A 226,817-nucleotide genomic window follows, 5' to 3' on the forward strand; every position below is an offset into this window, starting at 1 on the left:
TACCTCAGCCTCGACCGCACCACCTCCACCCTCTCCGGGGGCGAAGCCCAACGGATCAAGATGGTCCGCCACCTCGGCAGTGCCCTGGCCGACATGCTCTACGTGTTCGACGAACCCACGGTGGGCCTGCACCCCCGCGACGTCACCGCGCTCGGACAGATGCTCCTTGCCCTGCGCGACCGCGGCAACACCGTGCTCGTCATCGAGCACGACCCCGACATCATGGCGATCGCCGACCACATCATCGACCTCGGACCCGGCGCTGGAACCGCCGGCGGCCAGATCACCTACCAAGGCGACTACGACGGCCTCACCCAGGCCGGCACCCCCACCGGGCACGGGCTCCGCGAGCACCGGCGCGCGACCCGGACACGGCGTGAGCCCGACGGCTGGATCAGCATCGACGACGCCACCACCAACAACCTCCAGCACGTCACCACCCGCATCCCGCGCGGCGTGATGACCGCTGTGACCGGAGTCGCCGGATCGGGCAAGTCCAGCCTCATCCTCGGCAACCTCCCCGCCGTCGAACCCGACGCGATCGTCATCGACCAACGCCCCATCCGAGGATCGCGCCGCTCCAACCCAGCCACTTACACCGGCCTGCTCAACCTCATCCGTGACGTGTTCGCCAAGACCACCGGAGCACCAGCCGGGCTGTTCACCCCCAACTCCACCGGAGGATGCCCGGCCTGTGAGGGCAACGGCATCATCTACACCGACCTCGCCTTCATGGAAGGCGTGATCACCCGATGCGAAGTTTGCGAAGGACGACGGTTCACCCCCGAGGCCCAAGAGCATCAGGTCGATGGCAAGAGCATCGCCGACGTGTTCGAGATGAGCGTTACCGACGCACTCGGCTACTTCACCCAGCCCGCGATCGGGCGCATCCTGTCCCGGCTCCACGACGTCGGACTCGACTACCTCACCCTCGGACAGACCCTCACCAGCCTCTCCGGCGGCGAACGTCAGCGACTCAAACTCGCTACCGAACTCGGAACCTCGGGCCGCACGATCATCCTGGACGAGCCGACCACAGGACTGCACATCGCCGATATCTCTCGGCTCCTCGGGCTGCTTGACCGGCTCATCGACGCCGGATCGACGCTCATCGTGATTGAGCACAACCTCGACATCATCGCCGCCGCCGACTGGATCATCGACATCGGCCCCGAAGCCGGACACGACGGCGGACAAGTCGTCTACGAAGGCACACCAGACCAGATGATCACGGACGGCGGGACACACACGGCCGAACACCTACGAGCTCGCGCGAAAAACTGACACGGTAAGGCCAGCCGCACTGCCTGGCTCCGGCCTGTCCTCACCACCGATTCACCGACGTCCAAGACAGACGATCTGGAGCCGGTCCACAGCTCGAGATCAAGCGGTGTCAACTCTGGCCGACACCCTCCCAAGCCATAGCCGGGTGGTGCTGGCTCTGGGCGACAAGCGGTGTCGGATGAGACCCCCGTAGCCAATCGCCCGATGGGAGCACATCACCGGACGAGAAGCACCCTCCCCGGCCCTCCTGAACGATGAGACCGGGCCACGGCCGGCACCCGCGTTCATCGAATGGTTGATGGGGCTCGAGCCCGGTTGGGTCACGAACCCAACGCACGGTCTTACCTCGAACCAGATGAACAGTGCTCTCGGCAACGGCGTCCTCCCACTCCAAGCAATTCTCGCCATCGAGGCGTCCGAAAACTGCAGGCAGATACCGTGAACTTGGTGTACCTTGCTCGGCGTAATAGGGCTCTTCAGAGTTGAGTGTGGGCGCGCCGGTGATGCGGGGTAGCTGGGGATAGACGTCGAGGTCCTCGATGATGAGCGGACTTCTACCCCCGCTGATCTCAAGGACCTCGACGATGCCCAACCATAGTTGCGCATGCCCTGACGCGCTCGATCGCTGCGACCGATGCGACTTTCTCCTGGACTTCCCGGGCCTTCATCTGGTGACAGTCTCGAAGGCCCGGGCCGGGCTGGTGCTCGAGGTGGAGTCCTGCGATCCAGTGGCCGGATGCCCTGGCTGCGGTGTCATCGCCACTGGTCACGGCCGGGTGGTGGTCGAGATGATCGATGCTCCGTGGGCGGGTCGGCCGGTGCGGATTCGGTGGTGCAAGCGTCGCTGGATCTGTCTCGAGGGCGTCTGTGCGGTGACGACCTTCGTCGAGCAGAATCCGCAGGTCTGCGCTCCACGGGGCCTGCTGAGCACGCGCGCGATCCGCTGGGCGATCGGCCAGCTCCGGCGCGAGGGGGCGACGATCCAGGGCCTGGCCCGCCAGCTCGGCACGACGTGGAACACGCTCTGGTCCCAGGTTCGGCCAGTCCTGATCGAGGCCGCGAACGACCCTTCCCGCTTCGAGGACGTGCAGGTCCTGGGCGTGGACGAACATGTCTGGCACCACCGGGACCCGCGCCGGCGCGGACCGAAGGAGCTCACCGGGATGGTCGATCTGACTCGCGGGCCCCACCCCACTGCCAGGCTCCTTGACCTCGTCCCCGGCCGATCCGGCAAGGCCTACCGAGACTGGCTCGACGAGCGCGGCGATGAGTTCCGCAAGCGGGTCGAGATCGCAACGCTGGACCCGTTCCAGGGATACAAGAACGCGATCGATGACCAGCTCGAGGACGCCACCTGCGTGCTGGATGCGTTCCACATCGTCAAGCTCGCCGGGGCTGCAGTCGATGACGTCCGCCGCCGGATCCAGCAGGAGACCCTCGGCCACCGAGGCCGCAAGGGCGACCCTCTCTACGGGATCCGTCATGTTCTCCGCGCTGGACGGGAACGCCTCACGCCGCGCCAGAAGACTCGTCTGGCCAGCGCATTCGCGGCCCATCCCGATCATGTTGCGGTCGAGGTCGCCTATCAGTGCGCCCAGGACGTCCGAGACGTGTTCCACCAGCCCACTCCTGCCCAGGGTCGCCGCCTCGCCGAGCAGCTCATCGAGAAGCTGCCGTCCTGCCCGATCCCGGAGAGCGCCAGGCTCGGTAAGACACTGCGACGCTGGAAGAACGCGTTCTTGGCCTACTTCGATACCGACGGGGCGAGCAACGGCGGTACCGAGGCCATCAACGGGATCATCGAGCTGGGCCGCCGCATCGCCCGCGGGTTCCGCAACGTCGAGCACTACCGCCTCCGAATGCTCCTCATCACCGGAGGCCTCGACGCCTCACCCCACACTCAACTCTGAAGGGCCCGTAATAGCGGGTCAGCGGCGTGGACAGTGACCGGTCACCGTCACTGGCGGCGACCGAGCGCAGCAGGTACTTATACCCGTTGCCCGCGCTCATTACCCGCATGGAGACTTTCATGCAGATCAGGTATGCATCGGCACCAACGGCTCCGATTACGCAGGGATTCGGCGGCTGTGCCGGCTGTGTTGGCGGTAGTGGGCGGGAGTGATGCCGACGGCCTGGCGGAAGAGCCGGGCGGCGTGGCCGCGGCTGTACCAGCCGACCTCGCCCATGGCCTGCTCGATCGGCAGGTCGGTCTCGCGCAACAGACGCGCCAGGCTCTCGGCTCGCACGGTCGTCAGGTACGTCATCGGAGTCTTGCCGTAGGCCTCCACGAAGACCCGTCCGAGCTGAGACGGAGAGAGGTAGACCGCCGCGGCCAGTTCGGGCAAGGTCCACCGTCGAGCCGGCCGGTCCCGCAGCAGGCCGGCCGCGGCACGGGCCTCAGCCCGCAGCGGCGCCAACCTTTGGAAGGCGGGCGCGGCGGGCCAGGTGGCCTTGTGCTGGGTCGGGGACTGACGCACCGTCGTGGTCTGCACGAACGGGGAGACCACGTCCAGCACGCCGAACAGCAGGGACTGCATCCGGTAGAACCGCTCCGGCGCCGGGCCGTCCAGGCTGAGTTGGCCGAGTTCATCCAGCCACGGCATCAGGCGGCCGGCGCGGTGCTCACCCAGCCGCAGTATCTGGGCGGGTTCGGCGTAGCGGGCGGCGAGGAAATCTTTGGCCTCCAGCCGGTCGCTCAGGATGGCGGCGTGCTGCCAGAACACCTGGTCGACCACATAGTCCCGATCCAGGTACAGGGTCGTGGTCGTGACCCACTCTTCCGGTTGGGCCCCGCACAGGGTGTTCGCGGCCAGCAGCACCGCATCACCAACCCCGACCGGGCGTTCCCCGAACTCGCTGAACAACCAGGCCGCCCCCGCCCGCACGAAGATCAGCTTCACGCAGTCATAGGCGATCGGATCACGCCGCCGATGCACACTCTCCGTCCGCGTCACCACCGGCGAGAAGCCTTGTTCGGGCACGTCGCCAGCCGACGCCCCAGACGCGACCGGAACCCGTCGAACGTCCACTGCCGTGTCCCGCTAACGCCTTGCCGTCGGGTCACCTGCCGCAGCCTGCTGGCGGGGAGCATCGTCAACTTCCGTCACGGCGCTGTGTCCCATGCTCTCGCTAGGTGCGTGTGTCGGTGTGGTTGAGGATGATCGAGGTGCCGGCGATGACGACCACGGCCAGCACTGCCGACAACCCGATGGTGAGGCCGACGACGTCGGGGGTCAGGGCTGAGACGTCGAAGCTCGTACCTTGCCCCGTGAGCATCGTTGCGCTTCCGGTCTGTGTGGTCCGAGTGAGCAGTGCGTAGGGAGTCACGGCGACACCAGGAATCTTCAAGAGCAGCGCCATCGTGCTGGCCCCGGTGAGCACGAGCGCGATGGCGACCGGCGCCGCGAAGCTTCGCGCGAAGGTAGACAATGCCGATTGGAAGGCAACGACTGGGACTTGAGCGGCGATTATCAGCAGGCTGGTGATGAGGTAGTCCGTCGGAAGCATCCCGGGAAGGCCGAAGACGAACTTGCCGAGCCCGATCACGGCGGCCACGAGCACGATCTGCATCACGGCGGCGAGGATCGAGATCGCTGCGATCTTGCCGACCACGATCTGCCAAGTGGGCACGGGGCGGCTCATCAGCGCGTTCCAGTTGCTGTTCTTGTGCTCCACGCGCCACACGAGCGAGGCGAGGATCGCAATGCCGACGGGCAGGATCGCCATGCCGTAGAACCCGATCGACCGGACCCACAGCGTGTGCCAGCCGTCGGCGAACTCACCTTCGACGGCGATAGTGCTGCCGGAGCCGGCGACGACCATGATGATCGGCAGGAGCACGACGACACTCCAACTCATGGACCGCTTGAGTTTGAGAAACTCCGACATAATCGAACCCATAGTCATGCCTCCTGGCGGTCGAAGCGTCCGGTAACGAACAGGAAGAGAGCCCCGCCCACGACCGCTAGCCCGATGACGCTGAGGTAGGGCAGGTCGAAATACACGGGTGTTTCGCCGACGTAATCGGACTGCACCGTCAGCGGGTAGTAGCCCCAAGGGACAAGATGGGCCAGCCAGGAGGGGAACAACTCGCCGAAGATCGCTAGGAACATTCCGACCAGGCCGACGCCGATGCACACGAGCTGGTTCTCGACCGTCGCCGACAGCAGGATGTGGAACGCGAGCACGGCAAGGTTGATGATGATGAGCGCGCCGATGTAAGTGGCCCAGCGTCCGAGCGGGGCGGGTGTCGATATCCCGATCAGGGTGCCGAAGCCCACGATCACCACGCCCCACACGGCAGTGGCTGCGGCCACGAGCACGCCGAGCGAGACGAATTTCGCCCGGCACATCTGCCCAGGGGTGAGGCCGGACGTGGCTGAGGAGAGCCATCCGTTGCCGGTGTGCTCGATCTCGACCTGTCGGCTGGCGATGACGGCCACCAGGATCGGCGCGATCAGCGCCGCTCCCATGCCCAGGCCACCGAACAGTGTCTTCCATGCGTAGTCGTTGGGATCATCGAGGCGTTCGAAGGCACCGGACCCGAACGCGTTGTACATCGACATCAGCGCGACGCTGATCGCCAGCAACGCGACGAAGAGTCCCACACGGAGGTGACGCATCTTCGCGAACTCATTCGCGATGGCGCGGGCGTTCACAGTCCGCCTCCTTCGGTGAGTCCCATGAACACCTGCTCCAGGGTCTGCTCATCGCGGCGAACCTCGTAGATGGCGATGCGTTCGCTGACGAGTGCGGCGATGATCCCGGCGGTGGCGCGTTCGCTGAGTTCGGTGACACGCACTTCTCCTTGGTCGACGCGGCAGTCCGCGCTGTTCGCCAGTAATTCACTGGCGCGGCTGGGGTCGTCGCAGCGAATGAGGACGTCGGGGGTGGCGGCGGAGAAGAGTTCGTCGCGGGTGCCCTGGAAGATCATCCGTCCCTGGCTGAGGATGCCGAGCATGGTGGCGGATTTGTCGATCTCGCCGAGCAGGTGGGAGGACACCATGACAGTGACACCGCCGTCGGCAAGCGTGCGCAGCAGCTCGCGCATCTCCTCGATACCAGCCGGGTCCAGGCCGTTGGTCGGTTCATCCAGAATCAACAGCTTCGGCTCTCGGGCCAGAGCCATCGCGATACCGAGGCGCTGCTTCATCCCGAGGGAGTAGTTGCGGACCTTCTTGTCCATCTGGCCCTGCATCCGCACCGTCGCGATCGCGAACTCGATCTGCTGATCGTTCAGACCGAGCAGGCGCTGGATGATGCGCATGTTCTCCCGGCCGGTGAGATGTCCGTACCCGGGAGGCGACTCGATGAGGGACCCGATCCGACCCAGATGCTCCCGTCTCGTGCTGCGATCCATGGGCTTGCCCATGATCTCGACGCCGCCACTGGAAGGCTGGACGAGGGAGAGCAACATCTTCATGGTCGTGGACTTGCCCGACCCGTTCGGGCCGAGGAACCCGTAGATCTCCCCCTCGGGAATGTAGAGGTTCAGGTCCTCGACAACGGTGCGCTTGCCATAGCGTTTGGACAGGTTCTCGGTTGCGACGATGGTGGCCATACATCCATCGTTCCGAGCATCACCGCCCGGGTCGTCACTGGCGTGAGTGATCTTTCGGGTAGTCCTCACGGACTACCCGCGGAACCCCTGCCTCCAGGTTCGTAGGTTCAGACGAGATCGTGCTGGTAGGCGAAGACGACGGCCTGCACCCGGTCCCGCAGGTCAAGCTTCATCAGAATGCGGGAGACATGGGTCTTCACCGTGTTCTCCGCGATCACCAGGGATTCGGCGATCTCACCGTTCGACAAGCCCTGGGCCAACAGTCGCAGGATCTCGTGCTCCCGCGATGTCAACTCGTCCAGACGGGCGTTCATCGCGAAGGACCGCGCGGAGCGCGCCGGCTTCGAGACGGTGAAGTGGTCCAACAGTCGCCGCGTGGTGCTCGGAGCCACGACGGCATCGCCGTGATGGACATGTCCGATCGCCTCTGCAATACCGTCCGTCGGGGTCTCCTTGAGCAAGAACCCCGACGCGCCAGCCTGGAGCGCGTCGTAAGCGTACTCATCAAGATCGAACGTAGTCAGGATCAGCACCCGCGGCCCGCCCGCCGCGCAGATCCTGCGGGTCGCCTCAACGCCGTTCATCCGCGGCATCCGCACATCCATCAGCACGACATCGGCATCGATCTGTTGCACCAGATCGACCGCAGTGTCTCCGTCATCGGCCTCACCGACGACCTCGATCCCCGGACGGGATTCCAGCACGAGCCGGAGCCCCGCCCGTACCATCTCCTGGTCATCGGCCAGCACGAGCCGGATCGTCACTCCGCTCCTCCGCTCAGTGGCAGCGTCACCGTCAGGTCGAATCCGCCGCCTTTCCTCACGCCCGTGCGAACGTCTCCTCCGTACAGGGCGACGCGCTCGCGCATCCCGACAAGTCCGTGCCCCGCTCCATCCGGGAGCCACATGCTCGGTCCGGCCCCGTCATCGGCGATGGTGACCGCTAATTCAGCGTTTGTGTATTCGAGGTGGACGTCGACCCGAGACAGCGTCGGTCCGCCGTGCTTGCGGGCGTTCGTGAGGCCTTCCTGCACGACCCGATACACGCACAGGTCGAGGCCCTCGGACAACGGCACGGGTTCATCCGACACGCTCAGCTCTGCGGGAAGCCCCGCTGCGCGGGACTCGTCGACAAGGACCTGAAGCCGGCCAACGCCGGGCTGCGGTCCCAGGAGCGCCGCCTCCGAGGTGCGCAGCACTCCGACCATGCGCCGCATCTCGGTCATCGCCTGTCGCCCCGTATCACGGGCCGTGACCAAGGCCTCCTCGGCGCGAGCCGGTTCAGTGCGGACCCTCGACAAAGCACCGTCAGTCATGAACACCACCACGCTGAGACTATGGGAGACGACATCGTGGATCTCCCGCGCGATCCGGGTCCGCTCCTCCGCCGCCGCGATCTGAGCCTGCGTGTCCCGTTGCTGTTCCAGCTCACGTGCGCGCTCCCGCAGGCTCTCGGTGTAGTCGCGACGCACCCGAACGATGGTGCCGGCCAGCCACAGGACTACCACACCCACCAAGAACTGTGTCATGGCGCCGTACCCCACCCGGAGGCCATCGTCGAACATCTGGCTCAAAGCTATTGCGAGCCAGACCATCACCACGACGGCGGCAGGTGCGCTCTTGGTCCACCGGAACCTGCTGGCCAGAAAAAACACCATGAAGACGAACAACAGGTCCACGACCATGACGCCCACGTTCAGCAGCAGCTGCGCGAAGGCCACGACAATCATCACCGCGAACGCACGAAACGGATACTGTCGCCGCACCACGTACGCCCCACACAGCACGACTGAAATCACCACGAGGGCGGCATTCGCGACCCAGCCCCTGCCTGCACCCGTAAAAGCACCGATGACCATGAGGTTGTAGGCGAACACCACGCCTACGGTGACGGCGTCTATCAGGAGTGCATGGCGCTGCCACCACGGTACCGGGGGTTCGCTGAGGAGCACACGCGAAGCGTGGACGCCTTCTTCGTCCGCGACCGCGCCATGCTTCGAACCCGTCATGCCCCCCAATGCTATCGCTGCCGTCTGGCAGGCTGACGAACGTCAGCCCCCGCTACGTAACACCACGCTCTGGCGGATGAGTTGCAACGCGGCTCCCGCTGTTCGCCGACCTCGTGGATCACCACCACCGCCAGTGCCTTCGACCGGACGCTCTTACATGCCGCTAACCGGCATCGCTGAATCGGCCCAGGTTTGATGCCGCTGCTGTTTGAGTCCGAGAGGATGGACAGCATGCCGAAGAAGATCGATCCCCAGCTGCGCGCGAGGTGCGTGCGGCTCGTGCGCGAGCACGCCCAGGAGTACCCCACCCTGACCGCGGCGACGGCCGCGGTCGCCCGCCAAGAGGGCGTCTCGCGGGAGTCCGTGCGGCGCTGGCTGGCCCAGGCCGAGGTCGACGACGGGTCCCGTCCCGGCACCACGACCGAAGAATCCGCCGAGGTCAAACGACTGAAGGCCGAGGTCAAGCGATTGCGGGAGGACAACGAGATCCTCCGCCGGGCCTCAATTTTCTTCGCGGGGGAGCTCGACCCCCGCAACCGCTGATCCTCGCCTTCATCGACGAGATGCGCGCCGAGGGCTATGCAGTCGAGTCGATCCTCCGCGTCCTGCGCCAGCAGGGCCTGGAGATCGCTGCACGCACCTACCGGGCCTGGAAACGGCCGGCCCGCATCGCTGCTCGCACCGTCACAGACGCTCTGGTCGAGGACAAGGTCCGCGAGCTTGCATGGAAGTTCAACCCGGTCACCGGGCAGGTGCAGATGACGCCGGAGGGCTTGTACGGGCGACGGAAGTGGGTTGCCTTGCTCCGCCGCCAAGAAGGCCTCGCCGGCACCTCCCGCGGCGCGGTCGACCGGGCCATGCGGACCCTTGGCCTCGAGGGCGTGCGGCGGGTGAAGAAGCTGCGCACCACCATCCCTAATCCGGATGGGAAACGTGCCGGTGACCTGCTGAGTCGTGACTTCACGGCTCCGGCTCCGGACCGGGTCTGGGTCACCGATTTCACGTATGTCCGGACGTGGGCGGGGTTCGTCTATGTCGCGTTCGTCGTGGACGTGTTCGCCCAGCGGATCGTGGGCTGGCACGCCAGCTCCAGCATGCGCACCGACCTGGTGATGACTCCGCTGCGGATCGCACTGTGGCAGCGCGACCGCGACGGAAACCCGGTCCCACCAGGATCTTTGGTAGCGCACAGCGATGCCGGGTCCCAGTACACCTCGGTCCGGTACACCGAGCACCTCGACCTCGAGGGCATTGCCCCGTCGATCGGGACCGTCGGCGACGCGTATGACAACGCCCTCATGGAGGGCGTGAACGGCCTGTACAAGACCGAGTGCATCCGCACCACGGTCTTCCACGCCGGCCCCTTCCGGACGCTCTCGGACGTCGAGTTCGCGACCGCCGGCTGGGTCGACTGGTACAACAACCGGCGTCTCCACGGCTCCCTCGGGATGCTCACCCCGGTAGAGTTCGAGACGCTCCACTACGAGGCCCTCGACCGAGAGCCCGAACCCGCAAAGTAGCGGCAGAGAACCTGGGCCGATTCATCGCTGCCGTATCAGAGCCAGCGCGAGTAGGCTACGAGCCATCGAGACGGAGCTACCTTTACTCCCCCAGGGTGTTGCCTCCTCGGTGTAATTCCGCGTCAACGGTGTCGAGAGCGAGCGGTCGTCATCGATTGCCTCGGTGAGCGCGCCAAGCTTCGCTGGCGGAGCAGCCGACGTGGTTGAGACTGGCGGTCAGGTGTACGTGATCGATGGTGGTCTGCCGCCCTTGATGAAGTTTCCGAGGTAGGCGACGACGCGGTCTGCTTCGGAGCCGAATGGGTTGTCGGTGACCATGTACGTCCAGGTCGATGACGGGCGGCGCAGGCCGAGATCCCCCAGGGTGGTGGCGTCGTCGGGTGCGTTGTCGAGAACCCGCCGGACTGCTGCGAGAGTGTCGCTGCCGAGGCTACGGAACGAGCCGCCGGCGATTCGATTGAACTCGTCCAGCGGGTTCTGCCTACCCAGAACTCGCAGGTGGATGCCCTCGCGGACGGCGGCGAGGTGGTTCAGGTGATCGGTCCAGGCGCGGTCGAGCTGGTAGAGCACGACTTCCATGGCGAGGCGGCGACGTTGCGCCGCCCATGCGCCCGCCCTGTCGGGAGTATCCGTGAAAACCTGCCGGAGGTAATCATCGAGCGCGTCGGGTTCGGTGAGGAGGCGTTCGCGGGTATCCAGGATCGCCTGTCGATGCTGGTCGGTCATGGTGTGGTAGCTGCGGGTGGTGCGGTGCAGTTGCAGCAGTTTGCCCTCGGCGACGCGCTGCGAGTGCTCGTAGACACGCGCAAACTTCCGGTCGCCGATGAGCCCGTCTGGGGCGATGGAGCGGGGCTGGTCGCTGATGCGCAGCTGTTCGGTCACCACGTCGTCTTCAAGGCTGGTGTAGAACACGGACCTGCCGGGGTCGCCTTGCCTGCCCGACCTGCCCCGCAGCTGCCGGTCGAGGCGCGCGGAGTCGTATCGTCCGAGCCCGATGACGAGCAGGCCGCCGGTCTCGGCAGCTCCTGGACCGAGTTGGATGTCGACGCCTCGGCCGGCCATCTGTGTGGACACGGTGACCGCACCGTGCTCGCCGGCGCGGGCGATGATTTCCGCCTCGGCAGCGTCGTTCTTCGCGTTGAGTACCCGCGCTTCGACACCCAGATCGGCGAGCAATCGGGCGAAGCGCTCAGAATCGGCCACGCTGCCGGTACCGATGAGCACCGGCTGCCTCGCATCATGGGCTGCACGCACGGCTTCGGCCGCCGCGGTATCGCGTTGCTCGACAGTGACGAACAGCCGGTCGGCGGCATCTTCTCGGATGCAGGGGCGGTGGGTGGGGATGACCCCGGTCTTGATGTCGAGGTCTTCGGCGAGGCGCTCGGCCGCTTCAAAGGCGGTGCCGCTCATCCCGGTGAGGGTCCGATAGCCGCGGGCGACTGTCTCCACGAGCACCTGGTCGAGGATCTCAGCTTGCCCGGTCACCTCCAGTCCCTCTTTGCGCTCGATGGCGGCGTGGAGACCGTCCGGCCAACGCTGACGATCCGCGACCCGGCCACGGGCATCGTTGACCAGCTGCACCCGTCCATCGGTGACGAGGTAATGCACGTCGCGTTCGACCAGAGCGTGCGCGTGCAGTGCGACATGCGCCGCTGTCAACAGTTCGACATGCTCCTGCGTATACAGGTCATCGATCCCGAGCGCCGATTCGACACGAGCGATACCTGCCTCGGTGAACGCGACACTGCGCCGGTCGCCCTCGACCTGATAGTGCTCATCATCGGTCAGTTCCGCGATGACCTGCGCCAAAGATGCTTCTTCTGATTGCGAGTCGGCGTCGCCGGCGATCACCAGCGGCACCATCGCATCATCGAGCAGCACGGCGTCGATCTCATCGACCACCGCGGCATCCAGACCCGGCACCAGCCGCCGAACCTCGGGGAGGCGCTGGCGGTCGCGCAGCAGGTCAAACCCGATCTGATGCACCGTCGCATACACCACGTCAGCCCGGTACGCTTCGGCGCGATCCGGCTCACCCATTCCGTCGACGACCGCAGCGCAGGTCAGGCCGAACGCGGAGAACAACGGTGACCCGGCAGCGGCGTCTCGGCCCGCCAGGTAGTCGTTTGCCGAAAGCACGTGCACCCGCCGGCCTGAAGCGGCGAGACCGGCGGACACGAGGAACCCAACCAGCGTCTTGCCCTCGCCCGTGGCCATATCGACTACCCGGCCGCGTAGCATGCTCACGGCGGCGAGCAGCTGCACCTCGAACGGCTCCAACCCCAGCCGACGCCGCGCCACCTCACTCGCTACGCCGAGAAAGCTCACCAGCTCGTCATTATCGTCCAAACTGATCGACACGGACCCAGCCGAACGTCTCAGAAGCTCGTCGTCAGTGAAGCAACGCAGCGACGCACGCTGGGAGACGATGCCCTCGACCAGCGACGCATACGTGCGCAGGTTCGCCGTGCCAGGATCCTGGCGGAAACGACTCACCCACCTCGGAGGGCGCTGCCACCACGCCCCCTGTTCACGCAATGGCTCGGGTCCGACCATCACCTCACGCTACCTGACCACCCTGACCGGGATCAGGGAACAGCTACTGGCACGGACTCGGCTCGACCTCGCTCAAGCCGCCTCCTCGAAGCGGTAAGTCCGCATCCGAGTAGGCTGAGCAGCGCAGAATCAGGCCAATCAGGACGCTCGTACTTTTGCAGGACTACGGGGTTCTCAGTTCGGGGTAGCAGCCTGGCCGGGTCGCAGCCCACACCTACCTGCAGCCGAAGCATGCGTTCGTTCATCCGTTCGTAAGAGTCAAGACAGGTCTGTCAGCGCTTGCGGCTGTAGGAGACGATTGCTAGCGGGCAGAAGACGATCAAGGTTCCGACGGACCAGATGATCGTCTGGACGATCGAGTCTCCTGCCGGTGCTCCGGCCAGCAATGCACGAGCAGCGTCCATCGCGTGCGTGACGGGGTTGATGTTTGCCCAGGCTTGGAGCCATGCGGGGAGCGTGTCGATCGGGGCGGCGAGGCTAGAGCCGAGCATCAGCGGGATGAACACGATGAACGCGAAGGCCATGACTGCGCCCTCGTCCTTGACGAGCACGCCGAGGAAGACGGTCACCCAGCTCAAGCAGAACCCGAAGGCCAACACGAGAACGACTGCTGCCAGGGATGATCCGGCGTCGGTTTGGATGCGGAAACCCATGAGGTAGCCGATCCCGAACAGCAACGCGATGGCGATGATGTAGCGCACCATGTCGGCCATGATCGACCCGAGCAGGGGTGCTGATCGTCCGATCGGCAAGCTGCGGAAGCGGTCGAAGACACCCTTCTTCATGTCAATGTTGATGCTCAGGCCGCTCGAAAGCATGCCGGAGAGTCCTGCGCCCATGACCACGATTCCCGGAAACAGATAGAGAAGATACTCGTCGGTGGAACCCGCAACCGAGCCGCCGAAGAGATAGACGAACAGCAGCAGGAAGATCGCCGGGGTGACCACTCCGTTGACCAGCGCACCGGGGTTCCTCGCGGACTTGGCAAGGCTCCGACGGGCCAGGATCAGGCTGTGCCGTAGCAGCCCTGCCGGACGTCTCTCGGAGCTGGTTGCGGTGATGGTGTCGGCGCTCATGCGTGGCTCCTTTCGGCCTCGTCGTTCGTGTCGCCGATGGTGGGTGCTCCGGTGAGGGTGAAGAACACCTCGTCAAGGCTGGGGAGCCGTAACGCGAACTCGGCAACCTCAATTCCTTCCGCTTCAAAGCGATGGGCGATGTCGAACATCGCCCGATCGCCGTCCACCGGCGTGATCAACTCGTGCTGAGCGGTGCGCTCGACCGGGTGGCCGGAGACGGCGGCCAGGATGGCAGCGGCCCTCTCCACGTCGCCGGGGTTCTTGGGACGGGTCGCGATGGCTTGGCCCCCGACGATCTGTTTCAGCTCGGGTGGAGTGCCGTGGGCGATCACGCGGCCGTGGTCGATGACGGTGATCTCGTCAGCCAGTGCGTCGGCTTCTTCCAGGTACTGCGTCGTCAGAAGGACGCTGGCGCCATCGACGGTGAGTTCACGGATGATCCGCCATAGCTCTTCGCGCTTGCCAGGATCAAGACCGACCGAGGGCTCATCGAGGAACACGACACGAGGGCGACCGACGAGGCTCGCGGCGAGGTCCAGACGTCGGCGCATCCCGCCGGAGTAGGTAGCCACCGGCTTCTTCGCGGCATCGGTCAAGCCGAAACGCTCCAACAGCTCGGCCGCCCTGCGGGAAGCCTCGCGTTTGCGCAGATCGAGCAGACGCCCGATCAGGATCAGGTTACCCAGGCCCGTGAGCTCTTCATCCAGCGTCGCGTACTGGCCTGTCAAGCCAATGATCCGTCGCACCTTGGCCGCTTCGCGGGTGACGTCCATGCCGGCGACTCTGGCGGTTCCGGCATCGAGGCCTGTCAAAGTCGCCAGGATACGGATCGACGTTGTCTTCCCAGCCCCGTTCGGGCCGAGGACGCCGAGCACGGTGCCCGGCCGGGCACGCAGATCCACCCCGTCCAGAGCAGTGTGCTTGCCGTACCGCTTCACCAGCCCCTCGGCTTCGATCACATAGTCACTCAATTGAATCTCCTTGCCTTCATCGCCGTGTTCAGGGGCGCAGTGTCTTGGGGAATCCCGTCCAATGCAGATCGGGGCGCAGGTGGCTCATGTCGTTGAACATGACGATGCTCGGTGGCACGCTCGGCCGGTGCTCGATCACGGTCAGCGCAGCGTTGGCGCTGCTGAGCCCAAGCCACCTGATAGCCGGGGCGTCCATGGCGTGACGGAGGAGCCACGCGATCGGGTAGGCGTGCGTGATGAGCACTTCGTGCACGTCGTCATCGCCCTCGGGTGCGGTGGCGAACCTCGCGGTGAGGCTCTGGGCGATCTGGTGCCCTGCTTCGGCTTCGTCGGTGTCGTAGCCGTCGAAGAACGGCACCCATGACGGCGGGGTCTCCTCCGGCTTCGGCACGTAAGGCACATGGTCGATCAGCTCGGCCGCTTCGCTCACCTCGGCGGTGCCGGTGAGGAAGATGTTGAGCTGCCTCGCGCTGTCGGCGGCTCGCGGCAACGGCGAGTGCCAGACGGCGTCGATGGGCAGATGCGCTAAACGCTGACCGAGAAGACGAGCTTGCTCGCCCCCGGTGTCGGTGAGGTTGCCGAACGCGTCGGCGTCACCGTGGCGTGCGATGTAGAGATACCTAGTAGCCATAAGTATGTCGGGGAGCACCACGACGATGCCCCGGCTCTCCTTTCTCTCGGGGTAAGGCTTCGGGTCAAAGGACGGTGACGGTTCCGGCGGTACCGTCGAGCGTGATTCGGGCACCGTCGTCAATGCGGGTAGTGACACCGGCGACGCCGAGCACGGCGGGGATGCCGTATTCGCGGGCGACGATCGCGGCGTGCGAGAGCGCGCCGCCGGTCTCGGTGACCACCCCGGCGGCGACGGCGAACAGGGGTGTCCAGGCTGGGTCGGTGTAGGGGCAGATCACGATGGCTCCGCGGCGGACGGCGGCGAAGTCGGAGGGGCCGCGGACGATTCGTGCCGATGCGGTGACCGTTCCGTGGGATCCGGGAGTCCCCCTCAACGCCTCAGCTGGGTGGGGCGGGCCGGGGGCTCTGGTGTCGGGAAGCGCTGCCGTGATCGGGCGTGCTTGCAAGATCCACACGGTGCCGTCTGCGACGGCCCATTCAATGTCTTGCGGCCCGCCGAGCACCGTCGCGATCCGGCCTCCCAGCTCGACCAAGGTCGCGACAGTGGCGTCGTCCAGGGCGCGTGCGGATTGCTGGTCGGGAGCGATCGCGCTGGTAACCACACCGCCGCGCTCACGGCCCAGGTCGATACGGGTCTGTTTACTTCCCACCGCGCAGCCGATGGCCCCGTCCGCGGCGACCTCGTAGGCGTCCGGCGTGATCGTTCCGCCAACGACGGCCAGACCGAGGCCCCAGGATGCTTCGATCCTGGTTGGCTGCCCGTGCTGCTGGGGGGTGAACATGACCCCCGACACATCCGCCTCGATCACTGGCTGCACGAGCACCGCCATGCCCGACGCGTGAGGCAACTCTCCACCCGTCCGAGCCCAGTAGCCATCCACTCGTGCAGCGCGGGCCGACTCCCAACAAGCCATGATCGCCTGACACACGTCGTCTGCGCCGCGAACCCCGATGACGCTCTCGTACTGGCCAGCTGCCGAAGCATCCCCGGTATCCTCGTTCATCGCAGACGAACGCACGGCCACCACCGGATCGCCCAGCCTCCCCAGCTCACCGGCGACGGCATCACGCAAGAAACGCACGGCCTCCGCGCCAGCCGGCTGATCACCGTGTGGCACGACGAACCCATCGGGCACCGGCAGCCCCTCCCGCAGCAGCACACCGAGCGCCGCCGCCTTGCCGCCCGAGCTCGCCCGGGTCGCTTCTGAGAGCGTCGTCAGCATCACACCATCCTTCAACGAAAGATTGACAACATTCTGTTGATCGTAGCAGGATGGACGGCATGGAACGCAAGCACGACGTCGAGCAACTCAGCAGTGCCGACCACGAGTCGACCCGACGTGAGCGCGAGGCCCAGGGCCGACTTCTCGACAAGGGCGCAGACCAGTTGGAACCGCGCCCGTGGCAGCAGGCCGCAGCCCCGCCCTCGGCGGTGGATCTGACGCAGTACGCGCTCTGGCGCTCATCCGAGCTGACCCCAGACGAGCTTTTGAGCGCACTCTCGCTGCTCCCGGCAGCACGCGCCGAGGTCGAGAGCGTGGAGATCGGCCTACTCTTCGCCGCTCGCAACGAGGGGCTCACTTGGGCGCAGATCGCCCAGGCGATGGGGTTCCGATCCCCGCAGGCCTGCCAGCAGTACGTGAACCGGCTCAGCGCCAGGCAGGACAGGCGAGCATGACGCATCCGTCCACGCCGGAACTGCTCGTGCTGCACGCCGTGCGCCTCATGGGATTCGCCGACAGTGACGCCGTCGCCGAGCGTGCGGGAACGAGCCACGTCGAGGCGCTGCGCGTGTTGAGTGAGGCGGAGCGTGAGGGGTGGGTGCAGCACGCCGCGTTCGCCGACCTCGAAGGCTGGTCACTCACCGACTCGGGCAAGACGGAGAACGAGCGCCAACTCGCAACAGAACGCGCGGACGCCGACCCCGCTGGCGTGGTGGCGGCTGTCTACCGCGAGTTCCTTCCGCTCAACGCCCGCCTACTCCGAGCCGTCACCGACTGGCAGATCAAGCCCATCGGAGCAGACCAGCTGGCCCCGAACGACCATGCCGACCGCGCATGGGATGGACGCGTTCTCGATGAACTCACGGCACTCGGCAGGAAACTTGCACCCTTGGGCGAGCGCCTCGCTGCCGTTCTCGCGAGATTCTGCGGCTACGCGGAACGGTACGAGACTGCCCTGCACAAGGCCAGGCGCGGGGAGCTCGATTGGATCGACCGGACCGAAGTGGACTCCTGCCACCGAGTCTGGTTCCAACTCCACGAAGACCTCGTCGCAACACTCGGCATCGACCGTAGGAACGAAGCATAGATATCTATGCAAGCAGTCACCAAGCGGGCGAGGTCGCTGCCGGCGTCCGAGACATAGCGTGGATCCGCAAGTTCAAGCCGATCGAGACGCAGCTACTTTCACGACAGTACGCGGTGCCCAGCTCCACGTATCCGCTCGCCTCTGGCCCCTACGTGAGTTCGGCGATGCCGACGCGCAGCGCGAAGAGGGCAAGCTGTACGCGGTCGCGGGATTGGGTCTTGGCGCGGAGGTTGCCGATGTGGGTCTTGATGGTGGGCATGGTGAGCCATAGTTCGTCGCAGATCTCTTGATTGGTCCGGCCCCGCGCGACGAGGGCGAGGATGTCGCATTCTCGGGGTGTGAGTTCGTCCGCGAGGCGGATGTCGGTAGGTGAGGCGTCCGCGGCGGAGCCTCCCGGGCGCTTCCGGAACGTCGTGAAGAGTCGGCGGGTGGGGCCGGGTGAGATGACGGCGTCGCCGTCGTGGACGGTCCGGATCGCGGCGACGACGTCATCGGGGGCGGTGTTCTTGACCAGGAAGCCTGATGCCCCGGACTCGATCGCGGTGAGCACGTATTCGTCGGTGTCGAAGGTAGTCAAGATGATGATCTTGCTGGCCGTCCCGGCCGTGATGAGTCGCTGGGTGGCGGCGAGCCCGTCGAGCGTGGGCATTTGGATGTCGAGGAGCAGGATGCTCGGCGCGACGTGATCGTGCCGGCGGATGGCGTCGGCCCCGTCGATGGCCTGCCAGACCACGCGCATGTCGGACTGCGCGTCGAGGATCATGGCGAGCCCCGCGGTGAACAAGGGTTCGTCGTCGGCGAGCCCGATGGTGATCATGACTGCCTCCACGGCAGGCTCGCGGCCACGACCCATCCGCCGGTGTTCGGATCGGGGCCGGCGGTGAGCGTGCCCCCGAGGGCGCGTGCACGCTCCTGCATTCCGATGATCCCGTGGTGCGAGACGCCGCGCGGTCTGGTGCGCCGTTCACCGGATGCGGCGTTCAGCACGGTCAGCTCGACCGAATCATCGTGTACGAGGATACGGACACTCACTGCTGCACCGTCGGCATACTTCAAAGCGTTCGTCAGGCTCTCCTGGACGATCCGGTACCCGGCCAGTCCGACCTGATCGGGGATAGAGGTGAGGTCGCCTTCGACATGCAGCCGGATCGCCGCTCTCGTGTACTGCAAGTCGCTGATGAGCTCGCGAACATCGCGAAGAGTGGGCGTCGGTCGCACGGGAGCCTTACCCTCGTCGTCGGTGGCGAGCACGCTGATGAGATCGCGCACGTCATCTACAGCGGTGCGGCTCAAGCGCCCGATGTCGGCAAGGACTTGATCGGTGCGCTGTGGGTCGGTACGGACGACGTAGCGGACGCCTTCGGCCTGGATCGCGATGGTGTTCAGCGAGTGGCCGAGCACGTCGTGCATCTCGCGAGCGATGCGGGTGCGCTCCTCGACAGCAGCGAGCCGCCGCTCCACCGCTTGCCGGGCTTCGAGGGCAGCGGCACGTTCGAGCGCGTCCTCGTAGCGTGCTTTCCGGTTCCGCCGGACGATGCCAGCCAGGACGGCGACCGTGATCAGAGCCGCTGCGGCAGCGGAGATCACCAGCCTGACCTTCCAGTCGGTACCCGGAGCGGGAGTCGGCACGGTGAGTACCGCCACGCCGGCACCCACGTAGATGACAGCGGCGTATCCCCACCGCCACGGCGGGAGCAGTCGCGTCTGCGTGGTGTACGCGCCGATCAGACACACCGCACCGGCGAACACCGTCAGCTCCTGCACCACTACGAGATGCACGAAGAGCAGAACCCCGACGACAGCGAGGGCGAGCCGCGGGCGCAGGCGGCGGAAGATCAGAGCGATCGAGCAGCCGAACACGACGAAGCTGTAGGCGACCTGCTCAGGCGTGGCGAACGACAGCGTCGGCCGGCTGATCGCGCCGAGCACCCCGACGAGCGCCGCTAGGACGATGTCCGCGATCCAGGGGCGCTCCTGCCAGACAGTACGGAGCCGTTCACGGGTCGCGGGGGCGGTGAACGGTTCCATACCCAACCATCGTATGGCGCGGGCCGTTGTCGGTCTTCATACCGCGGTATGAAGACCGACTTCGTGCCGCAGCACGATCTGCCGCACGGCCGGTCCGGGAATCGTAGGTGGCGTGACCGACCCGACTGAAACGAGGCATGCATGACCAGCGTCATCACTACCCGCGGATTGACCAAGCAGTTCAAGACCCACACGGCTGTCAATTCCCTCGATCTGGACGTCCCGCAGGGCCACGTGTATGGGTTCCTCGGGCCGAACGGATCGGGCAAGTCGACCACGATGAAGATGCTGTTGGGTCTCACCCAGCCCACCAGCGGTGACATCGACGTGCTCGGCGAGCCCCTCACGCGCGCATCGCGCACCAAGCTCCTGCCGTCGATCGGGTCGATGATAGAAGCTCCTCCCGGGTACGGGCACCTCACCGGCCGGGAGAACATGCGCATCGTCCAGGACATGCTCGACTTGTCCACCGCGCAGATCGACCACGCGCTGGCGACTGTCCGGTTGACTGAGCAGCAGCACAAGCTGGTCCGCAACTATTCCCTCGGCATGAAGCAGCGCCTCGGCATCGCGATGGCACTGGCCCGCGATCCCGCACTGCTCATCCTCGACGAACCGACCAACGGCCTCGACCCCGCCGGGATCGAGGAGATTCGCATGCTGCTCGTGGACCTCGCGGGTCGTGGGATCACGGTCATGGTGTCGAGCCACCTGCTCGATGAGATCGACAAGATGGCCAGCGTCCTGGGCATCCTCTCCAGCGGGACGATGATCTTCCAGGGCAGCCGCGACCAGCTCTTCGAGCAATCCGTGCCGGATCTGATCATCGAGACTTCCGACCCGCAGGCCGCCCTCGCACAGGGCATCACGGCAACCCGGGTTCCTGAGGGCATCAGGATGAGCGGGATCGACAAGGACGAGACCGCGAAAGTCGTCTACCAGCTCGCCGTCGCGGGCGTCCCGATCTACGAGGTGCATCGCGTCGCGCAGAGCCTCGAAGATGTGTTCATGGACCTCACCGGCAGGGGTGGTCTGCTGTGAGGCGCGCGATCCGGCTCGAGTTCCGCAAGATGCGCCGCCTGCGCACGTTCCTCATCACCGCGATCCTCGTCCTCGCCGTCGCGGGCCTGTCCAGCTTCTCCCTCTTCGCGGGCAGCACCCAGGAATCGTTCAACGACCCGGACGCGATGCCGTGGGCGGGCCTGATGGTGACCTACACGCTCATGGCCGCGATGACCTCCCCGATCCTCGCCGCCGTGCTCGCCAGCCGACAGACCGACATCGAACACTCCGGCGTCGGCTGGACCCTCGCCTCAACCGCCGGATACTCACCGGGCGTGCTGTGCCGGGCGAAACTCGTCGCACTCAGCACGGTCCTGCTGCCGGCCGTCGTCGTGCAGAGCCTGCTCGTGATCGGCATGGGCCTGTTCGCCGGCATTCGCGTGCCCCTCGATCCGGGGCCGTGGGTGCTGTACACGGGGCTGCTGTTCCTCATCGATGTCGTGTTCCTCGCGCTGCACATCTGGCTCGCCGCCATCGTGGAGAACCAACTCGTGTCCGTCGGCGTCGGCATGCTCGGCGCGTTCCTCGGCGTCTTCACGCTCCTCACCTCGACCGCCGTGGCCCGCGTCATCCCCTGGGGGTACTACGCCATGATCTCCCCGATCGGACAACAAGGCGACAGCCTGGTGTATCTCACGCCGCCGTTCGGGTGGATCGCCGGCTTCCTCATCCTCGTCGGAATCGTCTTCGCCGTCGCCACGCGACGTCTCGACCGGATCGAAAGGTAACCCCGTGCTCCGCGCAGAAATCCTCAAACTCAAGCGATCCGCCACCTGGATCATCGCGCTCATCCTCCCGCTACTGGCCGTCACCACCGGGACGATCAACCTCGCCAACAACCCCGCCACACTCGACGCCGGATGGGCATCCTTCACGTCTCAAGTGACCCTGTTCTATGGACTGCTGTTCTTCTCAATCGGGATCGGCCTGATCGCGTCCACCGCCTGGCGGATGGAACACCGCGGCACGAACTGGAACCTCCTCCTCACCACCACCCGCCGGCCAGTCAAGCTGGTCATCGCCAAGGTCTTGGTCATCATGATCCCCGTCGCGTTCATGCAACTCGTCCTCGTAGCAGGCACCCTGATCTCGGGCACGCTCGTGCTCGGGCTGGACGGTGCCATTCCGTGGCAGTTCACCCTCGTCGGCGCGATCTCCGTGCTCGCAGCCCTGCCGCTGATTGCAATCCAGTCCCTGCTGTCGATGCTGCTGAAGTCGTTCGCCGCACCCGTCGCCATCTGCCTGCTCGGCTGCGTCGTCGGCGTCGCCACCGTCACCAGCGAAGCACTCCGACCGCTGAGCTTCATCTGGCCGCAAGCCATCAACACACGCGCCCTGAATCTCGGGTCGACTGCACTTGCGGGCTCGGGCGGGCTCACAGCCCAGGACGCGCTACCGCTCATCGGCACGGCGCTCGGATTCGCGCTGGTCATCGTCGCACTCACCGTCGCAACGATCCGCACCGTCAAGCTCCGCTGAATCTCGCAGGGAGGGCAGGTGAGACTGGTGACTGATCGGAACGATCTCGATGATCGAATCGCGCAGCTCGACGCCGAGATCGCCGCTCACCCGATGGCGAGCAGGAAGATGCGGGCCGCGCTGGCCGTCATCGAAGAGTTCAGCTTCGGTGGCGTCGCGCTCGTCGAGCAGCGCCTCGCGGAACAGTGCCTGCCCTCTCTCGCAACACTCGCCAGAATCCAGGAAGCCCACGCGCTATCGTGGTACCGGCTCCACGAGGCCCGCGAAGAACTGCGCCGCGAGAACTCCTGAGTAGCGATGAACCCGCGGGCGCTACATGACTATCAAGTCCTACTTGCTCGCACCCAAACCGTGCATCGCCCAGTCGGTCCGGTGGCTTATGACTGCGTCAAAGTTATCGTCGTCAGGGATGGCAGCGCGATCCTGTTCAGCGAGTTCGGACAGCAGGCGGTCCGGCCGGGCGATGTGGTGGTGCTGGCGCCGAGTACCTTGTGCGGCTCCGAGCCCGAAGGGCACATCACCGTCACCACGATCTACGCCGATACCGACTACGTGATCGACCAGGCGTTCTGGCAGCACGTCGGCATCCTGCACGACCGGCTCGATGCAAGGGGCTTCGCGGAGAAGGTCTACTCCGATCCAGCGCAGATCCTGCGCCTCGGTGAGGACCGCACGGGCATGATGATGGCGTGGCTGGATGAGATGGTCGCGCTCAGCCTCGACGGGCAGTTCCAGCGCCGATTCCATCGGCTGCAAGCGCTCTGGTTCGCGATCATGGACGTGGTCGCCCCCTATGTCCGCATCTCCCCCGTACGGTTGACGCCGTTGCAGCGAGCACGCTCGCGCCCGGCGCCGCCGCGCACTCGACGGTTCACGCCGCTGCGCCGAGAAGCGCTGCTCGCGCGCGAAGCACTCCACGAGCACATCGCGCATTCGTGGACGCTGCGTGAGCTGGCCGAATCGGTGCGGCTTTCCCCGCAGCAGCTCACGCGGGTGTTCGCCGACGCGTACGGCAAGACGCCGATCGCGTATCTTACGATGCTGCGCGTGCAGGAGATGGCCCGGCTACTGCGCGAGACTGACCAGCCCGTCGCCGTCACGGGGCGGCAGGTCGGGTGGTCCAGCCGCTCGCGGGCGACCGAAGCGTTCATCGAGCATGTCGGGATCAGTCCGAGCCGCTACCGCGCCATGCGCCCCATCAGCACCGATCACCGGATGTGACAGACGCTCGTGCGGCGAAGTCGCGACGAGTCGAGGCCGTCGGACGATGCACGCGGCGTCTCGGTACTCGTCGGGTCGCTCATCGCGTACGGATCGACCTGCCGCGCCAGCATCGAGCAGCGATCGGTTGCCTTGCGCAGTCCATCGAGGAGATGCTGCAGATCCTCCAGTTGCACCGCGAGGGCATAGACCCGCTCGCTCAGATGCGCAACCCGCTCCCGCAACTGTCCACCCGCAATGCCTGGACCTCGGTGATAGGTGCGTCCCTCCGCAATCCCCTCGGGTTGCGTCTCCTCGCTGACTCGGAAGAACCAATCTTCCTCGCAGCGCTCCGCCAGCGTTGAGTTGCTCCGCGAGCGTTCGGCACGGCTCGGCGATGCCGTAGTGCCCGTCGATCATCTCCTCGCCCTGCGGCGTGATCCCAGGCAGGTCGGTCTCGTCAGGTTCCGGCAGCGCACAGGAGCGCAGGTCGCCATCGATAGGCACTCGACGGTCCTGCTAGCGGCGAAACTCGTGCGCGATCGCGGAGCGCTCAGCGCGATCCAGTGACAGCACCTTCACGGGCCAGCCCCTGCCCCGTCCTCTGCGGATGGGCTCACGCCAATCAGGTGCGCTGATGACGGCGCTTGAAACCGGCCGTCAATGTAGGTTGACGCGGCGAGCCTCGCTTGAAAGACGTGTGGCGGCTCAGGAGCCGGGAGGAGCCGAGCAGGGTCGTCGGATCTTGTCGGACGCCAGCTGTCTTGTGCCGGTTGGGCGACGGTGATTCGGCAGTGACTGGGGGGTCGTCGGGGTGCGGGGTGGCGTGCACCTGGCAGGTGATCAGCCGACGCAGGGCTCCGGTTCGGGGTTCCTCGGCCGGGTTCTCCGACCTGCCGGAGCACTCATGAAGGACGCTTGGCCTGGTCGCACCTCGCCGCTAAGGACCAGGACTCGGGATCGGCGAGACTATGGACCTCGGCTCTGTGTGTGTACAGGTCGGAGCCGGAGCGCTAGGAGGAGGCTGGTGAACCTCCGGTGAGGACTGCGAAGGCATTTGACGGCGATCACCGTGCCGACCAGGGTCGCGACGGGGCCGACGTCGATGGCGGACAGCCCGACCTATCTCATGACATAGAACCCGACGCGGTCGCCGCCTGCACCTCTGGAAGAGGAACGCGGGTGATCTGCTGCGATCACGCCCACGATTCTCTCCCTGCCCGACCCCTCACCTGCTGGCGTTGTCTTTCAGGATCGGCGAGAGTAGCGTAGGTCGCACCTGCGCGAGCGCTCCTATGCATCTCCGTAGCGTGGGTCCTGGCCGAGCGCACGTTTCTAGTCATGCGTGCGTAGGAGGCCGGAAGTGGCGGATTGGACTATTTCGTCAGTCGCATCAGCGTGGGGGCTGGTGATGGCGCTCGCTCCCGTCTTGCAGATCGTGCGCATGCTTCGACTGCGTTCATCAGAGGACGTGTCACTGGGCTACTTCTGGCTCCTTTTGCCCGGGTTCTTGCTGTGGGTGGCTCACGGCTACACCACTGGAGACGCCTTCCTCATGATTCCGAACGCTGCGGCCGCAGTCACTGCAGTCTGCCTGATCGTTGTCGCAACCCGTCTGCGAAGCGATCGCACGTCATCTCAGCACGATATGCCTGACCACAGGAGGTCATCATGATGGAAAGCACCGCCCTTCGTCGCGCTCTGGCCGAGGCCACTCTGACCCGTGCAGCGCTCTTGGAAGGCTTCGAGCACACGGTCGATCCGCTGCCGGACAGCGGTTCGAGCTTCTTCGTTCACCCCAGCGAACTGTGCCCGGTGGCGTGCCAGCACTGCATGTACGCCTCGACGATGGATGCGAAGTCGGATCAGTCGTCGCTGTCCGACCTCGACGCGCGGCGGGTCGTCGAGTTCATCAACAGTTCTCGTTCGCAGAAACTGAACATTTCCGGTGGAGGCGAGCCCTTCTTGCGCTTCAGCGTCATCGAGAAGCTCGTGTCATCGGTCGATGTCCCTCGCATCGAGATCGTTACAGCCGGGTACTGGGCGAAGAGCCAGCGTCGCGCGGCGGAGCTCATTTCTCTGGTCGACGCGGCGCGGTTGCGCAACCCCCATCGGCCCGACGTGCTGCTGAGACTGAGCATCGATAGTTACCACATCAACGCGCCGCGGCCGGTCAAACTCGAGCATTACGCCAACGCGGTCAACGCGTGGCGAGGCCTCGGTACGGGGATCCGATTCGGGCTGCGCAGCATCCAACCGGACCTCGACATTGTCGACCAACAGTTGGCCACCACGCTCGGCGGGACGGTCGAAGAGCTCGACCGCTGGAACCGGGCCATCGTCGTTGGCGCTGATCGGATCCCGATCACCTTCAATGTCTTCCGCGAGAGCGGCGCGGCAGAGGACCTCCCAGCCGAGGAGCGAGCTCGCATGCGCAAGGCCTCGATGACGATGGAGGACTACTATTCCCCCTTCGAGACCAGCGAGCATCGGCTTTCACTGGCCACAGCGATCAACGACGCGATCCGAGGCAGCTACACCCCCGATGACGGGCTCGCGGTGACCCTGAACTCCGACATGCGGTTCTGGATCTTCACTGGCACCGCGCCTGACCGGTACCTTCGGCTGCAGGACCAATCGTTTGCTGACGCCGTCGCCTACTTCTTCGCGGACCCGATCACGCACATGTTGGTCAACGAGGGCATCTGGACACTGGCCGACATCGTCGCCGAGCTTGATCCCCAACGTCAAGCCGCGGCCATGGCGAAGAACGACACTGCGAGTCTGGTCGACGATCTGCTCGGCGACCCGAGCACCCTCGCCGCCGTCACACTGATCGCCATACACCGCATGCGAACACCGGGCCTCGGAGACCTCGGTGCAGGGCACCCTCTGCGGGAACTCCTCGAGACCGATGACATGCTCGCTGACTGCCGCGAGGCCCTGGAGGTCTCGCGATGAAGATCCCTACCTTCCATGCCCGCTCGTCGCGGATCGTGCGCATCTACGACGGCAAGGACACGCTGAAGACGGTACGCCTAACCGGCATCGGACGTTCGACGATGAGAACCCACGTTGGCCAGCTCGGTACGATCCTGGCAGAGCACACCTACGAGATTGTTCGCAGCGGCACTGCGCATCCTCAACCGATCCTCTGCGTGTTCATCCTGCGGGGCGGAGCCCTGCTGTACCCGGCGTTCTCCGCAAGATTCACCCAGGCCGACGTGTGCTTTCTCGGGATGCGACGCACCGACGACGGCGTCGCCTGCGAATATGCGACTCCCATTCCTCGCCACGATTACCATGCCGTCGTCCTCGTCGACTGCGTCATCGGCACCGGGGCCACCATCACCGCAGTCCGTAAGTGCCTGAAGCCAATCCAGCGAGAAAGCAACTATGTGGCTACCCTCTGCTCCTCACGACAAGCGACAACCCAGCTCGCCGACGATGGGCTGACCGTCATCGGGATGGCACTGGACGAGAAGCTCGAGGATGGTCTTGTCCTCCCCGACCTGGGGCATCTTGATGCCGGCGACTTGTTCTCGGAAGCGTGACCGCATCGCCATCATGAATGCCACCCCTGAGCTCGACCATCAGCTCCTCGACACGGTCGAGCGAATCATCCGCATGGTCGTTGACGAGGAGATCGAGCTCATCAAGCATGGTCTCGATGTCAGCGCCGTGCGATGGAAGAGCGCCCTTCAGGTCGTGACCGACACCGATCTGCGAATTGAACGACGTTTGGCTACAGCGCTACGACAGGTCCTACCCGGAGGCGTCGTCGGCGAGGAAAGCGGAACTGAAGACGCCTGGGCACTCGACGGACACACGTGGATCATTGATCCCATTGACGGCACAGCGGAATTTGTCAATCACTCAACCGCGTATTCGACGGTTGTAGCGCTCTGGAGCCACGGCGCGTTGGAAGCCGGATGGATCTATGCTCCCTCAAGAGCCCAGATGTGGCGCACACGCCGCTCCGACGGATGCCAACTCAATGGGTATCACGTGTTGCGTGATAGCACAGCAATCGGAATCAGCATCACTGCGGAAGAGTACATCAGAGACGGATTGCGACAGATAGTCCAGCATATAATGGCGGCGGGTGTCCATGTCTTTCCGTGCACGACGGTATCGCTGGACTACACCCGTATCGCTGCTGGCGAGCTGGCTGGAGCCATCTATGACTGGGACAAGCCCTGGGACCATGCGGCCGGAGTACTGCTGTGTCAGGAAGCTGGACTGCAAGTAATGCACCTCGACGGCAATGCCTATGACCCCGCACGTCGTTGGACTGCGCCGCTCCTTATCGCCACACCGCAGTGCTGGAACATCCTGGCGAGCCTGGCCAACCATGCACGGGCGAAGGCGTCTCTTCCGTAGCCACGCGGCAAGATCGACCGGGCACAGCTGCTTTGCTGGCCAGGGACCTGTAGACGTCGAAAATGGATGGGCGTGATCCGCGGCTGCCGGGCTGTCGTGAGCTCGGCAGCTTCCACGAGGAGACGGGTGCCGGAATCGGCACCACCGCCGAAGGCTGGACGTCCTCTGGCAACCGGACGCGTGCGCCTGGCCGCGATCGTAGGTCTTCTCTGCCTCTCGTAGGCTCACGCGCGAGGCGCAGCCCTACGATAGGCGGCGTCTATGTATCGCGTCTTGCGAAGCGCAGCGTTGCGGGAACGGCGGCCGCGAGCGTCCAAGCGACGACGATGAGCCAGCACACGATGGCCGGGGGCGCTGCGTCGGGGATCGTGACGTACCAGAGGGCGTAGGAGGCCATGTCGGGCAGGAAGTACCAGTTCTGCCCCTGCAGCAGCGGGCTCACGATCAGCAGGTAGACCAGCAGGATCGCCGCCGCCGGGATGGTCTTGCGGATCAGGAGTCCGACGGCCGCGGAGAGAAGCGCCATGCAGGTGAGGTAGCCGGCCGCGCTGAAGACGATCCGTGCCACCAGCGCGACGTCGAGATCGCCGATGACCGTGCCGCTGGCGACGAGCACGGTGCCGATGCTGATCACGACCGTCAGCAGTGCTGCGGCGAAGACCATGATCGACAGGGCCGTGTTCGCCGCTAGTCGCTGGATGATCCGATTGGGCACGGCGATGAGGGTGGTGCGGATCTGGCCGCCAATGTACTCCGAGGTGGCAGCGATGACGCCGAGGAGGAAGAAGCCCACTTGTGACCAGCCGAGGGCGACGACGCCGAAGTCGAGGACGTTCACGGCATCGGCGGTGCCTGCTGGTCCCGTCGTGAACTCCGCTTCCCTGACGAACAGGAGCGAGAGCAGGACGGTCAGCGCGATCGTCCCTGCGAGCGTGTACCAGATCGCGGTCAGCGACCGCAGCTTCGACAGCTCGGCGCGGGTGGCTGCGGCATAGGTGCTGAACGCGCTGCGGCGCTGTGTGCCGACACCGTCTCCGGTCAGCGGGGTTGTTGTGCTGTTCACGTCAGACGTCCCTTCTGGAGAAGACGGCGGTGGCGGTGACGAGCAGTGCGACCACCCAGGCGGCCATGACGAACCCGCCGGTCAGCGGTGCCATGTGCACGCCGGTCTCGACGGTGGTGAACATCCGCATCCCGGCAAGATCCGGAAGGTAGTTCGCGGCGGGGATGGACTGGGCCAGCAGGTAGGTCACAGTCACGGCCGAGGAGTTCGCGACGAGGACCGCCATCGGGATGATGCCGTTGCGGGTGAGCACGGTCAGGCCGAAGCCCAGCAGCGCCATCAGCACCCAGTACACGAGGGCCCCGCCCATCCGACCGAGCGTGTCGGCGTCGAGCGGCGGCGCGGCACCGTCCTCGACGAGCAGACTGACCGTCGCGAAGACGGCGGCGATGGCGAGCACGGCCATGAATGCGGTGGCGATCACGACGGCGACGATCTTGGCGATCAGGAGCCGGGTGCGTGAGGTGGTCGCCGTCAGGGTCGTGGTGATCTGGCGTCCGCTGGCCGACTCCTCCCCCTCGGTGGTGTACTCGCTGCCGATGGCGGCCACACCCAGGACGATGGCACCGACGACTCCGATGGCCAGCTCCGAGAAGCCGGTGTTCTCCCCCGGCGTCGAGGTCAGGCTGGTCAGGACGGAGATGCCCACAGGCACGATGAAGCCGGCCGCGAAGGCGATCCAGACGAACGGGAGGCTCGCGAGCTTCGACAGTTCCGAACGCAGGGTCCTCATCAGCGGCTCACCTCGTCAGTGAGAGCGAAGAACGCCGACTCGAGGTTCGGGTGCCCCCCGGTAATCTCCTCCAGTGTCCCGTTCGCGACGATCCGACCCTTGCGGATGATGACGACGTCGTCGACGGTCTCGGACAGCTCGCCCATCAGGTGCGAGGACAGCAGCACCGTCCGGCCCTGCTTCGCCTGGTCGCGCAGGAACAGGCGGATCCAGCGGATGCCCTCGGGATCGAGGCCGTTGACCGGCTCGTCGAGGACGAGCGCCTCGGGGTCCGCCAGCAACGCAGCGGCCAGGCCCAGCCTGCGCCCCATGCCCAGGGAGTAGGTGCTCACCCGCTTGCCGGCGGCCTCGCTGATTCCCACTGTCTCGAGGAGCTCCTCGACCCGCTGATTGCCGATCCCCGCAGCACGGGCGACCCACCGCAGATGGGCACGACCGGTGCGTGATCGGTGCGCGCCGGAGCCGTCGAGCACCGCCCCCACCTTGCGCAGCGGGTCGCGCAGGGTCCGGAAGTCCCGGCCGTCAACCAGGGCGGTGCCCGACGTCGCACTGTCGAGGCCGAGCAGGATCCGCAGGGTCGAGGACTTGCCTGCGCCGTTGGGACCCAGGAACCCCGTCACACGTCCCGGCTTCGCCTGGAAAGAGATGTCCGTGAGAATGTCCTGAGCGCCGCGGCGCTTCGATAGTTCGTTGAATGTGAGCATGGCTCCATGTCAGCACTCTGCTTGCCCCGGCGCATTAGCCCGCGGTGCAGTCTCTCCTCGGCGTCTTAGACCTGGGTCTGAGGACTTTGTTGCAGCTGTTGCCTAGGCTGGGAGCATGGAGAATGAGCAACGACCGAGTTGGACGTCGTGGGCGTGGCCTGCGGCGTTCATTCTGCTCGCGCTGCTCATGCTGCTCCTGCTCCTCTATCCCCTGACCCTGGGCACCTGGTGGGCGATCACCGTCTTCGGCGTGCTGGTGGCCGGCGTCCTCGCCTGGGCATGGTGGCGGACCCGGCAGCAGCGGATCCACTACGAGGAACGGTTGGAGGCCTGGGCACGCGAACGCGCGGTGATGGATGAACGGTTCAAGATCGCCCGCGAGCTCCACGACCTCGCCTCACACGGACTCGGCGTGATGACCGTCCGGGCGTCGACGGCGAAGTTCGCCGATGAGCAGGAGCGGCTGGTGGCCTTCGACGACATCGAGCGCATCGGCCGGCAAGCAACCGATCAGCTGCGGAGCATGCTCAACGTCCTGCGGACCTCCGACTCGGATGCGCCGATGCGCCCGCTCGAGGGCATCCCAGACCTCGCGGGCATCGTCGAGACGGCCCGGCAGGCGGGAGTCGACGTCGATGCAGCGATCGAGAGCACGGAGCTCGAGGACCTCTCCCCCGAGCTGCAGGTGACCATCTGCGCGGTGGTGCGCGAGGCCCTGTCGAACACGGTCCGCCACGCCGGTCGCACGAGGGCCCGTGTAGCAGTCAGCGCGCAGGACGACCGTGTCAGGGTCGATGTCGCCGACGACGGACCCTCACCGGGCTGGCGGCCGCACCCGGGCACAGGACACGGACTGGCCGGCTTGCGGGAGCGAGTAGCCGTCCACGACGGCATGCTGACCGCCGCCCCGGCCGAGGACGGGTTCAGGCTCGTCGCCGAGCTGCCGAGAGGACGAGCCTCGTGAGCGCGGCGGAGGAGGAAGAAGAGATCCGCGTGCTGCTCGTCGACGACGAGCCGCTGCTGCGGCGCAGCCTCGGCATCGCGATCGACCACGAGCCGGGCCTGCGCGTCGTCGGCGATGCCGGCAATGGAGCAGAGGGCGTGGCAAGGACGCGCGAGCTGCGCCCGGACATCGTGCTCATGGACATCCGGATGCCCGAGCTCAACGGGATCGACGCGACCAGGCACATCACCGCCAGCCCCGAGCTGAGCAGCACCCGTGTGATCGTGCTGACCATGTTCGAGATGGACGAGTACGTCTACGGCGCTCTCGCCGCGGGTGCCAGCGCGTTCCTGCTCAAGGACGCCTTCCCCGGCCAGCTGACCGACGCGATCCGGCGAGTCCACACCGGAGAGTCCCTCTTCGCCCCGCAGATCATGCGTCGCCTCATCGACAACTTCGTCGAGCGGCCCAGGGCCAGGACGGCGAAGAGCCGGCCGGCGGGGCTGACGGATCGGGAAGAGGAGGTGTTGGTCCTGATCGCCCGGGGGCTGTCGAACACGGAAATTGCCAGCGAGCTGACCGTCACCATGCACACCGTCAAGGCCCATATCGGGGCCCTGCGGTCCAAACTCCACGCCCGCGACCGAGCGCAGCTCGTCATCGCCGCGTACTCGCACGGACTCGTCGACGCGCACGCCGGTGGCTAGTCAGAGGCGGACATCGGCGCGGTGCACGACCGTGTAGTCGTCGACCACGGCGAGCTCCCCCACCGGCGCGTCATCTACCTCGACCCAGGCGTGGGCGAGAAAGGGATTCATTGAGAACCCGGTGCGCCAGTTCGGGGCAGATCCACGTGAGCGACAGAACAGCACGACGGCGACGGACCTCTGCAGACAGCCCTGGCCGGCACAGCGACGACTGAGTGCGCAAACGAGGTCCCGGGCATAGAGTGCTTCTTCGATTGTCGCTGCACGTGGTGCAGACCTGCAGATGGACTCCAGAACCGACTGGAGGCGATCAGGTGAAAGCTGGATCATCACCCTGGCCAGGCAGATCGCAGTCCAGGCGCGGACGCGGTGCCGATGTACCGTGTGACCCGAGGTCATCCCCGGGGCACCTTGACGAGGTCTGCAGATCGTAGATTGTCGATCAGGGCATCGATGTCGGCGCGGACCTGATCCGCCCCGACGCCGTATCGTTCAGCGACAGTGTGCGAAGCCGCCTCACGGGTCGAGCCCTCGAGAAGCAGCTTGAGGCAGATCGTCCCCACCTCGTTGAGCCTGTAGTACGCCGCTCGGCGGCCTGCCCCGGTGAGTACCGATTGCCCGTCAGCCTCGCGGAGCACCACACCGCGCTTAAGTTGTATATTCATATTGCCCTCCTCAATGAGCAAGCGATCCGAGCGATTCGGCACTGCGCAACCAGCGCTCGGCGACAACGATGCTCTCGACGTCGAATAGGCCGACGTCAGAGCTACTTGGTTCGTACAGGGCGCTCTTCACCATGTCCGGTTCTACCAGCCCGGAATCGACGAGACGACTGTCCTGGAACTCGCGGACCAGCTCGGCACGCTGACGTCGGTGCTCATCGTAGACGTCGGTCGTGAAGTCACCTCGCCCGCGCTTCGTGAAGAAGCCTGCCGGAGCGATGTCGGAGACCGCTGCAGCCAGCAGCGACTTATCCAGGCGATCGTCCATTCGCATGCTCGCCGGTGATCGCAGAGTGGCTTCGACGACGCGCTGATCGGTGAAGGGGGCCTGCCAGTGGATGTCGGGGAAGATCTCGTCAAACTGTCGCAGGATCCCACCCTGGAAGGAAATGGACTCGATGACCTGCTGGCCGAGAGGATCCGTGCCGAGCGGCTCGAGTCCGCGGTCGATCACTTCGGCGAAGGCCTCCAGGATGAGCTCCCGCCCCTGCTCGCTCATCCAAGCCGGGAAGCTCACTGGCGGAAACCAGTTGTAGGCGTCTCTGGCTTTCCAGACGCCGGTGCCATGAAGGCAGTCGAGTGCACGAGTCAGATAGTCCTGGTAGGCCTCCTGGTCGAAGACAGCTGCGAACATGCTCCTGGGATCGGATTTGCTCTGTGCATGAAGCCGCCATGCGGCGCTCAGAGCGACGCGCCGACCCTCGCGCCGCAGGCGTCGGAAGATCCCGGGGATCATGTCGAAGAGCTCGTCACCGCCGAGCCCGGTGAAGTGCGTCGCCGAGCCCTGGGCTGCCACTTCTGGGACCAGCGCGCGCAGGTAACCATGGGAACCAGCCCACACGAGCGGACCTTGGAGGACCGAGGCGGGGTCCTCGTCATGCTCTAGCGTGAACGCTGAACTCGTCTCGGCCAGCGGCGGGAACTCGTGAAGGCTCAGGCCGAAGACTTCTGCCACGTGCCGGGCGCGCCGGCTCTCATCGTTTGCATCGTTGAGGGAGGACGTCCGGAATGTCCGAAGCTCCTTGTCGAGGGTGTCGAGTAGGAAGCACAGGCTCGTGGAGTCGAGCCCGCCTGACAGGTCCGCGCTGATCATGCTCTGGCCGTCGGTCGAATCACTGATTGTCTGCTGCAGAGCGAGCCGTACCGCGGCGGGGCCGCTGGAGGCATCTAGGTCCTGTGCGGGCTCACGCCACCACCGCACCGACCGCGGAGGAGCGGAGCCGTCGAAGTGCAACCAGCTGCCGATTTCTGCGGCCGCGATCGACTTCCACGGAGTGCGGGGAGCGAAGGATTGAATCGGTCGAGAGTTCATCAGGGAGAGCGCAAGAGAGACTTGGTCGATCTCGGGCCCGATCAGGCTGTGCAGGATCGTGAGCGTATTGGAGGCCAGGGGGACCCCGCCGACCATGGCCCAGAAGAACTGGTGTTGAGTGCTCAAGGTGCCCTGGGCACGAACTCCCGCAGGAGTACTGGCCAGGAAGAAGGAGGTCGCGCCGATCTCTCGAGCGAGAGCGTCCAGGCTCGAGAAACCGTTCCCGGATACGCGAGCGGACTGGAGGATCTCCTCCGTGGGTCGAGGTGACGCGATGATGGCATTCGAGGAGATCTGCCTCTGCGACCACGCATGAGTGTCGGAATCGAAGATCCAGGGCCGACCCGAGGTATGGAAGACCGCCGGCTTGAGTCCGAGACTGCTCAATTGCTGCGTCAGGGCGTCGCTGATCCGGATGTCGGGAACCATGGCGAAACTCATGTCGATGGCGTGCCTTTCATCCGTTATCGACAGGGGCAGGATTGGGAAGGTGCGGGTAGAAGTGACCTCCTACCCGCACCAGTGGTTCATGGCGGTCAGCCGATGAACGTACGGCCGCCGAAGAGATCACGGTGGTCCCACCAGGGGTAGCCGTTCGTCTCCTCGCGGAAGCCGCCGATCTTCTCGAGCGCCGGAGCGACATAAATCGGAGTAGCCATATCAGTTCACCTCCTCTCAGGAGTCATGCCGGCGAGCCAGGAGGCATCGATGCACCCAAGGCGTCGGCGAGGTCGCAGACCTCGCACGACGTCGTACCGGCAACCTGTGCCGAATCTAACATACTTACGAGACGTCGTGTAGTCTAAGTTCGACGGTCGTCGCCGGAGCATCCGGCGGTGCCCATTGCGCCGATGGGCCGCCAAGATTGTCGCGTGACCTGCGATTTACCGCTCCAGCTGCGTGAATCGCCGTCCCGGTCCGCGCGCTGTCAGTGGCCTGCCGGTACGCTGACTACCGAATGGGCGCGTGTTGAAGCTCGCTCGATGGATCGAAGAGGAGCCATGGCAGACGAGCGACGACAGGGGACAGTCCTCAAGGATGCGGTGCAGCTGCTTCGCGGGACGCGGGGGAACCTCACCGCGGCCGTGATCGTGAGCCTGCTGGGGGCCGCGGCATCGCTGGGCCTGCCGCTTATCGTCAACCGGATCGTCGCCGATGCCGGATCTGATGGCCTCGGCGAGACGGCATCGACGTACGCCTTCTTGGCGTGCGGGCTGCTGCTGGCCGCCGGTCTATTGGGGGCATTGCAGCAGTATCTGCTCCACCGCCTCGGAGAGAACGTGGTGTTCAATGCCCGGCGCAGGCTCATCCGTGCGTTGCTGCGTTTGCCGATGCACGAGTTCGATCAGCGCCGAACCGGAGATCTTGTTTCGCGAGTCTCCAGTGATACCACCGCCGTGCGTTTCGCCCTGTCTCAAGGAATTCTCGCTGGCGTCGGCGGCGTCGCGACGATGGTCGGGGCCATTGTGGCGCTGGCCCTGCTCGACTTGGTTCTATTCGCTGTCACCGTCGGAATCTCCTTGGCTTTCGTGCTGATCACGATAGTGATGGCTATCGCTGTACGTCGGGCGAGCACCTCGCTCCAAGCGACTGTCGGTCGGATGACCGCGGCTGTCGATCGGGCCGTTACGGGAATTCGGACCATCCGTGCAGGCAATATGACCCGGCGCGAGGAGGAAGTCGTCATCGGCACGGCCCGTGAGGCGCGCGATGCCGGCATCCGGGTGGCTCGGATCACCTCTGCCCTGGAGCCGATGTCGATGCTGGCTCTCCAGGTAGCTGTGCTGGCCGTGATCGGGGTCGGTGGGTACAGGGTCGCCAGTGGGGATCTGTCCGTCGCCGACATGGTGTCGTTCCTGATGTATGTGTTCCTGCTCGTGGCTCCTCTCGGTCAGATATTCTCGGCGATCGGCACGCTGGGAACGGCTTTGGGGGCTCTGGACCGGATCAGGGAGATCCAGGCGATACCAGGTGAGTCACCGGGCGATTCGGATCGCGCAGGCCAAGGTGCCGCTCGGGGGCCGATCAGCGTCCGTTTCGACAATGTCGATTTCAACTACAACGCGCCGGGCAAGTCACACACTGCAGGCGCACTGCATGCAGTCTCGTTCGAAGCCCTGCCCGGACAGAGTCTTGCCCTCGTTGGACCATCCGGCGCTGGCAAGTCGACAATTCTCAGCCTTCTCGTGCGGTTCTACGAGCCATCCTCGGGCAGCGTGGTCCTCGATGGCCGCGACATCTCTCAGTTGTCGCCGGAACGTGCCCGAGAGCGCGTGGCCTACGTCGAGCAGGATGCGCCCGTTCTCCCTGGGACGATTCGGGACAACCTGAAGCTCATCTCCCCCGATGCCTCAGACGACGCATGCTGGGATGTTCTCGACGCCCTCGAGCTTCGCGAGCTCGTCGAAGCTCATCGGGACGGCCTGGACACCCTGGTCGGTGAGCACGGGGTGACGCTGTCGGGTGGAGAGAGGCAGCGCCTGGCCATCGGCAGAGCCCTTCTTGCCCAGCCGCGACTCCTGCTCCTGGACGAGACGACTGCCAATCTCGATGCCAGGACCGAGACCGTCGTGCGCGGAGCAATCCGCCAGCTCTCGTCCGAGTGCACGTCGGTCACGGTTGCCCACAGGCTGGCCACGGTGATGGACGCCGACAGGATCCTGGTCATCGACGGAGGTTCCGTTGTCGCCTCGGGCGTCCATGCCGAGCTCGTGGAGACCAGCCCGCTCTACCGGGAGCTGGCTCGGAGCCAGCTGCTGGTGACGTGAGAGGTCAGGAAAGCCCACGCAGGGACAGCTTGGTCGATGCGCCCCGATATCCGAGGCGGCTGCCGCCGCTGACGTCGAGGATCGAGCCCGTGGTCCGGGTGGATCGGCGCGACAGCAGAAATATCACCGCGTCCGCCACCACGGCAGGATCGGCGACGTCTCCGAGTGCCGCGTAGCTCGACATGTGGTCTCGCGCGTCCGGGTTGGAGAACAATGGATGACCGTTGTCGGTGAAGCCGGGGACCACGGTGTTGATCCTGATCTTCCGTGCACCGAGCGCTTCGGCGGCATGGAACGTCAGTGCTTCGAGGGCGGACTTGCTCATTGCATAGACGATGTCGCCGGGGCTCGAGAACGCGGTGCCGGCAGAGGAGATGTTGACGATGCTGCCTCCCTGGCGCATCCGGCGCGAGAGTTGTTGCGACAGGATGAACGGTGCGCGAACGTTGACCGCCATGTACCGGTCGAAGTCCTCTTCGCCGGCAGACTCGAAGCCCGGTCCCAGCAGCAGGGCTGCGTTGTTGACGAGGCCGTGCAGCACCGCGTCGCCGTGGGTCGCAAGGTACTGGTCGACGGCGTCGCAGACGGACCGCAGTCCGGCAGGCTCTTCGAGGTCAGCGGCGATCACCGAGCACCGGCGGCCCTCGGCCTCGACGGCCTTGCGTGTGACCTCGGCGTCCGAGGGGTGGGAACGATACTGACCGACCACGTCGTAGCCTTCGCGGGCAAGCGCGATGCAGATGGACTGGCCGATGCCACCGCTGGCCCCCGTGACGGCGACGAGCGCTTTTGGCTCTACCGTCATGGGTGGCCGCCTTCCCATCGGATCGACGATGTCAATTGCACTGCAGCTCGCTCGAGGAGATCCGGTGCCCGGTGCCATTCGCCAGTAAACGCGAGCAGGTCCTTCGTCCCGAGACCTGCAGCGGTGAGGATCCAGGCTGTGTCCTCGATTGAAACTCCCTGGCGGACCTCGCCAGCGGTGTCTGCTTCATGCAGCGCGTTGGAGGCGAACCGCTGCCATGTTCTGAAGGGGTTGATGTTCCGCTCAGGGAAGCAGTGGTGGGACTCGCCGGCGATGCGGACTCCGGCTCTTACACAGACGTCTCGCTCGAGGTTCTCTCCGACGTACCGGAATGCCAGGCGCAGCCGTTCCAGCGGGGTCTGGGAATCACGGGCGGCTCTGACCTGGGCGTCTCGCATGCTGTTGCCCTCGTGGGTCAGAATCTCCGAACCCAGCATGTGCATCGAGCATTCGGAGAGGTCGACAGCAGGTTGGCTGTCGTCGTCGGCCGCTCTGCGGATGTCATCGAGGGTGACGGTCTCGAAGGGCCTGGCTTCCAGGACGGTTGCGGCAATGTCGAGGAGTTGTCGGCAGGCCTCGTTACCGGTGGGCCCGGTCATACCGGTTCCTCCTTCGCGAGGTGGGCTGTGACGCCGACGTTCGTCGAGGTGCGCGCCTGGACCGTGATGTTCCTGAAGCGCATGCCGCGCAGTTCGATGCCGTGGTCGCGGCTGATGGTCATCACGCTCTTCATGTCGGTTGGGAGTGGCTCTGGGGTGCTTGCGACCCGGATCGTCACTTTCCTCATCCACAGGAGCCCGGTGCGACCGTTGCCGTGGCGCAGCTGGATGAGGGCCTGAGCGAGTTGCCCCATGGTCACGAGGTAGTCGACGACCGTCAGCGCCGGCCAGAACGCGCCTTCGACACCGACGGCCCCGGCTGGCTCTATGGATCTCGATGTGAAGGTGTGCTCCGCAGCTATCCGGCCTTCCTCAGGGCTGTAGTCCACCAGGGTCGAGCGTGCGGCTGTCTTCTGGTAGAGGCCGCTGTACACGTCACCAGCGGTGACGATGTGCGACCGGCCGGCATCCGGCACAGAGCCTCGAAGAATCGAGATCTTCGAGCGGATGTTGCCGGTGGTCGCATGCACGAGGCTGTGCCCGACCCCGTCGCAGTTGAGGAGCCCAGCGTCGCGCTCGAAGCGAACGGGGACATCGGAGAGGTCGGTCCACGGTTCGGCTCCGGCCCTCAGCTCGATCTGTGCGATCCGAGCTCCTGTCGTCGTCGGATCTGCGCTCGAGAGTGCCATCAGAGGGAGGACGACTGCGTCGATCGTGCTGAGGTGGGGCTGCCGGCTGGCTCCACCGGGGTCGACTGACCAGTCCCTGGGATAACGGATCCGAGCAGCCTGCGAAATGCGACCTTCGTCGTCTTCCTGGGGCACGCCGAGCAACTCGTGAGCGACCCCGCGGTACCCGGCACCGAAGAATCGTTCGTCGGCCGGGCCGAGGAGCTCCTCTAGGTCTCTCGGCTGCGTATCGGCGTCGCTGTGCATATGGTTACACTACCGTTTGTAACTCTGGCCGACTACACCTTCGTGGCAACAGACGCGGCGTCCTACCAACCGGTATAGTGTCGTAAATGAGTCACAAGGTCGAGGGACGCCCCAGGGACGCATCCATCTCGCGCGCGCTCGTACGGGCAGCCGAACGCCGGATGGAGTCCGACGGCTTCTCCAAGCTCACTGTAGACGGGATCGTCAGCGAAGTGGGCACCACTCGCCAGACGTTCTATCGGCGCTACAAGAACGTGTCGGTCCTCGCTCTCGAAGTCCTGCTCTACCGCTTCGGCGGCCAGGAAGCGGTCGACACTGGCAGGCTTGAGTCAGATCTGCTCGAGCTGCAGCGCGGTGACGTCGCGATGATGACCAGCCCATTGGTTCAGAAGAACCTTCCAGGCCTCTTCGAGGACATCCGAGTCGTTCCGGAAGTGCGAGAGATCTACCTGGACCGGATGATCCGACCGCGTCGCAACAACGTCCGTGACGTACTAGTCCGTGCACTAGACCGTGGCGAGCTGACGAATGTCGAGGTGGATTCGGAGTACATCTGCGACTTGTTGTTCGGCCCACTGCTCGCACGGGTGCTGTTGCCAACGGGGTTGCCGCTTGATGACCGGCTCGCTCGGCAGACGGTCACCACCGTGTTGCGCGAGATGCTTTGAGTCGCAACTGTGACGATCAAGCCCCCGATGCAGCTCGACGTTCATCTTCGAGGTCAGCGCCCTCAACGGCGACTTCCAACGCATCAACGACGAGGTCGCCCAGCGCGCGCAAGATACCCAGATTCCTCGGAGAGGAGGCCTGGCATAACGAAAACACACCGGCCTGCACGCCGAGGTCTATTACTGGGCCGACATGGACGTCGCTCCAACAGCTCATCGGCACCCACCGGTCGCGAAGTCGCGGTTCGGAGAACTGCTCGGTGCGTACCGGGTCGTGATTTTGGAGGTGCATTCAGTCTACGGCGACCCGGCCCTCCGCCTGGAGCACACGCCCGGGCTGCAGGAGCGGTCATCAGTGTCATCGCCGGTCTCAGCGTCTTTCCGACGACCCCGATCACAGACGATGCCGTGGACGAGCAAGGGGAAGATTTGAGACATGAAACGCAGGTTTCGCGAGGTCGATGTGTTCGACGCGGTCCCCTGCACCGGCAATCCCATCGCGGTGGTCCTTGACGAAGAAGGGTTCGATAGGGAGGCGATGCGGAGGTTCTCGGTCGGGTCGAACCTGTCCGAGTGCACCTTCGTGCTGCCCCCGACAGAGCCGGGCGCACCGAGCGGCCGTTCGCCGGCCACCCGACCCTGGGGACCGGTGGGCCTGGCTGGACGCGGGAGGCGTTCCCGTGAAGCCCGGCGTCGTGATGCAAGTGCCGAGTTGCAGACGCACTACCAATCTTGGGAACGGCGCTCGAGATCGTAGCCGTGGCCGTGCTTCTTACCTTGGTTGCCCTCCGCGCGGTCAAGCTGCGGTGAGACATGGAAACCGGCAATCGGAGCACTGCGAGTGATCCCAGTTCATGTCCCAGCTATACGATGCCAAACCCCGTCTGAGGAGTACATGGAGTAGGTCAGAGCCGACCAAGACTACGCTCAATTGGCGAGCGAAGCAGGAGGGTCGACGCAGATGCCAATAGGGAATGGCGGGCGACCGTGGTCAGCATACGAGGTGCTCCTCGCTCGGACGCGGACTATCCATCGTCCTGTCGCACCTATCGCGTACGACTGCGTGAAGCTCATCGTCATCCGTGACGGCAGTGCGATCTTGCTCAGCGAATTCGGGGAACGACCGGTCTCTCCCGGCGACGTGGTGCTGCTCGGCGCGAACGTGCTGTGCGGCTCGGAGCCGGAGGGATACATCACCGTCACCACCCTGTACCTCGACACCGACTACGTGGTGGACCAGTTCTTCTGGCAGCACGCCGCCGTTCTCGCCGACCGCCTCGACGCCGAAGGACTGGCCGAGGCGGTGTACTCGGAGCCAGCGCAGATCCTGCACCTTGGCAAGGATCGCACGGGGATGTTGATGCCCTGGCTCGACGAGCTGGTGGCGTTGAGTGTCTCGGGGCTGTTCCGGGAGCGGTTCCACCGGATGCAGGCTCTCTGGTTCTCCGTCGCAGACGTGTTTGTGCCGTTCGTGCACGTCTCCCCGGTGCGTCTGACACCGTCGCAGCGGGTACGCACGCGCCCGGCGCTGCCTCGAGATCGGCGATTCGCTCCGTTGCGGGAAGAGGTGCGGCAGGTCGCTGACCTCCTCCAGTTGAACCCGGAACGGTCGTGGACGCTGCGGGAGATGGCCGACACGGTGCACCTGTCCACATCGCAGTTCGGGCGTGTGTTCGCTGACGCCTACGGTCTCTCACCGCTGGGGTACGTGGCGATGCTGCGCGCCAAACGACTGGCCGAGCTTCTGCGCGAGGGCGACCTGCCCGTGGAAGAGGCCATGCGCCGCGTCGGGTGGCGCAGCCGCGGGCACGCGGCCCGGCTATTTCGCCAACATGTTGGCACGACCCCGTTGCGGTACCGAAAGCGCAGCCGCGGCCGCGCGTAGGCGGTGGAAAGATTCGGAATGCACTGAGTTTGCGAGCGTTCGCGTGATCATTCCGGTTTCTCGACCTCGACGCCCTGTGTTCCGGCTTATAACTGTTGGTCTACGTCAGGTGCGCTCGACTGTTCCTGATGGCCAACCTACCGCTCCATCCGTTCGCTGACCGTCTCGACTCGCCGGATGCCCTGGCGCACCTCACGGGTGCAAGGCCAGCCATCGCCCCTGATGGCTGGCCTCCAGGGAGGAGGCCGGACGATGGTGACGAGGGAGGAAACCCGCCAGGCGCGGGAGGCGAAGCTCGACGAGCTGCATGAACGCCTGACCGGTGCGGTCGAACAGCTCGTCTCCGGCGACGACTGGGGCCGGGCGCTCGCGTTCGCCGCACGGTTCAGGGCGAGATCGTTCTCCAACACCCTGCTCATCTGGGCACAGCATGCTGCGGCTTACGAGGCGGGTCGGGTGCCGGAGCCGGTGCCGTCGTATGTGGCCGGGTATCGCCAGTGGCAGACCCTGGGCCGGCAGGTGGAGAAGGGTCAGTCGGGGTTCATGATCCTCGCCCCGGTCACCGGCCGATTCGCCACCGCGACACCGTCTGACCCGGAGTCGTGGCGGCGGCTCGGCAAGGGCGAGAAACCCCGCCCCGGTGAGGTGGTCCGGTCGAAGATGATCACCGCCAAGCCGGCCTACGTGTGGGACGCCTCCCAGACTGCCGGTGAGCCGATCCCGGAGCCGCCGGCACCGAAGCTACTGGAAGGCGAAGCACCGGTGGGGTTGTGGGATGGTCTGGCCAAGCTGGTTGAGGAGCGCGGGTTCGCCGTGCTGCGGGTACCGCATGAGGGGATGATCCACGGCGCCAACGGCGTGACGGACTACACCGCGAAGACGGTCGCGGTCCGGGAGAATATGGACCCTGCCGCTCAGGTGAAGACGCTCGCCCACGAACTTGGGCACGTCCTGCTGCACGGCCCTGACCAGGAGGATGCCCGCCAGCATCGCGGCATCGGGGAGGTGGAGGCCGAATCAGTCGCGCTGATGATCGGCGCCGCCCATCGGATGGACACGACCGGGTACACGATCCCTTACGTGTCGACCTGGGCTGCGCGGGTGGACGGCAAGGAACCGGTCGAGATCGTCAAGGCCACCGGCGAGCGGGTCCGCAAGACCGCCCTGACGATCCTCGATCAGCTCGACACCGCCCAGGTCGGTGACGGCACTCCACCGGGTCTCGACCGTGAGACACCGCACCGCAACCAGCCATCCCATGAGCGCTCCGCACCCGAACGTGCAGCGTCGGGCAGGCAGGTCCAGCCCCTGCCCGAAACGGGTCCCCGGGCCGCGGCCAGCGCGGCCGTGATGCAGGGACGGGATCTGTGATGGCCGCTACGGACGCGCTCGCGGATGTGCTGAGGCAGATGACCGGGCCATGGACGGTCTCCGACGCAGCACGCGAACTCGCCACCGCAGGCGTGCCGGTGTTCCCGTGCGTGCCGGGCCGGAAGCGCCCGCTCACCGAGCACGGGTTCCACGACGCCACCACCGATCCTGGCCAGGTGGAGGCCTGGTGGCGGACGCACCCGGATGCGAACCTCGCTGTCCCCACCGGCGCCACCTCCGGGATGGTGGGGGTGGATGTCGATGTTCACGCCCCCACCGACGGGTACGAGGCGTTTGAGCGCGCCCACCGTGCCGGCCTCGTGTCGGGGTGGGCGTTCCTGGTGTCCACGCCGTCGGGCGGGATGCACGCCTACTACCCGGCGACACCGGCCCAGACGCAGCGCTCGTGGCAGGCCGCGCGCGCCGGTGTGGACTTCCGTGGCGACGGCGGCTACATCCTCGTCCCACCTTCGATGGTGTCCATCAGCGGTGCAGCTGTCGGCTACCGGGTGCGGCAGATCAATAGCGGCTCCTCAGCGACGCTGGATTCGGACCGGTTGCGGGAGTTCCTCGACCCGCGCCCGACGCCGCCGCCCAGGACGGGCAACGACGTGCAGCGGTCCTTGGATGTGTCGCGGCTGGCGACGTGGGTCGCTGCCCGCGGCGAAGGGGAACGGAACCGGGGCCTGTTCTGGGCCGCCTGCCGACTGGCCGAGAACGGTGCCCCGGCCCCCGAGGCGCTCGATGTGCTCGCGGCCGCTGCCTCGCAATCGGGGTTGGGCGAGCGGGAAATCACCGCGACCGTCCGCTCGGCCTACCGCACCATCCTGCCCCCAGCAGGCCCTTCGTCATCAGTGCAGGGGTCGTCGCGGGCCGCGGACGGGTGGTTTGCTCTCGAGGCGACCGTGCGTCCGCCCACTCCGGTGCGTGGGCTGCCATGACCGTCCCGACCAGCCCGGCAAGTCGACGTTCCAGCCCGTCGAGTCGACGGTGGGCGGTGATCACGGCGGTGGCCGGGACGGTGTTCATTGCCGGCGGCGCGTTCTGGCTGTCGTTCACGGCGTTGGCGGGCTTGGCCGCCCGCTCCGGGGTCGGCGGCTCGCAGGCGTGGGCGTGGCCGCTGATCGTCGACGGCATCATCGTCGTGGCCACCGTCGCGGTCGTCGCCCTGGCCGGCCTGCGGTCGGCGTGGTATCCGTGGGCGCTGCTGATCGGCGGCGCGGCCGTGTCGGTGACCGCCAACGCGATCCACGCCGTGGTTGCTGCCGACGCGGACGTCCCCGGGGTGCTGGCGGCTGCGGTGGCGGCGGTGCCGCCAGTGGTGCTGCTGGCGATCACCCACCTGACCGTCATCCTCACCCGAACGCAACTCGCCGCCGAGGTCCCCGCATCCACCGACCCCTCCAGGGCCTTTGACGAGACGGTGTCCGCGACGGAGTGCGCGTCTGCGATCGAGGCCGCAGTGATCGAGGAGCCCGCCCCGGACGCATCGTGGGAGCCGGTATCGGCGGTGACACCACCAGATGGCGTGGAAGCCACCGCGCTGTCGGCGCCGACCCCGCAGGAGAACGACCCCGTCACAGCTCCCGACACGAGGCAGGCATCAGCGGACCGGCGCGCTGACCCGCACGTCGATGCCGCGGCGGATTCCGCCGACCGGCGTGCGCGGGCGGCGGCGCTGCGCGGGCAGGGGTGGTCGAACAAGAAGATCGCCCGGGAATTGGGCGTGCACCCGTCCACGGTGGGCCGGTGGTTCACCAGCGCGCACCTCCCCGATACCACCGAACACGTCGATGCCGAGGAGGCGAAGGACGCATGAATCCCGATCACGACCACCAGCAGGAACCTCACCGGCGACCGGCGGTGCCGGGGACCGGCCACCCGCCGTCGACGCCAGCCGAGCAGGTCGAGACACCGCCGGCCGAGAAGGCGGGGACACCAGAGGCAGTGCAAGCGGCGAGGATCGCTGGTCTCCGGGGTAACAGCCGTGAGCGGCTCGCCCACGATGCGGGCCTTCGTGCGCGGGGGGTGGAGTGGGTGCGCCCTACGGACCTGCTTGCCCGCCACGGTGCGGCGTTGGCGGGGCGGGGCATCGACTTCGAGGTCGAGTTGGCTCGCCGCACCCGCACCGCCACGAACACCGGTGTGCGGGGGTTCGGGGATCGGGCGCGCCGGTTGCCGCCGCTGTCGGCCTTCGGCCGCAGCAGGACCCCTCAGTCCGTTTCGTCGCGGTCGCCGGTCGGATGAGCTGAGCAGGTGAGAGGTCATGAGCACCACCCGGGTAGGCAGCATGGACGTCGTCGTTGGGGACGGCGTGCGCACCTGCCTGTCAGGAGGTGCCCCAACCATGACCGAGAACACCCACACCACCAATCGCCAGAGAACCGAGAACGGCGAGGATTTCACGCGCAGCGAAGGCCTGCGCAGGCTGCTGACTCGCCTGCACGATGCCGGGCCGGGTGCGTGGGAGCACGACCCCACCGCCGCGGAACTGATGACCCACGCGGCGGAGAAGTACGCGCCGCTCGCGCATAAGCACGGCCTGGACCCCTGGGAGGCCGCCAGCGCGGCGTTCGACGTGATGCGCACCCAAGCCACCAGGACCGCGGTTGATCCGTGGGCGGTGGTCACCCACGCGGTGCGGATCACCTGCATCTTCGAAGAACGCGCCCAAGGACTCCTGTGCTCGGTCCACCAGGCACGCCGCCCGCACATCTCAGCGTTCCACGACCCCGAACGCTTCTCCGACCGGGAGAACCCGCTGGCCGACTACCACTCCGCGTTCCAGATCATCGACGACACCACAACCGCCCCCGGGGATGAGGGCGACGGTTCTTCAGCGTCGTCCCGCGCCTGCACATCGGCGGGCTCCACGGTTGAGGATGCGATCGCGTTGTTCACGCTGCTGGACTGGCCGCCAGCCACTGCGCGCGCCGGTATCGAGCATGTGTGCGGGGTGCTGACCAAGACCGGCACCCGCCAGGCTACCTACGAGGCGCTGCGCCGCGACAAGCACGCCCGCGCCCTGCTCGACATCCCCGGCCATTCCTGGACGGCGCTGCTCCGGGCGCTGCTGGGAAACCCGCACCCCGCCTACGCCGCCACGACCGCGGGGCGGGGCGTGCTGCTGCGGCTGCTGATCGGCGAGAGCCTGCCGGTGCTGCTGCGCGACGACGACCTCGTGCTCACCATCTCCCTCGCCTCCCCCGGCAGCCGAAATCCTTGTGGGGGCGGGTCGCGATGAGCGCGCCGGCGGGGTTCATCGAGCTGGAACGCACCGTCGCCTCGATCCAGGTGGGGCGCCGGCACCGCACCGAGCTGGGCGACATCGACGAACTGGCTGCCTCCATCGACCGCGACGGCCTCCTCCAACCCATCACCATCACACCCGACGGCGTGCTCGTGTGCGGGGCCAGGAGGCTGACCGCGATCAGACAGCTCGGCTGGAAGACCGTCAACGTGTGGGTGCGCTCGGGCATCTCCGACCGGCTCGGGCACCTCTTGGCCGAGCAGGACGACAACGTCCTGCACAAACCCCTGACCCAGACCGAGGCCGCCGCCCTGTACCGGGAGCTGAAGGTGCTGATGGCCGAGGACGCCGCCCGCCGGCAGGCCGCGGCCCGGTTCAGTGCGGAGAATCAGCCTGGAAGTGACGGTGGTGCAAATTGTGCACCACCGTTACCCGGCGCCTCCGGGAAGACCCGGGAGCAGGCGGCGGCGATGGTCCCGGGCGGTGCATCCCACACCACGCTGGACAAGATCAGCTACCTCCAGCAGCTTGCCGACGACCCCGCCCAGCCGGCCGAGCTACGCCAATACGTGGCCGGCGAGCTGGAGCGGATCGACGCCGGCGCCGCCGTCGATCCGATCTACCGGCACATCCACGATCTCGCCGAGACGGCCAGGAACCAGCGCGAGGCGGACCTGCACCAGCTTGCCGCCGACGCGCTCGCCCGCGCGAAGACCGTGACCGCCAAGAAACGCGCCCCCCGACCCGCGCCGCCAGCCGACGATGATGCTGCGCCGGTGCCGTATCCGGTGCGGGCGTTCGTGCTGACCTGGACCGAACTGGCCGACTGGTGGACCCACTACGACGCCGAGCAGCTCGCCGCCGAACTCACCGATGAGCAGATCGAGTCCTTCCTGATCGCCGTCGAGGGCACCAGCAGGTTCGCCGAGGAACTGCGTACCGCCCGCGACCGTCGGGCAGGCCACGAGACCCCGCCCGCACGGGGGCACCTGCGCGCCCTCTGAGCATTCGGGCGATTACGGGTGCACGTGGTGCACCTACAGGGCATGAAGACTCCCGACCTGTCTGCCCCGCGTTCCCGTCACCGGCTGATCGCCGCACTCGCCGCCCTCGTGACGGTCCTGGTGCTGGCCGGGGTCGGCGTCTACGGACTGATCACCGGACCACCCACGAGCAATCAGCCCGGCACGGCGCAGGACCAAGACGGGTCCGAGCTGGGCGCCACAGCACCCAGCGTCCCGGCCTCGACAGCGACACCGCGTCTGCCGACGGTGCGGGTCGCGGCTGATCCGGAGACCTTCGCCCGTAACGTCGCGACGGCGCTGTTCGCCTGGGACACGGCCAGCGGGTTCATGCCCCTGGACTACACCTCGGTCGTCCTCGCAGTCGGTGACCCCTCGGGTGCCGAGCAGGCCGGGCTCGCCTCCGACATCGCCACCTACCTGCCGAACCGGGACGCGTGGATCGAGCTGCGCCACTACGCCACCGCCCAGCACCTGACCATCGACGAGGTGTTCGTCCCCGACGCGTGGGATGCGGCCCTCGAGCAGGCACAACCCGGGCAGCTCGCCGAGGGCACCATCGCCTACACGATCGAGGGCACCCGCCACCGCACCGGCCTCTGGAACGACGAGACCGTCACCTCCGAGCATCCGGTGGCGTTCACCGTGTTCCTCGTCTGCGCGCCCACCTACGACACCTGCCACCTGCTGCGGTTGTCCCAGCTCGACAACCCCCTCCGATAGACCCGGGGTGATTGCTCATGGTGAAGAAGCTCGCCCTCGTCGCCCTCGCGCTGGTGTTCCTGGCGCCGTCGCTGGTGTTGGTCGGGGTCGGGGTGGTGATGAACCCTGCCGCCTCGGCTTCCTGCACCGTGGCCGGTGTGAACGTCAGGGTCGGCGACGTCCCCGACGAGCTGGAGGTCACGACAGCGAACGGCGAGACCTTCACGCTGAACCGGCAGCAGCTCACGCATGCGGCGACGATCATCGAGGCCGGCACGGGCATCGACGGGGTGACCCGGGACGGGCTGGTGATTGCGCTGATGGCGGCGCTGACCGAGTCCACCCTGCGGATGCTGTCCAACACGAGCGTCTATCCGGAGTCGGCGGACTATCCCAACGACGGCGACGGTTCCGACAACGACTCCCTGGGGTTGTTTCAGATGCGGCCGCAGTCCGGGTGGGGCACCGTCGCCGAGTTGATGGACCCGACGTATCAGGCGCAGGCGTTCTTCGGCGGACCCACCGGCCCCAACCACCCCTCTCCACGTGGCCTGTTGGACATTCCCGGCTGGGAACAGATGGACAAGGGCGAAGCCGCCCAAGCCGTCGAGGTGTCCGCCTACCCCGACCGGTACCGCAACTACGAGCCCGTCGCCGAGACCATCCTGACCACCCTCACCGGCACCACCACGACAGCCGACGCAGTCACTGCGGGGATGTCGACCGGCGACACGGTGGTGCCAGCGGTTCAGACGGTGGCGGAGTCTTCGCGGGTGGTGTTCCCGGTGCCCGTGGGCACCTGGGTGCTGACCAGCGAGTATGGGCCGCGGGTCCATCCGATCTCCGGGGAGAGTTCGTTCCACACCGGCACCGACTTCGCCGCCCCGGATGGCACTCCGATCCTCGCGGCGGCCGATGGCACCGTCACCGTCGCCGAGTTCTCCGGCGGCTACGGCGGGCTCATCGTCATCGAACACACCCTCGACGGGCAGGCTGTGGCGACCGCGTACGGGCATATGTGGGAGACCGGCATTCACGTCCAACCCGGCGACACTGTCACCGCCGGCCAGCACATCGGCGACATCGGCTCCTCCGGCAACAGCACCGGGCCGCATCTGCATTTTGAGGTCCGGACCGGCGGCACCGACGGCGAGCACACCGACCCCGCCGCCTGGCTCAACGCCCATGATGCCGCCGACCTCCCCGAACCCGAGACCGGCGCCCCGGCCGGCTGCGACCCCGGCACCAGCACGCCGGGCGAGCTGCCCGACCCCCTCGACGGTGACCCGGACCGGCTCGTCGACGACCCCACCAGCGACGGACAGATCACCGCTCGGATGCTGCACCTGTACCAGCAGGGCACCGCCGCCTTCCCCGACACCTCCTGGGCCTGCTACTCACCGCGGCCCGGCACCCGCTCCGAACACCCGCTCGGCCGGGCCTGCGATCTGACCTTCGGCAACGCCATCGGCCAGCACCCCACACCGGCGCAGCTCGAAGCCGGCTGGGACGTCACCAACTGGATGAAAGACCACGCCGAGACCCTCGGTGTCGAGTATCTGATCTGGCAGGGCAAGATCTGGTCACTGGCCCGCGATGACAGCGGTTGGCGCGACTACAACGGCGGCGGCATGCACGACCCTGGCGACGTCACCGGCGGCCACTATGACCACCTCCACGTCACCGTTCGGTCCGGGAGCTGAGCGGCATGGACGTGTTCCCCGACTTCGACGGTCTCGGCGGGATCGGCGACCTGCGCGAAGTGATCGGCGCGCTGCTCACCTTCGTCCTGGTGATCGCCGTGTTGATGCTGATCGTCTGCGCCCTCATCTGGGCACTCGCCACCGCCAACGGCCAGCACGCCGCCGCCACCAAGGCGCGCATCGGCGCCTGGACCGCGCTCGGTGCCGTGGTCCTGGCTGGCGGCGGGGTGGCGTGGCTGAACTGGCTCATCGACCTCGGCCAGCAACTCTGACTCTCTTGCCCGCCTGCGAACCCTCGCGCCGCGCGGTGCCGCGTTCTTAGGACTGTGGGGCGGGCGGTGCACCTGACCGACGAACCCATCCGCGTTCCCCGCCCTCCGGGGCGGGTCCGTTCGTCAGGAGACCCACCGTGTTCGACCTCATCACCACCGTCCTGGCCGCACCCGTACTGGTGCCGATGAACATCGACATCGACCCCAACGATTCCGGTCTTCCCGGGATCGCCCAGCTGCGCACCATCGTCGGCGCGGTCATGACCATCGGCCTGATCCTGTCCGTGCTCGCACTGATCATCTCGGCGATCGTGTGGGGCTTCGGCGCCAACTCCTCCAACCCGCATCTCGCTGGCCGGGGCAAGGTGGGCGTCCTCGTCTCCTGCGGTGCCGCGGTGATCTGCGGCGCGTCGGTGACGCTGATCAACTTCTTCTGGAACGTCGGCCAGCAGGTCTGACCCCACCCCGTCCATCAACTCGATCTGAGGAGTGATTGCGGTGGGTGTGTGCGATGTTCCCATCATCTCGACCGTGTGCGACACCGCCGGCGAAGCAGCGGCCTCGCTGGTGGCGGCGCCGTTCGACTGGCTCGCCCAAGCAATGGGCGCTGCCGCCGGCTGGTTGTTCGAGGCCGTCTGGACGGTGTTCGACACCACCACCTTCGTGGACGTCACGAGGCCCGAGTACGTGGCGGTCTACAACATTTTGTTCGGCATCGCGGTGTTCGTGATGCTGATCTTCTTCTGCCTCCAACTCATCACCGGTCTGATCCGCCGCGACCCCACCGCCCTGGGCAGGGCCGCGCTCGGTCTGGCGAAGTCCGTGCTCGGCAGCTTCGTCGTCATCATCCTGACGGCGTTGTTGTTGGAGATCGTGGATCAGCTGTGCGTCGGGATCATCCAGGCCGCCGGCGAGACCACCGAGTCGATGGGCGACAAGATCACCCTGCTGGCCGCGGGACTGGTCGGCATCAATATCGCCGCGCCCGGGGTGGGGGCGATCATCACGATCTTCCTCGCCGGCCTCGCCATCAGCGCGGCGGCCATCGTGTGGCTCTCCCTCCTCGTGCGGAAGGCGTTGCTGCTGGTGGCGATCGTGCTTGCACCCCTGGCGTTCTCCGGCGCGTCGTGGGATGCGACGCGGGGGTGGATCGGCAAGTGGGCGATGTTCGTCATCGCCCTGATCTGCTCGAAGCTGGTCCTGGTCGTGATGTTCCTTGTCGCTATCACTCAGGTGGCCGCACCGATCGATGGCGACCTGTCCTCGGTCAGCGATCCGATTGCCGGGATCGTGCTGATGGCGATGGCCGCGTTCGCCCCCTACCTGACGTACAAGTTCCTGTCCTTTGTGGGCTTTGACATGTATCACGCGATCGGGTCCGAGCAGGACGCGAAGACCGCCCTCAACCGGCCCGTCCCGACACCGAGCAAACCGGCCGGCGACGGCCCGCAGAAGGTCCTCGACGGAGGCAACAGCGGCAGCGGCGGGGGCAGCAACAGCGGTGGCGGCGGTAGCAGCGACAGCGGTGGGAAGACCCCGCCGCAGCCGAAGACTCCGACATCCCAGGCTGCGGGGAGCACTGCCGGGGCAGGCGGAGGGAAAGCCGCCGCCGCAGGCTCCGGGTCCGCCGGCGCGAGCGGCACAGCTGGAGCTGGTGCAGGTGCTGGTGCTGCGGCGGCTGGTCCGGCCGCAGCCCCGGTGATCGGCGCGAAGGTCGCCAAGGACGCCGCCACCGCTGGCCCCAAGGCCAGCACAGCGCTCGGCAGTCAGGGAGAGACCGCCGCCGACGCCGCTGGGCAGTCCGGCAGCACCCCACCGCCATCGCAAGCGCCCCCGCCTTCGAGCCCCACGCCCAAGCCGGCATCCGCGGCACCGTCGACCGGCCCCTCACAGCCGGAGCCGCGTCCGCCGAAGCCGCCACCACCGCCGGCGCCGAAGCCCACTGGGAAGGAGTGAAGGCATGACCTCGAAGCAGAAAGAGCCCTCGACCGCGCTGGTGCCGGTCAAGTTCTCCCGCCTGACCCGGCGCGGCATCCTCCTCGGCCTCTCCTTATCCCAACTCGTCGCGCTGTCGACCGGTGTCCTCGCCGTCGTGGTCGCGCTGTATGCAGGCGGTGGCATCCTGCTGGCTTACACCGCGCCGGTCTGGGTGCTGTCCGCCGCCCTGACGTGGGTACCGGTCGCCGGGCGTCCGGCCGTGGAATGGCTGCCGGTCACGTTTTGGTGGCTGTGGCGTGCGACCGGTGGTCAGCTCCTGTACCGGCGCCGCATCGTTGTCCCACGGCCGGCCGGCACGCTCGCGCTGCCCGGTGACATGGCCCGGCTGCGCGAATACGCCGATCCCGACACCGGCGCCGGGATGGTCCATGACCCTCACCAGCAGACCCTGACCGTGGTGTGCGAGGTGGCCCATCCTGCGTTCGTGCTGCTTGATCCCGGCGAGCAGGAACGCCGGGTCACCTCGTGGGGTCGGGTGCTGGCCACCGTGTGCCGCTCCGGGCGGATCGCGACCCTCCAGGTGCTGGAGCGTACTCTGCCAGACTCCGGCACCGGGCTGGCCGAATGGTGGGCGACCCACGGCACCGCCGAGGACACGTGGGCCGCAACCACCTACGCAGAGTTGATCGATCGTGCCGGCCCGGCCGGGGAACGCCACGCCACCACCTTGTCACTGAGCCTGGACATGAAGACCAGCGCGCGGCAGATCAGGACCGCCGGGGGTGGCATCCGGGGTGCTGCCGCCGTGCTGCGTCAGGAGATGTCCACCCTCACCGCCGCCCTGCGCTCGGCCGACCTCACCCCCTCGGGCTGGCTGAGTCCTGGGCAGATCGCCGTCATCCTGCGCGCCGCGTACGACCCGGCCATCGCCGCCACATTGGCGCGCCACGGCGAACTCGGCCAGCACCTCGCCACGGCCGGACCCGTGGCCGTCAACGAATCCTGGACCAGACTGCGCACCGACTCCGCCCACCACGCCGTGCTGTGGATCAATGAGTGGCCGCGTTCCATGGTCTACCCGGGGTTCCTGTCCCCGGTGCTGCTCTCTACCGGCATCCAGCGCTCGTTCTCGCTGCTGTGCACGCCGATGCGCTCGGACCAGGCGGCCCGGGACATCCGCAAGAAGAAGGTCGAGCACATCTCCGACCAGGCCCAACGCGCCAAGATCGGGCAGATCGAAGACGCCGCCCACACGGCCGAATACCACGACGTCCTCCAGCAGGAAGCCGACCTGACCGCTGGCCACGGCGTGCTGCGCTACACCGGCCTCATCAGCGTCTCCGCACCGACCGTCGACGAACTCGACGCCGCCGTGGCCGCGATCGAACAGGCCGCCATCCAAGCCTCCTGCGAGACCCGGCTACTGGTCGGCCAGCAGGCCGCGGCGTTCACCGCTGCCGCGCTGCCGCTGTGCCGCCACATCTGACCCAACTCACGCGGGGCGGGGCTCACGGTGGGGGCGTGCGTGCACCTGACAGGCGAGCCCCGGATGCCGGGGTTTTCCGTTCTCGCCCACAGGAGGCGCTCATGCCCACGTTCCATGACCCGCTCCTCGATGCCGCTGAAGCATCCGAAGCGCTGCGCGGCCTCGCGCACGCCAGCCGGGTCTTCGACGATCCCGCCGACACGTACGCGGTGTTCGGTGACCTCGTGGCCAGCGTCCGGTCACTGCGGCAGGTGCTCGACCAGCTCGCCAACACGCATCTGACCCACCGCGACCGTGCCCACGATGACGACGGCGATCACCTCGCAGGATCGGACAGCGTGTTCGCTGCCGCCGACGAGCTGCACCACGCCGGCACCCTGCTCGACCAGGCCCAGGACCGCCTCGATGCCGCGTTCTCCCATTCGGGGCGGATCGCCTGGCACCCCGAGCCCGCCGTCTCCCACGAGGCGCCGACCGATACTGCCGAGCGGCGGTGGGTCTCCGTGGTGTTCCTCCAGGGCGAGGAGGCGGAGGAGGTGCTGGACCTGATCGACCGCGAGGGCACCGACACCGCGATCACCCACCTTGCTCAGTGGGACTTCGGGGAGGAGACCACCGACGCCGCCATGGAGAACGGCTACGTCTTCGACGCACCCCCGACCGGGGCACTCGACCGGGTCGCGACCGAGGGCGACTACGCCCTGACCTACAACCCGGCCATGGGGCACGTCAGCCTGCTGCGCCAGCACACCGTCCCACCCGATGCGGAACTGGACGACGCCGATGTGGTGCCCGCCCGTGAAGCCATCGCCGACGTCGGTCCCCTCGACACGAGCACATCGCATGCTACCCGCACAGCAATGCGGGAGCGATCGCTGCGGACATCGCCCGCGGCGCAGGAGGACTGGTTCGCCGGGCCCGCCCGCACGGCCGGGCCGGCAGGGCGGGGGCTGTCCCGATGAGCGCGCGCGAGACCGAGCGGCTGCACACCTCGGTGCTGGTCGCTCCGGCGAAGGAGCGACGCCGACTGCGCAAGCAGCGCCGGGAGGCGGCCGCCCGCCTCCAAGCCGAACAGCGCCGAACCGAGCAGGCAGCAGCGCGAGCAAAGGCCGACGCTGAGCGCGCCGAACGCCGTGCGACGACGTATCTGCCTGCCGCCGGTGAACCCGGACCGGCAGCGCTGCGCACACCGGGCAGATTCCACCTCCCCAGGCACCAGGACACGTCCGCGACGTTGGCCGGCGCGTATCCGTTCGTCGCCGAGGGCGGTCTGGGCGCCGACGGAGTGTTCGTCGGCCAAGACCTCTACTCCGGCGGCTCCTTTGTCTACGACCCCTGGGTGCTCTACGCCCGTGGGGTCATCACCGCTCCCAACCTCGTCCTGGCCGGGATCGTCGGCTCCGGCAAGTCCGCCCTGGCGAAGTCGCTTTACACGCGGTCGTTGCCGTTCGGGCGGCGCGTGTACGTGCCCGGCGATCCCAAGGGCGAACACACCCGCGTGGCCGAAGCGGTCGGCGGGCGAGCGATCGTCCTCGGCCACGGCCTGAACACCCGCCTCAACCCCCTCGACGAGGGTCACCGACCATCCGGGCTCTCGGATGCGCAGTGGTCCACCACGGTCGCCTCCCGCCGCCGCGACCTCATCGGCGCCCTGGCAGAAACCGTCCTCGCCCGCGGTCTGACACCCTTGGAGCACACCGCGATCGACCTGGCGCTGACCGAGACGGTGCGGGAGAACACCGTGCCGATCCTGCCGATGGTCGTCGACCGCATCCTCACCCCGAACGACGAAGCAGACGGCAGGTTGGCCGAAGACGGCCGGCTCGTTGGCCACGCCCTGCGCCGCCTGGTGGCCGGTGACCTCGCCGGCCTGTTCGACGGACCCTCGACCGTGGCGTTCGATCCCGCCTTGCCGATGATCTCGCTCGATCTGTCCCGCGTGACGGAAAACGCCACGCTCATGTCGGTGTTGATGACGTGCTCGTCGGCGTGGATGGAGTCGGCACTGCTGGACCCGGCCGGTGGGCAACGCTGGGTGATCTATGACGAAGCCTGGCGGCTGATGTCCCATCCTGCCCTGCTGCGCCGGATGGATGCGCACTGGAGGCTGGCGCGGCATTACGGGATCGCGAACATGCTGATCTTCCACAAGCTCTCCGACCTCGACAACGTCGGCGATGCCGGCTCCGCCATGCGCTCCCTGGCCAACAGCCTCCTGGCCAATGCCGAGACCCGGATTGTCTACCGGCAGGAGTCCGATCAGCTGGGCTCCACCGCGCACGCCCTCGGGCTCACCGGCACGGAGCAGAAACTCCTCCCATCCCTGGGGGTCGGGCAGGGGCTCTGGCGGATCAAAGACCGTGCCTTCGTGACGCAGCACCAGCTGCATCCGGCCGAGCTGGAACTGTTCGACACCAGCTCCCGGCTCACCTCGGGGGTGAAGTGATGAACCGCAAGCCCCCACACCGCACGAGCCCGCAAAAGCCCGAGGAGACCCCGGTGGTGTTGCCGCACGTCGTCATCACCGTCACCAAGACCGGCGCCTTGGACGTCACGGTCGACGGCACCGACTTCCCGCCGCCATCGGAGGCAGAGACGTGGACGCGGAGCACCTTCGGCACCGTCCTGGACGCCATCACCGCCGACCGGACGATCACCGTGCGCATCGAGGTCCGCGAAACCGACGGGGCCGTGTTCACCGACGTCATCCGCGCCCGACGCCGCACCCCGCCACCCGCCGATGCCGAACCCAGCGAGCCAGCCTCGGGGCGGGGGAAGCACACGACGAAACCCCGCGGCCCCGCGCTGGCGGAGGTGACCGCAGACGGGTTCGTGCCCGGCGAGGACGTCGCCGTCGCGGTCATCATTTCCCACACCGACGCAACGGGCACCGGGACGGCGCGGGCTCTTCACCTCGACCGCTTCCGGCCCGTCCTGCGCGACGGGACGGGTGAGGTCGTGTTGCTGGGCCGCGTCTCGGGGACCCTGCATGTGCGGCGGTTGCCGTGAGCGCACCGCAACGGCAGACCGGAAGCATGGGCGAGGAGCTGACCAACGCCGCCCTCGTCGGCCTGGTCGGCATGTTCGGGGTCGCGCTCATCCTCCGCGCCGCAGGGTCCGTCGCGGCGTTCCTCACCGGCACACACCAACCCGAAGCCGGCCCGGCCGCAGGACTCGGGGTGCTGTTCAACCCCGCAGACCCCGCAAGCGCGCTGGCCGCCGATGGCCTGCACCCGGTCGCCTACTGGATCACCACCGCGGCCCTGCTCGCAGGGCTCATGGCCACCGGTGCATGGGTGTGGGGTCGGTTACGACGGCACTCACGGAAGGTCGAGCGTGACCCGCGGCGCCTCGCCGGGACCGCCACCAGCCACGAAGTCGCCCAGACCGCTTCGGGCAAGGCGCTGCTACGCCGCGCCGGGACACTTCGGCCCTCGCTGAGCGATTCAGTGCCGTCGGATGTCGGCTATCGGATTGGCACCTCCAAGGGGCGTGAGGTCTGGGCGAGTGTGGAGGACTCGATCCTGCTCATCGGTCCACCCCGATCCGGCAAAGGCCTGCACATCGTGATCCCGGCGATCCTCGACGCGCCCGGCGCCGTCGTCACCACCAGCACGCGGCCGGACAACCTCACCGCCACCCTCCGCGCCCGCGAGCGGGTCGGCCCCGTCGCCGTCTTCGACCCGCAGCGCTTGGCTGAGGGGCTGCCTGCCGGGATGCGCTGGTCACCTATCCGCGGCTGCGAAGACCCGCTGACGGCGATGATCCGCGCCACCGGACTGGCCGCGGCCACCGGGCTGTCCGCCGGTGGGGTCGAGTCCGGGGGCTTCTGGGAAGGCAAAACACGTACAGCCCTCCAATCGCTCCTGCACGCCGCGGCCCTCGACCACCGGCCGCCGGCCGAGTTGTTCCGATGGACTCTTGACCCCTCCGCGGCCGCCGAAGCCGTCGCCATCCTGTCGAACTCGGCACAAGCGGCGACCGGGTGGGCGGACTCGCTCGGGGCGATGATCGACGCCGACCCGAAGACCCGAGACTCCATCTGGCAAGGCGTGGCGCTGGCACTCGGGGCGCTGGCCGACCCCCGCGTACTCGACGCCGTGACACCACGACCCGGTGAGGACTTCGACCCTGAACGCTTTATCCACGAGCGCGGAACTCTCTATCTGCTCGCCACCGGTGCCGGTGCTGGGGCGTCCGCCGCCCTGGTCGCCGCGTTCGTCGAAGACCTCATCGAAACCGCACGCCGGATCGCCGCCCGCTCACCGGGCGCACGACTCGACCCGCCCCTACTGCTCGCACTGGACGAGATCGGCAACATCGCACCCCTACCGTCGTTACCGACCTTGATGGCCGAAGGCGGCGGTACCGGCATCACCACCCTCCCAGTGTTGCAGTCGTTGGCGCAGGCGCGGAACAAGTGGAATGACAACGCCGCCGGCGCGATCTGGGACGCCAGCATCGCCAAAATCATCCTCGGCGGCGCCTCCAACAGCCGCGACCTCCAAGACCTCTCCACCCTCATCGGCGAACGCGACGAATACACCGACTCCGTCACCCTCGGCGACCACGGCACCCGCTCCAACCAACGCTCCATCCGCCGCGTCGCGATCCTGCCACCGGACCGGATCAGGACATTGCCGTTCGGCACCGGTGTCACCCTGCTGCGCTCGGCGCCACCAATCGTCACTGACTTGCACCCCTGGCCGTCCCGGCCCGACGCGGCTCGGTTGAAGGCCGACCGCGTCGAGATCGAGACACTGCTGCGCCGCCCCGCGCAGCCCTGACCCCATTGCGTGGATCGGCGTGTGCACCTGCCTGACAGGAGCGACCCCGACTCACGGGGACGCGGCACTTGTCAGGAAGGAATAGTCCGATGGCTATCCGCACGCAGCAATCCATCTCGGGGTTCATCGCCACCGATCCGCAGCTCACCACCACGGAGAACGGTGACGCTCGGTTCTATGCCCGGTTCGGGCAGGAGAACTACCACAAGGACCCGGACGGGTCCTTCACGAAGCTGGAGCCGAGCTTCAGCAATCTCGTGCTGTACCGGGCCACCGCCGAACGCGCCTACGAGCGGTTCACAAAGGGCGACAATTTCGTCGCCGAAGGCTACGCGCACGAGTACTCCTACACCCGCGACGGGCAGCAGATCGAGGGCGAGGAGTTCGTGGCCAAGAAGATCGGCCACGACACCGCCCGGACCCGCTACGACGTGGACCGCACACCCCGCCGCTCGGGCGTCACCGCAGAGCACGAGAGCACTACCCGCGAGCAGAACCGAGCGTTCGACCCGCCTCAAGCCCGGTCGGCTGCCGATGCTCCGGTGCTGGGTCGCTGAACCGGGAGGAGCAGCATCATGAACGCGCACACGCCGCCCCCGGAGCCCGACGAGAGCGACCTCGATGACGACCTGGACGACGACTTCGACACTGAGATGGCCAATGAGTCGGTGGGCGGACCGCCGCACCCGGTGAACTGGAACTTGCTCTCCGCCCACGACCTGGAACAAGAATGGCTGGAACTGAACCGGTGGATCGACTGGCTCCGCCACACCTACGGGCTCCCCGCCGCCGTGATCCCACCGTTCTGGCACCACCACCCCGAACTGGTCTGGGAGCTATCTGCCCTGCACCTGCACTGGCTAAGCGCCTACGATCCTGAGCAGAACGGCTCCGCACCCATCGGTTGGCACCGTGACTTCGCCGATGCCAGGGTACGGCTGCGCGACTGGGTCGCTGCTTCCGGCACCCGTCTCGACCGGGACCGTCCCACCCGGCAGACCACCTGGCCCGGCGAAGAGCCCGCACCGCCGATGGAGGACATCGTCATCGGTGACCGTGACGATGAGTTCGTCGACTTCGTCCGCGAACAGGTCAAGCAGCGGCAAGCCGCCGAGGACGCGTTCTTCGCCACCATCGACGACGCCACCGGTGAAGTGTTCGACCATCGCGTCGGTGACCACCGCCAGCAAGGCGCGCGCTGATGGTGCGCTCCTACGGGCGCAAGACCGAACGGGCCGACGCAGACCGACCGGTCCGGGTCCGGTTCGACCGGCGCGAGGAGATCGACGCTGAGAAGGTCGCCGAAGTCCTCATCCGCCTGGCTCTGCGCGCGTCCGACGACGATGTCACCGCCCAAGCAGGCAAGCACCTTCGCCAACTGCTCACACCCGGACGGTAGAATCAGAAGCCAACACGACGATCATGGCGTCGCTGGCACCGACCCAAAACCCCGCCCCGGGGTGTTCTTTTCGAATCCTGACATGACCGCCACCCGGCGCCCCAGACACCCAACCGAACAGTTGGGCACTGAAAGGCGGTCACCCGATGGCTCCCATCCATCTTCCTTCCGGCATCGACCTCGCAGCACTCCGCGCCCTCGCCGCCGACAAACCTCAACAGACGGCCGTGGTCAGGGAGGAACGGTCGGACGGACTTGTGCCCGCGGTCGCTTACCTGCGGGTCTCTACCAAGGATCAGGCCACCCGCAACGGCCTCGAAGAAGGTCTGTCCATTCCCGCTCAGCGTGAAGCCGCCCAGCGCAAGGCCGAACAGCTCGGCGCGGTCATCGTCAAGGAATTCATCGAGCCCGGCGAGTCCGCCAAGACCGCCCGCAGGCGCGCGTTGCAGGAGATGCTCGACTACATCGCCGCAAATCCGGTGCAGTTATGCATCATCAACAAGGTCGACCGGCTCGCTCGCAACCGGCTCGACGACGCCATCATCCATGCCACGTTGCGCGGGGCGAACATCACCCTGGTCTCGGTCACGGAGAACATCGACGAGTCACCCTCCGGCATGCTCATGCACGGCATCCTCGCCTCGATGGCAGAGTTCTACTCCCTCAACCTCGCCCAGGAAGTCCTCAAAGGCATGACGCAGAAGGCTTCAATCGGCGGCACTCCGACCAAGGCACCGTTGGGCTACCTGAACGTGCGCACCACCGACACCAAGGGACGAGAAGTCCGCGACGTCGAACCCGACATCAACCGTGCCGAGCTGATCCGGTTCGCGTTCACCGCCTACGCCACCGGCGACTGGTCCCTGTCCTCCCTCGCACGCGAGTTGAAGACCCGCGGCCTGACAACCCGCCCCACACCCTCACAGCCGGCAAGACCGGTCACCACTACCGGGCTGCACAAGATCCTGACCAACCCCTACTACCAGGGCACCGTCACCTTCCGCGGCGTCACCTACGACGGCGCCCACACCCCGCTTGTCGACCCAAACACGTGGCTGCGCGTCCAGACGCAGCTCAATGCGAAGAACGCCGTCGGTGAGCGGCCTCAGAAGTACGACCACTACCTCAAGGGGACCGTGTGCTGCTCGTGCGGCGCCAAGCTCATGATCGAACGGCCCCGTGACAAGCAAGGAGATCGCTACGAGTACTTCACCTGCTCAGGACGACGCAAGAAGAACGGCTGCACCCGCTCGGCGATCCTCGCCGAACGCATGGAAGACCGCATCGAACGCGACTACGGCACCAACGGCCTCGCCGACGAGGAAGCCGAGCACGTCAGCCAGGTCCTGCATCAGGTGTTTGCCCAGCTCGAAGCTTCCAGCGACGATGAACGCGCCGTGCTGACTGCACAGCGCGACAAGCTCGAAGCCGAACGCCTCAAGCTCGTCCAAGCCCACTACGCCGACGCCATCCCGCTCGACCTGCTCAAGACCGAACAGGGCCGCATTCGCACCAGCCTCGACGCGATCACCAACCGGCTCGACAGTCTCGCGACCACCTACCACAACGCTCACGAGGGACTCGATCAGATCGTCGGTGTCCTCACCGACCTCGGCGACCTCTACAGCAAGTGCGAACCCGCTGAACGCCGCATCCTCAACCGCGCGCTGTTCAAGCGGATCATCGTCGACGAGGACGAACACGTCACCTTCGTGCCAGCCGAACCGGCGGCCGCTGTCCTCGCTCAGGAGCACCGGGACGAGACGCCCCCATCGGGCCCGGACGCGAAACTGCCCCGCCATCAGGCGGGGCAGGTTTCGAATTTCTCAACTTACGTGGAGCTAAGGGGATTCGAACCCCTGACCTCTTCCATGCCATGGAAGCGCGCTACCAACTGCGCCATAGCCCCGTACCGGGTGTGCCGCCCTCATCAGGCGACTCGTCGATATTACATCGAGCCCGGGGTCAGAGGAAATCCGGGGCGAGGTTGTGTGACACCAACCTCATCAGATGTCCGGTGGTGTCCGAGGTCAGAGGCTCGAGCACCGAGCGATGGCAGTTCTCCAGCCCCGCGATGCCGCGGAAGCCGTCGGCGTCCAGGCCCAGCAGGGCGGTGATCCCGAGGGTGATCGCGGCGCCGTGGGAGACGATCATCACGGTGCCGCCGGTGTTCTCGGCGACCAGCTGACGGCAGGCGACGGCGACCCGCTCGCCGACGGCGGGGCGGGGCTCGACGCCCAGTCCCGTCACGGGGCGGTGGGCGCGCCACTCGGCGTGCTCCGCCGGCCAGTGCCGTCGGATCTCCTCGCCGCGCAGGCCCTCCCACTCCCCGAACCCGCGCTCGAGGAAGGCGCGATCGGTTCTCACGTCGAGCCCGCAGGCGTTCGCCAGGATCTGCGCGGTGTCCCGGGCGCGCTCCAGCGGCGAGGAGACGATGAGATCCGGCGGATTCTCGGCGACCGTGGCGGCGAGCACCGCGGCCTGCCGGGTCCCGGCTTCGTTCAGCGCGATGTCGACCTGGCCCTGGAGCCGACCCTGGCGGTTGTACTCGGTCTGCCCGTGGCGCACCAGGATGAGACGGGTGCGCACGGGGCCTCCCGGGGCATGCGAGGACCTCACGCCGGGGTGCCCTCGTCGATCTGCAGGTCGAGGACCGGCGCGTCCCGCCAGAGCCGCTCGAGCGCATAGAAGGCACGGTCCTCGGCATGCTGGACGTGCACGACGATGTCCCCGTAGTCCAGCAGCACCCAGCGGGCGTCCCGCTCGCCCTCCCGACGCAGCGGCTTGCGCCGACGCTCGGTCAGCAGCGCCTTCTCGACGCCGTCGACGATGGCCGAGACCTGGCGCTCGGAGTCCCCGCTGCAGACCAGGAACACATCGGTGATCACCACCTGTTCGGAGACGTCGAGGCCGATCACCTCCTCGGCGAGCATCTCGGCGGCCGCCTGGCCGGCCACACGGGCGAGGTCGAGGGATTCTTCGGGAGCACTCACGCGATCGGTTCCTCCAACAGGGGGTGGTCGACGAACAGGTCGGGGGCCACAGCCCCCAGGGCGGAGGCCGCGTCGGGGCCGAGCACGCCGGTCAGCAGCAGGATCACCAGCACGATCAGGGCCACGGCGATCAGCGCCCACACGACCCACAGCACCGGGCGGCCGCCGGTGCGCTCGGGCCGGTGCAGCACCTTGCCGTCGAAGCGCGGGGCGGGGCGGGGCTCGGGGGCCTCGCTGACCGTCAGCTCCCCCAGCTCGACGCCGTCATGATCGAGGTCGCCCGCCGAGGGCTCCCCGGCAGGGGCCGTGGTCGGCTCGACGCCCAGCTCGGCGCTCGCCTCGGCACCCGGTTCGACATTCGGCTCGACGCCCGGCTCAGCGCTCGATTCCGTGGTCGACCCGCCGCCCGGCGCGGTGGTCGTGGCATCGTCGCTGAGCTCGATGATGCGGGCGCGGCGGCCAAACTTGCGCAGGGCGGGCACAGGGGCATCGGCCGACGGCGGGGCGACGGCGCCCCGTACACCGGGGGCCGAGCTGCGCGTCTCCTCCAGGGCGGCACTCTCCTCGGGGCTCAGCGCTCGGGCACGCCGGCCGCGCCGCGGAGTGGTGTCGGGCTCAGTCATCGCCGTCACCTCCTGTATAGAGGGCGTACTTGTTGATGTATTGGACCACGCCGTCGGGCACCAGGTACCAGACCGGTTCTCCGGCGGCGACCCGCACCCGGCAGTCGGTGGAGCTGATCGCCATCGCGGGGACCTCGATGAGAGTGACCCCGTCGTCCGGCAGACCGGAGGTGTCCAGCTCGTGCCCGGGACGGGTGACGCCCACGAAGTGCGCGAGGGAGAAGATCTCCGCAGAGTCCTTCCAGGTCAGGATGGACTGCAGGGCGTCGGCGCCGGTGATGAAGAACAGGTCCGCCGAGGGCTGCTGATCGTGCAGGTCCCGGAGCGTGTCGATCGTGTAGGTGGAGCCGGGGCGGTCGATGTCGACGCGCGAGACGGTGAACACCGGGTTCGCCGCGGTGGCCACCACGGTCATCAGGTACCGGTGCTCCGGGTCCGAGATCTCGCGGGAGGCCTTCTGCCAGGGACGCCCGGTGGGCACGAACACCACCTCGTCCAGGCCGAAGACGCTCTGGACCTCGCTGGCGGCGACGAGGTGGCCGTGGTGGATGGGATCGAAGGTCCCTCCCATCACGCCGATCCGTCGTCGCTGCTGCTCCACGCCGATCAGTCGTCGCCGTGCTGGTCGGACTTCCCCCGCTTGCGCTGGTGGGTCCCGCCGGTGAGGTAGGTGAGGCCGAGCAGGATCATCAGGATGATGAAGACGCCGATGCCCACCATGGGCGGGGTGACGCCGCCGGTGGCGTTTTCGCCGGTCTCGGCGAGGATCATGAGCTGGTCGATCATGTTCGTGGGGGCCTTTCCTCGAGTGACCGCCCCATCATCCCACAGCAGGGGCCGAGGTCACGGACCCGCGCCCGCGATGCGAGCGCAGTCACGGACGGACGTGGCCCTGACCGACCACCAACCACTTGGCGGAGGTCAGCTCCCTCAGCCCCATGGGGCCTCGGGCGTGGAGCTTCTGGGTGGAGATGCCGATCTCCGCGCCGAAGCCGAACTCCCCGCCGTCGGAGAAGCGCGTGGAGGCGTTGGCCATGACCACGGCGGAGTCGACCTCGGCCAGGAAGCGCTGCTGCGCCACCACGTCGCGGGTGAGGATCGACTCGGTGTGCCCGGTGGAGTGGGCGCGGATGTGGACGAGCGCCGCGTCGAGGTCGTCGACGACCGCGACCGCCAGCTCGAGGGCGAGGTACTCGGTGTCCCAGTCCTCGTCGGTCGCGGGGACCACCTCGGGGCCCGACGGCAGCAGCGCCGCGGCGCGCTCGTCGGCGTGCAGGCGCACCCCGGCCTCCGCGAGCGGTGCCGCGACCCGCGGCAGCGCCTCGGCGGCGACGTCGCGATGGACCAGCAGCGTCTCCAGCGCATTGCACACCCCGACGCGCTGGGTCTTGGCGTTGACGACGATGTCGACGGCCTGGGCGAGGTCCGCCGAGGCATCGAGGAACACGTGGGTCTTCCCGGTGCCGGTCTCGATGACGGGGACCTGAGAGTTCTCCACCACCCGACGGATCAGCCCGGCGCCGCCGCGCGGGATGAGCACGTCCACCAGGCCGCGGGCGCGCATCAGCGCGTCCACGCCCTCCCGGCCGTGCTCGTCGATGCCGACGATCAGGTCGCTGGGCAGGTCATGGGCCGCCAGCACGGCGCGCAGCACGGCGATCAGGGCGGTGTTGGAGTGCAGCGCCGCGGAGCCGCCGCGCAGCACCACCGCGCTGCCGGCCTTGAGCGCGAGGCCCGCGGCGTCGACGGTGACGTTCGGCCGTGCCTCGTAGACCATGCCGACCACGCCCATCGGCACCCGCACCTCGCGCAGCTCCAGGCCGTTGTCGAGCACGCTGCCGCGGAGCACCTCGCCGACGGGGTCGGGCAGGGCCGCGGCGTCGCGCAGCTGCTGGGCGATCTTCGCCACGCGCTCCGGATCCAGGGCGAGCCGGTCCCGCAGTCCGGGCGCGATGCCGGAGGCGTCGGCCGCCGCGAGATCCCGCGCGTTGGCGTCGACGATCTGCGACGTCCGCTCCACCAGCGCGTCGGCCATGGCCAGCAGCAGCTGGTCCTTGGTGCCGCGGTGCAGACGGGCGAGCACCGGCTGCGCGTCCTTCGCGGCGCGGGCGGCGGCGAGCACGGCGGCGGTCACGGGAGAGTCCATGGGACCTAGTCTATGAGGGGCACGTTCAGGTGGCCCGGGGCGTCCGCCCAGCAGACGCCAGGATTGACCTCGTAGCATCGCCGCCCATGGAGTCCGTGCTGCACCTGGTCGAGGGGGTCATGTCATCACCGTGGCTGTACCTGCTGCTGTTCTCGGTGGTCGCCGCGGATTCCGTGCTGCCGGTCTTCCCGGGAGAGACGGTGGTGATCACCGCGGGAGCGTATGCCGTCGTGCAGGACGCTCCCAGTGCGTGGATCCTGCTGCCGGTGACGATCCTCGCGGCCGTCGCCGGGGATCTCACCGCGCACCACCTCGGGCGCGGGGCCGGGCCGCTGTCTCGGCGGATCCGCCGCAGCCGCACGGGCGACCGGCTCTTCACCTGGGCCGAGAACGGCCTGCACACCCGTGGCGGGGCGATCATCGTCACCGCCCGTTTCATCCCCGGTGGACGCACCGCCACCTCGCTCACCTCGGGGATGATCCGCTATCCCCGACCCCGGTTCCTCGGCTTCGCCCTGCTGGCCGCGACCGCGTGGGCGCTGTACAACATCGGCATCGGCATGGCCGGGGGGTATCTCTTCCGGGAGCAGCCGCTGCTGGGCGTCGTCATCGGCGTGGGGCTCGCGCTGGTGATCAGCACGGTGATCGAGAAGGTGCGCATCGCCCGGGAGCGCCGCGGCCGATCGCCCTCCGAGGCCTCCCCGGAGCCCGAGCTGCTCAGGTCCCGCTGAACTCTCAGAGCACGACCAGCTGATCACGGTGCACGGCGGGACGGCGGAACCGCTCCCCCAGCACCTCGCGCAGCTCGTGCGTGCCCCGTCCCGCCATGGCCCGCAGCTCATCGCTGCTGAACGAAGTCAGGCCGCGGGCGATCACCGCACCGTCGGGCCCGGCGATGTCCACCGGGACCCCATCGGGGAAGGTGCCCGCCACGGCGGTGATGCCGACGGCCAGCAGCGAGCGGCGACGGCTGGTCACGGCCGCGGCCGCCCCCTCGTCCAGGGTGAGGGTCCCGGCGCCGCGGGTGGCGAAGCGGAGCCACACCAGGCGGGAGCGGCGACGACCCTCCTGGCCGGGGAAGAAGGTGCCGACGTCCTCGCCCGCCGCCGCGGCGGCGAACCGCCCGGCCGAGGTCAGCAGGGCGGCGGTGCCCGTGGTCGAGGCCAGCTGGGCGGCCGAGAGCTTGGTGACCATGCCGCCGGTGCCCACCTTCGAGCCGACCGAGCCGATGCTCACCCCTGTCAGGCGCGCCGGGTCCTCGACCACACCGATCCGCTCGGCGCCCGGCTGACCCGGAGGTGCCGTGTACAGCGCGTCGACGTCGGTCAGCAGGAACAGCGCATCGGCTCCGAGCAGCTGGGCGACCAGGGCCGCCAGACGATCGTTGTCCCCGAAGCGGATCTCGTGGGTGGCGGTGGTGTCGTTCTCGTTGACCACCGGGATCGCCGCGAGGTCCAGCAGGGACTCCAGGGCGCTGCGCACGTTGCGGTAGGTCTGGGGGCGGATCACGTCGGATTCGGTCAGCAGCACCTGGCCGGTCCGGCGTCCGTGGTCGCCGAAAGCGCTCGACCAGGCGGTCGCCAGCAGCGCCTGGCCGACGCTCGCGGCCGCCTGCTGGAGCGGCACGGAGGCGGGCCGCTCGGGCAGGCCCAGCGGACCCAGTGCCGCCGCGATCGCCCCCGAGGAGACGATCACGACCTCGGAGCCGTCGGCGGCGAGCTGCGCCGCGGTCGCCGCGATCCCGGCGACCCGGGACTGGTCCAGCTTGCCCTGGTCGTCGGTCAGGCTCGAGGAGCCGATCTTGACCACGATCCGTGCGGCCCCCACCAGGCAGTCGCGGGTGGCGATACGGGACGGCTGACGGGGCCCCGCCCCTCCGGTCGCGCTCGATCCGCCCATGGTCAGCGGGTCTCGTCGTCCATCGACGGATCCGACCAGTGCCCGGAGCGGCGCTCCGCCTCCATCGCCGCGACCCGGTTCATGCGGGCCTCGGTGCGCTCGCGCTGCTTCTCGCGCTTCTCGTCGCGGGTGGGACGGTGGTTGTCCTCCATCCGGCGGTCGGTGCCGCGGATGCCCAGCAGCTCGGCGCCGCCGACCATCGTCGGCTCCCAGTCGAAGACGACCGCATCGTCGCTCGGCCCGATCAGCACGGTCGAGCCCGCGACGGCGCCGGCCTTCAGCAGCTGATCCTCCACCCCCAGCTTCGCCAGACGGTCCGCGAGGAAGCCGACGGCCTCGTCGTTGGCGAAGTCGGTCTGGCGCACCCAGCGCTCGGGCTTGTCGCCCTGGACGCGGAAGGCCGTCGCCCCGTCGAACTGCTCGGTGACGACTCGGAACTGCTCGGCATCGACCGCGGCCGGGGTCAGCACGATGGGAGCGACCTCGGGCTCGGGCATCTCGGTGCGCGCCTTGTCCACCAGCTCGCCGAGGACGAAGGAGAGCTCGCGCAGCCCCTTGTGGGAGAGCGCGGAGACCTCCAGCACCGGCACCTCGCGCTCGGCGAGGCGCTCACGGACCATCTCCGCCATGTCCGTGCCGTCGGGCAGATCGGTCTTGTTCAGCACGATCACGGTGGGCCGCTCCATCAGCGGCACCCGCGCCCCCGCCTCCTCGTCCAGGCTGCCGGCGTAGGCGGCCAGCTCCTGCTCGATGGTCGCCAGGTCGGTCAGCGGGTCGCGGGAGGATTCCAGGGAGGCGGCATCCAGGACGTGGACCAGCACGTGGCAGCGTTCGATGTGGCGCAGGAAGTCCAGGCCCAGGCCCTTGCCCTGGCTGGCCCCCGGGATCAGGCCGGGCACATCGGCGACCGTGTAGCGGTACTGGCCGGCTTCGACCACGCCGAGGTTCGGCACCAGGGTGGTGAAGGGGTAGTCGGCGATCTTGGGCCGGGCGGCGCTCATCGCGGCGATCAGCGAGGACTTCCCGGCGCTGGGATAGCCCACCAGCGCGACGTCCGCCACGGACTTCAGCTCGAGCACGAGGGTGCGCTCCTGGCCGGGTTCGCCGAGCAGGGCGAATCCGGGGGCCTTGCGCTGGGTGGTGGCCAGCGCCGCATTGCCCAGGCCGCCGGCCCCGCCCCGGGCCGCCACGTACCGGGTGCCGATGCCGACCAGGTCGGCCAGCACGGTCCCATCGCCGGCGGTGATCACGGTGCCGTCGGGCACGGACAGCACCAGGTCCTCGCCGCGCGCCCCGTGGCGCAGATCGCCCTTGCCGAAACCGCCGCTGGTGGCCCGCTGATGGGGCCGGTGGTGGTAGCTCAGCAGGGTGGTCGTCGAGGCGTCGACCTCGAGGATCACGTCACCGCCGCGGCCGCCGTTGGCGCCGTCGGGGCCGGCGAGCGGCTTGAACTTCTCGCGCCGGATGGAGGCGGCGCCGTGGCCGCCGGATCCACCGGCGACCTGCAGCTCGACGCGGTCGACGAACGTGGCCATGGGGTCCTCCACAAGGTAGGGATATGCGTCGAGGGGCGGAGCAGTCGGCTCCGCCCCTCGAAGGCAGCTGGTGCCCCGGGGTCCCGGGGCGGGTGCTCAGACCGTCTCGACGACGCTGACCACGCGGCGATCACGCTTGCGGCCGAACTCGACCGTGCCCGCGGTCAGCGCGAACAGGGTGTCGTCGTTGCCGCGGCCCACGCCGTCGCCCGGGTGGACCTTGGTGCCGCGCTGGCGGACGAGGATCTCGCCCGCGCCGACGGCCTGGCCGCCGAAGCGCTTGACGCCGAGGCGCTGGGCGTTGGAGTCACGCCCGTTCTTGGAGGAGCTGACGCCCTTCTTTGATGCCATCTGGAATCAATCCTTCTCTGTGTCCGAAGGGATCGCTCAGGCGATGCCCGTGATCTTCAGCCGGGTGAGCTCCTGGCGGTGGCCCTGGCGCTTCTTGTACCCGGTCTTGTTCTTGTAGCGGAGGATCCGGATCTTCTCGCCGCGGAGGTCCTCGACCTTCTCGGCGGAGACCTTCACCTTGGCCAGCTCGGCCTCGGCCGAGGTGATCTTGTCGCCATCAACCAGCAGCACGGGAGCGAGATCGACGCTGTCGCCCGCCTCGCCTGCCACGCGGTTGATCACGATGGTGTCACCGACCGACACCTTCTCCTGACGACCGCCTGCGCGGACGATTGCGTACACCACGTCACTGCTCCATCTTGTGAATCGGATCTGCCCTTGAGTCGTGCGCCCTGGACGGTGGGACCGCGGACCTGCGACCGTCAACCGGTCCTGCTCACCCCGTGGGGGTGCAGGCGGGAGATGCGGTCGCGCGATCCTCACCGGGAACACGACGGCGACGCCTTCTGCGCCGAGGGACAGCTTACGGTCCCCGGGACCCCGGGTCAACCAGCAGAAGCGGTCCGACCTGCGAGAACGCCACCATATGGTGTGGAACGCATCACGCCTGGGTCGAGGAGTCCGATTCCTCGCTGGACGTGTGGCTCCCGGAGGCCGCCGCGATGGACGCGATCGTCGCCCGCGCCTGGGCCCGGCTGGTCTCGTCGTCCTCGAGGCGGTGGACGTCCTGGGCGGAGTCCTCGCTCGAGCTCTCCTCGGAGTCCGAACCCTCCTTGGCCGAGCCGCTGCCGCCCCCGCCGTTGCCGCGCGAACGACGGCCTCGGCGCTTGGACGAGGACGACTTGGAGGAGTCGTCGTTCCCGCCGCCGCTGCCGCCTGCCGACCCGTGGTCCCCGTCGATGTCGACGTGGTGGCCGCGGCCGTTGCAGTGCTCGCACGTGGTGGAGAAGGTCTCCAGCAGGCCCTGGCCGACGCGCTTGCGCGTCATCTGCACCAGACCCAGCGAGGTGACCTCGGCGACCTGGTGCTTGGTGCGGTCCCGGCCCAGGCACTCCACCAGGCGGCGCAGCACCAGGTCCCGGTTGGCCTCGAGCACCATGTCGATGAAGTCGATGACGATGATGCCGCCGATGTCACGCAGCCGCAGCTGACGCACGATCTCCTCGGCCGCCTCGAGGTTGTTCTTGGTGACGGTCTCCTCGAGAGAGCCGCCGGAGCCGGTGAACTTGCCCGTGTTCACGTCGACCACGGTCATGGCCTCGGTGCGATCGATCACCAGCGAACCGCCCGAGGGGAGGTAGACCTTGCGGTCCATCGCCTTCAGCAGCTGCTCGTCGATGCGGTGCTTGGCGAACACGTCCTTCTCGCCCACGTGGGCGGTGACGCGCTCGAGCAGGTCGGGGGCGACATCCGCGACATAGGAGTGGACCTCGTCGTAGACCCTGCTGCCCTCGACGATCAACGAGGTGAAGTCCTCGTTGAAGACGTCGCGGACCACCTTGATGGCGATGTCCGGCTCCTGGGAGAGGGCCACCGGCGCGGACTTGGCCTTCTGCGCCTTCTGGATCTTCTCCCACTGGCCGCGCAGGCGCTCGACGTCATGGGTCAGCTCCGCCTCGCTCGCGCCCTCGGCGGCCGTGCGCACGATGACGCCCGCGTCCTCGGGGATGAGCTGGCGCATGAGCTTCTTCAGCCGGGAGCGCTCGGTGTCCGGCAGCTTGCGGGAGATGCCGGTCATGGAGCCGCCGGGCACGAACACGACGTACCGCCCCGGCAGAGAGATCTGGCTGGTCAGGCGGGCGCCCTTGTGGCCGATCGGGTCCTTCGTGACCTGGACCAGCACCGGGTCCCCGCTCTTGAGGGCGAGCTCGATGCGGCGGGGCTGCCCCTCGAGGCCGACGGCGTCCCAGTTGACCTCGCCGGCGTACAGCACGGCGTTGCGGCCCTTGCCGATGTCGATGAAGGCGGCCTCCATCGAGGGCAGCACGTTCTGGACCTTGCCCAGGTACACGTTGCCGACCATCGAGGTCTGCGACTTCTGGGCGACGTAGTGCTCGACCAGCACGTCGTCCTCGAGGACGCCGATCTGGGTGCGGCCCGGGCGCTCGCGCACCACCATCGAGCGCTTGACGGACTCGCGACGGGCGAGGAACTCGGATTCGGTGATCACGTTGCGCTTGCGGCCGTTGTCACGGCCCTCGCGGCGACGCTGACGCTTGGCCTCGAGCCGGGTCGAGCCCTTGACGGACTTGACCTCGTCGCGCGCCTCGCGGACCTTGACCACGGTGTTCGGCGGATCATCCGTCGAGGAGGAGCTGTCGCTGCCGCCCCCGGAACGGCGACGGCGCCGCCGACGGCGGGAGCTGGATGAGCTCGAGGAGCCGCCGGAGGAGTCGTCGCCGGGTTCCTCGCCGTCGGCACCTTCGGGGCGCGCATCGTGCGAGCCCTTGCGGTCCTCGTCGGAGTCGGCGTCGGACTCGGAGCCCGAGTCGTCCGACTCCTCGTCGTCCCCGCGACCGCGGCCACGCCGACCGCGGCCTCCGCGACGACGACGGCGACGGGAGCTGCCCGAGCCGCCGGAGGAGTGCTCGGAGCTGTCCTCGTCGTCCTGGTCGGAGTCGTCCTCGTCATCCCGCTCGGAGGTCTTCTCGTCCGAACCGTCCTGGCCGTCCTCCTCACGCTGCCCGCTGCGGCGCGAGCCGCGGCGGCGGGTGCGGGACCGGGAGGTGGAGGCCCCCTCGGAGCTCCCGGAGACGTCCGAGCGATCCGAGTCGTCCGAGCGATCCGAGTCGTCCGAGGAATCCTCGTCCTCGGAGTCCTCGCCGGCCTCGAAGGAGAGCTCGGCGGAGCCCACCGGGGCATCATGCGCGCCGACGGTGGTCCGCGGCGCGGGGGTGGGCGCCTGGAACAGGAGCGAGGCGAAGTCCATCTGGACCTGCTCGCGACGTCGACTGCGGTCCTCGTCGACCTCGTCCTCGCCCTCGCTCGCGCCGCGGGCGGAGGCCAGGGCGCGCAGGTCGTCGACGACGGGGTTGCCGACGGCGTCCGTCGCGGGTGCCGGCGTCTCGACGTGCGCCTGTTCCTCGGCGGGGGTCTGCGTCTCGGCCGGCGCCTGCGCCTCGGAGAAGCTCTGTGCAGCGGGAGCATCGGCGGTGACGTCCTCGGGCTCGACGTCCTCACCGGTCACCGTGTCCTGGGGCTCCGGCTCGGCGGGGACCGCGGGCGCTCCGGCGGGGGCGCCCGCGCGGCGGCGGGCCCGTGCGGGGGCGGGGGCCGGTGCGGACTCGGGAGCGGTCTCGCCCTGCGGGGCGACGACGGTGCGCGGCGCAGCGGGAGCGGCGTCCTCGCTCGGCGGGGGCGGCGGGGCCGCGACCGGGGCTCCGGCGGGCGCGCCGGCGCGGCGCCGACGGCGGGCGGGCGGCGGGGTGGAGCTCTGCTCCGAGGAGTCGTTCTCGGGAAGATGGGTGCTGTCAGCCATAGGGCCGTCTCCTTCCGGGAAACCAGCGCACCCTGGTCCCGCGTGTCATCGTCCCTGGGGACGGAAGTCTGAGGCCCTCGCCGTCGCGCAGCTCCCTGGACGGAAGCGCTGCGATGCCGATCGCTGGAGCACAGCGGTCGCGGACACGCGTTGCCGGTGCTCCCGACGTGACGACACCGGGAGGTTCCCCCACCCGGTACGGAGCAGGAGAGTGCCGCCGTCAGTATGGCACAGCACGTCCCTGACGCCGCGGAGGCCCCGGATCCCGGACTCCTCTCGACCCGTGCGGGCGCGGGGAGGACCATGGTCCCCGGGGCTCGCCGATGGGACCGCCTAGGTTGTATCGCGGCGTGTCACACCCCCAGGAGGATCCATGGAAGCCCTGGACATCGCACGGTGGCAGTTCGGCATCACCACCGTGTACCACTTCATCTTCGTGCCGTTGACCATCGGATTGTCCCTGCTGGTGGCGATCATGCAGACCACCGCGGTGTTCTCGAAGGACCCCGGGCGCAAGGACGCCTGGACGCGGATGACGAAGTTCTTCGGCTCGATGCTGATCGTCAACTTCGGCATCGGCATCGCCACCGGCATCGTCCAGGAGTTCCAGTTCGGCATGAACTGGTCCGAGTACGCCCGCTACATCGGCGACGTGTTCGGCGCACCGCTCGCGCTGGAGGGCCTGGCCGCCTTCTTCCTCGAGTCCGTGTTCCTGGGCCTGTGGATCTTCGGCTGGGGCAAGCTGCCCGAGAAGATCCATCTGCTGACGATCTGGGTCGTGGCCGCCGGGACCACCGCCTCGGCGTACTTCATCGTCGCCGCCAACTCCTTCATGCAGCATCCCGTCGGCGCGAGCCTGAACCCCGAGACCGGGCGGGCCGAGCTCGACCCCTCGGAGGGATCCCTGCTCGCGGTGCTCACCAACGTCACCACCCTCGCCGCCTTCCCCCACGTCGTCTCCGGGGCCTGGCTGGTCGCGGCCGCCTTCGTCACCGGCATCGCCTCCTGGCACATGGTCCGCCACCATCGCAGGGCCCGCGAGGCGGGCCTGGAGAGCACCGAGGGCGCCGACCATCATCACGCGGCGAAGAACCTGTTCCGACCCGTCGTGCGCTTCGGCGTGGTGGCGATGTTCGCCTCCGCGGTGGTGCTCGTGATCTCCGGCGACTTCCAGGCCCAGATCATGTTCAAGCAGCAGCCGATGAAGATGGCCTCGGCCGAGGCGCTGTGCGAGACCGAGACGGGCGCCTCCTTCTCCATCCTCACCGTCGGCGGTCCGGACGCCTTCGCGACCGAATGTGACGAGGTCACCCACCTCATCGAGGTCCCCTACGTCACCTCCTTCCTGGCCACCCACACCTTCGACGCGGAGCTGCAGGGCGTCGACGACCTCAACGCCCAGTACAAGGAGCAGTTCGGCGAGACCGTCACCGACATCCACGGCGACGAGGTCGCGGCCGACTACCGCCCGAACCTGTTCGTCACCTACTGGTCGTTCCGGCTGATGATGGGCCTGGCGGCCTTCAGCGGGATCCTCGCCCTGTCGGCGCTGTGGGTGACTCGTGGCAAGGGCGAGAACGCACGGACCACGGGCTCGAAGCTCTTCCAGTGGTTCGCGGTGCTGTCGATCCCGATGCCGTTCTTCGCGAACTCCGCCGGCTGGGTGTTCACCGAGATGGGCCGCCAGCCCTGGGTGGTCCATCCCAACCCCGACGACCCGACGGTCCGCCTGATGACGATGCAGGGGGTCTCCAGCCACCCGGCTTGGATGGTCGCGACCTCCCTGGGGGCGTTCACCCTCGTCTACGGCGTGCTCGCCGTGGTCTGGTTCCTCATGATGCGCAAGGCCGCCCTGCGCGGCGTGCCGTTGCCGCAGCGGGATCCGGAGACCGACGAGCTCGACACCCCGACGCTCTCGTTCGACTACTGAGAAGGGACGGATGCAGCTCATGGACTCCCTGCTCGACCCCACGGCCCTGCAGACCCTCTGGTTCGGCCTCATCGCCTTCTTCTTCCTCGGCTACTTCCTCCTGGAGGGCTTCGACTTCGGGGTGCAGATGAACGTGGCCGCCTCCTGGCGGCGCGGCCCCGGGACCCGCGGCACGATCCTGAAGACCGTCGGTCCCGTCTGGGACGGCAACGAGGTCTTCCTCATCACCGGCGGCGCCCTGCTGTTCGCCGCCTTCCCGGAGTGGTACGCGACCCTGTTCTCGGGGTTCTACCTCGCGCTCCTGCTGCTTCTGCTGGTGCTGATCGTGCGGGTGTGCGCCTTCAAATGGCGCGACAAGGTCGACGACCCCCGGTGGACGAGGACCTGGGACGTCGTCCACGTGATCGGCGGCTTCGCCCCCGCCCTGCTGTGGGGGTTGGCGATGGCGAACATCGTCGCCGGCGTCGAGATCGACGAGAACCACTGGGTGACCACCTCCCTGCTGGGCCTGCTCACCCCCTTCGCGCTGCTCGGCGGGGTGGTGTTCGTGCTGCTGTTCTGGCTGCACGGGACCCTGTATCTCGCCCTGAAGGTCACCGGGGAGCTGCGCGAGGTCGCGAACCGTCGCGCCGCGATCCTGGTGTGGCCGACGATCGCTGCCGCCGCCGCCTATCTCCTGTGGAACCAGCTGGCGCATGCGCATGCGAGCTGGACCTGGGTCCCGCTGGTGCTCGCGGCCGCGGCCCTGGTGGCGGTGGTCCCGCTGAACCGTCGGCGCCGGGAGGGCCTGGCCTTCGCCGCGACCGCCACCGCGATCACCGGCGCCGTCGTCGCCCTGTTCGGAGGGCTGTTCCCCTACGTGCTGCCGTCCACCGGTGACCCCGCGAACTCGCTCACCGTCGCGAACGCCTCCTCCAGCGAGCACACCCTGACCGTGATGCTGGTGGCCACCGCCATCCTGCTCCCGCTCGTGCTGGCCTACACCGTGTGGACCTACCGGGTGTTCCGCCACCGCATCACGGACGAGGAGGGCCCCGCCCCCGGCTCCCAGCTGCTGGCGAAGGCGAAGCAGGGCTACCGCGAAGCGTTCGACCAGGAGTGAGCACCCGCCGCGCTCCCCTGGACCCCCGCCTGGTGCGGGAGGTCCGCTCCGCCCGCCACCACGTGCTGCGCACCGTGGTGCTGGGTCTGGTCCAGACCGCATGCGTGATCGTCACGGCACTGGTGATCGCCCGGATCGGGGCGCAGCTGCTGATCCATCACGAGCTGCCGCAGGAGGCTCCGGGGCTGCTGGTCGTGCTGCTCGGGGCGCTGGCGCTGCGGGCCGGCGCCGTCCTGGTCGAGCAGCGCACCGCCCATCGGGCCGCGACCGAGGCCATCGGCGAGCTGCGGGGCCGGATCGTCGCCCATGCGGCGGCCCTGGGACCGCGCGGCGGTGCCGGCCGGGGCGCCGATCTCACGGCTCTGGCCACCACCGGCGTCGAACAGCTGCGGCCCTATCTGGTCGGCTACGTCCCCCAGCTGATGCTCTCGGTGACGGTCACCCCGCTGTGCCTGCTGACCATCGGGATCCTCGACCCCCTCAGCGCTCTCATCGCCGCGGTCACCCTGCCGCTGGTGCCGTTGTTCATGGTGCTGGTCGGCAAGCTCACCGTCGGCCGCTCCGAGAAGCTGCTGACGGACATGCGCTCGCTGTGGACCCAGCTGCTGGACCTCGTCGACGGGCTGCCGACGCTGCGGGCCCTGGGCCGGGAGAAGGGCCCGGAGACGATGGTCCGCACCCTCGGCGACCGCCACCGCGCCTCCGCGATGGGCTCGCTGAAGTTCGCCTTCCTCTCCTCCATGGTGCTCGAGCTGTTGGCCATGCTCTGCGTCGCCCTGATCGCCGTGAGCATCGGCATGCGCCTGGTGTACGGCGAGATGGACCTCGCCCCCGCCCTCGCGGTCCTCGTCCTCGCCCCGGAGGTCTACCAGCCGCTGCGCAACGTCGGCGCCCAGTACCACGCCTCCACCGACGGGCTGGCCGCCGTCAGCGCCTCCTTCGCGGTGCTGGACGAACAGCCGATGACCGACGGGACGGTGCCCGCCCCGGACCTGCGCACCTCGACCCTCGCCCTGCGCGGGGTCTCCGTTCGCTCCCGCGACGGCGACGCGCCCGCCGGCGCCGAGCTGACGGTCCGCCCCGGCCGGGTGCTGGCGCTGACCGGTCCCTCGGGAGCGGGCAAGACCACCGCGGTCCAGGTGCTGCTGGGCCTGCTGGAGGCCGACGAGGGGCGCGCCGAGGTGATCGACGCCGACGGCACGGCCACCGACGTGCGGGCGCTGCGGCGGCGCGAGCTGTGGGACCAGGTGGCGCTGCTCCCCCAGCGCCCGGTGCTGCCGGCGGGAACGCTGCGCGAGGTCCTGGTCGCCGCACGGCCCGGGGCCGGGCGCGATGAGCTCGCCGCCGTCGCGGCGGCGACCGGCCTGGACGCGGTGGTCGCCGAGCGCGGCTGGGAGGCACCGCTGGGACGGGCCGGCCGCGGCCTCTCCCTCGGCCAACGCCAGCGCCTCGCCCTCGCCCGAGCGCTGCTCTCCCCCGCCCCCCTGGTGGTGCTCGACGAGCCCACCGCGCATCTGGACGGCGCCACCGAGCAGGTGGTCCTCGACCTGATCGGGACCCTGCGCGCCCAGGGACGCACCGTGCTGGTCATCGCCCACCGGTCCCGCCTGGTCGAGGTCGCCGACGACGTCGCCGCCGTGGGGATGACGTCGATGCGGGCGACCGGCGCGGAGGTGTCGTGATGAACGCCCCTGCCACCCCGCTGCGGCGCGCCGAGCGCGCCCTGGAGATCCCGCGCGCCCGCCTCCTGGCCGCCGTGCTCGCCTCCTGTGCGACCCTCGCGGCCGCCTTCGCTCTCGCCGCTGTCTCCGCCTACCTGGTCACACGGGCCTGGACCATGCCACCTGTGCTGGACCTGACGGTCGCCGTGGTGATGGTGCGGGCGCTGGGCATCTCCCGCGGCGTGTTCCGCTGGCTGGACCGCATGCTGATCCACGACGTCGCCCTGCGCGGAGTGGTCTCCCTGCGCACGAACCTGTTCACGGCGCTGGCCGCCCGCACCGACGATGCGCTGACCCGGCTGAGCCGCGGCGACCTGCTCTCCCGCCTGGGGGACGACGCCCAGGAGCTCGGCGACCACGTGATCACGGCACTGGTGCCGGCGCTGGTCGCGGTCGTGATGGGCGTGGTCGTCGTGGCCACCATCGCCCCCATGTCCCTGCTGGCCGCCATGACGATGCTGGTCGCCCTGGTGGTCGCGAGCCTGCTGGCCCCGCTCGCCGCCTACCGCGCCGCACGGATCACCGAACAGGCCGTGGTCACCACCCGCGCGGCGGTGGGTGCCTCGGCGCTGGAGATCCTCGACGACGCCACCGCGCTGCGGGTCGACGGGCGGCTCGAGCAGTCGCTGGCGGAGCTGCGGACCGGCCAGCGGACCCACGATGCGGCGCTGGACCGGGCCGCGCTGCCCGCGGCCGTGGCCTCGGCGGCGGTGCCGCTGGCGATGGTCCTGGCCGTCGCCGGTTCGCTGTTGGCCGCCGGGGCCGCATGGACCGACGGCGGCGCCTCGGCGGGACAGATCGGCGTGCTCCTGCTGCTGCCGCTGTCCTCCTTCGAGGCGGCCACGACCCTGCCCGCCGCGGCCTCCCAGTACGCCCGCTCCCGCGCCGCCGCCCAGCGCCTGGCCGAGATCGTCGGGCCCGAGGGCGGCGACGCCGCGCCCGCCGCAGCCCCCGCGGACCCCACAGCCCCTGCCGTCCCCGCGGCCGACGGAGCCGCGGCGGGCGCGGGGACGCTGCGGGCCGTCGGGCTCAGCGCCGGATGGAGCGACGGGGCGGCACGGGTGGCGGACCTCGACCTGGATCTCCCGCCGGGCTCGCGCCTGGCCGTGGTGGGGGCCTCCGGCACCGGGAAATCGACCCTGCTGGCCACGCTCGCGGGACTGCTCGAGCCGCTGGCCGGCCGTATCGAGCTCGCCGGCGGCGCTCCCCTGCGCTCGGCCGTGACGATGTTCGCCGAGGACGCCCACGTCTTCGCCACCACGCTGCGGGAGAACCTCAAGGTGGTCCGCGGCGACCTCGCTGACGAGACCGCCCGCGCCGCTCTGGAGGCCGTCGGCCTCGCGGGCTGGGTCGCGACCCTCCCCCGTGGTCTGGACACCCTGCTCGGACCGGACGGCACCACCGTCTCCGGCGGAGAACGGCGCAGGCTGCTGCTGGCCCGGGCGGTGATCCGCCGCGGCCCGGTCCTGCTGCTGGACGAGCCGACCGAGCATCTCGACACCGCCCGCGGGGACGCCCTGCTGCGGGCGCTGCTCGACCCGGCCGATGAGACCCTCGTGCCGTCGGCCGGCACCGTCGTGGTGGTCACCCACCGTCCCGAGGCGATCCCGGCGGGCACCCCGGTGCTCCGCATCGGCGAGAATGCGAGCACCCGCCTCGAGGAGAGCTGATGAGCACGACCACCCCGCCGCCCCGGCCCGACCGCCCCCGGGTCCAGGACCTCGTCGGCGCCGTGCTCGCCGGCGGCGACACCGAGGACCTGCTGGATCTGCTGGTCCGCTCCGCCCGCACGGACCTCGACGCCCGCACTGCGGCCCTCGCCCTGCCTCTGGGGCCCGGTACCTGGACGCACGAGATCGTCGACGGCCCCGACGCGCCGGCTCTGCTCGGGGAACCTGTGGTGCCGGACTCCCCCGCCGGGCGCGCCCTCGAGGACGCCGACGCCGAGGCGTTCGAGGAGATCGGCAGCCTCTCGATCGACGCGCAGGAGCACCGCGCGCTGCTGGCTCTGATCGACGCCGCCGAGCACGGCGTGGGGACCCTGGTCGTGCTGCGCGGCACCGCAGATGCCCCCTCGGCCCCGTTCACTCCGGCGGACCGCGAACGGCTCGACGCCTTGGCCGGTCTCATCGCCCTCACCCTGCGAGCCCCGACCCTGGGCGTCTCCGGGGAGCTGGACGACGAGCGCGGGCGGATCGCGCGCGATCTGCACGACCTGGCGATCCAGGAGCTGTTCGCGGTGGGGATGGAGCTCGAAGGTCTCACCGACGCCCTGGCCTCCCCCGGGGAGCCGCCCTCGAACACACGGATCCGCTCCTCCGTCGCCGCCTCCGTGCAGGGGGTGGAGAACGCGGTCGCACAGATCCGGCAGATCGTGCAGTCTCTGCGCCGGCAGCGGCCGGAGGCGACCCTGACCGAGCAGCTGCGCCACGAGGTGGGACTGGCCACCGCCGGCCTGGGCTTCGTGCCGGCCCTGCGGCTGCCCCCGCACCCGGGGGAGATGGATGCCGAGCTGCCCGCCGAGGTCGCCGAGGACGTGGTCGCGGTGGTCCGGGAGGGCCTGGCCAACGCCGCACGCCACGCCCACGCCAGCGCCGTCGCGGTCTCGGTGAGCGTATTCAGCGAGGGCGTGGACCGCGTGGTGCAGGTCAACGTCTCCGACAACGGGCGCGGGATCGACCCCGCGGTGCAGCGGCGCAGCGGGCTGGCGAACATGTCCAGCCGCGCCCGGCGTCACTCGGGATGGGTCGACGCGATCACCCTCGAGCCGGGCACGATGATCTCCTGGCGCGTCACCCTGCCGCCGGTGTGATCGGGCCCGGGATGATCAGGAGGGGTCCTGCTTCCAGCCGACGCGGCGGCGGGCGGCCACCATCGCGGCGACCTGGGTGCGGCGCTGCATGCCGAGGGTCTGCAGGATCACCGTCACCCGGTTCTTGACGGTCTTCTCGGCGATGCCGAGCTCGTCGGCGATCTCGCGGTTGGAGTGCCCGTCGCCGATCAGGTCGACGATGCGCTGATCGGACTCGGACAGATCCGGGCCGTCGGCGACGTGGTCGGCGGGCCACACGTCCCGGCCCTCGTGCACCGCCCGGATGGCCGCGACGATCTCCTGGGAGCGGGCGGACTTCAGCATCAGTCCGGCGGCCCCGGCCGACCGCGACTCCCGCAGCGCGGCGTCGTCGTCGAAGCTCGTCAGCACGAGCATCCGCTGCTCGGGGCAGGTGCTACGAGCGGACCTCATGACGTCGACGCCGGTGCCGTCGGGCAGCTGCAGGTCGACCACCAGCACGTCGGGGCGGATCGCGGGCAGACGGCGCGTCGCCTCGGCGACGGAGGACGCCTCCCCCACGACGCTCAGACCGTCCTGGGCGTCGATGACCGTGACGATGCCGCGGCGGACCACCTCGTGGTCGTCGACCAGCATCACGCGGACCTGCTCTGGCGAAGCTGTCACGGCACATCCTTCCGGGTCGGGCCTGCCGTCAGCATATCCGGCGGCCGCCTCGGGCGAGCCGGAGCAGCGACGTGAGGAGGACGACCTCAGCGCCGCGGGAGCGGGCGCTGGCAGCGCGGGCAGAAGTGGCTGCTGCGCCCCTGATGGACGGCGCGCCGGAGCACGGTGCCGCACCGTCGGCAGGGGGTGCCGTCCTGTCCGTAGGCGGCCAGGGACCGGGCGAAGTAGCCCGACTTCCCACGATAGATACATTGAAAAACTGGGAGCCTCTGAAGGTGGCGTTTCCGCTGGTCAGAGGATACTTCACGGTGCGACGACGCGTGAAGGACGCGCACTGCCTACACACCAGAGTACGGCCTCAGGACTTCAACATGTCAACGGCCCGGTCGAAGGAAGAATCGGGCATCCGTGACCGTGCGCACAGGATGCCTCCGCCAACGAAGATGGGCACTGCGTCGGCTACGACGCAGTCCCGGCCTCCCCTTCTCTTCTTCTCTTGGCGTCCTGTTCGAGCAGGTGGTCCGTGAAGACCTTGGCGATGAACGTCGTCTGCTCCCGCGTCAGCGGCGGCGCGGCCTGGCGGATCTTCCGGACGTGCTCGGCGTGCGCGGTCAGGCCGAACGCCCGGGTCCAGGTCGGAGACCCGGATCAGCGTCTTGATGACCATGCGTCCGTCGCGTCCGTCCACCTTCTCGGTCCGGGCTGGGAGCCTGCCCTGCCAGACGCGCCGCCAGCTGCTCTTGCTGCAGCCGTGGCGCTCTGCCGAGGCGGCGACGTCGAGCCATTCGTCCACGGCCATCGGCCAGGGTTGTGGTCACTCGGTTTCTGCGCTCTGGCGGTCGTCGGCAGAGCGCGCTGGCTCCGGGGCGCAGCAGTCTGCCTCAGTCTTCCGGAGGCTGGCGCGGCGGCGACGGCTGAGGGTCCCGATCAGCAGCACGACGATCACGGCGGCGACGGACACTCCGGTGACGACACCGACGTGTCCTTGGACCCAGCCCGACACCGCAGTGGCGACTCCGGCGACGGCGTTGGTGCGACTGGAGGCGGCAGCGTCGCCGGTGGCGGCCGGGTACCAGTACCAGGCCAGATAAGCACCGGTGAGTACGAGGACGAAGGCAGTAATCCTGGGCCCATAGCGCGCCAGCGATGCGATGCGTCGCGACAGCGCCGAACCTGCTGCGGCGGCGGCAACGGCGACGATCAGCAAGACGGTGGCAGAGCCCGCGGCGTACACGCCGAACACGAGGAGCAGCCCTGCGAAGCTGGCTGTGGCCTGGGCCTGCGCGATGACGGCCAGGAGTACGCCGAAGGTGCACGACAGCGACGCCACGGCGTAGCCGACCCCGAAGAGGACCATGCGTGCGGTGCTCGGAGGGCGGTCCGTGACTCGGGAAGGGATGCTGGGCAGTCGGAGCGAGAAAGACCGGCCTGTCAGCATCGCCGCGCCGAACAGGACGAGCACGACGCCGACGGCGAGCCCCAGCACGGGAGCGGCCTGGATCAGGCTCCGCGCTCCGGCGCTCACAGCGATGCCTGCCAGCGCGAGCGTTCCCGCGAACCCGATGGTCACCGCGACGCCGGCACGCAGCGACCGCAGGAGTCGCACCGGTGCCGGGGAGGAGGAGGCGTCCCCGAGCGCGTGGGTGATCCACGCCGGGAGCAGGGCAAAGCCGCAGGGATTGACCGGGGCGATCATCCCGGCGGCGAAAGCGAGCGCGAGAAGTCCACCCATGGCTCAGGCCCCGGCCTTCTCGAGCTCGGCGACGATCGTGTCGGCGGCGGGGTCGGTGGCGCGGAATGTCACCTTGCCGTCGGCGTCGACGATGATCAGGGTGGACAGCGCGGCGACGTCGAAGCGCTGCGACAGGACCGCGCCCTCGTCGATGGCGGCGGGGACGTGTTCGGCCTCGACGTACTCCATGAAGCCCTCAATGGTCTCCTTGGGCTCGCGCGGATCCATGTCGACGGCGAGGAACTGTGCATCAGTGCCGTTGTCCTCGGCGCTGGCGGCGGCTTCACCGAGGGACCGGACGCCGCCGACGCATTCGCCGCAGCCGACGGAGAAGAAGAACACGGCGGTGGGCTTCCCAGCGGCTGGCAGGCTGACCTGCTGGCCGTCGATACTGGTCACGGGTGCGGGCGAGCCGGCGTCCGCGGAGGACCCGTCCTCGTCGGCGCTACCACAGGCACTCAAGGCCAGAGAACCCACGATCAGGAGGCCTGCGAGCGAAAGGGTTGTGCGGCGGGTGAGGGATATCGTCATCGGTTCTGGTCGTCCTTCGGGTCTGCGGGCTGGGCGGGGTCGGTGGTCGGGCAGCAGTCGGGTCCGGTGCGGCCGTGGTGGGCTCGGCGACGGGCGACGACCAGCAGGACGAGCGCGACGAGCGCGATGCCCGCGCCGATCACCCAGGGGTTGCCGAGGAGGCCTCCGACGCCGGCGAGCACTCCCCCGGCTATGAGCAGTGGCAGTGCGCAGCAGAGGGCCATGAGCAGCACGGCTCCTGCCCCGAAGAGCAGGCCTCCGCCACCTGGCCGGTCATAGTGTTCTGATGTCATCTGTATCTCGAATCTCTCGAAGTCTTGGGTCAGCAGCAGCGGCGGCAGTCGTCGGCCGCCGAGACATCACCCTGGGACCGGTCGAGCAGGCGCGCGGCGAGTTCGGCTCCGATCCGATGCGCCTCGGCCACCGGCACCGCCTCGGCCCCGGGATGCTCGGCGAGCCACTCGGCAGCGTCGCCAACAGAGGTGAAGTAGTGCACCTGGTTGCAGAACGACGATCGGATCGAGGTGATCTGGTCCGGATTCATCAGCGAGACCACGGCAGTGGCGGGCTCGATGCTTATGGCTCCGGCGACCGGATCGACGGCGACGCGGATCATCTCGCCGCTGGCCGGGGAGACCGACTCCACGCGCGCTGGGCGGCCGAGAAGCGCCGGGAAGACCAGGGTGTCCAGCGCGCACCAGGTGTAGAGCCCTTCTCCTGACGCGGTGAACCGGTGCGGGGTGGGCCGCAGGGTGAGGCCCTGGCCGACGATCCGACCCAGGTCGTCGTACTCGGTGTCGGGCACCGCTGCCAGCCTGGTCCTGACCTGCTCGGGTGTGCGGCCCGCGGCCGTGGCGAGCTGCTCGACCGTGACGGGATCGCCGTCGGCGAGAAGCCGAAGCAGCGGGACGAGCAGGCCGGGGTCGAGACCCGTCTCCTCGGTGCGGCCGAGCCGCTCGGGAAGTTGCTTACTGAGGTCGGACATTGCGGGTTCCTCCAGTTCTGAATGCGGGCGGTGTGCTGTCGCGGGGTTCTCACGCGCAGCAGGAGAGCTTCGAGACGTCGGTGGTGAAGGCCTTGGCGGCGATCCGGATGCCCTCGGCCATGGTCAGGTACGGAGCCCAGGCGTCGGCGACCTCGGCGATGGTCTTGCCGAGCACGTGGACCCCGGCGGCGGCCAGCTCCCCCGCGTCCTTGGCGACCGCGGTCAGCCCCAGGATCTCCCCGGTGTCCGCGTCGGCGACCATCTTGATGAAGCCGCGGGTGTCGCGATTGACCAGCGCGCGGGGCACGTAGTGCAGGGGCAGGACGCGGCAGTCGCAGCGGATCCCCGCCTCGAGGACCTGCTTCTCGGTCATCCCGACCGCGCCGATGGCAGGAGAGGTGAACGTCACCCGGGGCAGCCTCGCGTAGTCCACCGGCTTTTGGGCATCTGTGAACGCGTTCTCAGCCACGAGGGTGCCGTGGTGGGCGGCGACATAGACGAACTCGGGGTGCCCGGTGACGTCCCCCGCGGCCCAGACCCGGGGGTTGGACGACTGCAGCTGGTCAGAGACGACGATCTGCCCGGCGTCGCCAGTCTTCACCTCCACCGCCTCGAGGTTGAGTCCCTCGGTGACCGGCCGTCGGCCGAGCGCGACCAGAACCTGGTCGGCGCGGAAGTCCTGCGATCCGCCGGACACGTCGGCGGTGACGACGACCTGTCCGTCCGCGTCGCGGGCGACGCGGGTCGGGACCACTCGGCGGACCACTCGGATGCCCTCGTCGGAGAAGACCTCGGCCAGGGCATTGGACACCTCCAGCTCCTCCTTCGACGCCAGCCGGGAACGGACCAGCAGGGTCACCTTCGCCCCGAGACGCGCATACAGCTGGGCCTGCTCCAGCGCCACGTAGCCGCCGCCGAGCACCAGCAGCGACTTCGGCACCGCCGTCAGCTCCATCGCCGTGGTCGAGGTCAGGTACCCGGCCTCTTCCAGGCCCTCGATCGGCGGGGCCCATGGCCGGGATCCGGTCGCGACCAGGTACTGGTCAGCCTCGATGGTCCCGACGGCCCCGTCGGGTCCGACGACCTCCAGGACCGGCGCGTCGGGGGTGCCGGCGAACGAGGCGTCGCCCTTGCGGACGTGCCATCCGTACGCCTCGGCGACATCGACGTACTTCTCGCCTCGCAGGCTCTCGACCAGGTCCTGCTTGCTCCCGATCAGCGCCGGCATGTCCACCGGTTCCGCGGCCGCGACGATGCCCGGGAACCGACCAGACGCGTCCATGGCGACGTGGCGGGCCTCGGCGGCGGCGATGAGCGCCTTCGACGGCACGCAGCCGGTGTTCACGCACGTGCCGCCGAAGGTTCCGCGCTCGATCATCACCACCGACTTGCCGAGCGTGTTCGCACGGATCGCGGCGGCGAACGCTCCGCCGCCCGATCCGATGATGGCGAGGTCGTACTTCGTAGGCATCCCTGCTCCTGTCAGTCCTTGGTCTTCTGTTCCGTCATCAACTATGCTGGACCTTCCAGTACAGGGGAAGGTCAAGTACGGCCGCGACACGATCGGAGGACGGCGTGAAGATCGGGGAGCTCGCACAGGCGGCCGGCACCACGGCCAAGACCCTGAGGTTCTACGAGGAGCAGGGGCTGCTACCGCCGCCCGGCAGGACGTCGTCGGGGTACCGTGACTACCCGCCGGACGCGATCGCACGTGTCGACTTCGTCCACCGCGGCCAGGCCGCCGGCCTCACCCTCGCCCAGATCCGCCAGATCATGGACATCCGCGACGCCGGACGTGCCCCGTGCGACCACGTGCGCGACCTGCTCGACGCGCGCCTGCACGACATCGAGCAGCAGATCTCCCAGCTGTCCGCACTGCGCGACACCATCACGGACCTCCGGGACGATGCAGCGCACCCCGAGCCGGAGACCTGCAGCGCCGATCAGGTGTGTCGCTACCTGTAGGTCCTCGTCAGACGTCGAAAGTTGTGAAAGGAAGACCGTCAGTCAGCCTCGACGGCTTCGTCGATTGAACGGGTCTCATGGACCGCCGCTGCAAGTCAGTGCCCACCCCGAACTGGGCAAATCGCCCTGTCCTCACCACTGCCGGTTCGTGCCGTGGAACTGCAGTGTCCGCATCGACGCCCACGCGCGGTGCGAGAGAATACCGTGACCGGAGCGCTTCTGGAGCGACGGTGATCGTCCTACATTGACGTATCGGGAAACGAGGCGACGCCATGGCGATGTAGCCCGATCCCCTGTTTGTGATCGCGTCGCAGGCGACCGATCGAACTAGCGTTTCCGCTGGCAGACAGGGCAGAAGAAACTCGATCGGTTCATGAACTTCTCCCGCACGATCGACGTCCCGCAGCGCATGCAAGGCTGGCCAGCAAGACCGTAGGCATTCAGGCTGCGGGCAAAATAGCCGCTGCTGCCGGCCACGTCGACATAGAGGGAGTCGAACGATGTACCGCCCTGGGCAAGAGCAGCGGCCATGACCTCCCGCGCCGCATCGACCAGCGCTGAGATCCTTGGCTTGCTCAACGACGAGGCTGCCGTCTCCCCCTGCTCCTTGGCAGCCCACAGTGCCTCGTCGGCGTAGATGTTCCCGATGCCGGACACCACCGTCTGGTCCAGCAACACGCGCTTGATCCCGGTGCTCCTGGCCTTGATCCGCGCGACCGCCGCCGGCTGGTCGAACTGCGGGTCGAAGGGATCCCTCGCGATGTGGGCGATCAGCGAGGGCAGCACCGCTCCGCCCTCGTCGTACAGCAGATGGCCGAACGTGCGCTGGTCGTCGAACCGCAGATCGTGGCCTCCGTCGGTGAAGGTGAAGCGCGCCCGCTCGTGCGCGGCGACTGCGGCATCAGGGGACGAAATGAGCATCTGCCCGCTCATCCCCAGATGCATCAGCAACGCATCTGCACCGTCCAGGATCAGCCACAGGTACTTGCCGCGGCGCGCAGTCCCCGTGATCGTCGCACCGACCATCCGTGCTGCGAGATCCGCCGGACCGCCCACATGACGTCGCGCCGCACGCGGATGCAGAACAGTCGCCGAGGCGATCGTCCGGCCACGGACATGATCGTCGATCCCCCGACGCACGACCTCGACCTCAGGCAATTCAGGCACAGGCCACACCTCGCAGACTCCGCGACCCGACTTTGTGTCGGTGCGCTACTAAATGGGCTGGACCGTTGAGCTGCTTGTCCAGAGCCCTTCGTGCCAGGTCAGACCGCAATATCGCTTGTCGACGCATGGCCGATGCCCGGCACAGACAATCGCGACCTTCGTGTGCACGGCTTCCTTCGACTCGCTCTACGTCAATGTCGAGGTAGCCGCTGCGCCCCTCGACGTTGACGTACAGCGCATCGAAGCTGGTGCCGCCGACGGCCAGCGCCCGCTCCATCACCGCGCCGGCCGCACGCAGGATCGCCAGCGCCCTGCGCTGGGTCAGCGCCGCGCCGGGGGTGTCGTAGCGGGTACGGGCCTCCCACAGCGCCTCGTCGGCGTAGATGTTGCCGATGCCGCTGACCAGGTCCTGGGCCAGCAGCAGCGACTTCACGCCGGCGCGCCGGGAGCGGATCGTGCGGGCGATCGCGGGCAGGTCCGCCGCGGGGTCGAGCAGGTCACGGGCGATGCGCGCGGCGTCGGTCGGCAGCATCGCGTCCGGGCTGCCGAGCCCGGCGAGGGAGCCGTCGGCGGCGGGTTCGAGGGGGCTGGACCAGATCCCGCCGAAGATCCGCTGGTCGATCAGGTCGATCGCGGTGCCGTCGTCGAGGTGGAGGCTCAGGCGGCGGTGGCGCAGCGGATCCGAGGCGGGTCCCTCGGACGGGGCGAGCTCGGATGGGGCGGCAGCCTCGGAGCGCCCAGGGGTGAGCGGCCCGGCGTCGCGCACGCGCAGCTGCCCGCTCATGCCCAGGTGCGCCATCAGCGCCTCGCCGGTGTCCTCGCCGGTCTCGTCGGCCAGGCGCCACCACAGGAACTTCCCGCGGCGCACGACGGCGGTCATCCGGGTGCCGGCCAGGGCACCGCGCAGACGGTCCGCTCCGCCGCTCTGACGGCGCAGGATCCGGGGGTCGAGCACCTCGACCGATTCGATCAGGCGGCCGACGGTGCGGGGTTCCAGGCCTCGACGGACGACCTCGACCTCGGGCAGCTCGGGCACGGCCTCAGCCCCGCGGGATCAGAGATTCGCCGCGCTCGGCCAGGACGGTGCGCACGGCGGTCTGGGCGGCGGCGAGCTCGGCGTCCTTCTTGGAGGCCCCCTCGCCGTGCGCGCTCACGACGCCCTCGACGCTGACGGAGGCGGTGAAGACCTTGGCGTGCTCGAGGCCGTCCTCGGTGAGGCGGTAGGTGGGGCTCGTGCCCGCGGCGGCGGCGATCTCCTGCAGGCGGGACTTGAAGTCGTAGCTGGTCTCGAGGAACTCGTCGGAATCCAGCAGCGGGGCCATGAGGTCGAGCACGAAGCGGCGGGAGACGCTCTGGCCGAGGGCGAGGTGGACGGCGCCGATCACGGCCTCGGTGGTGTCGGCGAGGATGGAGGACTTCGCCCGGCCGCCGGTGAGGTCCTCCCCGCGGCCCAGCTTCACGTACGCGCCGAGGTCGAGCTTCGAGGCGATCACGGCGAGGGCCCGGGTGCTCACGGTCGCGGCACGCCGGCGGGCCAGATCACCCTCGGGCAGCGTGGGATGGGAGGCGTACAGCTGCTCGGTGACCGCCAGCTGCAGCACCGCGTCGCCGAGGAACTCCAGGCGCTCGTTGTGCGGGAGGCCGTCGTGCTCGTAGGAGTACGAACGGTGGGTCAGAGAGAGGTCGAGCAGACCTGATTCGCGCAGGTCCGCCGCCTGTGCGCCGTCCAGGGGCAGGCCCTCGAGCAGCTGCGCCGGATCGGCGGCCTCGGTGGCGCGGCGCCTGCGCGCCATCAGCGGTCCTGGCCCTGGGGCCCGGAGTCCTCGCCGTCGGAGTCCTCGGAGTCGGCGGGGTCCTCGGCGTCGGCGGAGTCCTCGAACATGCCCTGCAGCGCGGCGAAGCGATCGTCGATGACGTCGTGGTGGTGCGTGGGGTCGTCCTCCATGCGGAAGCCGCACTGGGCGCACAGCCCCGGGCAGTCCTCACGGCACAGCGGTCGGTCGTCGGCCTCCTCGGCGAGCGCGTCGCGGACCAGGGAGCCCAGCTCGACGGCATCGCCGCTGAGCATCGTGGTGTCCTCGCGCTCGTCGGCCTTGACCTTCTCGGGGTACATGAACAGCTCGTCGAGGCGTGCGGTGACGTCCTGCTCGACCGGGTCGAGGCAGCGGGAGCATTCGCCGTCCAGGTGGGCGCTGACGGTGCCGTGGACGAAGACGCCCTCGACGACGGACTCGAGCTCCACCTCGACCTCGAGCGGCTGCCCCTCGGGCGCCTGCATCGCGGCGCCGCCCACCTCGCGGGCGGGAGCAGGGACGGTGCTGGTCAGATGTCGGTGCGTGCCGGTGCGGCCGATGAGGTCGACGGCGTCGACGCGCAGGGCCGTATCGAGCGGGGAGACGGGCGGGGTGTCGGCAGACATGCCCTCAGGATACCGGCGGGACGGCGCGCAGTGCGTCCAGGGAGGGGACCGGCAGCATGTCGGAGACGTCACCGCCGAGGGCGTGCACCTCACGCACCAGCGACGAGGAGATGTGGGCGTAGGCGGAGTCGGTCAGGAGGAAGACCGTCTCGAGCCCGGCGAGGTGATGGTTCATCCGCGACATCGGCTCCTCGTAGGCGAGGTCGAGCTGCGAGCGCAGACCGCGCACGACGGCTCCGGCGCCCACCTCGCGGCAGAAGTCGACCAGCAGGCCCTTGGGCAGGGTGCGCACTTCGACGTCCTCGGCGAGTCCCTCGGTGACGACGGCGGCGCGGATCGCGGCCATGCGGGTCTCGAGATCCAGCATCGACCGCTTGGAGGGATTGTGGGACACAGCGATGATCACGTGGTGGCCCAGGGCGACGGCCCGACGGGTGAGGTCGAGGTGGCCCAGGGTGAAGGGGTCGAACGAGCCGGGCAGGACGACGGTGGTCATGGCGCCACTGTAGCCGGGCCGGATCGGGCCTGGTCAGGTCAGGTCAGGTCACGTCCGGTCAGGTCAGGTCAGGCGAGCGAGATCCCGACCCGGTGCACGCCGTCGTCGTCGATGCCCTCGATGGTGAGGGTGCCGCGGATCCCCGCGAGAGCTCCGGTGCCGGAGCCGGGCACCAGGACGTACTCCAGGGCCGGCTCCCCGCCCGCCATCGTGCCGAGCTGCTGGAGGGCGACGGTCCCGGTGCGGCCCTGGAAGGCGCCCTCGAAGATCTCGCTCGCGATGTACCCGGCATCGCCGGTGGCGGGATCGCCCGCCGTGAGCATGGTGCCGCGGCTGGTCCCCTCCAGCGCGCCGGTCCAGGTCTTGGTCAGCTCGAAGCGGCCGGCCGCCCCGGGCAGGTCCTCGCCGGGGCGGAGGTCGACGGTGAAGGCGGCGGTGATCGCGGTCATGGGGGCAGTATCCCAGCTGCGCGGTCGCCGCGGGAACCGCCGTACGAGGACGGGGTCCGTCCCGTCACGGTGCGGAAGTCGCGGATGAAGTGGGACTGGTCGAACCACCCGAGACCCTGGGCGAGATCCGCGAGAGAGCGCGGGTCGCCGCGGTCGATCGCGGCGACGGCGTCCATCACCCGCGCGCGCAGCAGCATGCGTTTGGGACCGACGCCGACGTAGCGGTGGAACTGCCGCTGCAGGGAGCGGATGGAGCGGCCCGAGCGCCGCTCGAGCACGGCGGTGCCGGTGACCTCCGGGTCCTCCAGCACGGCGAGGACCTCCCGGAAGGCGGCAGCACCGGGATCCTCGCGGGGTTCGCGCGCCAGCAGCCAGGCGTCGAGAGCGGGTGCCGCGCCGGTGGCCGTACTGGGGAGGTCCGGCGGCGGGAGGTCGGCGCCGAACCATTCGGCCGCCGGCACCGTGCGGTCGCGGAGCGCGGCGAGGTCGGCGCGGGTGAAGGCGGTGGTGCCCCCGAGACGGAAGCGCACCCCGACGACGCCGCCCGCCTCATGCTGGGTGACATCGAACCTGCCCTGGGTGACGGGCCCCGTGATCCAGGTTCCGGCACCGTCGGTGCCCTCTCGCCGAACCCCTCCCCATTCGCGGGTGAGGTGGGTCGAGGGCTCGTCGAGCGTGGTCACGCGGTGCATCCGGCCGGGACCGAGGTCCCAGGTCACCGACCAGTAGCGATCGATCCAGCAGCGCAGACGGCGGTCGGGGACGGCGTGGTCGTAGCGGGCATGCCGTAGGAACTCCTCGGGCCGCAGCACGTGCCCGTACAGGTGCCCGGGCTCGACGGCGGGAGCTGTCGCGTTCGTCCAATCTCCAGACGGGTCCATGCCAGGAGTATGGCGGGCATGACACAGACCGCCGCCTCCACGACAGAGACCGTCCCCGTCGCCCGCCTCGCCATGATCACCCTGGACGCGTCCGAGACCGAGCCGATCGCCCGGTTCTGGTCGGCCGTGCTGGGCTGGCCGATCCTCGCCCTCACGCCCGAGTACGCGATGCTGCAGGGGCCCTCGCATGCCCTCGGCATCGGGATGATCCCGGATCATCAGCGCCCCGCCTGGCCGGACGACGGTCGCAAGCAGTTCCACTTCGACCTGGCCGTGGACGACCTGGAGGACGCGGCCGCACGCTGCGTGGAGCTCGGGGCCGAGCGGGTCGACCCCCAGCCCGGGGAGACCTGGATCGTGCTGCGCGATCCGGCCGGGCACGCCTTCTGCCTCACCGACGCCGCCGCCTGGGGCTGAGGGTCAGCCCCGGCCGGCCCGGTGCTCGCGGGCCAGCAGCGCCCAGGTCATCCCGTCCAGCCAGCGCCCGCTGCGGTGCAGGGACTCCTCGAGGAAGACGCCCTCGAGCCGCATGCCGATCTTCTCCATGACCCGCCGGGAGGCGACGTTGTCGGCGAAGCATTCCGCCACCACGCGGCGCACGTCGAGGCCGTCGACCGCGGTGTCCAGCAGGGCGGCGGCGAACTCGGTGCCCAGGCCCCGGCCCTGGATCGACGGATCGAGCACCCAGCCCAGCTCCGCCTGCCGGCCGCGGGCCTGCTCGGCCATGTCGGCCTGGGACCAGGCATCCTGCCGCTGGACCTTCCCGGCGGCGACGATCCGGCCCTCGAACTCTCCGACGACGCAGTCCCCGAGCCCTCGATCCCACCACTGCTGGTGGTCCGCGAGGGTGTCGCTGAGGGTGGTGGTCCACTCCTGGACCTCCGGCAGGCGGTACCAGGGCCAGACCGCTGCGGCGTCCTCGGCCCGCCCGAGGCGCAGCTGCAGGCGCTCGGTGCGGACGGGCCAGGCGAGATCGGTGAGCGCGATGGTCATCGGCTCATCCTAGAGTTCTCAGAGGCTGGGGAGATCGCTCCCGTTCAGCGCCGCGACCACCTGGGGATAGTCACCGCGGGCCTCGGCATGGCGGAGGAACCCCACCTGCTGGACCTGGATCTCCGCGGCCTCCGGTCTGTTCTCCAGGATCTCCATCACCTCGTCGACGAACTCCGCCAGCGGCATCGCCGCCGCGCTGGTGGCCTGACCGGGCATGAGGTCCGTGCGCACCGCCGGGGGGACGAGCTCGAGGACCTCGACCCCCGTGCCGGCGAGCTGCAGGCGCAGGGACTCCGAGAGCAGGTGGATCGCGGCCTTGGTGGCGTTGTAGGTCGGGGTGGCGCGCAGCGGGACGAACGCGAGACCCGAGGAGACGGTCATGATCGTCGCCGACTCCTGGGCGAGCATGTGCTCGACGAAGGCCGCGATCAGCCGGATCGGGCCCAGCAGGTTGGTGGTCACGGTCGTCTCGGCGGTGGAGAGGAAGCCGGCGGGGTCCGTCCAGTCCTCGGCGCGCATGATGCCGGCCATCGTGATGAGCACGTCGAGGTCCGGGTGCTCGGCGAGCACGATGCGGGACGCGGTGTCGATGCTGTCCGGATCGGCGGTGTCCAGACGGACGGTGGCGATCCCGGGGTGCTCCGCGGCGACGCGTTCGAGCAGCTCGGTGCGGCGCCCGCCGACGATGATCCGGTTGCCCTCGTGGTGCAGGGCCAGGGCGAGGGCGAGACCGATACCGCTGGTGGCGCCGGGGATGAAGATGGTGTGTCCGGTGATGTTCATGCCCTCGAGCCTGTCCCCCGTCCCGCAGGCGCACCAGAGTCCGGACATCGGGGGATCGCCGGTCCCTGGCTCCGACGGCGTGCAGGCTCGATACTTCTGGGATGGACAGGGACGCGCTCGCAGACTTCCTCGTGCGGCATCGTGCCGCGCTGGCCCCGGCCGACGTCGGTCTCGGCCCCGGGGCGCGGCGCCGCACCCCGGGGCTGCGCCGCGAGGAGGTCGCGCAGCTCGCGACCATGTCCACCGACTACTACACGCGGCTCGAGCAGCGGCGCGGGCCCCAGCCGAGCACGCAGATGCTCGCCGCGATCGCGCGGGCGCTGCGGATGACTCCCGACGAGCGCGACTACCTGTTCCGGGTGGCCGGGCACAGCGCCCCCGAGCGCTTCGCCGTCGAGGGGTACGTGGCGCCCGCCCTGATGCGCGTGCTGGATCGTCTGCACGACACTCCGGCCATGATCCTGTCCCCCCTCGAGGAGCCGCTGGTCCAGAACGACCCGGCGCGCGCGCTGTTCGGGGACGCCGACCTCCTCAGCGGGTGGGAGCGCAGCGCGATCTACAGCTGGTTCCAGGATCCCGAGCAGGCGCGCACCGTGTATCCGCTCGAGGCGCACGCGCATCACAGCCGTGCCCGGGTGGCGTCGCTGCGCGCCGCCTACGGGTCGATGGGACCGCAGTCCCGGGCCGCCGAGCTCGCCGAGCTCCTGCATGCGCGCAACGCCGAGTTCGCGCAGCTGTGGGACTCCCAGGTCGTGGCGCGCCGCTTCGAGGACCACAAGGTGGTGCTGCATCCGCAGGTCGGCCGGATCGAGGTGGACTGCCAGGCGCTGCTGACCGAGGACGCCTCGCAGGTGCTGCTGGTGCTGACCGCTCCCCCGCACAGCGAGGACGCCGGCAAGCTCGACCTGCTGGCGACTCTCGGCACTCAGTCCGTCGCCGGCCCGCCGAACTGGAGGACGGTCTCGCCGTAGCTCTTGGTGCCGTCGTCGGCCCATCCCGTCGGCCAGGTGAGCGCCCGGGTGCGGCTCGAGCGCTCGATGACGACCAGGGCGTCGTCGCTCAGCGCCGGGCGCAGGGTGAGCAGCAGGGTCTCGAGTGTCTCGGTGCTCACGCCGTAGGGCGGGTCGAGGAAGACGAGCGAGAAGACCGGGTCGTCGTCGGTCGTGGCCAGCTGGGCGGCGACGGTCTCGGCCTTCCCGGCGCGGATCTCGCAGCGCTCGGCGAGGCCGAGGCCTGCGGCGGTGCGGCGCAGCTGCCGGACGGTGGGGCCGTGCAGCTCGACCAGGAGGGCGTGCTCGGCACCGCGGGAGAGGGACTCGAAGGCGAGACCGCCGGTCCCGGCGTACAGGTCCAGCACCCGGGCGCCGTCCAGGGCGTCCCAACCCTCCAGACGGGAGAACAGTGCCTCGCGCACCCGGTCGGAGGTGGGGCGGGTGCCCTTTCCGGGCGGTCCGGGGATGGTGCGCCCGCCGAGAGCGCCGGCGATGATCCGCGGCATGTCAGCTCCTCTCCACGTCCGGGTCGGCGTCCCGCAGGCGATCGTCGATGGCGCCGGCGAGATCGGGGTGGTCGGCGAGGTCGGGATCAGCCGCGATCACGGCGAAGGCGTCCTCGCGGGCCTGCTCGATGACGCGGGCGTCGCGGATCACGTCGAGATATCGCAGGGTGCGCTGCAGACCGGATTGCTCCTCCCCCACCAGATCCCCGGCGCCGCGCACCTGCAGGTCCAGCTCCGCCAGGGCGAAGCCGTCGGCCGCCGACGCGATCCCCTCCAGGCGGTCGAACGCCGGAGCGCCCGGCGGCAGGCGGGTGTCGAGGAAGGCGATGCCGGGGTGCTCGCCGCGGCCGACGCGGCCGCGGAGCTGGTGGAGCTGGGAGACGCCGAAGCGCTCGGCGTCCAGCACGATCATCACGGAGGCGTTGGGCACGTCGACGCCGACCTCGATGACGGTGGTGGAGACCAGCAGGTCGATCTCGCCGGCGAGCACACGGTCCATGGCCTGCTGCTTCTCCTCGGTCGCCATCCGGCCGTGCAGCTCGCCGATGCGGGCGCCGGCCAGCTCGGGGCGCCGCGCGAGGCGCTCGGCGGTCGCGGAGACGCCGCGGGCCTCCTCGAGGCGGGTCTCGGCCACCTGACCGTCCGCGTCGAGGATCGCGGGAGCCGCAGGCGCCTCGTCGGCCTCGTCGATGCGGGCACAGACCACGAACACCTGGCGGCCCGCGCCGATCTCCTCCCCGGCGCGCGCCCACATCCGACTCTCCCAGGCCGAGACGGTCTCGGGGACCACGAAACTGGTCACGCCCGCCCTCCGGCCGGGGCTCTCGCGCAGGGTGAGCACGTCGAGGTCGCCGACCGTCGCCAGAGCCGCAGTGCGCGGGATCGGGGTCGCGGTCATCACCACGACGTGCGGACTGGTGCCCTCGGGCCCCTTGGTGCGCAGGCGGCGGCGGTGGTCGACCCCGAAACGGTGCTGCTCGTCGATCACGACCAGGCCCAGCGAGGCGAACTCCACGGACTCGGTGAGCAGGGCGTGGGTGCCGATCACGATCCCGGCCTCGCCGGAGGTGACGTCCAGCAGGGTCTCGCGCCGGGCGGACGTCTTCTGGGAGCCGGTCAGCAGGCGCACCCGGGTGGCATCGGCGTGCCCGTCCAGCCGTCCGGCACCGGCCAGCTCCCCGAGCAGCGTGGTGATCGTCCGGTGGTGCTGCTCGGCGAGGACCTCAGTGGGGGCGAGCAGGGCGGCCTGGTGGCCGGAGTCGACCGCGCGCAGCATGGCGCGAAGCGCGACGACGGTCTTGCCGGAGCCGACGTCGCCTTGCAGCAGCGCGCTGGTGGGGTGCTCCCGGACGAGACGTTCGCTGATCTGCTCGCCGATCTCGCGCTGGCCGGCGGTGAGCTCGAAGGGCAGGCGCTGCTCGAACGCCCCTTGGAGGGGGCCGTCGGCCCGCAGCGCCGGGGCGGGCGTGCGGGCGTCCACGGCGCGGCGCTGGGCGAAGATCGATTGCAGCACGAACGCCTCCTCGTACACCAGGTGCGCCATGCCGTTCCGAGTGTCCTGCACCGTCGTGGGCAGGTGGACCTGGGTGACGGCCTGCGGCAGAGGCGCGAGGCCGCGGGCGGCGACGAGCTCGGCGGGCACGGGCCGGGCGAGGGAGTCGGCGAACTCGATGCCCTTCTCGGTGGCCGAGCGCATCGTGCGCTGGGCGATGTTCTTGCGCAGCGGATAGACCGGCAGCGGCCGCTGGGCGCGCAGCCGCCCCTCGGGGGTGTCCTCGTAGGCCTCGTAGGCCGGGTGGGTGATCTGCGGCCGGTCGGTGTGCTTGTTCCGGCCGACGATCCCGTGGACCACGATGTGCGCGCCGACCGTGAGGTGCTTGCGATGCCAATCCACCAGATGCTGTTTGGCCAGGAAGAACGTCAGAGTGATCTCCTCGGCCCCGTCGGAGACCCCGACCTCGAGGATGGTGCCCTGGCGGCTGCGCATGCGGCGCTCTCGCACCCCGAGCACGGAGACGATCGCGCTCATCTCCTCACCCTCGTGGACCTCGTGCAGCGAGCGCAGCGGAGCAGGCGTGGTGTAGCGCCGAGGTGCGAAGCGCATCATGGTGTCGAGGTCCCGCACCCCGAAGGACGCCATGGCGCGGATCTCGCGGCGCTCCAGCAGCTCCGTCAGCGGCATCGAGCCGCGGGCGGATTCCCGTCTCCTGGCCATGTCCGTCCTCCTCGTCCCTGGTCCGAGGACTATCGTGCCATCGTGGTACGACGCTGTGTCGGAATCCACAGGGCGCGCTCGGGCCCCGCTCTTCAGGCCGGGGGCGACCTGCGATATGCTTCCGAGGTTGCCCTGACCTCCGGGGGCCGCGCCCCCGCGCTCACCCATGGTCACCGACTCCGACGGGACGTCGCCGGGACGGGCGGGCATTCGAACAGAATTCGACTTTTCAGGAGACGACAGTGGCTTCCACGTGTGACATCTGCGCCAAGGGCCCGAGCTTCGGCAAGAGCGTGTCCCACTCGCATCGCCGCGCCTCGCGTCGCTGGAACCCGAACATCCAGTCCGTGCGCACTGTGATCAAGGGCACCAGCAAGCGCGTGAACGTGTGCACCTCCTGCCTCAAGGCAGGCAAGGTCAGCACGCTCGGCGCCTGAGCGGGACTGCACCGAGCTCACCCGCGAGAGCCCTCACCCGTCGGGGTGGGGGCTCTCGTGCATTCCGGGTGCTCTCAGGGAGCGACCACGCTCAGCCCGCGCGCCTGCGCCACGCGGGTCATGTTCGCGTCGTAGGTGATCAGCGTCTGGTTCCCTGCCCCGAGCGCCGTCGCGACATGGAGAGCATCCAACGATCTGATGTGTTCAGGGATGGCTCGGGCCCGCACCAGGACGTCGTCGTCGATGCCGGCGCCATGGATCACGGATCCGAACAGAGCGTCCACCATGTCCTGCAGCGGCTCGTCCTGCTCGCTGACAGCGACCCGGGTCGCCTCCAGATGAGTGAGCTCACTGCTCCACAGGCTCCGGTTGCGAAGCAGCCCGTGGTCACGGAGGTAGGTGGTCAGCGGCGCGCAGGAAGGATGAGTGATGTCGAGGAAGCGCATCAGCGCCGAAGTGTCGAGATAATGGGTCAGGATGATCGGCATCAGCGGGTCTCCTGCTCCCGCATCTCCTCCAGCGAGCGTGCGAGGCGCCCGTCGTACGCGCGTCGCCGTGCCAGGAGCTCCTCGAGGGGCGGCGCCTGGTCGGCGTCGCTGCGGGCGCGGTCGATGGAGGCGTGATCGAACATCATCTCGGCCGGCACCACATAGGCGATGATCTCTCCACCGCGACCTCGACGGATCGGAACGATGTCCACCTCTTCCCGCACCGAGTTCAGGACCTTGCTCGCGTTCTGATTGAACTCTCGAACATTCATGGCCGGAGTGATCTTGTGCATGGTGCCCCCTCGTCCTGGTGCCGTGGCGGCAATACTATCGGAACGTAGAACGGTAGAACAGTCTTGGGGGACGATCTTCCGAGCCCGGTGCCGGCGCTCGGCGCGTCGAATAAGGTTCCACCCCTGCGGCATCTTTCACGACACCCCGTGAGATGCCCGGTCCTGACAGGCCCGACACCGTCCGAGGAGCAGCGATGCCCGCCGCCGTCCCCACCATCCTGGCCACCAGCGCCGGATACCTGCCTCATCCGCGACTGCGCTTCGGGTTCGGGCCGATGATGGCCTTCGCCGTGCAGCTCGCCCAGGAGACCCCGCCCCGGGCGGGACGTGCCGGCCCGCCCCGCATCTGCCACATCGGGACCGCCGGCGGTGATGACAAGGGCTTCCAGCGGGACATGGCGGAGGCGGCGCGGGAAGCCGGCTACGAACTGCACCACCTCAGTCTGTTCTCCATGCCCAATGTCGAGGACGTGGAGGGATACCTGCGCGGCTTCGACGTGATCTGGGTGAACGGCGGCTCGGTGGTGAACCTGCTCGCCGTGTGGCGCGCCCACGGCCTTCCCGAGATCCTGTACCGGCTGTGGCAGGAGGGCGTCGTGCTCGCCGGCGTCTCGGCGGGCTCGATCTGCTGGTTCGAGGCCGGGGTCACCGACTCCTTCGGCCCCGAGCTGGCCCCGGTCACGAACGGCTTGGGTTTCCTGCCCGGGGCCAACGGGGTGCACATGGACTCGGAAGAACGACGGCGCCCCCTGATCCGAGAGCTGGTCGCCGACGGGACCCTGGGCCCGACGCTCTGCACCGATGACGGTGCCGGCCTGCTGTTCCGCGGGACGGAGCTGATCGAGGCGGTCATCGAGGTCGACGAGGCTCGGGCCTGCCGCATCGCCCTCGACGAGGCCGGCGCAGTGGTCGAGTCCGAGCTGCCGCTACGGCGACTGGGCTGAGCCTCAGCCGACCTCCGCGCCCTCGAAGGTGCTGGTGTCGATGACGGCGCGGAAGTAGACCTCGCCGGCGACGACGCGGTCGTAGGTGGCATCGGCCTCATCGATCCCGATGGTCTCGATCAGGGCCGTGAGCCCGTGCTCGGCGCAGAAGTCGAGCATCTCCTGGGTCTCGGCGATGCCGCCGATGTTCGAGCCAGCCAGCACCTTGCCGCCGCCGATGATCGACCCGAAGCTGAGCTCCTGCTTCGCAGGCGGCATCCCGACCACGGCCATCACGCCGCGGGGCGCCAGCAGCGAGAGGTACCGGTCCACGGGGATGTCGGCGCTGATGGTGTTCAGGATCAGGTCGAAGGTTCCGCGGTGGTCCTCGAAGAAGCCGTCGTCGGTGGTGGCGAGCATCTGCTGGGCCCCGAGATCCAGGGCCAGCTGCTCCTTCTTGCGGGTCCGCGACAGCACGGTCACCTCGGCGCCCATGGCCGCGGCGATCTGCACCCCCATGTGGCCGAGTCCGCCCAGGCCCAGCACGGCGACCTTCTTCGGGGCGCCGTCCTTCTCGTCCCCGGCGCCCCAGCGGTTGAGCGGCGCGTACGTGGTGATGCCTGCGCACAGCAGCGGGGCGGCGGCGTCGAAGTCCAGGGCGTCGGGGATGCGGCACACGAAGCGCTCGTCGACGACGACCTTCTGCGCGTAGCCGCCCTGGGTGATGGTCCCGTCGACGTCGGGGGCGTTGTAGGTGCCGACGTTGCCGCTGAGGCAGTTCTGCTCCTGGCCGGCGCGGCACTCCTGGCAGGTCCCGCAGGAGTTCACCAGGCAGCCGACGCCCACGCGGTCGCCGACCTCCCAGTCGGTGACGTCCGTGCCGACGGCCTCGACGACCCCGGCGATCTCGTGGCCGACGGTCAGCGGGAAGTGCGCCTCGCCCCACTCGTTGCGGATGGTGTGGATGTCGCTGTGGCAGATCCCGGCGGCCTTGATGTCGATGACGACATCGTCCGGCCGAGGGTCCCGCCGTTCGATGTTCGCGACGCGGAACGGCTGGTCCGGGCCGCCCTTCTGCAGTGCCTTGACCGTGATCGGCATGGGGTCTCCTTCGAAGATGAGGGTGCCCTCGCGGGGCGCGCCCAGCCTAGACGGAGGCTCCGAAGTGGTCGAAGCCGCTGCCCGGGATCTCCGCGCCGTCCAGCAGCACCCGGTGGTCCTTCTCTCCCCCGGCGGGCCGAACGCGCCCGATCCGTCGGAATCCGGCCGGGACCGCGCCGGGCGCGAAGGTGGCGAGCATCGCGTGCTCCTCTCCCCCGTGCAGCACCCACGTCCAGGGGTCGGCGTCGAGCTCGGCGGCCAGCGGTGCCAGCTGCGCGACATCGGGGCCCAGTGCGGTGCGGTCCAGGTCCAGCTGCACGCCGGAGGCGCGGGCGATGCGGGTGCCGTCCCGGACGAGACCGTCGGAGAGGTCCATCATCGAGCTCGCCCCGCGACCGAGAGTCCACCCCAGCGAGAGGTCCGGCTCCGGAGCGTCGTGCCAGATCACGAGGTCGCCGTGAGGGCCCGCTCCCTCGACCTCCTCACCGCTGACCCGGATCCGGCCGGCCAGGACGAGGGCCAGGCCCGCGGCGGAGCGACCCAGTCTCGGGGAGCCGATCACGAGCACGTCCCCGGGGCGGGCGCCGGAGCGCAGCACCGGTGCCTGGCCCTCCTCGAGGGCGCCGAGGGCGGTGACCGTCACCGTGAGCTGCTCGGCGCGGCCCAGGTCACCACCGACCACCTCGGCGCCGTCGGCCTCCGCCCGCCCGGCGAGACCGATCGTGAGCTCCTCGAACACGTCCGCCGGGGTGTCGGCGGGAGCGGAGAGGGCGACGACGAGGGCGAGAGGGCGAGCTCCCATCGCGGCGACGTCGGCGAGGTTCTGCACAGCGGCCTTTCGGCCGATCCAGGCCGGCGTGGTCGCACCGGGCAGGAAGTCGTGCCCCTCGACGAGGGAGTCGGTGGTGACCACCATCCGCGGTGAGGGCAGGCGCACCACCGCGGCGTCGTCGCCGGGGCCGACCTCGAGCCGGTCGGAGGCGGACAGGTGCGGGAGCATGCGGGCCAGCAGCCCGGCCTCCCCGAGGGGTGCGTCGGAGGTCATGGCCCCAGTGTGCCGGAGCAGGGCTGTGGAACGGGGCCGCGGAGCAGGATCGCGCCGTCGGGATGCAGGTTCGGACGGTAGCCTGCGGGCGTGCTCCGCTCCCGTCTTCCCGCCCTCGCGGCCGCCGGTCTGATGACCCTCTCGCTCGCCTCCTGCGGCACGGTGCAGGTCCCGGCGGGCCCGGCGGCCACCGATCCGCTGTGCGCCGACATCATCCTGCAGGCACCGCCCCAGGTGCTGGGCATGGATCGGGTGGAGACCTCCAGCCAGGGCACGGTCGCCTGGGGCGACGGCGAGGACACCGTGGTGATGCGCTGCGGTGTCACCCCGCCCGGGCCCACCACCGACATCTGCACCACCCTGGAGGACGGAGGCGGCATCCAGATCGACTGGATCGTCCGCGAGGTGGAGGACGGCATGTTCCTGTACACCACCTACGGGCGGGAGCCGGCCATCGACGTCACGGTCCCGTACTCGGCCGCTCCGGACCAGCCCTCGGGCGCGGCGCTCGATCTGGCGCAGGTCATCGATCGCAACATCGAGGCGACGGACCATTGCGTCGGCCCGGGCGACGCCCCGGAATCCTGAGCGGTCGCCCCGGCGGGCTCAGCGGGGTCCGAGCCGGCGGGATCGGGCCTGCTCGATCAGATCGGCGATGAGCTCCGCATAGGGCAGTCCCATGTGCTCCCACAGCACCGGGAACATCGAGTACGGGGTGAAGCCCGGCATCGTGTTGACCTCGTTGACCACCACGCGCCCCTGCTCAGTGACGAACACGTCCACCCGCGCCAGACCCTCGAGGCCGAGCACCGTGAAGGCTCTCGAGGCGACCTCGCGGACCTCCTCGAGCACGCCGTCCGGGAGTCCGGCGGGCACGTCGATGCTCACGGTGCCCTTGCCGAAGTACTTGGCCTCGTAATCGTAGAAGTCCAGATCGTCGCCGACGAGCACCTCGCCGGGCACCGTGGTGCGAGGGCCGCGCTCGTCGGTGCCCTGGAGCACGCCGCACTCCACCTCGCGGCCGACCACGGCCTCCTCGATGAGCACCTTGGGATCCTCCGCGAAGGCGGTCTTCATCGCGTGCTCGAGCTCCTCGGGGTCCTCCACCCGGGTGACGCCGAGACTGGATCCTGCGCGGGCGGGCTTGATGAACCAGGGCAGGTCGTGGTGGCGGCGCAGATGAGCCCGGACCTCGTCGGCGCCGGCGGCCCAGCGGTCCTCGTGGACGACGATGCCGGGGGCGCACTCGAGGCCGGCCGCCCGCAGGGACAGCTTGGTGGCGGCCTTGTCCATGCAGGTCGCCGAGGCGAGCACGCCGCTGCCGACGTAGGGGAGGTCGAGCATCTCCAGCATGCCCTGGATGGTGCCGTCCTCGCCGTAGGCCCCGTGCAGCAGCGGCAGCACCACGTCGATCTCCGCCAGGTCGGTGATCTGCCCACCGGTGACCTGGCGCAGCATGCTGCGCTCGCCCGGCCGGTGCCGGGCCGCGGGCAGCACCACCTCGGGGCCCTCCGCGACCACCTCGGGGGCGCGGCCGTCGACCAGGGTCCAGTCCGAGGGGTCATCGGAGACATGCACCCAGCGGCCCTCGCGCGTGATGCCGACGGCGGTCACCGCGAAGCGCTCGCGGTCGATCGCGGCGAGGATGCCGCCGGCGGTGACGCACGAGATGCCGTGCTCGCCGCTGCGGCCGCCGAACAGGAGGGCGACGGAGGTTCTCATGCTCGCAGGGTAGTCACTCGGGCCGGACGCCGCGTGCCAGAAGGGCCATGGTGACCTCGTCGATACGGGCATCGTGATCGACGACATCCACCACGGCGGCGGTGATGGGCATGTCCACGCCGAGCCGGGCCGCGAGGTCCGCGACGGCCCGGGCGGTCGCGACGCCCTCGGCGGTCTGGCCCACCTCCGCGGCGGCGGCGTCCACGTCGAGACCGCGGCCGAGAGCGAGGCCGAGGCGGTGATTGCGGCTCAGCGGGGAGGCGCAGGTGGCCACCAGGTCGCCCATCCCGGCCAGCCCGGCGAAGGTGTCCCGGCGGCCGCCGAGGGCGATACCGAGGCGGGTGATCTCCGCCAGGCCGCGGGTGATCAGGCTCGCGGTCGTGTTGTGCCCGTGACCGAGCCCGGCGGCCGCGCCGACGGCGATCGCGATGACGTTCTTCACGGCGCCGGCGATCTCGACGCCGACCACGTCGGTGGAGGTGTAGGTGCGCAGGTAGGGCGCCTGGCACCAGGTCGCCAGCACGCCGGCGAGCTCCTCGGATCCGGCGGCGACCACGCTCGCGCAGGGGCGGCGCTCGGCGATCTCGGCCGAGAGGTTGGGGCCCGACAGCACTCCGACGCGCTCGGGGTCCGCTCCCCCGGCATCGACGATGATCTCGCTGATCCGGGCATCGGTGCCCCGCTCGATCCCCTTGGTCAGCGAGAGGATCGGGACGGGCGGCAGGTCCGGCCAGGCGGCGAGGGTGGTGCGCATCGACTGCGCGGGGATCGCCAGCACGATCCCCTCGGCCCCGTCGACGGCCGCGGCCACCGAGGAGCTGGCGTCCACCGCCGCCGGGAGCACCCGGTCGCCGAGATACGCCGGGTTGCGGTGCTCCTCGCGGATCTCGCGGGCGACCTCCTCGCGGCGCGCCCAGAGCGTCACCTCGTGGCCGCTGTCCGCGAGGACCTGCGCGAAGGTGGTGCCCCAGCTGCCGGCACCGAGCACGGCCAGCGCGGTCATCGCTGCCGAACCGGTCGGAAGCCGGCCTGCGGGCGACCGACCTCGGGGCGGTGATCATCGTCCCGGGGATCGTGGAGGACCTCCGGGGGGCGCTCGCCGCGGGTCCGACCGAGGAGGGCGGAGATCCGGGTCATGAGGTCCGTGGAGACGCGCTCGGCGGCCTGCTGAGGGGTCTCGCCTTCCTGACGGGCCACGGTGTACGGCTCCCCCACCCGGATCACGACCCGGCGTCCCGGGCCGGGGCGCGGGACCGGGGAGCCGACGGGCCACAGCTTCCTCCCGCCCCAGCTCGCCATCGGCACCAGCGGCGCCCCGGTGTCCACCGCGAGCCGGGCCGCCCCGAGGCGGGCCTGCATCGGCCACAGCTGTTCATCGCGGGTGTACGTCCCCTCGGGGAACATCATCAGCAGCTCGCCGCGGCCGAGGGCCTCTCGCGCATCGTCCAGGGCGTCCCGGCCGCGGGGACCACCGCGGCGGACCTCGATCTGACGGGCCGACCGCAGCGCAGCACCCAGGACGGGCACACGGAACATGGCCTCCTTGGCCAGGAATCGGGGGGCGAAGCCGGAGGCCTGCAGCAGATGGCCGTAGGCGAAGGCGTCCACCGGTCCCAGATGGTTCCCGCAGGCCAGGACGGCCCCGGTCGCCGGCAGGTTCTCGGTGCCGATCCAGGTGGGCCGGGTCAGCACGCTCAGCAGCGGGCGCACCGGGAGCTGGACGAGGCCGATCACGGCCCCGGCCCGCCGCGGGGCCGGGCGTGCCCCGAGCACGTCCCAGCTGCGCAGCAGCGACGTGCTCACTCGGAGGCGGAGGACGAGCGGCCGAGGGCCTTGCGGGTCGCCTGGCCCGTCACCGACCGCACCGACGAGGGGCCGGAGACCATGGTGCGACGCCGCAGCGTGGTCGGGGCGCGCCGGGCCAGCGTGTTCACGGCGGCGGCGTGCATCAGCCGTCGCGGACCGAAGGCGATCCGTCCGCGCACGGAGCGGTACTTCACGGCGGTCGTCACCTGCAGCAGCTCACCGCCGGGCAGCAGCGCCACCCCGATGCGGATGCGCAGGTTCGCGTCGTCGTCGATGATCAGGGCCTCGGCGCCCACCACCTCGTCGGCCACGTACTCCTTCTCGGGCGGGGGCACCATGTCGAACAGGCGGATCGCCTCATCGCGCAGCGCCCGCATCCCGCGCTTGGACAAGGGCGTGTTCTCGTGCGAGAAGATCGCGTCGGCCCAGACCCGGGGATCCGGCTCGTCGACTCCGCCGGTGGGGACGATGACCACATCGCAGTAGTCCGGGATCGGGATGTCGCGCAGCGCCAGGGAGCTGCCGGCCGTCGGGGTCGTGACATCGTCGGCCATCCTCAGTCCTCCCAGTACTCGGCGCCGAGCGCGTCGAGCTTCTCGCGGAAGGACTCGTACCCGCGGTCGATGAGATCGATGCCGCGGATGGTCGAGACCCCCTCGGCGCCGAGCGCCGCGATCAGGTAGGAGAAGCCGCCCCGCAGATCCGGAACCGTGATGTCCGCGCCGCGGAGGGTCTTGGGCCCGGAGATCACGGCGGAGTGGTTGTAGTTGCTGCGTCCGAAGCGGCAGCTCGATCCGCCCAGGCATTCCCGGTAGACCTGGGTGTGGGCGCCCATGTCGTTCAGCGCGGAGGTGAAGCCCAGACGGTTCTCGTACACCGTCTCGTGGACGATGGAGATGCCGTCGGCCTGGGTCAGCGCCACCACCAGCGGCTGCTGCCAGTCGGTCATCAGTCCCGGGTGGACATCGGTCTCGACCGCGATCGCCCGCAGCGGCGTGCCCGGGTGGTGGAAGCGGATCCCGGCCTCGGTGATGTCCAGTCCGCCGCCGATCTTGCGGAAGGTGTTCAAGAAGGTCGCCATCGGCTTCTGCTGAGCGCCGCGCACCATCACCGATCCCTGCGTGACCAGAGCCGCACACGCCCAGGAAGCGGCTTCGATGCGGTCGGGCAGGGCCATGTGCTCGTAGCCGCCGAGCCGGTCGACGCCCTCGATGGTGATGGTGCGGTCGGTCTGCAGGGAGATGAGCGCACCCATCTTCTGCAGGACGGCGATGAGATCCTCGATCTCCGGTTCGACCGCGGCGTTCGTCAGCTCGGTGACGCCCTGGGCGCGGACGGCGGTCAGCAGCACCTGCTCGGTGGCGCCGACGCTCGGGTACTCCAGGTGGATCTTGGTGCCGTGCAGGCCGTTGGGCGCGGTGATGTAGATGCCCATCTCGCGCTTGTCGACCACGGCGCCGAAGTTCCGCAGGACGTCGAGATGGTAGTTGATGGGGCGGTCCCCGATCCGGCAGCCGCCGAGGTCGGGGATGATCGCCTCCCCCAGGCGGTGCAGCAGTGGGCCGCAGAACAGGATCGGGATGCGGGAGCTGCCGGCATGGGCGTCGATGTCCGCCACATGCGCGCGCTCGACGTTCGAGGGGTCCATCCGCAGCGTGCCGCCGACGACGTCGCGCTCGACCTTGACCCCGTGGATCGCCAGGAGCTCGGAGACGATCCGCACATCGCTGATGTCCGGGACCGATTCGAGCAGGCTCGGGCCCTCCCCGAGCAGAGACGCGACCATCGCCTTGGAGACGAGGTTCTTCGCCCCGCGGACGGTGATCTCACCGTCCAGGGGCCGTCCTCCGCGCACGTGGAATGTGGAACTCATAGTGTCCTTGCCTCGCTGGACAGGCGCCCGGGACGCCCGCTGCCACCGGCTCACCATACCGGAGCGGCCTGCGGCCATCGCGCAGGCTCTGGTCGTCGCGACGGCCTGCCGGGGCCGCCTCAGCGGGCGTCGGCGGTCCGGGCCGGCAGCGTCTTGGGCAGCCAGGCCGGGCGGGTCCGCTCGAAGTCGGTGATCATCTGCTCGTGGCGCAGCGTGAGCCCGATGTCGTCCAGGCCCTCCATCAGCCGCCACCGCGTGTAGTCGTCGAGCTCGAAGCGGAAGGTCGCATCGCCGGCGTGCACCTGGCGGGATTCGAGGTCGACGGTCACCTCGGTGCCCGGTGCCTCCTCGAGGATCTTCCACAGCTGCTCGATGTCGTCCTGGGTGAGCACGCCCGCGACCAGGCCCTGCTTGCCGGCGTTGCCGCGGAAGATCTCCGCGAAGCGGGTCGAGAGCACGGCCTGGAAGCCGTAGTCGCGCAGCGCCCAGACGGCGTGCTCGCGGGAGGAGCCGGTGCCGAAGTCGGCGCCGGCGACCAGCACGGACCCCTTCGTGTACTCGGGGCGGTTCAGCACGAACTCGGGGTCGTTCGTGCGCCAGGCGTGGAACAGTCCGTCGTCGAAGCCGGTCTTGGTGACGCGCTTGAGGTAGACGGCCGGGATGATCTGATCGGTGTCGACGTTGCTGCGGCGCAGCGGCACGCCGATGCCGGTATGAGTGGTGAAGGCTTCCATCGGGGTGCTCCTGATCAGGCGACGGGCTGGAGGTCGGAGGACGCTGTCGGCGAGCCGAGGTCCGACGGGGACGAGAGCGTGCCGCGCACCGCGGTGGCGGCGGCCACCACCGGCGAGACCAGGTGGGTGCGCCCGCCCTTGCCCTGGCGCCCCTCGAAGTTGCGGTTGGAGGTGGAGGCGGCGCGCTCACCGGGGGCCAGCTGGTCCGGATTCATGCCCAGGCACATGGAGCAGCCGGCCTGGCGCCATTCGGCGCCGAAGGCTTCGAACACCTCGTCCAGACCCTCCTGCTCGGCCTGCAGTCGCACGCGGGCCGAGCCCGGCACCACCATGACGCGCACGTCGGGGTGCTTGTGCCGGCCCTCCAGGACGGAGGCGAAGGCGCGCAGATCCTCGATGCGGCCGTTGGTGCACGAACCCATGAACACCGTGTCGATCTTGATGTCCTTCAGCCGGGTGCCGGGCACCAGGTCCATGTACTCCAGGGCGCGCTCGGCCGCGTTGCGGGAGCTGTCGTCGGTGAAGTCCTCGGGGGCGGGGACGGCGGCCGACAGCGGCAGGCCCTGACCGGGGTTGGTGCCCCAGGTGACGAAGGGCTCGAGCTCGTCGGCGTCGATGACGACCTCGGAATCGAAGGTCGCGTCGTCCTCGGTGCGCAGCGCCTTCCAGGAGGCGACCGCTTCGTCCCAGTCGGCACCCTGCGGGGCGTGGGGGCGACCCCGGACGTACTCGACCGTGGTCTCGTCGGGCGCGATCATGCCCGCGCGGGCGCCGGCCTCGATGGACATGTTGCAGATGGTCATCCGGCCCTCCATCGAGAGCTCCCGGATCGCCTCGCCGCGGTACTCGAGCACGTAGCCCGCGCCGCCGCCGGTGCCGATCCTCGCGATCACCGCCAGGATGATGTCCTTCGCGGTCACGCCCGGCTTCAAGGACCCGTTCACGGTGACCGCCATGGTCTTGAACGGGGTCATCGGCAGGGTCTGGGTGGCGAGCACGTGCTCGACCTCGCTGGTGCCGATGCCGAAGGCCAGCGCGCCGAAGGCGCCGTGGGTCGAGGTGTGGGAGTCGCCGCACACGACGGTGATGCCGGGCATGGTCAGCCCCAGCTGCGGGCCGACCACGTGGACGATGCCCTGGTCCTTGTCGCCGAGGCTGTGGATGCGCACGCCGAACTCCTCCGCGTTGCGCCGCAGCGTGTCGATCTGGGTGCGCGAGGTGATGTCCGCGATCGGCTTCTCGATGTCGATCGTGGGCGTGTTGTGGTCCTCGGTGGCCAGGGTCTGGTCCAGGCGGCGCGGGGTGCGGCCCTCCTGGCGGAGCCCGTCGAAGGCCTGCGGACTGGTCACCTCGTGCAGGAGCTGGAGGTCGATGTACAGCAGGTCCGGTTCGCCGTTCTCACCGCGGCGCACCACGTGGTCCGCCCACACCTTCTCCGCGAGGGTCCCCGCCATGTCGATCCTTCCCTGCGCCCCTCGTGGGGACGCGTGCCGTCGACGCCCCGGTACGGGACATCTGCATGCTGCGTCGCGCTCGGGGTACGAGCACGTCACCATCCTGGGCCGGTCCACGATGCGGCGCACTTGCGTCTCACTGAATAAGACGGCAGTATCGGAGCATGGACAAGACCTCGGAGGAGAACGGCAGCGGCGTCGGTGTGCTCGACAAGGCGGCCGTCGTGCTCGGCGCCCTGGAGGCCGGGCCCGCGACCCTGGCCCAACTCGTGCAGTCGACCGGCCTGGCCCGCCCCACCGCACATCGGCTGGCCGTGGCGCTGGAGTACCACCATCTGGTCACCCGGGACATGCAGGGCCGCTTCATCCTGGGCCCGCGCCTGGGTGAGCTGGCCGCCGCCGCGGGCGAGGACCGGCTCCTGGCCGCCGCCGGCCCGGTGCTGGCCGCCCTGCGGGACCACACCGGCGAGTCCGCCCAGCTCTACCGCCGTCAGGGCGACCACCGCATCTGCGTGGCCGCCGCCGAGCGTCCGATCGGTCTGCGCGACTCCGTGCCGCTGGGGTCGGCGCTGACCATGCGGGCCGGCTCCGCGGCACAGATCCTGCTGGCCTGGGAGGAGCCCGATCGGCTGCACCGCGGTCTGCTCGGCGCCCGCTTCACCGCCACGCAGCTCTCCGCGGTGCGCCGCCGCGGCTGGGCGCAGTCCATCGGGGAGCGGGAACCGGGCGTGGGCTCCGTCTCCTCCCCGGTGCGCGGTCCCAACGGCCGGGTCGTCGCAGCGCTGAGCATCTCGGGGCCGATCGAGCGCATCACCCGTCAGCCCGGCCGCCTGCACGCCGCGTCCGTCATGAGCTCGGCGAACCACCTCACGGAGCTGCTGCGCCGCGCCGGCGCCTGAGACATCGAGCCGCAGCGCCCGTCGGGACAGCGGCCTTCGGGTCAGCGCCCTCCCGGCGCAGCGCTCGGCCAGATCATTCGCGCTCGATCCAGACCGGGGTGTTGGCGAAGCGGAGCACCGTGACCAGCTGGCGCGGCGCGGCGACCGGCTTGTCCGGCCCATGGATCCGCTCCCCCGCGACCACCATGATCGAGGCGTCCTCACTGGCGTGGACCAATTCCTTGGCGGTGCCCGAGGCGGCGATGGTCACGTCGGAGACCACGATGCTGGGATGGGACAGCGCGATCTGCTCCGCGGTGCGGGCGCGGATCGCCTCGGCCTCCTCGGCGGTGGTCTCGGCGCGCACCACGAGATGGATGTCCCGCTCGTAGGCCTCGGCGAGGTCCGCCGCACGGGTGACGACCTCGGCGGCCGTCTCGTGATGGACCAGGCCGATCGGCCCCTCGTGCTCGATATCCCCGCGCGCCACGACGACCGGGCAGTGCGAGCGGGCGGCCAGGGCGAGGGACTTGGATCCCACGATGAGGGTCAGCAGTCGACCCAGTCCCCGCCCGCCGACCACGATCACATCGGATTCGGCGCTCGCCTCGACCAGGACGGGCACGGCGCTGCCGTCGACGATCTCGGAGGTGATCGGCAGCTCGGGATGGTCGGCGCGCGCGATCTCCAGGGCGTCGTGGATCAGGCTGTGGGCGGCGTTGCGGATCCCGGAACCGGTCATCCCGGGGATCGGGTCGGTGTTCACGTCGAGCTCGGTCCACACGAAGGCGTGGATCAGGTGGAGGGTGCCGCCGACACGCTGCGCGTGGCGCGCCGCCCAGCGGACGGCGAGGTCGGACTCATCGGCATCGAAGACGCCCACGGTGATCCGCGGCGTCGTGCTCCGGGGCGACTGCGGTGTGGGGTGCGTCATGTCACGACGATACTCCGCGCGAGGGCATCGGGGCGGAGAAACAGAAAAGGAGCCGATGCCCCTGGCATCGACTCCTGTCCGTACCCCGTACCGGATTTGAACCGGTGTTACCGCCGTGAGAGGGCGACGTCCTGGGCCGCTAGACGAACGGGGCCCGCACGAGAATCGAGATTCTCGTGGTCGTACCCCGTACCGGATTTGAACCGGTGTTACCGCCGTGAGAGGGCGGCGTCCTGGGCCGCTAGACGAACGGGGCGCGGACCGCACGACGTCCGAGACGTCATGCAGAGCTGGGGTACCAGGACTCGAACCTAGAACGACGGTACCAGAAACCGCTGTGTTGCCAATTACACCATACCCCATGGTGACAGTACGTTTTCCGTGGTTCTCCCGAATCGCTCCCCGGTGGTTCCCGAGGGCTTTTCGGACTGATCCGCAGTTGCCGTACCGAGGTAAGACTCTACCGGGTCATCCCGCCCATGACAAAGCGAGAGGGCCCCTGGGCGCTGTGAGGCTGAGCACCTCGCCCCCCAGCGCCCGGAGCACTCAGGAACCGCTGGCGAGCCGGTCGCGCAGCGCGCGCAGCCGCGCCAGGCTCGAGGGCTTCCCGAGCAGCTCCATGGACTCGAACAGCGGCGGGGAGATGCGGCGACCGGAGACGGCGCTGCGCAGCGGTCCGAAGGCCAGCCGCGGCTTGATCCCCATGTCCTCGACGATCGCCTCCCGCAGGGCGGCCTCGAGAGCCCCGGCGGTGAAGGAGACCTCGGGCAGTGCGGCGACCTCGTCGATCGCCCGTTCGAGCACGCCGACAGGGTCGTCGCCGAGCTTCTTGAGGGCATCGTCGGTGACGACGAGGTCCTCGTCGGCGGTGAACAGGAAGCCCAGCAGGTCCGCCGCCTCCCCGAGCAGGTTCATGCGGGTCTGGACCAGCGGGGTGGCGGCGGCGACCAGGGAGCGCTGCTGCTCGGTGACGGTCTCCCCCAGCACCTCGGCCTGCTGGAGGTACGGGATCATGCGCTCGGCGAGCTCCGCCTCGGGCAGCAGACGGATGTGGTCGGCGTTGATCGCGGTGGCCTTCTTCAGATCCACGCGGGCGGGGTTGGGGTTCACGTCCTCGGCCGTGAAGCGCTCCACCAGCTGCTCGCGCGAGAAGATGTCCTCGTCGGCGCTGTATCCCCAGCCCAGCAGGGCGAGGTAGTTGACCATGCCCTCGGGGGTGAAACCCTGGTCGCGGTAGTGGAAGAGGTTCGCCTGGGGATCACGCTTGGAGAGCTTCTTGCTGCCCTCGCCCATGACGTAGGGCAGGTGTCCGAACTCGGGGACGTGCTCGGCGACCCCGATCTCGATCAGCGCCCGGTACAGGGCGATCTGACGGGGCGTGGAGGAGAGGATGTCCTCGCCGCGCAGCACATGGGTGATGCGCATGAGGGCGTCGTCGACAGGGTTGACGAGCGTGTACAGGGGCTGACCGTTCGCCCGCACCACCACGAAGTCCGGGGTGGAGCCGGCCTTGAAGGTGATCTCGCCGCGCACCAGATCGGTGAAGGAGAGGTCCTCCTCGGGCATGCGCAGCCGCCAGGTGGGCTCGCGGCCCTCGGCGCGGTAGGAGGCCTTCTGCTCCTCGGTGAGGTCGCGGTCGTAGCCGTCGTAGCCGAGCTGGGGGTCCCTTCCGGCATCGCGGTGGCGCTGCGCGATCTCCTCCGCGGTGGAGAAGGACTCGTAGATGTGGCCGGCCTCCTTCAGCTTCGCGATGACCTCCTGGTAGATGTCGGCGCGCTGGGACTGGCGGTAGGGGCCGTCGGGCCCGCCGACCTCGACACCTTCGTCCCAGTCGATTCCGAGCCAGCGCATCGCCTCCAACAGCTGGTCGTAGGACTCCTCGCTGTCGCGCGCGGCGTCGGTGTCCTCGATGCGGAAGACGAGCTTGCCGCCGTGGTGGCGGGCGTGCGCCCAGTTGAACAGGGCGGTGCGCACCATGCCCACGTGCGGAGTGCCGGTGGGGCTGGGGCAGAAGCGCACCCGCACCTCACCGGGCGAGGGCGAGGCGGCGGAGGTCGAGCTCGGGGTGGTGGTCACGCGGGGTGCTCCTGGGGTCGCAGGGGGTGGCAGATCGGGGCGGGGCGTCTCAGCGCCGCACGACGGGATTGGTCAGCGTGCCGATCCCCTCGATGGTGATGTCGATGCTCGATCCGGCCTCGACGGTGCGCACGCCGGCAGGAGTCCCGGTCAGGACCAGGTCGCCGGGCAGCAGGGTGACGACGGTGGAGATCTCGGCGATCAGCTCGGCGACCGAGCGGACCATGTCCGCGGTGGAGCCGTCCTGGGCGATCTCGCCGTCGACGCGTGAAGAGATCGACAGGCCGGAGGGGCCGGAGACATCGAGGTCCGTCTCGATCCAGGGTCCGATGGGGCAGGAGGTGTCGAAGGCCTTGGCGCGGAACCACTGGTTCTCCGCGCGCTGGGAGTCCCGGGCGGTGAGGTCGTTCGCGCAGGTGTACCCGAGGACCGCCTCGGGCACCTCCTCGGCGGAGATGTCCTTGGCCATCCGCTTCATGACCACGGCGAGCTCGGCCTCGAGGCTGACCTCCTGGCTGTACGGCGGGATCGCCACCGGGTCGCCGGGGCCCACGACGGTCGTGTTGGGCTTGAGGAAGAACAGCGCCTGATCGGGCACCTCGCCGCCCATCTCCGCGGCGTGCGCGGCGTAGTTGCGGCCGACGCACACCACCTTCGAGCGCGGGATGACCGGAGCCAGCAGGCGGACGTCCTGGAGCGGGACGATCGTGCCGGTCGGACGGATCTCTGTGTACAGGGGGTCACCGGTGATCCCATAGACCATGTCCTGGCCGTCCTTCTCCTGGACGATGCCGTACATGGGATCTTCGCCGGTGGTGAATCGGGCAATACGCATGGTCGACAGTCTAAGCGGTCGTCCCGCTCCGCATCCCCTGCCCATCGCCGGCGGGCAGCACGCAGGTCGACCACCGTCCCGGTCCTGGACACGCCGTACATCAGCCCATATGTTTGAACCCTCAACCACTCGGGAGGATCCCGACGACCAGGAGGTCCCCCAGAGCATGACGACCGCACCCCAGCACCCCACCTTCGGCCTGGACACCTTCGGCGACGTCACGGTCGATCTCGCCGGCGACCCGGTGCCGGCCGCCCAGGTGATCCGCGACATCGTGGCCCAGGGCGAGCTGGCCGACGCCGTGGGCGTCGACCACTTCTCCATCGGTGAGCACCACCGCCCCGACTTCGCCGTGAGCGCCCCCGACACGGTGCTGGCGGGCCTGGCCACCCGCACCGAGCGCATCACGCTCGGGACCGCGGTGACCGTGCTGAGCTCGGACGACCCGATCCGGGTCTTCGAGCGCTTCTCGACGCTGGACGCGCTCTCGGACGGTCGCGCCGAGCTGACGGTCGGACGGGGCTCGTTCACCGAGTCCTTCCCGCTGTTCGGCTTCGCGATGCAGGACTACGAGACCCTGTTCGAGGAGAAGCTGGACCTGCTCGCGGCGGTGCTCCCCCAGGATCCGGTCACCTGGTCCGGCAGCATCCGCCCGCCTCTGAAGGGCCAGTCGGTGTACCCCCGGATGGAGCGGACGCTGCCCACCTGGGTGGCCGTCGGAGGCAGCCCCAACTCGGTGGTGCGCGCGGCGCGATACCGCTTCCCGCTGATGCTCGCGATCATCGGAGGGCCCGCCCAGCGCTTCGCCCCGTACGTGGAGCTGTTCCACGAGGCGACCGAGAAACTCGGCCACGCACGTCTGCCGGTCGGCGTGCACTCCCCCGGTCACATCGCCGCGGACGATGCCACGGCGCGCGAGCAGCTGGCCCCGCACTGGATCCACAACCGCACCGAGATCGGTCGCGAGCGCGGCTGGGGACCGGCCGGCATCGATGAGTTCGACGCGGAGATGCAGCACGGCGCCCTGTACGTGGGCGGCCCCGAGACCGTGGCACAGAAGATCGCCGCGACGATCCGTGACCTCGGCATCGATCGCTTCGACCTCAAGTACGTCAGCGGCCCGATGCCGCACGAGCAGCTCATGGAGTCGATCCGCCTGTACGGCACCGAGGTGATCCCCCGGGTGCGCGAACTGCTGGCCGAGTGACCGCCGACAGGCGGCGCACCGCAAGTACGGCGGATCCCGCTTCGGCCGCGGGTGAGGATCGCCGCCCGGGCCTCACGCCTCGGTCGCCGGCAGCAGCATCGACCGGATGCGCAGCTCCGCCTCCCTGCGGGAGATCCCGTCGTAGAAGTCGCGCACCAGGGCATGGCCGAAGGTCGAATCCGGCACCAGGAGGGGCCGCTCCAGCCCACGGGTGATCACCTGCACGGGCACCGCGAACGGCTGCTCGTAGCCCGGGATCGCGGTGGCGAGCTGTCCGGCATAGTGCTCACGGTGCGCGGGGTCCTCGTAGTGTTCGGCATAGTCGAGGTAGCCGGCCTCGCTCACGGCGGCCCAGGGCCCGTACTCGAGCGTGATCTGCTCCCCCGTGATCGGAAGGGAGAGGATCGCGCGCAGGAAACAGTCGATGCCCTCGCCCCGCTCGATCAGGCACAGGTCGTCGGTGGTCCGGGCGTGAAAGCGGCGGGCGTGCGTGTCCAGCTCCAGGTACGGATCCGGTCGGTGGAACCCGAGGGCCGGCCACGGGCTGGCGGCGCTCCCGTCGGTGCCGTGGTGGTGCTCCCCGCAGTACGCGCAGTCGAAATCTATGCCGGCCATCTCTGATGCTCCTCACCGGTCACGGCGGTCACTCTCTGATGCGCCTCACCGTAGGGATGCAGGAGTCGCGGGCGCTCGGCGCGCGGCCCCGCTGTGGACGCGCAGCCGCTGAGGAGGAAGGACGGCCCGCCTCGTAGGATGGGTCGGGCCGATCGACGGATCGTGCCCTACCTCGACCTGCGCCAGGAGGCCGCCGTGAGCACCTCGACCCTCACCGCTGAACCGCACCTGGTCTCCGCCCAGAAGGCCACCCGAGCACGGCAGGCGCACGAGCAGCGGGCCGACGCCCTGACCGCGGGTCATCGCGAGCGCAAGGCCCGGGGCGAGAAGCATCCGGTCGAGGACTTCCTGTTCACCTACTACCCCTTCTCCCCCGCGAAGCTGCGCCGCTGGCATCCGGGGTGGGAGGTCGCCTACGACGCGGCGGCCGACCTCGATGCGCACGGAGGACCGGTCATCACCGACCTCGACGCCGCAGGGCACCGCTCCTGGTACCGGGACGTTCCCGCGGGAACGTCCACCGGGCACCGGGTGATCGCGCGGCGGGCGGATGTCGAGCGGTACCGGCGCGAGCGCGCCGACGCCCTGTCGTTCATGACGCGGCTGCTCTCGGCGTCCGCACTCGGCAGCCGCCGGCCGCAGTTCGGCTGCTTCGGGCTGCACGAGTGGGCGATGGTCCACCGGCTCCGCCCTGGCCAGCAGCGCCACGAGGATCTGCCGCTGCGGCTCTCGCAGAGCGAGACCGATGCCGTCGTCGAGCGGGAGAAGCTGGTGTGCTCGCACCTGGACGCCTTCCGCTTCTTCACGCCGACGGCCGCTCCGCGCAATGCCCTGCAGCCCACCCGTGAGCGGCAGGTCGAGTTCGACAACCCCGCGTGTCTGCATGTGGGCATGGATCTGTACAAGTGGGCGATGAAGCTGACCCCTCTGGTGCCCTCGGCTCTGGTGCTGGACTGCTTCGAGCACGCCCGGGAGACGCGGGTGCTGGATATGGAGGCGAGCCCCTACGACGTGCGGGACCTCGGCTACGGGATGGTCCCGATCGAGACGGCGTCGGGGAAGGCCGAGTACGTGCGCCGGCAGCGGGCTCTGACCGAGAGGGCCGACGTGCTGCGCGCTCAGCTCCTGGACGTCCTCGCGCCGCTGATCGACGGCACCGCCGGATGAGTGGGGACCGGGGGCAGGTGCTCTACACCGCGCAGTACCTGCTCTGGCTGCGGATCTGTCAGGCGGTCGCACTCTGCCTCGCCGCCATGATGCTTCTCGGCACGTTCGCCCTCGTCACCGTGCTGTCGTTCGCCGTTGCGGAGTCCGTCGTGGGGTACGTCGTGGCAGGGCTCGTCCTCATGCTCGGCGCAGCGTTCCTCGTGCTCCTGCTCGCCTCCGGGGTGCGCAGCCTGCGCATGCTGATGTCAGTGACCACGAAGGGGATCGAGGTGCGCGGCTTTCTGCGCGACCACCGGGTCCCCTGGGAGCAGGTCATGCGCGTCGAGACCAGCGGGCACTGGTACTGGCGTCGCGCCACCTCCATCGTCACGGCCGACGGCACCTGCATCGTCCCGATCATCACGGCGCATCAGAACCTCATCTTCCGCGGTGAGCCGTACGACGCGACGGCCCGGGACCCGCGGATCCCGCAGCTGCCCACCCGCATCGCGATCGACGCCCACCGGCGATTCCTGCGCGGAGAGTTCTCCCACTGATCGCCGCGCCGGCGCGACACGGATCCGCATGTCAGAGGACATTTTCGACGAATCCGACTGATTTCGTCCGCCTCCCGTGAGCGCCCGCCCCCGTGCTCCACACTGTGGTGGTCATCGCGCCGGGGCACCGTCGTCCCGTCGCTTCACGAGAGAACAGGAGCGCTCGGTGCTCATCCTCCACACCACGATCGCCATCGTCGGGATCGTGGCCCTCATCCTCAGGGCGAAGGTCGACCCGGTGATCGCCCTGATCATCGGCTCGCTCTACCTCGGCCTCGCCACCGGAGTCGGCTTCACCGGCACCGTCACGGCGATCACGGGCGGGTTCGGCGACATCATGGCCGAGGTCGGTCTGCTGATCGGCTTCGGGGTCCTCATCGGCTCCCTGCTCCACGCGATGGGGGCGTTCCAGAAGATGGTGACCCTGCTCGTCGACGGCGTCGGCGGGCGTCGACTGCCCTACGCCCTGACGGCGGCGATGTCGACCGTGTTCCCGGCGATCTACGTGGATGTGCAGGTCGTCCTGGCCGCCCCGGTGGTGCGCTCGGCGGGTCCGATGATCGGGCGACGGGGACTGCCGCTCATGGCCGGAGCGCTGGGGACCGGGATCTTCGCTGGCTACGTCTTCGTGGTGCCGGGGCTGGCCGCCGTCTCCATCGCCGGCCTCATGGGCATCCCGCTGGGCACCTGGATCCTCTACGGCATCGTCCTCGGGCCGCTGACCGCGATTCTCACCACCTTGGTGTTCCGCCAGATCCTCCGCAGCGGCTTCTGGAGGCCGGCCGTCGACGAGCCCGTCGAGAAGACGGTCGCTCCCGGCGAGGAGGCCCGCAGTGAGGAGGACGGCGAGGGGACGGAGCCGCCGGAGAAGCAGCGGAGCACGACGCCGCCGCTGGTGGTGTGCCTCCTGCCGATCCTGGTGCCGCTGCTGATGATCGGCGGCGGGGCCTTCGCCAAGCTGTTCGGCGTCACCCACGATGCCATCTCGTTCCTCGGCGACGCGAACATCGCGCTCTTCGTCGGCCTGCTCGGCGCCTATCTGCTGTGCCGCCGCGCCCTGGGGTCCGAGGGCACGAACCGCGCGCTCGGCGAGGGCTTCCACACCACCGGCGAGATCCTGCTGATCACGGGGATCGGTGGATCGCTGGGCGCCGTCATCGCGGAGACCGGCCTCGATGAGATCCTGGCCGGCCTGTTCACCGCCGACGCCGGAGCCCCGGTGCTCGTGAGCATCCTGCTGGCCTGGGTGATCGCCGCGGTGCTCCACCTCGCGATCGGATCCGTCTCCGTGGCGGCGATCGCCGCGGCCGGCATCATCGGGCCGGTCCTCGGCTCGATCGACGTCTCCCCCATTGCGATCGGACTGGCCGTGGCCTCCGGCGCCATGTTCGCCCTCCAGGTCAACAGCAACTTCTTCTGGATGTTCAAGTCACTGGTCGGGCTGAGCACCCAGGGCACCCTGAAGACGCTCACCCTGGTCACCGCCCTCGGCTCCGTCATATCCCTCCCCCTGGTGATGGTGGTGGGCCTTCTCGCCTGATCACGGCACTCCTCACGGCCGGATCATCGCCTCCCCCTGGCAGACTGGTCCCATGCCGATCCTGACGCCGTTCCTGCCCGAGACCGCCTCCGCCGACGGACAGGATGCGATCGTCGACGGCTTCATGGACGCCCAGGAGTCCGTCGGCCGCACCCTGTACCCGCACCAGGAAGAGGCGCTGCTGGCGATCGCGGCCGGCGACCACGTGATCGCTGCGACCCCCACCGGGTCCGGGAAGACCACGATCGCCTACTCCGCGCTCTTCGCCGCCATGGCCCGCGGCCAGCGCTCGTACTACACCGCGCCGATCAAGGCGCTGGTCTCCGAGAAGTTCTTCGACCTCGTCGCGCAGTTCGGCGCCGAGAACGTGGGCATGATGACCGGGGACTCGAGCGTGAATCACGATGCACCGATCATCGTGTGCACCGCCGAGATCTTCGCCAACCATGCCCTGCGCGACGGCCCCACCTCGGACGTCGGCCTGGCGGTGATGGACGAGTTCCACTTCTACGGGGACTCCCAGCGCGGTTGGGCCTGGCAGGTACCGCTCGTCGAGCTGCTCGACTGCCAGTTCGTGCTGATGAGCGCGACCCTCGGGGACGTGTCCTTCTTCGTCGAGGACCTGGAGCAGAGGACGGAACGCGCCGTCAGCGTCATCGACGACGCCCCCCGCCCGGTGCCCCTGGACTTCCGCTGGTCGCTCGAGCCCTTGCCGGAGACGATCACGACGATCCTGCAGGATCGCGACGCCCCGGTCTACATCGTCCACTTCACCCAGAAGGACGCCCTGGAGCAGGCTCAGGCGCTGCTCGCCCAGAAGGTCCTCACCGCCGAGGAGAAGGTGCAGATCCGGGAGATCATCGGAGACTTCCGCTTCTCCCGCGGGTTCGGACAGATCCTGTCCAAGCTCGTCCGCGAGGGCATCGGCGTCCATCACGCCGGGATGCTGCCGAAGTACCGGCGCCTGGTCGAGAAGCTGGCCCAGTCCGGGCTGCTGAAGATCATCTGCGGCACCGACACGCTCGGCGTCGGCATCAACGTGCCCATCCGCACGGTACTGCTGACGGGACTCGCGAAGTTCGACGGCTCCAGGACCCGCCTGCTGAACGCCCGCGAGTTCCACCAGATCGCCGGCCGTGCGGGCCGCGCCGGATTCGACACGATCGGCCACGTCGTCGTCCAGGCGCCGACCTGGACCATCGATCTCGAGCGGGAGCGGGCCAAGCTCCGGGCCCGGGAGGAGGCCGGGAAGGTCTCCAACAACGCCAAGAAGCGCAAGAAAGAGCCCAAGCCCAAGATCCCCGACGGCGCGGTGACCTGGTCCGAGGCCAACATGACCAAGCTGGTCGAGAACGCTCCCGAGTCCCTGCGCCCCCATCTGAAGATCACCGCGGGCATGGAGCTGGCGCTGATCTCCCGGCCCGGTGACGCCATCGCCGCGGGGCGCCACCTGATCATGACCAGCCACCAGACCCGCACCCAGAAGCTGGCGCTGGTCAAGGATGCGCTGGCGATCCTCAAGGGGCTGCGGGACGCCGAGATCATCGAGGTGCTGCCCGAGCCCGACCACCTCGGCCGACGGCTCGCGCTGGTCGAGGATCTCCAGCTGGACTTCACGATGAACCAGCCGCTGGCACCCTTCGCGATCGCGATGATCGACACCCTCGACGAGGAGTCGGAGTCGCTGACGATGGACACCGTCTCGATCATCGAGGCGATCCTCGAGGACCCGCGCCAGATCCTGATGGCGCAGCAGAATGCCGCCAAGGGCGAGCTGCTGGCCGAGCTGAAGGCCGACGGCGTCGAGTACACCGAGCGCATGGCCCAGCTCGACGAGGTCACCTGGCCCAAGCCGCTCGAGGATGATCTGGAGGCCGCTCTGGAGATCTATGCGAAGACCCGTCCGTGGGTGCGGGTCGAGGACCTCTCCCCCAAGTCGGTGGTCCGGGAGATCCACGAGACCGGCCAGACCTTCTCCGAGTTCGTCCAGCGCTACGGGCTGCAGCGCTCCGAGGGCATCGTGCTGCGGTATCTCTCCGACGCCTACCAGGCGCTGCGGCGCACGATCCCCCAGGACCTGCGCACCGAGGAGCTCGAGGACCTCATCGAATGGCTCGGGGTGCTGGTGCGCGGCATCGACTCCTCCCTGCTGGACGAGTGGGAGGCGCTCTCGCATCCCGAGGACGCGGAGACCGACGGAGCCAGCGAGATCCGCCCGAGCTCCCCCCGCGGGCTGTCCGCGCAGACCAAGGTGCTGCGCACCATGGTGCGCGCAGCCATGTGGCAGCGCGTGGAGCACTTCGCCTTCGAACGCGAGCAGCGTCTGGCCGAGCTGGACGGGGACTCCGGCTGGGATCGTCCGGCGTGGGCGGAGGCGATGGACGCCTACTACGACTCCTATGACGACGTGGGCATCGACGGCCCGGCACGCTCACCGCAGCTGTTGCAGATCACGGAGGAGTCGAAGCTCTGGCGGATCCGTCAGGTGCTCGCCGACCCGGAGGGCAATCACGACTGGGCGATCGAGGCGGAGCTCGACCTCGAGGCCACCGACGAGGCCGGGGAGCCGGTCCTCACCATCGTCCACGTCGGCGACATCGCCGACCGCTGAGCCGTCCGGGGCCTCACCCCGGCGGGTGGCACCCGGAGCCCGGCATCGGCGCCCGGTCCCGGCGCCCAGCCCGGACAGCACAGGAGGACGGTGCCCAGCGGGCGCCGTCCTCCTGCTGTCTCAGGCCGACGTGTTCAGGCGGCCTGCGGGGTCACCGCCCCTGCGGATTGCCCCAGATCTGGGGGTTCACCTCCACGAACTGCGGGTTCACCTCCACGAACTGGGGGTTCACCTCCACGAACTGTGGGTTCACCTCCACGAACTGGGGGTTCACCTCGACGGCCGAGGCCATTCCAGCACCGGCGAAGCTCAGCCCGGCGGCGAGGGCAGCACCACCGAGGACGCGCACTCCGCGGCGCATCCAGGTCGGGGTGGAGGGATGGGAGGACGTCGTGTCGCTCATGGGGGTCATCATCGGCACCTTTCACAGAACTGGGATCGGATCCAGCACTATCTCCGACGAGAATACCCACACTTGTCTGGTTTGCACCAGTACTTCCGACCTGCCGGTCACTTCCGACCCGAACCGCGACCGACACCCGTCGGGGAACCGGCCGCGACGCGGGCTGCCCGGCGACGTCAGGCGACCGCCGCGGCCTCGTAGATGTCCTGGGCGACATCGCCGAGATAGGGGCCGTACATGACGTCCGGCTGCGTCCTGTACCCGAAGCTGTTGACCGAGATCTGGTAGCCGGAGGCGTCCTCGCCCACGAACCAGGGGCCGCCGGAGGAGCCGCCGGTCATGTCGCAGTCGATGGCCTGGTCGTCGGTCCCGCCGATCGTGTCGTCGGAGCCGACCCCCTGGCACTGCTCGAGGCTCTCACCGTCGAAGGGAGCCGCCGCGGGGTAGCCGTAGGAGGTGTACAGCGCTCCGCGCCGAGTGTTGAACTCGATGCCGGAGCCGCCCACCGCGTCGGTCAGGTTCGCCGAGCCGCTCTCGGGCTCGACGACCGCGAAGGCGATGTCATAGTTCATGTCCTCGGCGTCGACCCACTGATCCGTGGCGTACAGGTCCGAGGCGCCCCACAGCCCGTAGGGGGTCGAGCCCTCGTCGTACCCCGGGGCGAAGACCCAGTTGTCCGCCCAGGTCCCGGCGCTGTTGACGCAGTGCCCGGCGGTCGAGACGGTCGAACCGTTGCCGGAGGCCACCGCATTGCCGGAGCACACGTAGTCGGTGCCGCCGACGGTGAAGAAGACCTTGCCGACATGGTCGGTGCCTGCGGCCGCGGTCCCGGCCTCAGCGCTCCGGCCGGAGGCCTCCTGCGACTCGGCGCGGACCTGAGGGTCCGCGGCGACGGCGGAGATGCTCTCGGTCGCCGAGCTCTCGACCTGCCCGTCGGCGACCTCCTCATCGGCCACGAGCTCGGCGGCCGGGCTCGCCGACTCCATGCGCTCCGCGGTCCAGTACTGCGTGGCGTCGTCCTGAGCGGAGGAGGACAGAGTGGTCGTCTCGAGGTCGCCGTCGTCCGACGGGTCGGCCGCGGCCACTCCCGCACCGCCGAGCGCCAGCGCCCCGGCGAACGCGATGCCGCCCGCGGTGCGCGCACACCGGGTGAGGAGGCCGGGCAGGGACGGATGAGCGTCCTGGGATTCCGGAGAGGGGATCACCGTGGAGTCCTTTCGGAGGGGGAACGGGAGCGGTCGGGAACCGCGGCGCCACCCTACGCATGGTGATCCCGTTCACACCAGAGGTCCGCCGCAACAGATGACCGATCGGTCACTTCTGAGCGGAGCCCTCCGCGTCCGGCCCGGAGTCATCCCCTCTCTCCTCGGCCCCCTCCTCAGCTGTCCCGGCGCCGGGAGCATCGCTGCTGGTGGTGGCTTCCTCCGGTTCCGCCGCCGGTCGCACGGGTACGTCCTGCGCGCCATCGACCGGGCCGCGCGACGACGGCGGGTCCTTCCGGATCTGGGCGGGACGCGCCTCCCGACGGCGTGTCGGCGTCCAATAGGCGGCCGCGGCGGACCCGTCCCGACTGCTGTCCCGCCCGGCCGGATCCTCGGAGCGGCGTGCGGTCATCAGGGCCCTCCTCCGTCTGCGAACTCCATCTGCGAACTATTCTCCACCGGCTTCTGCATCAGGGATCGGCTTCTGCGTCAGATGCCGACGGACGCCGCGTCCGCGGAGGTGACCTGCTCGACCATGCGACAGGCGTCCTCGAGCTCGGCACCGCGCGCGACCGCGGCCCCGACCAGGAAGGCGGAGATCGGAGCCATGGAACGCTGCACGCCCTCCGCCACCACGCCCGTCATCTCATGGACGCGGTCGACGTCGAGGGCGACGCCGCCGACGTCCAGCTCGTCCGCCACGCGCCGCAGCCAGGGCAGCAGCGTGGTCTCCCAGTCGCTCTGGAGGGTCACCGGGGGCTTGGACGCCATCAGAACTTCACCTTCTCCCAGCCGCGACGCTCCGCCTCGCGGCGGGGGTCCTTGCTGCGGTAGAGGATGTACGGGCGGGTCAGGTAGCCCAGCGGTGCCGCGAACACGTGCACCAGACGCGTGAAGGGCCAGATCGCGAACAGCGTCAGGGCGGACAGGACGTGCAGCTGGAAGAAGATCGGGGCCTGGGACATGAGATCGGTGGTGGGCCGCATCGTCCAGAAGTTGCGGAACCAGATCGAGACGCCCTCGCGGTAGTCGTAGGTGCCGAAGGCGGTGTGCACGACCGTGGCGAGCACGCCGAAGACGATCGTCAGCGCCAGCAGCAGGTACATGAGCTTGTCCCCGGGCGTGGTCGCGCCGAACACGCGCCGGTTGGTGCGTCGGCGGTACAGCAGGATCATCAACCCGCCGACGCAGGCCACGGCCGCCGCCAGCCCGATCGTGATCGCCATCAGGTGGTACACGTGGTCGGAGATCCCCAGGAACCGTGTCCACGACTTGGGGACGGCGAGGCCCGCCACGTGCCCGAGGAAGATCCCGATGATCCCGTAGTGGAACATCGGCGAGCCGATGGACAGCAGCTTGGACTCGTACAGCTGGCTGGACCGCGTCGTCCATCCGAAGCGATCCGCCTTGAAGCGCCACACGTGTCCGAGGACGAACACGGCGAGCACCATGTAGGGGTAGACCACCCACAGCAGCAGCTGGAGCGTCGTCACGTCGTTCATGAGGGTCGTCCTCTCATCAGGTCCACCGGCACCGGACCGGGCGCCGCCGCGTGGGATCCGCAGGAATCCGGTGGGGACGAGGCGGCGGCGGTCCGCGCCGCCTGGTCCGCGGCGTCGCCGTCCAGGCCGTAGCCGTCCAGCCCGACGGTCTCCTCCTCCGGACCCTCCTCCGCGAGCTTCAGCACCGCGGCCCTGTCCTCCGCGTCCAGCGGCGGAAGCGTCGCGCACAGGGCCACGAGCGCCCCGTGCCAGGGCGAGGAGATGTCCGCGAGATGCAGGCGCAGCAGCTCCACCCCGGGACGGTTCGCCCGCAGGATCTTCGCGCCGCGCTCGGCATCATGCCCGGCGGCGAATTCCAGGACCACGGGCAGGTGGTCCGGCAGCTCGTCATCACCGATCTCCAGACCGGCGGTGCGGAAGTCCTGCTTGATGCGCAGCAGCGCCATACCGCGCCGGCGGGTGTCCCCGTGGCTGAAGTACGTCAGGTGCAGGCATCCGCGGCGCCGCGTGTCGAAGGTGTCGACGTAGTCCTCCTGGACGGCGACCGCATCCCGCCCCGTGAGCGCCTCCAGGGTCCCGAGCACGCCGTCGCGCGCCGGCTCCGGGATCGACGCCGCGAGCGATCGGACGGTCCCGAAGCGCTCGATGGTCTCCGGATGGGGGTAGGTCAGCAGCCAGGACACGGCGATCCAGGTCACCCGCAGCTGCTCCGTGGTCATCCCCGAGGCATGCAGCAGACCCAGGGGCCCACGTGCTCGCCGGGGAGCGGACGCCGTCGGCCCCGCACCGGCGTCCCCGCGCCGGGTGAGGAGCCGAGCCAGGGTGCCCATCAGGCCCTCCCCCCGGACGTCTGCGGGAACAGTCCATCGGGCCGACCCTTCCCGTCCCAGTTCAGGAGGTTGATGCGCACGCCCTCGGGACGGTCCACCGGGCCGTTCTCCTGACGCTTGGTGGCGTAGCCGGGACCCGACATCCCCATCGACTCCTCCGGCAGGGACATGTTCATGCCGGGGCCGCCGGGAGCGTCCAGCGGGCACTCGGTGCCGGTCGCCTCGAGGTCGTGGGCCGATTCGTGATGCCCCACGGGGATCACGTAGCGCTCGTCGTACTTCGCGATCGCCAGCAGGCGGTACATCTCCTGCATCGTCTCGCCGTCCATGCCGACGGCGTTGGCGATCCCTTCCTTAGGCTCCCGCTCGAGGTTGATGTCGCGCATGTAGGAGCGCATGGCCGCCATCCGGTAGAGGACCCGCTCGACCGTGGGGACGTCCCCCGCGGTGAACAGGTTCGCGAGATACTCCACCGGGATGCGCAGGGCGTCGATGGCGGCGAACAGGCTGTCGGCGTCCTCCGCGTCGTAGCCGGTGTCGCGCACCACGTCCACCACCGGCGACAGCGGCGGGATGTACCAGACCATCGGCATGGTGCGGTACTCCGGGTGCAGCGGCAGGGCCACCTCGTAGTCCTTGATCAGCCGGTATGTCGGGGACTTCTGGGCGGCCATGATCCAGTCGTGCGGGATCCCGCCCTCCTCGGCGCCCCGGATCACCTCGGGATCGTGGGGGTCGAGGATGATGTCGCGCTGGGCGACGTAGAGGTCCTTCTCGTCGGTCGTCGACGCCGCCTCCGTGACGCGGTCGGCGTCGTACAGGACCAGTCCGATGTAGCGCAGGCGTCCCACGCAGGTCTCGGCGCAGACGGTCGGCTCCCCCTGCTCGATGCGGGGGTAGCAGAAGGTGCACTTCTCGGCCTTGCCGGTGCGGTGGTTGAAGTAGATCTTCTTGTACGGGCAGCCGGTGACGCACATGCGCCAGCCGCGGCAGGTGTCCTGGTCCACCAGGACGATGCCGTCCTCCTCCCGCTTGTAGATCGCGCCGGAGGGGCAGGAGGCGACGCAGGTGGGGTTCAGGCAGTGCTCGCAGATGCGCGGCAGGTAGAACATGAAGGTCTCGTCGAACTCGAACTGCACCTTCTCCTCGATGCCCTTGAGCATCGGGTCCTTATCCTTGTGCAGGTAGGTGCCGCCGAGGTCGTCGTCCCAGTTCCCGGACCACTGGATATCGGTGCGCTCCCCAGTAATCAGCGACTTCGGGGGCGCGGTCGGGATCGTGTCCTGCTGGGCCGGCGCATGCAGCAGGTTGTCGTACTCGTAGGTCCACGGCTCGTAGTAGTCCTCGATGCCGGGAAGCCTCGGATTGGAGAACAGCTGCAGCAGCTTGGTGATGCGCCCGCCGGCCTTCAGCTTGAGCCGTCCGTTCCTGCCGAGCTCCCACCCACCCTTCCACTTCTCCTGGTCCTCGTACCCGCGGGGGTACCCCTGGCCGGGCCGGGTCTCGACGTTGTTGAACCACATGTACTCGGTCCCGGAACGGTTGGTCCAGGCCTGCTTGCAGGTCACCGAGCAGGTGTGGCAGCCGATGCACTTGTCGAGGTTCATCACCATCGACATCTGTGCCATGACTCTCATCGCGGCTCTCCTTCGCTCTGTGTTCGTCGGGCTGGGCTCAGTACTCGACGGGCGCGGTGCGCTTGCGGATCATCGTGACTTCGTCGCGCTGGTTCCCGGTCGGGCCGTAGTAGTTGAAGGCGAAGGACAGCTGCGCGTATCCGCCGATCAGGTGCGAGGGCTTGATCATGATCCTCGTCAGCGAATTGGTGATCCCGCCGCGCTTGCCGTCGCGCTCCGTCCGCGGCACGTTGACGGTGCGCTCCTGCCCGTGGTGCATGAACGCCGTGCCCTTCGGCATCCGGTGGCTGACCACCGCGCGGGCGGAGACGACGCCGTTGCGGTTGACGGCCTCGACCCAGTCGTTGTCGGTGATCCCGACGGCCTCGGCGTCCTCGACGCTCATCCAGATGTTCTGCCCGCCCCGGGACAGGTTCATCATGAAGAAGTTTTCCTGGTACATCGAATGGATCGCCCACTTGTTGTGGGGCGTCAGGTAGCGCACGGAGATCGAGGTGCCGTCGGTGGCGCCCGGGGCCTGCTCGCCGAACAGGGCCGTCATGTCCAGCGGCGGGCGGAAGACCGGCAGGGCCTCTCCCATCTCCAGCATCCAGTCGTGGTCGAGGTAGAAGTGCTGTCGCCCCGTGAGGGTGTGCCAGGGCTTCTTGCGCTCGACGTTGATGGTGAAGGGGCTGTAGCGCCTCCCTCCGCTCTCGGAGCCCGACCATTCGGGGCTCGTGATCACGGGGACCGGGGCCGCCTTGGTGTCGGCGAAGCGCACGTTCTTGCCCTCGTGCTCGGCCGCGAGATCGTGCATGCGCACACCGGTGCGTTTCTCGAGGGTCCTGAAGCCCTGCGTGGCCATGCGGCCGTTCGTGGTGCCGGACAGGCTCAGGATGAACTCGCAGGCCTGCAGGTCCGTCTCCAATCGGGGCCGGCCCGCCGCGGGCCCCGTGCGGTGGACTCCGTTGATCTCGCCCAGCTCGGCGACGAACTCGGTGACGTCGTAGGTGAGTCCCTTGGTGGTCATGCCCTGGGACTCCAGCAGCGGGCCGGCCGAGGAGTACTTGGCATGGATCTGGGTGTAGTCGCGCTCGACCTCCACCAGGTCGGGCATCGTCAGGCCCGGGACGGCCTCGCACTCGCCCTTCTTCCAGTCCCGCACCTGTCCGTGCGGGGTCGCCATCGCGCTCGGCGAGTCGTGCTGCAGCGCCAGCGCGACAACATCCTTCCGGGTGCCCAGGTGAGTCTCGGCGAGCTCGCTGAAGCGCTCGGCGATCGCCGACCAGGCCTCCCAGTCGGTGCGGGACTCCCACGGGTTGGAGATGGCCGGGTTGAAGGAGTGGATGAAGGGGTGCATGTCGGTGGTGGACAGATCGTGCTTCTCGTACCACGTCGAGGCCGGCAGCACCACGTCGGAGTGCAGCGTGTGGCTGGTCATCCGGAAGTCGAGGGTGAGCAGCAGGTCCACCTTGCCGATCGGCGCCTCGTCCCGCCAGCGCACGTCCCGCGGCCGGAACTGCTCCGGGGTCTCCTCCTCCGTAGCGGAGGAGTCCACACCGAGCAGGTGGCGGAAGAAGTACTGGTCCCCCTTGGCGGAGGAGCCCAGGGTGTTGGCCCTCCAGATGGACCAGATCCGCGGGAAGTTCTCCGGGGCGTCCGGGTCCTCGGCCGCGAAGGTGACGGTGCCGTCCTGGAGGGCGTCCACCAGCCACGGCACGGTCTCCCGTCCTGCTTCCGCAGCACGGTCGGCGACGTCCAGGGAGCTGATGTCGAACTGCGGGAAGAAAGGCTGCCAGCCCAGCCGCTGCGACAGCGCGATGGCGTCCGCGGTGGTCATGCCCGCGAAGGAACCGGCCCCGGTGGTCGCGGCGAGGGTGTCCGCCCCGAAGCGGTCGTACCGCCACTGGTCGGCGTGCATGTACCAGTAGGTGGTCTGGCACATCTGCCGCGGCGGGCGCGACCAGTCCAGGGCGTTGGCCAGGTGGGACCAGCCGGTGATGGGGCGCACCTTCTCCTGGCCGACGTAGTGGGCCCAGCCCCCGCCGCCCACCCCCTGGGTGCCGCAGAGATTGGTGAGCGTGAGGAAGGAGCGGTAGATGGTGTCGGAATGGAACCAGTGGTTGGTGCCGGCGCCCATGATGATCATCGACCGGCCCTTGGAGTCGACCGCGTTCTGGGCGAACTCGCGGGCGATGCGCGCCGCGGCCTGGCCGGGCACCCCGGTGATGGTCTCCTGCCAGGCCGGGGTGTACAGGGCGTCGACATCGTCGAGGCCGCTGGCCCAGCTGCCGGGCAGACCCTCCCGCCCTACTCCGTACTCGGCCAGCAGCAGATCGAACACGGTAGTGACGACACGGCCGTCGATCGTTCGCACGGGCACCCCGCGCGACACGTCGCCGCGGCCGCCCTGCCCGGCGGTGTCGAAGCGCGGCAGCAGCACCTCGGCGACGCCCTCGTGATGGCCCAGCAGGCTCAGAGCGGGGTCGAGGTCGCCGAGCTCGAGGTTCCAGCGGCCCTCGCCGTCGGCGGAGAAGCGATGCCCGAGGGTGCCGTTCGGGGCGGCGATCTCGCCGGTGGCCGCGTCCAGCAGCATCGGCTTGAAGTCCGCGTGCTCGGTGGCCGCCTCGGCGGTGCGGTGCTCCCCCGCCTCGCTGGCGACCAGGAACTTGCCCGGAACCAGGGAACCGTCTCCGCGCCGCTCCAGCTGGACCAGGAAGGGCAGGTCGGTGTACTGCTTCGAGTAGGCGTCGAAGTAGGGCTCGCGGCGATCGACGTAGAACTCGCGCAGGATCGTGTGGCCCATCGCCATCGCCAGCGCGGCGTCCGTGCCGGGGTGCGGGGCGAGCCATTCGTCGGCGAACTTGACGTTCTCCGCGTAGTCCGGTGCCACCGCGATCACCTTCTGCCCGCGGTAGCGGGCCTCGGTCATCCAGTGCGCATCGGGGGTGCGGGTCAGGGGGACGTTCGATCCCCACATCATGAGGTAGGAGGCGTTCCACCAGTCCCCGGACTCCGGGACGTCGGTCTGGTCGCCGAAGACCTGCGGGGAGGCGGGCGGCAGATCGGCGTACCAGTCGTAGAAGGAGAGCATCGGGCTGCCGATGAGCTGGTGGAAACGGGCTCCGGAGGAGAACGAGACCTGGCTCATCGCCGGGATCGGGGAGAACCCGGTGGCGCGGTCCGGGCCGTGCTCGGCGACGGTGTGGACGTACGCGGCGGAGATCAGATCGACCGCCTCGTCCCAGGAGGCGCGCACGAGGCCGCCCTTGCCGCGCGCCCGCTTGTAGCGCATGGCCTTCTCGGGATCGGAGACGATCGCCTTCCACGCCTCGACGGGATCGTGACCGGGGGCCTTCGCCTTCTCCTCACGGAACAGCCGCAGCAGCTCCGAGCGCACGTAGGGGTAGCGCACCCGGGTCGGCGAGTAGGTGTACCAGGAGAACGAGGCGCCGCGGGGGCAGCCGCGCGGCTCGTACTCGGGCTTGTCCGGTCCGGCCGTGGGGTAGTCCGTCTCCTGCGATTCCCAGGTGATCACGCCGTCCTTCACGTAGACCTTCCAGGAGCAGGACCCGGTGCAGTTCACGCCGTGGGTGGAGCGCACCACCTTGTCGTGGCTCCAGCGCTCGCGGTAGAACGAGTCGCCGCTGCGCCCGCCGACCCGATGGATCTCGCGGTTGTCCTCGGTGATCTTCTGCGAGCGGGTGAACATCTTCCGGGTGCCGATGAGGGCGTCGAACAGCGGGGAGTCGATGCCGGGTGCTGTCTGCTGCTGGTCCTTCCGCTGCTGGTCCTTCCGCGCGGTACGGCGGGCATCGGGATCGTGGACTGTCATGGGAGATCTCCTGGGCCGGAACGGGGGATGCGAGAGGTGGATGCGGGTGGTGGCCGCCGCTACCCGGAGCCGGGAGCGCTGGGGGCGCTGGGAGCGGACGCCCGGGCGCCCCGCGCGACGGCGATGGTCACGGCCACGGCGCCGAGGGTCGCCATCAGCAGCAGGACGATGCCGAGGGAGTAGCTGCCGGTGTCGGCTTGGATGGCCGCCATGACCAGCGGCGGAACGAATCCGCCCAGTCCTCCGGCCGCACCGACGAAGCCCGTGACCGAGCCGACGATCGAGGGATCGCTGCTCTGGGAGACGAGGGCGAACACGGCCCCGGAACCCAGCCCCAGGCCTGCCGCCATCACGATGAAGTCGATCGTGCCCAGTGGCATCAGCGCAGGTTGGAAGGCGAGGGCGAAGGCGGCCAGGGACACCGCGCTGTAGGAGACCAGCAGGGTTCTGGCGGCTCCGAAGCGGTCCGAGAGGATGCCGCCGAACGGGCGGGCGATGACCGCGACGATCACGAAGCCGGCCATCCGGAAGGAGGCATCGGTGGCTACGAGGCCGTACCAGTTCTGCAGCATGGTGGGCAGGAAGACGGAGAAGGCGACGTACCCGCCGAAGGACAGCGCGTACAGGTAGCACGCCTGCCAGGTGACGGTGAGCTTCATGACCACGGCCGTCTGGGCGAGGATGCTCTTGCGCGAGGGCTTCCAGGAGGGGGCGTTGCGCATCAGCAACCGGCCCACCACGGCGTACGCGATCAGGGCCGCGGCGGTGATCACGAAGGGCGTGCTGTCGCCGAAAGTGTCAAGGAGCGGGACGGTGGTGAAGGCGCTGATCGCGGTACCGCCCATGCCTGCGCCGTACAGACCCGTGGCCATGCCGCGCTTGGCGGGCGGGAACCAGGAGTTCACGTACGGCACCCCGATCGCGAACGTCGTCCCGGCAATTCCGAGGAAGAATCCGCCGATCAACAGCGAGGGGTACGTATATTGTGCGAGGAATCCCAGGTACAGCACAGGAACGACGGTGATCAGCGAGACCAGGGGGAACATCGCGTGGCCCCCGAAGCGGTCGGTCAGCGCCCCCAGGGCGATGCGGCCCAGGGATCCGACCAGCACGGGGATCGCCACGATCAGCGACGCGTCCGCCGTCAGACCGCGCTCGACGTAGACCGGCCCCAGTGGACTGAGCAGCGCCCACGCCCAGAAGTTGACGACGAATCCGAGCGTGACCAGGGCCAGCGCACGCCAGGCACCGGGGGGCACGGCCGCAGGGTCATCGGGAACGTCGGCGGAGTCGGTGATCGGGGGCGGTGCGGACGAAGGCATCGGCGGTTCTCCACGCTCAAGGACGAGGGCGGGGGCCCGGGGCATCCTGACGCCGCGCGACTCGAGGATCGGCTGGAGCCAGCTTCCAGGACCCGTGGCCCCAGACTAGAGGACTTCGGTCCCGAAATACACCGCTTTCGGCGCGCATTTCGTCCGCCCCCTGATCGCCGGGACCCAGGTCCTTCGGAATTCCACAGGAAACCGAATTACGAAACATCGACGGGTCGTAATTCGCGCAGCCGCCGACCGAACGCCGGCGCTCGGCACCCGGCGCCCGGCGCCCGACAGTTGGCAGCTGGCAGCTGGCAGCTGGCAGCTGGCAGCTGGCAGCGACGGCGGCGCACGCAGGCGCAGTTGACAGGCTCCGGTCCGTCAGGTCTAGTGGGCGGGCGACCTCCTGCTGTGATGCGTTTCACGCGGGAGGCCCCGCGGCATGACGGCGACGACATGTCGGCGACGACGATCGAGCGCATGCCGGCCGGATGTGGTCCGGACCGTGCGGAGAGCGAGAACGCAGTGTCCCTGACTCGACGAGGTTTCGTCGGCGCCACTCTGGGGGCGGCAGCGCTCCTGACGGCGCGCCCGGCGATGGCAGAGCCCACCGGCAGCGGTGAGCTGGTGGTCCACTACTACTCCCCCACCTGGAAGTACGACGACGCGGTGCGGGCGGTCGCGCTCACGGGCGAGGGCGGCGCCCGGACCGGGGTGGAGCGCGACGAGTTCGGGATGACGTACACGTTCTCGTTCTCCGACACCCCGCCGCAGGGTCACCTGGGCTTCACGGTGCGCACCGACGCAGTGTTCCCCGACGACCTCCGCTACGTGCAGGCCGCCGGAGGACGCGCCGAGGTGTGGGTGATCGACGCCGATCCGCATGTCTACTCCGCACCGCGGACGATCGCGGCTCGCGACGTCACCACGCGCCAGGACACTCCGTACGTGGCGGTGGAGGACCTCGCCGAGCTCCTCGACCTGACCTATGAGTACGGCACCAACGGCTACGAGTTCGACGGCGCCGGGGCCGGCACGCTCGAGATCCTCACCATCCATCGCGGCCGGGACCACTACGAGATCGCCGTGGATCGGGACCGGATCGGATCGAACGTCACCGGCAACATGCTGCGCGCGTACACCGATCTCGTCTTCGACGACGTCGACGGCCACCGCTCCGGCGATACGTACCGCCTCTCGTTCGGCGCCCTCGAGCGCCTGTTCCAGGTGCGCACCCTCAGCCTCGGGACGGAGCATCTCCTGCTCATACCGGTCGACGTCGCGCATGACGTCCTGCGCAGCGCCGCACCGAGCGCGGTGGGCTTCGACGAGGACCGGCTCGCCGAGCTGGACTCCTTCATCGAAGGGCAGGTGGAGGACGGCAGCCCTGCCGTCGCCCTGATCGTGGCCCGGAGCGGCAAGGTGATCAAGGAGGATGCCTACGGGTACGCCCTGCGATACTCCACCCACGACTCCGGCGGCGAGACGCTGCCCGCCGAGCTGCTGCCCGAGGACCGGTGGGAGCCGGCGACCACGGACACGCTTTTCGACCTCGCCTCCAACACCAAGATGTATGCGACGAACTATGCGCTGCAGCGCCTGGTGAGCCAGGGACGACTCGATCTGGACAGCCCCGTGGCGAGCCTGCCCGGGTGGGAGGCCTTCCGCGACGAGTCCACCGAGTACACGGGCGACTGGACCGTCGGCGGCGAGGGCGGGATCGAGCAGGCCCATACCGGCAAGGACACGATCACGATCCGGGACCTCCTGCACCACCGCGGAGGACTGATCCCTGACCCGCAGTACCAGAACCTGCTGGTGGCGGGCGAGCTGTGGTATCAGACCACCGATGCCGGGGACCGCAGCGGCATCATCGACGCGATCTGCCGGACCCCGCTGATGTACGCACCGCGCACGAGGTTCGCCTACAGCGACGTGGACTTCATGATCCTCGGGCTGATCGTGGAGCAGGTGACGGGCCGGCGCCTGGACGAGTACCTGGCCGAGGAGTTCTACGAGCCGCTCGGGCTGACGGGGACCTGCTACCGGCCTCTGGACAGCGGCGTGGACCCGCACGACGTTGCCGCGACGGAGCTCAACGGCAACACGCGCGACGGGAACGTCTCCTTCGGGACCCACCCCGACGGCAGCGAGGTCCGCATCCGCGACCACACCCTGCGCGGTGAGGTCCATGACGAGAAGGCCTTCTACGCCATGGCCGGCGTCGCGGGCCATGCCGGCCTGTTCTCCACCACGTCGGACATGGCCGTGCTGACGCAGCTGATGCTCAACGACGGGATCCACGCCGGTCGTCAGTACTTCACCGGCGATGTCATCGACGAGTTCACGACGCCGTTCGCCCCGGATCCCGCCGACGCCGACACCTCCACGATCGGGCTCGGATGGCGGGTGCACTCCCGAAGCGCCGCCGCCTACTACTACTTCAACTGGGGCCCCAGCCGCAGCACTGTCGGGCACCAGGGGTGGACCGGCACGCTCACCGTCATCGATCCCCTGCACGACATGACGATCACGATCCTCACGAACATGCGCCACTCCCCCGTGATCGATCCGCCGAACGGCTTCGCCGGCGCCGAGTACGCGGTCTCGGACCTGGTCCCGATCACCGCGCGCGTCTACCGCGCCCTGTCCACCACGACCACGCGGACGCCGACCCTCGCCGGCCTCGAGGCGGCGCTGGAGGACCACATCGCCGCGGGTGAGGTGGCCGGTCCGATCGCCCACCAGCTGCAGGACGCCGTCTCCCGCGCGAAGGACCATCTGACCGCGGGGCGCACGCGACCGGCCGTCGCAGCCCTGCAGCAGGTGCTGCAGCATCTCGAGGACCCGAAGAATCCCGACACCCTGACCGACACCGCGAGGGAGGACCTGCACCGCCGGACGGAGGAGATCCTCGCCGCGATCGGCTGAGGGACGGTCCGCTCCGGTCCGCGGCAGGTCGATCCGCGGTGGGCCGGACCCCGCGGTGGGTCACTCCGCGGCGTCGAGCTCGAGGTCGACCATCAGCTCGGCGGCGATCCGCTCGAGCGCGTCGCGGACCCCGTCCGCCTCGACGCCACCGGGCAGTCGCACCTCGGCCTCCGCCTCGAACAGCATGCCGCCGCCCTCGGGGGCCTCCCGGGCCCAGCTGCGCAGGGCATCGATGGTGGCTCCCTGGGAGGTGAGGGCCGAGGTGACCTCGCGGACCATGCCCGTGCGGTCCTGGCCCAGCAGGCGCAGCCGGAAGGGGACGCCCTCGACCGCGTGGGCCGCTCCGGAGCCGTCGGCGCCCGCGGCGCTCGCCTCCACGTCCAGACCCACCTCGTCGGCCAGGGCGGGCAGAGCGGCGAGGAAGGCCTCGACCTCGCCGTCGGGCAGCTCGACCTGGACGATGCCGGCGAACTTCCCGGCCAGCAGGGCGAGCTGGCTGTCGACCCAGTTGCCTCCGTGCTCGTCGACGGCGGCGGCGAGGGCGGCGACGAGGCCGGGGCGGTCGTCTCCGATGGCGGTGAGCACGTAGGTCGTCATGGGCCCAGGCTAGCGCCTCGCCGTGCGGGGGAGGTCCGGGAGGAGATCAGACGCCGGATTTGTACAGCCCGTAAGCGTAGGCGTCGAAGATCGCCTCCCAGGAGGCCTCGATGACATTCGGTCCCACGCCCACGGTCTGGAACTCGAGGCCGCGGCCCGACGTGCGCACGAGGACCCGAGTGGTGGCGTCGGTGCCGTGCTGCGCGTCCAGGATGCGCACCTTGAAATCCTGCAGCTCGAACTCGTCGACCATCGGGAACGTGTCGCGCAGCGCCGCCCGCAGCGCGAGGTCCAGGGCGTTGACGGGGCCGTTCCCCTCGGCGATGGCCACCTTCCGCTCCTGCTCGCCGTGGGCGCCGCCGACCAGCTTCACGGTCGCCTCGGTCTCCAGCGTGCCGTCACGGCCCTGCTGGGAGGTGGCGCGCCAGGACTCCACCTCGACGTAGCGGGGCACCTCGCCGAGCTGGTCCAGCAGGAGCAGCTCGAAGGAGGCGTCGGCCGCCTCGTAGGAGTAGCCCACCGCCTCGCGCTGCTTGACCGTGGTGGCCAGGCGGGTGAGCAGGTCGGGATCACCAGCGAGGTCGAAGCCGAGCTCGCGCCCCTTGAGCTCGATGGAGGCGCGGCCGGCCATGTCCGAGATGATCATGCGCATGTCGTTGCCGATGGCGCGCGGATCGATGTGCTGGTACAGGTCCGGGTCCACGCGGATCGCACTGGCGTGCAGCCCGGCCTTGTGGGCGAAGGCGCTCGCCCCGACGTACGGGGCGCGCGGGGTCACCGGCATGTTCACGATCTCCCCGATCGCGTGCGCGATGCGGGTGGTCTCCGCGAAGGTCTCCGGCGGCACCAGGTCCAGGTCCATCTTCAGCTGCAGGTCCGCGAGCAGCGTGAGCAGGTCGGCGTTGCCGGTGCGCTCCCCGTAGCCGTTCACGCAGCCCTGGATGTGGGTGATCCCGGCGCGCACCGCCGTCAGCGCGTTGGCGACCGCGCAGCCGGAGTCATTGTGGGTGTGGACCCCCAGCCGCGCGTCGGCGTGGCCGGCGGCGGTCAGCCGGGCCCGCAGGTCCTCGACGATCTCGGTGATCTGGTGCGGGAGCATCCCGCCGTTGGTGTCGCATAGGACGACGACCTCGGCTCCGGCGTCGTAGGCGGCGGCCACGACGGAGGCTGTGTAGTCGGGGTCATGGCCGAACCCGTCGAAGAAGTGCTCGACGTCCACGAACACCTCCCGGCCCTGCCCGACCAGGTGCGCCACGGTCTCGGCGACCATGGCGAGGTTCTCCTCACCCGTGGTGCGCAGCGCGCCGTGGACATGGCGGAGGTCCGATTTGGCGACCAGGGTGATGGTCGGAGCCCCGGAGGCCAGCAGCGCGGCCACCTGGGCGTCCTCGGCGACGGGGACCCCGGCCTTGCGCGTGGCGCCGAAGGCGGCCAGACGTGCCGTGCTCAGCTCGAGCTCTGCGGCCGCGCGGTCGAAGAACTCGGTGTCCCGGGGGACGGCGCCGGGCCATCCGCCCTCGATGTAGGTCACGCCCAGCTCGTCCAGGAGACGGGCGACGGCGAGCTTGTCGGCGACCGAGAGGGTCAGGCCCTCCTGCTGGGAGCCGTCCCGCAGGGTCGTGTCGTAGACGTGGAAGGCGGGGATGGGAGCGCTGTGCTGCATCATGGACATCGCGCCCTCAGACCAGTCGGGTCAGCCAGCCGTGACGGTCCGGGATCCGGCCGTACTGGATGTCGGTGAGCTCCTGGCGCAGTGCCAGGGTGACCTCGCCGGAGCCGCCGTCGCCCACGGTCCAGGAGCCGCCGTGGGCGCGGAACTCGCCGATGGGGTTGATGACCGCCGCGGTGCCGCAGGCGAACATCTCCGTGATCTCCCCCGAGCCGAGCTGGGCGAGGACCTCGCTCACGTCCAGCTTCTGCTCGATCGGCTCCAGGCCGCGGTCAGCGGCCAGGCGCAGGATCGACTCGCGGGTGACACCCTCGAGGATCGATCCGGTCAGCGTCGGAGTCAGCAGGCGCCCATCGGCGGTGACCGCGAAGACGTTCATCCCCGAGAGCTCGTCGATGCTGGTGTGGGTCTCGGAGTCCAGGAAGAGGATCTCGTCGGCGCCCTGCTCGGCGGCCTCCCGCTTGCCCAGCAGGGAGGAGGCGTAGTTGCCGCCGCACTTGGCGGCCCCGGTGCCCCCGGCACCGGCGCGGGCGTACTCATCGGAGATCCACACGACCAGCGGCTGGACGCCGCGGGGGAAGTACGGCCCCGCCGGGGAGGCGATGACGTAGTACTCCACGGCGTGCGCGGCCCGCACCCCCAGGAACTCCTCGGAGGCGAACATGAACGGTCGCAGGTACAGCGACTCCTCGCTGGTCGCCTCGGGCACCCAGGGCTCGTCGGCCGCGGTGACGGCCCGCAGCGAAGCCAGGAAGGCCTCGCTCGGCAGCTCCGGGAGCGCGAGGCGACGGGCGGAGCGCTGAAGACGTTCGGCGTTGCGCTCGGGGCGGAAGGTCCACACCGAGCCGTCGGCGTGGCGGAACGCCTTGAGCCCCTCGAAGATCTCCTGGCCGTAGTGCAGCACCGCGGCGGCCGGGGACAGCGACAACGGGCCGAAGGGGATCACCTCTCCCCCGTCCCAGCCGCTGCCCTCGCGCCAGCTCGCGTGGGCCATGAAGTCGGTGTAGTACTGACCGAACCCGGGGTCGGCAAGGATCCGGGCGCGCTCGTCCTCGCCGATGCGACGAGTCCGGTCGGTCTGGGTGAAGTCGAGCGCGCTCATGGGGTCTCTCCTCGGGACTGGGGTGGTCAGGTCAGTGTGTCAGCGGCCGGCGATCGCGGCCACCAGGGCGTCGCCGATCCCGGTGGTGCCGCGTGCGGCCACGGCGTCGGGGCCGGTGCGGGCGGCGAGGTCCGATTCGACGGCGGCGCGCACCGCGGCGGCGGGCTCGACGTGGCCGAGATGGTCCAGCAGCAGGGCGACCGAGAGCACCGTGGCGGTGGGGTCGGCCAGGTCCTTCCCGGCGATGTCCGGGGCCGAGCCGTGGACGGGCTCGAACATCGAGGGGTAGGCGCCCGAGGGATTGAGGTTGCCGCTCGCGGCGAGCCCGATGCCGCCGCCGACGGCCGCCGCGAGATCGGTGACGATGTCGCCGAAGAGGTTGTCCGTGACGATGACGTCGAAGCGGCCCGGATCGGTGGCGAGGTAGATCATCGCGGCATCGACGTGCGCGTAGTCCACCGCGACCTCGGGGTGCTCGGCGCCGACCTCCTCGACGATCCGGCGCCACAGGTGACCGGCGTGGACGAGCACGTTGTGCTTGTGGACCAGGGTCAGCTTCTTGCGGCGCTGCTCGGCCTGCTCGAAGGCGTAGCGGACCACGCGCTCCACGCCGACGGCGGTGTTCAGGGAGACCTCGGTGGCGACCTCCAGCGCGGTGCCGGTGCGCATCGAGCCGCCGTTGCCGACGTACGGGCCCTCGGTGCCTTCACGGACCACCAGGAAGTCCATGTCCCCGGGGTCGACGAGCGGGGAGGGCACGCCCGGCAGCAGCTTGGTGGGGCGCAGGTTCACGTAGTGGTCGAAGCCGAAGCGGAGCTTCAGCAGCAGGCCCCGCTCGAGCACGCCCGAGGGGACGTCGGGGTCGCCCACGGCGCCCAGCAGGATCGCGTCGTGCTCTGCCAGCGCCGCCATGTCCTCGTCGGTGAGGGTCTCGCCGGTGCGGTGCCAGCGGCCGGCGCCGAGGTCGAACTCGGTGGTCGCGACGCTCACGCCGACGGGCTCCAGCGCGGCGCGCAGAGCGCGGACGCCCTGCGGGACGACCTCCTTCCCGATGCCGTCGCCAGCGATGACGGCGAGCTTGAGCACGGGCGGGACGGGGCTGTCGATATCACTCATGGGAACTCCGGTTCTGGGGTCTTCGCAGGCAGCGGGTCAGTAGACGAGGTCGACGGCGTGGATGGCGTGGGCGCCGATGCGCTCGCCGATCCGCTCGGCCAGGTCGCGGTCGACGGACTCGTCGAGGTCGAGGACCACGAGGGCCTCGGCTCCGCGGACGTTGCCCTTGCGCGAGACCTGCATGCCGGCGATGTTCACGCCGGCCTCCCCCAGCCCGGCGCCGTACTGGCCGATCAGGCCGGGGCCGTCGTCGTAGCGGATCAGCAGCATGTGGTCGCTCAGGGGCACGTCCAGGGCATGGCCGGCGACCTCGGTGAGCTTGTGCTCCTGGTCGACGCCGCTGAGGGTGCCGGAGACGGAGACGACCTCGCCGCCGCGCAGGGTGCCGCGCAGGGTGATGACGTTGCGGAAGCGCTCGGAGGTCTCATCGGTCACCAGCTGGACGGTGATGCCGCGCTCCTCGGCGATGACGGGAGCGTTGACGTAGCTGACCTGCTCGGTCACCACGGAGCGGAAGGCGCCGCGCAGCGCGGAGAGCTTCAGCGCCGTCACGTCGCGGGAGGCGATCTCTCCGTGCACCTCGATGTCGAGCAGCTCGGGCGATTCCCCGGCGATCGTGGTGAAGAGCTGGCCCAGCCGGTCGGCGAGGGCCACGCCGGGACGGACCTCGTCGTCGATGGCACCGCCGGCGACGTTCACGGCGTCGGGGACGAGCTCGCCGGCCAGCGCCAGGCGCACGGATTTCGCGACGGCGACTCCGGCCTTCTCCTGGGCCTCGGCCGTGGAGGCGCCCAGGTGCGGGGTGAGGGTGATGTTCTCGAGCTCGAGCAGGCGCTGCGCGCTCGCGGAGGTGGAGGGCGGCTCGGAGGTGTACACGTCCAGCCCGGCACCGGCGATGCGTCCGGTGGACAGCGCCTCGTACAGCGCGTCCTCGTCGATCAGCCCGCCGCGGGCCGCGTTGACGATGTGCAGGGAGGGCTTGGCGAGCGCGAACTGCTCGGCACCGATCAGGCCGGTGGTCTCGGGAGTCTTGGGCATGTGGACCGTGACCACGTCGGCCTCGGCCATGAGCTCGTCGAGCTCCACCACGCGGGCGCCGAGCTCGGCGGCCCGGGTGGGACTGACATAGGGGTCGTAGGCGAGCAGCTGCACGCCGAAGGGTGCCAGGCGCTCGGCGACCAGCTGGCCGATGCGACCGAAGCCCACCACGCCGACGGTCTTGCCCAGCAGCTCGACGCCGGCGAGCTGCTTGCGCTCCCACTTCCCGGCCTTCACGGAGGCGTCGGCGCGGCCGAGGTTGCGCAGCGAGGTCAGGATCAGGGCGACCGCGAGCTCGGCGGCGGAGGTGATGTTGGAGGTGGGGGCGTTGATGACCATGGCCCCGGCGGCGGTGGCGGCCGAGACGTCGACGTTGTCCAGTCCGACGCCGGCACGGGCGACGACCTTCAACTGCTTCGCGGCGGCGAACACCTCGGCGTCGACCTGGGTCGCGGAGCGGACCAGCAGGGCGTCGGCCCCGGAGACGGCGGTCAGGAGGGCGGCACGGTCGGTGCCGTCGACATGGCGGACGTCGGCATCGTCGCCGAAGACCTCGATGGTGGCGGGCGAGAGTTCTTCGGCGAGCAGCACGACGGGTCGCGTCATGGGATGTACCTCCGGGTCGGGTGGTGACTGTCGGGCGTGCCGTCGCCCGGACCGAGGAGAGCCTACGCCGCTGTCCGCCATGCGGTCACACAGGCCAGGATCCGAGACGGCCCGCCCCCGTCAGCCCCGATCCTCCTCCGACGCCCTCCTCGCCGAGGCCTTGGCCGCCTCTTTCGCCCGCATCCTCGCGCGATCGCGGTCCGCCCGCACCCGACCCTCCCGCTTCTCCAGCTCCCGCGCCCGACGCTGGGTGACCTTGCGCAGCGCGGTCACCGCGGCGAGCTCGGCCTCCGCGGCGGCGAGCTCCCCCTCGGGGCTCCGCGCCGGGTCGGACGGCGCGAGCTCGTGCTCCCCCGCCACAGAGCCGGCCTCGAACGTCCTCTCGATGCCCGGCATCAGCAGCGAGAGGGCGACACCGATGTCCTCGTCCTCCGCACCCCCCTCGCCCTCCGGCTCTTCACCCCCGAAGTACGCGCCGGATTCGATGACGGCCTGGGCGTCGGGGAACCGGCCGTCGACGACGATCTCCTGCAGCAGGCCACGGGTCGCCAGGACCACGTCCTCCTCCGGGCCGTCCATCTCCCGCCCCAGCGAGGCGAACCCGCGGGCGTTGACGGCCAGCAGCATCAGCACGGCCAGCTTGTCGTCGTCGGTGGCCGGCAGCGAGCGCATCGCCCGCATTCCGGCGTCGACGGCACGGACCTGCCCCGGCATGAGCATGGTCTCGTGCGACAGCGGGATGTCCAGGGACCACGGGTGGCTGCGGTAGATCCCGACCACGATCCGCATCCACTGCTCGAGGCCCGCCCGCCAGTCCTCGTCGTCGATCGCCCACGTCCCACCCCCGGTGACCCCGTCGAGCATGAGCCGCTGGAGGTCGTCCTTCGAGGAGACGTAGCGATACAGCGCCATCGTCGTGAAGTCGAACGCCCGGGCGACGCGCTGCATGGTCACCGCGGCCAGACCCTCGGCATCGGCGATCTCGATGGCGGCCTCGACGATGCGCTCATGGCTCAGCTCGCGTCGGGGGCCACGCTGCGGCGCCGCCACGAGACCCCAGGCCATCGCCACCAATCGCGAGGCCCCCTCATGATCCTGCCCGGCCATCCTCATTCCTCCTGCTCCTGGCGAGACCCCTGACGCTTCAGCGTACGTCACACACAGTTCCTCCGCCCACCTCTTGTGCGCCCACTGCGTGCGCTACATACTGTTTATCGCGCATACAGCATGTGACACACACAGATTGGAGCGGCCATGGGTGTCCCCCTCGAGATCTCCGGGATCACGAAGTCCTATCGCGATCCCGTCCTGGACCATCTGGACCTCACCCTCGACGGCGGCGTGTTCGCCCTGCTCGGCCCGAACGGCGCCGGCAAGACCACCCTCGTCTCGATCCTCACCACCCTCGTACGTCCGGACTCCGGCAGCGCACGCATCGCGGGCGTGGACGTGGTCCGCGCTCCGCGCGAAGCCCGACGCCTCATCGCCGCGACCGGGCAGGAGACCACGCTCGACGACCTCCTGACGGGACGGGAGAATCTCGCCATGCTCGGCAGGCTCCTGGGCCTCGGACGCACGGCTCCGGGCCGCGCCGACGAGCTGCTCGAGCAGTTCGGCCTCGCACCGGCGGGGCGGCGCACCGTGGCCACCTACTCCGGGGGCATGCGGCGTCGACTCGATCTGGCCGCCTCGCTCATCGCCCAGCCCGCCATCCTGTTCTTGGACGAGCCGAACATGCTCAAGGGTGATACGTATCGTGCTTCGTATCTCCAGTGTACCGACTTCAAGCTGGCGGCATGACGAAGACAGTTGAGCTGTGCGAAGTCCGGGGTGTGAGCGATGTGTCGCTCACACCCCGGGTTCGACGGTGGCTGGGTTACTTGTACTCACCCACAACCTGGTAAAGACCAGGGCTCGCCTTCGCGATGCCCGCGGTCTTCTTGGCGTACTCAGCCGCCTCCGGGTCGGACTGGGTCGCCTTGACATCATCGGCAGACTCCCACTGGGCCACGTTGAGCACGCGCGTCTTGTCGGCGCTGGCGAGCAGGGTGACAGAGATGAAACCGGGCCGGTGCTTCATCACCTTCTCGGTACCCTCCTTCAGCAGCTCGACGAGTTCCGGCTGCTTCTCCGGCTCGACGTCGATGACGTTGACGAAAGTGACTGGATTGGACATTGCGATCCTCCGTTGGGTTCGAGTTCGACCGGAGTCGATTCACATGGAGCCGAGTTCCGGGGGCACTGCTTCCGCGCCTAGTAGACAGACGAGCTAGCTGACGAGAGTGTGAGGCGTGTAGGACGTCTCGCTGCTCCTCGACGGTCAGAGCGGGCTAGAGCGACCCCGTTGCGCGTCAGTGACGACGCACCCCGAAGCCCGCGGGTGTGCGACCGAGACTGTAGGCAACGCGCTCAGTCTTGACCCTCACTCCTGGCAAGAACCCCCACCGGCTTAGATGAGTAACCCGGAGATCGGACCGCGGTTCGGAGCAGGAATCAGAATCGTCACCCAACTTCCCCCAGGTCACAGATATGTGCGGATCAAACCCATGGAACTTGAACGTATTATCCTCCCGGCGAACCAGGCCGGTCCTAAATTCAGCTACTGCTTCAGGAACACTGACAACAAGGCTGACCTCCACGTGTTCAGGAACTGCATGCAATGCAGCGAACGCGAGATCTTCGTGTTCCCAGTCTACGTAGATAGCGACATGACGAACCGACCGACTCAATACACGACTGAAACGAGCATTGGCGAGGAGGGATACGAGGTAGCCCGGCGATGTTGATATGTACCGGACTTGAGCGTCCGGCATAGCACTCCAGCATTGACGCGCACCCTCGTCGCAGGAACCAATGGGGACTTCCCGAAGGGTCGCCTCATCGGGGTCTACAAGGTACGGACGCCTCCCCAACCTTCTAGCTCGCTCGGCACTCACGGCAATAGCAAATTGAGCGTCCGGCGCTAACGCAATTAGCGTGCAATCCCCTCCAAGGGCAGGTGGTTTACTGTATCCCGATACGCGCCAGGTCACCAGCTGATCAAGCCAACGCTCCAGCAAGGGCAGACCTGCGCCTCGAAAACCAGCCCTGACGATACGCTCCGCACGAGGAAGCCCAGCCGGAATGAGACTCAAGCCCTTGGCCTCGTCAGGCACTCCTGTCCAGTCGGTGAACATATCCAACTGCTCTGGGGTTCGTACATCCTCCAGCGGGTCAAAAGGCAATGACGGACGAGACGCAACCCAAAATGGCGAGCCCGTACGCGATGAAAAGTGCCGCTTCATCAGGCTACGCACTGAGAGCGCAGCCTCATCATCATCAGAACGTCTGCCCAGATCGTCCGTCTGTGACGCGCAGGAGTTCACGGCTGAAGCCTCGAAACCACCCAGTCAGATCCCCGGCGTGAGAAGAGCAGTCGCTCATGCAGCCTGTCACGGCCGTTTGCCCAGAACTCGATGTCGGAAGGTTGAATCTCGAAAGCCCTATAGGTTACCGGTCTCGGTAATGGGGCATCCTCGGCGAGTTGCACGGCCGTCTGGCGGAGGCCTTCAACATCACCTAGAGGACGGCTTTGACAGGAAGCAACGGACATCGCGTGTGTGCCGAGGGGGCGTCGTTGCCACATCCTGTCGGCAACGGTCTCGTCTAGGCATTGGATAGAACCGCGGATGCACACCTGCTCGCTGGTTTCACGCCAGTAAAACAGCGCTGCCACCTTCGGATTCGCCAGAGCTTCCTGGCCTTTAGGGGAGTTGGAGTGAGACGTGAAAATGAGGCCAGCGGTCGTGAGCTCCGCCAATGCTACTGTTCTGATAGACGGCTGGCCCGCATTTGTAGAGGTAGCCAACGCCATTGCTAGCGGTTCGCGGACCCCGAGACGCACGGCGCGTTTCAGCCATGAGGTCATTAGCTCGAAAGGCTCGCCAGGTGGATCTAGATACTCAGGGAAATCTACCTCGATATGGCCTGTGAGAGTCTCCGAAAGATTGTCATTCATTGCTTCGATCCGTTCTGGTTTATACGAGTAGCGTGCCGTGAGCGACAAGAGCCGTAGCTCCCGATAAGGAGACAGCGCATTGCGGCTCTTGATCCTGTCGAATCGAAACTGTCATCCGACAATCTTTGCCGAGCTTGTGCCCTTGTCGGACTTCAACCCGGAGTAGTGAGTCATGGAGTCCGATCGACACCGCGTGTAGCGCTATTGGTGCGCAGGCTGATCCGGTGGCAGCATCTTCTTGGACTCCATATGCCGGGGAGAACATTCGATTGAACAGGACTCCGTTTTCTGCGGCATAGCAGTTGATCGCCATGTCCTCGAAAATAGAGAGACGGCGATGATCTGGGCGTATCGCCATCAACTCATTTACGGTCCTGATGGGTACTACGAGATGTCTGGCACCCGCGTCGTAAAGCGCTGGCGGGCCAGCGAAGCTCGATGTGCCTAGAGCGGCTTTCAGCTCAGCTGCATGTTCGGTCACGATCTCAGTGGGCATGGCTTGGGTGATCTGCACGCTACTCGTATCAGCCGGATCTTTGGAGATCCTTACCGCCCCGGACGGAGTTGTGAACGTTGCGTTAGAGAGTTGATGACGGTCCAGATGCACTCGCGCTGCACCGATGAGCGGGTGGCCCGCGAACGGTAGTTCGTTCACAGGGGTGAATATTCTGCATTGCACCCGCGTCGGGTCGCTTCTCGGCCTGTCGACAAAGACGACTTCCGAGAGTTGAAACTCGGCGGCGATGTCTTGCATCGTCCTTTGGTCTAAGTCGAACGAGTCGAGGAACACAGCGACCGGGTTACCGACCAGGGGTCTGGTGGCGAACGCGTCAACTAATTGGTACTGATGTTCCACGGTCCACCTTCTTGGTCGTCCTCGTTTCGGAACGGCTGAGTACGCCCTCGATGAGTTCAGCGAGCAGCCAATCATTGTTGTGAGTCAGAACTGACTCAATGTGGAACTGGGTCGAGGCAAACGCCGTACCGCTGAGTACTGCGACGTCCTCGGAGTCAGGGTGCAGGATCGCCCGGACATGCCTTGCGGGATTGGAATGGACGAAGGGGGTTAGGGAACGAGCGGTGTATGTGTTGTAGAACCCCAGTGTCGCTTGTCGATTCCAAAGCGGAAGTTCGATCTGCTCACCTTGGTGCGGTTGCGCTAGTCGAGCTATGGGCAAGCCAAGCTCTAGCGCGAGTATCTGATGGCTCAAACACTCGGCGAGGAACGGTCGCCGTTGCAACAGCGCGGACCGGATGAGCCGGTGAAGAGAAACGATGCGCTGATCGGTCTTGTTCTCGGGGTTGCCGGGACCAGGGCCGAACAGAATCAGATCACGGTCAGCCGGGAGTTCGTCCACGTCGAGGGCTGGTAGTTCGTCCACGTAGAATCCCAAGGATCTGAGTAGTACAGCCAGCATGTGTGTAAAGTCGTCTTCGGCGGTCACTATCAGGCATGTCCGCCCGCTGAATCGATGTCGGTTGAGTGCGCGCTCAGTTGTGCTCTTGAGCCAGAAGTCGGACACTACGGCGCGGCGAACTGTCATGGCCTGGCCAATGGAGGCGTCAAGGGAAGCCTCAGCCTCAAAGACCTGTCGCAATCCCGCAGTCTTGGCACGAGTCTCCTGCGCTTCGGAGTCGGGATCTGAATGGCGCACAATAGTTGAGCCAGCCGAAATACATACGTCGCCGTATCGCGATATCTCGGCGGTTCGGATGAGGATGGCTGAATCGAGAGATTGCCCTCCGCAGCCGTCGGGTTCGACCAGAGCCACCACGCCGCTGTAGTAGCCGCGCGGCGAGGGCTCCCGCTTGTGGATGACGCGAGTAGCGCTCTCCAGGGGGCTCCCCACGACTGTTGGAGCTAGGAGGGTCGATCTGAGCACTCGGCCGATGTTGGCGGAGGTCCGACCGGAGATTTCGAACTCCGTGTGGACGACGTTAGACATTCGACGAATGCGTGGACCGATTACGGCGGCCCCTTCCGGGCAGAGTGAGGCCATCATCTTCAGCTCCTCATCCAGCACCATGAGGAGTTCATCGGCTTCCTTCTGGTCTGCTAAGAACGCTTGGACCTCGCGTGTTGTCGGCCGACGCCCTTCCGCTCTTAGAGTTCCGCTGATGGGGGTCATCGCTACGATTGAGTCATGAAGCGACACGTGGCGCTCAGGAGAAGCCCCCTGGAAGACTCTGTCTTCCAACGAGACTAGAAAGGTCCAATAGGCGCCTGCTTCGCGTTGGACCAGCCGCTTGTAGAGTCCGAGTAGTGAGGCGTTACTGCTATCGCTCAGCGTTCCTTGAAGCGTTCGTTTTAGGACGAAGTTTGACCCGAGGCCGCTGCCGATGTCTTCGACAATGGAGGCGGAGGCAATGTCGGCGTATTCCGCATCGCTGATATCGAACTCGAAATTCTCCACGTGGCCTATTGGTCCCGCGACCAGGCTCTCGAATTCGTCGCGGTCTGTGACGTAGTGCTGAGACACCGTGCAGGTCAAGATTGGTTGCTTGTCGTCTTGAGCGGAGAATCCACGTTCTTCGATCGAACGGTAAGGAAGGAGTACGAGTTTGGTGGCTTCATCGTCGGTGGCGATCTGAGTCGTGTCCTCAACGGTGCTGGCGTCGAAGATGAGCAGGTCGATATAGTCCGGGGTCGCTTGTCGCAGTATCAGGGCGTAGCTGGTCTCGTGTTCGCTGATGATCTGCAACGCCTGGCTGGCGGAAACCTGGCAGTTCATATCAGGTCACTTCCAATGAACTTGATCTGTCCGCATCGATCGCCGATATATTCCAGCGTGTCGATGTGGAGAGTTCGATTGAAGTCTGCGGTTGCATCTCCGATCACGAAGCACTGGATGTCTTCGGCGACGCAGTCGATGGCAGTTGCCAGGATGCCCACATGTAGGTAAATCCCACAGACGATCAGCTGATCTTTGCCGAAACCTGAGAGGAGTTCTGCCAAGCCGGTGTGGGTGAAGGCGCTATAGCGCCATTTCGTAATTCGGGAGTCCTGCTCCGTAGGCTCAACAGAGTCGACCAAGCGGCGGTCCTCCTCGTCTGCGTCCATCCCAGGCCCCCAGAAGTCCGTCATGAGTCCTCGTTCTTCCAAGGTCATCCCGCCACGCTGACCGCTGTAGATCAGCGGCGCTCCTCGGTCTCTGGCGAGACGTACGAGCCGGCTGACGTTGCTTTGCAACTGATGAGATGGCTCAACTGGCAGTGCCCGGACGAAGTACTCCTGCATGTCATGGACGAGCAGTGCCGCGCGGGTCCAATCGAGTGCCCATCCGGGTCCGCGCGTCTTCACATCAGCGATAGTGACTTGCGCGTATGACGTAGTTGTGAATGTATGTTTCATGTCAGCGGCCCTCCGTCCAAGCGGTTAGGACTTCGGCAGTTTGGATTCGATTGAGACGCGGGTCGCAGAGGCTCCGGTAGCTGTTAGGCCCACGTCGGCTATCGACGCTCGTGGTGCACTCTTCGATCCCATAGTCTCCGGTGGCTTCCAGATGGATACCCGCGGAGTGGAGGTCAAAGGTCTTGAGAATTTCGTTGAAGGCGGTGACCTCGTCCAGGACATCAGGTATCAGTCGTGTCTTGGCTCCATCATCAGCACTTCTCGTGTTGCCGTGAAGAGGATCCACCATCCAATTAAATTCAAGGCCGGCGGTGCATAGTGCCGAGACGATGGCAGGAAAGTCATCTCTGATCCGTGAACGACCGAATCGCGCAATGAGCGAGAGGCGCCCCTTTTCGTTATGCGGATTAAGGGTCCTGACAAGCCGCTCAGCTTCGCTCGTTGATACACCTGGTCCAATCTTGCAAGACACCGGATTGCGAATGACCTCCATGAGCGATAAGTGGGCACCGTCGAGCTGCCGGGTACGGTTACCTATCCAGGGCCAGTGCGTCGATGTCAGGTAACGATCATGGCCCTGGAATCGAACCTGCGGGTGTTCGTAGTCCATCAGCAGCGCCTCATGGCTCGTCCAGATTTTTCGTCCGGTCGTGCTGTTGTGGTGACGTATGGCCTCCGTCGCCCGCTGGGCCAAACGATGACCTCTCAAGAGCCGGAACGGGTCCGGCTCGCGTTCTTCAGGAGTTGGTCCAGGCCCGTTGACTGCGTCGCCCATGTACGTTGGAATGTCTTGTCCGGCGACGGTCTCGGTCGGATTGCTGCGGGGCTTCGCGAACTGACCCGCGACCCGACCGATAGCGATCACCCCCTGGCCGGTGGCTCCAGCGACCAGGTCAGCGGCTTCATCTATGAAGTCCAGCTTCCGGTCGACGGCCTGCGGTGATAGCTCGACGAACGGCTCAGCGCAGTCGCCAAGCTGAACGACGGTTGCGTGGCCGCTGGCGACAACTGCCAGACAGACTCGCAGCTCCTCGATTTCCTCTGCGGTCACGAGGGACTGGGCCGCCTCCAGCCGGTGCCGCACCTGCTCGACTAGGGCGTGTCTCCCATAGGTGAGCGGCAGGCTGCGAGATCGTGACCGTATGGCACGAACGACGTCGAGGTTCCGCCAGTTCACCGACGAGCAGTGGGAACGGATCGAGCCGCTGCTGCCGTCCAACGCCGGTCGGCAGGGGCATCCGTTTCGCGACAATCGCAGAATCGTCGAAGCGATCGTCTACCGCTACCGGACGGGCATCCCGTGGCGGGACCTGCCGCGGGACGAGTTCGGTCCGTGGCAGACGGTCTGGAAGCGCCATGCTCGCTATGCCGCGGACGGCACCTGGGACCGGATCCTGCAGCGCATCCTCGCCGACGCAGACGCTGCCGGGATGATCGACTGGGATGTGTCGGTCGACGCGACCATCTGCCGTGCCCACCAGCACGCGACGAACACCAGCCGTCTCGACCAGGACACAGGGGGCACGGTCGAATCACAGGAACCTGCCGGCCAGCGAGTGTGAACCCGCAGGCCACGGCATCGGGCGGTCGCGCGGCGGGTTGACCACGAAGATCCACAGTGCCGTCGACGGGCATGGCCGGCCGCTGGCGTCGGTGGTCACCGGCGGTCAGCGCAACGACGGCGCGATGCTCCACGAGGTCTTGGCCGAAATACACGTGCCTCGCCGGGGGCGGGGTCGGCCGCGCTCTCGGCCGGATGCGGTGCTCGCCGATCGGGCCTATTCGAATGGCGCGCTGCGCCGCGAACTACGGCGTCGCAGGATCACCGCCGTGATCCCGGAAAAGCGGGACACGATCGCCGCCCGCGCCCGCCGCGGCAGCGCCGGTGGCCGGCCTCCGGCGTTCGACGCCGGCTTGTACAAGGGCCGCAACGTCATCGAACGATCCTTCGCCCTGGCCAAGCAATGGCGAGGCCTTGCCACCCGCTACGACAAACTCGCGATAACCTACCGCGCCGCCGTCACCCTCTGCGCCATCATGACCTGGCTACGCGCCACGGGGTAGAGTAGAGCCCTATATGTGCTTGCGTCGTTCGTTGAACTGCACCCTATGGTCGTCCGGACCGACGACGGTCGCATAAGTACCCCACGGCTCTTCGACCGGTTCTGAAACCTCTGCTCCGCGAGAGTGCAGAACTTCGATGGTCGTGGCGATGTCGCTGCTGGCGAAAGTCAGATTCGCACCTTCCCCTGGAGACCGGCCAAAAGCTGCAGCAGCCAATAGGACGATGGCGGTCTGTGCACCGGCCGGGCGCACTTCCAGCCAGCGAGCTCCGCCGCCCATGTCGGCATCGGTGATGACTTCAAATCCCAGAACGTCTCGGTAGAAGGCGAGACTCTCATCCTGGTCGGTCACATACAGGATCGCAGACGCTATGTGAGTGATCATGGCATGACAGTACGGCTCCTGCCCGCCGCTTAGCAAGGCATCAACCGTACCGACGTCACGAAACTATTCGCGATGCGTCCCAGAACTCGTTCACGATCGCGACGACAGCGTTGTGCACGTCTGACGCCAACAACGTGGCGCAGCACCGATCTGATTACGCCCTATGGGAGACACGCCCTAGGTGCGGTTGGGGCCATGTGGGCTGATGCGCTGCGGAGGAGTATTGAGTGAGAGTGGACTGATGCGTGTGGTTTCTGGTCGGCGTAGTCATTACTGGGGGATGCCTTTGCGTTCAATTCGCGGCACCGGGAGGCCGAGGGCCTTGAGCTGCAAGATCGGGTTCATGAATTCGCGGCACCGGACGATCAGGCCGCCGTCCATCTCGAACGAAAACAGGAAGTGGTTTTCGTAGTATCCCTCGTCATACCCCTCGAACCGGATGGCACCGTGACCATCGCATTCGACCCAGAAATGGTTGGGATCGGTCTCAGGGTGGACTGTGATGTTGTACCACTCCCAGTCAGGGAAGCACTGGAGCGACCAGTGCGCATGCCGCTCAAGCGCCGACTTGCCTCGGATCTCGATTGCTTGTCCCGATTCGGTGGTCCAGAGGCCCCCGATCCCTTCCTCGACAAACAGGTTGTGTCGGTCATATCGGTCCTCGCCTTTGGTATGCATGTACCGTTCGACGGTTTGGAGGTTCTTATTGCGGAGGTCATCGTTCTCACTGATGGACATGGTGTGCTCCTTCTCTCTGTTGAGTCAGCCGAGACCGGGTGGACAGCTGGAAACTTGGAAGTCGATTGTCGATCTCGTTGCGAAGACGTTGGCGGTATGAGCCGAGGCCGCCGAAGTAGAAGAGTGCTCGGGGGCTGTCGGTGTGAACATTTGACCCAAAGATCCACGATTTAACTTCGGCGAAAACGGAGCCCTGGGCCATCTCCGTGGACTCAACCGCCCAACGATTCACAGCGTCTGGATGTACTTCGACGGTGGCGGCCTCGGTAGAGTCGGCTACCGCGATCACCTCTGCGATGAAATCGACCTGTGCCTCGATGCCTGGCGGCAAGTTCGAAAAGACCCCCAAAGGTCCAAGTACGGTGAAGAAGTTCGGGAACTTCGGCGTAGCAATCCCTAGGTACGACGAAGGAGCATCGCCCCAGTGTTCGAGCAGGTTCGTGCCTTCTCGCCCTTGGACGTGGAAATCGCGGTATGCCCCGTCTACTGCCTCGAACCCGGTGGCGAACACGATGACATCGACTTCGAAGAAGCGTCCGTCGTCGAGGGTGATTCCGTGCGGCGTAACGGATCGGATAGGGTTCCGTCTGGTGTTCACCAGGGATACGTTCTCGCGGTTGAAGGTCTCGTAGTAGTTGTCTACAGCGACGGGGCGCCTGGCGTACGGCTCGGTGGGAGTCAGATCCTTCACCGTGTCGCTGTCCCTGACGATGACGTTGATCTTCTGCTTGATGAAGTCAGCGGCGGCGTTGTTGGAGACGCGATTGAACGCAAGATCGGAGAACGTCCCGAACATAAAATTGAAGCCTCCGCCTTCCTCCCAGGCCTTCTCAAAGACTTCTTCTCGCGTCTTCTCATCGACATCTTGCGCCCCGGTTTGTGGCTCCTCGAAACCGCACGCAAGTCTCGTCAGCCGCCAGGCATCCCAGAGTTCGGCGAAGGACTCTTCATAGTGGTGAGATTCGCTGTCGGTCCACCGTCGTTGCCCCGCCGGGACGACGTACTGGGCTGTGCGTTGGAAGACGACCATCTCTTCGACCTCGGTCGCTGCATTGGCGATGAGCTGACAACCAGTTGAACCGGTGCCAAACACCGCGACTCTTGCTCCGGCGAGACTCACGCCTTCAGGCCATCGAGCCGTGTGGATGGTCCGCCCGGTGAACGATGCAAGGCCGGGGATGTTGGGGAGGACCGGCTTCGAGAGGACGCCGGCGGCTCCGATGAGATACCGAGCCGAGAACGTCTGGCCTCTGTCCGTCCGCACTTCCCACCGTGCTTGCTCTTCTTTGAAGTCAGCCGTAGTTGCGGTCGTCTCGAAGTGGAAGATCTTGTCCAAGTCATGCCGCTTCATGAAATCCTGAAGATAGTCACGAATCTGACTGCCCTTCTGATATCGCGCGGCGCGATCCCAGGAGGGCGATACGGTCGGATCACCGGAGTACCGATAGACATGGCTATCCGTGTCAGCCTGGACTCCTGGGTATCTGTTCCAGTACCAGGTTCCTCCCGCATCGCTGCCCTTCTCGATGCCGACAACGTCGAGACCGAGGTCGTTGGAGAGCTTATGAGCCGCATAGATCCCTGAGACTCCGGCTCCAATGATGATTACGTCGCACTTCAGATAGCTCACGTCGGTTACCTTTCGATGGTGTTGTGGCCGACGCTGCTTGAGTGCGGCCGAGTTCTATCGCGGACAGCTTGGCGATAGTTCGAGGTTGTGGTTCGAAACTTTTCGGATCGGGTGCTACTGGCGGTGCCGACATGTTCGAGTTCTTCGCGGTTCATCTTTCGATTCGCGAGCACGACGTTGTTGGTCTGAGGAAGCCTGGCGGACACGAACTCCCCAATGGCGATGAATGGGTCGGCTTCGGTCTTGATTGCCCCGGCAAGACAGGCGGCGTCGACGATAGTTTGCGAGGCACCCTGTGCCCCAATGGGGTACATCGGGTGTGCCGCGTCGCCAAGTAATACGACTCGTGAGCGGGACCACTGATTGATCGGGTCACGGTCACGGAGGCGGTCCGACTTGATAGTCGGGGACTTCTCGATCATCGCTTCGATGTCCAGGAAGTCGAGGGTCCAGTTTCCGATCAGGGGCCCCAGTATGCGCCGCACGGCTTCTTGGCTCTCGCCGAGGACCGGAGTTTGTCCCTCGTAGACTCTGTCAGGGACGAGGAGCACCCAGTTGATCCGGCTCGATCCGCTTCTAGCAATGGGCGCGGAGACCGGGTAGGCGATGAGTCGACAGCCATCGTCGGCTGTGACGAGGATGAAGGTCTCTCCGTCGAGCATCTTGGGGAAGTCCGCGACTCCGCGATAGAGAGTCATGCCGCCATCGTGAAGCGCGGTGGCTCCTACGGTGTAGGTACGGGTGACGGAGTTGATGCCGTCCGCTCCAACGATGAGGTCATATGGTGCAGGAGATTGCCTATCCCACCGTTCTAAGTCTTCGATCGTGATCGTGGCGCTCGTGTGTATCCGGCAACTACCGGGCAGCTGGGCGAGCAGGATCGAAACCAGATCGTGTCGGAGGATCGATAGTTGGGGCATCTCTTCCCCAGCGAACCGTCCCCGAGGTTCTTCCATGATCTGTTGTCCGTCTGAGGATAGGTACCGGTGTGCGCGAGTCTGTATTCCGAGGCTGCACAAGCGAGACAGGAGCCCGAGGCCAGCGAGTTCCGTTACTGCAATAGGCTGGATGTTGAGTCCGTAGCCGTCACCGTTCAGCGAGCTCCGATGATCGAAGAGGTCGATCTGGTAGTCCTCGCCGAGGGAAGCCGCGAGCATGAGTCCGCCGATACCGGCTCCCACTATTGCGATTCGAGTTGCTTTTTCAGGCAATGCGCAAGACATGAGGCTCACCTTCAGAGAGTTCGTTGTGCCAGAGGTGGAGCTTCTCGGGGTTTCTAACGGCCCAGATGTTGCTAATTCGGGTCCCAGTGATCTGCGTGGCTACGACAGCAATCACGCGCCCATGCGACGACCCGATCAAGCCGGGCTGATAGTTGACGACAGCCTCGGAGACGATCAGGTCGGGTTGCTTGATCATGACTGCCTTGAAGAAGGCGGCGACTTGCTCTGCACCGACCATTGGGTCAATTGCTGCGCTCACGATTCCCCCCCCCCCCCCCCCATCTGTGACGGCGGTAACGCTCGGATCGAGTACGTTAAGAAGCTTCGTGAGACTGCCTTGCTGCCATGCCTCTTTGAAAGCTTGGTTAACACGCCGATGTTCGTCCTGTTCGACGCGTCCAGAGGTGGCGCTCTTTGCTCGTTTCCTCGCTGACGAAGCGAGTTGGCGGCACGCATGAGGGGTACGCCCGACGATTTCCGCGATCTCGGCGAAGGAGTATTGGAACACGTCATGCAGGACGAAGCTGACGCGTTCGGCGGGTGACATCTTGTCGAGGACGATCAGGAGCGCCATGGAAACCGACTCATCAAGTGATATGCGGTCGGCAGGGTCGGCGGATGTGGTCCCCGAAGGTTCGGCAACTCTGACATCGAAGGCAGGGATCGGCTCGGGAAGCCACTCGCCAACGTATACTTCGCGTCGTTATCTGGGGTGCGATCAGAGGTGTTCGTGACGTCCAGCACGAGACCCAGCGCATCGGCACTCTTCCTGGTGGACATCGTTATCTCGGGCTGTCCATCAGGCAACGTGTCTCCCTTACCGCTCCGGCTTCGATGCCCGTAGTCGCCCGAGGGCGTGTTCCAGTTGTTTCCGGAGTCGCTGGTTCTCGGCGGTGAGGTCTCGGACGCGCGCGTTGGCGACTTCGAGGCGGCGTAGCAGGGAGGCGTCGGTGGAGCGTTGCGATGCCGGGAGTGGTGCACCGGCTGCACCTTGCTGGGAGTCGCGGAGTCCTCGGATTTCGGCGCAGAGGTCGGGCTGGGTGTAGAGCCACGACCGTGAGACCTGCGCCTTCTGCGCGACGATCTGGAAGGTGACCGGGCCGCCCTCGCGGTCGAGGTCGCGAAGGGCCTGGGTGGCCTTGGCATGGGTGGTCTCGTGGCGCCGCTGGGCGGCGGCGATCAGGTAGTGGCTGTTATCGGCATGCATCAGGTGCTTGCCTCGCCGCTCTGGTCGTCCTCCAAGGCGGTGATGATCTGGTCGAGGTTTCCCAGGACCTGCTGGTTCATCTCGATCAGTCGTTGCTGGCCATGGGCCTCGGCAGCGGTGATGATCTCCACGGTCTGCTGACGGTGCTGGCGGTGTTCGGGCAGGAACTCGGATGTGGTGATGAACATCGGGCAGCTCAGGCATGCGTTCGCGTGCGGGCAGGACTGCTGGACCGGCAGTCCGCAGAAGCCGTTGGGCAGGGCCTGGGTGGCTCGTCCGACTCGCTGTTTGGCCCAGGCCGCCTCGGCCAACTGTCCGTCCGGGTCGAGGGTGACGGTCTCGCCCTTGATGTTGATCTTCCGCGCGGCTTCCCAGTGCCGGCGGATCGTGGTGTCACTGAGGCGGGCATAGTGGGCGGTCATGACGTGGGAGTCGTGGTCGAGAATCCGCCGGACCACTTCTTGGGGGACGTCGCGGTTGATCAGCCTGGTGCCCAGCGTGTGCCGGAAGCTGTGCGGGACGACGCGAACCGGTTGCCCATGTTCGTCACGGACATCGCAGCGCTTGAGCCAGCGGTGCAGCGCCTTGCGGTAGACCCCGTCACCGAGAGGCTCCTGGCCGTCGTCGTTGTGCGTGACTCGCGGGAAGAGCACCGGCGCTCCGCCTGGCCACCGAGCGTGAAGGCGGTGTCGCTGAGCAGCGATGGCCTCGGCAAGTTCAGCGTCGATGGGCACGAGGGCTTCGCGCTTCATCTTGTGATTGAGGTAGCGCAGGTAGGGTGCCCCCTCGCCGTCGTAGACGATGCAGTCGGTCGGCAGGCGGACGGTGTCGGTGATGCGCAGCCCGCAGCCCATCAAGATCAGCGTGATCAGTTCGTAGGTCGGGTTGTTCCATTTGGCGAGGTTGTCCGGGTTCTCCAGCTGCGCCATTACTGTTTCGCTCAGCGCGCGCGGTTGCCGGATGGCTTCCTTGGGGAAGTCCTCACTGAAGAACATCACCGTCGAAGGCAGGGAGTCGTCCCAGCCGTGCTGCCGGATGGTGGTGAAGAACAGGTTCAGTTGGCCGATCAGCATGCGGTGCTTCACGGTGCCTGAAAACCGTGCATGCAGGTCAGCGAGGTACCGCTCCAGCACCTCCCGGCCCAGGTCTGCCTGGCCCTGGACGGCAGGTGCCGTGTCCGCGAGGAACTGCCCGAAGTGCGTGATCGCCCGTGTGCCGGAGGAGACGCTGACCACACCGAGGCCCGAGGCCAGGCGCCACCGGGCCCAGCGTTTAGCCAAGGCCTTCAGCCAGGGCTGCGGGATGTCCTCGAAGGTGATCCGGGCGAGCCGCCGATCATTAATGCCGAGCTCACGCAGCCGCCAGACGTCCCTGCCGTACTCAGCGTCCCAGGCACTGGCTTGACGGGGCGTCCGTCGTTGCTCGCGCCCGTTCCTCGATGGCTGTTTGGGCACCAACGGGCTGGGCGTGCTCACAGGCGTACCTCCCGGTCGGTGAACCATCCCGCTGCCTCCAGCGCCTTGCGGGCGTCCTCGGCGCTCAGGTGCCCGTAGACGGCCGCGGTGGTGGTGATGTCAGCGTGGCCCAGGAGCTTGGAGACCACCTCGATCGGCACACCGTCGCGCAGCATCCGGGTCGCGGCGGTGTGGCGGTACCAGTGTGGATCGAAGTCGATCCCGGTGCGCCGGCGCAGCCGCTTCACCAGGTCATGGACGGCCGTGTAGGTCAACGGGCGGCCATGCGGTCGGCCCCACAGGTTCACGAAGACGTAGTCGGAGTCCAGATCGCCGTACTCCAGGTGAAGGTAGTCGGCGTAGAGCCGGACCAGCTCGGCGCTGACCGGGATCGTCCGCTGGCTGCGCGACTTCGAGCGGGCGCCGTTGTCATTGACCCGCGACCGCACCGTGATCTGGGACTCGGCAGCGGCGATGTCTTCGTGCCGCAGCCCCAGCGCTTCCCCGATCCGCATCCCGGTGTCGAACAGCACCGCGAAGAGGAACCTATCCCGCAGATGATCACAGCCATCGAGGATCGTCTGCGCCTCGGCGGCGGCGAGCACACGGGGAAGCTTGCGCTGCGTGCTCAGCACTACGGCACGCCGCGGATTTGGGGTTCCCTTGCTGATGTGGTGCAAGAACGGCTTCCACCCCGAGCCCCGGCCGCCGACCGACTGCCACGTCCTCAACAGCTCCCCGAGGTCGACGCCGTGGCGCGCCGCGTGCTGATAGAACGCGCTCACCGCGGAGAGCTTGCGGTTGACCGTCGACCCGGTGCAGTGGTGCTCCACCGACGGCAGGACGAGTACCGTCCCATCGCGCAGCTGCGGTGGGCGGCGCAACCAGGCGACGAACTCGGCGACGTCCTCCAATCGCACCTCACGCCAATCCATGGTCTGGGCGCCGAGGAACACGAACCAGTCCTTCAAATCATGGGCGTAGGCCTTGACCGTGTTCGGCGACCGCTCGATCTGCGTCAAGTACGCCAGATACCGCTCGATCGGAGCGACCGGTGCACCATCCCCACCCAGCACCGTCCATGACTCCACGCCATCGACCGGGGAAAGCACGCGCTGCACGGTCAAGTCATTCGCCTGCGAATTCAACATGTGGTATTCGATTGAAAGTGGCCTCGACCGTTCCCGGAGTGGGCTTGTTGCCAGATCGCCGGTGCTTGGAAGGGAGTGCCGAAGGTTGCACTGATGGCCGCCGCCGGCATGTGTATGCGGTGTTCAAGGAATTTCCGGCAGTTTGGTTGGGGCTCATGAGCGGTGCTCACCGAGCAGAGCAGTCTTGTGTTCAATTACCCAGTCGCGAAAGGTCCGGGCATCTTGACCAGTTACTCGTCGTACTGTCTCTTGCGGGATTTTCGCGGCCTCGGGAGGATTGGTCTTCATCTGCGTCATGAAGTCGATGTCGTCCTCGGAGAAGCCGTATGACCGCCACTGCCCCTGCACGTCCTCGGTGCGGAGCGGGATAAGGTCGACAGCCTTACCGGTGACATCCTGAATAACGTCGACCCGTTCGCGGACGGTGAGCGCCTCTGGGCCGGTGATCCACAGCGTCTCCTTGTGGTGGCCTCCGTCGACCAGGACGTGGGCGGCGACGCGCGCGATGTCGGACTCGTGGACGACGGTGCTGGGCACGTCGACGAATCCCTCTTCGATCCGCCCGGCGCGGAACCCGTCGACCCATTCGAGCATGTTGGCCATGAACTCGACCGGGGCGAGCGAGGTCCATTCGAGCGAGCTGGCGGCGACGGCCTTCTCGATCGGCGACGCTTCGGTGTCGCCGGTGAGCATGGTGACTCGGGCAGCACCCGCCTCCTGGAGTCGGGCGACGATTGCCTCGCCCTCCGTGATGGGGGCGTAGTCGTCGCCGGCGAAGGTGATGAGGTGTGCCGCCGTCACGCCGTCAAGGGCTGGGCCGAGGGTGCCAGGGTCTCGCAAGTCGCCTTGCACGACCTCAACGCCGTCGGGAAATGACGCGTTAGCGGGGTTTCGCGTGAGGCAGCGGACTGCGGCGCCCAGGTCGAGCAGGTGCTGAACGATGTGGCCTCCGACAGTGCCGGTTGCGCCGGTGATGAGAATGGTCATGAGTTCCTCCTGGTTAATTCGGTTGGTTGGGTTAGCGGATGTGCGAGTTGACGTATGAGCGGGTTGCCAGCGGCACGAAGATCAGGAGCAGCAACAGACTCCACACGACGCCGGCGATCACGGGGTACTGCAGCGGCAGGACATTGCTGATGGGAGCCGCGTCGGGCACGTTCCCGAAGAGTTCGCGCACGCCGGTGACGACGGCGGAGACGGGGTTCCATTCGGCTGCGATCCGCAGCGGTGCTGGCATGCCCTCGGTCGGGACGAATGCCGTGGATATGAACGCGAGGGGCAGCAGGATCAACATCGACACGTTCGAAAGCACCTCGGGAGAGCGCACCTTCAATCCGATCCAGGCGGAGACCCAGGAGAGCGCGTAGGCGAAGAGCAGCAGCAGCCCGAACCCGGCTGCGGCCTCAAGTGGCCCGGTTCGGATGCGCCAGCCCATCGCGAGGCCGACGAGCGTCAGGAGAACGATGACGATGAGATTCATCACCAGGTCGCTGTTGGCCCGGGCGGTGACGACGGCGACGGGCCTGACGGGGAGTGAGCGGAAGCGATCCATCATGCCCTGTTTGTTGTCCATTGCGAGCCCGATGCCGGTGTTCGTCGAGGTCATGAGCATGGTCTGCGCAAGGATTCCGACGAGCAGGTACTCTCGGTAGGCGCTTCCGTTCATCTCCATCGCGCTGCCGAAGACGAACGCGAACAGCAGGGCGAACGCCACGGGCGCTGCGGTCGCGAATACCACGATGTCGGGATTGCGAAGGCTCTTGAGGATGTTGCGATGGGTCAACGCACCGAGTGTGTTCACCGAGGTCATCTCACTCACTCCTTTCGGCGACCGCCACACCGGCGGCGGAAGGGCTGCCGGAATCCCGGGTGAGGGCGAAGAACACGTCATCGAGCGTCGGCTGTTGCACCGAGATCCCTTCGATCGCCACGCCCGCTTCGGTCAGCGCGTTGACGCACGGCACGAGCTTCCGTGCGGCTTCGGGTGTTCGGAACGTCAGATGACCGTCGCCCGCGGTGACATCCGCGTCGCTGCCGTTCAGCAGTGCCTGCACTGCGTGCACCGCTGCTCGCCCGTCCTGCTCGGGCGAGGCCAGTTCCACCTGGACGCGGTCGCCGCCGAGACGACCCTTCAGCTCATCGGGGGTTCCCAGCGCGACCTGTCTCCCCTCGGCGATGACCAGGACATGATCGGCGAGGACGTCGGCCTCTTCGAGGTACTGCGTCGTCAGCAGCAGAGTCATGCCGCCTGCCACAAGCTCCTTGATCATCTCCCACAGGCCCTGCCTGCTCGTCGGGTCCAATCCGGTCGTGGGTTCGTCAAGCACCAGAACCCTGGGGTCACCGACGAGGGCGCACGCGAGATCGACACGCCTGCGCATGCCACCGGAGTGCTGACCGACGCGCTTGCGCGCATAGGAGCCCATGTCGAAAGCGTCGATGAGCTGGTCAGCTCGACGCCGTGCGTCTGCTTTCGAATGTCCGTAGAGACGGCCGACGAGCACCAGGTTCTCCGCCGTGGAGAGGTCTTCGTCGACGGCCGCATACTGACCAGAGAATCCCGTGAACTGCTTCACCTCGTTAGCGTCTTGGACCACCGACCGACCGAAGATCCTTGCCTGTCCGCTATCGAGGCGGTAGAGACCCGTCACCGCTTTCACCGCCGTGGTCTTGCCCGAGCCGTTGGGGCCGAGCACCCCGAGGACGGTGCCCTCGTCCACGGTGAAGCTGAGGTCGTCAAGCACCGTCTGCTCGCCGAACCGCTTCACCAAGCGTTCCGCTTCTATCGCTACAGTCACCCGTACTCCTGTTCTCTGATGGGCAGGTTCTGCGGCACACGGGAGTGTGTTCCGCCGCTGAATCCATCGTGGAGTACGTTGTGGCCATTATGTGTCCACAAGGAGCATAGACTGTATGCGTGACGACAAGCACCCGCATTCTGGAGCTACTAGGCCTCTTGCAGACCCGCCGCCATTGGGGCGGCGGGGAGCTGGCGGGGCGACTCGGCGTGAGTCAGCGCACGCTGCGCCGAGACGTCGACGGGCTGCAGGAGCTGGGCTACCCGGTCATCACGACCCGCGGTACGGGCGGTGGCTATCAACTCGGTGCCGGCGCGGCGTTGCCCCCATTGGTGCTCAATGAGGACGAGGCTGCTGCCACCGTCATGGGTCTCAAGGGCGTGGCGACGGGCAACCACGCCGTACCAGCGGACGCGGCGATCAGTGCGATGGCCAAGATCGTCCAAGTCCTGCCAGCTCGCATCCGAGGCCGAATCTCCAGCCTGGCGACCGTCGCGGCAGAGGCCGGCAATGAGGGCGCCACCCTCACCGACGTCACCGCGCTCACCACGGTCGCACTGGCCTGCCGAGACTCGGACACCCTCACGTTCGCGTACGAGAGCAATCGCTCACCGCGAAGCCTCCGAGCCGCTCAGCCTCATAAGGTCGTCACCGTCGAGAACCGTCTCTATCTCGTCGCGTGGGATATCGACCGTGGGGATTGGCGCACATTCCGCGTCGACCGGATCACCGACGCGCGGCGAACGGGGAAGCGATTCGCACCTCGACACCTGCCGATCGATGACCCGGTCGACTACGTCCGCTCCCAGCTCGGCTCGATGCCGGCTCGGTATCGCGTGCACGCAACTGTGCACGCGCCCGCCGAACGCGTCCGCGAGGAGATTGCACATTATGGCGTGGTCGAATCGCGAGACGACGACTCCTGTGACCTCTTCCTCGCAGCTGAATCTTTGGACTGGGCTGCGTTCTGTCTCTGCGCCATCGACGCTCCTTTCATAGTGCACGGGCCACACGAGGCCATCGAGCACCTACGCCAATGGGCAGACCGGCTCCGCAACGCCTCAAACGCCACCAAACGCCCTGAACCCACGAGAGGAAGACGCCCCTGATCGAACCGTGGGAAAGGCGACGAGCACGCAGAGCTCCCACTGACGGGCGACTTCGGATTCTGAAAAGGAGCATTACGACACATGACTAAGCGTCAGCCCGAGCGAGTCCAACCCCTCGGCGCGGGGGAGCTTTCCTATCTGACAATGCATAGACAGCATCTTCTTGCCCCGGCGCCGCTCTCGCCCATCGAACTGACCCAGCATCTCGTAGGGCTTCAAGCACAGAATCCATGGTCGTGGTACGCGGGATTCTTCAGACGTATTGACGGCGTGCATCCCGAAGCAGTGAGCAGCCATCTCGAGGATCGCAGCCTTGTGAGGATGTCCGCGATGCGAGCAACCATCCACCTCATGACTCCGGAAGACGCTGCTACACTCCGATCCCATACCCAGATCGTCCACCAACGTACAATGAAATCCAGCTTCGGTCGCGACCTTAAAGATGTGAGCGTCGATGACGTAACCGTTCGCGCCCAGGCACTCCTTGAGGAGCGGCCCTACACCCTGAAAGAACTCGGCGTAGCACTCGGCCGAAAGTGGCCCGAAACAAGACCAAGCTCTCTGGCGATGGTCGCCCGGTTCATGCTTCCGCTAGTACAGGTCCCTCCTCGCGGGCAGTGGGGGCAGAGCGGGCCGGTCGCATACACGACGCTAGACACGTGGGTCGGTCAGCGGATTGAGCCACGGCATTCCATTGAGGAGGTGATTCTGAGGTATCTGGTCGCATTCGGCCCAGCCACGATCATGGACTTCCAGATTTGGTCGGGACTCACCAAATGCAAACCGCACTTCGAAAACCTCGAGGAAGGTATCGTCCAGCTGCAGAGCGATCGTGGGCAGACTCTCTACGACCTCAACGCCATTGAGCGACCAACTCCTCAGACCGGAGAAGCTCTCCCCGTACGGTTCCTCTACGACTACGACAACCTTCTCCTTGCCTATAAGGATCGAAGTCGGTTCATCACCCCCGCCTACAGCGAAATGCAACGCATGCTCGACGGGACCACACTTCAAGCTATTCTCGTCAACGGAAAGACCGTGGGGATGTGGGCACACAAAAAGGGTAGGCAATCATCGCTTTTGGAAGCGCGGCTATGTGAGCACCTGTCGAGAAACGACCTTGATGCCGTAGAGAACGAAGCCCACGAGTTCGTCAAGTGGCTCGAGCCAGACATCAACTCGGACGTTCGAATACACTGCGCGCAACCGTGACGCTCAGGGAGCACGCGACCTCAAAGCTTGGGTGTCAAAGAATAACCGCCACACCGAATCTCCTGCACACGGACAGCATCCACGACACAAAATCCCAGGTCAAGAGGCTCTCCGCGCAAGAAGACCCAAGATAACGATCGTTTGCGGGCCGACCGTAGTTGGTCGAGGCAAATTCGGGTAACGACTTTGGTGAGCCAAGCTCCCGGCGTCTTGATCGCATTCCGCTCTGACGGCGGTTGGCGGTACCAGCGGAGATAGGCCTCTTGTACTGCGTCTTCTGCGTCAGATGCTGATCCGAGCAGGTTGTAGGCGACGGACAGTAGGCGAAGCCGCTCGCCTTGTACGACTTCGAGGAAAGACCTGGCGGATTCGGTGTGGCTGTCACGGGGAACCATGGCGATCACTCGTGCTTCCGTCGTACCCGAAGTCGGGTGTGGTCTGATCCTTGGCGGTATGCGGGACTACTGTCTGCATGTGCGGGTTCCTTCGGCGGTGTGGTCCGTCTGGTGTGACTCTGGTAACACTTCGACGGAGCAGCGGTTCAAAACGTCAGGTGCGCTGGTCATCGCGGCTCCCCGCGGCGGCATTGGGTGGGGGACGGTCGCTTCGAAGCCTCCCTACGGACCAGGTCAAGGACGGTGCTAAGGGCCAGTCCCGCCGGTCGCAGTCCGAGGCCCGGGACCGCCCGCTCCGGCTGCGTTGCGACTCGCCTTAGTCGCTGAAGTGCGGGAGTCCCGCCTCACAGATCGCAGCGCCGCGTCGTCTCTTAGTTGGTCAGCTGAAGTGCCACGGGCCAACGAAAGGGATACTTGTGCCACGCGAACATTCGCCGAGAACGAGAGCCGTCGACCGGGTCGGCAGTTGGATAGACAAGCGAGTCGGAGCAAGCACTTGGCTGGCAAAGCTTAGGACCAGGGTGTTTCCCGATCATTGGTCGTTCTTCTTTATTCATATCGCCCTGGCGTCATTCATCGTCTGCATGTTGTCGGGCGTCTTCCTGATGTTCTTCTATGACCCGTCAGTCGAAACAGTCACGTACCAAGGCCCATATGAGCCGTTACGAGGTGTAGAAGCCTCGCGAGCATTCACATCGACCATGGAGCTGTCCTTTGAGGTCCGCGGTGGGTTGCTCATGCGCCAACTGCATTCCTGGAGCGCATCGCTCATGATCGCAGCTCTGATTCTTCAGATCTTGCGAGTCTTCTTTACCGCCGAGTTTCGCAAGCCGCGGGAAATAGCTTGGATAGCTCTGTTCGGCTGCCTCATGACGGCGATGATGGCGGGACTGACAGGGCACTTCCTTCCGGATGACATGCTCTCAGGCAGCAGTCTTGCAGTCCTCGACGGCGTCCTAAAGGCCATACCAGTGATTGGTACGACTCTTTCATCACTCTTCTTTCAAGGCAGCTTTCCATCCGGAGCGATAGCAACGGTGTACCCGATGCACGTCCTCATCCTTCCGGCACTGATCGCCCTATTCGGTCTTGTCATCGCTTTTCAAACATTCCGTCACAAGCCCACTCAGTTCCCTTTGCCAGGGAGGTCCGAGAACAACGTGGTCGGGAAATCGCTCGCCCCCGCCACAGTCAAGCGATTCGGTCTGATGCTCATGGTGTCTGGAATCCTGTTCCTCATCGCCGCCACTGTGACGATCAATCCGATCTGGACCTATGGCCCCGCTGACCCAGGTAATGCTTCGGCCGGGGGCGGCGCTCTCTGGTTTGTCGCGTTCCTGGACGGGGCGCAGCGACTCGTACCGCCAGGATGGGAGATCGTCTTGAGTGGCTATACGCTCACTCTTGCGATCCTCGTTCCCGTCGCCGTATGTGGGTTGTTCTTCGTCGCTGCAATCCTGTACCCATTTATCGAATCGTGGATTTCCGCCGATAAACGCGATCATCATCTGCTGGTCCGCCCCAGGAATGCACCCGCACGTACCGGTATAGGCATTGCCGCAATCGTCTTCTACGCGGTTCTATGGATAGCTGCCGGTTCTGACGTCATCGCTTTGCACTTTTCTCTCAGCAACGAGGACGTCATTCTTGCGCTCCAGGTGTCACTGTTCCTCGGACCCATCGTTGGCTTCAGTATCGCTCGACGGATCTGCCTCGGCCTGCAGAGAAAGGACAAGGAGATCGCACTGCACGGTTTCGAAACGGGGAGGATCGTGCGTCTACCGAGCGGCGAATACCAGGAGATACACGCACCGGTTGATGAGTTCCAACGATGGGAGCTTGTCAACTATGAGTCTCCCTCTCCACTGCATCCGCGGCCAGATGAGTCTGGGCGGATTCGAATCAGGGAGAGGGTGCGAGCGTTCTTCTCTCGCAGGTTCTTTGAGGATCGTGTCGTTCCGCCTTCGCCTGACGAGGTTCGGGAGCTTCGCGGTCACTCATCTGCTGAGCCACAAGCGACGGAATCCTCTGAGAACCCCCGGACTGACGGTTCTCCTGTGCGCGATGACACCGCTCGACGTTCTGGTGGAGCAGACCTCACACTCTGATCGTGTGCTTCGTCTTACCTGTAGGGGGTGGTCTGCCCCCGCTGTATAGTCTCAATCAAGAGCCGCCTTGCCTGCTCGAGCTGGCCGGTGGCGAGGAGGAGGGATCATGCCGGACGCCACTGAGTCGGCTGTGACTGAGCCGCCGAGCCTTGGGGACGCCGTCGAAGAGCGCAGTATCCTACTCGGCCTGTGCTATCGACTCCTCGGGTCGCTCAGCGATGCTGAAGACGCTGTTCAAGACACGTACATTCGCTGGTATCGGCTTGAGGATTCTGCTCGCGAGGACGTGCGATCGCCACGCGCTTGGCTAATTACGACCGCGAGCCGAATCTGTTTCGATCTTCTCGGCAGTGCGCGCGTTCGTCGAGAGCTTTACGTCGGCGAGTGGCTCCCTGAACCTATCCCCGATCCAAGTGCCTGGACAAGCAGCTCATCTCAAGCTTCGATCGACCCAGCAGATCGAGTAAGTATGGACGAGTCCGTCTCGATGGCCCTCTTAGTCGTGCTGGAGTCGATGACGCCAGCTGAACGCGTGGCTTTCGTTCTGCATGACGTCTTTCGATTCACTTTTGCAGAGGTCGCTGAGATTGTCGGAAGATCACCGGTAGCTTGCCGTCAGTTGGCGTCTTCCGCACGAAAGCGGATTCGAGATTCGCGCCAGATTGCCGTGCCGAGTGAAGAGCATGCTGCCGTCGTCCGTTCATTCAAGAACGCTTGGAGCGAAGGCGACATTGGGGGGCTTATTAAGTTGCTGGACCCCAATGTCACGGCGGTCACCGATGGTGGCGGGCTCGTTTCTGCTGCTTTGGAGCCGTTGTATGGCCCGGAGGAAGTGGCTCGTTTCTTCATTGGCGCGTTTGGCCGCCAACCGGGCCTCCATATCGAGGAACAGGTTGTCAACGGAGAGGCTGGCCTGGTGGCGACCTCCGAGGGGAAGATCGTCGCAGTCATTTCTGTGAATGTGAGTTCTGGAATGGTGGATCATATCTGGGCCGTGCGGAATCCGGAAAAGCTAGCAGCGTGGGAGTGAGGAGCGTACACGGTCCTCAGACGCCAGAATGTTCGCAAGGCCGCACTTCTCTCAGATCTCCATGGAGCCCTGCGCGACTGGAAACGAGTACTTCAATTGTAAAATGAGATGCACATGGCCCGACATCGCAGACGGAAGAAGCACCATGCCGTTCAGAGCCGCGCACTGTGTCTCGATACCGGCAAACGTCAGTACGGAGACTATGGTGACGCCGCGCGGGTCGCGTTGCGCCGCTCGCGTTATGCCGGTCCGTTGCGGATCTATGAGTGCCCGTCGTGCGGGGCGTGGCACCTGACCAAGCGGCGCATCTGGGGCAAGCCGCCTGCCTCCTAGATGTATGAGGGCCAGACGTTGGTGACGCCAGCACGGAGCCGAGATGCTGGGGGATGTCCGCCCGCTCCACTATGGGGGCGGTGGTAGTTGTAGTGGATATTCCAGATTCCGATCGCGGTGTCGCGGGCTTCTTCGCTCTCGAACTCTCGGGCGTATAGCAGTTCCTCGGCCAGGATTCGCTGGTAGCGCTCCACCTTCCCGTTGTGTCGGGGCGTGTAGGGCCTGGTCTTCTGGTGTCGCGTGCGGTTGCCGACGATTCGAGCGAAGTCGGCCGAGCGGTAGCACGCACCGTTATCGGTGATGACGCGGTGGATGTGCGAGATCCCGTGAGCGGCGAACCAGGCCTTAGCTCGGGCGAGGAACGCTGCCGCCGTGGGTCCCTTCTCGTCGGTCAGCGGCTCGGTGTACGAGAGTCGGGAGAATCCGTCGACGGCGGAGTGCAGGTAGGTGTACCCCCGCTTCGCCCCAGCTGACTTCGCGCGACCCGCAGTCCTAGCCTGGTCGCTGTTGCGCCCATGAATGCGCCAGCCGCCACCGTCAGGGATTCGGCCGACCTTCTTCACGTCGAGGTGCACCATATGGCCGGGCCAGCGGGCGGTGATCTTCCCTGGCTTGCGATTGGTGTCGCCGCCAGGGTCGATGAACCGGCGTCGGCCAAGGCCGAGTCGGCTCAGGTGTCGGCTGACGGTACGCCGGTTGATCCTGACGTCCAGCTCGGCGAGCTCGTAGGCAATGCGCTGGGCGGACCACTTGTGCTCTCGCCGCCAGACCTCGATCTGTTGGATGACACAGGCTGCTGTCGCGGTACTGCTGTGGTGGGGCGTCGAAGCACGGTCTTGGAGCCCGGCTTCGCCATGGCGTCTCCACCGGTTGACCCACTTCGAAGCGCACGCGCGTGAGATGCCCATCTCGGCAGCTACGTGCGCGATCGGCCGGGTCAGGCACCGATTCACGAGCCGGCGTCGACCTTCAAGGCTCAACGGAGCATTAGCGTGCGTCACTTGGCAGCCTCCACATTCCGTACCCGCGGGGCGATCATGCGCAGCGTGGGCAGCATCACGAGGAGTGCGAGAGCGGTCAGCGCGGTCGCTGCCCACACGGGACCAAGGTTGCTCGAGCTCTCGAGCGCTACCGCTCCGAGCGCCGGACCAGCAGCGGCCCCGATGTTGAGAGCGGCAGTCGCGTAGGAACCACCCATGGTGGGCGCTTCCGATGCTGCGTAGAGCACTCGAGCGATCATGGTGCTTCCCACAGCGAATGCCAGCATGCCCAGCAGGAACACCAGGACGAGCAGCGGCACTGAGTGAATCGGCCCAGGTTTGATGCCGCTGCTGTTTGAGTCCGAGAGGATGGACAGCATGCCGAAGAAGATCGATCCCCAGCTGCGCGCGAGGTGCGTGCGGCTCGTGCGCGAGCACGCCCAGGAGTACCCCACCCTGACCGCGGCGACGGCCGCGGTCGCCCGCCAAGAGGGCGTCTCGCGGGAGTCCGTGCGGCGCTGGCTGGCCCAGGCCGAGGTCGACGACGGGTCCCGTCCCGGCACCACGACCGAAGAATCCGCCGAGGTCAAACGACTGAAGGCCGAGGTCAAGCGATTGCGGGAGGACAACGAGATCCTCCGCCGGGCCTCAATTTTCTTCGCGGGGGAGCTCGACCCCCGCAACCGCTGATCCTCGCCTTCATCGACGAGATGCGCGCCGAGGGCTATGCAGTCGAGTCGATCCTCCGCGTCCTGCGCCAGCAGGGCCTGGAGATCGCTGCACGCACCTACCGGGCCTGGAAACGGCCGGCCCGCATCGCTGCTCGCACCGTCACAGACGCTCTGGTCGAGGACAAGGTCCGCGAGCTTGCATGGAAGTTCAACCCGGTCACCGGGCAGGTGCAGATGACGCCGGAGGGCTTGTACGGGCGACGGAAGTGGGTTGCCTTGCTCCGCCGCCAAGAAGGCCTCGCCGGCACCTCCCGCGGCGCGGTCGACCGGGCCATGCGGACCCTTGGCCTCGAGGGCGTGCGGCGGGTGAAGAAGCTGCGCACCACCATCCCTAATCCGGATGGGAAACGTGCCGGTGACCTGCTGAGTCGTGACTTCACGGCTCCGGCTCCGGACCGGGTCTGGGTCACCGATTTCACGTATGTCCGGACGTGGGCGGGGTTCGTCTATGTCGCGTTCGTCGTGGACGTGTTCGCCCAGCGGATCGTGGGCTGGCACGCCAGCTCCAGCATGCGCACCGACCTGGTGATGACTCCGCTGCGGATCGCACTGTGGCAGCGCGACCGCGACGGAAACCCGGTCCCACCAGGATCTTTGGTAGCGCACAGCGATGCCGGGTCCCAGTACACCTCGGTCCGGTACACCGAGCACCTCGACCTCGAGGGCATTGCCCCGTCGATCGGGACCGTCGGCGACGCGTATGACAACGCCCTCATGGAGGGCGTGAACGGCCTGTACAAGACCGAGTGCATCCGCACCACGGTCTTCCACGCCGGCCCCTTCCGGACGCTCTCGGACGTCGAGTTCGCGACCGCCGGCTGGGTCGACTGGTACAACAACCGGCGTCTCCACGGCTCCCTCGGGATGCTCACCCCGGTAGAGTTCGAGACGCTCCACTACGAGGCCCTCGACCGAGAGCCCGAACCCGCAAAGTAGCGGCAGAGAACCTGGGCCGATTCAGAGTGCCCAGCAAGCACCGCGAGCAACAGCCACCCCACTAGCAGGAGCGGCGCGGCCACAACGAGGAGCGTTCGCGGGTGCTGGTCAGACAGTCGCCCGGCAATGCTGACTCCCATGAAGGACCCGATGCCGAACAACACCAGAGCCACCGGTACCCACACCTGGCCCAGACCCGCTGTCCCGGTCACGACCGGCGCGAGGAACGTAAACGCGGCGAAAGTCCCGCCATTGACCAGCGCAGCGAGCAGCATCGCCGTGAAAAGACGGGGCACGCGGAGCTGCGCCAACTCGAAGGCGAGAGACGGGCCATCGTTGGCTTCGTCCTGCGTGACTCTCGGCTGTGGACGGATCCCGGTGAGGATGCCGATTGCAGCAGGAACGCACAGGAAGGCTACCGCCCAGAACGTGGCCCGCCATCCCAGCGCCGTGCCAAGTAGAGCCCCCGCGGGAACACCGGCGACCATGGCGATCGTGGTGCCCGAGAGGAGGATGGCAAGAGCGCGGCCCTTCCGGCTGGGGGCCACGAGGCGGGTCGCGGTGCTGAGTGCAACGGCCAGGAAACCGGCGTTGGCAACCGCAGCAACCACACGAGTTGCGAACAGTACGGAGAAGGTCTCGGCAGTGGCGGCGACGACGTGACAGGCAGCGAAGATGACCACGCACCCGAGCAAGGTGGTCCGGGCGGGCCACCGACGGGTGAGAGCTGCCATGGCGGGCGCACCGAGAATCATCCCGACCGCAAAGGCAGAGGTGAGTAACCCAGCTGTGCCGACAGAGACACCGACACTGGCGGCGATGTCTGGCACGAGGCCAGCAAGCATGAACTCAGATGTGCCCATGGCAAAGACAGCCAGGGCAAGCAGGTAGAGGGCGAAGGGCATGGAGGGCTCCGAGGAACGAGAACGAAAAGAGGGAAACGTCTCGTCACGACGGCCAGCGCCCAGGGAGCTGCCCAAGAGCCCGCTCAGTGCACAGGCGCAGGCGGCGGGTTAAGGACTCAGGAGGTCTGGGGGCTGACGGTGTGACCGAAAGCCCCCTGAGTGTCTGATTCAGGGCACGCCATGCACGTGACCCTACCTACGCTCCCTCGACACTGCACATCCTTTGCGCGCGCCGCGGCATCGTCATCAACGTCCTGCCCCGCAACACCTAGAGACCGCGTGCTGGACCCTCTCGGCGAGGAGTGCTCCGGGCGGGGTGTTGCTCGTCGGGGAGCTGCCGCTGCCGTTCCCGGAGCGCTGTCTCGTGGGCTTCGGCGGTGGCGCGTTTGATCTCGATGAGATCCGCCGCCTGATCCGACGGCAGGCCACGAAGCTCGGCGGCGTCGGCCCGCGCTTCTTCCGCCGACGCCCTCCACTTTGCCGCCTCCCTGCGGGGGCTCGTGCGCAGGTAGCGGTCGGGGTCACGGCGGACGTTGTCCACCCCGTGGAGGCGCGCCAATAGCGTCAGCCGGTCGCGGCGCTGTCGCTCCTGCAACCCGGTACGCGCCTGCCGCGCCTCGACCACGGCCTCGCCAGCCTCCACCACCTCGGGAGACTCCTCGGCCCGTTGAGCGGCGACACGATCCACCCACTCGTCGAGGTCGCCCCCATGCCGCGGGAGAGTGCCCCACTCCGAGGACAGGCGACCGCGCAGGGCCTGGGTGTGCTCGCGGGCGGTGTCGTGCTCGCGCTGGGCGCGCCGCTTGCCGAACCAGCCAGCCGTCGCGAGCCGTCCGGCGGCCTGGGCTTCCTCGCCCACGGCGTCAAGGTATTCCTGGCCTTCGGTTTCGGCGCGGGCCTCCAGGGGTGCGAGAGTGTCGGCCCCCACGGTGGTGGCGTGCTCCTCTGCCGTGGCGAGGGCGCTGGTGCTCTCATCCGTCTCATCCCGATGCCGGGCCGACAGCCCAGTGAGCTGGTCGCCGACGTTCTCCCACCAGGCGGCCCGCTGCTCCGCCTTCTCCGCCAGCCCGTCGAGCCGCGCCAGCTCCTCCGAGACCATCGAGATAGGTCCGTCCTTGACCAGACCGGCGATGGCCTCGTTCGCGCGGGCGGTGGCATCGGTCAGGCCCCGGTCGGCGCGGTCGCGACCCATCGCCTCCACGAACTGCGCCCTCGCCCCTGCGAGGTCCGCAGCGATCACGTGGAGTTCGTTGCGTCCGCTGCCACGGGTGAGGCCCACATAGACGGCTGCCGCGTCGAGAGCGTCTGAGAGCACCGTGTGCGCACTGTCGACGGTCGCGCCTTGGACGCCGTAGGCGGTGGAGGCGTAGGCCAGATGCACGTGCTCGGCCACGTACTCGGCCGGAAGGGCAACCGTGACGCTGTGTTTGCGGTCGGTGCCGGTCTCGATCGCGTGGACCGCACCGTCCTCGTCGACGCTTTGGATGGTGAAGGTCTGCCGGTTCGCGACCCGCAGCTCGGCATCATTCTGCCGCGCCTGCACCAGATCACCCACACCGATCGCCAGACCATCAGAACCGGTCACGGTACGGGTGTCGTCGACCTCGCCAGCTTCGACGCGGACGGTGCGGATGCGCTCGTTCAGGACGGTGGCCTCGTCGTTGGTCGCCACGGTCACAGCATCCTCGCGGGCCGTGTGCTCGGCGATGTGCTCGCGCAGCGCGTCATCGTCGGCATGCAGCCGGACCAAGCCGAGCGAGTGCAACTGGTCGAAGATCGCCGCAGGGTTCTTCCCGTCGCGCATCCGCAACGTCAAGGCCGCATAGTGTTCGTCGTCGAAGCGGTGCAGCTCGCTCATATCCACAGTTGCCCCGCGGATGTGCGCGGCCATATCGAGCACCCCGCCACGCCCGACCGCGGGCAGCTGGGCACGGTCGCCGACCAGCGCCACCGACGCCCGAGACTCGCGGACGATGGTGAGGAGGGCCAGCGCGGTGTCCTGGTCGAGCATCCCTGCTTCGTCCACGATCACCCGCTCACCCCGCACCAACCGAGCACCCTGCGGCGGACCCATATAGGTCTGGCCCGTGGTGGGGTCGGTGTCGCCGGGCTTGAGGCGGGTCCAGACGCCGTCGTCGTTCCACCTGAACCCGTGCGCGTACACGAGCGCAGCCACACTGTCGGCTGGCACCTTTAGGGTCTCGGCTGCGACTTGGGCGGCCTTCTTCGTCGGGGTGACCACCCGCACCGACCGTCCGTCGTGGTCGAGGGCTTCGATGGCGGTGGCGAGCATGGTGGTCTTCCCGGACCCGGCGGCCCCTTCAACCACGACGAGCGGGTCAGGGGAGGCGACCGCGGCCGCAGCCTCGGCCTGCCCGGCATCGAGGCCGTGCTCGGCGGCGAGCTCGGTCAGGTCGGGACGGGGCGGCTCGCGGTTCGGTGCCTGCACTTCGAGCCGGTCACGCAACTGCGTCTCGGCCTCCACCACCCGCAGACTGGTGAGGTGTGCAACATGCTCGGGGTGCACGGCACCGGGCGGCAGCACGGAGAAGCAATCTGAATCGGCCCAGGTTCTCTGCCGCTACTTTGCGGGTTCGGGCTCTCGGTCGAGGGCCTCGTAGTGGAGCGTCTCGAACTCTACCGGGGTGAGCATCCCGAGGGAGCCGTGGAGACGCCGGTTGTTGTACCAGTCGACCCAGCCGGCGGTCGCGAACTCGACGTCCGAGAGCGTCCGGAAGGGGCCGGCGTGGAAGACCGTGGTGCGGATGCACTCGGTCTTGTACAGGCCGTTCACGCCCTCCATGAGGGCGTTGTCATACGCGTCGCCGACGGTCCCGATCGACGGGGCAATGCCCTCGAGGTCGAGGTGCTCGGTGTACCGGACCGAGGTGTACTGGGACCCGGCATCGCTGTGCGCTACCAAAGATCCTGGTGGGACCGGGTTTCCGTCGCGGTCGCGCTGCCACAGTGCGATCCGCAGCGGAGTCATCACCAGGTCGGTGCGCATGCTGGAGCTGGCGTGCCAGCCCACGATCCGCTGGGCGAACACGTCCACGACGAACGCGACATAGACGAACCCCGCCCACGTCCGGACATACGTGAAATCGGTGACCCAGACCCGGTCCGGAGCCGGAGCCGTGAAGTCACGACTCAGCAGGTCACCGGCACGTTTCCCATCCGGATTAGGGATGGTGGTGCGCAGCTTCTTCACCCGCCGCACGCCCTCGAGGCCAAGGGTCCGCATGGCCCGGTCGACCGCGCCGCGGGAGGTGCCGGCGAGGCCTTCTTGGCGGCGGAGCAAGGCAACCCACTTCCGTCGCCCGTACAAGCCCTCCGGCGTCATCTGCACCTGCCCGGTGACCGGGTTGAACTTCCATGCAAGCTCGCGGACCTTGTCCTCGACCAGAGCGTCTGTGACGGTGCGAGCAGCGATGCGGGCCGGCCGTTTCCAGGCCCGGTAGGTGCGTGCAGCGATCTCCAGGCCCTGCTGGCGCAGGACGCGGAGGATCGACTCGACTGCATAGCCCTCGGCGCGCATCTCGTCGATGAAGGCGAGGATCAGCGGTTGCGGGGGTCGAGCTCCCCCGCGAAGAAAATTGAGGCCCGGCGGAGGATCTCGTTGTCCTCCCGCAATCGCTTGACCTCGGCCTTCAGTCGTTTGACCTCGGCGGATTCTTCGGTCGTGGTGCCGGGACGGGACCCGTCGTCGACCTCGGCCTGGGCCAGCCAGCGCCGCACGGACTCCCGCGAGACGCCCTCTTGGCGGGCGACCGCGGCCGTCGCCGCGGTCAGGGTGGGGTACTCCTGGGCGTGCTCGCGCACGAGCCGCACGCACCTCGCGCGCAGCTGGGGATCGATCTTCTTCGGCATGCTGTCCATCCTCTCGGACTCAAACAGCAGCGGCATCAAACCTGGGCCGATTCAATCCCCTATTGCGAGATCGGTGGCGAGTTGCACGAACTCGCGCAACTCCGTAGGTGTCGCTTGCGCGCCGTGGTCGGTGGTGATGCGGGTGACGTGCTCGCGGATGGTGTGCACCGTCCACGTCGACCCACCCGCCGCACTGCGGTCGAGGGCACGGTTGGCGACTTCCTGCACGCTGAGGTCATCGACGGACACCCGCTCGGGTGCTGGTGCACGGGTGAGGGTCTCGGGGTTGTAACCGGCCTCGACCAGCTCTTGCTTCCAAGCATCTTCGTCGCCGAGGTCGGACGGTTTCTTGTTCGGCCGCTCATGCGCCCACGCCTTGTGCAGCAGCCGCGCGCGGACGACGGGGCCGGCCTCCTCGCCGGGATGCGCGGACTCCCACTCGGCCTCCAACCGCTTCAGGTTGCGTTCGACCTGATGGGCACGCTTGCTCATCACCGGGTTGAACGTCTCCAGCTCCGTGACCTCCCCGGTGACGGGGTCGAGGGTGAGGCCGTGAGCGTCCAGGGTTGCAGCCAGGTGCGGGTGCGCGGCGATCACCGCAGCGCCGAGTGCACGGATCGCACCCTGTTGCTTGAACAGGACCGCAGTATCGAGGGCACGCCACTTGCCCGCGGCGGGCACGCGAGTGCCGATCTGGAAGTGCACATGCCGGTGCGGATCACCGGCACGACTGGTGCGATGCACCACGGCCACCGTCTGCACCGACTCCGCCGGGATGATTTCCTGCTCCCCGCGCGGGCCAACCCGCGTGTAGGCGTGCTGGGCCAGCCACCGCCGAATCTCGGCCACCGCATCCTGCTGCGCGGCATCGAGGGCATCGGAGACCTCCGGGTGCAGGGCGGCAGCGATCGACAGGGACTTGGGGGTGTTGACGACCATCTCCGCGAACCGCGGCGAGCCCTTCCGGATCTCGCCAGCCTCACGCGGGATTCCCATCCGCTCCCCGGTCAGCGGATGGACCCAGTCCACCCAGCCCGCGTACTGCTCCGGGTCCAGCCCGGTGTTCGCGACGACCTCACCGGCGGCGTTGGTGATGGTGAAGTCCGCCAGCGCCGTGCCGCCTTCGAGGTAGTAGTCATCCGCGGTGGACCGGTCGGATTCGAGGTACCGGCGGGCGGCAGTGCCCGGCCCGCGGAAGAGGGTCACGCCGCCTTTCATGCCGGTCACCGCCTTCCTCACGAGTCGCTTCGTGAGGAAGGTGCGCGGGCACTACCGCAGGTAACATGCGTCCATTTATTTGTGTCTTCAGGCGGCGGGGCTGATCGGGGAGGCCATCGCGAGGGTGAGTTGCCGGGCTGGAGCCGATGAGTCGAGACAGCTCTGGGTGGTCCAGCGATCCGGTATGGAGGAGTCAGGGTGAGGGCGGAGACGAGTGTTGAGACTGTGGCGAGGTCGAACAGACACTAGGACCAGGAGGAAGGGGCGGGGAGGCTCGCCTCCTGAAACGCGTGTCGCTCGAGTGGTAGTCTGGGATCATCGGAAGTAAAAACGTGCGTCGCTGTTGAAGACGAGGCTCTCTACAGAGCGCACGAGCACACACGGGACGAACGGCCCGTCACTTCTTCACCGAGAAGGAGTGACCCATGATTCGTCGTCCCAGCCACCAGTCCGAGGCCGTGCAGCCGCCTCACACGCTGAAGGACGCGTGGATCGCGCTGGCCGGGCTGTCGGCCGTGTTCCTGTTCGAGATGCTCGACAACTCGATCCTCAATGTCGCCTTGCCCACCATCGGCCGGGAACTACAGGCCACCGCCACCGCATTGCAATGGGTGACTGGCGTGTACTCCGTCGTGTTCGGCGGATTGATGCTCGCGCTCAGCGCCGTCGCCGACCGCATCGGCCGACGCAAGATGATGCTGGCCGGGCTCGTGCTGCTCGGGATGACGAGTCTCGCGACAGCCTTCGTGGCCACTGCCGGGCAGCTCATCGCCGTTCGCGCGGCGATGGCGGTGGCCGCCGCGATGACCACGCCGGGCTCCCTGGCTCTCGCGTTCCGGCTCTTCGCCGATGACCGCCTCCGGGTACGCGCGATGACGGTGATCTCCACCGTAGGACTCATCGGCCTTGCCGTCGGCCCGATCGCCGGCGGCTTCGTCCTCGCCATCGCACCGTGGCAGACCCTGCTGCTGGTCAACGTGCCGATCGCAGCCATCGCCTTCATCGCGATCCGCAAAGGCATTCCCGCCGACCGGCCAGAAGAGCTTCACCGCGATCCTGTCGATATCTGGGGAGCCATCCTGGGCACCGCGGCCATCGCATCCGCATTGCTCGCCCCCGCCCTCTTCGTCGAAGTGGGCGCAGACACCTGGTTCCCCTGGGCCGGGGTGGCCGCGACCATCGCTTTCGCGGCAGCATTCGCCTGGCGCGAGCGCTCGTTCCAATACCCCCTGCTGGACCTGCAGCTGATCGCGAGCCCGCTCGTGTCCAGCGGACTGGCCTTCAAAGGCGCAGCCAACCTCGCCGTCGCAGGTATCGGGTACCTCGTTGCACTTCAGCTCCAGCTCGACTGGGGATGGACGCCCGCCCAGGCAGCACTGGGCATGCTTCCGCAAGTGATCGTCCTCGTCGCCGGCGGCGCCGTCATCTCGATCCTCGTCGACAAGCTCGGACTCGATCGAGCGGCCTGGCTCAGCGCCTCTGCCGTCGTCGTGGGCCTGGCCGTCTACGCGCTTCTGGGACGCGTCGGATACGTCTGGATCGCTGTGGCCCTCGTGCTCGTCGCGGCGGGAATGCGGGTCGTCGGCGTCGTCGCGGGAACCAACGTCATGAAAGGAGTTCCAGAAGACCGGACCACCGTCGGCGCGGCCCTGGCCGATACAGCCGGCGAGTTCGCAACCGCCGTGGGCATCGCCCTGAGCGGAACCTTCCTCGCCGCCATCTTCACCGGGCACCTCACCGCATCGGCCTGGCCGACCGAGCAGACCGCGGAGTTCCGACTCGCGGTCACCTGGGGCGGAATCGCTCTGACCGTGCTCGCGGCGGGCCTCGTCGCCTTCGGCATGCTCCGAGCCCACGGAGAGAAGAGCGCCCCAGAAATCTAGACCGAAGGGTGTTGACGGCGTGTCCGTCAAGGGAATGAACGGGGCTTCTGCAGGGGCTCTGCTTAAACGAAGAGTGAGATGAGAGAGGCGTGGTCACGGTGTTCAGGGACGAGGCGCAGTCGGTCGTTGCGCTGCACGACGTGGCGGTGACCACCAGGCCGCGCTGCGATGACCGACACCGTGGATGAAGAGGTTGAAGTGGGCCTGCTTGCCTTCCACGCCGCTCACCCCTTGACGAGTCCGCCGTCGACGATGAGGTTCTGACCCGTCACACCCCTGGCCCACGGGGAAGCGAAGAATACGACTGGGTCGGCGAGCTGATCCGGCGTCGTCACCGCCCGCAGCGGGGTGCCCGCGGCGATGCCCTCGAAGACCGCCTCAGGGGTCGCCGCCGAGGCGTCGGTGGTCAGCAGCAGCCCCCCGGAGACCATGTTCACCGTGATGGCCTGCGGGCCGAGATCGTCGGCGAAGGTGCGTGTCAGGGACAGCAGCGCTGCTTTCGCCGCGGTGTAGTCGTGGTAGGGCACGACGGGGTGCTGGAAGAGGTTCGTACCGATGTTGACGATCCGGCCGAAGCCCGCCTCGACCATGCCGGGAAGGGTGGCCTGGATGACGTTGAGAGGCCCATGCACGGAGCCGGTGAACTGTGCGGTGATCTCCTCGTAGGAGATCTGGTCCGCGTGGGAGCGGGCGTCGCCGTTGAAGGAGAAGTCAGCCAGCGCGTTGTTCACGACCGTGGTGATCGGACCGCCAAAGCGATCGGCGGCCTCAGCGACGAGGGCATCGACCTGGGCGCGGTCGCGGACATCAGCCCGGATTGCGATCGCCTTTCCGGGGTGGGCGGCGGCGAGGTCCTCCGCGGCGTCCTGGGAGGTGTGGTAGTCGATGACCACTCGCGCACCCTGGGCCAGGAACGCGCGAGTGATCGCAGCTCGGAGTCCGCGGGCGCCGCCGGTGACGAGGACGATCTGCTCGGTGAGGGGGAGAATAGTGTGTGCCATGTGTATGCCTCTCGATATCGAGGCGAAGGCAACCCGTGCGCACCGAAGAGCGAAAGTTGCTCTTCGGTGCGCTGACACCGCCAACATTGTCGGCGGGTGAAAGTCCGGACATTCCCTTCGCCAGTGCTAACTGGATCAGGTTCAACGGGTGTCATCTCAGCCGACCACGTCCCGTGCTCGAAAGCTGGAACGGGCGGCGCCCCGTGTCACGCCACCATCACATCACGGAAACCACACTCTCCACAAGCTTCGGACGGCCTGATTCTTCGTTACTGGAATCGCTGTCACAGAACACCTGATATCACTACGTGCTATCCGGCAAATGGGCATTCTGGCTTCTTGAGTGTTCCTATTGCTTGCGTTCCAGCTCGAGCGCGGTTTGGGCGATAGCGCGGACGTTGAATGTTTCCGCGACCGGTATCGCAGCCATTTCCTCGAGGGTGAACCATGCCGCTTCGAGTGCGTCATCGTCCGGGACCGGTTCCCCTCGTTCCCATCGGCAGAGCACTGCGATCAGGACGTAATGCAGATTGTGGTCGGCATCGATGACGTCGACAGCATCGAAGACATCACCGGGTGTGGCGAGGACTCCTGTTTCCTCGGCGAGTTCGCGCGCGGTCGCGGCGGTCAGGGTCTCGCCGGGTTCGATCTTGCCCCCGGGGAATGCCCAGCGCTCGGCGTCGGGCATGTGGGCACGCCGGATAAGGAGTACACGTCCTTTTCGGACCACTGCCGCCAGCGTCGCCGGCTTCGGGTAGGAAGCGTCGCGCGTCATCTACCCCGCCCCGATCGTCGACTCGGAGTGGTCTTGGAGGTGGGCTGTGATCTGCATGAACGGTGGATGGTCGATAGGTGCCTGGGAGCCGACGTCCTCTACGGTTTGTGCTCCGCGGTCGGTGACCTTGTCGACTGTGAAGCCGGCCTCGGTCAGCACCGCCTCGTAGGTGCTGATGAACCAGTGCCGGTCGACAAGCTCGAGGATCCCGGTGCCGGGGATCTGCAAGCTGACCTTGCGTTCGTCTCCGTCACGGTAGCCTCTGCCGGGCTCGCCGCTGCGGAAGGTCGGGAACGGTACTCCTGTGGCCGCCGGGTTGCTATCGACGATGAAGAGTCTGCCGGTCGGTGTAAGCACTCGGGCGAGCTCGCGGGCGATCGCTCTCAGTTCCTCGCGTGTGGGCACGTTGATGAATACGAAGCAGCACACGATCGCATCGAATGTGTCATCCGGGTAGGGAACGTGGCCGCTGTCGATGGTGTGGAATCGCGCGGCCGGTTGCGGGGTCTGCGCCCGGGCGAGGGTGATCATGTCGGTGCTGATGTCGACTCCGACGACCTGTGCTGCGGCTCCGGCGTCGAGGAGGCGTCGTGAGACTTTTCCGCTGCCGCACCCATAATCGAGCACGATCCCCCCTCGGCCGCAAGCAGTTTGGAGGTCATTGACGAGCGGGGTATAAGCCAGTCGGTTTTCGACATAGTCGTCATAGGCATCGAACCCTGCTGAGACTGCCGGAGTCGTCCATGATGTCGTCACTGCTGCACCGCCCTCACACGCGCGTTTTCGATGCTGGGCCATCGGCTCACGACCAGCTCCCGGTGGAGGGGATGGAGGTCGCCGATAATCGATGGGTCGACTGGTCGTTGGTATTGGAGTTGCCGGTGGATCCAGAACAGGCGGACAATGTCGACCCACGCTTCCGGAAGATCAAGGGTCGCCAGTGCGCGGCCTGGGAGCTCGTCTGCACGGATCGACTTCTCCAGGGCGAGGACCTGGTGCACCTGGTCCAGGCTCGCCCCCGAGGGCAGCCGTGGAAGAGTGCTGGGTTCCTCCACGATCGTCTGATCATCGCCGCCGAGGAGGGTGTGCACCTTGGTGAGGTCTTTTTCGTAGATGTGGATCGAGCCGACGTTGTGGATGTACACACCCGGGGTCAGGCCCAGCATCGAGGCGAGAAATTCTTGGATGAACGTGAAGGAGAACGTGTCGTTGAGCAGTCCCATGTACGCGTCGTTGGCGCGCATGAACGCGACCATGTGCAGACGGTCCTCACGGCGCAACAGCTGGAGAGCCAGCGTGCAGGAGACGTCGATGTTGCGGCGGTAGATGTCTTCGGAGTCGTCGAAGATCTGCAGAACGGCACGCTTGCTCGCAGGGTCATCCTCGCGGAGGATGTTCACGATTCGTTCGATCGCAGTCTCGTCGCCGACGTGTCTGAGCAGTTTGGGACCATACCCGGTGCCCGGCAGGCTGAGGCCGTCGGGACTGTACCGGCTCATCGAGGGTGCGTAGGTTCGGATGAAGTCGAGGTCGTTCTTCCCTGAGAGGTACCACAGTGCTTCGGCGTAGTTGAAGATGATGTTCTGCCGACGAGACCTGGCCAAGCAGTACCGCCGGGCCGGGTTGGTCAGGCGTGCGGTGTAGCCGATGATTTCGCGTTCGTCCTGCCCGCGGGGACTGTTCTGGTATTCGAACCCGGTGTAGACCTGTCGCAGGGAATCCAGGTAGAGCGTGTGGAGGTCGGGATACTCAGGCTTCACTGACGGCTCCTGCCTGCGCGTGCTCGATCGCGGTGAGGATGCGTGGTCCGGTGGGCTGCTCGGGATCGATGGTGATCATCTGGACGTCGGCGACCGCTGAGAGGCCTCGGACGAGGAACGCGTACTCGGCTCCCTCGTCGAGGAGTAAGACGATGGGTTTGTTCCAGGCGGAGGCCCACCCGATCTCGATGTGCGTGCCCGGGGATGCCGGTGCGCCGGGGAACGCGACGAAGACGTCGCAGGCGGCGATCTCCGTGTAGTCGATGCGTGTGCATTCGCTGGGTTCCATGAACTCACGGCCCCAGTGCTCTCTGCGGTGGGCGCAGTGCACATCCCACCCCTGGGTTTCGAAGAAGTCGATGATCGAGGTGTACTTGTCGATCGCGGCGTCGCCCATCACATGGGTGTCGGCGTCGACGAGAGCTTTGAACGGGCCGGCGAGAAACATCTTTCGCGTCATCGTCACGGCTCCTTTCATGAGTCGAAGTGGTTAGCTCTACCGATCGGAACGAGGAGGGGCTGTTCTGCATCCCTACCCGCGCGGCCAGAGCTGGTGGAAGTGATGCAGGGGACCGTGACCTTGGCCGACGTCGAGGCGGTCGCTGGCAACGAGAGCGCCGTGCAGGTAGGTCTTCGCCCGTTCAACGCTTTCGGGCACGGTGTGGTCAGGCAGCAGTGCGGTGATCGCCGAGGACAAGGTGCAGCCGGTGCCGTGGTCGTTGAGGGTTTCGATCCTGGGAGAGGTGTAGGTGGAGATCCCGTCGGGGCCGGCGAGGTAGTCGACACTGACCGTCTCGTTCGTGAGATGCCCGCCTTTGAGTAGCGCCCACTGACAGCCAAGGCCACGCAGCCCGGTGGCCTGGTCCTCCATCTGCCCCAAGCGGGTGACATCTGTGGTGTCGAGGAGCACGGCGGCTTCGGGAAGGTTCGGGGTGATGATCGTGGCCAGTGGCACGAGCGTGTCTCGGATGGCTGCGACCGCATCGTCGTCCAACAGCCTGTCGCCGCTCTTGGCGACCATCACCGGATCAAGGACCACGGTCTCGGCTTCGTGGTATTGCAGGCGCTCGGCGATGACCTCGGCGATCGCGGCGTTGGCGACCATACCGATCTTTACCGCGTCGACGCGCACATCGTCGAACACTGCATCGATCTGCTCACCGACGAAAGAGGGATCAAGGGGCATGAACGAGCGCACACCGCGCGTGTTCTGTGCCACGACCGCGGTGATCGCGGCCATACCGTAGGTGCCCCTCGCTGAGAAGGCTTTGAGATCGGCGTGGATGCCCGCCCCGCCAGTGGGGTCGGTGCCTGCGATGGATAGGACGTTCTTGATCGTCATGCGTGCACTTCCTTCTGCTGCTGTGTGGCGGCGTAGCGGGCGACCTCGGCGACATCCTTGCTCAGAGTCAGGCGGGCCTCGTCGACCTCGTCGAGGGGGAACCAGCGTGCTTCGAGGGCGTCGTCGCCAGCGTGGGGTTGCCCCGAGCGCCACTGGCAGAGCACGGCGATAAGCACGTAGTGACTGTCCAACCGTCCAGTCTCGTCTCGGCTGAACGCATCAACGGAAGTCAAAACACCGGTCGCCTGACCGATGATGCTGGTTTCTTCACCGAGTTCGCGTTCGGCGGCTTTGGTGATCGTTTCTCCGAATTCGATCTTCCCGCCCGGGAATCCCCAGAATCCTGCATCAGGAGGGTTCGCGCGACGCACCAAGAGGACATGGTCATCTTTGATGAGGACGGAAATGACTGCGACCCTCGGGCGCACCTCGACTGAGGACGTCGCGGGGCCGACAACAGAATGGGACACTGTAACCTCCTAATGGGGAGGCCAGCGAAGGAAAGAAGCCCTGCTAGACCAGTCCCTTCGCCGGCATGATCCGGATCAGGTTCTAGGGTCACCACGCTGACAACGTCCAGTGGTATCTCAGCCCCTTGACGGGACACCCCTCGGTGCAACCCGAATCTACCAGAATGCCGTCACAGATACACCCTGCGCGGATTGCCCGCTGCGGGATGCTGGTGTTGGGATCGGCTGCGCACCTATCCAGTGCTGCGACTGTGCCCGATGGAGCAAGTGCCCGTCTCACGGGTGGAGTCACTGGTCGGTGTCGGCCTTGGACGGTAGAATGGAAGGTGTCGGGCGAGCATGAAGGAGGACAGGTCATGGCGACGACGAAGGCCCTGGAACAGGCCGAGATCGACCGGCTCGAAGCGCAGGTCACTGCGAGCCAGCGGATGGCTAGCGAAGAGGAGACTGACGCCGACCGTGCCCTGGGCCGCAAGGTGCTCACTGGAGAGATGTCCGCCGATGACGCCATCGCCGTCCGGCTGGCGCAGATCGACGCGAAGCACGGCATCACCCGGTAACACGCCGCGGGCCAATGTCTCGGGCGGGGGTGGACGGTGATGCCGGATCATTACACGTATCCCGGCACCGAGGTGCTCGTCAACATCCCCGGCTACACCGACCCGGCGGCGTGGAAGGAAGCCGAGACCGCCCACGGCGCGAGATAGGTGCCCTGGATCACGAGCTGCGAGCGGCGTTGCAGCGGCGAGCACACCGCCTCGACCCCGACCCGCCGTTCGGTCCACCAGACCAGGGGCGGGGGCCACATGACCGAGGACTCGGACTATGAACACTCAACGTACCGCCACAGGCGAGCGGAACGAGAGCAGCGTGCGGGCGGCCCGGTCACGTCCGGGCGAGGAGAACGGGTCCGCAAAATGGGCGGACCCGTTGATCACGACGCAGGCCAACCTCTCAGGGCGAAACCCCTGTCACGGTGGGAGGAAATTTCCTCCCACCGTGCCAGGGGGACGCCCACGGTGCCGCCACTGTGGCGGCGCCGTACGCCTCGCGCGGGCAGGCCATGGTGGTGCCGAATCGGCACCACCATGCCATCCGCAGGTGCGAACCGTGCAGGGGCAACGGGGCCGGAAAATTTCCGGAGCCGTTCACCGGCCCCCGGCGCGGGCACGGTCCTGCAAAATTTGCGGGACCGTTGGCTTGGGCACGGGGGTGGAAAATTTTCACCCCCGTGGGCTCGAGCCGACCGTGGTGCCACCGTGGCACCACCGTCAAGAACGAGGGCAGGTCGACGGTGGTGGCAAATTGCCACAACCGTGCTGCCGGAGACGACGACAGCGGGCTGACGGTGGTGCACAATTTTCACCACCGTGACTTTCCGCTGGTGACTGCTCCGGGGGCGCCGAATCGGCACCCCCGTGCCCGACCCCGTTTTCGGGGCCTCCAAGGGCACGACAGCACTGACCATCCACATATAGTAGCTCGCTCCTGCGCGGATGGCTAGATGCAGTGATTGCTGTTTTTGAACCTCGGGTGTATGGGCGTACCTGTCGGGTATGAACAGTATCCCGACACCCCAGACCCATACGCCCACCACGACGACGAGGCCGCGCCTGGCGATCGACGACGAGGCCCTGACCGACACCGACCGGGAGACGATCCGGCAGGCCGCGAAGACCACAGCCTCCCGGTTCCCGCCCATGAGTGCCGAGCAGGCCGAGCTGATCCGCCACCAACTCCGCGGCGACGCCACCTGACCCACCCGGCATCCTGACCGTCTCGGCATCGAGCCCCACGTCCTTTAGAGTGCGCGGGGCTCGATGAGTACCCGCTCGGGCTCGAAGGCGTTCTGGCCCCGGTTCTGAGTCTGCTGGATGCGGACGTTGAACGTGGCCTTGATGATCTTCCTCCGCTCCAACAGTGGCAGGCCCGCCCACGCGGCAGGCACATCCTCGGCGGTGACCAGGGCACGCACCCGCTCGTCGGTCACCGGGGGGATGAGCGCCTGCTCGGCCTCGGCGATCTGGGGCCGCAACGCGGCTTCCAGCTTCGTGAGCGTGTCGAGGTTCAGACTCCCGGCCGCGTACTGGGCGATGACCTCGTCCAGGCGGGCCTGCAACGCCGCCCGCTTCTGCTCGGCAGCCTCGGCAACCTTGAGCCAGTCGCCGTCGTCGTCGCCGGTGAGCCAGGCGAGGTTGGTCGGGTTCTGGAACCACTCCAGCACGACCTGCTCGACATAGGCGTCCAGGCCCGGCTGGGAGATCATCGTCTTATAGCACCCCCGGAACTGGCACTGGTACTTCACCGCCGGAGTCCTCTCCTTCTTCCGCATCGTGGCCCGCTTCAAAGGGCGGCCGCAGTAGTGGCAGCGGGCGATGTGGACCATGAGCGTCTTCGCGGCCATCCCGCCACCGCCCTTGACGAGACGTCCGGGATCGGCGAACAGGCGCTGGATCTTCTGGAAGTCCTCCCACTCGATCAACGCCTCCCACTGCGCCTGGCCGATGACCTCACCGCGGTAGACGCGCTTGCCGGCGATGGTGGGGTTCTGGAGCACCTGGCGGACGGTGTAGGTATCCCAGCCGCGGGGACTCTCGGCCCACGGCTTCTTCGGTGTCGGCTCCCCAGCATCCTGCAACCGCATCGCTATCGAGTACATGGACTTACCAGCCAGCACATCACGGGCGGCATCGCGGACGATCTGCCCGGTGTGGGGGTCGGGTTCCTGGCGCAGCAGGACACCGGTGTGCTGGTCGTAGACCCGCCGGTATCCGTACGGGAGGCGACCGTGGGGGCGGCCCTTGTCCGCGTTGAGCTTGACTGTGCGCAACTGCCGCTCGCGCATCGTGTTCGCGTCCGCTTCGGCGCGGAGGAACTCGAAGCCCATCATGAACGTGTCATCGGAGCGGGAGAAGTCATACACCCTGCCGTGGGTGAGGTAGAGGACCCCGGCGCGCTGGCAGGCCTTGCGCAGCTGCACGTAAACCTCCATATCGCGCCCGGCACGAGACGGCTCCCAAGAGGCAAAGCCGCCATACCTGCCGGACTCGATCAAGGCCATGGCCTCGTCGAAGCCCTCGCGTTCGCGCCTGCGCCACTGCGAGGCCGACCGGTCAGCATCGCGGACGATCGCCTCCGGGTACCATTCGATCGGCAGGCACCAGCCGACCATGTCAGTGAGCTGGTCATCGATCGAGCGCATCAGCTTGTGCCGGTCCTGTGAGGCCCGCCCATACAGGATCGAAGCGGTCCAGTCGTCCTCGGCCATCTCCCGGAGTCGCTCGACCGCGGCCCGCAACTCCGGCGTGAGCAGCGGTAGCTCCAAGAGCCTGTTCGTCGTGGTCGTGTTGGTGTTCGTTGTGGTGGTGTTCATGGACATCAGGTGCGTCTGCCTTCCCTCTGCCCCTTGAACTTGATCGACGAGCCCACCACCGGGCTCGACCCCGTGAGCCGGCGCCGGCTCTGGGAGGACGTGCGCACGCTGGCCGGATCGGGCACCACCGTCTTCCTCACCACCCAGACGCTCGACGAGGCCGAAGCGCTCGCCGAACGCATCGCCGTGATGCGGGCCGGACGGATCGTCGCCGACGGCACCGCCGCGGAGCTCACCGCCGCCGTCGGCGGGCAGCGGCTGGTGCTGCTGGACCAGCACGGGGCGGAGGTGCGAGGGATCGACACCGACGGCACCGCCGCCTCGCTGCGGGGCGCCATGGCGCAGCTGGAGGATCACGACCAGGATCTGCAGGTGGAGCTGCGCTCCCCCACGCTCGACGACGCGTTCACGGCTCTGACCCAGGAGCCCCTGGACCGACAGGAGACCGCGGTATGACCTCCCTCGACCCTGCACCGCCCCGAAAGAGCCCCTCCCGTCCCGAGGACCGCCGACCGCTCGGCACGGGCCCCCTGACGTCCAGCGCCGTGTTCATCGACCGCAGTCTGCGCCACAGCCTGCGCGACGGTGAAGGGCTGCTCATGGCCGTCGCCCTGCCCGTGATGCTCCTGCTGCTGTTCACCTACGTCTTCGGCGGCGCGATCATCTCCGAGGGCTACGTGGACTTCGTCGTCCCCGGCGTGATCCTCACCTGCGCCGGCTTCGGCGCCGCCTCGGTGGCCGTCTCGGTCAACCGCGACGTCACGCTCGGTGCCATGCGACGCTTCCGGACCATGCCCATCGTCGCGTCCACCGTCCTGGCCGGGCATGTGGTGGCGAGCGTGATGCGCAACCTCCTGGCGACCGTGATCGTGATCCTGGTGGCTCTCCTGATCGGCTTCCGCCCCACCGCCACCGTGCTGGAGTGGATCGCTGTCCTGGGCCTGGTCGCCCTGTGGATCCTCGCGATCACCGCCCTGTTCGCCTGCATCGGCCTGGTCGCCGGGAGCCCGGAGGCCGCCAACGGCTACGGCTTCGTGCTGCTGTTCCTGCCCTACCTCTCCAGCGCCTTCGTGCCCATCGCGACCATGCCCGACTGGCTGCAGCCGATCGCCAGGCACCAGCCGATGGGGCCCCTGGTGGATGCCCTGCGCGCACTGCTCGTCGGGACCGGCGAGGCGCAGCTGCTGGCACCCCTGGCCTGGAGCATCGGCATCACTGCAGGCGCGATGGTGCTCACGGCGGTCGCCCTCCGACGCAGCGGGGACCGCTGAGGTCGATCAGGACCGGTCGGCCGTGAACGACCAGGGGCCCCGCAGCGAACGATCCTGTTCGCTGCGGGGCCCCTGGCCCGTGAGGGCCGTGATCAGCGCGCGGCGCTGCCCTCGGTGTAGTCCTCATCGAGTGCCTGGGCGCTCCAGGAGAACATCTTGCGCAGATCGCGGCCGACGGTCTCGATCTGGTGCTTGGCCTCGTCCTCGCGCAGCTGCGTGAACTCCAGCGCGCCCTTGTCCTGGTCGTCGATGAAGCGCTGGGCGAAGGAGCCGTCCTGGATGTCGGACAGGATGTCCTTCATCGCCGTCTTCGTCTCGGCGGTCACGACGCGCGGGCCGGAGACGTAGTCGCCGTACTCGGCGGTGTCGGAGATCGACCAGCGCTGCTTGGCAATGCCGCCCTCGTGCATGAGGTCGACGATCAGCTTGAGCTCGTGGAGGACCTCGAAGTAGGCGATCTCCGGCTGGTAACCGGCCTCGGCGAGGGTCTCGAAGCCCGCCTGGACGAGGTGGCTCATGCCGCCGCACAGCACGGCCTGCTCGCCGAACAGGTCGGTCTCGGTCTCCTCGGTGAAGGTGGTCCTGATGACTCCGGCGCGGGTGCCGCCGATGCCCTTGGCGTAGGCGAAGGCGAGGTCCCAGGCCGAGCCGCTCGCGTCCTGCTCCACGGCGACGATGTCCGGGATGCCGCGCCCGGCGACGAACTCGCGGCGCACGGTGTGGCCCGGGGCCTTCGGGGCGATCAGCAGCACGTCGACCCCGGCGGGGACCGCGATGTAGCCGAAGCGGATGTTGAAGCCGTGGGCGAAGGCGATCGCCTTGCCCTCGCTCAGGTGCGGCTCGATGGACTCGGCGAAGACCTTCCGCTGATCCTGGTCCGGGGTGAGGATCATGATGAGGTCGGCCCACTCGGAGACCTCGGCGACGGTGCCGACGCCCAGGCCCTGCTCCTCGGCCTTGGCGCGGGACGTCGAGCCCTCGCGCAGGCCGACGCGGACCTCGACGCCGCTGTCGCGCAGGTTCAGCGCGTGGGCGTGGCCCTGGGAGCCGAAGCCGACGATGGCGACCTTCTTGCCCTGGATGAGGGACAGGTCGGCGTTGTCGTCGTAGTAGATCTCGGCCACGATGTGCTCCTTCGTGTTGGGGTGCGGGGCGGTGCCGGACTGGCGGCGCCCCGGGCGACAGGTCGATCCTATCGCCGGGTGTCTTACGTGGTGAGAGGGCGTCTCAAGTCAAGAGACTGCGGTCGGTGATCGCTCGGCCACCGCGGCCGATGGCGACCTCGCCGGACTTGACGATCTCGCGGACGCCGAAGGACTCGAGCATCTCCAGCAGCGCGGCGAGCTTGTCCTGCGTGCCGGTCGCCTCGACGGTCACCGAGTCGGCGGCCGCGTCGACCACCTTGGCCCGGAACATCTGGACGATCTCCAGCACCGAGGTCCGCGTGGTGTTGTCCGCGGTGACCTTGATCAGGATCAGCTCCCGCTGGACCGTCGCCCGCGCGTCGAGCTGCACGATCTTGAGCACGTTCACGAGCTTGTTGAGCTGCTTGGTGATCTGCTCGAGCCGACGCTGGTCCACGTCGACGACCACGGTGATGCGGGAGATCTCCGGGTGCTCGGTCGGTCCGACCGCGAGCGAGGAGATGTTGTATCCGCGACGCGAGAACAGCGCGGTGACGCGGGTGAGCACGCTGGGCTTGTTCTCGACCAGCACCGAGAGGGTCTGGCTGTCAGGGGTCATCACGTACTCCGCGGCGGGTGTCTTCTGGGTGGACTGGTTCACGCTCATGATCAGATGTCCCTCTCCCACTCGGGGCTCATGCCCTGGGCGATCTGGATCTCGTCGTTCGAGACCCCTGTCGGCACCATCGGCCACACCATGGCGTCGGCGCTGACGGTGAAGTCCACGACCACGGGGCGATCGTTGATCTCCATCGCCTGGCGGATGGTCTCGTCGATGTCCTCGTCGCGCTCGCAGCGCAGGCCCGCCGCCCCGTAGGCGTCGGCGAGCTTGACGAAGTCGGGCACCCGGCGGGTGCCGTGCCCGGTGTTCAGGTCGGTATGGGAGTAGCGCTGGTCGTAGAACAGGTTCTGCCACTGGCGCACCATGCCGAGGCTGGAGTTGTTGATGACCGCGACCTTGATCGGGATGCCGTTGATGACGCAGGTGGCAAGCTCCTGGTTGGTCATCTGGAAGCAGCCGTCGCCGTCGATGGACCACACGACCCTGTCGGGGCGACCGACCTTCGCGCCCATCGCCGCCGGCACCGAGTAGCCCATGGTGCCCAGGCCCCCGGAATTGATCCAGGTGCAGGGATGCTCGTACTGGATGAACTGGCTGGACCACATCTGGTGCTGTCCCACGCCGGCGACATAGATCGATTCCGGGCCCGAGATCGCTCCGATGCGGGAGATCACCTTCTGCGGGGCGGTGAAGCCGTCCTCGGTCTCGGTCCACCCCAGCGGGTAGTTGTCGCGCAGCATCGTCAGAGTGTTCCACCAGGCGTCGTAATGGCGCTCGTCGGCCACGGCCAGACGCTCCCGCAGCTCGGCGGTCAGGACCCGAGCGACCTCGGCTGCCTGCCCCACGATCGGCACGGCGGCCTCGAGGTTCTTCGAGATCTCCGCCGGGTCGATGTCGGCGTGGACGATCGTCGCTCCCGGGGCGAAGGAGTCGAGGACCCCGGTGACGCGATCATCGAAGCGGGCGCCGATGTTGACGATGAGGTCCGCCCGCTGCAGCGCGGAGACCGCGGCGACGGTTCCGTGCATGCCGGGCATGCCCAGGTGGTTGGGATGGGAGTCGGGCAGGGCGCCGCGCGCCATCAGCGTGGTCACGAAGGGGGCGCCGGAGACGTCGATCAGCTCACCGACCTCGCGGCTGGCCCGGCCGCGCATCACGCCGCCGCCGAGCAGGAACACCGGACGCTGGGCCTCCAGCAGCAGCCGAGCGGCCTCGCGGATCTGCTTCGTGTGGGGCCGCGGGTCCGGACGGTAGCCGGGCAGGTCCAGGCTCTCGGGCCAGGCGAACTCCGTCATCCCCTGCTGGGCGTCCTTGGTGACATCCACGAGCACCGCGCCGGGACGGCCGGTCGAGGCGATGTGGAAGGCCTGCTTGATCACCTTGGGCACGTCATCGGGGTCCTTGACCAGGAAGTTGTGCTTGGTGACCGGCATCGTCATGCCGACGATGTCCGCCTCCTGGAAGGCATCGGTGCCGATGAACTGGGAACCGACCTGGCCGGTGATCGCGACCATCGGGATGGAGTCCATCTGGGCGTCGGCGAGCGCGGTGATGAGGTTGGTGGCGCCAGGGCCCGAGGTGGCCAGGCAGACGCCGACCTTGCCGGTGGCGTGCGCATAGCCGCTGGCGGCATGCCCCGCACCCTGCTCGTGGCGGACCAGCACGTGGCGCAGGCCCTCGGCGTCCATCAGCGGGTCGTAGGTGGGCAGGATGGCACCGCCGGGGAGGCCGAAGACGACCTCTGCCCCGGCATGCTTGAGGGACTCGATCAGCGCTTGAGCGCCGGTCATCTGCTGTCCGGTCATCGGAACTCCTTCGTCGTCTCGGACGGTGGGCGTGGCGGTGAACTGCGGTGCATCCCGCGACCTCTCCCCGGGTGCCGTCGCCCCTCGAGCGGGGCACGAAAAAGCCCCTCCGCCTGGGGCTCGGGGAGGGGCGCGGATGACGTCTCGTAGAGACGAACGGGCGTCAGCCGCGCTCGGGAACTACGAGAAGGATCGTCTGCATGATCCCGAGCATAGATCCTTCGGCGCGACCTGGGCCACCCGTCCGGATCGCGAGATGACACGTCCAGGGGCGAGGGGCCGCGGGCGATGCTCGGCCCGGGCGGCCGCGCACCGCCCGGGCGGATCAGTCCAGCGGCCGACGGGTGGCGCCGTAGGTCGCCGAGCGCACCAGGTGCGCGTAGACCTTCAGCGCCTGGGAGACCTGGCGCTCGCGGTGCGCGGGCCGCCAGGGCAGCGGGCCCTTCGCCGCACGACGACGAGTCAGCTCGTCCTCGGGGACGTCGAGCTCGAGCAGGCGCTTGTCGACGTCCATGATGATCGTGTCGCCGTCCTCGATGAGGCCGATCACCCCGCCTTCGGCCGCCTCCGGGGAGATGTGGCCGATGGAGACCCCGCTGGTGCCGCCGGAGAAGCGGCCATCGGTGATCAGAGCGCAGGTCTTGCCCAGACCGCGTCCCTTGAGGAAGGACGTCGGGTAGAGCATCTCCTGCATGCCGGGGCCACCCTGAGGGCCCTCGAAGCGGATCACCACGACGTCGCCGGCCCGGACCGTCTTGTCGAGGATCTTCTGCACGGCCTCCTCCTGGGAGTCGCAGACCACCGCGGTGCCCTCGAAGTGGAAGAGGTCCTCGGTGACGCCGGCCGTCTTGAACACGGCGCCGTCTCGGGCCAGGTTGCCCTTGAGCACAGCGAGACCGCCGTCCTTGGTGTGGGCGTGCGGGACGGCACGGACCACGCCGTTCTCGCCGTCGGTGTCCAGCTCGTCCCAGGTGTTGGTGGTGGAGAAGGCCTGCGTGGTGCGGACGCCGCCGGGGGCGGCATGGAAGAGGGCCTCGGCCTTCTTGGAGGCGCTGCCGCTGCGGATGTCCCACTCGGCGAGCCAGCTGGACAGATCGGGTGAATGCACCGTGTGGATGGTGTGGTCCAGCAGCCCCGCACGGTCGAGTTCGCCGAGGATGGCGGGGATGCCGCCGGCGCGATGGACGTCCTCGACGTGCGCGGTGCCGTTCGGGGCGACCTTGGACAGCGTCGGCACCAGACGCGAGATGCGGTCGATGTCGTCGAGGCCGAAATCGACGCCGGCCTCGATCGCCACGGCCAGGATGTGCAGGATCGTGTTCGTCGACCCACCCATGGCGACGTCCATCGCCATGGCGTTGGAGAACGCGGCCTTGGTGGCCACGGAACGCGGCAGCACCGACTCGTCGCCGTCCTCGTAGTAGCGCTTCGCCAGGTCCACGATCGTCCGGCCGGCCTCGAGGAACAGTTCCTTGCGGAAGGCATGGGTGGCCAGCGTGGTGCCGTTGCCGGGCAGGGACAGCCCGAGCACCTCGGTGAGGCAGTTCATCGAGTTCGCGGTGAACATCCCGGAGCAGGACCCGCAGGTGGGGCAGGCGTTCTCCTCGACCTCGGCCAGCTGAGCGTCGGTGATCGAGTCGTTCGCGCTCAGCGCCATGGCGTCGACCAGGTCGATCCGGTTCTCGGTGACGCCCTCGACCGGCTTGCCCGATTCCGAGGGGCCGCCGGAGACGAAGACGACCGGGATGTTCAAGCGCATCGCGGCCAGGAGATGACCCGGGGTGATCTTGTCGCAGTTGGAGATGCACACCAGGGCGTCGGCGGTGTGGGCATTGACCATGTACTCGATCGAGTCGGCGATGAGGTCGCGGCTGGGCAGCGAGTAGAGCATGCCGCCGTGGCCCATCGCGATGCCGTCGTCCACGGCGATCGTGTTGAACTCCTTGGAGACACCGCCGGCCTCCTTGATGGCGCCCGCGACCAGGTCACCCATGTTCTTGAGGTGGACGTGGCCCGGCACGAACTGCGTGTACGAGTTCGCGATCGCGACGATCGGCTTGCCGAAGTCGGAGCCCTCCATGCCGGTCGCGCGCCACAGGGCGCGGGCGCCGGCCATGTTGCGGCCATGGGTCGAGGTACGGGAGCGGAGCTGAGGCATGGGCGACACATTACGCCGACATGCGAGATGCGGATGTCACCATCCGGACAGTGGACGGCGGGGCGATCACCGCTGTGATCGCCCCGCCGTCGGGACCGGTCCTGGCCCGGTCCGGATGCCCTGCGCTCAGCTGACGCCGAGCTTGTCCATGATGATCTCGCGCACGCGGCCGGCATCGGCCTGACCGCGGGTGGCCTTCATGATCGGGCCGATCAGCGCACCGATGGCCTGGACCTTCCCGCCCTGGATCTTGGCGACCACGTCGGGATTGTCGGCGATGGCCTGGTCCACGGCCCCGGTGAGCACCGAGTCGTCCGAGACGACCGCGAGGCCCTCGGACTCGACGATCGCCGCGGGATCCCCCTGGCCCTCGAGGACCTTGGTGAGCACCTGCTTGGCGATCTTGTCGTTGATCTTCTTCCCGTCGACCAGACCCTGCAGCTCGGCGACCTGGACCGGGGTGATCGCCAGCTCCTCCAGCTCGACCTCACGGTCCTTGGCCACACGGGCCAGCTCGCCCATCCACCACTTCCGGGCGCTCTGGGCACTCGCCCCGGCCTCGACGGTGGACTCGATGAGATCGAGGGCCTCGGCGTTGACGACGTCGCGCATCTCGAGGTCGGTGAAGCCCCATTCCCCCAGCAGGCGGCGCCGTCGGGCGGAGGGCAGCTCCGGCAGACCGGCGCGGATCTCCTCGACCCACTCCCGGCTCGGGGCCACCGGCACCAGATCCGGCTCGGGGAAGTAGCGGTAGTCCTCCGCGTCGGACTTCGGGCGCCCGGAGGAGGTCCCGCCGGTGTCCTCATGGAAGTGACGTGTCTCCTGGACCACGGAGCCGCCGGCGTCCAGGATCCCTGCGTGACGGGAGATCTCGTAGCGCACCGTGCGGTCGATGGACCGGAAGGAGTTGACGTTCTTGGTCTCCGAACGGGTGCCCAGCGGCGCGTCGGCGTTCTCCCGCAGGGAGACGTTGATGTCGGCGCGGACGTTCCCGCGCTCCATCCTCGCCTCGGAGACGTCCAGGGCCCGGAAGATGTCGCGCAGGGTGCGCACGTAGGCGGCGGCGACCTCCGGGGCCCGACCCTTCGTGTCCGGGATCGGCTTGGTGACGATCTCGACCAGCGGCACGCCGGCGCGGTTGTAGTCGACCTGGGAGTGCGTCGCTCCATGGATCCGCCCGGTGGCACCCCCGACGTGGGTGTTCTTGCCGGCGTCCTCCTCCATGTGGGCGCGCTCGATCTCGACGCGGACGATCTCGCCGTCCTCCAGTTCGACGTCGACCCAGCCCTCGTAGGCGATGGGCTCGTCGTACTGGGAGGTCTGGAAGTTCTTGGTCAGGTCCGGGTAGAAGTACTGCTTGCGCGCGAAGCGGCAGGTCTCGGCGATCGAGCAGTTCAGCGCCAGTCCGATGCGGATCGCGTACTCGACCGCCGTGCGGTTCACGACCGGAAGGGAGCCGGGCAGGCCCAGCGAGGTGGGGGTGATCGCCGTGTTGGGCTCGGCGGCGAAGATGTTGGGGGCGCCGTCGAACATCTTGGTGGCGGTGCCGAGCTCGACATGGACCTCGATGCCGAGGACCGGATCGAAGCGCGAGATCGCCTCGTCGTAATCGACGAGATCGGTGGCTGACGCGGACTGGGCGGTGTTCATCGCTGTGCTCCGTTCGTGAGCTCGGGGGCCTTGGCCAGCAGCGGGCCGCCCCAGGAGTCCTCGAGCAGCGCCTCCAGGGCGCCGCCGACCCGGTACAGCCGCTCGTCGGCCCGGGCCGGGGCGAGGAACTGGATCCCCGCGGGCAGGCCGTCCTCGGCGAGGCCCGAGGGCACCGAGATGCCCGGCGTGCCGGCGAGGTTGGCGGGGATGGTGGCGATGTCGTTCATGTACATGGCCATGGGATCGTCGACCTTCTCGCCGAGGCGGAACGCCACGGTCGGGGACGTCGGCGAGGCGAGCACGTCCACCGTCGAGAAGGCGGCGGTGAAGTCGCGCTGGACGAGGGTGCGGACCTTCTGGGCGCTGCCGTAGTAGGCGTCGTAGTAGCCGGCCGACAGCGCGTAGGTGCCCAGCAGGATGCGGCGCTTGACCTCGTCGCCGAAGCCGGCGCCGCGGGTGGCCTTCATGACGTTCTCCGCGGTGGGGTGGTCCTCGGGGATCACGCGCAGGCCGAAGCGCATACCGTCGAACTTCGCGAGGTTGGAGGAGGCCTCCGAGGGCATGATCAGGTAGTAGGCGCCCAGCGCATAGGTGAAGTTCGGGCAGGCCACGCGCACGATCTCGGCGCCGGCCCGTTCGAGCTGGTCGAGGGACTCGGTGAAGCGGGCCCGGACCTCGGGGGCGAAGCCCTCTGACTCGAGCTCCTCGATGACGCCGATGCGCAGTCCCTTGACGTCCTTGCTGCGGGCGGCCGCGGTGAAGTCTCCGACGGGATCGGGCAGCGAGGTGGAGTCGTGGGGATCGTGCCCGGCGATCAGCTCGTGCAGCAGCGCGGAGTCCTCGACGGTGCGCGTGACGGGACCGGCCTGGTCCAGGGAGCTGGCCATCGCGATCAGTCCGTAGCGCGAGACGGAGCCGTAGGTGGGCTTCACGCCGACGGTGCCGGTGACGGCGCCGGGCTGGCGGATGGAGCCGCCGGTGTCGGTGCCGATCGCCAGCGGTGCCTCGTAGGAGCCCACGGCCGCGGCGCTGCCGCCGCCGGAGCCGCCGGGGATGCGGTCGCGGTCCCAGGGGTTGCGGGTGGGCCCATAGGCGCTGGACTCGGTGGAGGAGCCCATCGCGAACTCATCCATGTTGGTCTTGCCGAGGATCGGCAGGCCGGCCTTGCGCAGGGCCGTGACCAGGGTCGCGTCGTAGGGAGGGATCCAGCCCTGCAGGATCTTGGAGCCCGCGGTGGTGGGCTGGCCCTCGGTGACCACGACGTCCTTGACGGCGATGGGCACTCCGGCCAGCGCCGGGAGCTCCTCCCCCGCGGCGCGCCGGGCATCGACGTCCCGTGCGGTGGTCAGGGCCTCGTCCTGGTTGAGGTGGAGGAAGGCGTTCAGGTCGCCGTCCACGGCGGCGATGCGGCCGAAGTGGGCACGGGTGAGCTCCTCGGAGGAGACCTCCCCGGCCTCGAGCGCGGCGGCCTGGGCGGCGGCGCTGCGGCGGATGATGTCACTGGTGGTCGTCGATGCGCTCACGTCGCTCACTCCTCGCCCAGGATCTGCGGGACCGCGAAGCGGCCGTCCTGCGCCTCGGGAGCGCCGGCGAGCGCCTGCTCCTGCGTCAGGGTGGTCTCGACGACGTCCTCGCGGAGCACGTTCGTCATGGCAATGGGGTGGGACGTCGCGGGAACGTCCTCGGTGGCGACCTCGGAGACGGAGGCGACAGCGTCCATGATGGAGTCGAACTCGCCGGCGAAGCGGGCGGTCTCCTCCTCGGTGAGCTGGATCCGTGCGAGGTCGGCGAGGCGTGCGACATCATCTCGTCCGATCGATGGCATGCGGGTCATCCTAGACCGTGTGCAGCACTCCCCTCGTCCGGTCGCGAGGAGTCACCGGCCGGGCCGACGGGTCGCCGGCGTCGGGCACGTCGTCATAAGGCCGTGCGATCCGGGTCGGGGCACGGTCAGGGCGCGGCCCCCGCCGGGGTCATGTCCGATCAGGGGTCGGAGGGTCCTTCCCGTCCGGAGGCCCGTCCGGCGGTTCGGAGCCGTCACCGCGGGTGCCGGTCGCCTCCACGAAGGGGGAGGGCGACGGCGCCGGAGGCGTCTGGGTCCGTACCGGGCCGAGACGGCGCTGGCGCAAGGGGTCCTTGCGCAGATCGATGTACAACGAGATGCACAGACCGATCAGCACGAACACGAAGGGCGTCGCCGTGAGGATCGTGAAGGTCTGCAGCGCCCCCAGACCGCCGACCAGCAGCAGCATCGCGGCGACCACGCCGGTCAGCACCGCCCACAGCACCACCAACGGCTCCCACGGCTCCTCGCGTCCGCGGGAGGACAGCGTGGCGAGCACGAGCGCGCCTGCATCAGCACCGGAGACGAAGAAGATCGACGTGAGGAAGATCACCGCACCGGCGGTGATCGGCAGCACGGGGTACTCCTGCAGCATCGTGAAGAAGGCCGCCGCCTCGCTGCCGGTACCGGCGATGTCGACCCCCGCGAACTGCAGATGGAGGCCGGCGCCGCCGAAGACGACGAACCACACGGCACTGATGAGCGTCGGCACGAGCAGCACCCCGAGCACGTACTCCCGGATCGTGCGGCCCTTCGAGATGCGGGCGATGAACGTACCGACGAAGGGGGTCCAGGAGATCCACCACGCCCAGTAGAAGATCGTCCATTGCGCCAGCCAGTCGCCGCCGCCGAACACGGCGGTGTGGAAGCTCATCGGCACCAGGTTGGTGAGGTAGGCGCCGATCGCGTCGGGGAACAGGTCGAGGATGAAGACGGTCGGCCCGAGAACGAAGACGAAGATGGCCAGCGCGAACGCCACGACCATGTTGGTGTTCGACAACCACTTGATGCCTTTGGAGACGCCGCTCGCCGCGGACAGGACGATGCCGACGGTGAGCACCATGATCACGATGATCGCGAGCGAGGTGCTGCCCTTCTCGGGAAACTCACCCGAGCGCAGGAGCGCGATGCCGGCGGCCACCTGCAGCGCACCGAACCCCAGTGAGGTCGCCGAGCCGAACTTCGTGCAGATGATGGCGAGAATGTCGATGGGCTTGCCCCAGCCCTTCCCCTCGATCGCCCGCTTGCCGAAGATGGCCTGGAACGGCGAGCTCAGGAGGTTGCCGCGGCCGAGCCGGAAGGTCGAGTAGGCCAGCGCCAGGCCCACCACGGAGTACATGGCCCAGGGGTGGAGCCCCCAATGGAAGAACGTGTACGCCATCGCGTGCTGTGCGGCCATTTCGCTGCCTGCTTCCGCATTCACGAACGGCGGCGGAGCGGTCAGGTGGCTGACCGGCTCGTAGACACCGAAGAACATGAGCCCGATGCCCATGCCGGCGCTGAACATCATCGCCACCCAGGAGACGGTCGAGAACTCCGGCTTCTCGCCGTTCTGCGACAGCGGGATCCGGCCGTACCGGCCGAAGGCGAGGACGAGGGAGTACACCACGAATCCGCTGGCCGCGAGGATGAAGAACCAGCCCAGGGAGTCCGTCACCCAGGTCAGCGCGCTGCCGGTGACGCTGCCCACCTGATCCGGGAACACCATCCCCACCACGGTGGTGACGGCGATGACACCGAAGGCGCATCCGAAGACGACTTTGTCCATGCTGGCGAATCCCCGTTTTACATCGAGGTTCGCGATCTTCTCGGGGTTCTCCGCTGCGGAGTCGTGCGCTGTCGGATCTGAGGTGTCGTTCACCATCTGGGACCTCCTGTCCCGGGGTCCGAGCCTCGCCCCAGAGGCCCTCCGGCGGGGGGTCGACGGGAAGACGGTCCCGGTCTCCGCGCCCGATGACGGGCTCACGAACCAGCTTCGCGCGTTACCATACTCTTATGAGTGACGCACAGCACAGTCACCGGGGCGAGGACGCCTCGCTCCACCGCAGTGCGCATGCCCTGGGGCGCACCGACCTCGGTGACGTGGGCGAGGTGACCAAGCACGACAGCCGACTGTCCGCCTTCGGCGCCTGCGAGGAAGCCAATGTCGCGGTCGGCACCGCCCTGGCGTTCGGGGACTTCGGGGTCGAGGTGGCCGCGACGCTGACGAGCGTGCAGAACGATCTCTTCGACCTGGCCGCCGACCTCAGCGTGCCGTTCGACGAGACCGATGAATCCGACGTCGTGCGGATCACCGAGCAGCACCTGACGTGGGTCGACCGAGCCTATGAGCACTACTCCTCGCAGCTCTCGCCCGTCGACGGGTACATCGTGCCGGGCGGCACCGTTCCGGCGACGCTGCTGTACCAGGCGCGGGTCGCCGTGCGCAGGGCCGAGCGCACCACCCTGGCGGCCATGGCCGAATTCCCCGGATCGACCAACGCCCTGGTGCCGCGCTACCTCAACAGCGCGTCGTCGTTGTTCTTCGTCCTGGCCCGCACGCACAACGCCGAGCTCGGGGACACGATGTGGAACCCGCTGGGCTCCGTCACCGCTCGGACACAGAACTAGACCGCGCTCGGTAGTGGTAGCCGCCGAGGCGGTCGAACCCGAGCTGCCGATACAGCGCTCGCGCGGCGCCGTTGTCCCGCTCGACCTCGAGGAGGGCGCGGCTCGCGCCCTGGACGGCCGCGAGCGCCAGCAGGGTCCGGGAGAGGGCGCGGCCGAGGCCCTGGCGACGGTGGGCGGGGTCCACCGCGATCATGTTCAGCACCGCGACGGTCTCCTTGCCCACGGGGGCGAGAGCCGCGCGTCCCACGGCGACCGGGGCGGCGTCCGGGGCCCCGTCGGCTCGCAGCAGCACCTGGACCGCAGGAGTTCCGGCGAGGATGTCGTGGACGGTCCGACGTGCCTGCTCGCCCTCTCGCGGGGCGAGCTGCCAGGCTGCCTCGAACCAGCCCTCGTCCAGGGCGCCGGTGCGGATCTCGGCCGAAGGATGCGGCACATCCCCGCGCCTGCGGCCGAGGGCGGTCGTGAGCAGCTCGCTGTCGCCATCGCGCCGGTAGCCGCGTTCGCGCAGAACGTCGTCCAACCGCTCGGGGCCGTGGAGGTCCAGGACCCGGAAGACGGGCGTCTCCCCGCTCATCTCGTACAGGGACTCGACCCGGTCGATCGCCGCGGCCAGGCCGTCCTGTGAGCTCGGGGCGTCCAGGGCGACGGCGCTGTTGGCACGACGGGTGACGCCGCGGGAGCGCAGCAGGGCGAAGCCGTCGACGTCGAGGCGCTGCAGCGGCCTCCAGCCGGCGATCAGCGCCTCGGTGAGACGGAATCCGCTCAGCGGTCGGGAGGCGGTGCCCCGGGGATTCTTGGAGGTCTGGGAGGTCTTCGAAGGCTTCGAGGACTTCGAGGACTTCGACGTCTTCGAGGTGCTGCGGCGGGGGTGGGAGCTCATCCCTGCGATCGTAGCGAGCACCCCGGTAGAATTCCGTCCACCCGCCGCGGACTCCCCGAGGAAGAAGGCCCGCCATGTCCGTCGACCCGCATTCGGACTATCACTCGCACGATCCCGAGGACGCCGACGCCGTCTCGGACGACCCGGTGGTCCGCGAGGCCCAGGAGCTGGAGAAGCGCATGCGCCGAGCGCTGGCCACCAAGGAGGATCCGCTGCGCGACGACGAGTCCACCTCGGAGCGTCTGCGGCGCCTGGAGAACGAAGGTCCCGAGCCCACCTCGGACTGACGGCGATCCTCCGGGACCGGCGCCGACCGGCACGGTCCGGCTCGGGACAGCAGAGGTCGGGCCGCGGATGCTCGCCTGTGCCTGACCGCCCGATCCCGTCCGCACCGTCGACGCTGCCGCCCGTTCGTCGGCGCCGCTTGCCACACTGGGGGCATGGACTCCCCCGCCTCGCCCCCCGCCCCCACCGCGACCACGACCGCTGGGACCCTGCGCGATGAGGCGCAGGAGGCGCTGCGTGCCCTGACCGGCCGCGCCGACGCCGCTTTCCACGAGGGGCAGTTCGAGGCGATCTCGGCCCTGGTCGAGCAGCGGCGGCGGGTGCTCGTGGTCCAGCGGACCGGCTGGGGCAAGTCCGCCGTGTACTTCCTGGCCGCCCTGCTGCAGCGGCGCCGCGGCGCAGGTCCGGCGCTGATCATCTCCCCGCTCATCGCCCTGATGCGCGACCAGGTGGCGGCCGCGCGCCGGGCGGGGGTCCGGGCCGAGGCGATCAGCTCGGCGAACCCGACCCAGTGGGCCGATATCGAGCAGGCGCTGGACGACGACGAGCTCGACGTCCTGCTGGTCTCCCCCGAGCGTCTGGTCAATCCGCGGTTCCGCGCGGATCAGCTGCCCCGTCTGATCGAGCGCTGCGGCCTGCTGGTGATCGACGAGGCGCACTGCATCTCCGACTGGGGCCACGACTTCCGCCCCGACTACCGGCGCCTGCGGGACCTGGTCGGCGAGCTCGGCGACCAGGTGCCCGTGCTCGCGACCACGGCGACGGCGAACTCCCGCGTGGTCGCCGACGTCGCCGAGCAGCTCGACGCCCAGAGCGAGGGGGCGGCGCCGGTGCTGACCCTGCGCGGCTCGCTCACCCGGGACTCGCTGCGCCTGGGTTGCCTGACCCTGCCTGATGACCGCGCGCGCCTGGAGTATCTGGTCCGCCACCTCGATCAGCTGCCGGGCTCGGGGATCATCTACACCTTGACGGTCTCCGCGGCGGAGGACCTCGCGGACCTGCTGGATCGTCCCGACCGCCGGGTGCGCGCCTACACCGGCCGCACGGATGCCGAGGAACGGGCCGAGCTCGAACAGGCCCTGAAAGACAACGAGGTCAAGGCACTCGCCGCCACCAGTGCGCTGGGGATGGGTTTCGACAAGCCCGATCTCGGCTTCGTCGTGCACCTGGGGGCGCCGAGCTCCCCGGTGGCCTATTACCAGCAGGTCGGCCGCGCCGGTCGTGCGACCGACACCGCCGATGTGCTGCTGCTGCCGGGGCGCGAGGACCGAGCCATCTGGGAGTACTTCGCGACCGCCTCGATGCCCTCCCAGGCCGATGCCGATGCGGTGCTCGCCGAGCTCGGCACCGCGTCGGGACCCGTGTCCACCCCGGCGCTCGAAGCCCGGGTGGACGTCAAGCGCAGCGCGCTCGAGCTGCTGGTGAAGGTGCTCGCGGTCGAAGGCGCGCTCCAGGCGGTGCGCGGCGGCTGGATCTCCACGGGCGAGCCCTGGACCTATGATGCGCCGCGCTACGAGAACGTCGCCCGGGCCCGCCGCGAGGAGCAGCAGGCGATGCTCGACTACGAACGCCTCCAGCCCGGGGATCCCCAGCAGTGCCGGATGCTGTTCCTGGCCCGGCAGCTCGATGACGACACGGCCTCCCCCTGCGGGCGCTGCGACGTGTGCACCGCGCCGTGGTATCCGGGCCCCGATGCCGCCTCGGCCCCTGCCGGCACGGACTCCCCGGCCACCGGAGCGGAGCCGGTCCCGGGAGCGGACTCGTCCCAGGAGGCGGTCGCCCGCCTGCTGGACCGCGTCGGGGTGCCGGTGGACCCGCGCAAGCAGTGGCCGCAGGGGCTGGACCGGCTCGGGCTGACCGCGGAGTCCGGCGCGGCGCTGCGCGGGAACATCCCGCCCGGGGAACGCCTCGAGGAGGGTCGGGCGCTGGCGCGCATGTCGGACCTGGGATGGGCGGTGCCGCTGCGGGAGCTGCTCCACGTCGATGAGCAGGGACATCGGGTCGATGCCCCGCTCACCCCGGCGATCGCCCAGCGGGTGGTCGAGGTGCTCGCCGACTGGGACTGGGACCGGCGCCCTGCGGCCGTGCTGGGGATCGGCTCCACCACCCGGCCGCGGCTGGTGCGCGAGCTCGCCGCCGGGATCGCGCGCCTCGGGAAGATGCAGGACCTCGGGGACCTTCCGCTGGCGTCCGACGCCGCCCCGCTGTTCGGGGCGCGCAACAGTGCCTTCCGCGTCGCGGCGCTGTGGGACAGGTTCGTGATCACCCCGGAGCTGACCGAGCAGCTCTCGGCCCTGGAGGGCGCGCCGATCCTCCTGGTCGACGACGAGATCGACACCCGTTGGACGATGACCCTGGCCGGGCGCCTGCTGCGTCGTGCGGGGTCGGGCCCCGTCCTGCCCCTGTCCCTGGCGCTGGTCAGCTGATCACGGGCCGTAGTCCTCGGCGCCGACCGCGAAGACCGGCCGGTCGCCGGTCTCCTCCCGCAGGCTCCACAGCAGGTCGGGGCCGTCCTCCTCCGGCCAGTAGCTGATCGACTCGCCCCAGTTCACCCAGGGGTGGGAGGTCATCTCGCCGGTCCCGGACCAGGCGTGCAGGGTCCTCTGCGTCGAGTTCGACTGGTTGAACCACCAGGTGCCGCCGGACGAGGCGACCCCGTTGAGATGGTGCAGCGGGACCTCGAGCGCCTCGTTGGCGGTCATGGTGTCCGGGAACCGTGTGCTCTCCGGTGCGAAGGGGAAGCGCACGGCGCGGGTGGTGCCGTTGGGGTAGTTCTCGCAGTCCGGGCAGCGGTATTCGGTCATGACGAGGGATCTGCTGGAGCGGTCCAGCGAGATGGTCGACCAGACCAGCTCCTCGGCGCCCTCGCGGGTCGCGATCGTGCCCGCCTGTGGCAGGGCGTAGCGGTAATGGTGGGCGTAGAAGGTGTCGCCGACACGGCCGATCTGCTCCTTGTCCCCGCCGGTGTCGGTGGTGAGGATCCGACTCATGTCGAACACGCGCATGCCCCGCGACGTGTCCGCGACATAGAGCAGATCCCCGTACCAGGCGATGCCGCCGACGTGGATGGTGACGTCGCGGAAGCTGGGTTCCTCGGCGGTGCCGGTGGGCTCGACCAGGAGGATTCGCCGGTAGGAATTCGGATGGTCGGCGTCCCAGTCGATGAGGTTGATCCGGGAGCCCTTCGGGGACGTGTTGTAGAAGCTCACGGCGATCAGCTGGCGGCCGTCGTACCGGCCGTCCTGCGCGGTCCCGACGGCGTCGCGGCTGGTGGTGATGCCCTGGGGCGCGACATCCGGGTCGTTCTCGTCGCCGGAGTCGAAGCGGAAGCCGTGGAGCTGTCCGTCGACGACGCCGGCCACCGGGGTCCGTTCGTGGTTCGCGGCGTCCATGACCTCGCTGACGCTCGCGCTGCCGGCCTGCTGCAGCAGAGTCTCCACGTGGTCCGCGTAGGTGGTGTAGTCCGCGGTGATGGTGAAGGAGTTCGGAGAGATCGCTTCCGGCACGCCCGCAGCGCGGGCCGGAGAGGCAGGAAGCATCGTCCCACCGGCGGTGACGGCACCGAGCAGACCGGCCCCGCGCAGGACTGCGCGACGGTCGATCCCTCCTGCGGAATGTCGATCAGGGTCCGGGGCCGGGGCGTTCGAGGTGGTGGCACTCATGGCCGAGCAGCCTTCCTGCGGGGTTCGAGGTGGCGCGCACCACCGTGGCACCGCGGGGCCGAGCTGTCGAGAGCTTTTCGTGGACCCTGTCCGAAAGAAGGAGGCCACCTTCCCGCGGAGCTCTACCTCTCGGCGTCGTGCCCGGGGGCGTCGTCCGTGGTCGGGCCGTCCTCCGTGGTCGGGCCGTCCTCCGTGGTCGGGCCGTCCTCCGCCTCTGCGTCGCCCTCAGGATCCTCGCCCGGCTCAGCCACCGCCTCGGGCCCGCCCTCGAGCAGGGCCACGAAGCCGGCCTCGTCGAGGATCCGCAGCCCGAGGTCGCGGGCCTTGGTCTCCTTCGAGCCGGCGTTCTCGCCGACCACCACGAAGTCCGTCTTCTTCGAGACCGAGCCGGAGGACTTCCCGCCGCGGGAGATGACCGCCTCCTTGGCACCGTCCCGGCTGAAGCCGTCCAGGCCGCCGGTGACCACGACCGTCAGCCCCTCGAGAGTCTTGACGAAGCCCTCCTCGACGTCGTCGACCATGCGCACCCCGGAGGCGGCCCAGCCGTCGACGAGCGTGCGGTGCCAGTCGACCGCGAACCATTCGGTGACGGCCTCGGCGATGATCGGGCCGACCCCGTCGGTGTCGGCGAGCTGCTCGACGCCCGCTTCGCGGATCGCGTCCATGGACCCGTAGGCGGTGGCGAGCGAACGGGCGGCCGTCGGACCGACGTGCCGGATGGACAGGGCCACCAGCACCCGCCACAGCGGCCGGGCCTTCGCCTTCTCCAGCTCGGACAGGAGCGTCTCGGTGGTCTTCAGCACGGCGGGAGTCTTCTGCTGCTTCCACGCGTTCTCGCGCTTGTAGTGCTTGAACTGCGGCCGGGACCAGAACGCGGGCTGGATGCGCCAGTCCCCCGTCGGCTCGCCGTCACGACGCTCGCTCTGCCAGACGACCACCTCGCGCAGCGCCTCGGCGGTGAGATCGAACAGATCGTCGCCCGTGGTGACCACGGGGTCCTGCAGACCGGGCAGCAGAGGGTCCTCCGCCGCGGTGATGCGCAGCAGCGGGACCCCGTCGGTCCCCTGGGTGACCTGGCCGTTCTTGACCACCACGAAGTTCTCGAGCTCCGCATCGGAGGCCTCGCGGATCGGCAGGTGGATGCTGTGCCCGGTGCTCAGGGCGGCGAGCGCCTCGCCCCGGCGCTTGTCGGGGTCGGTCAGAGCGATCGCGGACTCCTCGCCGAGCGCTTCGATGTCGAAGCCTCCGCGGGAGGCCGCATGCTCGACGCGCCCGGTGACCTGCGCGGGGCAGTCCTTCTGGTTGGGGCAGCGCCAGTCCTTCTCCCCCTCCTTCTCGGGGCGGATGGTGGTGCCGCAGGCGGGGCACCGGCTCGGCATCACGAAGGGACGCTCGCTGCCGTCGCGGAGCGATTCCACCGGTGCGAGGATCTCCGGGATCACGTCCCCGGCCTTGCGCAGCACGATGGTGTCGCCGATCAGCACGCCCTTGCGCTCGACGTCGAACTGATTGTGCAGCGTCGCCTTCTCGACGGTGGAACCGGCGACCTTCACCGGCTCCATCACCCCGAAGGGGGTCACCCGCCCGGTGCGCCCCACCTGCACCTGGATGTCCACCAGCTTCGTGGTGACCTCCTCGGGCGGGAACTTGAAGGCCGTCGCCCACCGCGGAGCGCGGGAAGTCGCGCCCAGGGCCCGCTGCTGCGCGAAGGAATCCACTTTGATCACGATGCCGTCGATCTCGTGCTCGAGGTCATGGCGGCGCTCGCCGTAGTCCTCGACGTACCGGACCACGTCGTCGGCCGAGTCGACGACCTGCATGTACCTGCTGGTCGGCAGACCCCACGAGGCCAGCAGGTCGTACACCTCGCTCTGCGAGCCGACGGGCGGATCCGGCCATGCCCCGATCCCGTGCACGGTCAGGCGCAGGGACTCCAGCCGCGCCTCGCCGGCCTCCCGCTCGAGCCCCGTCTTCTTCTCGAGCTGCTGGCGCAGTCCACCCGCCGCGGAGTTGCGGGGGTTGGCGAAGGTCGGGAAGCGGCGGGTCGCCGCGAGGTGCTCCTTCTCCTCGTCGAAGGCCCGTCGGCCCTTCGCCTGACGCGTCTCCCAGCGGGTGCGGGACTCTGCGACCGCTCGATCGCGCAGCTCGACCTGGAACTCGTTGAGCCGCGCGAAATCCGCGGTGGGCATGAACACCTCGCCGCGCACCTCGACCAGGGCGGGATGGCCGCTCCCGGCCAGGGACTGCGGGATTCCCTCGAGCCGCAGGGCGTTGACGGTCACGTCCTCCCCGGTGCGGCCGTCGCCCCGCGTCGCGGCCGTGACCAGCTCCCCGTTCTCGTAGCGGAGGTTGATCGCCAGACCGTCGATCTTCAGCTCGGTGAGCCAGCGCACCTCCTGGCAGAGCTCGCCCCCGGCATGTTCGCACCAGTCCCGCAGCTCCTGGATCGAGAAGACGTTGTCGAGGCTGAGCATCCGCTCCGCATGGTCGATCTCCACGAGCTCGGCATCGACCGCGCCATGGACCGTCTGCGTCGGCGAGTCCGCCCGGGCCAGCTGCGGGTGCTGCGCCTCGAGCGCCTGCAGCTCGTGCTCCAGGGCGTCGTACTCGGAGTCGGCCATCGTCGGGGCGTCGCGGACGTAGTAGTCCTCGATGGCCTGCTCGATCTGCGCCGTCAGCGCGGCGATGCGCTGCTGCGCGGCGGCGGCGTCGTTCTCGGTCGGCGGTGCGGTGGGCTGGGTGTCCTGCTCGTCCTGACTCACCAGGACATTGTGTCGCACCGATCCGGGAAGAGATATCCCCGAGGTGCCGTACCGATCCGGGACGGTGATTTCCTGGCCGAGCTCTGCACAGTTGTTGCCACCATGGATCTTGGCACCGACAACGCAGAGCTCGGCGGGCGGAGCAGGCCACCACCGGCAGGCGGAGCAGGCCAGCACCAGCGGGCGGAGCAGGCCAGCACCAGCGGGCGGAGCAGGCCACCACCGGCGGGCGGAGCAGGCCACCACCGGCAAGAAGGCGGGCCGGTCAGCTCGCGACGCGTCCGGCCCAGGTCGGGGCCACCCGCAGCAGAGCCTCGATCGCGTCCTCGTCCAGCAGCGTGGAGCGGTCGGGCTGGGCGGAGGGGTCGACCCGGCCGGCGTGGACGGCGTGCGCGGCCCCCGTATGGGCCAGCAGGGTGCAGCCGGCCGCGTCGGCATCGCTGTGGCCCAGTCGGTTCCAGATCTCCAGCATCGTCTCCAGCTCGGGGGCCAGTCGCCCGCCGGCGCGGGGGTCCACGACGAGCTCGAAGTGGCAGCCGTCGTCGTGCGCCTGGGCGATGCCCTCCCACAGAGCGCGTCCCTCCGTCGTCCGGAGCGTCGGCATCCGGCGCGGGCCGATCGCCATCCGGCGGATTCCGGCTTCCCGGGCGGCCCGCAGCAGGCGCACGTCCGCGCCCACCCCGACGGTGACGGAGTCGGCGTCCAGCCCGTAGTCCCGCAGCGCCGCCGTCAGGCTGCGCCACAGCATCCCGATCTCGGGCGCCCGCAGCGCCGGGTAGCGACGCCGCCCCGAGGGGGTGGGAATCCGTCCCTCGTGGACACCCGCCACGGCATCCTCGCGCAGCAGCAGGTGGGGTCGGGCGCCGGGGACCCGATCACGCAGCTCGTCGAGGTGATCGATCAGTCCCTCGGCCAGCAGCATCGGCAGGTCGCGCACGGCGCCGGGATCGCCCAGCGTGCGCTCGCCGGAGCCCAGGAAGGTCGCGGCGGAGAGGGTGGCCGGCCCGAGGGCGGTCGTCATCAGCGGCCCCTCGTAGCCGAGCAGAGCGATCCGGGCCGCATCGAGGGTGCGCTCGCGCAGCTCGCGGGCGTGCTGCCAGGCGGCGCCGACGCCCGGGCCGAGCCGCCACCCGTAGCTGACCAGGTCGCCGGTGGTCTCGGCCAGCAGGGCGAGGGTGGCCGGAAGCATGTGGTCGGTTGAGTCGATGCCGAACGCCGAGGGCAGGTAGAGGCGGGTGGCGATCTGGTCCTCGACGTCGTCGCCGAGCAGGGCCCGCAGGCGCATCAGGGCGGCCAGATGCGGATCCGCCGGGAGATCGTGGCGGGCGGTCTCGGCCGCGCTGGGTGCACGGAAGGTGCCGTCGCCGGTGAGGGTGACCAGGGGGCTCATGCGCGGCGCTCCAACGTGGAGGCGGCGATCACGCGGTCGCCGTCGTACAGGACGAGGGTCTGACCGGGTGCGACGCCGCGGATCGGGGTCTCGAGACTCACGCGGAGGCTCGCGGATGCGGTAGCGGGGGAAGCGGTACCGGGGTCGGTGCCGGACGCGGGACCGGCTGCCGGATCGGCGGAGCCTGTTCCGGTCCGTGGAGCCGTCGCGGGCACGGCTGCGGTGGCCGTGGCGGGCACCTCGAGGACTTCGGCGGGAATCGACTCGCCATGGGCGCGGATCTGGGCGCGGACCTCGCGGCCGGGCGAGAGCGGCTCGAAGGCGACGACGTCGGTGGCGATCAGCTCGCGGGTCGAGAGCAGCTCGGCGGCGCCGACGACGACCTGCCGGGAGGAGGGATCGATGTCGACCACGTACCGCGGGGCGCCGTCGGCGGCGGGCTGCTGCAGGCCCAGGCCCTTGCGCTGGCCGATGGTGAAGCCGTGGGTGCCGCGGTGAGTGCCGAGCACGGCGCCGTCCGGGTCCCGGATCTCCCCGGGTGCCTGGCCGAGGTTGCGCTCGAGGAAGCCGCGGGTGTCGCCATCGGCCACGAAGCAGATGTCGTAGCTGTCGGGCTTGGTCGAGACCCCCAGGCCGCGCGAGCGGGCCTCGGCGCGCACCTCGTCCTTGGTCTCGTACTCGCCCAGGGGGAACACCGAGCGGCCCACCGCATCCGGGCCCATCACGGCCAGGACGTAGGACTGGTCCTTGGCCTGGTTCCGGGAGCGATGCAGGGACGGCGCGCCACCCGGCCCGTCGGCGCGGATCGAGGCGTAGTGGCCGGTGCACACGGCATCGAAGCCGAGCACCGTGGCGCGCTCCAGGAGGGAGGCGAACTTGATGCGCTCGTTGCAGCGCACGCAGGGATTGGGGGTCCGGCCGGCCGCGTACTCGGACAGGAAGTCCTCCACGACCAGGTCGTGGAAATCGTCCGAGAGGTCCCAGACGTAGTACGGGATGCCGATCTTCTCCGCCGCGCGGCGGGCGTCGGAGGCGTCCTCGACGGTGCAGCAGCCCCGGGAGCCGCTGCGGGTCTGGTCACGATTCTTCGACAGCGCCATGTGGACACCGACGACCTCATGCCCGGCCTCGGCCGCGCGCGCCGCCGCCACGGCGGAGTCGACCCCGCCGCTCATCGCTGCCAGCACCTTCATCCGTCGGCCTCCTCGTCTCATCCGGCTGTCAAGTGTACGGACCGGGCGACCCACCACGGAACGGGCGCAAGCGTGATGTGCGCCCCGACAGCACACGGTGACCGACCGCAACAGCACGCCGCTGCCCCGGGTCTCGTCGAGCTGCGTCGATAGGGTCGGCGCGTGGATACATGCACCGGTCTCACCCCGCCCCAGCGCGACCTCGTCCATCACTGGCTCCCCCGCGCCGAGCTCGTCACCGACCACAGCTGGGGACTGGTCGCCACGACGGTGCTGGAGCTCTCCGGTCCCGATGGCCACGTGATCGTCAAGGCCGGCGGCGCGGAGGACCACCACATCGCCCGCGAGATCGCCGCGCACCGCCGATGGCTGCTTCCCTTGGCCTCCTCCGGGCACGCCCCGCAGATGGTGATCGCCGACGAGGAGACGAAACTCCTGGTGACCGATCATCTTCCCGGACGTCTTGTCGAGGGCGACCCCTCGCAGGACGCACCAGAGACGTATCGACAGGCCGGGATCCTTCTGTCCCGCTTCCACGGGCAGCACGCCGAGTCGAGCACGACGTGGGATGACCAGCTCGCCGCGCATGCACGCCGCTGGCTCGCCGGCCCGCACCGGATCGATCCCGCCTCCGTGCGTGCACTTCGACGCGAGATCGACGCCTGGCCCACGGGCAGCACGGTCGACCTGGTCCCGACCCACGGGGATTGGCAGCCGCGCAACTGGCTGATCGATGACGGCACCGTGCGGATCATCGATTTCGGGCGCACCGATCTGCGTCCGGCCGTGACGGACTTCGCCCGCCTGGCCCGGCAGGACTTCTCCCGCGATCCCTGGCTCGAGGCAGCCTTCCTCGACGGCTACGGCAGCGATCCGCGCGAGCCGGGCCTGTGGCGGCGCACCCTGCTCGGCGAGGCGATCGGCACCGCGGGATGGGCCCACCGTGTCGGCAGCGAGTCCTTCGAGAAGCTCGGACTGCGCCAGATCGACCAGCTGCTCCGCTGACGACCGCGTCGGATCGGGGTCAGCCGAACAGGGCCCCGACCGCGCGTGCCTTCGTCAGGGACTCCGGCAGGGCCCTCAGCAGCTGCTCGACGTCGCGCCCGGTGCTGGTCCAGCCCAGCGACAGCCGCAGGGCGCCGCGCGAGAGCTGGTCGGGGATGCCCATCGCCGCCAGCACGGGGCTGGCCTGGGTGACGCCGGCCGAGCAGGCGGAGCCAGCCGAGGAGTCCACGCCGCGCTCATCCAGCAGGAACAGCAGCGAATCCGCGTCCGCTCCCGGGAACACGACGTGCACGATGTGGCCGGACTGCGGGGAGTCCTCCGCCAGGGTGAAGCGGGCCTCGGGGTCGATCTCGGCGATCCCAGCGCGCAGCCGCCGCGCGAGAGCTCGTATCCGCTCGGTCTCCTGCTCCCGCTCGGCCAGCGTCTCGCGCAGCGCCGCGGCGAAGGAGGCGGCATGGGCGAGGTCCAGCGTTCCCGAGCGCACGCCCCGCTGCTGGCCGCCGCCGGTGGTGGCCATCCCGAAGGGTACGTCCGGCTTCGCCACCAGAGCCCCCACCCCCACCGGTGCCCCGATCTTGTGACCGGACAGCGACATCAGGTCGACGTCGTCCCAGGAGGGCCGCTCCGCGTGGCCGACGCCCTGGACCGCGTCGGTGTGCACCAGGGTGCCGTGGGGCCGGGCTATCGCGCCGAGCGCGGCGAGGTCCTGCCGGGCGCCGGTCTCGTTGTTCACCAGCGCCGCACTGACCACGCTCACGGCGCCGTCGGCGAGCAGATCGGCGGTCTGCTCCGGCAGCAGCAGGCCTCGGGCATCCACCGGCAGCAGACGCGCCTCGATGCTCGGCGCGGTCGTGGCCAGCGAGCGGGCGGTGGCGAGGATCGCGGGATGGTCGGTCGCGGCGACCGCCACCGCCGTGCGGCGTGGATCGCGCGTCGCCGCGCCGAGGGCGACCGAGCGGATCGCCAGGTTGTCCGCCTCCGTGCCGCCGGAGGTCATGATCAGCCAGCTGCGCGGGACGTCGAGCAGCTCGGCGATCGTCTCCAGCGCGTCGTCGAGCACGGCGCGTGCCCGCCGCCCCGAGGCGTGCACCGCCGACGGGTTGCCCTGCACCCTCGAGGCCTCGAGGAAGGCCTCCCGTGCGGCCGGACGCATCACGGTGGTCGCGGCGTGGTCGAGGTAGGCCCGCTCCTGCCCCGGATCAGCGGCGGTCGTTCCGTCGGCACTCATCTGCGTGCTCATGTCCTCGTTCTGCTCCGTCATCGTCCCGGTCATCTCCGCACCCGCCATCTCCCGGATCGCCCGCCGTTCACCACGGCTTCGTCTGGTCCTGCTCGGAGCCCTCGTCCTGCTCCTCGCCCTCACCGCCCTGGGCGTCCTTGTTGCGCTCCTCCACCTTGTCCTCCTTGGACTTCTGCTCGCCGTCACCCTCCGTCGGGGCCTCCTCCGGGTCGCCCTCGCCCTCGGGATCCTCGCGCTTCGGGTCGCCCGGATCCTTCGGGGACCCGCCCTTCTCGTCGCCGTCGCCCTCGCCCTGCTGGCCGCGCTCGTCCGGATCGTTCCCGGCCTCCTCGTCGGCCTCGCGGCGCTTCTCCTCCACGCGGTCGCCGTTGTCCTCGGTGGTCTCGGACTCCTCGTTGCCGGAGCCGCCGCCCTGGCCACCCTCGCCACCGCCACCGCCGCCGCCGCAGACGGCCAGCATCTCCTCGGCCTCGTAGAGGCGGTCGGCGCGCTGCTGCGGATCCTCGATCTGATCGGCCTGGCGCTCGATCGAGATCGCGAGGTTGTTGATGATCTTGCACTGCGCGTGCAGCGGGGCGTTGAGATCGCTGTGGCCGTTCCATTCGTCCAGCGCCGTGCGCAGCTCCTCCTCGGCGGCCGCGTCCTTCCCCTGCTGCAGCAGGTCGGTGCCCTCGGACAGATGCGGCAGGTACGGCTCGAACCAGTTCGCGACCTGCACCGGGGCCAGCCGCTCGATCGCCGTGGGGTAGTCCTCGGCCTCGTAGGCGCTCTGGTGCGCGGCCTGGGTGATCGGCATCGACAGGAACTTCACCGCGAGCAGGGCCAGCAGCAGGAGCGGGATCGCGAGCACCGCGAAGACGATGATCCTCGTGCGCCGCAGCCGACGCACGTTCAGCCCGAAGTTCTTCGTGCTGCCCGCACCCTCCTGGGCCAGGGCCGGAGGGGTCGGCGAGGTCGATCCGGAGTCCTCGGTGCGGGGCCGCTCGCTCAGCGGTGTGCTCATCGGGACGCTCCTTGGATGTCGTGGCGGTCCAGCTTGCGCGGCAGCCGGTAGGTCATCTCCCCCAGCTCCCAGATCAGCAGTGCCGCCAGCGGGATCGAGGCGATCCAGTACCAGTCCCGGAAGCTGGTCACGTCGCGGGCCGACTCGATGGGGATCGGCCGCAGGGTGATGCCCTCCATGGTGCCCTCGATCTCGGCCTCGGGATCGTCGCGGTGGATGTAGGGCACGCCCAGGTCGGAGGCGATCGTCTGCAGCTGCTCCTCGTCGATCGAGGAGATGCCCCGCTCGCCGTCCGGGCCGGTGATGTACTCCCCGTCCTGGGGCCCGCCGTTGGCCTTCATCGGGCCTCCCTCGGCGGTCCCGTAGCCGAGCACCGCCCCGCCGTCGATGAAGGAGGCCGCCTGGCTGAAGGACTCCGACTCCTTCTCGTCGGTGTTCTCCCCGTCGGAGAGGAAGTACACGAGGGTCTGGGACTCCGGGTCCTCCCGCTGGGTGGTGGAGAGCTCGACCAGCAGCGTCTCGAGCGGACGGTCGACGTTGGAACCCTGGGAGTACTCGGTGGGCTCGGTGGTCAGCGTGTCGATCCAGGCGGTGGCGGCACCTGCGTCGGTGGTCAGCGGCAGCTGCTGGGTGGCCGTGGAGTCGAAGGCGATGACGGAGTACCGCGAGCCTTCGGTCATGCCCATGATGCGGCTCATGTCGGCCTTCACCCCGTCCAGGCGCGGCTGCTCTCCGGCGTAGTCCTCGGCATTCATCGACCCGGTGCGATCGACCACGAAGAAGACGTTCGCGTTCATCCGCTCGGTCTGCTCCCCGTCCAGCGGAGTCACCGGGCGCAGGGCGACCATCAGCAGCAGCACCACCATCAGGCCGCGGCGCAGCCATGCCACCCGCTGCCGGGGCCGACGGATCAGCAGCACGCCGCAGACGATCAGCATCGCGCCGAACAGCGGGATGATCGCCCACAGGGGCATGAGGTACTCCAGGCGCATCAGCGTGCCCTCCAACCCAGAACCAGGATGCCGACCAGCGACAGGAATGTCAGCACGAAGCCGAAGGTCGGATGGTCGGTGCGCACCACGGTCGGTTCCGCACCCATCTCCTTCGCCTGGGTCTTCTGGATCTCGTCGATGATCGAGGGGATCGCGTCGGGGTCCGAGGACTCGTACAGCTCCCCGTCCTGGTCCTCGGTGGCCGCCTGCAGCTCCTCGAAGCACCGGGGGCCGCACTCGTACGCCCCCGGGTAGAAGGTGTACAGGTCGATCTTCCGGTCGGCGACGGCCTCGGTGGCCTCCTGCAGCGTGAAGACCGGCTCGCCGTTGACCTCGTTGTCGGTGGCGAAGATGATCGAGCGGGAGCGGTCCTCCTCCGCCTGGTCGAACTCCTGGGCGCAGGAGACCAGGCCGTCCGGCACCACCGAAGCCTCATCGGCGATGCCGCGCGTGCCCTCGACGAAGTTCACGTACTGGCGCACCTTCTCGTCGGAGTAGTCGCGATTGCCCAGGCGGTAGCCGAACTCGTCGAAGTCGATCGCCTCGGCGCCCTGTTCCAGCTCCCGCTTGATCAGGTCGTAGTCGTTGGTCAGGGGGAACACGGTGCGGCTGGTCGAGTTGAAGATCGACAGCGCCACCCGCTCGCCCTCGAAGGAGTCGACCATCTCGGCGAAGGTGGACAGGATCTCGGTGTCGTACTCGTACATCGACCCGGAGACGTCCAGACACAGCACGATGTCTCGGGAGGCGAAGTCCGGGGTCTCGATCCGCTCGCTCGAGATCCGGCCGGAGAGGATGGAGGCGGCGAGGACGCCGAGGACGGCGATGCCGACCTGGAGCACCCGGACCACCCTCGCCACCCGCTGGGCGCGCACGAAGCTGGGGATGGAATCGAGGTACTGCGAGTTGGCGACCAGCACCGGGGCCTTGCGCATCGCCCGACGGTTCCAGAACGTGATCGCCCAGACCGCGAGCGCCGCGAGCAGCAGCAGGGCCGTGACCCACCAGAACGTCATGACCATCCTCGGATCACCTCCCTCGCCCGGCGCACGGAGTCCGTCAGGACGGCGCCCGAGGCCAGCGCGAAATCTGGTTCGTACAGGTCGGCGATCAGCGTCCCGACGTCGCGGGTGCGCGGATCGGCCGTGAGCGTGGCCATGTCCTGGCTGGTCACGTCGTGCCCGGTGGTGCGGCGCACGAAGCGGCGCATGACCCCGGTGAGCTCGTGATGGCCCGCGCGGGCCTCCAGATCGCCGGCCTCGTGACGGTCGGCGATGTCGTTGACGGCGCGCAGGAACTCCGCCTTGAGGGCATCGACGTCGCTGGGGCGGGCCCGGTAGGCGATGCGCTTCTCGATCGCGCGGGTGATCTTCAGCGTCCCCACGATCAGGGCGGTGATCACCAGCAGGCACAGCACGGCGAGGATCACCCAGGCCACCGAGTACTGGGGCGGGGCGATGATCTCCGGCGGGGCGGGCTCGGCCAGCAGGGCGGCCGCGGCCGTCGCCTCAGGCACGAGCATGGCGGTACTCCCTCGCCCGCAGCATGGCGATCATGTCCTCGACCACGGTGGTCTCGCCGCTGGTGACCATGTGGCTGACATGGAGACGGTCCAGCATCTCGGTGATGCCGTCGCGGCGCGCCCGCCGGTAGGCCGCAGCATCCCGGGCCACCCGCTTCGAGGAGCGAGCCATCGCACCCACCTCCCGCGGCGCGTTCACATCCACCACGTCGTGCTCGAGCTCGCCGCTCTGCAGCGGATCGGCGTCGGCGATGCGGATCACGATCACGTCGTGCCGGGTGGTCAGCCGGCGCAGCAGGCCGAAGTCTTCGACGCTCGGATGCGCCTCGTCGGTGATGATCGTCATCAGCGTCGACCGGGAGGTCACCCGGAAGGCGCGCTCGAGCAGCCAGGCGCTGTCCGCGGCCGGCGCCGCCGTGGTGGTGGCCTGCTGGACGCTGCGCAGCAGCAGCTCCAGATGACCGTCGCTGGAGCGCGAGGGCAGCTGGACCGGGCGGCTGTCGTGGCCCGCGACCAGCCCCACCAGGTCGCCGTTCTTCTGGGCCAGGAAGCAGATCATGCCGGCCGCGAGGATCATCGCGTCGCGCTTGGAGGTGCCGTCGGCGGCGGTCGCCGCCATCGCCGAGGAGGTGTCCGCGACGATCGACAGATGCCGCACCCGCTCCTCGTTGAACCGCCGGATCAGCGGCTCTCCCGACCGGGCCGTGGCCTTCCAGTCGATCTCGGAGATCTTGTCTCCGGGCTGGTAGTACTTCAGGTCGTCGAAGTCCTCGCCGGCGCCCTTGAACAGCGAGCGGCCGCGGCCCTGGATCAGGCCGCGCGCCCGGCTCGAGGTGTGCAGGTCGACCCGGGCCTTGACCCGGGTCAGCAAGGAGGTCGCCATACCGTGCTCTCCGTGATCCGCGGCGCTCAGGGCATCGGGACGGCGTGGAACACCGCATCGATGATCTGCTCGGGCTTGATCCCGCTGGCCAAGGCGTCGAAGGTGAGCACCAGACGGTGGCGCAGCACTCCGTAGCGCATCGCCCGGACGTCGTCGGGCGTGACGTAGTCGCGGCCCTGCAGCAGGGCGTGGGCCTGGCCCACCCGCATCAGCGCCAGGGAGCCGCGGGGGCTCGCCCCGACCCGCACCGACTGGGTCAGGTTCGGCACCGGGCGCGGACCGGAGCCGCGGGTCGTGAACACGAGGTCGATGATGTAGCGCTTCACCGCCGGGTCGACGTAGACGGCGTCGACCATCTCCTGCAGGAAGCGGACGTCCTCGAGGGACACGTTCGCCACCGCCTGGCGGGGGCCGGTGAGGCTGCCCGCGGTGGAGCGGTCGAGGATCTCGTGCTCCTCGCCCGGGCGCGGGTAGGTGAGGATCTCCTTCATGAGGAAGCGGTCCATCTGCGCCTCGGGCAGGACGTAGGTGCCCTCCTCCTCGATCGGGTTCTGGGTGGCCAGCACCATGAACGGCTCGGGCAGGCGGTACACCTCCCCACCGATCGAGGTCTGCCGCTCCTGCATCGCCTCGAGCATGGCGGACTGGGTCTTCGCGCTGGAGCGGTTGATCTCGTCCAGCAGCACGACGTTGGCATGGACCGGACCCAGCTGGGTGGTGAAGGTGCCGGAGCCGTAGTTGAAGATCTGGGTGCCGAGGATGTCGTTGGGCATCAGGTCCGGGGTGCACTGGATCCGGGCGAAGGAGCCCGTGATCGAGGAGGCCAGCGCGCTCGCGGCGGTCGTCTTGGCCAGGCCGGGCACGGACTCCAGCAGCACATGGCCCCCGGCGGCGAGCGCCGCCACCAGCGTCAGCCGCAGGTTCTCCTGGCCGACCACGCGGGACTGGAACACCTGGGAGATGGCGCCGATGATCGACCCGGTGCGCTCGAGGTCGCCCGGGGAGATCGCCCGGGCGGACGGGGCGAAGTCCCCGGGGCGGCGCTGCGGGCCGCTCTGCCCCTGGGCGAGCCCCTGCGACGGCATCGGCCCCTGCCCCTGGGCCGGGCCCTGCGCGGCGGGCGCTCCCGGAGGCCCCGGCGGCGCGCTCTGCGCTCCGGGCGGCTGGTTGGGTGGAATGCTCATGCGCTGCGGCTCCCCCGTCGTGCGTTGTACTCGTGCTGTTCGTGCGAGCTGATCCATCAGCCCGCTCCGGCCCCTCCCCGGACGGCCGGAGGCCGAGGCCGGCCGCGTGACCGTGACGGTGCCGGTCGATCCCCGGGCGGCGGGGCGCGACGGCACCGCACCGATCCTAACGGCACCGGGGCCCGCAGGGCGATCGGACGCCCGGCGCGAGCGGTGGTGGGAGAATGCGCAGATGCCTCCGGATCGCCACCATCGCGCCACGCCGCCCGTCGCGCCCACCTCTCCCGGCCTGTCCGTGGACGCCCTGGGACGCGGCACCTTCGCGGTGGCGGCCCCGCGGGCGGACTGGGTGGACCTGTGCATCCGCCAGGGCGCCACCGAGCGGCGTCGGCGGCTGCGGCACGTCGACGGCGGTCTGCACTGGGACCACGTCACCTCGATGGTCCCGGGCACGCTGTACGGCCTGCGGGTCGGCGGGCCGTGGGACCCCGCCGCCGGGCAGTTCTCCCAGCCGCGCAATCTGCTGCAGGACCCCTGGGGGCGCGGTGTCTCGCGCTCCTCGTCGCTGCTGAGCTCGTTCTTCCCCTTCGAGGTCGACGCGATGCTCGACCGCCGTGACGAGCACCCCGAGCCGCGGGAGGCCGACAACGGCGAGGATGCCGTGTGGTCCGTCGTCGTCGCGGACACCTTCGACTGGCAGGACGATCTGCGCCCGCTGGTCGACTGGGACGCCACGGTGCTCTACGAGACGCACGTCAAGGGCTTCACCCGGACCCATCCGCGGGTGCCTGAGACCCAGCGCGGCACCTATGCGGGTCTGGGGCATCCCGCCGTCACCGGATACCTGCGCGACCTCGGCGTCACCACCGTCCAGCTGCTGCCGATCCAGGCGGCGATGGATGAGCCGCACCTGACCCGGCTGGGGCTGACCAATTACTGGGGCTACTCGACGATGGGGTACTTCGCCCCGGAGCCGTCCCTGGCCACCTCCGCCGCTCAGCACGCCGGGGCGCAGGCGGTGCTCGACGAGGTCAAGACCATGGTCCGCAGCCTGCATGCGGCGGGCCTCGAGGTCGTCCTCGACGTCGTCTACAACCACACCGCCGAGGGCGGGGCCGACGGGCCCGCCCTGTCGCTGCGGGGGCTGGACAACCTCGAGTACTACTGGACCGATCACGGGACCTTCCTGGACGTGACCGGGACGGGCGGCACCCTGGACCCGCGCTCCGTGCACGTGATGGACCTGATCCTGGCCTCCCTGCGCTACTGGGTCCAGGAGGTCCACATCGACGGCTTCCGCTTCGACCTCGCCGCGACGCTGGGACGCGACGACCGCGGCTTCCGCCCCGATCACCCCCTGCTGCGCGCGGTCGCCACCGATCCCGTGCTGCGCGGGGTCAAGCTGATCGCGGAGCCCTGGGACGTGGGCCCCGACGGCTGGCAGACCGGCAGCTTCCCGGTCCCCTTCGCGGAGTGGAACGACGCCTTCCGCGACGACGTGCGCAGCTTCTGGCTCTCGGACAGGGCACACCGCGAGCGCTCCGGCGACCCCGCCGTCGGCGGCATCCGCGACCTCGCCACGCGTCTGGCCGGATCCAGCGACCTGCTGACCGAGCAGGACCCCGACTCGCTCCCGGAAGGCCGCAGCCTGCGCTCCCCCTGGGCATCGATCAACTACATCACCGCCCACGACGGGTTCACCCTGCGGGATCTGACCGTGTACGAGACCAAGCGCAATCACGCCAACGGCGAGGACAACCGCGACGGCACCACCGACAACCGCTCGTGGAACCACGGCCATGAGGGCGAGGTCGGCCCGGGCAGCGAGCACGGCGCGGAGGTCGACGCCGCGCGTCGTCGCACCGCGCGGGGTCTGCTCGCCACGCTGCTGCTGGCCTCCGGCACGCCGATGCTCACCGCCGGCGACGAGACCGCCCGCACCCAGCAGGGGAACAACAACGCCTACTGCCAGGACAACGAGATCTCCTGGGTCGACTGGCGCATCGATCCCACGCGGCTCGACCTGCGCGAGACCGTCAAGCGCCTGCTGAACCTGCGCGGCGAGCATCCTCAGCTGCGCGCGCCCGACTTCCTGCGCCCGGCCGATCCCGAGCACCTCGACGCCGGGGCGGTCGCCTGGTTCGGGGCCGACGGCGCCGAGCTCGACCACTCGGCCTGGATGGATCCCTCCCGGCACCTGCTGGCGATGCTGCGTCCGGCTGTTCCCGGCCGCGAGGGATCCGAGCACCTGCTGGTGATCGTCTCCGGCTCCTCCTCGACGCTGCAGGTGCGCCTGCCCGGGACGCCCTGGCCCCAGGGGACGGCGCGATACCTGCTGGACACCGCCCTGGAACGACAGGACGACCTGCCGACCGGGCCGCTGCCCGATCGCGTGCTCCCCGTCGCCCCCGGCAGCGTGGTGGTGATCGCGATCGCCGCCGGCGGCCCGGGAGGAGCCCGTCAACGGCTATCGTGAAGGGCGTCACCGCGTCCGTCGCAGACACCGAGGTGTCAGGCAGGAGAGGCCATGTCCCAGAGCACTGACCGCACCGGGCTGACCGGCGGCGTGGGCCGCATCCCGATCATGGACGTCCGGCCCGTCGTCGACGGCGGTCGCTTCCCGGCCTCCTGCGTCGAGGGCGAGACCATCACCATCGGCGCCAACGCCTTCCGCGAGGGGCACGACGCGATGGGGGTCCAGACCGTGCTCGTCGACCCCGACGGCGTCGAGCAGCGGGTGCCGCTGGCCTCGACGAATCCTGGCCTCGACCTCTGGGCGACGCAGGTGCGGCCCGGGAGGACCGGCCACTGGTCGTTCCGGATCGAGGCGTTCTCCGCTCCCTATGACTCCTGGGCGCACACCGCCGAGGTGAAGATCCCCGCGGGCATCGATGTCGACCTCGTGTGCGCCGAGGGCGCGAAGGTTCTGGCCCGCGTGCTCGCCGAGATCGAGGACGGGACCCGCCCCCGCACCGACGGCCCCGTGGTGCAGGCGGCGCTGGATTCCCTGCGCGCCCCCGGACTGCCCGCCACCGCTCGGGTCGCCCCCGCGCTGGCCGCGGACCTGCGCGGCCTGCTCGCCCTGCGTCCCCTGCGCGAGGGCGTCACGGTCTCGGGCCCGTACCGGCTGATCGTCCACCGTCGCCGCGCGCTGTTCGGCTCCTGGTACGAGTTCTTCCCCCGCTCGGAAGGAGCGCGCTTCGATCCCGAGCGGGGCTGGCTCTCCGGCACCCTGCGCACTGCCGCGAGGTCGCTGGACCGCATCGCGGAGATGGGCTTCGACGTCGCGTACCTGACGCCGATCCACCCGATCGGCACCACCTTCCGCAAGGGCCGCAACAACACCCTGGACCCGCAGCCCGGCGATCCCGGCTCCCCCTACGCGATCGGATCGGCCGACGGCGGGCACGAGGCGATCCACCCCGATCTGGGCACGATGGAGGACTTCGACGCCTTCGTGGCCCGGGCCCGCGAGCTGGATCTCGAGGTGGCGCTCGACATCGCCCTGCAGTGCTCTCCCGACCACCCCTGGGTCACCGAGCACCCCGAATGGTTCACGGTCCGCGCCGACGGCACCATCGCCTACGCCGAGAATCCGCCGAAGAAGTACCAGGACATCTATCCCCTCAGCTTCGAGGCCGACTATGAGGGCCTGTACGCGGCGATCCGGGACCTGCTCGAGCACTGGGTCGCCCATGGGGTGACCCTGTTCCGCGTCGACAACCCCCACACCAAGCCGGTGCAGTTCTGGGAGGAGCTGCTGGCGGAGTTCGATCGGACGCATCCCGAGGTCATCTTCCTCGCCGAGGCGTTCACCCGCCCCACGATGATGCACACCCTCGGCAAGGTCGGCTACCACCAGAGCTACACCTACTTCACCTGGCGCGAGAGTGCCGCGGAGCTGCGCGAGTACCTCGAGGAGCTGGTGGAGTCCGCCCCCTACATGCGGCCCAGCTTCTGGCCCACCACCCACGACATCCTCACCCCGTTCATGACCTCCGGGGGCCGACGGGCCTTCGTGCTGCGTGCGATCCTCGCGGCCACGCTGGTCCCCACCTGGGGCATCTACACCGGGTACGAACTGGTCGAGGACGTTCCCCGGCCCGGGGCGCAGGAGCAGATCGACAACGAGAAGTACGAGTACAAACCCCGTGACTTCACCGGTGCCCGCACGGCCGGCACCAGCCTCGAGCCGCTGCTGAGCGACCTCAACCGGATCCGACGCGAGCACCCGGCTCTGCAGACGCTCACCACCATCCGCTTCCACGAGGCCGACGACGAGCAGGTGCTGGCCTTCTCCAAGCACCTCGACGCCGCCGCCAGCGACACCGGCGCCCCGGACACGGTGCTGGTCATCTCCGTGACCGCGCACGATCGGGACGCCTGGACCACGGTCCATCTGGACCTTCCCGCCCTCGGCCTGGATGCGGAGACGCACCCCGCCTTCGAGGTCGAGGACCTGCTGACCGGCGAACGGTTCACCTGGGACAGCGATCCCTACGTCATCCTCAGCGCCACCGACCGACCCGCGCACGTGCTGCGGATCATCCATCCCGAGGAGAGCTGACATGGCAGACAAGACCGACCCCATCGCGTCCCCGGGGAGCCCGACCCCGGGGAGCCCGACCGTCGGGGGCGCGACCCCCGGGAGCCCGACCGCCGGGGCCTCGGCCGGGCCGAGGGTCATGCCCCTGGGCGTGCACGAGCTCGGCGCCACCGCGACCGGCAGCTATCACGACCCCCACTCCGTGCTCGGCGCTCACGAGTACGAGGGGGGCGTCACCGTGCGCACTCTCAAGCCCTTCGCCCGGGCCGTCGACGTGGTCCTGCCCGACGGCAGCTCCCACGCCCTCGAGCACGAGTACGACGGGATCTGGGCCGTCGCCCTGGCGGCGCCCGCGCTGGCCTCCTACACGGTGCGCGTCACCTGGGAGGAGGGCGCGACCCCCGTCGAGCTGGAGGAGCCGTACCGCTTCCTGCCGACCATCGGGGAGCTCGACCTCCACCTCATCCACGAGGGCCGTCACGAGGAGCTGTGGCGTGCGCTCGGCGCCCATGTGCGCACCCTCGACGGCGTCGCCGGCACCTCCTTCTCGGTGTGGGCCCCCAACGCCCGGGCCATCCAGGTCGTCGGCGCGTTCAACGGCTGGGACGGCCGCGGTCATGCGCTGCGCAGCCTCGGCGCCTCCGGCGTGTGGGAGATCTTCGTGCCCGGGATCGGCGACGGCGAGACCTACAAGTTCCGCATCCTGGGGGCCGATGGCGTCTGGAGCGACAAGGCCGACCCGATGGCGCGGCGGGCCGAGGTGTCCCCGGCGACCGGCTCGGTGGTGACCACCAGCGACTTCGAATGGACCGACGAGCACTGGCTCGCCCAGCGCGCCTCCCACGAAGCGGTCAGCTCACGGATGTCCGCCTACGAACTGCACCTGCCCAGCTGGCGTCCCGGCCTCGGCTACCGGGAGCTGGCCACCGAGCTGGTCGACTACGTCACCGAGATGGGCTTCACCCATGTGGAGTTCATGCCGTTGGCGGAGCACCCCTTCGGCGGTTCCTGGGGCTACCAGGTCACCGGCTACTACGCCCCGACCTCGCGCCTGGGCTCCCCCGACGAGCTGCGCCATCTGATCGACGCGCTGCACGGCGCCGGCATCGGGGTGCTGATGGACTGGGTCCCCGCCCACTTCCCCAAGGACGAATGGGCGCTGGCCCGCTTCGACGGCACGCCGCTGTACGAGCACGCGGACCCGCGGCGCGGGGAGCACCCGGACTGGGGCACCCTCGTGTTCGACACCGGTCGGCACGAGGTGCGCAACTTCCTGGTCGCCAACGCCTGCTACTGGCTCGAGGAGTTCCACGTCGACGGCCTACGGGTCGACGCCGTCGCCTCGATGCTCTACCTCGACTACTCGCGCGAGGACGGCGAGTGGGTGCCCAACCGTCACGGCGGCCGCGAGGACCTCGAGGCCATCGCCTTCCTCCAGGAGGCCACCGCCACCGCGTACAAGCGGGCCCCCGGCATCATGATGATCGCGGAGGAGTCCACCTCGTTCCCCGGCGTCACCCGCAGCACCGACACCGGCGGGCTCGGCTTCGGCTTCAAGTGGAACATGGGCTGGATGAACGACACCCTGGAGTATCTCGGCGAGGACCCGATCAACCGCCAGTACCACCATGGCGACCTGACCTTCTCGATGGTCTACCAGTACTCCGAGAACTTCGTGCTGCCGATCAGCCACGACGAGGTCGTCCACGGCAAGGGCTCCCTGCTGCGCAAGGCTCCGGGCGACGACTGGCAGCAGGCGGCGTCGCTGCGCACGTATCTGGCTCTGCAGTGGACCCATCCCGGCAAGCAGCTGGTGTTCATGGGCACCGAGTTCGCCCAGGGCACGGAGTGGTCCGAGCAGGCCGGGCTGCCATGGTGGCTGCTGGAGTACCCGCTGCACCGCGGCACCCAGCAGCTGGTCAAGGACCTCAACGCGCTGCAGGCCGAGCTTCCCGCGCTGTACGAGCGGGATCAGGACCCGGGCGGCTTCGAGTGGTTGCTCGGGGACGACGCCGGGCACAACACGATCTCCTTCGTGCGCCGCGACAGCGGCGGCGATCCGGTGGTCGTCGTCCTGAACTTCTCACCGGAGGCGTGGCACGACTACCGGGTGCCGCTGCCCGAGGGAGGGACCTGGCTCGAGCTGCTGAACACCGATGCCCCCGTCTACGGCGGCAGCGGGATCGGCAACCTCGGGCGGGTCCACGCCGAGGCGCTGCCCGTGCACGGACGGGAGCATTCGGTGCGGCTGTCGGTGCCGCCGCTGGGGGCGGTGCTCCTGGCCCCGGCGCGCGTGCGGGAGGGCTGAGGCCTCAGAACAGCAGGTTGGCCAGGCGCTTGCGGGCGGCCGCGACGCGCGGGTCTGCGGGGCCGGCCACCTCGAAGAGGTCCAGCAGCCGGGCGCGGATCGCGTCCTTGGTCTCCTGGTCGGCGCCGCGCAGGTGGTCGAGCAGCCGGGTGAAGGCGTCGTCGACGTGACCGCCGAGCATATCGAGATCGGCGACCCTCAGCTGGGCTTCCAGATCCGTCGGCCGCTGCGCGGCGTCCTCGCGGACGGTGTCCGCATCGATGTCCTGGGTGCGCCGCATGAGAGAGACCGCGGCCAGACCGGCCTTCGCCTCGGCGTCGGCCGGGGACTCGCTGAGCTGCTGCTCGTAGGCCGCGACGGCGCCGTCGAGATCACCCTTCTCGATCGCCTCGTAGGCCTCGGCGATCAGCGGAGGCAGCGGCTCCTCGGCCGGGGCCTCCTGCTCGCCCTCGACGGCGGAGACCTCCATGCCCTGCTGTTTCGCGAGCTCGAGGACCTGCGTCATGAGGTTGTCGACCTCCGCATCGGGCAGCACCGACTGCACGATGGGCTGGATCTGGCCGAGGATCAGCAGCAGGAGAGTGGGCAGCTGCTGGACGCGCAGGGCCGCGGCCACGCGCTGCTGGGTGTCGGCGTCGACGACGGCCAGCCGGACGGCGCCGCCCTGCGCATCGACGGCGCGGCGCAACGAAGCGAGGAACTGCTCGCTGTCGGGAACCCGCGAGCTGGTCACGAGCATCAGCGTCGGGACGGTCTGCGAGTCGGCGACCAGCTGCTCGAGCCCCTGCTCGGTGACGGCCACCTCATGCGCGGAGGTCGTCCCCGCACCGGCGGACTGTCCGCCCCCGGGACCGGCCCCGGCGGGCTGCTTGAGAGCGGCGAGATCGATGATGCCGTACGGATCGGTCACAGGTGAGCTCCTTCGACGAGATGGGGACGCGGACAGTCTAGGGAGTCCGCGCCGTGGGTGCGGTCCCGCCACGGCGAGCGGAGGCCCGCCGATCGTCGGGCGAGGTCACTGACCGGTGACCGTGAGGGTGGTCAGGCTCGCGCCGATCGGCTGGATCGGGGCGTCGGCGTCCCGGGGCGGGATGTACAGCGCGACGTGCGTGCCGTAGGTGCGGAGGTACTCGTCGGTGAACTCCTTCGTGCCGGCCACCTCGGTGTACTGGTTGTCCTCGGTGTATCGCATGGTCGCACCGTCCTGGACGGTCACCGTGCGCGTGGACTTCAGGGTCCCCATCACGATCGCCCCGCCGTCGTCGGTCCGCAGACCCACGAACTCCTTGTCGTGGACGGCGTAGGTCTCGCGGATGGTCGCGGCCTCGTCCTTCTCCACGCCGGCGTTCAGATCCTTGCGCTCGCCCTGGATCTGCTCGTGGCGAGTGGTCGTGAAGGGGTCGTCGGCGAGCACGTCGTCCGGATCAGCCTTGTCCCCGTCGGTGAGGACCTTCGCGTAAAGCTCCAGGGCCTTCGCGGGTGTCATCAGCAGGTCATCGGCGTCGACCGCGACGTTCTCGGCGCCCACCCGCGCATCGGACACGCTCGGCATCTCGATGCCGCCCAGCTGCCTCGCCCACCCCCAGGAGGTGTAGGGCGATCGGGCGTCGACCTGCTGCAGGGCGACGAAGTGGCGCACACCGTCCTGCTCCGGATCCTGCACCAGCGCGATCGAGGAGCGCGGGAACCCGGCCGTGACCGTGGTCAGGGGAACGGCCAGCTCGGCCCCCGGGACGTCGAGGTAGTCCTTCCACTCCTCGGCCTTCTCGATCATCGCGTAGGCGGCCTTGCGGAAGTGCACCGCTGAGCCGGACACCCGCGGTGCGAGCTCCTCGGACTTCAGCGACGTGTCGGCCTGCACCACGTCGGCGTTGACCTCCTTGACGACGGTGGTCAGCTGCTCGGTGGTGTTCACCGGGGTCGGCTCGGAGGCCTTCGGGCCCTGCGGAGGTGCCGGCGGCGGCTCGGGATCGGAGCCGCAGGCGGCGAGGACGCTGCCGGCGAGCAGGGATCCCGCACCGATCAGGAGGCCGCGGCGGGCGACGGGTCGGCTGGTCATCTGGTGGTCCTTCCACGCCGTGCGGTGCAGTCTCCGGGTGCTCATCGCCCCTCCTCGCGGTCGGGGCCGGCCCCGGTCGGGTCGTCCTCGATCGCGTCGAGGGTCTCGGTCTCGTCATCGGTGGTGGGCGCGAGGGTCTCCGTCCCGGGTTCCTCGGAGCCCC

213 protein-coding genes, 4 tRNA genes, 4 pseudogenes and 2 riboswitches (2 of these 223 cut by a window edge) are annotated in these 226,817 nt (G+C 68.3%); of the genes and pseudogenes, 78 read left to right on the forward strand and 143 right to left on the reverse strand.

Features of this window, described 5'->3' with window-relative positions:
• Positions 1–1,284: the 3' portion of an ATP-binding cassette domain-containing protein gene (locus tag JOF44_RS03605; protein WP_209887497.1), read on the forward strand. Its footprint begins 987 nt before the window's first position; the window shows 1,284 of its 2,271 coding nt (coding positions 988–2,271); the start codon falls outside the window, past its left edge; its stop codon occupies positions 1,282–1,284.
• A 584-nt stretch (positions 1,285–1,868) separates the two neighbouring features.
• Positions 1,869–3,194, forward strand: coding sequence for an ISL3 family transposase (locus tag JOF44_RS03610; protein ID WP_209887500.1), 1,326 nt, complete (start codon positions 1,869–1,871; stop codon positions 3,192–3,194).
• A gap of 156 nt (positions 3,195–3,350) precedes the next feature.
• Here JOF44_RS03610 and JOF44_RS03615 read toward each other — a convergent pair whose 3' ends face one another.
• The 6 genes from JOF44_RS03615 to JOF44_RS03640 all read right to left on the reverse strand — a co-directional run bounded on the left by JOF44_RS03615 (position 3,351) and on the right by JOF44_RS03640 (position 8,852).
• Positions 3,351–4,241: a helix-turn-helix transcriptional regulator gene (locus JOF44_RS03615; protein WP_209895659.1), complete on the reverse strand. Its 891-nt coding sequence runs from the start codon at positions 4,239–4,241 to the stop codon at positions 3,351–3,353.
• A 172-nt stretch (positions 4,242–4,413) separates the two neighbouring features.
• Complete coding sequence (locus tag JOF44_RS03620; protein ID WP_245348838.1) at positions 4,414–5,190, reverse strand: ABC transporter permease; 777 nt, start codon at positions 5,188–5,190, stop codon at positions 4,414–4,416.
• Complete coding sequence (locus JOF44_RS03625; RefSeq protein WP_137803096.1) at positions 5,187–5,942, reverse strand: ABC transporter permease; 756 nt, start codon at positions 5,940–5,942, stop codon at positions 5,187–5,189. Before JOF44_RS03625 ends, JOF44_RS03620 begins: the two co-directional genes overlap by 4 nt.
• Complete coding sequence (locus JOF44_RS03630; protein WP_137803095.1) at positions 5,939–6,844, reverse strand: ABC transporter ATP-binding protein; 906 nt, start codon at positions 6,842–6,844, stop codon at positions 5,939–5,941. The genes JOF44_RS03625 and JOF44_RS03630 overlap by 4 nt, the downstream gene beginning before the upstream one ends.
• A gap of 107 nt (positions 6,845–6,951) precedes the next feature.
• Positions 6,952–7,608: a response regulator gene (locus tag JOF44_RS03635; RefSeq protein WP_137803094.1), complete on the reverse strand. Its 657-nt coding sequence runs from the start codon at positions 7,606–7,608 to the stop codon at positions 6,952–6,954.
• Complete coding sequence (locus tag JOF44_RS03640) at positions 7,605–8,852, reverse strand: sensor histidine kinase (protein ID WP_137803093.1); 1,248 nt, start codon at positions 8,850–8,852, stop codon at positions 7,605–7,607. Before JOF44_RS03640 ends, JOF44_RS03635 begins: the two co-directional genes overlap by 4 nt.
• 231 nt (positions 8,853–9,083) lie before the next feature.
• Here JOF44_RS03640 and JOF44_RS03645 point away from each other — a divergent pair.
• A protein-coding gene (locus JOF44_RS03645; protein WP_209886298.1) for an IS3 family transposase occupies positions 9,084–10,372 on the forward strand; the annotation gives its coding sequence in 2 pieces (ribosomal slippage) (positions 9,084–9,357 and positions 9,357–10,372; 1,290 coding nt in all).
• A 216-nt stretch (positions 10,373–10,588) separates the two neighbouring features.
• On the opposite strand, the gene secA2 is transcribed toward JOF44_RS03645, so the two are convergent.
• The 5 genes from secA2 to JOF44_RS03670 form a co-directional block, all read right to left on the reverse strand.
• A complete protein-coding gene (gene secA2, locus JOF44_RS03650; protein ID WP_209887503.1) occupies positions 10,589–12,928 on the reverse strand; it encodes an accessory Sec system translocase SecA2 in 2,340 nt (779 codons plus the stop codon).
• Positions 12,929–13,200: 272 nt separating this feature from the next.
• Complete coding sequence (locus JOF44_RS03655) at positions 13,201–14,004, reverse strand: ABC transporter permease (protein ID WP_209887506.1); 804 nt, start codon at positions 14,002–14,004, stop codon at positions 13,201–13,203.
• Positions 14,001–14,975 (reverse strand): ATP-binding cassette domain-containing protein, encoded by a 975-nt coding sequence (locus JOF44_RS03660; protein WP_209887509.1) that lies wholly within the window; start codon positions 14,973–14,975, stop codon positions 14,001–14,003. The genes JOF44_RS03655 and JOF44_RS03660 overlap by 4 nt, the downstream gene beginning before the upstream one ends.
• Positions 14,976–15,003: 28 nt before the next feature.
• Positions 15,004–15,627, reverse strand: coding sequence for a histidine phosphatase family protein (locus JOF44_RS03665; RefSeq protein ID WP_257007829.1), 624 nt, complete (start codon positions 15,625–15,627; stop codon positions 15,004–15,006).
• A 43-nt stretch (positions 15,628–15,670) separates the two neighbouring features.
• Positions 15,671–16,831, reverse strand: coding sequence for a PEP/pyruvate-binding domain-containing protein (locus JOF44_RS03670; RefSeq protein ID WP_096197303.1), 1,161 nt, complete (start codon positions 16,829–16,831; stop codon positions 15,671–15,673).
• Positions 16,832–16,890: 59 nt separating this feature from the next.
• Between JOF44_RS03670 and JOF44_RS03675 the strand changes: the two genes are divergently transcribed.
• Positions 16,891–17,286, forward strand: coding sequence for a DNA-binding protein (locus JOF44_RS03675; RefSeq protein ID WP_096197318.1), 396 nt, complete (start codon positions 16,891–16,893; stop codon positions 17,284–17,286).
• A complete protein-coding gene (locus JOF44_RS03680; protein WP_096197302.1) occupies positions 17,283–17,918 on the forward strand; it encodes a transcriptional regulator in 636 nt (211 codons plus the stop codon). The genes JOF44_RS03675 and JOF44_RS03680 overlap by 4 nt, the downstream gene beginning before the upstream one ends.
• 148 nt (positions 17,919–18,066) lie before the next feature.
• Here the strand turns inward: JOF44_RS03680 and JOF44_RS03685 are convergent, their stop codons facing one another.
• Together JOF44_RS03685 and JOF44_RS03690 are read right to left on the reverse strand one after the other, a co-directional pair.
• Entirely contained in the window at positions 18,067–18,735 is a 669-nt protein-coding gene (locus tag JOF44_RS03685) for a response regulator (protein WP_015780267.1), read from the reverse strand.
• Positions 18,732–19,946 (reverse strand): sensor histidine kinase, encoded by a 1,215-nt coding sequence (locus JOF44_RS03690; protein ID WP_209887513.1) that lies wholly within the window; start codon positions 19,944–19,946, stop codon positions 18,732–18,734. Before JOF44_RS03690 ends, JOF44_RS03685 begins: the two co-directional genes overlap by 4 nt.
• Positions 19,947–20,087: 141 nt before the next feature.
• Here JOF44_RS03690 and JOF44_RS03695 point away from each other — a divergent pair, with 141 nt between their 5' ends.
• The 5 genes from JOF44_RS03695 (at position 20,088) to JOF44_RS03715 (ending at position 23,708) form a co-directional block, all read left to right on the forward strand.
• Positions 20,088–20,987, forward strand: coding sequence for an ABC transporter ATP-binding protein (locus JOF44_RS03695; RefSeq protein ID WP_015780269.1), 900 nt, complete (start codon positions 20,088–20,090; stop codon positions 20,985–20,987).
• Entirely contained in the window at positions 20,984–21,736 is a 753-nt protein-coding gene (locus JOF44_RS03700) for an ABC transporter permease (RefSeq protein WP_015780270.1), read from the forward strand. Before JOF44_RS03695 ends, JOF44_RS03700 begins: the two co-directional genes overlap by 4 nt.
• A 4-nt stretch (positions 21,737–21,740) precedes the next feature.
• A complete protein-coding gene (locus JOF44_RS03705) occupies positions 21,741–22,487 on the forward strand; it encodes an ABC transporter permease (protein WP_015780271.1) in 747 nt (248 codons plus the stop codon).
• A gap of 27 nt (positions 22,488–22,514) precedes the next feature.
• On the forward strand, positions 22,515–22,778 hold the full coding sequence (locus JOF44_RS03710; RefSeq protein WP_015780272.1) for a hypothetical protein: 264 nt from the start codon (positions 22,515–22,517) through the stop codon (positions 22,776–22,778).
• 81 nt (positions 22,779–22,859) lie between these two features.
• A complete protein-coding gene (locus JOF44_RS03715) occupies positions 22,860–23,708 on the forward strand; it encodes a helix-turn-helix transcriptional regulator (RefSeq protein WP_209887516.1) in 849 nt (282 codons plus the stop codon).
• On the opposite strand, the gene JOF44_RS03720 is transcribed toward JOF44_RS03715, so the two are convergent.
• Positions 23,696–23,884 (reverse strand): hypothetical protein, encoded by a 189-nt coding sequence (locus JOF44_RS03720; protein WP_209887519.1) that lies wholly within the window; start codon positions 23,882–23,884, stop codon positions 23,696–23,698. The two genes, JOF44_RS03715 and JOF44_RS03720, sit on opposite strands and share 13 nt — an antisense overlap.
• 1,166 nt (positions 23,885–25,050) lie before the next feature.
• On the opposite strand from JOF44_RS03720, the gene JOF44_RS03725 reads away from it, so the two are divergent.
• The 4 genes from JOF44_RS03725 to JOF44_RS03740 are packed head-to-tail and all read left to right on the forward strand — an operon-like array spanning position 25,051 to position 28,070.
• Complete coding sequence (locus tag JOF44_RS03725) at positions 25,051–25,362, forward strand: SemiSWEET family sugar transporter (protein WP_342591657.1); 312 nt, start codon at positions 25,051–25,053, stop codon at positions 25,360–25,362.
• On the forward strand, positions 25,359–26,648 hold the full coding sequence (locus JOF44_RS03730; protein WP_209887521.1) for a 4Fe-4S cluster-binding domain-containing protein: 1,290 nt from the start codon (positions 25,359–25,361) through the stop codon (positions 26,646–26,648). The genes JOF44_RS03725 and JOF44_RS03730 overlap by 4 nt, the downstream gene beginning before the upstream one ends.
• The gene (locus JOF44_RS03735; RefSeq protein WP_209887524.1) at positions 26,645–27,241 is read left to right on the forward strand and encodes a uracil phosphoribosyltransferase; all 597 of its coding nucleotides are present in this window, start codon (positions 26,645–26,647) and stop codon (positions 27,239–27,241) included. The genes JOF44_RS03730 and JOF44_RS03735 overlap by 4 nt, the downstream gene beginning before the upstream one ends.
• A gap of 13 nt (positions 27,242–27,254) precedes the next feature.
• Positions 27,255–28,070, forward strand: a complete 816-nt coding sequence (locus JOF44_RS03740) for an inositol monophosphatase family protein (protein ID WP_209887527.1) — start codon at positions 27,255–27,257, stop codon at positions 28,068–28,070.
• Positions 28,071–28,329: 259 nt separating this feature from the next.
• Here the strand turns inward: JOF44_RS03740 and JOF44_RS03745 are convergent, their stop codons facing one another.
• From JOF44_RS03745 to JOF44_RS03755, 3 genes are read right to left on the reverse strand one after another with little or no spacing between them, the layout of a single operon-like run.
• Complete coding sequence (locus tag JOF44_RS03745) at positions 28,330–29,133, reverse strand: hypothetical protein (protein ID WP_209887530.1); 804 nt, start codon at positions 29,131–29,133, stop codon at positions 28,330–28,332.
• A gap of 1 nt (position 29,134) precedes the next feature.
• On the reverse strand, positions 29,135–29,866 hold the full coding sequence (locus JOF44_RS03750) for an ABC transporter permease (protein ID WP_209887534.1): 732 nt from the start codon (positions 29,864–29,866) through the stop codon (positions 29,135–29,137).
• Complete coding sequence (locus JOF44_RS03755; RefSeq protein WP_209887537.1) at positions 29,866–30,570, reverse strand: ABC transporter ATP-binding protein; 705 nt, start codon at positions 30,568–30,570, stop codon at positions 29,866–29,868. Before JOF44_RS03755 ends, JOF44_RS03750 begins: the two co-directional genes overlap by 1 nt.
• Positions 30,571–30,757: 187 nt before the next feature.
• Here JOF44_RS03755 and JOF44_RS03760 point away from each other — a divergent pair, with 187 nt between their 5' ends.
• Positions 30,758–31,534 carry a sensor histidine kinase gene (locus JOF44_RS03760; RefSeq protein WP_209887540.1) on the forward strand — a complete coding sequence of 259 codons (777 nt, stop codon included), beginning with the start codon at positions 30,758–30,760 and terminating at the stop codon, positions 31,532–31,534.
• Positions 31,531–32,220 carry a response regulator gene (locus JOF44_RS03765; protein WP_342591658.1) on the forward strand — a complete coding sequence of 230 codons (690 nt, stop codon included), beginning with the start codon at positions 31,531–31,533 and terminating at the stop codon, positions 32,218–32,220. Before JOF44_RS03760 ends, JOF44_RS03765 begins: the two co-directional genes overlap by 4 nt.
• On the opposite strand, the gene JOF44_RS03770 is transcribed toward JOF44_RS03765, so the two are convergent.
• The 4 genes from JOF44_RS03770 to JOF44_RS03785 form a co-directional block, all read right to left on the reverse strand.
• On the reverse strand, positions 32,221–32,619 hold the full coding sequence (locus tag JOF44_RS03770; RefSeq protein ID WP_209887543.1) for a lasso peptide biosynthesis B2 protein: 399 nt from the start codon (positions 32,617–32,619) through the stop codon (positions 32,221–32,223).
• Positions 32,616–32,885: a PqqD family protein gene (locus tag JOF44_RS21225; RefSeq protein ID WP_377785227.1), complete on the reverse strand. Its 270-nt coding sequence runs from the start codon at positions 32,883–32,885 to the stop codon at positions 32,616–32,618. The genes JOF44_RS03770 and JOF44_RS21225 overlap by 4 nt, the downstream gene beginning before the upstream one ends.
• Positions 32,886–32,895: 10 nt before the next feature.
• The gene (locus tag JOF44_RS03780; protein WP_209887549.1) at positions 32,896–34,683 is read right to left on the reverse strand and encodes an asparagine synthase-related protein; all 1,788 of its coding nucleotides are present in this window, start codon (positions 34,681–34,683) and stop codon (positions 32,896–32,898) included.
• Between the two features lie 107 nt (positions 34,684–34,790).
• On the reverse strand, positions 34,791–34,913 hold the full coding sequence (locus tag JOF44_RS03785; RefSeq protein ID WP_209887552.1) for a lasso RiPP family leader peptide-containing protein: 123 nt from the start codon (positions 34,911–34,913) through the stop codon (positions 34,791–34,793).
• 342 nt (positions 34,914–35,255) lie between these two features.
• On the opposite strand from JOF44_RS03785, the gene JOF44_RS03790 reads away from it, so the two are divergent.
• Complete coding sequence (locus tag JOF44_RS03790) at positions 35,256–37,022, forward strand: ABC transporter ATP-binding protein (protein ID WP_209887555.1); 1,767 nt, start codon at positions 35,256–35,258, stop codon at positions 37,020–37,022.
• A 4-nt stretch (positions 37,023–37,026) separates the two neighbouring features.
• Here the strand turns inward: JOF44_RS03790 and JOF44_RS03795 are convergent, their stop codons facing one another.
• The 3 genes from JOF44_RS03795 to JOF44_RS03805 are packed head-to-tail and all read right to left on the reverse strand — an operon-like array spanning position 37,027 to position 39,361.
• Positions 37,027–37,827: an SDR family NAD(P)-dependent oxidoreductase gene (locus JOF44_RS03795; protein ID WP_209887558.1), complete on the reverse strand. Its 801-nt coding sequence runs from the start codon at positions 37,825–37,827 to the stop codon at positions 37,027–37,029.
• Complete coding sequence (locus tag JOF44_RS03800; RefSeq protein WP_209887561.1) at positions 37,824–38,426, reverse strand: hypothetical protein; 603 nt, start codon at positions 38,424–38,426, stop codon at positions 37,824–37,826. The genes JOF44_RS03795 and JOF44_RS03800 overlap by 4 nt, the downstream gene beginning before the upstream one ends.
• Positions 38,423–39,361, reverse strand: coding sequence for an AvrD family protein (locus tag JOF44_RS03805; RefSeq protein WP_209887564.1), 939 nt, complete (start codon positions 39,359–39,361; stop codon positions 38,423–38,425). Before JOF44_RS03805 ends, JOF44_RS03800 begins: the two co-directional genes overlap by 4 nt.
• Positions 39,362–39,447: 86 nt before the next feature.
• Between JOF44_RS03805 and JOF44_RS03810 the strand changes: the two genes are divergently transcribed.
• The 22 genes and pseudogenes from JOF44_RS03810 to JOF44_RS21230 form a co-directional block, all read left to right on the forward strand.
• Positions 39,448–40,029 carry a TetR-like C-terminal domain-containing protein gene (locus JOF44_RS03810; RefSeq protein ID WP_209887567.1) on the forward strand — a complete coding sequence of 194 codons (582 nt, stop codon included), beginning with the start codon at positions 39,448–39,450 and terminating at the stop codon, positions 40,027–40,029.
• 436 nt (positions 40,030–40,465) lie between these two features.
• On the forward strand, positions 40,466–40,786 hold the full coding sequence (locus JOF44_RS03815) for a PhzF family phenazine biosynthesis protein (RefSeq protein WP_245348840.1): 321 nt from the start codon (positions 40,466–40,468) through the stop codon (positions 40,784–40,786).
• Positions 40,787–40,990: 204 nt separating this feature from the next.
• Positions 40,991–41,914: a helix-turn-helix domain-containing protein gene (locus JOF44_RS03820; RefSeq protein WP_209887570.1), complete on the forward strand. Its 924-nt coding sequence runs from the start codon at positions 40,991–40,993 to the stop codon at positions 41,912–41,914.
• Positions 41,915–42,166: 252 nt separating this feature from the next.
• A complete protein-coding gene (locus tag JOF44_RS03825; RefSeq protein ID WP_209887573.1) occupies positions 42,167–43,285 on the forward strand; it encodes an ArdC-like ssDNA-binding domain-containing protein in 1,119 nt (372 codons plus the stop codon).
• Positions 43,282–44,226 (forward strand): bifunctional DNA primase/polymerase, encoded by a 945-nt coding sequence (locus JOF44_RS03830; RefSeq protein ID WP_209887576.1) that lies wholly within the window; start codon positions 43,282–43,284, stop codon positions 44,224–44,226. Before JOF44_RS03825 ends, JOF44_RS03830 begins: the two co-directional genes overlap by 4 nt.
• A 56-nt stretch (positions 44,227–44,282) precedes the next feature.
• Positions 44,283–45,104 carry a DUF2637 domain-containing protein gene (locus tag JOF44_RS03835; RefSeq protein ID WP_209887579.1) on the forward strand — a complete coding sequence of 274 codons (822 nt, stop codon included), beginning with the start codon at positions 44,283–44,285 and terminating at the stop codon, positions 45,102–45,104.
• 528 nt (positions 45,105–45,632) lie between these two features.
• Positions 45,633–46,529 carry a hypothetical protein gene (locus JOF44_RS03840; RefSeq protein ID WP_209887582.1) on the forward strand — a complete coding sequence of 299 codons (897 nt, stop codon included), beginning with the start codon at positions 45,633–45,635 and terminating at the stop codon, positions 46,527–46,529.
• Positions 46,526–47,539 (forward strand): ParB N-terminal domain-containing protein, encoded by a 1,014-nt coding sequence (locus JOF44_RS03845; RefSeq protein WP_209887585.1) that lies wholly within the window; start codon positions 46,526–46,528, stop codon positions 47,537–47,539. The genes JOF44_RS03840 and JOF44_RS03845 overlap by 4 nt, the downstream gene beginning before the upstream one ends.
• 42 nt (positions 47,540–47,581) lie before the next feature.
• On the forward strand, positions 47,582–48,280 hold the full coding sequence (locus JOF44_RS03850; protein ID WP_209887587.1) for a hypothetical protein: 699 nt from the start codon (positions 47,582–47,584) through the stop codon (positions 48,278–48,280).
• Between the two features lie 17 nt (positions 48,281–48,297).
• Positions 48,298–49,962, forward strand: coding sequence for a M23 family metallopeptidase (locus tag JOF44_RS03855; RefSeq protein ID WP_209887590.1), 1,665 nt, complete (start codon positions 48,298–48,300; stop codon positions 49,960–49,962).
• Positions 49,963–49,967: 5 nt separating this feature from the next.
• Positions 49,968–50,234, forward strand: coding sequence for a DUF6112 family protein (locus JOF44_RS03860; protein ID WP_209887592.1), 267 nt, complete (start codon positions 49,968–49,970; stop codon positions 50,232–50,234).
• Between the two features lie 137 nt (positions 50,235–50,371).
• Positions 50,372–50,692, forward strand: a complete 321-nt coding sequence (locus JOF44_RS03865) for a DUF6112 family protein (RefSeq protein WP_209887595.1) — start codon at positions 50,372–50,374, stop codon at positions 50,690–50,692.
• 40 nt (positions 50,693–50,732) lie between these two features.
• Positions 50,733–52,190 carry a conjugal transfer protein TrbL gene (locus JOF44_RS03870; RefSeq protein ID WP_209887598.1) on the forward strand — a complete coding sequence of 486 codons (1,458 nt, stop codon included), beginning with the start codon at positions 50,733–50,735 and terminating at the stop codon, positions 52,188–52,190.
• A 4-nt stretch (positions 52,191–52,194) separates the two neighbouring features.
• A complete protein-coding gene (locus tag JOF44_RS03875) occupies positions 52,195–53,658 on the forward strand; it encodes an SCO6880 family protein (RefSeq protein WP_209887601.1) in 1,464 nt (487 codons plus the stop codon).
• Between the two features lie 101 nt (positions 53,659–53,759).
• The gene (locus JOF44_RS03880) at positions 53,760–54,620 is read left to right on the forward strand and encodes a hypothetical protein (RefSeq protein WP_209887604.1); all 861 of its coding nucleotides are present in this window, start codon (positions 53,760–53,762) and stop codon (positions 54,618–54,620) included.
• Positions 54,617–56,104, forward strand: coding sequence for an ATP-binding protein (locus JOF44_RS03885; RefSeq protein WP_209887607.1), 1,488 nt, complete (start codon positions 54,617–54,619; stop codon positions 56,102–56,104). Before JOF44_RS03880 ends, JOF44_RS03885 begins: the two co-directional genes overlap by 4 nt.
• Positions 56,104–56,667 (forward strand): hypothetical protein, encoded by a 564-nt coding sequence (locus JOF44_RS03890; protein WP_209887609.1) that lies wholly within the window; start codon positions 56,104–56,106, stop codon positions 56,665–56,667. The genes JOF44_RS03885 and JOF44_RS03890 overlap by 1 nt, the downstream gene beginning before the upstream one ends.
• Before the next feature lie 26 nt (positions 56,668–56,693).
• Positions 56,694–58,445 carry a type IV secretory system conjugative DNA transfer family protein gene (locus JOF44_RS03895; protein WP_209887612.1) on the forward strand — a complete coding sequence of 584 codons (1,752 nt, stop codon included), beginning with the start codon at positions 56,694–56,696 and terminating at the stop codon, positions 58,443–58,445.
• Between the two features lie 89 nt (positions 58,446–58,534).
• Positions 58,535–59,002 (forward strand): single-stranded DNA-binding protein, encoded by a 468-nt coding sequence (locus tag JOF44_RS03900; RefSeq protein ID WP_209887615.1) that lies wholly within the window; start codon positions 58,535–58,537, stop codon positions 59,000–59,002.
• Between the two features lie 18 nt (positions 59,003–59,020).
• Complete coding sequence (locus tag JOF44_RS03905) at positions 59,021–59,647, forward strand: hypothetical protein (RefSeq protein WP_209887618.1); 627 nt, start codon at positions 59,021–59,023, stop codon at positions 59,645–59,647.
• Positions 59,647–59,844, forward strand: coding sequence for a hypothetical protein (locus JOF44_RS03910; protein ID WP_209887621.1), 198 nt, complete (start codon positions 59,647–59,649; stop codon positions 59,842–59,844). The genes JOF44_RS03905 and JOF44_RS03910 overlap by 1 nt, the downstream gene beginning before the upstream one ends.
• Positions 59,845–59,990: 146 nt before the next feature.
• Positions 59,991–60,911 (forward strand): annotated as a pseudogene (locus JOF44_RS21230) (recombinase family protein); the annotation flags it as partial.
• A 150-nt stretch (positions 60,912–61,061) separates the two neighbouring features.
• Here JOF44_RS21230 and JOF44_RS03925 read toward each other — a convergent pair.
• From JOF44_RS03925 to JOF44_RS03960, 8 genes are all read right to left on the reverse strand, one after another.
• Positions 61,062–61,598 (reverse strand): hypothetical protein, encoded by a 537-nt coding sequence (locus JOF44_RS03925; RefSeq protein WP_209887627.1) that lies wholly within the window; start codon positions 61,596–61,598, stop codon positions 61,062–61,064.
• A gap of 82 nt (positions 61,599–61,680) precedes the next feature.
• Positions 61,681–61,753, reverse strand: a tRNA-Ala gene (locus JOF44_RS03930).
• Between the two features lie 56 nt (positions 61,754–61,809).
• Complete coding sequence (locus JOF44_RS03935) at positions 61,810–62,433, reverse strand: histidine phosphatase family protein (RefSeq protein ID WP_342591659.1); 624 nt, start codon at positions 62,431–62,433, stop codon at positions 61,810–61,812.
• 26 nt (positions 62,434–62,459) lie between these two features.
• Entirely contained in the window at positions 62,460–62,837 is a 378-nt protein-coding gene (gene rsfS / locus JOF44_RS03940) for a ribosome silencing factor (RefSeq protein WP_209887633.1), read from the reverse strand.
• On the reverse strand, positions 62,834–63,460 hold the full coding sequence (locus tag JOF44_RS03945; protein WP_245348843.1) for a hypothetical protein: 627 nt from the start codon (positions 63,458–63,460) through the stop codon (positions 62,834–62,836). Before JOF44_RS03945 ends, rsfS begins: the two co-directional genes overlap by 4 nt.
• Entirely contained in the window at positions 63,453–64,061 is a 609-nt protein-coding gene (gene nadD, locus JOF44_RS03950; RefSeq protein WP_209887636.1) for a nicotinate-nucleotide adenylyltransferase, read from the reverse strand. Before nadD ends, JOF44_RS03945 begins: the two co-directional genes overlap by 8 nt.
• A 5-nt stretch (positions 64,062–64,066) precedes the next feature.
• On the reverse strand, positions 64,067–64,246 hold the full coding sequence (locus tag JOF44_RS03955) for a hypothetical protein (RefSeq protein WP_209887639.1): 180 nt from the start codon (positions 64,244–64,246) through the stop codon (positions 64,067–64,069).
• A gap of 88 nt (positions 64,247–64,334) precedes the next feature.
• A complete protein-coding gene (locus tag JOF44_RS03960; protein ID WP_209887642.1) occupies positions 64,335–65,606 on the reverse strand; it encodes a glutamate-5-semialdehyde dehydrogenase in 1,272 nt (423 codons plus the stop codon).
• An 86-nt stretch (positions 65,607–65,692) separates the two neighbouring features.
• Between JOF44_RS03960 and JOF44_RS03965 the strand changes: the two genes are divergently transcribed.
• Positions 65,693–66,337 carry a DedA family protein gene (locus JOF44_RS03965; RefSeq protein ID WP_209887645.1) on the forward strand — a complete coding sequence of 215 codons (645 nt, stop codon included), beginning with the start codon at positions 65,693–65,695 and terminating at the stop codon, positions 66,335–66,337.
• 4 nt (positions 66,338–66,341) lie between these two features.
• On the opposite strand, the gene proB is transcribed toward JOF44_RS03965, so the two are convergent.
• From proB to JOF44_RS03990, 5 genes are all read right to left on the reverse strand, one after another.
• Positions 66,342–67,505, reverse strand: a complete 1,164-nt coding sequence (proB, locus tag JOF44_RS03970; protein ID WP_209887648.1) for a glutamate 5-kinase — start codon at positions 67,503–67,505, stop codon at positions 66,342–66,344.
• 2 nt (positions 67,506–67,507) lie between these two features.
• Positions 67,508–69,040, reverse strand: a complete 1,533-nt coding sequence (gene obgE, locus JOF44_RS03975; protein WP_209887651.1) for a GTPase ObgE — start codon at positions 69,038–69,040, stop codon at positions 67,508–67,510.
• Positions 69,041–69,136: 96 nt separating this feature from the next.
• The gene (gene rpmA, locus JOF44_RS03980) at positions 69,137–69,391 is read right to left on the reverse strand and encodes a 50S ribosomal protein L27 (RefSeq protein WP_209887655.1); all 255 of its coding nucleotides are present in this window, start codon (positions 69,389–69,391) and stop codon (positions 69,137–69,139) included.
• A 36-nt stretch (positions 69,392–69,427) separates the two neighbouring features.
• Positions 69,428–69,736: a 50S ribosomal protein L21 gene (gene rplU, locus JOF44_RS03985; RefSeq protein WP_209887658.1), complete on the reverse strand. Its 309-nt coding sequence runs from the start codon at positions 69,734–69,736 to the stop codon at positions 69,428–69,430.
• 256 nt (positions 69,737–69,992) lie between these two features.
• Positions 69,993–72,869, reverse strand: a complete 2,877-nt coding sequence (locus tag JOF44_RS03990) for an Rne/Rng family ribonuclease (RefSeq protein WP_209887661.1) — start codon at positions 72,867–72,869, stop codon at positions 69,993–69,995.
• A gap of 373 nt (positions 72,870–73,242) precedes the next feature.
• Between JOF44_RS03990 and JOF44_RS03995 the strand changes: the two genes are divergently transcribed.
• The 5 genes from JOF44_RS03995 to JOF44_RS04015 are packed head-to-tail and all read left to right on the forward strand — an operon-like array spanning position 73,243 to position 80,434.
• Positions 73,243–74,799: a cytochrome ubiquinol oxidase subunit I gene (locus JOF44_RS03995; RefSeq protein WP_209887664.1), complete on the forward strand. Its 1,557-nt coding sequence runs from the start codon at positions 73,243–73,245 to the stop codon at positions 74,797–74,799.
• A gap of 19 nt (positions 74,800–74,818) precedes the next feature.
• Positions 74,819–75,901 (forward strand): cytochrome d ubiquinol oxidase subunit II, encoded by a 1,083-nt coding sequence (gene cydB / locus JOF44_RS04000; protein ID WP_209887666.1) that lies wholly within the window; start codon positions 74,819–74,821, stop codon positions 75,899–75,901.
• Positions 75,898–77,583: a thiol reductant ABC exporter subunit CydD gene (gene cydD, locus JOF44_RS04005; RefSeq protein WP_209887669.1), complete on the forward strand. Its 1,686-nt coding sequence runs from the start codon at positions 75,898–75,900 to the stop codon at positions 77,581–77,583. The genes cydB and cydD overlap by 4 nt, the downstream gene beginning before the upstream one ends.
• Positions 77,583–79,292, forward strand: a complete 1,710-nt coding sequence (gene cydC / locus JOF44_RS04010) for a thiol reductant ABC exporter subunit CydC (RefSeq protein WP_209887672.1) — start codon at positions 77,583–77,585, stop codon at positions 79,290–79,292. Before cydD ends, cydC begins: the two co-directional genes overlap by 1 nt.
• A complete protein-coding gene (locus tag JOF44_RS04015) occupies positions 79,292–80,434 on the forward strand; it encodes a sensor histidine kinase (RefSeq protein WP_209887675.1) in 1,143 nt (380 codons plus the stop codon). Before cydC ends, JOF44_RS04015 begins: the two co-directional genes overlap by 1 nt.
• A gap of 15 nt (positions 80,435–80,449) precedes the next feature.
• Here the strand turns inward: JOF44_RS04015 and JOF44_RS04020 are convergent, their stop codons facing one another.
• The 4 genes and pseudogenes from JOF44_RS04020 to JOF44_RS04035 form a co-directional block, all read right to left on the reverse strand.
• On the reverse strand, positions 80,450–81,049 hold the full coding sequence (locus JOF44_RS04020) for a response regulator transcription factor (RefSeq protein ID WP_209895665.1): 600 nt from the start codon (positions 81,047–81,049) through the stop codon (positions 80,450–80,452).
• A 116-nt stretch (positions 81,050–81,165) separates the two neighbouring features.
• A pseudogene (locus JOF44_RS04025) lies at positions 81,166–81,318 on the reverse strand (zinc finger domain-containing protein); the annotation flags it as partial.
• A gap of 575 nt (positions 81,319–81,893) precedes the next feature.
• A complete protein-coding gene (locus JOF44_RS04030; protein ID WP_209887678.1) occupies positions 81,894–82,811 on the reverse strand; it encodes a cytochrome c biogenesis CcdA family protein in 918 nt (305 codons plus the stop codon).
• A 3-nt stretch (positions 82,812–82,814) separates the two neighbouring features.
• The gene (locus JOF44_RS04035; RefSeq protein ID WP_209887681.1) at positions 82,815–83,342 is read right to left on the reverse strand and encodes a TlpA family protein disulfide reductase; all 528 of its coding nucleotides are present in this window, start codon (positions 83,340–83,342) and stop codon (positions 82,815–82,817) included.
• Positions 83,343–83,416: 74 nt separating this feature from the next.
• On the opposite strand from JOF44_RS04035, the gene JOF44_RS21235 reads away from it, so the two are divergent.
• A complete protein-coding gene (locus JOF44_RS21235) occupies positions 83,417–83,629 on the forward strand; it encodes a hypothetical protein (protein WP_209887684.1) in 213 nt (70 codons plus the stop codon).
• A 35-nt stretch (positions 83,630–83,664) separates the two neighbouring features.
• Here the strand turns inward: JOF44_RS21235 and merB are convergent, their stop codons facing one another.
• Complete coding sequence (gene merB / locus JOF44_RS04045; RefSeq protein ID WP_092107222.1) at positions 83,665–84,327, reverse strand: organomercurial lyase MerB; 663 nt, start codon at positions 84,325–84,327, stop codon at positions 83,665–83,667.
• Between the two features lie 49 nt (positions 84,328–84,376).
• The gene (gene merA, locus JOF44_RS04050) at positions 84,377–85,798 is read right to left on the reverse strand and encodes a mercury(II) reductase (protein ID WP_144588263.1); all 1,422 of its coding nucleotides are present in this window, start codon (positions 85,796–85,798) and stop codon (positions 84,377–84,379) included.
• A 104-nt stretch (positions 85,799–85,902) separates the two neighbouring features.
• Here merA and JOF44_RS04055 point away from each other — a divergent pair, with 104 nt between their 5' ends.
• Positions 85,903–86,292: a heavy metal-responsive transcriptional regulator gene (locus JOF44_RS04055; protein WP_070436137.1), complete on the forward strand. Its 390-nt coding sequence runs from the start codon at positions 85,903–85,905 to the stop codon at positions 86,290–86,292.
• A gap of 327 nt (positions 86,293–86,619) precedes the next feature.
• On the opposite strand, the gene mutM is transcribed toward JOF44_RS04055, so the two are convergent.
• The 7 genes from mutM to JOF44_RS04090 form a co-directional block, all read right to left on the reverse strand.
• Entirely contained in the window at positions 86,620–87,459 is an 840-nt protein-coding gene (mutM, locus tag JOF44_RS04060) for a bifunctional DNA-formamidopyrimidine glycosylase/DNA-(apurinic or apyrimidinic site) lyase (RefSeq protein WP_092107218.1), read from the reverse strand.
• Positions 87,452–88,495: a DNA-formamidopyrimidine glycosylase family protein gene (locus JOF44_RS04065; protein ID WP_209887687.1), complete on the reverse strand. Its 1,044-nt coding sequence runs from the start codon at positions 88,493–88,495 to the stop codon at positions 87,452–87,454. The genes mutM and JOF44_RS04065 overlap by 8 nt, the downstream gene beginning before the upstream one ends.
• A 4-nt stretch (positions 88,496–88,499) precedes the next feature.
• On the reverse strand, positions 88,500–89,252 hold the full coding sequence (rnc, locus tag JOF44_RS04070; RefSeq protein ID WP_209887690.1) for a ribonuclease III: 753 nt from the start codon (positions 89,250–89,252) through the stop codon (positions 88,500–88,502).
• Positions 89,252–89,878: a YceD family protein gene (locus JOF44_RS04075; protein ID WP_209887693.1), complete on the reverse strand. Its 627-nt coding sequence runs from the start codon at positions 89,876–89,878 to the stop codon at positions 89,252–89,254. The genes rnc and JOF44_RS04075 overlap by 1 nt, the downstream gene beginning before the upstream one ends.
• Positions 89,879–89,882: 4 nt before the next feature.
• The gene (gene coaD, locus JOF44_RS04080; protein WP_209887696.1) at positions 89,883–90,374 is read right to left on the reverse strand and encodes a pantetheine-phosphate adenylyltransferase; all 492 of its coding nucleotides are present in this window, start codon (positions 90,372–90,374) and stop codon (positions 89,883–89,885) included.
• Between the two features lie 68 nt (positions 90,375–90,442).
• A complete protein-coding gene (locus JOF44_RS04085) occupies positions 90,443–90,823 on the reverse strand; it encodes a DUF3224 domain-containing protein (protein WP_209887699.1) in 381 nt (126 codons plus the stop codon).
• The gene (locus JOF44_RS04090; protein WP_245348844.1) at positions 90,820–91,704 is read right to left on the reverse strand and encodes a helix-turn-helix domain-containing protein; all 885 of its coding nucleotides are present in this window, start codon (positions 91,702–91,704) and stop codon (positions 90,820–90,822) included. Before JOF44_RS04090 ends, JOF44_RS04085 begins: the two co-directional genes overlap by 4 nt.
• 18 nt (positions 91,705–91,722) lie before the next feature.
• Here JOF44_RS04090 and JOF44_RS04095 point away from each other — a divergent pair, with 18 nt between their 5' ends.
• On the forward strand, positions 91,723–92,121 hold the full coding sequence (locus JOF44_RS04095) for a VOC family protein (RefSeq protein WP_245348845.1): 399 nt from the start codon (positions 91,723–91,725) through the stop codon (positions 92,119–92,121).
• Positions 92,122–92,124: 3 nt separating this feature from the next.
• Here JOF44_RS04095 and JOF44_RS04100 read toward each other — a convergent pair whose 3' ends face one another.
• Both JOF44_RS04100 and JOF44_RS04105 read right to left on the reverse strand, forming a co-directional pair.
• Entirely contained in the window at positions 92,125–92,697 is a 573-nt protein-coding gene (locus JOF44_RS04100; protein WP_209887705.1) for a GNAT family N-acetyltransferase, read from the reverse strand.
• An 18-nt stretch (positions 92,698–92,715) separates the two neighbouring features.
• Positions 92,716–93,480: an SDR family oxidoreductase gene (locus JOF44_RS04105; protein ID WP_209887710.1), complete on the reverse strand. Its 765-nt coding sequence runs from the start codon at positions 93,478–93,480 to the stop codon at positions 92,716–92,718.
• 101 nt (positions 93,481–93,581) lie between these two features.
• Between JOF44_RS04105 and JOF44_RS04110 the strand changes: the two genes are divergently transcribed.
• The gene (locus tag JOF44_RS04110) at positions 93,582–94,451 is read left to right on the forward strand and encodes a helix-turn-helix transcriptional regulator (protein WP_209887713.1); all 870 of its coding nucleotides are present in this window, start codon (positions 93,582–93,584) and stop codon (positions 94,449–94,451) included.
• Here the strand turns inward: JOF44_RS04110 and rsmD are convergent.
• Positions 94,406–94,978, reverse strand: coding sequence for a 16S rRNA (guanine(966)-N(2))-methyltransferase RsmD (gene rsmD, locus JOF44_RS04115; RefSeq protein WP_209887717.1), 573 nt, complete (start codon positions 94,976–94,978; stop codon positions 94,406–94,408). The genes JOF44_RS04110 and rsmD overlap by 46 nt on opposite strands.
• A gap of 1 nt (position 94,979) precedes the next feature.
• Positions 94,980–97,193, reverse strand: a complete 2,214-nt coding sequence (locus JOF44_RS04120) for an ATP-dependent DNA helicase RecG (protein WP_209887720.1) — start codon at positions 97,191–97,193, stop codon at positions 94,980–94,982.
• 242 nt (positions 97,194–97,435) lie between these two features.
• Between JOF44_RS04120 and rpmB the strand changes: the two genes are divergently transcribed.
• A complete protein-coding gene (gene rpmB, locus JOF44_RS04125) occupies positions 97,436–97,630 on the forward strand; it encodes a 50S ribosomal protein L28 (protein WP_209887722.1) in 195 nt (64 codons plus the stop codon).
• Between the two features lie 74 nt (positions 97,631–97,704).
• On the opposite strand, the gene JOF44_RS04130 is transcribed toward rpmB, so the two are convergent.
• Both JOF44_RS04130 and JOF44_RS04135 read right to left on the reverse strand, forming a co-directional pair.
• Positions 97,705–98,118 carry a PIN domain-containing protein gene (locus tag JOF44_RS04130; RefSeq protein ID WP_209887725.1) on the reverse strand — a complete coding sequence of 138 codons (414 nt, stop codon included), beginning with the start codon at positions 98,116–98,118 and terminating at the stop codon, positions 97,705–97,707.
• A complete protein-coding gene (locus JOF44_RS04135; RefSeq protein ID WP_209887728.1) occupies positions 98,118–98,411 on the reverse strand; it encodes a hypothetical protein in 294 nt (97 codons plus the stop codon). The genes JOF44_RS04130 and JOF44_RS04135 overlap by 1 nt, the downstream gene beginning before the upstream one ends.
• Before the next feature lie 194 nt (positions 98,412–98,605).
• On the opposite strand from JOF44_RS04135, the gene JOF44_RS04140 reads away from it, so the two are divergent.
• Positions 98,606–99,355, forward strand: coding sequence for a Type 1 glutamine amidotransferase-like domain-containing protein (locus JOF44_RS04140; RefSeq protein ID WP_209887731.1), 750 nt, complete (start codon positions 98,606–98,608; stop codon positions 99,353–99,355).
• A 3-nt stretch (positions 99,356–99,358) separates the two neighbouring features.
• Here the strand turns inward: JOF44_RS04140 and JOF44_RS04145 are convergent, their stop codons facing one another.
• Complete coding sequence (locus JOF44_RS04145; RefSeq protein ID WP_209887734.1) at positions 99,359–100,435, reverse strand: NAD(P)-dependent alcohol dehydrogenase; 1,077 nt, start codon at positions 100,433–100,435, stop codon at positions 99,359–99,361.
• 46 nt (positions 100,436–100,481) lie between these two features.
• The gene (gene thiL / locus JOF44_RS04150) at positions 100,482–101,480 is read right to left on the reverse strand and encodes a thiamine-phosphate kinase (RefSeq protein WP_209887737.1); all 999 of its coding nucleotides are present in this window, start codon (positions 101,478–101,480) and stop codon (positions 100,482–100,484) included.
• A 90-nt stretch (positions 101,481–101,570) separates the two neighbouring features.
• On the opposite strand from thiL, the gene JOF44_RS04155 reads away from it, so the two are divergent.
• Complete coding sequence (locus tag JOF44_RS04155) at positions 101,571–102,068, forward strand: DUF3515 domain-containing protein (protein WP_342591660.1); 498 nt, start codon at positions 101,571–101,573, stop codon at positions 102,066–102,068.
• Positions 102,069–102,086: 18 nt separating this feature from the next.
• On the opposite strand, the gene JOF44_RS04160 is transcribed toward JOF44_RS04155, so the two are convergent.
• The 7 genes from JOF44_RS04160 to leuC all read right to left on the reverse strand — a co-directional run bounded on the left by JOF44_RS04160 (position 102,087) and on the right by leuC (position 109,069).
• Complete coding sequence (locus JOF44_RS04160) at positions 102,087–103,202, reverse strand: D-alanine--D-alanine ligase family protein (protein ID WP_209887740.1); 1,116 nt, start codon at positions 103,200–103,202, stop codon at positions 102,087–102,089.
• Between the two features lie 13 nt (positions 103,203–103,215).
• The gene (locus JOF44_RS04165) at positions 103,216–104,205 is read right to left on the reverse strand and encodes an NAD(P)H-dependent glycerol-3-phosphate dehydrogenase (RefSeq protein ID WP_209887743.1); all 990 of its coding nucleotides are present in this window, start codon (positions 104,203–104,205) and stop codon (positions 103,216–103,218) included.
• Positions 104,202–105,005 carry a lysophospholipid acyltransferase family protein gene (locus JOF44_RS04170; protein ID WP_209887746.1) on the reverse strand — a complete coding sequence of 268 codons (804 nt, stop codon included), beginning with the start codon at positions 105,003–105,005 and terminating at the stop codon, positions 104,202–104,204. Before JOF44_RS04170 ends, JOF44_RS04165 begins: the two co-directional genes overlap by 4 nt.
• Entirely contained in the window at positions 105,002–105,562 is a 561-nt protein-coding gene (locus JOF44_RS04175; protein WP_209887749.1) for a DUF2867 domain-containing protein, read from the reverse strand. Before JOF44_RS04175 ends, JOF44_RS04170 begins: the two co-directional genes overlap by 4 nt.
• A 2-nt stretch (positions 105,563–105,564) precedes the next feature.
• Entirely contained in the window at positions 105,565–106,881 is a 1,317-nt protein-coding gene (gene murA / locus JOF44_RS04180) for a UDP-N-acetylglucosamine 1-carboxyvinyltransferase (RefSeq protein ID WP_209887752.1), read from the reverse strand.
• A gap of 119 nt (positions 106,882–107,000) precedes the next feature.
• Positions 107,001–107,615, reverse strand: coding sequence for a 3-isopropylmalate dehydratase small subunit (leuD, locus tag JOF44_RS04185; RefSeq protein WP_209887755.1), 615 nt, complete (start codon positions 107,613–107,615; stop codon positions 107,001–107,003).
• 14 nt (positions 107,616–107,629) lie between these two features.
• The gene (gene leuC / locus JOF44_RS04190; protein WP_209887758.1) at positions 107,630–109,069 is read right to left on the reverse strand and encodes a 3-isopropylmalate dehydratase large subunit; all 1,440 of its coding nucleotides are present in this window, start codon (positions 109,067–109,069) and stop codon (positions 107,630–107,632) included.
• Between the two features lie 164 nt (positions 109,070–109,233).
• On the opposite strand from leuC, the gene JOF44_RS04195 reads away from it, so the two are divergent.
• Positions 109,234–109,968: an IclR family transcriptional regulator gene (locus tag JOF44_RS04195; protein WP_209887760.1), complete on the forward strand. Its 735-nt coding sequence runs from the start codon at positions 109,234–109,236 to the stop codon at positions 109,966–109,968.
• Positions 109,969–110,041: 73 nt separating this feature from the next.
• Here the strand turns inward: JOF44_RS04195 and JOF44_RS04200 are convergent, their stop codons facing one another.
• From JOF44_RS04200 to JOF44_RS04225, 6 genes are all read right to left on the reverse strand, one after another.
• Positions 110,042–110,881, reverse strand: coding sequence for a universal stress protein (locus tag JOF44_RS04200; RefSeq protein ID WP_209887762.1), 840 nt, complete (start codon positions 110,879–110,881; stop codon positions 110,042–110,044).
• Positions 110,882–110,962: 81 nt separating this feature from the next.
• Positions 110,963–111,035, reverse strand: a tRNA-Glu gene (locus JOF44_RS04205).
• Positions 111,036–111,064: 29 nt separating this feature from the next.
• Positions 111,065–111,137, reverse strand: a tRNA-Glu gene (locus tag JOF44_RS04210).
• Between the two features lie 34 nt (positions 111,138–111,171).
• Positions 111,172–111,243 (reverse strand) — tRNA-Gln (locus JOF44_RS04215).
• Between the two features lie 184 nt (positions 111,244–111,427).
• On the reverse strand, positions 111,428–112,957 hold the full coding sequence (gene gltX / locus JOF44_RS04220) for a glutamate--tRNA ligase (protein ID WP_209887764.1): 1,530 nt from the start codon (positions 112,955–112,957) through the stop codon (positions 111,428–111,430).
• A 49-nt stretch (positions 112,958–113,006) separates the two neighbouring features.
• Positions 113,007–113,792, reverse strand: coding sequence for a fumarylacetoacetate hydrolase family protein (locus JOF44_RS04225; protein WP_209887766.1), 786 nt, complete (start codon positions 113,790–113,792; stop codon positions 113,007–113,009).
• A 166-nt stretch (positions 113,793–113,958) separates the two neighbouring features.
• On the opposite strand from JOF44_RS04225, the gene JOF44_RS04230 reads away from it, so the two are divergent.
• Positions 113,959–114,999 (forward strand): LLM class flavin-dependent oxidoreductase, encoded by a 1,041-nt coding sequence (locus tag JOF44_RS04230; protein WP_209887768.1) that lies wholly within the window; start codon positions 113,959–113,961, stop codon positions 114,997–114,999.
• A gap of 72 nt (positions 115,000–115,071) precedes the next feature.
• Here the strand turns inward: JOF44_RS04230 and JOF44_RS04235 are convergent, their stop codons facing one another.
• Positions 115,072–115,614 (reverse strand): DUF2199 domain-containing protein, encoded by a 543-nt coding sequence (locus JOF44_RS04235; protein WP_209887770.1) that lies wholly within the window; start codon positions 115,612–115,614, stop codon positions 115,072–115,074.
• Between the two features lie 195 nt (positions 115,615–115,809).
• Between JOF44_RS04235 and JOF44_RS04240 the strand changes: the two genes are divergently transcribed.
• The 4 genes from JOF44_RS04240 to JOF44_RS04255 all read left to right on the forward strand — a co-directional run bounded on the left by JOF44_RS04240 (position 115,810) and on the right by JOF44_RS04255 (position 121,468).
• Positions 115,810–116,781, forward strand: coding sequence for a 3-methyladenine DNA glycosylase (locus JOF44_RS04240; RefSeq protein ID WP_209887773.1), 972 nt, complete (start codon positions 115,810–115,812; stop codon positions 116,779–116,781).
• Positions 116,778–117,317 (forward strand): PH domain-containing protein, encoded by a 540-nt coding sequence (locus tag JOF44_RS04245; protein WP_209887776.1) that lies wholly within the window; start codon positions 116,778–116,780, stop codon positions 117,315–117,317. Before JOF44_RS04240 ends, JOF44_RS04245 begins: the two co-directional genes overlap by 4 nt.
• Positions 117,318–117,483: 166 nt before the next feature.
• A complete protein-coding gene (locus tag JOF44_RS04250) occupies positions 117,484–118,857 on the forward strand; it encodes a GntP family permease (RefSeq protein WP_209887779.1) in 1,374 nt (457 codons plus the stop codon).
• Between the two features lie 52 nt (positions 118,858–118,909).
• Complete coding sequence (locus JOF44_RS04255) at positions 118,910–121,468, forward strand: DEAD/DEAH box helicase (protein ID WP_209887782.1); 2,559 nt, start codon at positions 118,910–118,912, stop codon at positions 121,466–121,468.
• 151 nt (positions 121,469–121,619) lie between these two features.
• On the opposite strand, the gene JOF44_RS04260 is transcribed toward JOF44_RS04255, so the two are convergent.
• The 9 genes from JOF44_RS04260 to JOF44_RS04300 form a co-directional block, all read right to left on the reverse strand.
• The gene (locus JOF44_RS04260; protein WP_209887784.1) at positions 121,620–121,871 is read right to left on the reverse strand and encodes a hypothetical protein; all 252 of its coding nucleotides are present in this window, start codon (positions 121,869–121,871) and stop codon (positions 121,620–121,622) included.
• Between the two features lie 176 nt (positions 121,872–122,047).
• Positions 122,048–123,076: a trypsin-like serine peptidase gene (locus JOF44_RS04265; RefSeq protein WP_342591661.1), complete on the reverse strand. Its 1,029-nt coding sequence runs from the start codon at positions 123,074–123,076 to the stop codon at positions 122,048–122,050.
• 109 nt (positions 123,077–123,185) lie between these two features.
• On the reverse strand, positions 123,186–123,485 hold the full coding sequence (locus JOF44_RS04270) for a hypothetical protein (protein ID WP_209887787.1): 300 nt from the start codon (positions 123,483–123,485) through the stop codon (positions 123,186–123,188).
• Between the two features lie 77 nt (positions 123,486–123,562).
• The gene (locus JOF44_RS04275; protein WP_209887790.1) at positions 123,563–123,844 is read right to left on the reverse strand and encodes a DUF6457 domain-containing protein; all 282 of its coding nucleotides are present in this window, start codon (positions 123,842–123,844) and stop codon (positions 123,563–123,565) included.
• Entirely contained in the window at positions 123,844–124,575 is a 732-nt protein-coding gene (narI, locus tag JOF44_RS04280) for a respiratory nitrate reductase subunit gamma (RefSeq protein WP_209887793.1), read from the reverse strand. Before narI ends, JOF44_RS04275 begins: the two co-directional genes overlap by 1 nt.
• Positions 124,572–125,294 (reverse strand): nitrate reductase molybdenum cofactor assembly chaperone, encoded by a 723-nt coding sequence (gene narJ, locus JOF44_RS04285; protein ID WP_245348846.1) that lies wholly within the window; start codon positions 125,292–125,294, stop codon positions 124,572–124,574. Before narJ ends, narI begins: the two co-directional genes overlap by 4 nt.
• A 110-nt stretch (positions 125,295–125,404) precedes the next feature.
• On the reverse strand, positions 125,405–127,042 hold the full coding sequence (narH, locus tag JOF44_RS04290) for a nitrate reductase subunit beta (RefSeq protein ID WP_209887797.1): 1,638 nt from the start codon (positions 127,040–127,042) through the stop codon (positions 125,405–125,407).
• A gap of 37 nt (positions 127,043–127,079) precedes the next feature.
• On the reverse strand, positions 127,080–130,733 hold the full coding sequence (locus JOF44_RS04295; protein WP_377785226.1) for a nitrate reductase subunit alpha: 3,654 nt from the start codon (positions 130,731–130,733) through the stop codon (positions 127,080–127,082).
• A gap of 182 nt (positions 130,734–130,915) precedes the next feature.
• Entirely contained in the window at positions 130,916–132,178 is a 1,263-nt protein-coding gene (locus JOF44_RS04300; RefSeq protein WP_209887803.1) for an MFS transporter, read from the reverse strand.
• Between the two features lie 588 nt (positions 132,179–132,766).
• Between JOF44_RS04300 and pbp4b the strand changes: the two genes are divergently transcribed.
• Complete coding sequence (pbp4b, locus tag JOF44_RS04305) at positions 132,767–135,100, forward strand: penicillin binding protein PBP4B (RefSeq protein WP_209887806.1); 2,334 nt, start codon at positions 132,767–132,769, stop codon at positions 135,098–135,100.
• A gap of 60 nt (positions 135,101–135,160) precedes the next feature.
• Here pbp4b and JOF44_RS04310 read toward each other — a convergent pair whose 3' ends face one another.
• From JOF44_RS04310 to JOF44_RS04335, 6 genes are all read right to left on the reverse strand, one after another.
• On the reverse strand, positions 135,161–135,697 hold the full coding sequence (locus tag JOF44_RS04310; RefSeq protein ID WP_209887809.1) for a glycine cleavage system transcriptional repressor: 537 nt from the start codon (positions 135,695–135,697) through the stop codon (positions 135,161–135,163).
• 46 nt (positions 135,698–135,743) lie between these two features.
• Entirely contained in the window at positions 135,744–137,369 is a 1,626-nt protein-coding gene (gene cimA / locus JOF44_RS04315; RefSeq protein WP_245348847.1) for a citramalate synthase, read from the reverse strand.
• A gap of 7 nt (positions 137,370–137,376) precedes the next feature.
• Positions 137,377–138,468 carry a branched-chain amino acid aminotransferase gene (locus JOF44_RS04320; protein WP_209887812.1) on the reverse strand — a complete coding sequence of 364 codons (1,092 nt, stop codon included), beginning with the start codon at positions 138,466–138,468 and terminating at the stop codon, positions 137,377–137,379.
• Positions 138,469–138,507: 39 nt separating this feature from the next.
• The gene (locus JOF44_RS04325; RefSeq protein WP_209887815.1) at positions 138,508–139,584 is read right to left on the reverse strand and encodes a 3-isopropylmalate dehydrogenase; all 1,077 of its coding nucleotides are present in this window, start codon (positions 139,582–139,584) and stop codon (positions 138,508–138,510) included.
• Between the two features lie 36 nt (positions 139,585–139,620).
• Positions 139,621–141,228: a phosphoglycerate dehydrogenase gene (gene serA / locus JOF44_RS04330; protein WP_209887817.1), complete on the reverse strand. Its 1,608-nt coding sequence runs from the start codon at positions 141,226–141,228 to the stop codon at positions 139,621–139,623.
• 120 nt (positions 141,229–141,348) lie between these two features.
• Positions 141,349–142,335 (reverse strand): TetR/AcrR family transcriptional regulator, encoded by a 987-nt coding sequence (locus JOF44_RS04335; protein WP_209887818.1) that lies wholly within the window; start codon positions 142,333–142,335, stop codon positions 141,349–141,351.
• A gap of 147 nt (positions 142,336–142,482) precedes the next feature.
• Between JOF44_RS04335 and JOF44_RS04340 the strand changes: the two genes are divergently transcribed.
• Positions 142,483–143,028 (forward strand): ABC transporter ATP-binding protein, encoded by a 546-nt coding sequence (locus tag JOF44_RS04340; RefSeq protein WP_209887820.1) that lies wholly within the window; start codon positions 142,483–142,485, stop codon positions 143,026–143,028.
• A 76-nt stretch (positions 143,029–143,104) separates the two neighbouring features.
• Here JOF44_RS04340 and JOF44_RS04345 read toward each other — a convergent pair whose 3' ends face one another.
• From JOF44_RS04345 to JOF44_RS04370, 6 genes are all read right to left on the reverse strand, one after another.
• Positions 143,105–143,404, reverse strand: coding sequence for an antibiotic biosynthesis monooxygenase family protein (locus tag JOF44_RS04345; RefSeq protein WP_009883830.1), 300 nt, complete (start codon positions 143,402–143,404; stop codon positions 143,105–143,107).
• A gap of 1,185 nt (positions 143,405–144,589) precedes the next feature.
• Positions 144,590–145,225 carry a pyridoxal 5'-phosphate synthase gene (locus JOF44_RS04350; protein ID WP_209887822.1) on the reverse strand — a complete coding sequence of 212 codons (636 nt, stop codon included), beginning with the start codon at positions 145,223–145,225 and terminating at the stop codon, positions 144,590–144,592.
• Positions 145,226–145,244: 19 nt separating this feature from the next.
• Complete coding sequence (locus tag JOF44_RS04355; RefSeq protein WP_168216766.1) at positions 145,245–146,081, reverse strand: PhzF family phenazine biosynthesis isomerase; 837 nt, start codon at positions 146,079–146,081, stop codon at positions 145,245–145,247.
• Positions 146,056–147,957 (reverse strand): anthranilate synthase family protein, encoded by a 1,902-nt coding sequence (locus JOF44_RS04360; protein ID WP_209887824.1) that lies wholly within the window; start codon positions 147,955–147,957, stop codon positions 146,056–146,058. The genes JOF44_RS04355 and JOF44_RS04360 overlap by 26 nt, the downstream gene beginning before the upstream one ends.
• Entirely contained in the window at positions 147,954–148,577 is a 624-nt protein-coding gene (locus JOF44_RS04365) for an isochorismatase family protein (protein ID WP_101642758.1), read from the reverse strand. The genes JOF44_RS04360 and JOF44_RS04365 overlap by 4 nt, the downstream gene beginning before the upstream one ends.
• 1 nt (position 148,578) lies before the next feature.
• The gene (locus tag JOF44_RS04370; protein WP_342591662.1) at positions 148,579–149,754 is read right to left on the reverse strand and encodes a 3-deoxy-7-phosphoheptulonate synthase; all 1,176 of its coding nucleotides are present in this window, start codon (positions 149,752–149,754) and stop codon (positions 148,579–148,581) included.
• On the opposite strand from JOF44_RS04370, the gene JOF44_RS04375 reads away from it, so the two are divergent.
• Positions 149,720–150,641 (forward strand): IS5 family transposase gene (locus JOF44_RS04375; RefSeq protein WP_377785326.1). Its coding sequence is split into 2 segments (ribosomal slippage): positions 149,720–150,103 and positions 150,105–150,641, totalling 921 coding nucleotides; the frame shifts between segments, so codons are not numbered across the junction. The two genes, JOF44_RS04370 and JOF44_RS04375, sit on opposite strands and share 35 nt — an antisense overlap.
• Before the next feature lie 9 nt (positions 150,642–150,650).
• On the opposite strand, the gene JOF44_RS04380 is transcribed toward JOF44_RS04375, so the two are convergent.
• The 11 genes from JOF44_RS04380 to JOF44_RS04430 form a co-directional block, all read right to left on the reverse strand.
• Positions 150,651–151,025: a VOC family protein gene (locus tag JOF44_RS04380; RefSeq protein ID WP_209887465.1), complete on the reverse strand. Its 375-nt coding sequence runs from the start codon at positions 151,023–151,025 to the stop codon at positions 150,651–150,653.
• 270 nt (positions 151,026–151,295) lie between these two features.
• The gene (locus JOF44_RS04385) at positions 151,296–151,763 is read right to left on the reverse strand and encodes a PhzA/PhzB family protein (protein WP_009883836.1); all 468 of its coding nucleotides are present in this window, start codon (positions 151,761–151,763) and stop codon (positions 151,296–151,298) included.
• On the reverse strand, positions 151,750–153,393 hold the full coding sequence (locus JOF44_RS04390; protein ID WP_209887835.1) for a flavin-containing monooxygenase: 1,644 nt from the start codon (positions 153,391–153,393) through the stop codon (positions 151,750–151,752). Before JOF44_RS04390 ends, JOF44_RS04385 begins: the two co-directional genes overlap by 14 nt.
• Positions 153,394–153,398: 5 nt before the next feature.
• Positions 153,399–154,616, reverse strand: coding sequence for an FAD-dependent monooxygenase (locus JOF44_RS04395; protein WP_281067118.1), 1,218 nt, complete (start codon positions 154,614–154,616; stop codon positions 153,399–153,401).
• A complete protein-coding gene (locus tag JOF44_RS04400; RefSeq protein ID WP_245348849.1) occupies positions 154,597–155,190 on the reverse strand; it encodes a sigma factor-like helix-turn-helix DNA-binding protein in 594 nt (197 codons plus the stop codon). Before JOF44_RS04400 ends, JOF44_RS04395 begins: the two co-directional genes overlap by 20 nt.
• A 243-nt stretch (positions 155,191–155,433) precedes the next feature.
• Complete coding sequence (locus JOF44_RS04405; RefSeq protein ID WP_096146472.1) at positions 155,434–155,823, reverse strand: DUF6262 family protein; 390 nt, start codon at positions 155,821–155,823, stop codon at positions 155,434–155,436.
• The gene (locus tag JOF44_RS04410) at positions 155,823–157,298 is read right to left on the reverse strand and encodes a tyrosine-type recombinase/integrase (protein WP_240513739.1); all 1,476 of its coding nucleotides are present in this window, start codon (positions 157,296–157,298) and stop codon (positions 155,823–155,825) included. The genes JOF44_RS04405 and JOF44_RS04410 overlap by 1 nt, the downstream gene beginning before the upstream one ends.
• On the reverse strand, positions 157,295–158,428 hold the full coding sequence (locus JOF44_RS04415; RefSeq protein WP_240513740.1) for a site-specific integrase: 1,134 nt from the start codon (positions 158,426–158,428) through the stop codon (positions 157,295–157,297). Before JOF44_RS04415 ends, JOF44_RS04410 begins: the two co-directional genes overlap by 4 nt.
• Positions 158,429–158,581: 153 nt before the next feature.
• Positions 158,582–159,415: an SDR family oxidoreductase gene (locus JOF44_RS04420; protein WP_096146473.1), complete on the reverse strand. Its 834-nt coding sequence runs from the start codon at positions 159,413–159,415 to the stop codon at positions 158,582–158,584.
• A 31-nt stretch (positions 159,416–159,446) separates the two neighbouring features.
• A complete protein-coding gene (locus JOF44_RS04425; protein ID WP_096146474.1) occupies positions 159,447–160,238 on the reverse strand; it encodes an ABC transporter permease in 792 nt (263 codons plus the stop codon).
• Between the two features lies 1 nt (position 160,239).
• On the reverse strand, positions 160,240–161,226 hold the full coding sequence (locus tag JOF44_RS04430; protein WP_209887839.1) for an ATP-binding cassette domain-containing protein: 987 nt from the start codon (positions 161,224–161,226) through the stop codon (positions 160,240–160,242).
• Positions 161,227–161,345: 119 nt separating this feature from the next.
• Here JOF44_RS04430 and JOF44_RS04435 point away from each other — a divergent pair, with 119 nt between their 5' ends.
• Complete coding sequence (locus JOF44_RS04435) at positions 161,346–162,335, forward strand: helix-turn-helix transcriptional regulator (protein ID WP_096146476.1); 990 nt, start codon at positions 161,346–161,348, stop codon at positions 162,333–162,335.
• Between the two features lie 81 nt (positions 162,336–162,416).
• Positions 162,417–163,547, forward strand: a complete 1,131-nt coding sequence (locus JOF44_RS04440; protein WP_096146477.1) for a winged helix DNA-binding domain-containing protein — start codon at positions 162,417–162,419, stop codon at positions 163,545–163,547.
• A gap of 20 nt (positions 163,548–163,567) precedes the next feature.
• Here JOF44_RS04440 and JOF44_RS04445 read toward each other — a convergent pair whose 3' ends face one another.
• On the reverse strand, positions 163,568–163,942 hold the full coding sequence (locus JOF44_RS04445; protein ID WP_245349181.1) for a sigma factor: 375 nt from the start codon (positions 163,940–163,942) through the stop codon (positions 163,568–163,570).
• A gap of 416 nt (positions 163,943–164,358) precedes the next feature.
• On the opposite strand from JOF44_RS04445, the gene qcrB reads away from it, so the two are divergent.
• Together qcrB and sigJ are read left to right on the forward strand one after the other, a co-directional pair.
• A complete protein-coding gene (gene qcrB, locus JOF44_RS04450; RefSeq protein ID WP_428830968.1) occupies positions 164,359–166,050 on the forward strand; it encodes a cytochrome bc1 complex cytochrome b subunit in 1,692 nt (563 codons plus the stop codon).
• A gap of 106 nt (positions 166,051–166,156) precedes the next feature.
• Entirely contained in the window at positions 166,157–167,080 is a 924-nt protein-coding gene (sigJ, locus tag JOF44_RS04455; RefSeq protein WP_101556088.1) for an RNA polymerase sigma factor SigJ, read from the forward strand.
• A gap of 329 nt (positions 167,081–167,409) precedes the next feature.
• Here the strand turns inward: sigJ and JOF44_RS04460 are convergent, their stop codons facing one another.
• Complete coding sequence (locus JOF44_RS04460) at positions 167,410–168,414, reverse strand: IS481 family transposase (RefSeq protein ID WP_127362568.1); 1,005 nt, start codon at positions 168,412–168,414, stop codon at positions 167,410–167,412.
• Positions 168,411–168,719: pseudogene (locus tag JOF44_RS04465) on the reverse strand (Cmx/CmrA family chloramphenicol efflux MFS transporter); the annotation flags it as partial. The gene JOF44_RS04460 and the pseudogene JOF44_RS04465, both read right to left, overlap by 4 nt.
• A 52-nt stretch (positions 168,720–168,771) precedes the next feature.
• Here JOF44_RS04465 and JOF44_RS04470 point away from each other — a divergent pair.
• A protein-coding gene (locus tag JOF44_RS04470; RefSeq protein WP_209886298.1) for an IS3 family transposase occupies positions 168,772–170,060 on the forward strand; the annotation gives its coding sequence in 2 pieces (ribosomal slippage) (positions 168,772–169,045 and positions 169,045–170,060; 1,290 coding nt in all).
• Between the two features lie 5 nt (positions 170,061–170,065).
• Here JOF44_RS04470 and JOF44_RS04475 read toward each other — a convergent pair.
• From JOF44_RS04475 to mobF, 4 genes and pseudogenes are all read right to left on the reverse strand, one after another.
• Positions 170,066–170,965 (reverse strand): annotated as a pseudogene (locus JOF44_RS04475) (Cmx/CmrA family chloramphenicol efflux MFS transporter); the annotation flags it as partial.
• A 268-nt stretch (positions 170,966–171,233) separates the two neighbouring features.
• Complete coding sequence (locus JOF44_RS04480) at positions 171,234–173,450, reverse strand: ATP-dependent DNA helicase (protein ID WP_342591663.1); 2,217 nt, start codon at positions 173,448–173,450, stop codon at positions 171,234–171,236.
• Between the two features lie 96 nt (positions 173,451–173,546).
• Positions 173,547–174,835 (reverse strand): IS3 family transposase gene (locus JOF44_RS04485; protein ID WP_209886298.1). Its coding sequence is split into 2 segments (ribosomal slippage): positions 173,547–174,562 and positions 174,562–174,835, totalling 1,290 coding nucleotides; the frame shifts between segments, so codons are not numbered across the junction.
• Positions 174,836–174,886: 51 nt separating this feature from the next.
• Positions 174,887–176,053 (reverse strand): MobF family relaxase, encoded by a 1,167-nt coding sequence (gene mobF / locus JOF44_RS04490; RefSeq protein ID WP_245349185.1) that lies wholly within the window; start codon positions 176,051–176,053, stop codon positions 174,887–174,889.
• A 425-nt stretch (positions 176,054–176,478) separates the two neighbouring features.
• Between mobF and JOF44_RS04495 the strand changes: the two genes are divergently transcribed.
• Positions 176,479–177,936 (forward strand): MFS transporter, encoded by a 1,458-nt coding sequence (locus tag JOF44_RS04495; protein WP_245348851.1) that lies wholly within the window; start codon positions 176,479–176,481, stop codon positions 177,934–177,936.
• 224 nt (positions 177,937–178,160) lie between these two features.
• Here the strand turns inward: JOF44_RS04495 and JOF44_RS04500 are convergent, their stop codons facing one another.
• The 7 genes from JOF44_RS04500 to JOF44_RS04530 form a co-directional block, all read right to left on the reverse strand.
• Complete coding sequence (locus JOF44_RS04500) at positions 178,161–178,937, reverse strand: 3-oxoacyl-ACP reductase (protein WP_127362572.1); 777 nt, start codon at positions 178,935–178,937, stop codon at positions 178,161–178,163.
• A gap of 94 nt (positions 178,938–179,031) precedes the next feature.
• Positions 179,032–179,151: riboswitch (TPP riboswitch) on the reverse strand.
• A 135-nt stretch (positions 179,152–179,286) separates the two neighbouring features.
• Complete coding sequence (locus tag JOF44_RS04505) at positions 179,287–179,712, reverse strand: NUDIX hydrolase (protein WP_026159443.1); 426 nt, start codon at positions 179,710–179,712, stop codon at positions 179,287–179,289.
• Positions 179,713–180,468, reverse strand: a complete 756-nt coding sequence (locus JOF44_RS04510; RefSeq protein ID WP_081610377.1) for a class I SAM-dependent methyltransferase — start codon at positions 180,466–180,468, stop codon at positions 179,713–179,715. It lies immediately after the preceding gene.
• A complete protein-coding gene (locus tag JOF44_RS04515; RefSeq protein ID WP_018022530.1) occupies positions 180,465–181,472 on the reverse strand; it encodes a thymidylate synthase in 1,008 nt (335 codons plus the stop codon). Before JOF44_RS04515 ends, JOF44_RS04510 begins: the two co-directional genes overlap by 4 nt.
• Complete coding sequence (locus tag JOF44_RS04520) at positions 181,462–181,938, reverse strand: nucleoside 2-deoxyribosyltransferase (RefSeq protein WP_141393761.1); 477 nt, start codon at positions 181,936–181,938, stop codon at positions 181,462–181,464. Before JOF44_RS04520 ends, JOF44_RS04515 begins: the two co-directional genes overlap by 11 nt.
• Before the next feature lie 66 nt (positions 181,939–182,004).
• Positions 182,005–182,814 carry a bifunctional hydroxymethylpyrimidine kinase/phosphomethylpyrimidine kinase gene (thiD, locus tag JOF44_RS04525; RefSeq protein WP_018022528.1) on the reverse strand — a complete coding sequence of 270 codons (810 nt, stop codon included), beginning with the start codon at positions 182,812–182,814 and terminating at the stop codon, positions 182,005–182,007.
• A complete protein-coding gene (locus JOF44_RS04530) occupies positions 182,811–183,284 on the reverse strand; it encodes an NUDIX hydrolase (protein ID WP_018022527.1) in 474 nt (157 codons plus the stop codon). Before JOF44_RS04530 ends, thiD begins: the two co-directional genes overlap by 4 nt.
• 34 nt (positions 183,285–183,318) lie before the next feature.
• Positions 183,319–183,435: riboswitch (TPP riboswitch) on the reverse strand.
• A gap of 205 nt (positions 183,436–183,640) precedes the next feature.
• Here JOF44_RS04530 and JOF44_RS04535 point away from each other — a divergent pair.
• Entirely contained in the window at positions 183,641–183,844 is a 204-nt protein-coding gene (locus JOF44_RS04535; protein ID WP_018022526.1) for a hypothetical protein, read from the forward strand.
• 92 nt (positions 183,845–183,936) lie between these two features.
• Here JOF44_RS04535 and JOF44_RS04540 read toward each other — a convergent pair whose 3' ends face one another.
• Positions 183,937–184,092 carry a hypothetical protein gene (locus JOF44_RS04540; RefSeq protein WP_209887846.1) on the reverse strand — a complete coding sequence of 52 codons (156 nt, stop codon included), beginning with the start codon at positions 184,090–184,092 and terminating at the stop codon, positions 183,937–183,939.
• Between the two features lie 748 nt (positions 184,093–184,840).
• On the opposite strand from JOF44_RS04540, the gene JOF44_RS04545 reads away from it, so the two are divergent.
• Positions 184,841–185,041, forward strand: a complete 201-nt coding sequence (locus JOF44_RS04545) for a hypothetical protein (protein ID WP_096157499.1) — start codon at positions 184,841–184,843, stop codon at positions 185,039–185,041.
• Between the two features lie 44 nt (positions 185,042–185,085).
• Here JOF44_RS04545 and JOF44_RS04550 read toward each other — a convergent pair whose 3' ends face one another.
• Positions 185,086–186,552: a recombinase family protein gene (locus JOF44_RS04550; RefSeq protein ID WP_245348852.1), complete on the reverse strand. Its 1,467-nt coding sequence runs from the start codon at positions 186,550–186,552 to the stop codon at positions 185,086–185,088.
• 138 nt (positions 186,553–186,690) lie between these two features.
• Here JOF44_RS04550 and JOF44_RS04555 point away from each other — a divergent pair, with 138 nt between their 5' ends.
• On the forward strand, positions 186,691–187,113 hold the full coding sequence (locus JOF44_RS04555) for an ATP-binding cassette domain-containing protein (RefSeq protein WP_209887849.1): 423 nt from the start codon (positions 186,691–186,693) through the stop codon (positions 187,111–187,113).
• Positions 187,110–187,928 carry an ABC transporter permease gene (locus tag JOF44_RS04560; protein ID WP_209887852.1) on the forward strand — a complete coding sequence of 273 codons (819 nt, stop codon included), beginning with the start codon at positions 187,110–187,112 and terminating at the stop codon, positions 187,926–187,928. Before JOF44_RS04555 ends, JOF44_RS04560 begins: the two co-directional genes overlap by 4 nt.
• Before the next feature lie 92 nt (positions 187,929–188,020).
• Here the strand turns inward: JOF44_RS04560 and ilvC are convergent, their stop codons facing one another.
• The 8 genes from ilvC to JOF44_RS04600 all read right to left on the reverse strand — a co-directional run bounded on the left by ilvC (position 188,021) and on the right by JOF44_RS04600 (position 198,994).
• Positions 188,021–189,052, reverse strand: a complete 1,032-nt coding sequence (gene ilvC, locus JOF44_RS04565; protein ID WP_209887855.1) for a ketol-acid reductoisomerase — start codon at positions 189,050–189,052, stop codon at positions 188,021–188,023.
• Positions 189,053–189,155: 103 nt separating this feature from the next.
• The gene (gene ilvN, locus JOF44_RS04570; protein WP_209895679.1) at positions 189,156–189,671 is read right to left on the reverse strand and encodes an acetolactate synthase small subunit; all 516 of its coding nucleotides are present in this window, start codon (positions 189,669–189,671) and stop codon (positions 189,156–189,158) included.
• A 50-nt stretch (positions 189,672–189,721) separates the two neighbouring features.
• A complete protein-coding gene (locus JOF44_RS04575) occupies positions 189,722–191,479 on the reverse strand; it encodes an acetolactate synthase large subunit (protein WP_209887858.1) in 1,758 nt (585 codons plus the stop codon).
• 325 nt (positions 191,480–191,804) lie between these two features.
• Positions 191,805–193,637: a dihydroxy-acid dehydratase gene (gene ilvD, locus JOF44_RS04580; RefSeq protein WP_209887861.1), complete on the reverse strand. Its 1,833-nt coding sequence runs from the start codon at positions 193,635–193,637 to the stop codon at positions 191,805–191,807.
• Between the two features lie 126 nt (positions 193,638–193,763).
• Positions 193,764–195,287, reverse strand: coding sequence for an Asp-tRNA(Asn)/Glu-tRNA(Gln) amidotransferase subunit GatB (gatB, locus tag JOF44_RS04585; protein WP_209887864.1), 1,524 nt, complete (start codon positions 195,285–195,287; stop codon positions 193,764–193,766).
• Positions 195,284–196,810 (reverse strand): Asp-tRNA(Asn)/Glu-tRNA(Gln) amidotransferase subunit GatA, encoded by a 1,527-nt coding sequence (gatA, locus tag JOF44_RS04590; RefSeq protein ID WP_209887867.1) that lies wholly within the window; start codon positions 196,808–196,810, stop codon positions 195,284–195,286. The genes gatB and gatA overlap by 4 nt, the downstream gene beginning before the upstream one ends.
• Positions 196,811–196,815: 5 nt before the next feature.
• A complete protein-coding gene (gatC, locus tag JOF44_RS04595) occupies positions 196,816–197,112 on the reverse strand; it encodes an Asp-tRNA(Asn)/Glu-tRNA(Gln) amidotransferase subunit GatC (protein ID WP_209887870.1) in 297 nt (98 codons plus the stop codon).
• A 148-nt stretch (positions 197,113–197,260) separates the two neighbouring features.
• Positions 197,261–198,994, reverse strand: a complete 1,734-nt coding sequence (locus tag JOF44_RS04600; protein ID WP_209887874.1) for a BCCT family transporter — start codon at positions 198,992–198,994, stop codon at positions 197,261–197,263.
• Between the two features lie 131 nt (positions 198,995–199,125).
• Here JOF44_RS04600 and JOF44_RS04605 point away from each other — a divergent pair, with 131 nt between their 5' ends.
• Positions 199,126–199,740 carry an ATP:cob(I)alamin adenosyltransferase gene (locus tag JOF44_RS04605; protein WP_209887877.1) on the forward strand — a complete coding sequence of 205 codons (615 nt, stop codon included), beginning with the start codon at positions 199,126–199,128 and terminating at the stop codon, positions 199,738–199,740.
• On the opposite strand, the gene JOF44_RS04610 is transcribed toward JOF44_RS04605, so the two are convergent.
• Positions 199,718–200,620, reverse strand: a complete 903-nt coding sequence (locus JOF44_RS04610) for a GNAT family N-acetyltransferase (protein WP_209887880.1) — start codon at positions 200,618–200,620, stop codon at positions 199,718–199,720. The genes JOF44_RS04605 and JOF44_RS04610 overlap by 23 nt on opposite strands.
• Positions 200,621–200,694: 74 nt before the next feature.
• Here JOF44_RS04610 and JOF44_RS04615 point away from each other — a divergent pair, with 74 nt between their 5' ends.
• Together JOF44_RS04615 and JOF44_RS04620 are read left to right on the forward strand one after the other, a co-directional pair.
• Positions 200,695–200,907 (forward strand): hypothetical protein, encoded by a 213-nt coding sequence (locus JOF44_RS04615; RefSeq protein WP_209887883.1) that lies wholly within the window; start codon positions 200,695–200,697, stop codon positions 200,905–200,907.
• Between the two features lie 153 nt (positions 200,908–201,060).
• Complete coding sequence (locus JOF44_RS04620) at positions 201,061–203,331, forward strand: RecQ family ATP-dependent DNA helicase (protein WP_209887886.1); 2,271 nt, start codon at positions 201,061–201,063, stop codon at positions 203,329–203,331.
• Here JOF44_RS04620 and JOF44_RS04625 read toward each other — a convergent pair whose 3' ends face one another.
• The 4 genes from JOF44_RS04625 to mnmA form a co-directional block, all read right to left on the reverse strand.
• Positions 203,332–204,567 carry a hypothetical protein gene (locus tag JOF44_RS04625; protein ID WP_209887889.1) on the reverse strand — a complete coding sequence of 412 codons (1,236 nt, stop codon included), beginning with the start codon at positions 204,565–204,567 and terminating at the stop codon, positions 203,332–203,334.
• Between the two features lie 122 nt (positions 204,568–204,689).
• The gene (locus JOF44_RS04630; RefSeq protein ID WP_209887892.1) at positions 204,690–207,329 is read right to left on the reverse strand and encodes an NAD-dependent DNA ligase LigA; all 2,640 of its coding nucleotides are present in this window, start codon (positions 207,327–207,329) and stop codon (positions 204,690–204,692) included.
• A gap of 265 nt (positions 207,330–207,594) precedes the next feature.
• Positions 207,595–208,719: a uroporphyrinogen decarboxylase/cobalamine-independent methonine synthase family protein gene (locus JOF44_RS04635; protein WP_209887895.1), complete on the reverse strand. Its 1,125-nt coding sequence runs from the start codon at positions 208,717–208,719 to the stop codon at positions 207,595–207,597.
• Positions 208,716–209,912: a tRNA 2-thiouridine(34) synthase MnmA gene (gene mnmA / locus JOF44_RS04640; protein ID WP_209887898.1), complete on the reverse strand. Its 1,197-nt coding sequence runs from the start codon at positions 209,910–209,912 to the stop codon at positions 208,716–208,718. Before mnmA ends, JOF44_RS04635 begins: the two co-directional genes overlap by 4 nt.
• Before the next feature lie 162 nt (positions 209,913–210,074).
• Here mnmA and JOF44_RS04645 point away from each other — a divergent pair, with 162 nt between their 5' ends.
• Positions 210,075–210,917, forward strand: coding sequence for a phosphotransferase (locus JOF44_RS04645; protein WP_209887901.1), 843 nt, complete (start codon positions 210,075–210,077; stop codon positions 210,915–210,917).
• 19 nt (positions 210,918–210,936) lie between these two features.
• Here the strand turns inward: JOF44_RS04645 and JOF44_RS04650 are convergent, their stop codons facing one another.
• Genes JOF44_RS04650 through JOF44_RS04680 form a run of 7 tightly spaced genes read right to left on the reverse strand, consistent with a single transcriptional unit; the run spans position 210,937 to position 217,741 of the window.
• The gene (locus tag JOF44_RS04650) at positions 210,937–212,178 is read right to left on the reverse strand and encodes a cysteine desulfurase family protein (protein ID WP_245348853.1); all 1,242 of its coding nucleotides are present in this window, start codon (positions 212,176–212,178) and stop codon (positions 210,937–210,939) included.
• 46 nt (positions 212,179–212,224) lie between these two features.
• The gene (locus JOF44_RS04655; RefSeq protein WP_209887904.1) at positions 212,225–213,160 is read right to left on the reverse strand and encodes a hypothetical protein; all 936 of its coding nucleotides are present in this window, start codon (positions 213,158–213,160) and stop codon (positions 212,225–212,227) included.
• Positions 213,157–214,152 (reverse strand): VWA domain-containing protein, encoded by a 996-nt coding sequence (locus JOF44_RS04660; RefSeq protein WP_209887907.1) that lies wholly within the window; start codon positions 214,150–214,152, stop codon positions 213,157–213,159. Before JOF44_RS04660 ends, JOF44_RS04655 begins: the two co-directional genes overlap by 4 nt.
• Entirely contained in the window at positions 214,152–215,168 is a 1,017-nt protein-coding gene (locus JOF44_RS04665; protein WP_245348854.1) for a vWA domain-containing protein, read from the reverse strand. Before JOF44_RS04665 ends, JOF44_RS04660 begins: the two co-directional genes overlap by 1 nt.
• Positions 215,165–215,674, reverse strand: coding sequence for a hypothetical protein (locus JOF44_RS04670; RefSeq protein ID WP_209887913.1), 510 nt, complete (start codon positions 215,672–215,674; stop codon positions 215,165–215,167). Before JOF44_RS04670 ends, JOF44_RS04665 begins: the two co-directional genes overlap by 4 nt.
• On the reverse strand, positions 215,661–216,557 hold the full coding sequence (locus tag JOF44_RS04675; protein WP_209887916.1) for a DUF58 domain-containing protein: 897 nt from the start codon (positions 216,555–216,557) through the stop codon (positions 215,661–215,663). Before JOF44_RS04675 ends, JOF44_RS04670 begins: the two co-directional genes overlap by 14 nt.
• A gap of 26 nt (positions 216,558–216,583) precedes the next feature.
• Positions 216,584–217,741 (reverse strand): AAA family ATPase, encoded by a 1,158-nt coding sequence (locus JOF44_RS04680; protein WP_245348855.1) that lies wholly within the window; start codon positions 217,739–217,741, stop codon positions 216,584–216,586.
• Between the two features lie 232 nt (positions 217,742–217,973).
• Between JOF44_RS04680 and glgX the strand changes: the two genes are divergently transcribed.
• From glgX to glgB, 3 genes are all read left to right on the forward strand, one after another.
• Positions 217,974–220,217 (forward strand): glycogen debranching protein GlgX, encoded by a 2,244-nt coding sequence (gene glgX / locus JOF44_RS04685; protein ID WP_209887919.1) that lies wholly within the window; start codon positions 217,974–217,976, stop codon positions 220,215–220,217.
• A 51-nt stretch (positions 220,218–220,268) separates the two neighbouring features.
• Entirely contained in the window at positions 220,269–222,308 is a 2,040-nt protein-coding gene (locus tag JOF44_RS04690) for an alpha-1,4-glucan--maltose-1-phosphate maltosyltransferase (protein WP_209887922.1), read from the forward strand.
• 118 nt (positions 222,309–222,426) lie between these two features.
• Complete coding sequence (gene glgB, locus JOF44_RS04695) at positions 222,427–224,595, forward strand: 1,4-alpha-glucan branching protein GlgB (RefSeq protein ID WP_209895685.1); 2,169 nt, start codon at positions 222,427–222,429, stop codon at positions 224,593–224,595.
• A 4-nt stretch (positions 224,596–224,599) separates the two neighbouring features.
• Here glgB and JOF44_RS21075 read toward each other — a convergent pair whose 3' ends face one another.
• From JOF44_RS21075 to JOF44_RS04710, 3 genes are all read right to left on the reverse strand, one after another.
• A complete protein-coding gene (locus JOF44_RS21075; RefSeq protein ID WP_209887924.1) occupies positions 224,600–225,505 on the reverse strand; it encodes a co-chaperone YbbN in 906 nt (301 codons plus the stop codon).
• Positions 225,506–225,610: 105 nt separating this feature from the next.
• A complete protein-coding gene (locus JOF44_RS04705) occupies positions 225,611–226,699 on the reverse strand; it encodes a DUF8094 domain-containing protein (protein ID WP_209887927.1) in 1,089 nt (362 codons plus the stop codon).
• A protein-coding gene (locus JOF44_RS04710) for a hypothetical protein (RefSeq protein ID WP_209887930.1) crosses the window boundary here: on the reverse strand, positions 226,696–226,817 show its end. The gene runs 880 nt beyond the window's last position; only the last 122 of its 1,002 coding nucleotides appear in the window; its start codon lies beyond the right edge, outside the window; it ends in the stop codon at positions 226,696–226,698. Before JOF44_RS04710 ends, JOF44_RS04705 begins: the two co-directional genes overlap by 4 nt.

Source organism: Brachybacterium fresconis (assembly GCF_017876515.1).
In the GTDB taxonomy this organism is placed as follows: Bacteria; Actinomycetota; Actinomycetes; order Actinomycetales; family Dermabacteraceae; genus Brachybacterium; species Brachybacterium fresconis.

Excerpts from the sequence above, each read along its gene's own strand:
- JOF44_RS03750 (WP_209887534.1), bottom strand. The coding sequence starts at position 29,866 with ATGAGGACCCTGCGTTCGGAACTGTCGAAGCTCGCGAGCCTCCCGTTC.
- JOF44_RS03670 (WP_096197303.1), bottom strand. The coding sequence starts at position 16,831 with ATGCTGACGACGCTCTCAGAAGCGACCCGGGCGAGCTCGGGCGGCAAG.
- JOF44_RS03990 (WP_209887661.1), bottom strand. The coding sequence starts at position 72,869 with ATGGCTGACAGCACCCATCTTCCCGAGAACGACTCCTCGGAGCAGAGC.
- JOF44_RS03790 (WP_209887555.1), top strand. The coding sequence starts at position 35,256 with ATGGCAGACGAGCGACGACAGGGGACAGTCCTCAAGGATGCGGTGCAG.
- JOF44_RS03845 (WP_209887585.1), top strand. The coding sequence starts at position 46,526 with ATGAGCGCGCCGGCGGGGTTCATCGAGCTGGAACGCACCGTCGCCTCG.
- merB (WP_092107222.1), bottom strand. The coding sequence starts at position 84,327 with ATGTCCGACCTCAGTAAGCAACTTCCCGAGCGGCTCGGCCGCACCGAG.
- mnmA (WP_209887898.1), bottom strand. The coding sequence starts at position 209,912 with ATGAAGGTGCTGGCAGCGATGAGCGGCGGGGTCGACTCCGCCGTGGCG.
- JOF44_RS03630 (WP_137803095.1), bottom strand. The coding sequence starts at position 6,844 with ATGGCCACCATCGTCGCAACCGAGAACCTGTCCAAACGCTATGGCAAG.
- ilvD (WP_209887861.1), bottom strand. The coding sequence starts at position 193,637 with ATGCCTCAGCTCCGCTCCCGTACCTCGACCCATGGCCGCAACATGGCC.
- gatC (WP_209887870.1), bottom strand. The coding sequence starts at position 197,112 with ATGCCATCGATCGGACGAGATGATGTCGCACGCCTCGCCGACCTCGCA.
- JOF44_RS04090 (WP_245348844.1), bottom strand. The coding sequence starts at position 91,704 with ATGGACCCGTCTGGAGATTGGACGAACGCGACAGCTCCCGCCGTCGAG.
- leuC (WP_209887758.1), bottom strand. The coding sequence starts at position 109,069 with ATGGCGGGGACCCTCGCGGAGAAGGTGTGGGCGGACCACGTGGTGCGC.
- JOF44_RS03825 (WP_209887573.1), top strand. The coding sequence starts at position 42,167 with ATGGTGACGAGGGAGGAAACCCGCCAGGCGCGGGAGGCGAAGCTCGAC.
- leuD (WP_209887755.1), bottom strand. The coding sequence starts at position 107,615 with ATGGAAGCCTTCACCACTCATACCGGCATCGGCGTGCCGCTGCGCCGC.
- JOF44_RS04020 (WP_209895665.1), bottom strand. The coding sequence starts at position 81,049 with ATGCTGGTCGACGACCACGAGGTGGTCCGCCGCGGCATCGTCACGGTC.
- JOF44_RS04110 (WP_209887713.1), top strand. The coding sequence starts at position 93,582 with ATGGACAGGGACGCGCTCGCAGACTTCCTCGTGCGGCATCGTGCCGCG.
- sigJ (WP_101556088.1), top strand. The coding sequence starts at position 166,157 with ATGCCGGACGCCACTGAGTCGGCTGTGACTGAGCCGCCGAGCCTTGGG.
- JOF44_RS03810 (WP_209887567.1), top strand. The coding sequence starts at position 39,448 with ATGAGTCACAAGGTCGAGGGACGCCCCAGGGACGCATCCATCTCGCGC.
- thiD (WP_018022528.1), bottom strand. The coding sequence starts at position 182,814 with ATGACGATCAAGAACGTCCTATCCATCGCAGGCACCGACCCCACTGGC.
- JOF44_RS04235 (WP_209887770.1), bottom strand. The coding sequence starts at position 115,614 with ATGGCCGGCATAGATTTCGACTGCGCGTACTGCGGGGAGCACCACCAC.
- JOF44_RS03640 (WP_137803093.1), bottom strand. The coding sequence starts at position 8,852 with ATGACGGGTTCGAAGCATGGCGCGGTCGCGGACGAAGAAGGCGTCCAC.
- glgB (WP_209895685.1), top strand. The coding sequence starts at position 222,427 with ATGCCCCTGGGCGTGCACGAGCTCGGCGCCACCGCGACCGGCAGCTAT.
- JOF44_RS03885 (WP_209887607.1), top strand. The coding sequence starts at position 54,617 with ATGAGCGCGCGCGAGACCGAGCGGCTGCACACCTCGGTGCTGGTCGCT.
- JOF44_RS04275 (WP_209887790.1), bottom strand. The coding sequence starts at position 123,844 with ATGGCGTCCAAGCCCCCGGTGACCCTCCAGAGCGACTGGGAGACCACG.
- JOF44_RS04420 (WP_096146473.1), bottom strand. The coding sequence starts at position 159,415 with ATGACCATTCTCATCACCGGCGCAACCGGCACTGTCGGAGGCCACATC.
- JOF44_RS04560 (WP_209887852.1), top strand. The coding sequence starts at position 187,110 with ATGACCTCCCTCGACCCTGCACCGCCCCGAAAGAGCCCCTCCCGTCCC.
- JOF44_RS03905 (WP_209887618.1), top strand. The coding sequence starts at position 59,021 with ATGAACGCGCACACGCCGCCCCCGGAGCCCGACGAGAGCGACCTCGAT.
- JOF44_RS04625 (WP_209887889.1), bottom strand. The coding sequence starts at position 204,567 with ATGAGTGCCACCACCTCGAACGCCCCGGCCCCGGACCCTGATCGACAT.
- JOF44_RS04405 (WP_096146472.1), bottom strand. The coding sequence starts at position 155,823 with ATGCATGCCGATAACAGCCACTACCTGATCGCCGCCGCCCAGCGGCGC.
- JOF44_RS04670 (WP_209887913.1), bottom strand. The coding sequence starts at position 215,674 with ATGCTCGTGCCTGAGGCGACGGCCGCGGCCGCCCTGCTGGCCGAGCCC.
- JOF44_RS04130 (WP_209887725.1), bottom strand. The coding sequence starts at position 98,118 with ATGCCGATCATCCTGACCCATTATCTCGACACTTCGGCGCTGATGCGC.
- cimA (WP_245348847.1), bottom strand. The coding sequence starts at position 137,369 with ATGTCCATGATGCAGCACAGCGCTCCCATCCCCGCCTTCCACGTCTAC.
- rpmA (WP_209887655.1), bottom strand. The coding sequence starts at position 69,391 with ATGGCATCAAAGAAGGGCGTCAGCTCCTCCAAGAACGGGCGTGACTCC.
- JOF44_RS03800 (WP_209887561.1), bottom strand. The coding sequence starts at position 38,426 with ATGACCGGGCCCACCGGTAACGAGGCCTGCCGACAACTCCTCGACATT.
- JOF44_RS03755 (WP_209887537.1), bottom strand. The coding sequence starts at position 30,570 with ATGCTCACATTCAACGAACTATCGAAGCGCCGCGGCGCTCAGGACATT.
- JOF44_RS04160 (WP_209887740.1), bottom strand. The coding sequence starts at position 103,202 with ATGAGAACCTCCGTCGCCCTCCTGTTCGGCGGCCGCAGCGGCGAGCAC.
- JOF44_RS04445 (WP_245349181.1), bottom strand. The coding sequence starts at position 163,942 with ATGGTTCCCCGTGACAGCCACACCGAATCCGCCAGGTCTTTCCTCGAA.
- merA (WP_144588263.1), bottom strand. The coding sequence starts at position 85,798 with ATGCCTACGAAGTACGACCTCGCCATCATCGGATCGGGCGGCGGAGCG.
- JOF44_RS04385 (WP_009883836.1), bottom strand. The coding sequence starts at position 151,763 with ATGTCCATCAGTGAGAACGATGACCTCCGCAATAAGAACCTCCAAACC.
- JOF44_RS04535 (WP_018022526.1), top strand. The coding sequence starts at position 183,641 with ATGGCGACGACGAAGGCCCTGGAACAGGCCGAGATCGACCGGCTCGAA.
- JOF44_RS04085 (WP_209887699.1), bottom strand. The coding sequence starts at position 90,823 with ATGACCGCGATCACCGCCGCCTTCACCGTCGACCTCCGCCCCGGCGAG.
- obgE (WP_209887651.1), bottom strand. The coding sequence starts at position 69,040 with ATGGCCACGTTCGTCGACCGCGTCGAGCTGCAGGTCGCCGGTGGATCC.
- JOF44_RS03840 (WP_209887582.1), top strand. The coding sequence starts at position 45,633 with ATGACCGAGAACACCCACACCACCAATCGCCAGAGAACCGAGAACGGC.
- rnc (WP_209887690.1), bottom strand. The coding sequence starts at position 89,252 with ATGGCGCGCAGGCGCCGCGCCACCGAGGCCGCCGATCCGGCGCAGCTG.
- JOF44_RS03785 (WP_209887552.1), bottom strand. The coding sequence starts at position 34,913 with ATGGCTACTCCGATTTATGTCGCTCCGGCGCTCGAGAAGATCGGCGGC.
- JOF44_RS03995 (WP_209887664.1), top strand. The coding sequence starts at position 73,243 with ATGGAAGCCCTGGACATCGCACGGTGGCAGTTCGGCATCACCACCGTG.
- JOF44_RS04380 (WP_209887465.1), bottom strand. The coding sequence starts at position 151,025 with ATGATCACTCACATAGCGTCTGCGATCCTGTATGTGACCGACCAGGAT.
- JOF44_RS04245 (WP_209887776.1), top strand. The coding sequence starts at position 116,778 with ATGAGTGGGGACCGGGGGCAGGTGCTCTACACCGCGCAGTACCTGCTC.
- narI (WP_209887793.1), bottom strand. The coding sequence starts at position 124,575 with ATGAACGACGTGACGACGCTCCAGCTGCTGCTGTGGGTGGTCTACCCC.
- thiL (WP_209887737.1), bottom strand. The coding sequence starts at position 101,480 with ATGACCTCCGACGCACCCCTCGGGGAGGCCGGGCTGCTGGCCCGCATG.
- JOF44_RS04500 (WP_127362572.1), bottom strand. The coding sequence starts at position 178,937 with ATGGCACACACTATTCTCCCCCTCACCGAGCAGATCGTCCTCGTCACC.
- JOF44_RS04165 (WP_209887743.1), bottom strand. The coding sequence starts at position 104,205 with ATGACCGCGCTGGCCGTGCTCGGTGCCGGCAGCTGGGGCACCACCTTC.
- JOF44_RS03805 (WP_209887564.1), bottom strand. The coding sequence starts at position 39,361 with ATGCACAGCGACGCCGATACGCAGCCGAGAGACCTAGAGGAGCTCCTC.
- JOF44_RS04175 (WP_209887749.1), bottom strand. The coding sequence starts at position 105,562 with ATGGCCGACGATGTCACGACCCCGACGGCCGGCAGCTCCCTGGCGCTG.
- JOF44_RS04440 (WP_096146477.1), top strand. The coding sequence starts at position 162,417 with ATGACTAAGCGTCAGCCCGAGCGAGTCCAACCCCTCGGCGCGGGGGAG.
- JOF44_RS04200 (WP_209887762.1), bottom strand. The coding sequence starts at position 110,881 with ATGACGCACCCCACACCGCAGTCGCCCCGGAGCACGACGCCGCGGATC.
- JOF44_RS03680 (WP_096197302.1), top strand. The coding sequence starts at position 17,283 with ATGACGCATCCGTCCACGCCGGAACTGCTCGTGCTGCACGCCGTGCGC.
- JOF44_RS03675 (WP_096197318.1), top strand. The coding sequence starts at position 16,891 with ATGGAACGCAAGCACGACGTCGAGCAACTCAGCAGTGCCGACCACGAG.
- JOF44_RS04105 (WP_209887710.1), bottom strand. The coding sequence starts at position 93,480 with ATGAACATCACCGGACACACCATCTTCATCCCCGGCGCCACCAGCGGT.
- JOF44_RS04255 (WP_209887782.1), top strand. The coding sequence starts at position 118,910 with ATGCCGATCCTGACGCCGTTCCTGCCCGAGACCGCCTCCGCCGACGGA.
- coaD (WP_209887696.1), bottom strand. The coding sequence starts at position 90,374 with ATGACCACCGTCGTCCTGCCCGGCTCGTTCGACCCCTTCACCCTGGGC.
- JOF44_RS04270 (WP_209887787.1), bottom strand. The coding sequence starts at position 123,485 with ATGACCGCACGCCGCTCCGAGGATCCGGCCGGGCGGGACAGCAGTCGG.
- JOF44_RS04300 (WP_209887803.1), bottom strand. The coding sequence starts at position 132,178 with ATGCCTTCGTCCGCACCGCCCCCGATCACCGACTCCGCCGACGTTCCC.
- narH (WP_209887797.1), bottom strand. The coding sequence starts at position 127,042 with ATGAGAGTCATGGCACAGATGTCGATGGTGATGAACCTCGACAAGTGC.
- JOF44_RS04495 (WP_245348851.1), top strand. The coding sequence starts at position 176,479 with ATGATTCGTCGTCCCAGCCACCAGTCCGAGGCCGTGCAGCCGCCTCAC.
- JOF44_RS03880 (WP_209887604.1), top strand. The coding sequence starts at position 53,760 with ATGCCCACGTTCCATGACCCGCTCCTCGATGCCGCTGAAGCATCCGAA.
- JOF44_RS03910 (WP_209887621.1), top strand. The coding sequence starts at position 59,647 with ATGGTGCGCTCCTACGGGCGCAAGACCGAACGGGCCGACGCAGACCGA.
- JOF44_RS04100 (WP_209887705.1), bottom strand. The coding sequence starts at position 92,697 with ATGACCATCGCGCTCACCGATCTCGCCTGGCCCGTCCGCACCGAGCGC.
- JOF44_RS03960 (WP_209887642.1), bottom strand. The coding sequence starts at position 65,606 with ATGGACTCTCCCGTGACCGCCGCCGTGCTCGCCGCCGCCCGCGCCGCG.
- JOF44_RS04425 (WP_096146474.1), bottom strand. The coding sequence starts at position 160,238 with ATGACCTCGGTGAACACACTCGGTGCGTTGACCCATCGCAACATCCTC.
- JOF44_RS04615 (WP_209887883.1), top strand. The coding sequence starts at position 200,695 with ATGTCCGTCGACCCGCATTCGGACTATCACTCGCACGATCCCGAGGAC.
- JOF44_RS04395 (WP_281067118.1), bottom strand. The coding sequence starts at position 154,616 with ATGTCTTGCGCATTGCCTGAAAAAGCAACTCGAATCGCAATAGTGGGA.
- JOF44_RS04600 (WP_209887874.1), bottom strand. The coding sequence starts at position 198,994 with ATGGTGAACGACACCTCAGATCCGACAGCGCACGACTCCGCAGCGGAG.
- JOF44_RS03655 (WP_209887506.1), bottom strand. The coding sequence starts at position 14,004 with ATGAGCGCCGACACCATCACCGCAACCAGCTCCGAGAGACGTCCGGCA.
- mobF (WP_245349185.1), bottom strand. The coding sequence starts at position 176,053 with ATGAAAGGCGGCGTGACCCTCTTCCGCGGGCCGGGCACTGCCGCCCGC.
- JOF44_RS04675 (WP_209887916.1), bottom strand. The coding sequence starts at position 216,557 with ATGGCGACCTCCTTGCTGACCCGGGTCAAGGCCCGGGTCGACCTGCAC.
- JOF44_RS04620 (WP_209887886.1), top strand. The coding sequence starts at position 201,061 with ATGGACTCCCCCGCCTCGCCCCCCGCCCCCACCGCGACCACGACCGCT.
- JOF44_RS03795 (WP_209887558.1), bottom strand. The coding sequence starts at position 37,827 with ATGACGGTAGAGCCAAAAGCGCTCGTCGCCGTCACGGGGGCCAGCGGT.
- JOF44_RS04120 (WP_209887720.1), bottom strand. The coding sequence starts at position 97,193 with ATGGCCAGGAGACGGGAATCCGCCCGCGGCTCGATGCCGCTGACGGAG.
- JOF44_RS03890 (WP_209887609.1), top strand. The coding sequence starts at position 56,104 with ATGAACCGCAAGCCCCCACACCGCACGAGCCCGCAAAAGCCCGAGGAG.
- murA (WP_209887752.1), bottom strand. The coding sequence starts at position 106,881 with ATGAGTTCCACATTCCACGTGCGCGGAGGACGGCCCCTGGACGGTGAG.
- JOF44_RS04400 (WP_245348849.1), bottom strand. The coding sequence starts at position 155,190 with ATGGCGCTCCTGATCGTCCTCGACAAGATGTCACCCGCCGAACGCGTC.
- JOF44_RS04095 (WP_245348845.1), top strand. The coding sequence starts at position 91,723 with ATGACACAGACCGCCGCCTCCACGACAGAGACCGTCCCCGTCGCCCGC.
- JOF44_RS04335 (WP_209887818.1), bottom strand. The coding sequence starts at position 142,335 with ATGGCCGGGCAGGATCATGAGGGGGCCTCGCGATTGGTGGCGATGGCC.
- JOF44_RS04035 (WP_209887681.1), bottom strand. The coding sequence starts at position 83,342 with ATGACGATATCCCTCACCCGCCGCACAACCCTTTCGCTCGCAGGCCTC.
- JOF44_RS04320 (WP_209887812.1), bottom strand. The coding sequence starts at position 138,468 with ATGAGCGCGCTCGACTTCACCCAGACCGACCGGACTCGTCGCATCGGC.
- JOF44_RS03690 (WP_209887513.1), bottom strand. The coding sequence starts at position 19,946 with ATGGAACCGTTCACCGCCCCCGCGACCCGTGAACGGCTCCGTACTGTC.
- JOF44_RS03685 (WP_015780267.1), bottom strand. The coding sequence starts at position 18,735 with ATGATCACCATCGGGCTCGCCGACGACGAACCCTTGTTCACCGCGGGG.
- JOF44_RS03735 (WP_209887524.1), top strand. The coding sequence starts at position 26,645 with ATGAAGATCCCTACCTTCCATGCCCGCTCGTCGCGGATCGTGCGCATC.
- JOF44_RS04575 (WP_209887858.1), bottom strand. The coding sequence starts at position 191,479 with ATGACCGGACAGCAGATGACCGGCGCTCAAGCGCTGATCGAGTCCCTC.
- JOF44_RS04325 (WP_209887815.1), bottom strand. The coding sequence starts at position 139,584 with ATGAGTGATATCGACAGCCCCGTCCCGCCCGTGCTCAAGCTCGCCGTC.
- JOF44_RS04505 (WP_026159443.1), bottom strand. The coding sequence starts at position 179,712 with ATGACGCGCGACGCTTCCTACCCGAAGCCGGCGACGCTGGCGGCAGTG.
- JOF44_RS04610 (WP_209887880.1), bottom strand. The coding sequence starts at position 200,620 with ATGAGCTCCCACCCCCGCCGCAGCACCTCGAAGACGTCGAAGTCCTCG.
- JOF44_RS03860 (WP_209887592.1), top strand. The coding sequence starts at position 49,968 with ATGGACGTGTTCCCCGACTTCGACGGTCTCGGCGGGATCGGCGACCTG.
- JOF44_RS03760 (WP_209887540.1), top strand. The coding sequence starts at position 30,758 with ATGCTGCTCCTGCTCCTCTATCCCCTGACCCTGGGCACCTGGTGGGCG.
- JOF44_RS04365 (WP_101642758.1), bottom strand. The coding sequence starts at position 148,577 with ATGAAACATACATTCACAACTACGTCATACGCGCAAGTCACTATCGCT.
- JOF44_RS04350 (WP_209887822.1), bottom strand. The coding sequence starts at position 145,225 with ATGAATGACAATCTTTCGGAGACTCTCACAGGCCATATCGAGGTAGAT.
- JOF44_RS03815 (WP_245348840.1), top strand. The coding sequence starts at position 40,466 with ATGAAACGCAGGTTTCGCGAGGTCGATGTGTTCGACGCGGTCCCCTGC.
- narJ (WP_245348846.1), bottom strand. The coding sequence starts at position 125,294 with ATGACCACGGAGCAGCTGCGGGTGACCTGGATCGCCGTGTCCTGGCTG.
- JOF44_RS03955 (WP_209887639.1), bottom strand. The coding sequence starts at position 64,246 with ATGATCGACCAGCTCATGATCCTCGCCGAGACCGGCGAAAACGCCACC.
- JOF44_RS04015 (WP_209887675.1), top strand. The coding sequence starts at position 79,292 with ATGAGCACGACCACCCCGCCGCCCCGGCCCGACCGCCCCCGGGTCCAG.
- JOF44_RS03820 (WP_209887570.1), top strand. The coding sequence starts at position 40,991 with ATGCCAATAGGGAATGGCGGGCGACCGTGGTCAGCATACGAGGTGCTC.
- JOF44_RS04340 (WP_209887820.1), top strand. The coding sequence starts at position 142,483 with ATGGGTGTCCCCCTCGAGATCTCCGGGATCACGAAGTCCTATCGCGAT.
- JOF44_RS04680 (WP_245348855.1), bottom strand. The coding sequence starts at position 217,741 with ATGAGCATTCCACCCAACCAGCCGCCCGGAGCGCAGAGCGCGCCGCCG.
- pbp4b (WP_209887806.1), top strand. The coding sequence starts at position 132,767 with ATGGCAGAGCCCACCGGCAGCGGTGAGCTGGTGGTCCACTACTACTCC.
- secA2 (WP_209887503.1), bottom strand. The coding sequence starts at position 12,928 with ATGGTCGGACCCGAGCCATTGCGTGAACAGGGGGCGTGGTGGCAGCGC.
- JOF44_RS04545 (WP_096157499.1), top strand. The coding sequence starts at position 184,841 with ATGAACAGTATCCCGACACCCCAGACCCATACGCCCACCACGACGACG.
- ilvN (WP_209895679.1), bottom strand. The coding sequence starts at position 189,671 with ATGACCCCTGACAGCCAGACCCTCTCGGTGCTGGTCGAGAACAAGCCC.
- gatB (WP_209887864.1), bottom strand. The coding sequence starts at position 195,287 with ATGAACACCGCCCAGTCCGCGTCAGCCACCGATCTCGTCGATTACGAC.
- JOF44_RS04690 (WP_209887922.1), top strand. The coding sequence starts at position 220,269 with ATGTCCCAGAGCACTGACCGCACCGGGCTGACCGGCGGCGTGGGCCGC.
- glgX (WP_209887919.1), top strand. The coding sequence starts at position 217,974 with ATGCCTCCGGATCGCCACCATCGCGCCACGCCGCCCGTCGCGCCCACC.
- JOF44_RS03945 (WP_245348843.1), bottom strand. The coding sequence starts at position 63,460 with ATGACTGAGCCCGACACCACTCCGCGGCGCGGCCGGCGTGCCCGAGCG.
- JOF44_RS03900 (WP_209887615.1), top strand. The coding sequence starts at position 58,535 with ATGGCTATCCGCACGCAGCAATCCATCTCGGGGTTCATCGCCACCGAT.
- JOF44_RS03965 (WP_209887645.1), top strand. The coding sequence starts at position 65,693 with ATGGAGTCCGTGCTGCACCTGGTCGAGGGGGTCATGTCATCACCGTGG.
- JOF44_RS04225 (WP_209887766.1), bottom strand. The coding sequence starts at position 113,792 with ATGCGTATTGCCCGATTCACCACCGGCGAAGATCCCATGTACGGCATC.
- JOF44_RS04605 (WP_209887877.1), top strand. The coding sequence starts at position 199,126 with ATGAGTGACGCACAGCACAGTCACCGGGGCGAGGACGCCTCGCTCCAC.
- JOF44_RS04075 (WP_209887693.1), bottom strand. The coding sequence starts at position 89,878 with ATGTCTGCCGACACCCCGCCCGTCTCCCCGCTCGATACGGCCCTGCGC.
- JOF44_RS04195 (WP_209887760.1), top strand. The coding sequence starts at position 109,234 with ATGGACAAGACCTCGGAGGAGAACGGCAGCGGCGTCGGTGTGCTCGAC.
- JOF44_RS04360 (WP_209887824.1), bottom strand. The coding sequence starts at position 147,957 with ATGAACTGCCAGGTTTCCGCCAGCCAGGCGTTGCAGATCATCAGCGAA.
- cydC (WP_209887672.1), top strand. The coding sequence starts at position 77,583 with ATGAACGCCCCTGCCACCCCGCTGCGGCGCGCCGAGCGCGCCCTGGAG.
- JOF44_RS03875 (WP_209887601.1), top strand. The coding sequence starts at position 52,195 with ATGACCTCGAAGCAGAAAGAGCCCTCGACCGCGCTGGTGCCGGTCAAG.
- JOF44_RS04665 (WP_245348854.1), bottom strand. The coding sequence starts at position 215,168 with ATGACGTTCTGGTGGGTCACGGCCCTGCTGCTGCTCGCGGCGCTCGCG.
- JOF44_RS04415 (WP_240513740.1), bottom strand. The coding sequence starts at position 158,428 with ATGTTGAATTCGCAGGCGAATGACTTGACCGTGCAGCGCGTGCTTTCC.
- JOF44_RS03620 (WP_245348838.1), bottom strand. The coding sequence starts at position 5,190 with ATGACTATGGGTTCGATTATGTCGGAGTTTCTCAAACTCAAGCGGTCC.
- JOF44_RS04655 (WP_209887904.1), bottom strand. The coding sequence starts at position 213,160 with ATGAGCACACCGCTGAGCGAGCGGCCCCGCACCGAGGACTCCGGATCG.
- JOF44_RS04635 (WP_209887895.1), bottom strand. The coding sequence starts at position 208,719 with ATGAGCCCCCTGGTCACCCTCACCGGCGACGGCACCTTCCGTGCACCC.
- JOF44_RS04660 (WP_209887907.1), bottom strand. The coding sequence starts at position 214,152 with ATGCGCCTGGAGTACCTCATGCCCCTGTGGGCGATCATCCCGCTGTTC.
- JOF44_RS04345 (WP_009883830.1), bottom strand. The coding sequence starts at position 143,404 with ATGTCCAATCCAGTCACTTTCGTCAACGTCATCGACGTCGAGCCGGAG.
- JOF44_RS03695 (WP_015780269.1), top strand. The coding sequence starts at position 20,088 with ATGACCAGCGTCATCACTACCCGCGGATTGACCAAGCAGTTCAAGACC.
- cydB (WP_209887666.1), top strand. The coding sequence starts at position 74,819 with ATGGACTCCCTGCTCGACCCCACGGCCCTGCAGACCCTCTGGTTCGGC.
- JOF44_RS03770 (WP_209887543.1), bottom strand. The coding sequence starts at position 32,619 with ATGACCTCGGGTCACACGGTACATCGGCACCGCGTCCGCGCCTGGACT.
- JOF44_RS21225 (WP_377785227.1), bottom strand. The coding sequence starts at position 32,885 with ATGAATATACAACTTAAGCGCGGTGTGGTGCTCCGCGAGGCTGACGGG.
- JOF44_RS03895 (WP_209887612.1), top strand. The coding sequence starts at position 56,694 with ATGGGCGAGGAGCTGACCAACGCCGCCCTCGTCGGCCTGGTCGGCATG.
- JOF44_RS03740 (WP_209887527.1), top strand. The coding sequence starts at position 27,255 with ATGAATGCCACCCCTGAGCTCGACCATCAGCTCCTCGACACGGTCGAG.
- proB (WP_209887648.1), bottom strand. The coding sequence starts at position 67,505 with ATGGGCGGATCGAGCGCGACCGGAGGGGCGGGGCCCCGTCAGCCGTCC.
- JOF44_RS04540 (WP_209887846.1), bottom strand. The coding sequence starts at position 184,092 with ATGTGGCCCCCGCCCCTGGTCTGGTGGACCGAACGGCGGGTCGGGGTC.
- JOF44_RS03610 (WP_209887500.1), top strand. The coding sequence starts at position 1,869 with ATGCCCAACCATAGTTGCGCATGCCCTGACGCGCTCGATCGCTGCGAC.
- JOF44_RS03855 (WP_209887590.1), top strand. The coding sequence starts at position 48,298 with ATGGTGAAGAAGCTCGCCCTCGTCGCCCTCGCGCTGGTGTTCCTGGCG.
- JOF44_RS04260 (WP_209887784.1), bottom strand. The coding sequence starts at position 121,871 with ATGAGCGACACGACGTCCTCCCATCCCTCCACCCCGACCTGGATGCGC.
- JOF44_RS03780 (WP_209887549.1), bottom strand. The coding sequence starts at position 34,683 with ATGGTTCCCGACATCCGGATCAGCGACGCCCTGACGCAGCAATTGAGC.
- JOF44_RS04140 (WP_209887731.1), top strand. The coding sequence starts at position 98,606 with ATGCCCGCCGCCGTCCCCACCATCCTGGCCACCAGCGCCGGATACCTG.
- rsmD (WP_209887717.1), bottom strand. The coding sequence starts at position 94,978 with ATGCCGCGGATCATCGCCGGCGCTCTCGGCGGGCGCACCATCCCCGGA.
- JOF44_RS03850 (WP_209887587.1), top strand. The coding sequence starts at position 47,582 with ATGAAGACTCCCGACCTGTCTGCCCCGCGTTCCCGTCACCGGCTGATC.
- JOF44_RS03730 (WP_209887521.1), top strand. The coding sequence starts at position 25,359 with ATGATGGAAAGCACCGCCCTTCGTCGCGCTCTGGCCGAGGCCACTCTG.
- JOF44_RS04310 (WP_209887809.1), bottom strand. The coding sequence starts at position 135,697 with ATGACGACCTACGTGCTCACCGCCATCGGAGACGACCGCCCCGGCCTC.
- JOF44_RS04030 (WP_209887678.1), bottom strand. The coding sequence starts at position 82,811 with ATGGGTGGACTTCTCGCGCTCGCTTTCGCCGCCGGGATGATCGCCCCG.
- JOF44_RS04550 (WP_245348852.1), bottom strand. The coding sequence starts at position 186,552 with ATGGCCGAGGACGACTGGACCGCTTCGATCCTGTATGGGCGGGCCTCA.
- JOF44_RS04705 (WP_209887927.1), bottom strand. The coding sequence starts at position 226,699 with ATGAGCACCCGGAGACTGCACCGCACGGCGTGGAAGGACCACCAGATG.
- JOF44_RS04295 (WP_377785226.1), bottom strand. The coding sequence starts at position 130,733 with ATGTTCACCCGCTCGCAGAAGATCACCGAGGACAACCGCGAGATCCAT.
- JOF44_RS04145 (WP_209887734.1), bottom strand. The coding sequence starts at position 100,435 with ATGCCGATCACGGTCAAGGCACTGCAGAAGGGCGGCCCGGACCAGCCG.
- serA (WP_209887817.1), bottom strand. The coding sequence starts at position 141,228 with ATGACGCGACCCGTCGTGCTGCTCGCCGAAGAACTCTCGCCCGCCACC.
- JOF44_RS04135 (WP_209887728.1), bottom strand. The coding sequence starts at position 98,411 with ATGCACAAGATCACTCCGGCCATGAATGTTCGAGAGTTCAATCAGAAC.
- JOF44_RS04650 (WP_245348853.1), bottom strand. The coding sequence starts at position 212,178 with ATGACGGAGCAGAACGAGGACATGAGCACGCAGATGAGTGCCGACGGA.
- JOF44_RS04230 (WP_209887768.1), top strand. The coding sequence starts at position 113,959 with ATGACGACCGCACCCCAGCACCCCACCTTCGGCCTGGACACCTTCGGC.